Below are 230686 nucleotides of genomic sequence, written 5' to 3' on the forward strand. Positions count from 1 at the left end.
TGCGCAAGGCATTCGGTACCGCCGGCCTGGCGTCGCGGCCCTACCGTCTGGTCGGCGAGCTGTCCTCGGACGTCGGCGACATCCGGCGTGCCCTCGACCGCGGAGACGTCGAGGCTGCTCTTCGTATCTACTCGGGACCGGTGCTGCCCGGATCGTCCGCGCCCGGCATCGAGGAGATCCGCGAGGAACTGCGGTCTCGAATGCAGGCCGCGCTGCTCCGACTCGGAGATCCGGTGCTACTGGCGCAGTGGACGTCGTCGATTCACGGTCGATCGGACGTGATCGCGTGGGAGGCCTACCGGGCCACCCTGAGCCGAGACTCCGCGCTGTACGGGCAGGTCAGTGCGCGTATCGATCTCCTCGACCGCGAACTCGGAATCTGACGCGATCGCCACTGTCGGTACCTCCGGCAGCAGCGGCAACACAGATGCAGTCGCATCGGCAACGTAGTTGCAACGTTGCAAGCCCTAGTGTCCTGAATCACACACCGCATCAACTGTGAAGCACGTGTCGATCAGGAGGATTTTCAATGTCCGTCTACTCCCGTCCAGGTTCCGCCGATTCCGTCATGTCGTTCCAGTCGCGTTACGACAACTGGATCGGCGGCGAGTGGGTACCGCCGGTCAAGGGTCAGTACTTCGAGAACCCGACTCCCGTCACCGGAGAGAACTTCTGCGAGGTCGCCCGCTCCACGTCCGAGGACATCGAGCTCGCGCTCGATGCCGCACACGCCGCAGCGCCCGCATGGGGCAAGACCTCCGCCGCCGAGCGCGCCGTGATTCTCAACAAGATCGCCGACCGAATCGCCGAGAACCTCGAGTCCATCGCACTGGCGGAGTCCTGGGACAACGGCAAGCCGATTCGCGAGACTCTCAACGCCGACATTCCGCTCGCCGTCGATCACTTCCGCTACTTCGCCGGCTGCATCCGCGCGCAGGAGGGATCACTCTCCGAGATCGACAGCGACACAGTGGCATACCACTTCCACGAGCCGCTCGGAGTCGTCGGGCAGATCATCCCGTGGAACTTCCCGATCCTCATGGCCGTATGGAAGCTCGCGCCCGCTCTCGCGGCCGGAAATGCCGTGGTGCTCAAGCCCGCCGAGCAGACTCCCGCATCGATCCTGCACCTGATCTCGATCATCGGCGACCTCCTGCCTCCGGGCGTCGTCAACATCGTCAACGGATTCGGAGTCGAGGCAGGCAAGCCGCTGGCGTCCAGCCCGCGCATCGCCAAGATCGCCTTCACCGGGGAGACCACCACCGGCCGTCTCATCATGCAGTACGCGTCGCAGAACCTGATTCCGGTGACGCTCGAACTCGGCGGCAAGAGCCCCAACGTCTTCTTCTCCGACGTGCTGCAGGCCAACGACGATTACCAGGACAAGGCGCTCGAGGGCTTCACGATGTTCGCCCTCAATCAGGGTGAAGTGTGCACCTGCCCGTCGCGCTCGCTGATCCAGGCGGACATCTTCGACGAGTTCCTCGCCTTGGCCGCCATCCGCACCAAGGCTGTGCGACAGGGAGATCCGCTCGACACCGAGACCATGATCGGCGCACAGGCGTCCAACGATCAGCTCGAGAAGATTCTCTCGTACATCGAGATCGGCAAGGGCGAGGGCGCACAGGTCGTCACCGGCGGTGAGCGTGCGCAGCTCGGCGGAGATCTGAACGGTGGCTACTACGTCCAGCCGACGATCTTCACCGGCAAGAACAACATGCGTATCTTCCAGGAGGAGATCTTCGGCCCGGTCGTGTCGGTCACGTCCTTCAAGGACTACGACGATGCCATCGACATCGCCAACGACACCCTCTACGGACTCGGCGCAGGCGTCTGGTCTCGCGACGGCGGCGTCGCCTACCGAGCCGGACGCGACATCAAGGCCGGCCGCGTGTGGACCAACACGTACCACCAGTACCCCGCGCACGCCGCGTTCGGTGGCTACAAGCAGTCGGGTATCGGCCGCGAGAACCACAAGATGATGCTCGATCACTACCAGCAGACCAAGAACCTGCTCGTCAGCTACGCCCAGAAGGCCCAGGGCTTCTTCTGATGAACAGCGCTGCGCAGCCCGCGCGGCTGAAGACCACCGTCGAGGCGATGGACCTGCTCCGTCGCCTCGGCGGTATCCACGGGGAACTGATGATGCATCAGTCCGGGGGATGCTGTGACGGGTCGTCGCCGATGTGTTATCCCGCAGGCGAATTCATCGTCGGCGACCGGGACGTTCTCCTGGGGTACATCGACCTTCGGCTGGGGGTCGGTGAGGTCCCACAGGACCTGCCGACCGGGAGCGACGGTGTGCCGGTGTGGATCTCGGGATCCCAGTTCCAGGCGTGGAAGCACACCCAGCTCGTGCTCGACGTGGTTCCCGGCCGCGGCGGTGGATTCTCGCTCGAATCGCCCGAGGGAGTGCGGTTCCTCAGCCGCGGACGTGCGTACACCGCCGAGGAGAACGACATTCTCGCGCAGCATCCACCACTGGTGGGAGTCGACTGGGAAGAAGGTCGACGGCCGGAGGTTCCCGCAGACCCCTTGGTGGTCGCCGAGGCCGTCGATGCGTGTCCCGTCCCTGGGATGCTTCAGGGCTGAGTGCTTGTGGCAGTGGTGCGGTTGGATGCCGCAGGTGGCACACAACCGCACCACTGCGCGCAGCGCATACAGTGCGAGCGATGAAGAGTTCATCGAAATCCGACGCGGCCGAGGGCGGCGAAAGCCTGCGTACCGTGGTGATCGCATTCGTCGCCAATCTCGGCGTCGCGATCGCCAAGACGTTCGCCGCAGTGTTCACCGGGTCGGCGTCGATGGTTGCCGAAGCCGCGCACTCGTGGGCGGATACCGGTAACGAGATCTTCCTGCTCGTCGCCAATCGTCGAGGTTCGCGCGGGCCCGACGATCGGCGGCCGCTCGGCTACGGGCGCGAGACCTACTTCTGGTCGACGCTCGCAGCCATCGGTCTCTTCGTCGCCGGTGCTGCGGTATCGGTGTGGCACGGCATCACCTCGTTGCTCGCCGGCGAATCGAGCAGCGAGAACTACCTCGTCGCGTATGTGGTGCTCGCCGTCGCATTTCTGCTCGAGGGAGTGTCGTTCCTGCAATCGGTTCGGCAGATTCGCGGTGAAGCGGCCGAATACGACAAGGACTTCCTCGACTACGCACTCGAGACCTCGGATCCGACGCTGCGCGCGGTGTTCGCGGAGGACAGCGCCGCATTGATCGGCATCGTGATCGCCGGTGCGGGAATCGGGTTGCATCAACTGACGGGGTCCGCGGCCTTCGATGCCATCGGATCCATTCTGGTGGGTGTACTGCTCGGAATCGTCGCCTTCGTGTTGATCGATCGAAACCGCCGATTCCTGACCGGCGAACCAGGATCGAGAGCATTATGGAACGCGGTGGTGCAGCGGATCGAGCAACTTCCCGAGGTGGCGTCGGTCAGATTCGTGCGCATCGAGTTCGTCGGTCCCAAACAGATCTACGTGGTGGCGAGTGTCGATCTCGTCGGTGATTTCGCAGAATCACGCATCGCGCACACGCTCCGGCGGCTGGAGCGTGAGTTGGAAACCAACAGGGCTGTGGTGGACGCGGTACTGACAGTCGCCGAACCGGACGAGGGAGACATCGGCGACGTGAACGCCGTCGGAACCTGACGTAATTCGCCCGTCACTCATCGATGACGCGGCGCTTACATCACGGGCCTATCTTGAACCGATTCGCGCGCCACACGTGTTGTGAATCGTCCCCTCGGGCGTGACCCCGCTCCGAGCGAACTTGCTACGAGAGGCTTGCAATGTCCGTGGTAGACCCCCAGTCGTCTCAATCGAAGTCCGGCTCTCACGAGGGCACTCGGTCGCACGTCGAGGGCGGTGACTACCTGGCCAAACGTACCCTGAAGAAGGGGACAGCGGGCTGGGTACTGCTGGCAGGCCTCGGAGTCAGCTACGTCATCTCCGGCGATTACTCGGGGTGGAACCTCGGTCTCGCGGAGGGCGGTTTCGGTGGCCTCCTGATTGCGGCGATCATCATCGCGGGCATGTACCTGGCCATGGTCCTCGGCATGGCAGAGATGTCCTCGGCGCTGCCTGCAGCGGGCGGTGGCTACACCTTCGCCCGCCGAGCGCTCGGGCCGTGGGGCGGATTCGCCACCGGCACAGCCATTCTCATCGAGTACGCGATCGCCCCGGCGGCAATCGCCACGTTCATCGGTGCCTACGTCGAATCACTCGGACTGTTCGGTATCACCGACGGCTGGTGGGTCTACCTGGTGGTCTACGCCGTGTTCATCGGGATCCATCTGTCCGGCGCAGGCGAAGCCCTCAAGATCATGTTCGTCATCACCGGAATCGCACTGGTCGGACTCGTGGTGTTCGCCATCGCCGCCATCGGACAGTTCGACGCGAGCAACCTGACCGACATCGCCCCCACCGACGCCGCCGGAGCCTCCGGATTCCTGCCGTTCGGCTACCTCGGAATCTGGGCTGCCGTTCCGTTCGCCATCTGGTTCTTCCTCGCCATCGAAGGTGTTCCGCTGGCCGCGGAAGAGGCCAAGGATCCGACGAAGAACGTCCCGCGCGGCATCATCGCCGCCATGGGCGTACTGCTCGTCACCGGTGCCGTCGTGCTGTTCCTGGTGACCGGGGCCGGCGGTGCCGACGCCGTCAAGGAATCGGGAAACCCGTTGGTGGAAGCCCTCGGCGACGGAACCGCGAGCAAGATCGTCAACTACATCGGCCTGGCCGGACTCGTCGCGTCGTTCTTCTCGATCATGTATGCGTACTCACGCCAGCTGTTCGCGCTCTCACGCGCCGGATACCTGCCGAAGACGCTGTCCATCACCAACTCTCGCAAGGCGCCCACGCTGGCGTTGATCGTGCCCGGCGTCATCGGCTTCTTGCTCTCGTTGACCGGTCAGGGCGGAATGTTGCTCAACATGGCCGTGTTCGGTGCGGCTCTGAGTTACGTTCTGATGATGGTCAGCCACATCGTGCTGCGTCGTAACGAGCCGAACATGGAACGCCCGTACCGAACCCCCGGCGGCGTCGTGACCACCGGATTCGCGTTGGTCATCGCAGCCCTCGCCGTTGTCGCCACCTTCGTCGTCGACTCCACCGCGGCGCTGTGGTGCCTGGCCGTGTTCGTCGCGTTCATGGCCTACTTCGGCATCTACAGCAGGCATCATCTGGTTGCGAATTCGCCGGACGAGGAATTCGCCGCACTGGCCGAGGCCGAGGCCGAGCTGGAATGACGATCTACACCCAACAGGTCTCGGGTACCACCTACACCTTCGACGGTCTGGTGGACCTGATGGCCAAGGCGACCCCGCTGCGGTCGGGAGACGAATTGGCCGGTTGCGCAGCCGAATCCGATGCCGAACGAGCTGCAGCGCAGTGGGCATTGTCGGAGGTCTCGCTCGATGTCTTCCTGCACGATCTGCTCGTTCCGTACGAGAGCGACGAGGTCACCCGGCTCATCATCGATTCACACGACCGAATCGCGTTCGGGGCGGTCTCGCACCTGACCGTCGGAGGTCTGCGGGACTGGCTGCTGCAGGTCACCGCAGGGCCGAACGCGGCGGCGACGTTGCGCTCGGTGGCAGCCGGACTGACCCCGGAGATGGTGGCGGCGGTCAGCAAGATCATGCGGAACCAGGATCTGATCGCGGTGTCGCGGGCCGCGCAGGTGACGTCGGCGTTCCGTACGACGATAGGGCTGCCCGGAACACTGACCACGCGGCTTCAGCCCAATCACCCGACGGACGACCCCCGCGGAATCGCCGCGGCCACGCTCGACGGACTGTTGCTCGGATCGGGCGACGCGGTGATCGGTATCAACCCGGCCACCGACTCACCGCAGGCGACGGCCGACCTGCTGCATCTGCTCGACGAGATTCGGCAACGCTTCGAGATTCCGACGCAGTCGTGCGTTCTCTCGCACGTGACGACGACGATGGAACTGATCGACAAGGGCGTTCCGGTCGATCTGGTCTTCCAATCCATCGCGGGCACCGAAGGAGCCAATTCGAGCTTCGGAGTGAACGTTCCGCTGCTGCGGGAAGCCAACGAGGCCGGCCGATCGCTGCACCGCGGAACCGTCGGGAACAACGTCATGTATCTCGAAACCGGTCAGGGTTCGGCATTGTCGGCGGGTGCGCACATCGGCACCGGCGACCGCCCCGTCGATCAGCAGACCCTCGAAACGCGCGCGTACGCCGTGGCCCGCGATCTCGAGCCGTTACTGATCAACACCGTCGTCGGATTCATCGGGCCCGAGTACCTGTACGACGGCAAGCAGATCATCAGGGCGGGCCTGGAAGATCACTTCTGCGGCAAGCTGCTTGGACTGCCGATGGGAGTGGACGTCTGCTACACCAACCACGCCGAGGCCGACCAGGACGACATGGACACCCTGCTGACGCTCCTCGGCGCGGCCGGGGTCGCGTTCGTCATCGCGGTTCCCGGTGCCGACGACGTCATGCTCGGATACCAATCGCTGAGCTTTCACGACGTGCTCTACGTCCGACAGGTTCTGGGTCTGCGGCCGGCACCGGAATTCGAGTCGTGGCTCTCCCGTCTGGGCATGGTGGACGCCGACGGCCGGGTCCTCGACGTCGATGCCGCGGGTTCACCGTTGCGAGCCTTGATGAGTGCGCGATGACCGGTGAATCGGAGGTGGCAGGAGTGGAGCCCGCGGAACGACCAGGGAGTGCAGGAGTGGAGCCCGCGGAACGACCAGGGAGTGCAGGGGTGGAGCCCGCGGAACGACCGGAAACAGAGTTCTGGGGCGAGATGCGGGCGATGACGCAGGCCCGGATCGGACTGGGGCGCATCGGTGATTCGTTGCCGACCACGCGGGTGCTCGAGTTTCGCTCTGCTCATGCCGCCGCGCGCGATGCGGTGCACATGCCGCTCGAGGTCGAGGAGTTCGTGGGCCGGGTCGAGCAGGTCGGTCTCGGTGCACCGTCGGTGGTGACGTCGTTGGCGACCAGTCGTGCGGAGTATCTGCGACGGCCCGATCTGGGTCGGCAGCCGAAGGATCTGTCGGCGGTGCCGCATTCCGAGGACGAGATCGGCATAGTGTTGGGCGACGGCTTGTCCCCGCGTGCGCTCGCCGATCACGGTGTGGCGATGCTGGAAGCGTTGAAAGCAGAGCTCTCCGATCGTTATTCGATCGCGGCTCCGGTGATCGCGACCGAGGCGCGGGTGGCGCTCGGTGATCACATCGCCGCGGCGATGGGTGTTCGGACGGTGCTGGTTCTGATCGGGGAGCGTCCGGGGTTGTCGGTTGCGGACAGTCTCGGCATCTACCTGACGCATCTGCCGAAACCCGGGTGCACCGACGCCGATCGCAACTGCATCTCCAACATCCATCCGCCGGAGGGACAGGGGTACGCACAGTCGGCACGAATCGTGGCCGGCCTGTTGGCCGGTGCCAGGAGACTCGGGCGGTCGGGTGTGGCGTTGAAGGACACCTCGCGAGCCGATGTGCTCGAAGCGGCCGAGGCCCTCACACTCGAGTGATGTCCCCCTATTCGGGGGTGGCTGTACGTGACCGGGCTCACTACCGTGGGGTCCATGGACAGTTATTCTTCCGGCGCGTCGGATACCGCAGTTCTGGACGACACGATCGGTGCCGATTTGGATCGCACCGCGGCGCTGTACTCGGATCGTGACGCGTTGATCGATGTTGCGTCCGGGCGGCGGTGGACCTACTCGGAGTTCGTCGCCGACGTCGACCTGTTGGCGGCCGGCTTGCTCGTGGCCGGAGTCGAGGTAGGGGACCGTGTCGGAATCTGGGCTCCCAACTGCCCGGAATGGGTTCTGGCGCAATACGCGACGGCCAAGATCGGTGCCGTGTTGGTCAACATCAATCCCGCCTATCGCTCACACGAGTTGCAGTTCGTGCTGAAGCAGGCCGGGGTGTCGGTGTTGTTGTCGGCCACGGAGTTCAAGGGATCGAACTACGTGGCGATGATCGACGACGTGCGCCCCGAGGTGGAATCGCTGCGTGAGGTGCTGTTCATCGGGAGCATCCAGTGGGAGGCGATGACCGATCGCGGGCATCGAGCGTTGGCGAAGACTCCGCGGATGATCACCGATGTGTCCGAGCGACTTGGTCCCGACGATGCGATCAACATCCAGTACACCTCGGGGACAACGGGATTCCCCAAGGGTGCGACTCTCAGCCATCGCAACATCCTCAACAACGGCTTCTTCGTCGGCGAGCTCTGCCACTACACCGCAGAGGACCGCGTCTGCATTCCGGTGCCGTTCTACCACTGCTTCGGCATGGTGATGGGCAATCTCGCGTGCACCTCGCACGGCGCAGCGATGGTGATTCCCGGTCCCTCGTTCGATCCGGTGGCGACGTTGACGGCCGTCGCCGCCGAGAAGTGCACGTCGCTCTACGGAGTCCCGACGATGTTCATCGCCGAACTGGCACTGGAGAACTTCGACGAATTCGACCTCGGCAGTCTGCGTACCGGCATCATGGCCGGATCGCCCTGTCCCACCGAAGTGATGAAGCAGGTCATCGACCGAATGGGGATGGCCGAGGTGTCGATCTGTTACGGCATGACCGAGACGTCTCCGGTGTCGCTGCAGACTCGAAGCGAGGACTCCATCGAGCAGAGGGTGTCGACCGTCGGACGCGTCGGTCCGCACCTCGAGGTCAAGATCGTCGACCCCGTCCTCGGCGAGACGCTGCCCCGAGGCGAGGCCGGCGAGCTGTGCACTCGCGGCTATTCGGTGATGCTCGGTTACTGGCAGCAGCCCGACAAGACCGCGGAGGCGATCGACGGCGAGGGGTGGATGCATACCGGCGACATCGGGGTGATGGACGAAGACGGCTACGTGGCGATCACCGGGCGGATCAAGGACATGGTGATCCGCGGCGGCGAGAACATCTATCCCCGCGAAGTGGAGGAGTTCCTCTACACCCACCCCGACATCCTCGACGCCCAGGTGATCGGTGTGCCCGACCCGAAGTACGGCGAAGAGCTCATGGTGTGGATCAAGATGAAAGACGGTGCAGCGCCTCTCGATTCGACTGCGGTGCGCGCCTTCTGCGACGGACGGCTGGCGCACTACAAGATCCCGCGATACGTGCACGTGGTCGACGAGTTCCCGATGACGGTCACCGGCAAGGTGCGCAAGGTGGAAATGCGCGAACGGTCGCTCGGATTGATCTGAATATCGCCCTCGGGCTGCCATACTCGCTGCCATGACCAGTGCGCTGTGGACACCGACGGATTCCGACGTCGCCGAGGCTCGGGTGACCGAGTTCGCGCGATTCGTCGAGAAACGCCACGATGTGCTGCTACCGGACTACTCGTCTCTGTGGCGATGGTCGACGAACGAGTTGGAACTGTTCTGGCGAGCGGTGTGGGATTTCTTCGAGGTTCGCTCCTCCAGTGTGCCGACGACGGTGCTCGCAGAGCACGGTATGCCGGGAGCACACTGGTTTCCGGGTACGGAACTGAACTACGTGGACCAGGTCGTTCGGCACGCTCGATCGGGCCGCGCCGCGATCGTCCACGCCCGCGAAGACGGTTCGACGCGGACCGTGACGTGGGAGGAGATGATCGATCAGGCCGGGGCGCTGGCAGGCATGCTGGCCGACGCGGGAGTCCGACGCGGCGACCGCGTCGTCGGATACCTGCCCAACGTCCCCGAGGCGGTGATCGCCTTCCTGGCGACCGCGAGCCTGGGGGCGGTCTGGTCCGCGTGCGGGCAGGACTATTCGGCCTCGGCGGCACTCGACCGTCTGGGCCAGCTCGAACCAACGGCACTGATCACTGCCGACGGGTACGTGTACGGAGGGAAGTTCCGAGACAAGGCCGCCGACGTCGACGCGCTCACGTCGGGGCTGCCGACACTGCAGGTCGTGGTGACGGTCGGCGAAGCGTCGGGAAACGCAGTGAGCTGGTCTGCCGCAACGGAGCACAGTCGTGAACTGACCCCGGCGTCGGTGCCTTTCGACCACCCGCTGTGGGTCGTGTTCTCCTCGGGCACCACGGGTCTGCCGAAGGGAATCGTGCACGGTCACGGCGGTGTGGTGCTCGAGCACCTCAAATCCGTTGCCCTACAGTCCGATCTGGGCCCCGAAGACGTGTTCTTCTGGTACACCAGCCCCAGCTGGATGATGTGGAACTTCCAGATCGCCGGCCTGCTGACCGGTGCCACCATCGTGTGCGCCGACGGCAACCCGGCGTTTCCGGCACCGGATACACTGTGGGACATCGCCGCTCGGTTGGGTGTGACGTACCTCGGTACCAGCCCCGGGTACGTGCTCTCGTGCATCAAGGCCGACACGCATCCCGGCACCGACCACGATCTGTCGGCGCTGCGGGCCGTCGGCATCACTGGGTCCGCGATGCCTGCATCGTCGTCGATCTGGTTGTCGGAGAACATCGGAGCGCACCTGCCGGTCTTCTCCATCTCCGGCGGGACCGACGTGGTGTCGGCGTTCGCCGGGGGAGTGCGGACCGCCCCGGTCTGGGCAGGGGAGCTGTCGGTGCCCTTTCTCGGGGTCGCGCTCGACGCCTACGACGAGGACGGCGAACCCGTCCGCGGTACCGTCGGCGAACTGGTCGTCACCGAACCGATGCCGTCGATGCCGCTGTATTTCTGGAACGACGCCGACGGATCTCGATACCGGGACGCCTATTTCGACACCTATCCGGGAATCTGGCGGCACGGTGACTGGATCACGATGACCGACCGCGGCAGCGTCGTCGTGCACGGAAGATCGGATTCGACGCTCAACCGCAACGGAATTCGCATGGGCAGCGCCGACATCTACCAGGCCGTCGAATCTCTGGACGAGGTGACCGAGGCGCTCGTCCTCGGCATCGAGCTACCCGACGGTGGATACTGGATGCCCCTGTTCGTGGTGGTCCCGGACGGTGTGACCGACGAACTGCGGGAGCGCATCGCATCCGTCATCAGAACACAGGCATCGCCGCGACACGTTCCCGACGACATCATCGCCGCACCCGCGGTACCCCACACCCGGACCGGGAAGAAGCTCGAGGTGCCACTGAAACGCCTCTTCCAAGGTGCCACTGCTGCAGGCACTCTCGATGCGAGTGCCGTCGACGATCCGGCCGCGTTGGCGTGGTTCCTGGATCGGGCGACCGAGTTTCAGCGCGTCCAGCGGGCCAGGTAGGCCTTTTCCTCCGGCGCGATGCGGCGCAAGGTCTCGGCACCGACGTCGACCATCGCCATCCGGGTCGTCGCCACCACGGCGGGCGGTGAATCGGGTGTTGCGCCCGCGGCACGGACCTCGTACCCGATGGTGAAATCGACTGCGCGCACCTTCTCGAACCACAGCGTGACGTCCAGCGGACCGTCCGAGTGCCGAAGCGGCTTCTTGTACGCGATGGTGACATCGGCGATCAACGCACTCTTGATCAGAGACTCGTTGGCCTCGCCCTCGCTGAGCAGCCATTCGATGCGCGCTTCTTCGAGCAGGGTGACCATCCGGGCATGGTTGATGTGTGCGAAGGCGTCCATATCGGACCAGCGCACCGTCACGCTCGCGTGATATCCGACGGGCTCGGTCGACTCTGTCCGCATCGCAACAGGCTCTGGCTTCATCGCTAGAGGATGGCATGCGCGCCCGTGCGGAGGACGCTCTAGAGTCCCAGGAGTGATTATCGCCAACGTCGCACTGGATGGTTCCGGGCTGCTCGTCGACATCGAACTCGCGGGCTCGGTCATCGCGTCGATCACCCCCGCGGGCACCCGACGAGCATCGAGCGACGAGGTACTCGACGGTGGTGGCGGGGTGGCGCTGCCCGGGTTCGTGGACTCGCACGTGCACCTGACACAGTGGGCGGCGGCGCGGCGACGAATCGACGTCGGGCCCGCGGCGTCGGCGGCCGATGCCGTCGCACTGGTGTATCCCTATGCTCGGACAGCAGGCGAATCGGTGGTGCGCGCCAACGGCTTCCGTGACGCGCACTGGCCGGAGGAGCCGCACAAGGACCTGCTCGAGAATGCGCTGCCCGGTGCCCGCGTGGCGATGACGAGCATGGATCTGCACACATTGTGGCTGAGCCCGGCGCTGCTCGACGATCTGGGTATCGATCACCCCACCGGTGTGCTCCGCGATGTCGACGGCCTCGAAGCGGTCATGGCGCTCGAGGAGCAGGACGACCCGGCCGAACTCGATCGGGCCGTGCTCGACGCGACCGCAGCACTGGCGGTCCGCGGTGTCACCGGCGTCGTGGATTTCGAGTTCGCGGACAACAAGACGGTCTGGGATCGACGGTTGACGGCCGGCTCGCCTGCCGTCCGCATCGACACGACGGTGTGGCCCCAATGGCTCGACGAGGCACTCGATCGCGGTGAGCGGACCGGAGATGTCTCGGCCCACTCGGACCTGATCAGACGCGGCCCGCTCAAGGTGATGCTCGACGGTTCGCTCAACACCCGAACCGCGTGTTGCCACGATCGATACCCTGGGATCGACGGGGACGACGCGTACGGGCTGTTGCTCGAGACCCCGGGCAGTCTCTTCGATCTCGTCGCGCGGGCGTCACGCGGCGGCATCGCGGCGGCCGTCCACGCAATCGGTGATCGCGCCAACACCGTCGCGCTCGATGCGTTCGAGCGCGCCGGCTGCGGTGGTCGAATCGAACATGCGCAGCAGATCCTGCCGGAGGACATCACGCGGTTCGCCGCCTTGGGTGTCGCTGCATCGGTGCAGCCGCAGCACGCGATGTCCGATCGCGACATCGCCGAGGATCTGTGGGCAGGACGGCGTTCGGTGGCCTACGGCTACGGAACGCTGCACCGCAGCGGTGCGAGGCTGCTCTTCGGTTCCGACGCGCCGGTCAGTCCGCCGGAGCCGTTGGCGGGAGTCGCGGCTGCGGTGTTCCGTACCGACGACGAGCGACCTCCGTGGCACCTCGACGAAGCAGTACCCCTCGAGGTTGCTCTGCGCGCGGCGTGCGGTGGCCGTGGACGACTCGCAGTGGGGGATGCGGCGGACATCGCCGTGCTCGTCGAGCATCCCGTGCACCGCTCGGTGCACGATCTCGCCGAGACGGAGATCAGAGCCACGATCTGCGCCGGTGCGCTCACTCACGCAGCGGCGGTGTAAGTGAGCCCGGGCGAAGCCGCGGATCGATTCTGTCGGACCACCCGCGTAGCGTGACTGCGATGACGTCGATCACCGATCCGCGCGTACGCGAGTTTCTGTCCGCGGGTACCCGCACCGGAAAGCTCGGGTACCTCGCCTCCGACGGGAGGCCACTGGTGGCACCCATCTGGTTCGTCGTCGAGGGCGACGCGATCGTGTTCAACACCGGGGGAGACACGGCCAAGGGAAAATCGATCCGCCGTGATCCCCGCGTCGTCCTCACCGTCGATCTCGAGGAGCCGCCGTACGGATTCGTTCAGGTGCAGGGCATTGCGTCGGTCGACGAGGACCCGGCCGAGTTGGTCCGCACAGCGACCGAGATCGGGGCCAGGTACATGGGCCGCGAGCGAGCCGAGGAGTTCGGCATCCGCAACGGCGTACCGGGCGAATTGATCGTTCGGATCACGCCGACCAAGGTAATCGCCGCTTTCGACATGACGGGATGACGACCGACGGGATCCGCGCTGTCGGGCCTGTAGATTGACCGGGTGCCGAATGGAGTCGGAGTGTGTCGGGCGACTCCGAATCGGGTACCGACTTGTAACGACCCGGTGCATACACACGGATATGTACTGAAAGGTAACTTCGACTTGTTTCCGGTGAGAAAATAAAGAACGACGTAGGCAATTTGCTCGATGTGTTCGGTGCCCACCGATCGCTGCCGGTTCGGCAGCCGGTGGGGGCGCATGTGATTGTGGGAAAGAGAGGATTCGATTGGACCCGCTAGGTGTGGAAGGTGCTGGACGCGACGACGGAGTCGGCGGTCCTGAGCATTCGTCGTTCCCACTGTCACCGGCCCAATTGGGAATGTGGTTCGCGCAGCATGTGGACCCCTCGGTACCCGCGAACATCGCCCAGTACATCGAGCTGCACGGCGACCTCGATGTGGATCTGCTTCGTCGAGCGTCCTCGCAGGCAGCGCTCGAGCTGCAGTCCGGATTCGTGCGCATCGTCGAGATCGACGCCGAGCCCCGGCAGGTCGTCGATCCCACCCTCGACGACTCTCTGAACTACCTCGACCTGCGCGGCGAGGCCGATCCGCGGGCAGCGGCCCTGGCCTGGATGCACGGCGACTACAGCGCGCCCATCGACATTCTCCGCGACCGACTGATCGCCGCGACCGTCCTGCGCCTCGAGGACGACGTCTGGTTCTGGTACGAGCGCGTGCATCACGTTGTGCTCGACGGATTCGGTGCCGTCACGTTCATGAACCGCGCGGCCGAGCTCTACACCGCGGCGGTCGAGGGCACCGAACCGAGCAAGAATCTCGCATCGGACCTGACCAAGGTCTACGACATCGACGTGGCCTACCGTGACTCGAGCCGCTTCGAGGCCGACCGTGAGTACTGGGCTTCGCGGATCGACGGCATCGACGGAGTCACCACTCTGGCCGGTCACACCGCTGCCCCCGCGGCGACGAGCCAGATCGACAGCACAGCTCTGTCCGCCGAGACGATGGAAAGACTCGAAGCCCTGCGTGTCGAGACCGACACGACGATGGCGACCATCGTCATCGCCGGCTTCGCCGCCTACCTCGCGCAGATGACCGGACGTGAGGACGTCGTGCTCTCGCTCCCGGTCACCGCGCGCACCACTGCAGTGTTGCGCCGCTCCGGCGGCATGGTCTCCAACGTCGTTCCCCTACGTCTCGACGTCTCGGGTGACACCACCGTCGAGACGCTGCTCGCGCGCGTCAACGCCGAGGTCTCAGGGGCGCTGCGTCACCAGCGCTACCGGCACGAGGACATTCGGCGTGATGCCGGAGCGGTCAGCGGCCAGGCCTCGTTCTTCGGCCCGTGGGTCAACATCATGCTGTTCTTCGGCGAGGTGCGCCTCGGTTCGATGGTCGGCGGCATCAACATTCTCTCGACCGGCCTCATCGAGGATTTCGGGCTCAACCTCTACACCAGTGTTGCCGGGTCGACCACCCACATCGACTTCGAGTCCAATCCCAATCTGTACGGACCCGAGCAGTCCGGTCGGAACCACGAGAGGTTCGTCGATTTCTTCGCCCGGTTCGTGGCATCGGGGCCGAAGGACGCGGTGTGGGATCTGGCCCTGACCGAAGGTGTCGAACGCGAACTCGTCGTGGCGGAGTGGAATGCCACCGAGCACCCGACCGAACCACGCACGTTGCTGTCCGCCTTCGAGGCCGCCGCGGCCGCGCACCCCGACGCGACGGCCCTGGTGTACGAGGGGGAAGCGCTCACCTACGGCGCACTCTCGGCGCGGGTGAACGGTCTGGCTCGCCACCTGATCGACATGGGGGTAGGCCCCGAGACTCTCGTCGGACTCTCGATCCGCCGTTCGTTCGACCTCGTTGTCGGCATGTACGCGATCGTGGCGGCCGGCGGTGCCTGGGTGCCCATCGACCCCGACCACCCTGCCGATCGCACCGCGTACATTCTGGACTCCGCGCAGCCGCGCTGCGTGCTGATCTCCTCTCGCGACGACGTCGCGCTGCCCGAGGGAACCGAGACGGTTGCGGTCGACCTCGTCGACTGCACGTCCAGGTCCGCGGAGCCGGTTCGGGATGCCGAACGTACTGCGCCACTGCGACTTTCGAACACCGCATACGTGATCTACACCTCCGGTTCGACCGGACGTCCGAAGGGTGTCGCGGTCGAACACGCGGCGATCCACAACCAGATGGAATGGATGCTCTCGGAGTATCCGATGGACGCCTCCGACGTCTACCTGCAGAAGACCGCCACCACCTTCGACGTCTCGCTCTGGGGTTTCTTCCTGCCGCTGCGGGTCGGCGCGACGATGGTGCTCGCCACTCCCGACGGGCATCGAGACTCGGTCTACGTGGCCGACAAGATCGCCGAACATCGAGTCACCGTCACCGATTTCGTGCCGTCGATGCTGACGGTGTTCGTGGCCAACGCGCCCACGGGCACCTGCAGTTCGCTGCGCCACGTGTTCGTCATCGGCGAGGCACTGCCGGTCGAGACCGCGGCGGCGTTCCGCTCGATGTGTCGAGCCGGCCTGCACAATCTCTACGGCCCCACCGAAGCCGCCGTCTCGGTCACCTATCACCCCAGCGGCCCGCAGGACACCCGCACCGTTCCGATCGGTGTGCCCGAGTGGAACACGAAAGCCTTCGTTCTCGACGGTCGCCTGCGACCCACCCCGATCGGCGAATCGGGAGAGCTGTACCTCGCCGGGGTCCAGTTGGCTCGCGGCTACGTGGGCAGGCCCGATCTGAGCTCGGATCGCTTCGTCGCCAACCCTTTCGGCACCGGCGGCGAACGGATGTACCGCACCGGCGACCTCGTGCGCTGGCGCAGCGACGGCGTGCTGGACTACATCGGCCGGACGGATTTCCAGGTCAAGTTCCGTGGACAACGCATCGAGCTCGGTGAGATCGAAACGGTTCTGCTCGCCCACGAATCCATCTCGCAGGCAGTGGTGTTGGTGGTCCAGACGGTCACCGGTGATCAGTTGGTGGCGTACGTCGTCGCGACCCCGGGACGATCCATCGAATCCGCCGCGGCGATCGAGTTCGCCGGTCACTCCCTACCGTCGTACATGGTGCCTGCAGCGGTCGTCGTACTCGATGCCCTGCCGCTGAACACGAGCGGCAAGCTCGACCGAAAAGCGTTGCCGGAACCGATGTTCAGCAGTGCGAAGAAGTACCGGGCCCCGCAGAGTCGGGCGGAGTACGTCGTCGCCGGTATCTACGAGGATCTGCTCGGGGCCTCCAAGGTCGGTCTGGACGAGGACTTCTTCGAGCTCGGCGGCAACTCTCTGATCGCCACGCAGTTGGTGACCCGAGTGGGCAGCGCTCTCGGAGTTCGCCTCGGCGTTCGTGAGCTGTTCGAGGCTCCCACCGTCGGGGCACTCGCAGCCAGGGCCGAATCGGCGGCTCGGCTCGGGGCGGACACCCCGGTGCTGGAGTCGCGGGAACGGCCCGAGCGTATCCCGCTCTCACCTGCGCAACAGCGCATGTGGTTCCTCAACCGCTTCGACCCCACCACAGCGGTGTACAACCTGCCGTTCTCCGTGCGTCTGACCGGGCCGCTCGACGTGGTAGCACTGTCGGCCGCGTTCGCCGATGTCGTCGACCGGCACGAGACGCTGCGCACCGTCTACCCCGAGGTGGACGGCTCTCCCGAACAGGTCGTACTCACGGCGGCGCGGACCCCGGCGACGATTCTGCCGGTCCGTGTCGAACGCGACGAACTGGGCGGGCGCCTGCACGAACTGGTCGGCAAGGGATTCGACGTCACGGTCGATACACCGTTCCGCATCGCACTGTTCGAGATCTCACCGACCGAGCATGAACTCGCGATGGTGTTGCACCACATCGCCGCCGACGGGGCGTCGTTCGGTCCGCTGGCGCGGGATGTGCTGGTGGCGTACTCGAGCCGGATCAAGGGACGCGCCCCCGAGTGGACGCCTCTCGAGGTCCAGTACGCCGACTACGCATTGTGGCAACGAGCGGTACTCGGTCCCGAGACCGATCCGCTGTCGCTGGCGTCGCGCGAAATCGCTTACTGGAGAGCGACTCTCGAGGATCTACCCGATCAGCTGACTTTGCCGTCGAGCAGGCCGCGCCCCGCAGTGTCCTCGAACGCGGGCAGCAAGCTCCGGGTGGACGTTCCGGCTCGTCTGCACGCCTCGCTGGCGAGCCTGGCCCGTGCCAACAACGCCTCGCTGTTCATGGTCATGCAGTCCGCGTACGCGCTGCTGCTCGCCCGGCTCAGCGGCACCACCGACATCGCCATCGGTGCTCCCGTGGCCGGTCGAGGAGAACCCGCGCTCGACGACCTGGTCGGCATGTTCGTCAACACCCTCGTACTGCGCACCGAAGTCGATCCGGCGCTGACGTTCGAGGAACTCCTCTCGCGCGTTCGTGACACGGACCTGTCCGCCTTCGCGCACGCAGACGTGCCGTTCGAACGCCTCGTCGAGGTGCTGAACCCGGTGCGTTCGACGTCCCGGCACCCGCTGTTCCAGGTCGCGATCTCGCTGGAATCGGCAATGTCTCGCGAACTCACCGTCGGTGGCCTGCGCGCCGAGGCCGCCGAATTCGATGTACCCATCGCCAAATTCGACGTACAGCTGTGGCTGACCGAGCATCTCGACGACGGCGCACCCGCAGGTATCGACGCGGTCTTCGAGTACGCAACGGATCTGTTCGACGCAGATCTCGTCGAGAGTTTCGCGCGTCGCTTCCTGGCCATTCTGGATGCGGTCACCACGGACGCCACCGTGCCGGTCGGCGACGTCACGATCGTCGATGCCGCGGAGCACCGGTCCGTGCTCTCGCAGTGGAACGCCTCCGGAGACGACGTCTCTCGCGAACTCACCCTGGTGGATCTGCTCGACGCTGCTGCCGCGGCGCACCCCGACGCCGTCGCAGTTCGCTTCGACGGCTCGTCGATGACCTACGCCGAGTTCGACGCGCACACCAATCGCCTTGCCCGCGTTCTGATCTCCCACGGTGTCGGCCCGGAAAGCCTGGTCGCCGTCGCCCTCCCGCGCTCGGCGGAACTCGTCGTCGCGCTCGTCGCGGTGATCAAAGCCGGCGGTGGATACCTGCCCGTCGACCCCAGCTACCCACTCGACCGAGTCGAATACATGCTCGACGACGCGCGGCCGACAACCGTTCTGCTGTCCGGCTCGGACCGAGTGGAACTTCCGTCCGACGTCGAAATTCGCACCGGCGCAGCACTGCTCGACATCGACACCGTCGATCTGTCGTCGGTGTCCGGCGACCCCGTCACCGACGGTGACCGGACGAGTCCGCTGCGGCCCGAGAACGTCGCCTACGTCATCTACACCTCGGGTTCGACGGGCAAGCCCAAGGGCGTGATGATTCCGCATCGCAACGTCGTTCGGCTGCTCGACAACACCGAGTCGGTCTACGGCTTCGGCGCCGACGACGTGTGGACGATGTTCCACTCGTACGCCTTCGACTTCTCGGTGTGGGAGCTGTGGGGCCCGTTGCTCTACGGCGGCACGTTGGTCGTCGTCGACTACTTCACCTCGCGATCGCCGGAGGCATTCCACCGGCTGCTCGTCGACGAGCAGGTCACGGTGCTCAACCAGACACCCTCGGCGTTCTATCAACTCTCCGAGGCCGATCGCACCACGGCAACCGAGCACGGCGAACTGTCGCTGCGCTATGTGATCTTCGGTGGTGAAGCCCTCGAACAACGACGGCTGACCGGGTGGTTCGAGCGGCACGGTCACCGTGCGCCCCAGCTCGTCAACATGTACGGCATCACCGAGACGACCGTGCACGTGTCCTACCGAGCGCTCGACGCCGCGTCCGTCGAGAGCAGTGCGTCGGTGGTCGGCAAGCCGATCGCCGGACTGCGGGTGTTCGTGCTGGACACCCGCCTGCATCCGGTTCCGGTCGGGGTTCCCGGCGAAATGTACGTTGCCGGTGGACAATTGGCCCGTGGTTATCTCGGTCGCCGAGAACTGACATCGGTTCGCTTCGTGGCGAACCCGTTCGCGACGGGAGCCGACGAGGGGTCGCTGCTGTACCGGACCGGTGACCTCGCACAGTGGAACGCTGCAGGAGAGCTCGAGTACCTCGGTCGTTCGGACGATCAGGTCAAGGTCCGGGGATTCCGCATCGAGCTGGGCGAGGTGGAGGCAGCGGTGACCGCGCAGCCGACCGTCACCCAGGCCGCCGTGATCGTTCGTGAGGACTCTCCCGGTGCAGCTCGGCTCGTCGCCTACGTGGTGTCCGCTGCGGTCGACGGTCGGCCGATCGTCGACATCGAGGACATCAGAACCGGTATCGCAGAGATGCTTCCGGAGTACATGGTGCCGTCGGCCTTCGTGGTGCTCGACGCGATCCCGCTGACCGTCAACGGCAAGCTCGATCGCCGGGCACTGCCGGCTCCGGTGTTCGAGGTGCGCGAGTTCCGTGCTCCGACGACACCGATCGAGGAGATCGTCGCCGACGTCTTCGCGGACGTCCTCGGAGTCGAGCGTGTGGGTCTGGACGACGACTTCTTCGAGCTCGGCGGTAATTCGCTGATCGCCACGCAGGTGGTCTCGCGTCTGGGAGTTGCTCTCGATGCCACCGTGCCGGTGCGCATGCTGTTCGAGGCATCGACCGTGGCGTTGCTTGCAGTGCGGGTGGAGCAGGCCGCAGGAGAAGGTGGCCGCATCGCGCTCGTCGCGACCGTGCGGCCCGAGCGAATCCCGCTCTCGCTCGCGCAGCAGCGGATGTGGTTCCTCAATCGATTCGACGCCGACTCCACCGCGTACAACATTCCGTTCGCACTGAGACTGACCGGCGAACTCGATGTCGCGGCGCTGCAGGTGGCGATCATGGACGTGATCGACCGGCACGAGTCGCTGCGCACCGTCTACCCGGACACCGCAGCGGGCCCGCAGCAGTCCATCCTCGACGCCGCTCAGACGGTGCCGAACCTGATGCCCGTTCCTACGTCCGCGGCCGATATCCAGCGGCAGGTCTTCTCGCTGGCATCGACGACGTTCGACGTGACGGTCAACGTTCCCATTCAGGCACGCCTGTTCGAGATCGGTCCTCGCGAACACGTCATCGCCATGGTGGTGCACCACATCTCGGCCGACGGCTGGTCGATGGGTCCGCTGGCGCGCGACCTCATGATCGCGTACGCCTCGCGTACCGCGTGGGAGAACCCGGCGTGGATGCCGCTGGAGGTGCAGTACGCCGACTACAGCCTGTGGCAGCGTTCGGTTCTCGGCTCCGAGGACGATCCGCAATCACTGATCTCCGGTCAAGTCGATTACTGGGCCGACATGCTTGCCGGTCTGCCCGATCAGCTCGATCTCCCGACCGATCGGCCGCGCCCGAATCGTCAGTCCTACCAAGGATCGTCGATCCGATTCGATGTACCGGCCGAGGTCCATCGGGGACTGTCCTCGCTGGCCCACACGCACAACGCATCGCTGTTCATGGTCGTCCACGCGGCTCTGGCGGTGCTGCTCGCACGCCTGTCCGGCACCGAGGACATCGCGATCGGTACTCCGGTCGCAGGCCGTGGCGACGCAGCCCTCGACGACGTGGTCGGCATGTTCGTCAACACCCTCGTGTTGCGCACCGACATCGAGTCGGGTCGGACGTTCTCGGAGCAGATCGGGCGCGCCCGCGAAGTGGCGCTCGGCGCGTTCGGACATGCCGATCTGCCGTTCGAGCGTTTGGTCGAGGTGCTCAATCCGTCCCGATCGCAGGCGCGGCACCCCCTGTTCCAGGTGATGCTCTCGTTCGAGAACCTCACCCGCACGCACGTGGACCTACCGGGTCTGTCGGTGGACAGCGTCGCCCTCGATGCCGAGGTGGCGAAGTTCGACCTGCAGTTGACCGTCACCGAGTCCATCGGAGTGGACGGTCGCGGGCAGGGCATGGCCGCCGAGTTGACCTACGCGACCGACCTGTTCGACGCCGCGACGGTGAGAGGGTTCTCCGAACGTTTCGTGCGGATACTCGGTGCCGTGGTGGCAGATCCCTCGCTGTCGGTGGGAGACATCGACCTTCTCGACGACGGCGAGCGCGACCGAGTCGTGACAGCGTGGAACCGCACCGAACACGAGGTACGGGACCAGGTGACGCTGGTCGACCTGTTCGATCGTCAGGTGGCCGAGACTCCGGATGCCAGAGCATTGGTGTTCGAGGGTGAGCGGTTGACCTATGCGGAGTTCGCGGGGCGTGCGAACCGTCTTGCACGACTTCTGGTGTCGGCCGGGGTTGGGCCTGATTCGCTGGTGGGGCTCGCGATCGGGCGGAGTCTGGACCTGTTCGTGGGTATGTACGCGATCGTGAAGGCCGGTGCGGGATACGTGCCGATCGATCCGTCGCAACCGGCGGATCGGAACGAGTACATCGTTGCCACGGCGGCTCCGGTTCGGGTGTTGTCGACGACGCGTGATCACGTGGAGTTCGCGGGGGTCGAGACGATCGACATCGACACCGTCGATGTGTCGGGTCTGTCTGCGGCACCGTTGACCGATGCCGAGCGAACGGCACCGTTGCGGGCGTCGAATCTCGCGTACGTGATCTTCACATCGGGTTCGACGGGACGTCCCAAGGGCGTGGGTGTCTCGCACGAGGCGATCGTGAATCGGTTGTTGTGGATGCAGCACGAGTACGGGTTGACCGCCGAGGACGTGGTGTTGCAGAAGACTCCGTCGACGTTCGATGTGTCTGTGTGGGAGTTCTTCTGGGCGCTGCAGAACGGGGCGTCGGTGGCCATCGCTGTTCCGGACGGTCATCGGGATGCGTTGTATCTGCTCGATGTCATTGCTCGCGAGCATGTGTCGGTGGTGCACTTCGTGCCGTCGATGATGTCGGTGTTCGTACCCGAGGTGGAGCGACGTCGAGCGTCGGGTGCCTCGCTGCGGTTGGTGTTCGCATCCGGTGAGGCATTGGCTCCCACCACGGCCCGCGCGCTACGGCGGGCAATCGCGGGAGTGGAGTTGCACAACCTGTACGGCCCCACCGAGGCTGCCGTCGACGTGACCTATCACGCTGTCACGGACGAGGATTCGGAGGTGATGCCCATCGGAGCACCGGTGTGGAACACCTCTGTCTACGTGCTCGATTCGCGACTGAATCCCACTCCCGTCGGTGTCGCAGGTGAGCTCTATCTCGCGGGTACTCAGCTGGCACGTGGCTATGTGGGACGCTCGGACCTGACCGCGGACCGCTTCGTGGCACATCCGTTCGCCACCGGCGGGCGGCGCCTCTATCGCACCGGCGACGTCGTGCGGTGGAACCGCAACGGCGAGCTCGAATACGTGGGACGGTCGGACTTCCAGGTGAAGCTGCGCGGCCTGCGCATCGAACTCGGCGAGATCGAATCGGCATTGCTGGCACAACGCTCGATCTCCCAGGCGGTCGTCGTGGTCCGCCACGAGCAACTCGTCGGGTACGTCGTACCGGCCGGTGCCTCGGTGGAGACCGGTGCTGTTCTCGGCGCGCTGCGGTCTCGGCTCGCGGAGTACATGGTGCCGTCGACGCTGATCGTGCTCGAGGAGTTTCCGCTCGGCGCGAGTGGAAAGCTCGACCGTAAGGCGCTGCCCGATCCCGCTTTCGAGGTGACCGAGTACCGGGAACCGACCAACGACATCGAACGCACCGTTGCCGAGGTCTTCGCCCAGGTCCTCGGACTCGAGCGTGTCGGTCTGGACGACGACTTCTTCGATCTCGGTGGAAACTCCCTCATCGCAACGCAACTGGTGTCGCGACTGGGTGTCGCCATGGACACCCGAATCGCGGTGCGAGAGCTCTTCGACACCTCGACGGTGGCCGATCTGGCCGCGCGGTTGGGCACATTGGTCGCCACCGGAAGCCGTCCATCGCTGGTGCCTCAACAACGGCCGCAACATATTCCGTTGTCTCTGGCGCAGCAGCGTATGTGGTTCCTCAACAAGTTCGACGTCGAATCCGCGGCCAACAACATTCCGATCGCCGTGCGACTGTCCGGTCTGCTGGACCGTCGCGCCATGCAGATCGCGGTCGCGGACGTGGTGGCCCGGCAGCAGTCCCTGCGCACGGTGTTCCCGGAGACCGACGGAACCGCTCATCAGGTCATCGTCGACGCAGCATCTGCCACACCGGATCTGACGCCCATCGAGATCGCCGCCCACGATGTCGCGGGCGCGTTGCGAGATCTGGCGACCACCGGATTCGACCTGTCGAAGGACCTGCCCTTCCGGACCAGACTCTTCGAGGTCAGCCCAACCGAGCACCTGTTGGTTTTCGTCGTCCACCACATCGCGGCCGACGGATTCTCGCTGGGCCCGCTCACCCGAGACGTGATGAACGCGTACGCGGCTCGCTCGCTGAACCAGGAGCCCTTCTGGTCTCCGCTGCCGGTCGACTATGCCGATTACAGCCTCTGGCAGCGCGAAGTACTCGGTTCCGAGGACGATCCTCAGTCGGTCGTGTCGCAGCAGATCGACTACTGGACAACCGCTCTGGCCGGCCTGCCGGACCAGCTCGACGTGCCGTCCGATCGCCCGAGGCCCGTGGTGGCATCCAACAGTGGTGCGCTCGTGCGGTTCTCCATCGACGAGGATCTGCACCGCGCACTGATCGATGCCGCCAGAGCAGAGAACGCATCGCTGTTCATGGTGGTGCACACATCGTTGGCCGTACTGCTGTCGCGGTTGTCCGGCGAAGCCGACATCGCGATCGGCACCCCGGTCGCCGGTCGTGGCGAGGCCGCCCTGGACGACTTGATCGGCATGTTCGTCAACACCCTGGTGTTGCGCACCGAGATCGACACCTCGCGTCGATTCGACCAGGTGCTCGCCGACACCCGCGAAACCGACCTGTCGGCCCTGGCCCACGTGGACGTACCGTTCGAGCGTCTCGTCGAAATCCTGAACCCCGCCCGATCCACGGCTCGTCATCCCCTCGTGCAGGTGGTGCTCGCGTTCCAGAACCTGGGACAGAAGGATCTCGAACTGCCCGGACTGTCGGTCTCGGGTGTCGACTTCGAGACCCTGGTCGCGCTGTTCGATCTGCAGTTCACGTTCGTCGAGTCGATCGGACCCAGCGGCGCTCCGCAGGGCATGACCGTCGACGTCACCTACGCCACCGATCTCTTCGACGAGGCCACGGTCGTCGCGCTCGGCGATCGCCTGATCACAGTTCTCGAAGCCGTCGCGGGCAACCTCTCGACCGTGGTCGGCGACATCGAATTGCTCGAGCCCGTCGAACGCAGGCGGGTGCTGGTCGACTGGAACGACACCGAGCACGAGCTCGACCGGGCCCAGACATTGGCCTCGCTCGCCGGGCAGGTCGATTCGGCCTCTCCTGCACTGGTTTTCGGAGACGACTCTCTCACTCACGGCGAATTCCAGGAGCGGGTCGCCCGCCTGGCTCGGTACCTGATCGCCCACGGTGTCGGACCCGAGAGCGCGGTGGGCATCGCCGCCCGTCGCTCGGTGGAACTGCTCGTCGGAATTCATGCGATCATCGCCGCCGGTGGTGCGTACGTTCCGATCGATCCGGACCAGCCGGCCGAGCGGATCGCGCACATTCTCGGAACCGCGGCACCGGTCTGCGTGCTGACCACGTCGCGCGACGAGGTGGCGGCCGACGGCGTCGAGGTCATCGATATCGACACCCTCGATCTGTCCGGCTTCTCCGATACGCCGATCACCGACGCGGACCGAATCAGTGCGCTGGCACCGTCGAACACCGCCTACGTCATCTTCACATCGGGTTCGACCGGCCAGCCCAAGGGTGTGGCCGTCACGCACGAGGCGATCGTCAACCGCCTGCTGTGGATGCAGTCGGAGTACGAGCTCGCCGCCGACGACGTCGTGCTGCAGAAGACCCCTGTCACGTTCGACGTGTCGGTGTGGGAACTGTTCTGGCCGTTGCAGATCGGTGCCACACTGGTCATCGCGAAGCCCGAGGGCCATCGCGACCCGCAGTACCTGCTCGAGACGATCGAGGCGCAGTCGGTCACCACGGCACACTTCGTACCGTCGCTGCTCGAGGTCTTCGTCTCCGTCGTGGCCGCGGCACCGTCGCCTGCGGCCACCTCTCTGCGGACTCTGTTCGCGTCCGGGGAGGCGCTGCCCGCCGAGGTCGGCGACCGGCTCCGACGCGTCCTGCCGGGCGTGGCGCTGCACAACCTCTACGGTCCAACCGAGGCTGCGGTCGACGTCACCTATCACGCGGTGACTGAGGCGGACGTCGACCTCGTTCCGATCGGTGTGCCGGTGTGGAACACCAGAACGTATGTTCTCGACGCTCGACTGTCTCCGGTCGCTCCCGGGGTGGCGGGCGAGCTGTACCTCGCCGGGGTTCAGCTCGCACGCGGCTATCTCGGACGGACGGACCTGACGGCCGATCGGTTCCTTCCCGACCCGTTCGGAGAACCGGGTACTCGCATGTACCGCACCGGTGACCTGGTGCGCTGGCGTGCAGTGTCCTCGGGTTCGGGACGGCTGGAGTACCTGGGCCGCACCGACTTCCAGGTCAAGCTGCGTGGACTGCGCATCGAACTCGGCGAGATCGAGACCGTGTTGCGCAGACACCCGTCCGTGGAATCCGCCGTCGTTCTGGTTCGGCAGACCGCTGCCGCGGGCGACCAGCTGGTCGCCTACGTGGTACCCGCGGTCGGCGGGACCGTCGACGTCGCCGAGCTGGCCGACTTCGCGTCGCGCTCGCTCGCGAGCTACATGGTTCCGGCCGCGACCGTCGTGCTCGACGCACTGCCGCTCACGCCCAACGGCAAGCTCGATCGTCGCGCTCTGCCGGAGCCGAACATCGAGCAGCGCCCATTCCGCGCGCCGTCCACCACATCGGAAATCGTTGTGGCAGAGGTGTTCCGCGATGTTCTCGGTATCGATGTCGTCGGTGCCGACGACGAGTTCTTCGCTCTCGGCGGCAACTCCCTCGTCGCCACGAGAGTCGCGTCGAGAATCGGCGCGGCACTCGACACCACCGTGACCGTCCGGACGATCTTCGAGGCCTCGACCGTGTCCGCACTGGCGGCCAAGCTCGACGAGCTCTCGGGTTCGGGCCGTCGGATTCCTCTGGTGCGCACCGATCTACCGGACCTGGTACCGCTCTCGCTCGCGCAGCGCCGGATGTGGTTCCTCAATCGGTTCGACCCCGAATCCGCGACGGAGAACCTCCCTGTCGCCATCGAGCTCGGCGGCGATCTCGACATTGCCGCTCTGCGCGCGGCAGTGGCCGACGTGGTCGAGCGACACGAGTCCCTGCGAACGGTCTACCCGGAGGTCGACGGCGTCGCCTCTCAGGTGATCGTTCCTGCGGAACAGGTGACGCCGGATCTGTTGCCGACTGCGACCACCACCGCCGAACTGCCGTCGGCCCTGGCGGCGCTGGCCATGGGCGGGTTCGACGTCACCGCTGCGCCGCCGTTGCGTGCGGCGTTGTTCGAGCTCGACTCGGACCGCCACGTTCTCGCGTTCGTCACCCACCACATCGCTGCGGACGGCTTCTCGATCGGTCCCATGACTCGGGATCTGATGGTTGCGTACGCAGCCCGTAGCGCGGGCACCGAGCCCGGTTGGACTCCACTCGCCGTCCGCTACGTCGACTACACCCTCTGGCAGCAGGCCGTCCTCGGTTCCGAGGACGATCCGACGTCACCGGTCTCGAACCAGATTCGGCACTGGACTCGTGCGCTGTCCGCGCTGCCGGACGAGGTCACCTTCCCCGGCGATCGTGTCCGCCCGGACCGGTCGTCGTACCGCGGCGGCAACATCACGCTCGCCCTCGACGCCGAGACGCACGGCCGCCTCGGCGACGTGGCCCGCGCCAACCAGAGCTCGCTGTTCATGGTGTTGCACTCCTCGCTCGCCGTGCTGCTGGCCCGACTGTCCGGTGAGACCGACATCGCGATCGGAACCCCGGTCGCAGGACGCGGTGAGGCAGCCCTCGACGACGTCATCGGAATGTTCGTCAACACACTGGTGCTGCGGACCGACATCGATCACGGCGACGCGTTCACCGAGCTTCTGGCTCGGGCACGCGAGACGGACCTGTCGGCGTTCGCCCACGCCGAGGTGCCGTTCGAGCGGCTCGTCGAGGTACTCGACCCACCGCGGTCGGCTGCTCGTCACCCGCTCGTCCAGGTGATGCTCACCGTGCAGAACATGGAGCAGACCGAGCTCGAACTCCCCGGCCTGAGCGTGCGCGCAGTCGACCTCGACGTCGAGACGGCCAAGTTCGACGTTCAGTTCACCTTCACCGAGAACCACGTCGACGGCGGCATGACCATCGACGTCACCTTCGCCCGCGACCTGTACGACGACAGCACGGCACGTGCACTCGGTGAACGCCTGATCCGCGTCCTCGAGTCCGTTGCCGGCGATCCGGGTCAGCGAATCGGCGACCTCCCGGTGATGGACGAAGCCGAACGCGGCCGGGTGCTCGCGCTCGCCCAGGACGCGCCTGCCGTCGCCGATTCGCTCGACACGATCGTCGATCTGTTCGCCGCTCGGGTGGCCGAGGACCCCGACGCTCCGGCAGTGGTGTTCGAGGGTGCTCACAGAAGTTACCGAGAGATCGACGAGTCCTCGACTGCGTTGGCGAGAGTCCTCGCCGCTCAGGGAGTAGGGCCGGAGTCGTTGGTGGCCGTCGTGCTGCCGCGCACCGCCGATCTCGTCGTGGCACTGCTCGCGGTGCTCAAAGCCGGTGGTGCCTACGTCCCGATCGATCCGTCCTACCCGGCCGACCGGATCGAATTCGTGCTCACCGATTCTCGTCCGGTTGCCGTACTGACATGGACCGGTGTGGACGTCGCGCTTCCCGCAACGCTTCCCAGGATCGATATCGACACGGCCCCGGCCGAGGGCGACGGGGCGTGGGCCGATCCGGTTCCGGCGTCCGCGGCATCGACGGCGTACGTCATCTACACCTCGGGCTCGACGGGCAAGCCGAAGGGCGTTCTGATCCCGCATCGCAACGTCGTGCGGTTGTTGGCGAACACGGCTCGGCACTTCGATTTCGGTCGACGCGACGTGTGGACGCTGTTCCACTCGTTCGCGTTCGACTTCTCGGTGTGGGAACTGTGGGGCCCGCTGACCACCGGCGGTAGCGTCGTCGTGGTCGACTACTTCACCTCCCGGTCGCCGGAAGCACTGCGGGAGTTGCTCGTTCGTGAGCGTGTCACCGTTCTCAACCAGACTCCGTCCGCCTTCTACCAGCTCGATCAGGTCGATCGCACCGCAGGCTCGGCAGACGACTATTCGTTGCGGTACATCGTGTTCGGTGGTGAGGCGTTGGAACTGCGACGACTCACCGGTTGGTTCGAGCGTCACGGCGACGATTCCCCGCAACTGGTCAACATGTACGGCATCACCGAAACCACGGTGCACGTCTCGCACCGTGTCGTGGACGCGCGGTCCGCGGCACAGGCATCGGGATCCCTTGTGGGACGCGCCATCTCCGGACTGTCGGTGTACGTACTGGATTCACGGCTGTCGCTGGTACCCGCAGGTGTACCGGGGGAGATGTACGTCTCCGGTGGTCAGGTCGCGCGCGGGTATCTCGGTCGCGCCGGGTTGAGCGCGACGAGGTTCGTCGCCGATCCTTTCGCAGGCGACGGATCGGTGCTCTACCGCACCGGCGACGTGGCACGGTGGTCCACCGACGGCGAACTCGAGTTCGTCGGTCGCGCCGACGACCAGGTCAAGATCCGTGGTTTCCGCATCGAGCTGGGCGAGGTCGAATCCGCCGTCGCATCCGCTCCCGCCGTCGGGCAGGCAGCGGTGATCGTGCGCGAGGACACTCCCGGTGCCGCACGCCTGGTTGCGTACGTCGTGCCCGCGGCCGAGTCGACGATCGACATCGACGTCGTCAGGGCAGCGGTCGGGGAGAATCTTCCCGAGTACATGGTGCCCTCGGCGTTCGTGGTTCTCGACGCGATTCCCTTGACCGCCAACGGAAAACTGGACCGACGAGCCCTGCCCGAGCCGGCGGCGCGCACACGTGAGTTCCGGCCACCGACCACTCCGGTGGAGGGCATGGTCGCCGATGTCTTCGCCGACGTTCTCGGCATCGAACGGGTCGGTCTCGACGACGACTTCTTCGAGCTCGGCGGCAACTCGCTGGTCGCGACGCAGGTGGTGTCCAGGCTGGGTGCTGCAGCGCAGACGACCGTTCCCGTCCGCGCGCTGTTCGAGGCCCCGACGGTCGCTGCTCTGGCAGCGCGGGTCGAGCAGGGTTCGGGCGCAGCTGCGCGTCCGGCGCTGGTGGCATCGACGCGACCGAGCCGAGTGCCGCTCTCGCTCGCACAGCAGCGGATGTGGTTCCTCAACCGCTTCGACTCCGAGTCCACGGCGTACAACATCCCGTTCGCGCTTCGGCTCAGCGGACGCCTCGACGTCGACGCGTTGCAGCGTGCCGTCTCCGACGTGATCGAGCGTCACGAAACTCTGCGATCGGTGTACCCGGATTCACCTGAAGGCCCACACCAAGTGATCGTGCCGATGTCGGAGGTGCCGACCACACTCGAGGTGATCGACACCGACGCGGCGTCGGTGACCGCTCGGGTTCTGGAACTTCTGTCGGCGACCTTCGACGTCACGACCCGAGTTCCGCTGAAGACCGCGCTCTTCCGCGTCTCGGACACCGAGTTCGTACTCGGAATGGTCATCCACCACATCAGCGCCGACGGTCTGTCGGTGATGCCGTTGTCCACCGACGTCATGACCGCATATGCCGCTCGCACCCGCGGCTCCGATCCCGCGTGGGCGCCGCTGCCGGTGCAGTACGCCGATTACGCACTGTGGCAGCGCCAGGTCCTCGGATCCGAGGAGGACTCGGAATCGATTGCTGCGCAGCAGATTCGGTACTGGGAAGCTGCGCTGGCCGAGCTGCCCGAGCAGATCGAACTTCCGCTGGATCGTCCGCGTCCCGCCGAGCAGACCTTCCGGGGCGGCCGTATCGATTTCCGGATCGACGCAGCCGCGCACGCTCGACTGACCGAACTGGCACGTGCGCACAACGCGACGGTGTTCATGGCGGTGCACGCGGCGTTCGCCGTCCTGCTCTCGCGTATATCGGGATCGCCGGACATCGTCGTCGGAACCCCCATCGCGGGTCGCGGTGAAGCGGCCATCGAAAACCTCGTCGGCATGTTCGTCAACACGTTGGTGCTGCGGCTCGACGTCGCGGGGGGAGCGAGTTTCGAGGACCTTCTCGACGTGGCTCGAGAGACCGACCTGCAGGCGTTCGCCAACTCCGACATACCGTTCGAGCGGCTCGTCGAGGTGGTCAACCCCACCCGGTCGACGGCGCGTCACCCGCTGTTCCAGGTCGGCTTCTCGTTCCAGAACTTCGCTCGCCGAGAATTCGAGCTCGACGGACTGGACATCTCGGCACTGGACACCGAGACCGGGACGTCGCAGTTCGACCTGCACCTGATCGTCTCGGACGCCCCGCGCGAGGACGAGGTGTCGGGCGGCTTCGATGCCTTGTTGACGTATGCGACCGATCTGTTCGACGAGCGCACCGCTCGCTCGCTCGTCGCCCGGTTCGAGGCCGTTCTCGACGCCGTCGCGGCGTCCCCGTCGACGCCGGTCGGCGATCTCGATCTGTTCCTCGACGGTGAGCTGCCCGCCATCGTCGACGAGTGGAACGACACCGACCGCGACTTCGATTCCGCAGACGGCACCACGCTCGCCGATCTGTTCGTGGACTCGGCAGCGCGCAACGGTGACGCCGTTGCACTCGTGCACGACGACGGGACGCTGACGTACGGTGAGTTCTCCGAACGGGTCTCGCGTCTGGCCCGCCACCTGATCGGCCTGGGCGTCGGACCCGAAGTGCCGGTGGGGCTTGCCATTCGGCGATCGGTGGATCTGCTCGTGGGCATGTACGCCATCTCCGTGGCCGGTGGTGCCTACGTCCCGATCGATCCGGATCAGCCGGCCGAGCGCAACGCGCTCGTGTTGGAGACCGCAGGTCCGCTGTGCGTGCTGACATCCGGTGCCGTCGGTCCGGAGATCTCCTCTGCAGCCACGGTCGTCGATCTGACACAGCTCGATCTCGCGAGCTTCTCGCCCGCGCCGGTGGATGCCTCGGAGCGCTCGGGTGTGCTTTCCGCCGACAACACCGCTTACGTCATCTTCACGTCCGGCTCCACCGGACGCCCCAAGGGCGTTGCGGTCTCGCACGGTGCCGTCGTCAACCAGTTGAACTGGTTGCGTGCGGAGTACGGCCTCGACGAGACCGATGCGGCGCTGCTCAAGACCGCAGCGACGTTCGACCTGTCGGTGTGGGAGTTCTGGTCGCAGCTGACCTCGGGTGGACGACTCGTCGTCGCGAATCCGGAGGGGCATCGCGATCCCGATTACCTGCTCACGCTGGTCCGTCGACACTCGGTGACGACGTTGCATCTGGTCCCGTCGATGTTGTCGATGCTCGGCACCGTTGCCGCGGGCGAACTGTCACCCGATCTGCGACGCGTCCTGGCCATCGGCGAAGCACTACCCGCGGCGGTTGCGCAGGATTTCCGGCGGCACAACGGTTCTGCCGAGCTGCACAATCTCTACGGCCCGACCGAGGCAGCGGTGTCGGTGACCTCGCACCCGGTCACCGACGCCGACACCGTCGCCGTGCCGATCGGCGTGCCCGAGGCCAACTCCGCCGTGTTCGTGCTGGACTCTCGCCTGCATCCGGTTCCGGCCGGGGTCACCGGGGAGCTCTACCTCGCGGGCACGCAACTCGCGCGGGGATACTTTGGGCGAGCAGACCTCACCGCGGAACGGTTCGTGGCCAATCCGTTCGACACGAACGGAACGCGGATGTATCGCACGGGCGATCTCGTGCGCTGGCGGATTCCGCTCGTCGACGGCGAACCGGCAGCGGCCCGCCTCGACTACATCGAGCGCGCCGACTTCCAGGTCAAGATCCGCGGATTCCGCATCGAACTCGGTGAGATCGAGGCAGCCCTGCGCGCTCAGGCAACGGTGGCCGACACCGCCGTCGTGGTGCACAACGGCGAATCGATGGGGGACCAGCTGGTCGCCTACGTCGTCGGGCAGTCCGGGGCGGTACTCGACGTGGCGAGTGTCGAAGCCGAACTCGCTCGCGCCGTGCCGTCGTACATGGTTCCGGCAGCGTTCGTCGTCCTCGATGCCCTGCCGCTCAACGCAAACGGCAAACTGGATCGACGGGCCCTTCCGGCACCGCAGTTCGAGGTTGCCGAGTTCCGGGCCCCGGTCACTCCGATCGAGGAGATCGTCGCGTCCACCGTGGCGGAACTGCTCGGCCTCGACCGCGCCGGACTCGACGACGACTTCTTCGCGCTCGGTGGAAACTCATTGGTCGCAACACAATTGGTCTCGAGGTTGGGTCAGGCGCTCGACGCTCAGATTCCGGTGCGAGCAGTGTTCGCGGCGTCCACCGTCGCGGGCCTGGCCGCCCACATCGCCCCGCTCGTCGGTGGCGGTGCGCGCCGAGAACTGACCGTCCGAGAGCGACCCGATCTGCTTCCGCTCTCGATCGCTCAGGAAAGAATGTGGACGATCAACCGGATCGACCCCGGTTCCTCGGCCTACAACATCCCGGTCGCGGTCCGGTTGACCGGCGAGCTCGACATCGACTCCCTGCGCGGGGCATTCGACGACGTTCTCGGACGCCACGAGATTCTGCGCACGGCGTACCCCGACTCGGTGGACGGGCCGGTCCAGCAGATCGGTTCCGTCGCCGAGGTAGGAATCGAGCTGACGCCCGAGCAGGTGGAACCGGATGCGGTGATCTCCCGCCTGACCGAAACCCTCGGTGCCGGGTTCGACGTCACGAAGTCGGTTCCGGTGCGGGCTGCTCTGCTGCAGGTCGGCGAGAACGAACACGTACTGGCCGTGGTGGCTCACCACATCGCCGCCGACGGCTTCTCGATGGGTCCGCTGATCCGGGATGTCATGGTGGCCTACACCGCTCGGGTTGCGGGGGAGATGCCGGCATGGACGCCGCTACCGGTCCAGTACGCCGACTTCGCGCTGTGGCAGCGTGAGGTGCTCGGCAGCGAGAGCGATCCCGACAGTCCGCTCGCGAAGCAGCTCGCGTACTGGACGACCGAGTTGGCGGGAGCACCGGAACAGTTGGCGCTCCCGCTGGATCGACCGCGGCCGCCTCGCCCGACGATGCAGGGTGCCTCGTACGATTTCTCGTTCGGCACCGACATCGCATCGGCGATCGAGAAGATCGCTCGCGAACACTCCGCGACGACGTTCATGGTGGTGCACAGCGCCTTCGCCGTGCTGCTCTCGAGGCTGAGCAACTCCTCCGACATCAGCATCGGCACACCCACTGCAGGTCGCGGCGAACAGCAACTCGACGAGCTCGTCGGCATGTTCGTCAACACGCTCGTGTTGCGCACTCGACTGAACCAGAGCGGTACGTTCGTCGAGCTGTTGCAGCAGGCCAAGGACAAGGATCTGGCGGCGTTCGGTCACGCTGACGTCCCCTTCGAGCGACTCGTCGACGCACTGGGCCGGGCGCGATCGAGTGCCTACACTCCGCTGTTCCAGGCGATGTTGACGTTCCAGAACCACGTGACCGGAACGTTCGAGCTGCCGGGTCTGCAGGTGCAGGCCCTGCCCGCGGGCGAGGACCAGGCCAAGTTCGATCTGCAGCTGACCGCCGTCGAACGATTCGACGACACCGGGGCACTGCGCGACATCGAGGCGACGTTCACCTACGCAACGGCGATCCTCGACGAGTCGTCGATCGCGACCTTCGCCGATCGGTTGCTGCGGATTCTGAACGCCGTCGTGTCTGATCCGGACGTGGTGCTGCGGTCGATCGACATCCTCTCCGACGAGGAGAAGGCGGAGTTCGCACCGCGAACCAAACCCAAGACGGTGGACGATCTGCCCGAACTGGTTGCCCGGGCAGCGACCGTCGCACCCGATGCGGTGGCCATCGAACACGAATCGACAACGGTCGATTTCGCTGCTCTGCACGCCAAACTGGCGCAGATGTCGGCAACGATGGGCTCTGCGATGAAGCCGCAGGCTCTGGTGACGGTCACGCTGTCGGCACTGATTCCGGGTATCTTGCCCGCCCTCGGTGCGGAGGGGCTGACCGCCGCTCTGGCATCGTTGATCGAACGGGCGGAGTCGGTGATCGCGTCGTCGTGACGAATGCCGAGTTCGCCGGTTGTGCACGTGGATCGATCAGGAGGAAAAGTTAGATGGCGGTAGGACGTCGAAGCGATGCAGCTCTGACGGTCGAGGACCTTCCGCGCTTGGTTCGGAGCGTTGCAGCGGTCGAACCCGACCGCGTGGCTCTCACGCACCTCGGTACGGAACTGACCTACGCCCGCCTGGACGAGGAGATCACCACCCTCGACGCGGCCATGGGAGGCGTCCTCGGCCCCGACGCGCTGGTCCCGGTCGTGCTGTCCAACACCCTCGCGGGACTGATCGAGGCCACCGAAGGTGGTCTGGACTCGGTCGTGTCGACCGTCGTCACCGATGCTGTGTCCGTTCTCGGTGCCGACGATTCGACGTCGAGTTCGGCCGATCCCGAAGCCACCACGCTGTACGCGCTGTTCGCCGATCAGGCCGAGCGCACCCCGGACGCACCTGCGCTGGTCTTCGGCGACGAGACTCGCACCTACGCCGAGTTCGCCGCTTCCGTCGAGCGTCTCGCCAGGGTACTGATCGCACAGGGTGTCGGCCCCGATTCAGCGGTGGGATTGTCGATCCGTCGATCGTTCGATCTGCTGGTGGGCATGTACGCGATCTCCGCAGCAGGCGGGGCATACGTTCCGCTGGACCCGGACCATCCGGTCGATCGACTCGGGTACGTTCTCGACATCGCGAACCCGGTCCTCGTTCTGACGACCACGACGGACATGCCTCGGTTGCCCGAGGGCACCGTCACCGTTCTCGTCGACGACGTCGACCTGACCGAGGTGCCGGAAGGACGGATCACCGATGCCGACCGGCGCGGAGCCCTGACCGAGGACGACCTCGCCTACGTCATCTTCACCTCCGGTTCGACGGGACGTCCGAAGGGCGTGGCGGTGAGCCACCGGGCCATCGTCGCCAACATCTCCTGGCGTCAGCGCGAGTATGCGATGAGCACCGACGACGTCGTGCTTCAGAAGACACCGTTCACGTTCGACGTATCGGTGTGGGAGTTCTTCTGGCCGTTGCAGATCGGTGCCACGCTCGTGATTGCCGAGCCCGAGGGCCACCGCGACCCCGCCTACCTCGCCCGCGTCATCGGCGAGCGCAGCGTGAGCGTGACGCACTTCGTCCCGTCCATGCTCTCGGTGTACGTCGCCGAACCCACTGCTGCGCAGGCCGATTCGCTCCGAATGGTGTTCGCCTCCGGCGAGGCACTCCCGGCGCGCACCGTCAACGCGTTCCACTCCATCTCGAACGCGGAACTGCACAATCTGTACGGGCCGACGGAAGCGGCCGTCGATGTCACGTACTACCGAACCCAACAGGTGGAAGAACCCTCGGTTCCCATCGGCGCCGCCGTCGACGACACCGACCTGTACGTGCTCGACGAAGGACTGCGGCGATCGCCCCGCGGAGTCGAGGGTGAGCTCTATCTCGCGGGCGTGCAGCTCGCTCGCGGATACCTCGGACGCACCGACCTGACCGCCGACCGGTTCGTGGCCGACCCGTTCGGTGAGCCGGGTGACCGCATGTACCGCACCGGTGACCTGGTGCGCCGACGCGGCGACGGCCTCATCGAGTACATCGGGCGCACCGACTTCCAGATCAAGCTGCGCGGCCTGCGCATCGAGCTGGGCGAAATCGAATCGGCGCTGCTCGCCGAGCCCGAGGTGACTCAGGCGGCCGTGCTGCTCCATTCGTCCGAGCAGTCGGAACAGCAGCTCGTCGGATACGTCGTCAGCACCGATCCCGATCTCGATCACGACGGCCTCGCGGACGCGGTGCGACGGCGCATGCCGGAATACATGGTGCCGTCGGTGTTCGTCGTCCTGGACGAGTTTCCGCTGAACGCGAGCGGCAAACTCGACCGAAAAGCGCTGCCTGCGCCCGATTTCGCATCGCAGGTGCAGGAGTACCGCGCACCGAGCACCGAGACCGAGACCGCGTTGGTCTCGATCTTCGAGACCGTGCTCGGTATCGAACGTATCGGTGTCGACGACGACTTCTTCGCACTCGGCGGCAACTCCCTCAACGCCACCCGCGTGATCGCGCGGGTCAACGCCGAACGCGGTTCGGCCGTCGACGTCCGTGCCTTCTTCGACGCTCCGACCGTTGCCGAACTCGCCGCGGCCGTGGATGCGTCGGATTCGACCGGCCACCGCATTCCGTTGACCGCGCAGCCGGATCACGACCACGTCCCGCTGTCGCTGGCTCAGCAGCGCATGTGGTTCCTCAACAGATTCCAACCCGAATCTGCCGTCAACAACATCCCGGTGGCCCTGACCCTGTCCGGTGCACTCGACCTCACGGCGCTGCGTGCCGCGCTCGCCGACGTTCTCGATCGGCACGAGTCGCTGCGCACCGTGTTCCCGGACCGCGACGGTGTCGGCTACCAGCACGTACTCCCATCCGATTCGGCAACAGTCGAACTGGAGATCTCGGCGGCGGACGAGGCGGAGCTTCCCGCCACCCTGCTCGAGTTCGCTCTACGCCCGTTCGACCTGTCGGTGCAGCTACCCTTCCGGACATTGCTGCTCGCGTTGTCGGACACCGAGCACGTGCTCGCGTTCGTGGTCCACCACATCGCCGCCGACGGATTCTCCATGGGTCCGCTCACTCGCGACGTGGTGACGGCCTACGTTGCCCGCTCGAACGGCCACGACCCGCAGTGGACGCCGCTCGAGGTGCAGTACGCCGACTTCACGCTGTGGCAGAGAAAGGTTCTCGGCAACGAGGACGACCCCGAGTCGGTGCTCTCGGCTCAGCAGGAATATTGGCGCGGACGCCTCGGCGGAGCGCCCGACCAACTGGAACTGCCGACCGACCGGCCCCGTCCTGCCGTCGCCACCACCCGAGGTGGCACGTACAAGTTCGAGATCGATGCAGACCTGGTTTTCTCGCTCGAGAAGCTCGGCCGCGCACACGGTGCGACCACCTTCATGGTCGTGCACGCCGCACTGGCGATTCTGCTCGCCAAACTCTCTGCCAGCGAGGACATCTCGATCGGCACACCGGTGGCCGGACGTGGCGACGCAGTGCTCGACAACGTCATCGGTATGTTCGTCAACACCCTGGTTCTGCGCACCGCCGTCGAATCGGACGCGACGTTCGAGGACTTCCTGCGTGAGGTGAGAGGCGTCGACCTCGCGGCGTTCTCGCACGCCGACGTGCCGTTCGAGAAGCTGGTCGACGCGTTGGCTCCGGCGCGGTCGCAGGCCCGCCATCCGCTGTTCCAGGTGATGCTCACGTTCCAGAATCTCGACCAGACCTCGGTGGAGATCCCGGGTCTTCGCGTTGCCGCACTCGACTACGAGGCGGATCTGGCGAAGTTCGACCTGCAGGTGACGTTGTGGAATTCGATTGCCGCAGAAGGCGAGCCGTCGGGTCTGACCGTGGCGCTGACCTACTCCGCCGACCTCTTCGACGAATCCAGTATGGCCGAATTCGGTCGGCGGTTCGAGCGGATTCTCGCAGCGATCACCGACTCGCCCACGGCCACGATCGGTGACATCCACCTGATCGACCCGGCCGAGCGTACGTCTGTTCTCGCGCTCGGTGCCGGAGTGGTGTCCGAAATCGATTCGGGCACAACGCTGGTCGACCTGTTCGATCGTCAGGTGGCCGAGACTCCGGATGCCAGAGCATTGGTGTTCGAGGGTGAGCGGTTGACGTATGCGGAGTTCGCGGGGCGTGCGAATCGTCTTGCGCGACTTCTGGTGTCGGTGGGGGTTGGGCCTGATTCGCTGGTGGGGCTTGCGATCGGGCGGAGTCTGGACCTGTTCGTGGGTATGTATGCGATCGTGAAGGCCGGTGCGGGGTACGTGCCGATCGATCCGTCGCAGCCGGCGGATCGGAACGAGTACATCGTGGCGACGGCGGCTCCGGTTCGGGTGTTGTCGACGACGCGTGATCATGTGGAGTTCGCCGGGGTCGAGACGGTCGATATCGACACTGTCGATGTGTCGGGTCTGTCGCCGTTGCCGTTGTCCGATGCCGAGCGCAGTGCTCCGTTGCGGGCGTCGAATCTCGCGTACGTGATCTTCACGTCGGGTTCGACGGGTCGTCCGAAGGGTGTGGGGGTTTCGCACGAGGCGATCGTGAATCGGTTGTTGTGGATGCAGCACGAGTACGGGTTGAGCGCCGGGGATGTGGTGTTGCAGAAGACTCCGTCGACGTTCGATGTGTCGGTGTGGGAGTTCTTCTGGGCGTTGCAGAACGGTGCGTCGGTGGCCATCGCTGTTCCGGATGGTCATCGGGATGCGTTGTATCTGCTCGATGTGATTGCTCGTGAGCATGTGTCGGTGGTGCACTTCGTGCCGTCGATGATGTCGGTGTTCGTACCCGAAGCTCGGCGCGCACCGCACGCTGCCGAATCGCTCCGCCTGGTCTTCGCCTCCGGCGAAGCGCTTCCCCCCACGACAGCGCATGCGTTGCGCGCTGCCCTGCCACAACTGTCACTGCACAACCTGTACGGCCCCACCGAGGCTGCCGTCGACGTGACCTATCACGCGGTCACGGACGAGGACTCGGAAGTCATGCCCATCGGTGCGCCGGTGTGGAACACCTCGGTGTACGTGCTCGACTCGCACCTGGTTCCGGTACCGGCAGGGGTGACCGGAGAGCTCTATCTCGCAGGCACCCAGCTGGCCCGCGGCTACGTGGGACGCCCCGACCTGACCGCGGACCGCTTCGTCGCGGATCCGTTCGGACCCGGGGGTTCTCGGATGTACCGCACCGGTGACGTGGTGCGGTGGCTTCCCGATGGTGAACTGGAGTACATCGGTCGGTCGGACTTCCAGGTGAAGCTGCGCGGCCTGCGCATCGAACTCGGCGAGATCGAATCGGCATTGCTGAAACTGTCCGGCATCGAGCAAGCGGTGGTGCTGGTCCGTCGAGACCAGCTGGTGGGCTACGTCGTTCCCGCCGACGGACCGGTCGACCACAGCCAGGTCCTCGGGGCGCTGCGTGAACGATTGGCCGAGTACATGGTTCCGGCCGCACTGGTCGAACTGGCCGAGTTCCCACTCGGTGCCAGTGGCAAGCTCGACCGGAAAGCGCTGCCGGATCCGCACTTCCAGGCGACCGAGTACCGGGCTCCGACGAATCCCATGGAGGAGATCGTCGGAGAGGTGTTCGCTGCCGTTCTCGGCATCGACCGCATCGGCGTCGACGACGACTTCTTCGCCCTCGGCGGAAACTCGCTCGTCGCAACCCGGGTCGCCTCGCGGCTGGGTACCGAGTTGCGCACGACCGTGCCCGTCCGCGTGATGTTCGAGGCCAGTACCGTTGCGGCCCTGGCGGCAGCATTGGAAAGCCATGTCGGAAGCGGGACTTCGGCACCGTTGGTGCCGCAGGAGCGCCCCGAGCGGATCCCGCTCTCCCTGGCACAGCAGCGGATGTGGTTCCTGAACCGCTTCGAGCCCGAATCCGCCGTCAACAACATTCCGGTGGCCATCCGGCTCTCCGGGGCGCTGAACGTCTCCGCGCTGCAGTCCGCCGTCACCGATGTCCTCGACCGACACGAAGCGCTGCGCACCGTGTACCCGAGCGTGGACGGCACCGGGCACCAGGTGGTCCTGTCCGCCGCGTCCGTCGCACCGGACCTGACCCCGATCGCCTCCTCGGCGGAACAGGTGATCGGCGACCTCGTCGCCTTCGCGTCCGAGGGCTTCGACGTGACGGAGTCGGCTCCGTTGCGCGCCAAGCTCTTCCGAATCTCGGACGACGAGTACGTGCTCGTGTTCGTGGTGCACCACATCAGCGCCGACGGTTGGTCGATGGGTCCGCTGACCCGCGACGTCATGACTGCGTACGTGGCCCGAGTGGCCGGAGACTCTCCCGCGTGGACACCACTGGCGGTGCAGTACGCCGACTTCGCCGTATGGCAGCGTGACGTTCTCGGAGACGACACCGAACCGGGCAGCCTGATGGCAACGCAGGCCGACTACTGGCGTACTGCACTGGCGGATCTGCCGAGCGAGCTGACCTTGCCGTACGACCGGCCACGTCCGGCGGTGCAGTCGTACGAGGGCGGGCGATTCCAGTTCGACATCGATGCCGATGTGCACGAGTCGCTGACCGAGCTGGCCAAGTCGACCGGAACCACGTTGTTCATGGTCGTCCACGGTGCCCTCGCCCTGTTCCTGGCGCGGATGTCGACCTCCGACGACGTCGCCGTCGGTACGGCCGTGGCCGGACGAGGCGAGGCAGTACTCGACGACGTGATAGGCATGTTCGTCAACACGTTGGTGCTGCGCACGAAGGTCGACCGAAGCCGAGGATTCACCGAACTGCTGGCACAGATCCGTGACGTGGACCTCGAGGCGTTCGCGCACGCGGACATCCCGTTCGAGCGACTGGTCGATCTGCTCGAGCCCGAACGGTCGACGGCGCGTCATCCGCTGTTCCAGGTGGCGATCGCCTTCGAGAATCTCCCGCCGAGCCACTTCGAGCTTCCGGGACTCACGGTCTCCGCCGTGGACGTCGAGGTCGACACCGCCAAGTTCGACCTGTCGTTGACCCTGCACGAGAAGCCCGGTGGAGCCGGTCTCGCGGCCAGCTTCGTCTATGCGCGGGATCTGTTCGACGAGAAGACGATCGAAGTGTTCTCGCGCCGATTCCGGTGGTTGCTCGACGCGGTTGCCACCACACCGGACGTTCCGGTCGGCGACCTGTCGATTCTCTACGACGACGAGTACGACCGCCTCACACACGTGCACGGTGACGACGTGCTGGCCGGCGGCACCCTGGCCGAGATACTCACCGCCGGAGCCGCCCTCGATCCGTCGGCCGTGGCCATCAGGTACGAGGGACGATCGATCTCCTACGCCGAACTCGACGCGACCTCCTCCCAGCTCGCCCGCGTTCTCATCGAACGCGGTGCGGGCCCCGAATCCGTTGTGGCACTCGCATTTCAACGCTCCTACCTCATGGTGCTGGCGGTGTGGGCAGTGGCGAAGTCGGGTGCGGCCCACCTGCCCGTCGATCCCACGTATCCGGAGGACCGAATCGGGCACATGATCGCCGACTCCGGTGCCATGCTCGGTCTGACCACCAGCGCGCATTCGGATGCGCTGTCCGCCGGACACCCGAGTCTTCCGTGGTCGAGCCTCGACGACGACGAGTTCGTGGCCGAGGTCCGCACGCGGTCCGCCGAGCCGGTCACCGACGCCGACCGACTGCGGCCCGTCACGTTCCAGAACCCGGCCTACGTCATCTACACCTCCGGCTCGACGGGTAAGCCGAAGGGCGTCGTCGTCACGCACGCCGGACTCGGCGGGGTGCTCGACGCAGCAACCGACCTGTACCACCTGAAACCGGCCTCGAGGTTCCTGCACGTCTGCTCGCCCAACTTCGATCCTTCGGTCCTGGAGTGGATGGCTGCCTTCTCCGTCGGTGCGACGTTGGTCATCGTGCCTGCATCGATTCTCGGCGGCACCGAGCTGTCCGAACTGCTGAAGGCGGAGAAGGTCACCCACACCATCATCACCCCGGCAGTTCTGGGCACGATGGATCCGCACGGTATCGACTCGCTCGAAGTGCTCTCGGTCGGCGGCGATGTGACCACTCCCGAACTGCTCGCCCGATGGGCACCGGGCCGAAAGTACTTCAACGGATACGGGCCGACCGAGACGACGATCATCTCGAGCTTCGCCGAGTTGACGCCCGGCGCACCGATCACCATCGGTCGACCCATCCACGGCATGTCCGTGCTCATCCTCGATTCCCGACTCGAACCGGTTCCGACCGGTGTCGCGGGTGACCTCTATCTGTCGGGCGGTGCGCTCGCTCGCGGCTATCTCGGTAGGCCAGGTCTGTCTTCCGAGCGCTTCGTGGCCAACCCGTACGGCATCGACGGCGCACGGATGTACCGCACCGGCGACGTGGTGCGGTGGACGGACGATCTGCAGCTGCAGTTCGTGGGACGCACCGATTTCCAGGTGAAGGTGCGCGGATTCCGCATCGAGCTCGGCGAGATCGACTCGGCGCTCGCCGCCGATCCCAGCGTCGATTTCGCAGTGACGGTGGGTCATCTGCTTCCCTCCGGCGTCACGACTCTCGTGTCCTACGTTCTGCCCGTGCGCGGCAGCGTGATCGATGTCGAGGAACTCGCCGCCTTCGTCGGAAAGTCGCTGCCGGGGTACATGATTCCGGCGTCCATCGTGGTTCTCGATGCGATCCCGCTGACCCCGGTCGGCAAGCTCGACCGGACCGCACTACCTGCCCCGGTGTTCGAGGCCGGTCGGTTCAGGGCACCCACCACCGCGGTCGAGGAGACCGTCGCGGATGTGTTCGCCGGTGTGCTCGGTATCGACCGGGTGGGGCTCGACGACGACTTCTTCGCACTCGGCGGAAACTCGTTGATCGCAACGCAGGTCGTCTCGCGGCTCGGCGCGGCTCTGGACACCGTGGTGCCGGTACGGGCCCTGTTCGAGAGCCCGACCGTTGCGGCGCTGGCGGCGCACGTGGAGACAGCCGTCGGGTCCGGTTCCAGGGCGACACTGGCACCGAGACCGCGTCCGGAACGCCCGCCCCTGTCGTCGGCCCAGCAGCGCTACTGGTTCCTGAACCGGTTCGACACCACGTCGTCGGTGGACAACATCCCGTTCGCGGTGCGGCTGTCGGGTGACCTCGACGTCGCGGCGTTGCAGTCGGCCGTTCTCGACGTTCTCGAACGTCACGAATCGCTGCGGACGCAGTACCCCGATTCGCCCGAAGGCCCGTACCAGCAGGTACTTCCGGCCGCCGAGGTCTCCCTGGACCTGACCGTCCGCGACCTGTCCGCCGGTGAGCAGGACGATGTCGCGGCGGTCGTCGGGGAGTTCTTCCGACGCGGCTTCGACGTCACCGCCGAGGTGCCGGTCGATGCCCGACTGTTCCGCGTCGCCGATGCCGAGTACGTTCTGGCATTCGTCGTCCACCACGTCTCGGCGGACGGTGCCTCGATGGGCCCGTTGGCCGTGGACATCATGACTGCGTACACCGCGCGCTCGACCGGTAGCGCGCCGGACTGGGAACCGCTCCCCGTGCAGTACGTCGACTTCGCCTTGTGGCAGCGTGACGTACTCGGTTCCGAATCCGATCCCGATTCGCTTGCCGCCCGACAGGTTTCGTTCTGGAAGCAGGCTCTGGCCGAGCTGCCGGATCAGCTGGCGCTTCCCGCCGATCGCCCACGCCCGCCGAGCCAGAGCTTCCGTGGCGACACGGTGAGTTTCACCGTCGACGCGGGACTGCACGAGGGTCTCGCCGAACTTGCACGCGCACATCGGTCCACGTTGTTCATGGTCGTGCACTCGGCGTTCGCGGTGTTCCTGGCCAAGCTCTCCGGTTCCGAGGACATCGCCATCGGCAGCCCCATCGCCGGCCGCGGCGAGCGGGCCCTCGATCCCATGATCGGAATGTTCGTCAACACGTTGGTGTTCCGATCGACGGTCGAGCCGTCGATGACGTTCGAGGAGCTGCTCGCGCAGTCGCGCGAGCGTGACCTGTCCGCATTCGCGCATGCGGACGTGCCGTTCGAGCGCCTCGTCGAGGTGCTCAACCCGGTCCGTTCGACCGCCCGCAACCCGTTGTTTCAGATCGGCCTGAGTTTCCAGAACCTCGCCGATTCGACGTTCGAGCTCCCCGGGCTGACGGTCAGTGCGGTCGACGCCGACACGACGACGGCCAAGACCGATCTGCAGCTGTCGATATCGGACCAGTACGAATCGGACGGTTCACCGGCCGAGTTGGCGGCCGAATTCAGTTACGCCACAGACCTGTTCGACCGATCGACCATCGACGGTTTCGTCGAGCGATTCGTCGAGGTGCTGCGGGCCGTGGCGAACGACCCCTCGGTCGTCGTCGGGGATCTCGATGTCCTCACTGCGACCGAACGCAACACCATCGTGCACGAATGGAACGACACCGCGCATCCGGTCGACTCCGATCCGACCCTGGCGGCACTGTTCGACCGTCGGGTGCAGGCGGACCCGGACGCGATCGCGCTGATCGACGCACGGCAATCGCTGACCTACCGTGAGTTCGACGCACGGATCAACCGGCTTGCGCGGGTCCTGATCGCTTCGGGGGTCGGCCCCCAGGTGACCGTGGCCCTGGCGATCCGCAGGTCCGTCGAGTTGCTGGTGGCCATGTACGCAGTCACCAAGGCCGGCGGCGCGTACGTGCCGGTCGACCCCGATCAGCCCGCGGAGCGGAACACCTACATCCTCGAGGTCGCCGCTCCGGCGCTGGTGCTCAGCACCGCCGGTGTCGACATCGACACCGCAACGGTGCCGGTCGTATCGATCGACACCGACCCCAGGCTGCACGGTTCGGATGCGGCGTTGTCCGATGCGCCCGTCACCGACGCCGAGCGCATCGCTCCGCTGCGCGCCGCCAACACCGCGTACGTCATCTTCACGTCCGGATCGACCGGTCGACCCAAGGGCGTCGCGGTGAGCCACCGCGCGATCGTCAACCAGTTGCTCTGGCAGGCAGCGCATTACGGAATCGACAGCACCGACCGGGTGCTGCTCAAGACCGCAGCGACATTCGACCTGTCCGTCTGGGAATTCTGGGTGGCGACGATCTCCGGCGGTGCCGTCGTGATCGCCGAGGCCGGTGCACAGGGTGATGCGGCCTATCTGGTGGACCTGATCGCCGAACGATCGGTCACCACGCTGCACACCGTGCCCTCCGTGCTCGACGCCCTCGTCGCCGCGTCGGCGGGATCACTTTCCGAGAGTCTGAAGAGGATCCTGGCGATCGGTGAGGCGCTTCCGGTGGCGACCGCAGACCGCGCACTGCGTGCCTCCACCGCGCGACTGGACAACCTGTACGGCCCGACGGAAGCCGCTGTGTCGGTGACCGCACATCGCGTCGCCCGGACGACCGGCACCTCCGTACCCATCGGTGGACCCGAATGGAACACCCGGGTCTACGTCCTGGACTCGCGCCTGGCACCGGTACCGGTTGGCGTGGCAGGCGAGCTCTATCTCGCGGGCGTGCAGCTGGCCGAGGGCTACGTCGCTCGGCCGGACCTGACCGCGGAGCGCTTCGTGGCCGACCCGTTCACTCCGGGCGGACGGCTGTACCGCACCGGCGACCTCGTCACCTGGCGCAAGGACGGCCAACTCGAGTACGTCGGCCGAACCGACTTCCAGGTCAAGATCCGTGGATTCCGCATCGAACTCGGTGACATCGATGCTGCACTGGGGTCGCTGAGCGAGGTCGGCGACGTTGCGGTGCTTGCACTCGACGACACCGGACTCGGCGCCCGCCTCGTGGCCTACGTCGTGCCCGCTGCCGGTGCCACGGTGGACCCCGACGGGCTGCGCTCGGCTCTGTCCGGCCGGCTGCCGTCGTACATGGTTCCGTCGGCTTTCGTGATCCTCGATGCGTTGCCTCGCAACGCCAACGGGAAGCTGGACCGAAAAGCGTTGCCGGAGCCGCAGTTCGAGACCGTACAGTTCCGCGCACCGACCAACCCGGTCGAAGAGGCAGTGGCGACGGTGTTCGCCGAGGTGCTCTCGGTGGAACGCGTCGGTCTGGACGACGACTTCTTCGCGCTCGGCGGCAACTCGCTGATCGCGACCCAGGTGGTCTCCCGGCTGGGAGCCGCGCTCGACACTCAGGTGCCGGTGCGATCGATATTCGAGTCGCCGACCGTTCTCTCGCTCGCCCGTGCCGTCGAATCCAAGGTGGGCACCGGTGCACGACGGGCGCTCACGGCACGTCCGCGGCCCGACGTGGTTCCGCTGTCGATGGCGCAGCAGCGCATGTGGTTCCTGAGCCAGTTCGATCCGACCTCTGCAGTGAACAACATTCCGGTGGCAATTCGGTTGTCCGGCAATATCGATGCCGATGCTCTGTCGAGTGCCGTCCTCGATGTGATCGCACGCCACGAAATTCTGCGCACCGTCTACCCGGAGGTCGACGGACGAGGCAGTCAGGTGGTTCTCGGTACCGCCGAGGCGGGCGTGACGGTGGCCGTCGACGACGTCGATGCCGGCTCCGTGGAACAGGTCCTGCGAACCTTCGTCTCGGCCGGATTCGACGTGACCCGTGCCGTTCCGGTTCGGGTCCGGATTCTGCGGCTGAGCGAGTCCGAGTACGTGCTGGCGTTCGTGGCGCACCACATCGCCGCGGACGGATTCTCGATGGGGCCGCTGACCCGGGACGTGATGCTCGCCTACACCGCCCGCGTAGCGGGGGAGAGTCCGCAGTGGGCACCACTTGCCGTGCAGTACGCGGACTACACCTTGTGGCAGCGGGACGTCCTCGGTTCGGCGGACGACCCCGAGTCGCCACTGGCAGCTCAGTTGGCGTACTGGACGGCGGTCCTCGCGGGAGCGCCGGCGCAGCTCGATCTGGCCACCGACCGTCCACGGCCCGCCGTGGCGTCCTATCGTGGTGCGGCGTACAACTTCTCGATCGATGCGGCCCTGCAGTCGAACATCGCCCGCCTCGCCCGATCCGCCAATGCGACCGACTTCATGGTGGTGCACACCGCCCTGGCCGTGTTGCTGTCTGCGATGGCGGGAACCGACGACGTCACGATCGGAACCCCGGTGGCAGGCCGAGGCGACGCCGATCTGGACGGACTCGTCGGCATGTTCGTCAACACGCTCGCGCTGCGGACCGCGGTGAACCCGGCGGCGTCGTTGCGCGAGCAACTGGCGCTCGTCCGAGACGCCGATCTCGGTGCCTTCGGGCACGCCGACGTGCCGTTCGAGCGGCTCGTCGACGAGCTGGCACCGGACAGGTCTCAGGCCAGGCATCCGATCTTCCAGGTCATGCTGACCTTCCAGAACCTCGAACGGCAGACGTTGACGCTGCCCGAGCTCGTTGTCGAGGGAATCGACCTCGGCAGCGCGTTCGCTAAGTTCGATCTGCAGGTCACGCTGTGGGAGAACGTCGACGAATCCGGCGCTCCCGCCGGTATCGACGTCCAATTCGATTACGCCACAGATCTGTTCGACGAGTCGACCATGAGTTCGCTCGCGCGTCGCCTGGTGCGCGTCCTCGGCACTCTCGTCGACGACCCGGATCGCGTGGTCGGTGACGTCGACATTCTCGAGGACGGTGAGCGCTCCCGCGTCCTGGAGGAGTGGAACGCGACCGGGCACGAGGTGGATGCCGCGGCGACGCTGGTGTCCCTGTTCGAGTCCCGGGTTGCGGCGAGCCCGGAGAACATCGCGACGAGCTTCGGCGACGAACGGGTGAGCTATCGCGAGTTCTCGGACCGCGTGAACGCACTGGCGCGAGTTCTCGTCTCGGAAGGAGTGGGCCCGGAAACCGTCGTGGCGACCGCCATGCGGCGATCGGTCGACATGCTGGTGGGCATCTATGCGGTGCTCACCGCCGGTGGTGCCTACGTTCCGGTCGATCCGGATCTGCCCGCCGAACGAATCGGGTACATCCTCGACACCGCGGCACCGGTGGTCCTGCTCACGACCGAGCGAGACGGCACCGGACTCCGATCCGATGTCACCCGAATCCTGGTCGACGCCGTCGACACCACAGGTGTGTCCGCTGCACCGATGACCGACGCCGAGCGGATCGCACCGCTGCGGCCCGCCGACATCGCCTACGTCATCTTCACGTCCGGATCGACCGGTCGCCCCAAGGGTGTCGCGGTGAGCCACGAGTCGATCGTCAACCGATTGCTGTGGATGCAGGCGGAGTACTCACTCACCGAGAGCGACAAGGTGTTGCAGAAGACGCCGGTCACGTTCGACGTGTCGGTGTGGGAGCTGTTCTGGCCGTTGCAGATCGGTGCCGAGCTCGTGATCGCCGAACCCGACGGTCATCGGGATCCGATCTACCTGGTGAACACCGTCGCCGAACGCGGTATCACCGTTGCCCACTTCGTGCCCTCGCTGCTCGCGGTGTTCGCCGCCGCCGACGGCGTCTCGAAGTGCACCGGTTTGCGTGCGGTCTTCGCCTCCGGCGAGGCGCTGCCTGCCTCGGTCGCCTCGGCCCTGCGCGCTGCACTGCCGACCACCGAGCTGCACAACCTGTACGGCCCGACCGAGGCCGCAGTCGACGTGACCTACCACCGCGTGGTGCCCGCCGACATCGCGTCGGTCCCCATCGGCGCTCCGGTCTGGAACACCCGAGTCACCGTGCTCGATGCACGCCTGCACCCGGTTCCGGTCGGGGTACCCGGGGAGCTGTATCTCGCCGGGGTTCAACTCGCCCGTGGATATCTGGGGCGTGCGGACCTCACCGCGGACCGGTTCGTCGCCGACCCGCACGGCACTGCCGGGTCGAGGATGTACCGCACCGGAGACCTGGTTCGGTGGACCGCCGACGGTGAGCTCGAATACCTCGGTCGCACCGACTTCCAGGTCAAACTGCGCGGACTGCGGATAGAGCTGGGCGAGATCGAGGCCGCGCTGACGGCACACCCGTCCGTCGACCAGGCGGTGGTCCTCGTGCGTCGGACGCCGTCGGCCGGTGAGATCCTGGTGGGCTACCTCGTGCCCGCTGCCGGGGCGACGATCGACGCCGACGCGGTCACCGCTGCCGTCGCCGCATCGGTGCCCGAGTACATGGTTCCCGCCGGTCTCGTGACTCTCGACGCCTTGCCGCTCGGCCCGAACGGCAAGCTCGACCGACGAGCGCTACCGGAACCGGAGTTCGGAAGCGACGCCGAATACCGCACCGCCAGTACCGATACCGAACGCATCATCGCGGAGGTCTTCGCGGACGTGCTCGGACTCGACACCGTCGGCGTCGACGATTCGTTCTTCGCGCTCGGGGGCGACAGCATCGTCTCCATCCAGCTGGTCTCCCGCGCGAAGGCACGGGGAATCCAATTCGGGCCACGAGATGTGTTCGAGCGCAAGACCGTCGCGGGTCTAGCCGAGATCGCGGTGACCGTCGGCGAAGGCAGCGACGCGGTCGTGCTCGAGGAACTCGACGGCGGTGGAATCGGCTGGATGCCGTTGCCGCCGTTCGGTGCCGCACTGATGGAGCGCAATGGGGGCCGGTCGCGCTTCCATCAGGCCGTCACGCTCGAACTCCCGATCGGCATAGACCGAGCCGGAATTCTCGCGACGCTGAACGCCGTGATCGATCGACACGACGTGGTGCGCTCCACCCTGGTCCACGACGACCGTGGGTGGGGGCTCGACGCTGCGGCACCGGGGAGTGTCGACGCGGGCTCGTTGCTGACCGTGGCCGACACGGATTCCGCTGCAACGGCATTCGATTCCGCTGTCGGAACCCTCGACCCCGAGGCCGGGCGCATGCTGGCCTTCGTATGGGTCGATCACGGCCCCACCGAAGCAGGCACGCTCTCCGTCATCGCCCATCACCTCGTGATCGACGGAGTGTCCTGGCGAATCCTGATCCCCGACTTCGTCTCCGCGTGGGCACAGTTGTCCGCGGGAGCGAACCCGGCTCTTCCCGAGGTGGGAACGTCGATGCGGCGGTGGACGCATGCGTTGGTCGATGCGGCCTCGAGCCAGGCGCGCCTGGCGGAACTGCCGATGTGGCGTCGGATCGCCGACACCGAGGACCCCGTTCTCGGCGAGCGACCTTTCGATCCTGCACTCGACGTCGTTGCCACCCTCGACAGGGTCGATGTCGAACTGACACCCGAGGTGACCCGCAGTCTTTTGACGACCGTGCCGGAGATATTCCGCGGTGGCGTCGCCGACGGGTTGCTCGCCGGGTTGGCGCTCGCGGTCACGAAACTGCGTGCGGAGCACGGAATGTCGGCACCGGCCACGCTGGTGCAGCTCGAAGGGCACGGCCGCGAGGAAGCAGTGGTGCCTGGAGCCGATCTGGGACGCACCGTCGGCTGGCTGACCAGCCTGTTCCCGGTGCGCCTCGACCTGACCGGTATCGACGTCGATGCCGCATTCGCCGGTGGCCGGCAATTGAGCGAGGCGGTCAAGGCGGTCAAGGAGCAGATGCTGGAGCTGCCCGAGCGAGGAATGGGCTGGGGACTGTTGCGGTACCTCAACCCCGAGACCGCAGCGGAGCTCTCCGAACTCGGCACCGGCCAGATCAGCTTCAACTACCTCGGACGCGTCAACACCGGCGAGGTGCCGGACGAGATGAAGTCGCTCGGATGGCTACCCGCGGCGGACAACGAGCTGTCGGCGCCTGGTGACGCCGACATGGCTGCCAACAAGACCGTCGACATCAATGCCATCGTCCTCGACACCGACGACGGCGGCGTACTGAGTGCGTCGTTCGCATTCCCGACCGGAGCGGTGACCGAGGCGACCGTCGAGCGGCTCGCACAGCTGTGGTCGGACGCGTTGACCGCGCTCGCAGCGCATGCCGAGGCCCCCGGCTCGGGTGGCCTGACGCCGTCGGACGTGCCGCTGGTTCGGCTCTCACAGCCCGACATCTCGTCCTTCGAGGCGCGGTACCCGGAGCTGACGGACATCTGGTCGTTGTCGCCGCTGCAGCAGGGACTGCTCTTCCACGCACTGTTCGCGGACGCGTCGATCGACGTCTACACGATGCAGGTGGTGCTCGACCTCGCCGGTGACGTCGACGACGATCGCCTGCACCGCGCGGCGCAGACACTCCTGGACCGGTACGACAATCTACGGACGTCCTTCACCGCGACCGCGGACGGCGAGACGGTGCAGATCGTCCAGCGGAATGTTCGGCTGCCCTGGAACACGATCGATCTGTCCCATCTCGACGGACCCGAACGCGACGCTGCCGTCGCCGACGCTCTGGCCGCGGATCAGCGTCGACACTTCGATGTCTCCACCGCGCCGCTGTTGCGATTCCTGCTCGTCAGGATCACGCCGACCACGTACAAGCTCGCGATGACCAATCATCACGTGTTGCTCGACGGATGGTCGTTGCCGCTGGTGATGAAGGAACTGTTGTACCTGTACGCGGCGCAGAGCTCCACCGAGTCGCTGCCTCGGGTGCGGACGTATCGCTCGTACCTGGCGTGGCTCGATCAACAGGACCCGGCTGCGTCTCTGAGCGCGTGGACTCGGGCACTGGACGGTGTCGAGGAACCGACGTTCGTCGCTCCGCCGAGTGTCGGACGAGAGATCTCGTCGAGATCGGCCGAGGCGGAGTCGTCGACCGACGTCGAGACCACCGCGGCGCTCGTAGCGCTCGGTGGCAGGCTCGGCGTCACCGTCAACACTCTGGTGCAGGCGGCGTACGGTCTGCTGGTCGCTCACATCACCGGACGAACCGACGTCGTGTTCGGTGCGACGGTTTCCGGTCGCCCCGCAGGTCTGCCGGGCGTGGAGTCGATGATCGGGCTGTTCATCAACACCATTCCGGTCCGAGTGCGATTCGACCCGGCGGAGACGGTGGAGTCGTACCTCGGCCGGATCCAGGGTGAACAAGCAGATCTTCTCGACCATCACCACATGGGGCTGGTCGACATCCAGCGGGCGATCGGCGTCGGCAATCTGTTCGACACGCTGACCATCTTCGAGTCCTACCCGGTGGACGAAGCGCAACTGACGCAACAGGCCGCGGCCATCGACGGCATGACCGTCGAAGGCGTGAGCTCCAACGACAACACCCACTACCCGCTGACGCTGCTCGTCGTGGCCGAGGATCGAATCTCGTTCACGCTCAAGTACATCAGTGATCTGTTCGATCCCGCGTACATCGACTCCGTGCTGGCACGACTGGTCGGCATACTCGAGACCTTCGTATCCGACACCACGGTCGCGGTCGGCGACATCGATCTACTCGGGGCTCGAGAACGAACCCGCGTGATCGAGACCTGGAACGACACCGCGCACGAGGTCGACGCAGGCGTCATGCTGACCGAGCAGTTCCGGGCCCGAGTGGTCGCGAATCCGGATGCGCCGGCAGTGGTGTTCGAGGACACGACCGTCACGTATGCGGAGTTCTCGGATCGAGTCAATTGCCTCGCGCGACACCTGGTGTCTCTCGGTGTCGGGCCGCAATCGCTCGTCGCACTCGGAATGCGGCGCGGGATCGACCTCATGGTCGGCATCTATGCCGTCCTCGAAGCCGGTGGTGCCTACGTGCCCATCGATCCGGACCACCCCTCGGATCGAATCGAGTACATCCTCGACACCGCGGAGCCGGTCGTCGTCCTCTCCACCAGTGGTGATCGGGCGGGTCTACCCGAGCGTTTCCCGATTCTCGAACTCGACACTCTCGACCTCACCGTTCACGCGACCGGTGCGTTGACCGACGCCGATCGACTGGCACCGGTGCGCCCGGGAAACACCGCCTACGTCATTTTCACCTCGGGATCGACGGGACGACCCAAGGGCGTTGCGGTGTCGCACCGAGCCGTCGTCAACGAGATGGCCTGGATGGTGCAGCAGTATTCGCTCGACGCGAACGATGTCTACATGCAGAAGACCGCAACGACATTCGACGTGTCGCTGTGGGGATTCTTCCTACCGCTCTGGGTCGGTGCAACGGTTGTTCTGGCCACACCGGACGGCCATCGCGATCCCGCGTACGTCGCCGATCGGATCGCTCGGCACGGCGTGACCATCACCGATTTCGTACCGTCGATGCTCACGGTGTTCGCCGCGTACGCCACAGCAGAACAGTGCCGTTCGCTTCGGCACGTGTTCGTGGTCGGCGAAGCGCTACCGCCGGAAACGGTGACCGATTTCCGAGCGATCAGCTCGGCCGGCATTCACAACCTGTACGGGCCGACCGAAGCCGCGGTGACGGTGACGTTCTGGGAGACCGGGCCGGGGGATGTCTCGACGGTTCCGATCGGTGCGCCGGAGTGGAACACCCAGGCCTACGTTCTCGACGGGCGACTGCACCCGGTGGCAGCAGGAACCGCGGGTGAGCTGTATCTGGCGGGCACCCAGCTCGCCGACGGCTACCTCGGCCGCGTCGACCTGACGATGGACCGGTTCGTGGCCAACCCGTTCGCCACCAACGGTGACCGGATGTATCGCACCGGTGACCTGGTCAGATGGCGTCCGGGCCAGGACGCGGTCGGGGTGCTCGAGTACATCGGACGCACCGACTTCCAGGTCAAGTTCCGTGGCCAGCGCATAGAACTCGGTGAGATCGAGACCGCGCTGTTGACTCATCCCGACGTCAATCAGGCCACCGCGGTGGTCGCGACGACAGGTGCCGGAGATCAGCTCGTGGGCTACGTCGTTCCCGGGCCGGACCGAACGCTGGACCCGGCCGAGGTGCGCACGTTCGTCGGCGGTGCCCTGCCGGCGTACATGGTGCCGTCCACGGTGATGGTGCTCTCGGAGTTCCCGCTCAACACCAGTGGCAAGCTGGACCGAAAAGCATTGCCGGAACCGGTGTTCGAGGTCAAGACGTTCCGCGCTCCCGCAACTGCCGTCGAGGAGACGATCGCTCAGATCTACGCCGAACTGCTCGGCGTGGAGCGCGTCGGATCGGACGACGACTTCTTCGATCTCGGCGGCAACTCGCTCATCGCGACCCGGGTCGCCGCACGCGTCGCTGCAGCGCTCGGCAAGAAGGTCGGTGTCAGAGATCTGTTCGAGGCCTCGACCGTTGCCGCGCTCGCAGCTCGGGCCGAATCGCGTATCGACGACGCGAACGACGTGCCGTTGCGGCGACGGGCACCCGGCGGACGGGTTCCGCTCTCGCTCGCCCAGCAGCGCATGTGGGTACTCAACCGACTGGACCCCGATTCCGGGGCGTACAACATGCCGTTGGCCCTGCGTCTTCGAGGTGAACTGGACGTCGCTGCACTGCAGGCTGCGGTGACCTCGACGGTGGAACGCCACGAGTCGCTTCGCACCCGGTATCCGGAAGACACCGACGGTTCGCCCTACCAGGAGATCATGGACGTCGAGGGTGTCGTTCCCGACCTGACGCCCGTCGATGCGCCGAGCGATGCCGACACCGCCGATCGTGTTCGCGCGATGATCCACGGCGGCTTCGATGTCACCGCGGCACCACCGATCCGCGGAGCCCTGTTCCGCACCGGCCCGGACGAGCACGTGTTCGTCATCGTCATGCACCACATCAGTGGGGACGGCGCGTCCATGACGCCCCTGGCCCGAGACGTCATGACCGCCTACCTCGCGGCAGCCTCGGGAAATGCCTACACTCCCGAACCGCTGACGGTGCAGTACGCCGACTTCGCCGTATGGCAACGTCAGGTCCTGGGATCGGACAGCGATCCCAGCTCGATACTGTCCGAGCAGTTGGCATTCTGGGCGGACGAACTGGCCGGCATCACTCCGGTCGTGTCGCTGCCGTGGGACCGACCTCGGCCTGCCACCGCGACACTGCGCGGGGCCGGATTGAGTACCCAGCTCGACGAATCGACCCACTCCGGGCTCGTCGCCATCGCGCGCGAGAACAACGCCACCCTGTTCATGGTGCTGCACGCGGTACTCGGCGTGTTGTTGTCGAGAATGAGTGGCTCGCGCGACTTCGCGGTCGGCACACCCATCGCCGGCCGCGGGCACGAACAACTCGACGGGCTCGTCGGGATGTTCGTCAACACACTGGCGTTGCGGACGAACGTCGACCCGGACGCCACCTTCGCAGAACTGTTGAACACGCTGCGCGAGAACGACCTTCGGGCCTTCGCCAACTCCGACGTGCCGTTCGAGCGAGTGGTCGACGCCATCGCCCCGGACCGACATGCCGGGTACACCCCGCTGTTCCAGACCGTCCTGTCGGTCGAACCGCACGGCGATGCGCGCTTCGAGCTGCCGAACCTGGTGGTCGAACCCGTGAGCGGCTTCGAGCCGACGGCGAAGTTCGATCTGCAGGTGACGGTGGAGACACAGCACGCCGAAGGGGAGTCGGGGACCGGAACCCTGATCGTGGAGTGGGTGTACGCCGCCGACATCTTCGACGAGTCCACCGTGGCATCGCTGGCAGCCCGATTCACTCGTATCGCCGAGGCCGTGGCGGCAACACCGTCTGCGATCGTCGGAGACATCGACGTACTCGATGCCGCCGAACGAGCGGTGCTGTCCGACACGCGAGAGACCACGGATACCGGTCCGGCACCGGTTCGATCGGATCTGACTCTGCCCCAGGTGCTCACCGCCGCGGTCGACACCGATCCCGATGCGCCCGCACTGTCCACGGGCGGTGCCGAGACGACCTACCGTGAGCTCGACGAGCAGTCGTCGCGTCTGGCCCGCCTCCTGATCGACCACGGCGTCGGGCCGGGCGTCGTCGTCGCCGTCGCCATCGTGGACGGGGTTCAGGCCGTCGCGACGCGTTGGGCGGTCGCGAAAGCGGGAGCGGCCCTCGTTCCCGTCGATCCGGCAGATTCGGACGGTACGACCGCGTCGGTCGAGCCGACGGGCGCAACGGTTGCGGTCGTCGACGAAGACGACGTACCGGCATGGGCCGGGTCGATGACGGTCGTCCCACTCGGCCGCACCGACATCGTCGATGCGATCGCCGCCCATTCCCCGCGACCGGTGACCTACACCGACCGGACCGCGGTGCTCGGGCCCGACAGTCCGGCCCTGGTCGGGAACGACGGAACCGTCGTCGATCACGGAACCCTCGCGGCACTGGCGGCGAGAGCCGTCACCGAGTGGTCGGTCGAATACGATTCGCGGCTCGCGGTTCCCGCTCGTTTCGACACCGCTGCGGCGGTGCTGGCCGGAGTGGTCGCGGTGACGGCAGGTGCGGCCCTGATCCTCGATCAGGCGGAGTCGGCCGAGGACGCCGCCGAGATCGTGTCCGCGGAATGGGCGACGCACGCGTTCCTCACCGCAGCAGCGATCGCTGCCCTCGAAGAGTCGGCATCCGACGATCGGGAGGATCTCGTCGCCGTCGTTTCGGTCGACGGTGACCGCCACGAGGCGATGCAGGACGGGACCCCGGTGCACCGTCTGCCTGAACCGATCGGGACGGGCCGACCGATAGGCTGAGGCCAACTGCAACGCCGACCACCGCGTGAACGATCAACCGTGGGGGTGACCGTCGGTCGCCTCCACGGTCGACGGTGCGGCGAAGAACTGGTGAGGAGTCATTGCTTAACATGAGTGCGGATGGATCGACCGGCACACCGTCCGAGCCCGGCGGCCGAGTGGGGGGCCGGCCGGCCCGTCCCAGGCCCACCCGGTCTCGGCCGACGCGTACTCGGCCCGCCCGTACCGTTGCGCTGCCGACTCTGCTGGCGGCCGCGGTGGAGAAGAACCCGGACGGCATCGCTGCCGAATTCGGGGACCGGTCGCTGACCTACCGGGAGATCGATTCCCGATCCTCCCGGCTGGCTCGCCTGCTGCTCGCACGTGGGGTCGGGCCAGGGGATTTCGTGGCGCTGGCCCTGACCCGATCGATCGAATCGGTCATGGCGGTGTGGGCAGTGGCCAAGACCGGGGCAGCGTTCGTGCCGATCGACCCCAATTACCCGGCTGCTCGTATCGAGCACATGGCCACCGATTCGGGTGTCCGAATGGGCGTCACGGCAACGCAGTTCGAGGCTGCGATGCCGAACGCGGTGTCGTGGATCGTCCTCGACGCATCCGATGTCGAGGAAGAACTGAGTGGGCTGTCGGACGGGCCGGTGGTCGCGGACGATCGCCGCGCACCGATTCGCGCGTCCGATCTCGCGTACGTCATCTACACCTCGGGCTCGACGGGCCTACCGAAGGGTGTCGCCGTCTCCCAGGCGGGCCTGGCACCACTGGCCGCGACCCAGGTCGAGACGTACGGCCTGGACTCCGGTTCGCGCACACTGCATTTCGCGTCCCCCAGTTTCGACGCGTCCGTACTCGAACTGCTCATGGCCGTCGGTGCCGGTTCGACGATGATCATCGTCGAACCGGGCGTCTACGGTGGTACCGATCTGAGCGAGGTGTTGCGCCGCCACCGAGTCACGCATGCCTTCATCACGCCGGCGGCGCTGGCCTCGCTGGACCCGGCAGATGTGCCCGACCTGCGTGTGCTCGCCGTCGGTGGTGAGGCCTTCTCGTCGGAACTGATGTCGAAATGGGCCACCGACCGCCGGTTCCACAACGTCTACGGGCCGACCGAAGCGTCCATGGTGTGCAACATCTCGCAACCGCTGACCGCAGGCGAGGCGGTGTTGCTCGGGCAGTCGACCAGGGAGATGGGTCATCATGTTCTCGACGACCGGCTGCGTCGGGTCCCGGCCGGCGTGCCGGGCGAGTTGTACCTCACCGGGGCCGGCCTTGCTCGCGGCTACCATCGTCGGTTCGGCCTGACGGCAACCCGTTTCGTCGCCAATCCCTACGCGGTCGAGGGGGACTCGAATCAGGCGAGGCTGTACCGAACCGGAGACATCGTGCGCTGGCGCGACGGGCCGACCGGACCCGTCATCGAATACATGGGCCGCAACGACTTCCAGGTCCAGATTCGAGGATTCCGGATCGAGCTCGGTGAGATCGACGCCGTTCTGACCGCACTCGACGGTGTCGAGTTCGCAGCGACCCTCGGCTACCGGGGGCCGACGGGAGCAACGGTTCTCGCGGCCTACGTACTGCCGACGACAGGTGTCGAGCTCGACGTCGACAACCTGCTCGAGGCCGCCGGACGCAGTCTGCCTGCGCACATGGTGCCGTCCGTGGTCACCCTGATCGAGTCGATTCCGCTGACCCCCACCGGCAAGCTCGACCGAGATGCGTTGCCGGAGCCGGTGTTCGAGGTCGCCGAGTTCCGCGCTCCGACGACCCCCACCCAGCAGACGGTAGCCGACATCTTCGTCGAGTTGCTGGGGGTCGAACGCGTCGGTCTCGACGACGACTTCTTCGCGCTCGGCGGCAATTCGTTGATCGCCACCAAACTCGCTGCGAGGTTGGGATCGGCACTCGGCGTGCACGTGCCTGCGCGTTCGGTGTTCGAGTCGTCCACCGTCGAAGCGCTCGCGAACGCAGCCGACTCCGTCGACGCTCCGGTCCGGGCCCGGCTCGATGCCTCGAGGGCCCGGCCGCAACACATTCCGCTCTCGTCCGCTCAGCAACGCATGTGGTTCCTGAATCGACTCGACACCACGTCCGCGATCAACAACGTGCCGGTTGCCCTACTGCTGCGCGGTTCGCTCGACGTCGATGCGCTGCAGGCCGCCGTCCTCGATGTGGTGGGTCGCCACGAATCGCTGCGCACCGTCTACCCCGACATCGACGGCAGCGGATATCAGCGAGTGCTCGACGAGGCCGACACGCAGGTCGACACGGCGGTGGTGCCTGTCACCCGCGAGAGCGCCCTGGCCGAGGTGACTCAGTTCTTCACGCGTGGGTTCGACGTCACGACCGAAATTCCGTTCCGCGTTCGACTGTTCGAGGTCACCGATCCCGCCGGTTCGGTACCGGAGTACGTACTGGCCTTCGTGGCGCATCACATCTCGGCCGACGGTCTGTCGATGGCTCCGCTGTCTCGGGACGTCATGACGGCATACCTCGCGCGACGGAGCGGATCGGCACCGCAGTGGACGCCGCTGCCGGTTCAGTATGTCGACTACACGCTGTGGCAACTGGACATGCTCGGTTCCGAATCGGACCCGAACTCTGTTGCCGACAAGCAGATTCGGTACTGGCAGCATGCGCTCGACGGCCTACCTGAACAGTTGGAGCTGCCCGCCGACCGGCCGCGCCCTCGGGTCGCGTCGGGACGAGGGGCGGTGGTGTCGTTCGACATCGAACCCGAGCTGCACGCCCGAGTGCTCGAGTGCGCCAGGACGAGCGAGTCGACCCCGTTCATGGTGGTGCACGCCGCGCTGGCCGTGCTGCTGGCGAGACTGTCGGGCACGGCCGACATCGCCGTGGGTGCGCCGGTGGGTGGCCGCGGCGACGCCCGGCTGGACGATCTGGTCGGCATGTTCGTCAACACGGTGGTGCTGCGAACCCCCGTTGCCCCGGATGCCTCGTTCGCCGAGGTTCTCGACACGGTACGTACGGCCGACCTCGAGGCGTTCGACAACGTCGACGTGCCCTTCGAGCGCCTGGTCGAGGTACTCGATCCGGTGCGTTCGCAAGGACGACATCCACTGGTGCAGGTTGCACTGTTCTTCCAGAACTTCTCACAGGGTTCCTTCGAACTGCCCGATCTCGGGGTCGAGGCATTCGGTTCCGGCGTGGCATCGGCGAAATTCGACCTCCAGGTGACCTTCACCGAGCGGGGCGACGGCGCAGGACCGGCCGTCGAGTTGATGTACGCGACGGATCTCTTCGACGAGTCGACCATGACGTCCTTCGGGCAGCGGTTGGTGACCGTTCTCGAGGCGGTCACCGCTCGTCCGAGTGTCGTGGTCGGTGACATCGAGATTCTCGATTCGGCTGAGCGCGAACAACTCTCGCTGCGGGGCAACGGCAGCACGGTGGCTGCCGATTCGGGCGAGGTGCTGCTGGACGGCTTCGATCGCACGGTGGTCGAATCGCCGGATGCGGTGGCGTTGGTGTTCGGTGAGCGGTCGCTGACGTATCGGGAGTTCTCGGACCGGGTGGATGCCACTGCGTCGTTGTTGCAGGAGCGTGGGGCCGGCCCCGGCGTGCTGGTGGGGTTGGCCATGCGTCGATCGGTCGAGCTGGTGGTCGGGATGTACGCCGTGCTGCGATCCGGTGCGGCGTACGTTCCGGTGGATCCGGATCAGCCCGCCGAGCGTAACGACTACATTCTCGACACGGCGTCGCCGATTGTCGTTCTGTCGACGGCGCGGGACGAATTCGTCACGGGGACAGCGATTCCGGTCGTCGACATCACGGACCCACCGGTGCCGAGCGGGCCGTTGGTCTTCCCTCGCGCGGTGGGTGGCGATCTGGCGTACGTGCTCTTCACGTCGGGGTCGACCGGCCGGCCCAAGGGGGTCGCCGTGGAGCATCGTGCGATCGTCAACCAGATGGAGTGGATGGCGCAGGAGTACGGTCTCGACGCGTCGGATGTCTACTTGCAGAAGACTGCCACGACGTTCGACGTGTCGTTGTGGGGGTTCTTCCTGCCGCTGCGTACCGGGGGCCGGTTGATCGTGGCGGCCCCGGGCGCGCAACGTGATGTGGAGGCCGTTGCGGCCGATATCGCCCGTCACGGCGTGACGGTGACGGACTTCGTGCCGTCGATGCTCACGGTGTTCGCCGAATCGGTTGCTGCGCAGTCCATCTCTTCGCTTCGGCACATCTTCGTGATCGGGGAGGCGTTGCCCGCGCGGACCGTGAGTGCGTGCCGGGCAGTGTCGAACGCGCGGGTGCACAATCTGTACGGGCCGACCGAGGCCGCGGTGAGTGTCACGTATCGCGACGTCTCCGAGGACGTCGCGGTGGACGGTTCGGTGAGCATCGGGGTGCCGGAGTGGAACACCTCTGTCCACGTTCTGGATTCGCGGCTGCATCCGGTACCAGCGGGTGTGCCGGGTGAGCTCTACCTCGCCGGCGTGCAGTTGGCTCGGGGCTATGTTGCGCGGCCCGATCTGTCGTCGGAGCGTTTCGTTGCCGATCCGTTCGGTCCTGCGGGGGCGCGGATGTACCGCACCGGTGATCTGGTCCGGTGGTCGATGGATGCCGGACGGCTCGAGTACATCGGTCGCACCGATTTTCAGGTCAAGTTCCGCGGGCAGCGCATCGAGTTGGGGGAGATCGAGACGGCGTTGACGGCGTTGTCGTCGGTGAGTCAGGCCGTCGTGGTGGTCGCGCAGTTGTCGGTGGGGGAGTCGTTGGCTGCCTACGTGGTGCCTGCTGTCGGTGCCGCGGTCGATGCCGAGGCGGTGCGGTCGGAATTGGGGTCGGCGGTGCCGTCGTACATGGTGCCGTCGGCGTTCGTGGTTCTCGATGCGCTGCCGCTCAATGCAGCCGGGAAGCTGGACCGTCGGGCGTTGCCGGCCCCGGAATTCGAAACCCGTGAGTTCAGGGCTCCGCAGACTCCGGTCGAGGAATCGGTCGCCGCGGTGTTCGCGGAAGTGTTGGGCGTCGAGCGCGTCGGGCTGGACGACGACTTCTTCGCGCTGGGTGGCAACTCGTTGCTGGCGGTCAAGTTGGTCTCCAAGCTCAGAGCAGCCCTCGGCGGCGCGCCGGTACCGCTGAACTGGTTGTTCGTCGACGCGTCCGTGGGCTCGCTCTCCGCGCGGATGACGGCTGCGACGGAGTCGAGCGAGGGGGCGGACTCCACCGGGCTGGAGACGTTGATTCCTCTTCGGCTCGGTGGCTCCTCGTCACCTCTGTTCTGCATCCATCCCATCGTGGGGCTGTCCTGGGCCTTCGGCGGACTGTCGGTATACCTCGGAGACGACCGTCCGATCTACGGATTGCAGTCGCCTGCCCTCTCCGGTGCCGAGCCGCTGCCGGAATCGATCGAGCAGTGGGCCGCCCTGTTCGTGGACAGGATTCGTACCGTGCAGCCGTCGGGCCCGTACCACCTGCTCGGTTGGTCGATGGGTGGATCGATCGCTCACGCGATGGCCGTGCAACTGCAGCGTGAAGGCGAGTCGGTGTCGACACTGGCCATGATGGATTCGTTCGTCGCGGGCAGGACCGACCACGTCGTGGACCGTCCTGTGTCGGCCGGAGAGATGCTCGGTGGCCTCGGCTTGGGAGCGGACTCCGATCTCGAGATCGGCGAGCTCACGGTCGATACCGTGGCGGATCTGTTGGCATCGATGCCGGCTCCGTTCGACGAGATTTCCCGCGACCGGGTCGCCGGGATACTGGACGGGATCGCCCGTTCGGCAGAGCTGATCGACTCGTACGTGCCCCGGACATTCGTCGGGCGGTCGATACTCTTCGCGTCGGTCGTCGACGACCCGACCGGAACCGTCGCGGCGTCGACCTGGGAGGACGCGGTAGACGGGGGCGTCACCGTGGTTCCTGTGCATTCGACGCACTGGCAGATGGCGTCGCAGTCCGCACTGGCCGAAATCGGACCCGTGTTGCAGACCGAGCTGGACCGGTAGGTCTTCGAACGCGACCGGGGCCTCGCGATGTGATGTCGTCGAGGCCCCGGTGGCTACGGATCGTGCTGTGTCAGCAGGGTGGCGGGGTGGTCGCTGCGTAGTCGGGGTCGAGCGCCGACTTGACCATGTACAGCGGCGCGGGATCGGTGACGAGGCCGATGTGCGACGTCGTGGCGGCCGGGCACACGTCCTGAACCCATACGTTGTGCACCGTGGACGGATCACCCGACCGGAGAAAGGTGTTCCCCGGAGGTGTCGACACCGTGTCGTTGCGGGTGGCGATGACGGTGTACTCGACTCCCGGTTGGACGTCTCCGCCGTCGTTCAGGCTCGTCAACGTCGTGGAGCCGACCAACTGCTGTGCACCGGCCATGTTGTACGTGAGCGGGGTGAGCGCGTCGCCGGGGAGTCCGAGCGAGGTGAGCAGTTCGGAGAGCTGCTGCAGACCGCCGAACGTCGTTCCGTGGTTGGTGGCACCGAGGGTGACCAAGGTGTGCACCTTGTTGCGGGCAGGATCCTGCGGATCGGTGCCACCGTCGAACTTCATGTACTGGCGCGAGGACGTGCCGCCCTGTGAATGACCGACGAGATCGACCTGTTCTGCACCGGTGGCGGCAAGCACCTCGTCGACGAACCGACCGATCTGCCGTCCCGACTCGGCGATATCACCCGAACCCCAGATGGTCGTGCTCGGATCGAACAGGAGCGAGACGCCGCCGTAGTTGGGCGCGAAGACGCAGTAGCCCTCGCTCTTCAACTGCGGTGCGAGCGTCTTCCACGTCGACGCATCCATCTTCGTTCCGTGCACGAGTACCACCGGACGTGGATGAGCCGCACTGGGCACGCAGCCGAAGTCGTTCGCGCCCTCCAGGACAGGAGTGGCAGAAACGGAAGTGCCCGTGGGGGAGGCGGGTGCCGCGGTAGCTGTTCCCGCCCCGGTCAGGCACAGGGCACCGGCAACGGCGGCAGCGACCGCCGTGGGCAGTACTCGGGAAAGCGTGTTCGACATGGCCTCGATCTCGTGTGAAGGCGTGCGATGTGCCGCCGGTTTCGGCAGCTCCGTGTTTTCGACCGTAACATCGGTCATCCATCCGTTACAGGCGCGCGGCTCAAGACTGCAGGCCGGGCAGCCCGGCGATCCAGTGGGTGTGTCGGACGTCACCAACAGAAGGCGCGATAGGCGATGCCGCCGCGAACTTCGCCGACCCGGATGAACAGTGCCCTCGCCCAATGACCACGGGCCAATCCGGTCCACGAGGTCGGCAGAAGCGGATTGCGAACCAGTAGGGCGGTCCACCACGAGGCGACGGTACGGACCCTCATGGCCGGGCACCCCTGCGTCCGATAGATTCCGCGCAGTTTGGCGAAGCCGAAGCCGAGCCGGAACGATTGTCGCAGCATGGGCCGGAGCTCGGCTCGGAGCCGATAGGCGACGACAGCCTCGGTGCTGAAGCCGAGGGTGTAGCCGGCCAATTGTGCGCGCCAGCAGAATTCTACGTCCTGGCTGGCCCGGAACCGGTTGTCCATGCCACCGACATCGCGATAGACCGACGCCCAGCAGGCCATGCTGGCCCCGATGGCGAAGGGCAGGAAGTCGGTGCGGCCCTGATCCTCCGGCGGTGTGGTCGGAGTCCAGGACAACGCCTGCGCACTGTTCAACGTGTACGTCTCCACCGCGGTACCGGCTACGTCGAACGACCTGGCCAGCTCAGCGAGGGTTCGTAGCCACGACGGATGCACCACGTCGTCCGCATCGCAGAACATCAACAGCTCACCGGAGGCGTTCTCGGCACCGCGATTGCGGGCGTGCGCCGCGCCGACCTGCTGGGATGCGTCGACACAGCTCAACTGCAGTCGATCCCGTAGGGGGTGCGAGGACACGTGATCGCCGACTCGTCCGTCACCGGCATTGTCCGAAATCAGCACATCGAACCGATAATCGGAATCCTGCTCCGCCAATGCCTGCAACTGCGCGTCGAGCAGGGGATCGAGCGAGCTCACCGGAATGATCACCGAGATCGACGGGTGCTCGGGGTGCCCATGGGCCACGACGTCACCTCCCATCGTGGCCATCGACGGCCGGAGCCCATTCGATCAGCCGGTCGCGGATGCCTTCTTGTACCCCCGAATTGCAGGATAGAGGAACACCACGACCAGACCCAGAGACCACGCTAACGTCTGGAGCACCGGTGTCATGACCGGACCTCCGAGAGCGAGGTTCCTCATGGCATCGACCGCGACCGACATCGGTTGAGCTGCGACGACCGGCTGCAGCCAGAGCGGATACGCCAGAACCGGAACGAAGCCGGCATTGAAGAACATCAACAGGGTGCAGAAGATCGAGACCAGTTCCACCAGGGGAGCATTACCGGCGACGGTCGCGAGGAACGTGACCATCACCGCGAACCCGATACCGAACACGACCGGAATCAGAAGCAACAGGACTCCGGCCTGGAACCCCTGGGTGAATCTGAACCCCATCGCCACCCCGGCAGCGATGATGACGGTGGTGGTGACGAGCACTCGGACGGCTTCGGCGATCATTCTGCCGAGCAGGCCGGCGGCACGGTGAGTCGGTGTCGTCCAGAACCTGGACAGCAAGCCCGATTTCCGCTCGCCCTTGAGACCGACAGCGCTGACGATGGACCCGAACATGGCCCCGACGAGAGCGATCATCGGAACCTGGCCGTAGATGGCCGGGGCTCCGGTGGCCGCGGAGATCGAGTTGCCGAGTACGACCCGGAACATGACCAGCATCAACGCGGGGTACAGCAAGGCTTGGATCATCGTCGACGGATCGCGCATCCACCGCATCAGAAGTCGCTTGGCCTGGATCAGACTGTGCGTCCCGAGCGCGCGGATCGACCCTTCTCGCAGCGCCATGTTGGGTTCGGGAAAGGTCAAGTTGGATACGCGAGCAGCGTTCACCGACGCTTCGGACATGGTCATCTCGGACTCGTCATTCCGGTCTCGAGCTCGCCCAGATGGCAAGCGGGACGAAGAACACGATCAGGCCTGCGATCCAGGCGAGGGATGGCCACAGCACCTGAAAGGTGACTCCGCCCTCGGCCATGTCCCGCATCGCGAACGAGAACTGAGAGATCGGTTGATTGCGAACGAAGGGGCGGATGAGTTCGGGAAAACCGCTCTCCGGAACGAATCCGCACGAGGCCATGCCGAGGATGAGCTGGGGCAGGGTCAACACCTGGCTGGTCGCTTCGGGGCTCTTCGACAGCGTTCCGATCGCATCGGCACCGATCGACAACGTTGTGCTGATCAGCATGGCCAGTGCACAGAACAACAGGGCCTGACCGAATCCCGCAGTGAATCGAAAGCCGATGACGTAACCGAAGCCGAGAGCGGACACCAGAGACACCAGTGAGCGGACGACACCACTCGAGATGCGCGACACCAGCGGCACACCCCGCACGACGGGCATGGTCTTCAACCGGGAATTCAGGCCACTCATCGCCTCGGCCGAGGCGCGCTGCGCCGCGGAGATCGCGGTGAACGCCATGGCCTGCAGCACGATGATCGGCATCAGGAACTGGGCGTAGTCGATGCCCTGCAGACCCATGACGAACTTGAGCGGTAGGTAGAAGCCGACGGTGAAGATGAGCGGGGCGATGACCGCGACCAACAACTCACCCTTGGTGAGCATCGTCCACAGCGCACGCCCGGTGAGGGCCTGCCACTGCACGAATCCCGACGGCTTCGTCCTCGACCGTCGCTTGGGCTGCTGAGCCGTCGAACCGACATCGGTCCGCTGCACGGTCCTCGCCTGCGAACCGGCTACGCCTCGCGTCGTGGCCGTCATGGTGTGGTGCTCGTCTTCGAGTGACCGGTGAGGGTGAGGAATACGTCGTCGAGCGACGGGCGGCGCAGGGCGATGTCGGCGAGCACGATGCCCACCGCATCGATGCGGCGCAGGATTTCCGACAGCGTGGCTGCGCCGTCGGGGGCAGGAACGGAGAGCCGGTCCGAGGCAGCGGTGATCTCGGCGTGAACTGCAGCGGGCACCATGTCGCCGAGGGCTTCGGCGGCCGCGCGGAGTTGGCCGGGATCGAGGGGAACGACCTCGCAGTAGCTGCCGCCGGTCATGGCCTTGAGATGGTCCGAGGTGCCTTCTGCGATGACCGTGCCCTTGTCGATGACGATGATGTTGTCGCTCAGGACATCTGCTTCTTCGAGATACTGCGTCGTCAACAGCACAGTGATGCCCTGCGACTTGAGTGCCTCGACCAACGACCAGACGCCCTGCCGACTGCGGGGATCGAGTCCGGTGGTCGGCTCGTCCAGGAACACGACCTCCGGCCGCACGACGAGGCCGCAGGCGATGTCGATGCGCCGACGCATACCGCCCGAGTAGCCACGGACGGGGCGCTTGCCGGTGTCGGACAGGTCGAACTCGTCGAGCAGGGCCTTGGCTCGGGCCTTCGCGGCCTTCTTGTCCAGACCCATCAGACGGCCGAAGAGCTCGATGTTCTCGCGGCCGGACAGAGTGTCGTCGAGGGCCGCGTACTGCCCGGTCATCATGATCGAGCGGCGCACTGCCGGAGCGTCGGTCGCGACATCGTGACCTGCGACGAATGCCCTGCCCCGGTCGGGTGCGATCAGAGTGGAGAGCACCTTCACCGTCGTCGTCTTGCCTGCACCGTTCGGGCCCAGAATCCCCAGCACCGTTCCCCGTTCGGCGGAGAAGCTGATGCCGCGCAACGCCTGCACATCGCCGAAGGACTTGTGTACGTCCTCCACGTGTACGGCTGCGTGTTGAGCTGACGACATCGAATCTCCGAGCTGTCGGGGGGGAGTGGTGGGACCGGACCCCGTGGAGTCGAGGGCCACTACTTGATAGCGAAATTCGCCGTGGATGTTACTTGTGGGTCGTCGCTGCGTGGCCTCCGCAGTCAGTCCCAGTCGATATCGATACTGTTCTCGACGTCGAGTTTGCGGCACAGAGACCGCAACCCGCTGTAGTCCTGAACCAACGCGCGGCGGCTCTTGTCCTGCTCGACGTCGACGAGCATCTGCGCGCCACCGCGCACGCCCTCGAGTTCGAGAATGCGTCCCCAGGTGGAGAAGTCGATGTTCGAGAACGCGTCCATGCCGTCGACCAGCCCGTCCAGGAACTTCCGGCGGTCGTCGGGGCGGAGCCTGTCGAAGACGATCGCAGCCATGTCGTCGGCGATCGACGCATGGCAGTACTCGTCGCGGTTGTGCAGTTTGACGGTGGCCCGGTTGATGGGCTGAATGATGTCGTCGTCCTCGATCAGGTCCAGATACGAGGTGATGGAGATCTCTGCAACCGTCATGAACGCGAGCGAGCTGATCGCCGCCGACCAGGGGTCGTCACTGGTCGCCTGCGCCGCACGCTGCCTGCGCACGGTGGAGCTGAACGGCAACGATCGTTCCGACAGGGCCCACCCGCGTCCGCGTCTGGTCGCAGCGCTCGCGTTGAGGTGCATGAGGGTGTGGTACTGCTCGTCCACCATGGCCTGGGTGACCGCCACAGCGAGGGTGTCACCCATCCCGGTCTCGAACACGTCCTGCGCCAACAGAGCGAAACCGGGATGAACGACGTGCTGCTCGACGTCCATCACGTTCTTGTTGAACGCGATCCAACCCCAGGCACGCAGTCGATCCTGCTGCTCGGCAGTGGCACCGGTGAAGGTGTCGTGCTCGCCGAAGGGGATCAGAGCGTCGGGGAAATCCCGCTTGGTGGTGTCGAACAGATCGTCCAGCTCGGGCTCGGGCTTCTTGACCGTCGCGCGCTGCGACCAGTTCTTCGCCAATCGAGCGACGACCGCACTCTCGACGACATCGTCGGAATCGAACTCCGGCAACGACGGCTGTTCCAACATCGTGTGCCTCGCCTCCGCGCTCGTACTCGTGGTCATCGGTTGCCACTGCTACCTCGAACGATACCGAACATCTCCGCGCACACCGCCCGATACCGATCCCCGTTCCCACCCAGAGCGGCCTCGGCCTGCACCAACAGAGCGGCGAAGTCGGCCTCGGAACCGGAATCGACGGTCTCGCTCACCGTCTGCGTCGCGCGATGCAACGCCGCCCTGGCCTCGGCCGCGTGGGGATTGCCGGCCTGAACATCCCAGTAGACCTCGGGTTCCCCGCCGGTGATCCGCGCCAGTATCGCGAGCATCGACGCGTGCGGGGGAGGCGCAACGGCGTCGATGTCGACGAACGGAAGGTCCAGTTCGGCCAGAGCCAGTCCGAACGCCAGGACGCTGGCGTGCGTCAGCGCCTGCGTCGCCGCGGCGAGGCGATCATGACGTGCGGCGTCGAGAAGGACCACCCGAGCGCCCCACCGCGAGATGCCGTCCAGGAAGGCATCCACCGGCGGGCCGGGTCGATGCACGACGGCCGCAACCGGGCGTCCGGCCATTCCGAGCGACGGGGCGAACATGGGATTGATTCCCAGCGTGGCACCGATCGGACGCGCGCCTTGTACATGGTGGGAGAAGCCGGACTTCACCGACAGGGTCTCCACCAGCAGGGCGTCGGCGCGCACCGCGGACAGGTCGGCCCGCAGCGCCACGGATTCTGGGACGGCCAGAATCACCGTCGCGGCTTCTCTCAGCACCGATTCGACCGGCTCGCCTGGGGCGGTGATGTCGCCGGCGATCACCGTCGAACCGTCGAGCTCCGGGCCACCGTGCACGTCCACGACGGTCACCGGTACGCCGTCCGCGAGCAGCAGATCGACCATCAAGCGGCCCACCGCTCCCGAACCTCCGACCACCACTACCGAGTCATGGGACCGCGACCGTGTCACCGAGTTCATCGGTCGAGTATGTCAACGGGACGCGGCGGAGACCCAGATGGTGATGTCCGCGTGCACCACCTCGATGCCCGATGTGTCTCGGATCGCGACGGACACGATGATGTCGATGCCGTCGGTGATCGTTCCGAAATCGGGGACCTCGTCGAGTTCGGCGACCGCGCGCAGCGACGTCGTGGCCTTCGTCAGGTACTGGACAGTCATGGACTTGGGAATCCATCGGTGCGTGGTGGGGACGGTCGCCTCGGCGAGCATGCCCATGGCGACCTCGGCGAGGTTGCACGCGGCGATGGCGTGGAAGGTGCCCAGGTGGTTCCGAATGCCGAACCACTTGGGCGCGGTGACCTCGCAGCGTCCCGGCTCGAGCGCGACGACACGGGGAAGCACGGATGCGAAGTACGGAACGCGCAGACACATGCCGACGGAGAAGAGAGTGGACCCGACAGTGTTGTTCGGTAGCTTCGACCAGGCGCGATAGGTCGCCCCGGTAGTGTTCTCGAGGGTGGTCATGGCGCTACCTTACTGCTCGGTAAGGTTGCTCGGTAGCGATCGATCGGCCCCGAGTTGATCTGCTGCCCGGTCTGCGGCATACTGGTCGGGTTGCCTGGACACGGGACGCGCTTGCGTGCGGCCTGAAACAGGTGAGTCGGCCGAGAGGTCGACTGAGCAAGAACATGAGACCAGCGCTCCGCGTGAGCGCGTCCGGAACACCAGCTCGATCGGTGCGGATTTCGTTCGATTCGGATGGTTGAAGCGAAAGTTTCAGCGCAGAAGAATGAGCGGAATCGCGACACGCCCGACCGCGTGGACCGGAGAACCATGACAGATGAAGAGCGGCAACGGAATCAGGCCACGCCTGGTCGTCAACGTTTTTCACTGTCGTGTGTGCACGAAGGCAGTTCGAGTCGGTGGGTTTTCCACGGCTCGGGGACTGTGCAGACGAGGTGGAGCAGGCCGAACGGCCCGTTCTACGACCAAGCGGCAAGAAAAGGACACTAAGCGTGGCGGGACAAAAGATCCGCATCAGGCTCAAGGCCTACGACCATGAGGCGATCGACGCGTCAGCGCGCAAGATCGTCGAAACGGTCACCCGTACGGGTGCCCGCGTCGTCGGACCGGTGCCGTTGCCGACAGAGAAGAACGTGTACTGCGTCATCCGTTCGCCGCACAAGTACAAGGACTCGCGCGAACACTTCGAGATGCGTACTCACAAGCGGCTCATTGACATCCTCGACCCGACACCGAAGACGGTGGACGCGCTCATGCGCATCGACCTCCCGGCCAGTGTCGACGTCAACATCCAGTGAGCGCGGAGACAACGATGACTGATAACAAGAACCGGCCTGCGACAGGAATTCTGGGCACCAAGCTCGGAATGACCCAGGTCTTCGACGAGAACAACCGCGTCGTTCCGGTGACCGTGATCAAGGCAGGCCCCAACGTGGTCACCCAGATCCGCACCCAGGAACGTGACGGCTACAGCGCCGTCCAGGTCGCATTCGGTGCGATCGACCCGCGCAAGGTGAACAAGCCCACCACCGGCCAGTTCGAGAAGGCAGGTGTCACGCCGCGTCGCCACATCGTGGAGATTCGCGTAGCCGACGCCTCGCAGTTCGAGATCGGCCAGGAGCTCACCGCTGCAGTGTTCGAGGACGGCGCATACGTCGACGTCACCGGCACCAGCAAGGGCAAGGGCTTCGCCGGAACCATGAAGCGTCACGGCTTCAAGGGTCAGGGCGCGAGCCACGGTGCACAGGCCGTGCACCGTCGCCCCGGATCCATCGGTGGCTGCGCAACACCCGGTCGCGTCTTCAAGGGAATGCGCATGTCCGGACGTATGGGTGGCGACCGCGTCACGACGCAGAACCTCTCGGTCCACAAGGTGGACAGCGAGAACGGTCTGCTGCTGATCAAGGGAGCGATCCCGGGCCGTCGCGGCAACGTCGTGATCGTCAAGTCTGCATTGAAGGGTGGTGCACGGGCATGACCAGCCTCGAGAAGAACACCGAGACCAAGCTGACGCTCGATGTCAAGGAAGCCGGCGGCAAGACCAACGGCACCGTCGATCTCCCCGCGGAGATCTTCGACGCGCCGGCGAACATCGCGCTGCTGCACCAGGTCGTCATCGCACAGCTGGCAGCTGCTCGTCAGGGAACCCACTCCACGAAGACTCGTGGCGAGGTTCGCGGCGGCGGCAAGAAGCCGTACCGGCAGAAGGGCACCGGCCGCGCCCGTCAGGGCTCGACCCGCGCTCCTCAGTTCGTCGGCGGTGGCACGGTCCACGGACCGCAGCCGCGCGACTACAGCCAGCGGACCCCCAAGAAGATGAAGGCCGCCGCCCTGCGCGGAGCCCTCTCCGATCGGGCCCGCAGCGAGCGCCTGCACGTCATCACCGAACTGGTTGCCGGACAGGTTCCGTCCACCAAGGGTGCGAAGACGTTCCTCGCCGAGATCTCGGACCGCAAGAAGGTCCTGCTCGTCGTCGGCCGCGAGGACATCGCAGCCTGGAAGAGCGTGCAGAACCTGGACGGCGTGCACCCCATCGCACCCGACCAGCTCAACACCTACGACGTGCTCAACGCCGATGATGTCGTTTTCAGCGTGGAAGCGCTGAACACCTTCATCGCTGGGCCTGCAAAGAACGAGGAGGCAAGCAAGTGACCACGATCGCCGATCCCCGCGACATCTTGCTGGCACCGGTCATCTCCGAGAAGTCCTACGGACTGATCGAAGAAGGCACGTACACGTTCCTGGTGCACCCGGACTCGAACAAGACGCAGATCAAGATTGCCGTCGAGAAGATCTTCGACGTCACCGTGACCAGCGTCAACACGATGAACCGTCAGGGCAAGCGTAAGCGGACCCGGTTCGGTTACGGCAAGCGCAAGGACACCAAGCGCGCGCTCGTAACGCTCTCCGCCGACAGCAAGCCCATCGAGATCTTCGGAGGTCCGGTCGCGTAAGCGGCTGGGACTCTTCGGATATAGAGGACGAGAAGACTCATGGCAATCCGTAAATACAAGCCGACAACCCCGGGCCGTCGTGGCTCCAGCGTTTCCGATTTCGCTGAGATCACGCGTTCGACCCCCGAGAAGTCGCTGATCCGCCCGCTGCACGGCCGCGGTGGACGTAACGCACACGGTCGCATCACCACCCGGCACAAGGGTGGCGGTCACAAGCGTGCATACCGTCTCATCGATTTCCGTCGCAACGACAAGGACGGCGTGCCGGCCAAGGTCGCTCACATCGAGTACGACCCCAACCGCACCGCGAACATCGCACTGCTGCACTTCGCAGACGGCGAGAAGCGCTACATCGTCGCACCCAAGGGCATCGCCCAGGGATCGCCGATCGAGCAGGGTGCCAATGCCGACATCAAGCCCGGCAACAACCTGCCCCTGCGCAACATCCCGACGGGTACGACCATCCACGCGGTCGAGCTTCGTCCGGGTGGAGGCGCGAAGATGGCCCGCTCCGCTGGAGCGAGCATCCAGCTCCTCGGTAAGGAAGGCCCCTACGCCACGCTGCGTATGCCGTCCGGTGAGATCCGTCGCGTCGACGTGCGCTGCCGCGCAACCGTCGGCGAGGTCGGCAACGCCGAGCAGTCGAACATCAACTGGGGCAAGGCCGGCCGCATGCGCTGGAAGGGCAAGCGCCCGACCGTTCGTGGTGTCGTGATGAACCCGGTCGACCACCCGCACGGTGGCGGCGAGGGCAAGACCTCCGGTGGACGCCACCCGGTCAGCCCCTGGGGACAGCCGGAAGGCCGTACCCGCAAGAACAAGGCGAGCGACAAGCTGATCGTCCGTCGTCGTCGTACCGGCAAGAACAAGCGCTAGGAGGGAGTTCAGAATGCCACGCAGCCTGAAGAAAGGCCCGTTCGTAGACGATCACCTCCTCGCGAAGGTTGACGTCCAGAACGACAAGGGAACCAAGCAGGTCATCAAGACCTGGTCCCGTCGATCGACAATCCTGCCCGACTTCATCGGTCACACTTTCGCCGTCCACGACGGTCGCAAGCACGTACCGGTGTTCGTGTCCGACTCCATGGTCGGCCACAAGCTCGGGGAGTTCGCACCGACCCGCACGTTCAAGGGTCACATCAAGGACGACCGGAAGGCGAAGAGGCGATGACCAACTTCACCCCCACCGCCAATCCGACTGCCAAGGCCGTAGCGAAGCACGTTCGCGTCACGCCGATGAAGGCACGTCGCGTCGTGGATCTGGTTCGCGGGCGCACCGTCGAGGACGCGCTCAACATCCTCAAGTTCGCGCCGCAGGCAGCGAGCGAGCCGGTCGCCAAGGTGATCGCGTCCGCAGCGGCCAACGCCGAGAACAACCTGGATCTCGATCCCAGCACACTGATCGTCGCCACTGCATTCGTCGACGAGGGTGCAACCCTCAAGCGATTCCAGCCGCGCGCTCAGGGCCGGGCATTCCGGATCCGCAAGCGCACCAGCCACATCACGGTGATCGTCGAAAGCCTGCCCAAGACCGGCGGAACGTCTCGTAACCGTCGTAAGGGCCAGGCGTCCAAGGAAGGGGCTCAGTAGTGGGTCAGAAAATCAACCCGCACGGCTTCCGCTTGGGTATCACCACTGACTGGAAGTCGCGTTGGTACGCAGACAAGCAGTACTCGGAGTACGTCAAGGAAGACGTCGAGATCCGCAAGCTTCTTGCCACCGGCATGGAGCGCGCAGGCATCGCGAAGGTCGAGATCGAGCGCACCCGTGACCGTGTTCGCGTGGACATCCACACGGCACGCCCGGGCATCGTCATCGGTCGCCGTGGCGCCGAGGCCGACCGCATCCGCGGAGCTCTCGAGAAGCTGACCGGCAAGCAGGTTCAGCTCAACATCCTCGAGGTCAAGAACGCCGAGTCCGAAGCTCAGCTCGTGGCTCAGGGTGTTGCCGAGCAGCTCAGCAACCGCGTCGCATTCCGTCGGGCAATGCGCAAGGCCATCCAGTCGGCCATGCGTCAGCCCAACGTCAAGGGCATTCGTGTTCAGTGCTCCGGCCGTCTCGGTGGCGCTGAAATGTCTCGCTCGGAGTTCTACCGCGAGGGACGCGTTCCCCTGCACACGCTCCGTGCCGACATCGACTACGGGCTGTACGAGGCCAAGACCACCTTCGGCCGTATCGGCGTGAAGGTCTGGATCTACAAGGGCGACATCGTCGGCGGACGGCGTGAACTCGCCGCCGCTGCGGCTCCGGCCGCCGGTGCAGACCGTCCCCGTCGTGAGCGTCCCACTCGTCCGCGTCGCAGCGGTGCCTCGGGCACCACGGCGACCAGCACCGAGGCAGGCCGCGCGGCATCCGCAACCGAGGCTCCGGCCTCGACCGAGCCCACTCAGGAGGGCTGACGCATGTTGATCCCCCGCCGGGTCAAGCACCGCAAGCAGCACCACCCGAAGCGTTCGGGTGCCGCCAAGGGCGGAACTCAGGTGACATTCGGTGATTACGGCATCCAGGCTCTCGAGCCCGCCTACATCACCAACCGTCAGATCGAGTCCGCTCGTATCGCGATCACTCGCCACATCAAGCGTGGCGGCAAGGTCTGGATCAACATCTTCCCGGACCGGCCGCTCACCAAGAAGCCTGCCGAGACCCGCATGGGTTCCGGTAAGGGTTCGCCCGAGTGGTGGATCGCGAACGTCAAGCCGGGTCGTGTGCTCTTCGAGCTGTCGTACCCCGACGAGACCATCGCGCGTGAGGCACTGACTCGCGCCATCCACAAGCTGCCCATCAAGGCACGCATCATCACCAGGGAGGAGCAGTTCTGATGGCTACCGGAACCCCAGCCGCAGAGCTCCGCGAGCTCACCGGTGAAGAGCTGGTCACCAAGCTGCGTGAGTCGAAGGAAGAGCTGTTCAACCTTCGTTTCCAGATGGCTACCGGCCAGTTGGACAACAACCGTCGACTGCGCACCGTCCGTCACGAGATCGCGCGCATCTACACCGTCCTGCGCGAGCGTGAGCTCGGCTTGGCATCTGGTCCTTCCGAGGACACTGCAGGTGACGCGGCATGAGCGAGGAAAAGACTGTGACTGAAGAGCGCAACAACCGTAAGGTCCGGATCGGCTACGTCGTATCCGACAAGATGGAGAAGACGATCGTGGTCGAGCTCGAGGACAGGGTCAAGCACCCCCTCTACAGCAAGATCATCCGTCGTACCACCAAGGTCAAGGCACATGACGAGAAGGGCGACGCCGGCGTAGGCGATCGCGTTCAGCTCATGGAGACCCGCCCGCTGTCCGCCACGAAGCACTGGCGACTGGTCGAGGTTCTCGAAAAGGCCAAGTAGTACCTGCACACAAATGCCCGCTCCCTTCCTGGGAGCGGGCATTTTGCGTTCCGGTGTGCGGCCCTACCTGCCCAACAATCCTCCGAGCGCGCCGCCGACCCCGGCCTGCTCCCCGCTGCCGCTGCCACCGACCAGGCCACCGGGCGGCTGCTCCGATGGCTGAACCACGACGAATCCCTGACCCGAGAACTCGAGTGTGAAGCGCTCACCCGTCGTTCGACCGATCAGCGTGCCGAGTCCGAACGAATCGTTCTTCTTGACTCTCGTCTGCAAGGACGACGACCACGCGACCGCAGCCTGTGGATCCGCGAAGGTCGGCTGGTCGACGTTCAGCACCACCGGAACCCCGTCCGTGGTGATGGCAATCCGGCCGCGTCCGGAGAACACGCAGTTGAAGAAACCGGCATTGCCGCCTGCCGCGGCACCCTGCACCCGCTTGATGTCGTAGCTCAGCGAACTCTCGAAAGCCAGCACATTGGCCCCGTTGATGGTCAACCCGTCCGTGCCGTCCAGGTCGATGAGATGAACGTCCTGAGCGGCGTTGGCGAGAAAGAGGTCGCCCTGACCGGTGACCTTCATCAGAGGAACACCCTCACCCGAGAGCGCCTGTTTCAGAGCCCGGCCGATCCCACCGGACCCCTTCGCCTCGAACTGCAGATTGCCCTGATACGCCACCATCGAACCGGCCCGGGCCATCACCTCGCCGTTCATCCCGATGCGGCACATCTTGCTGCCCTGCTTCTGGATACCCGAACCGGGAACCTCGGCGTGAGCGGGCGCGAACAGTTCACTTCTCATGGCCAGAACTCCTCGAGGGGCTGATGAATCGGTGGACGACGCAGGTGACTGCGTGGGACGGAGAGGTTGCTCGACGGAGGCCGTCGGGTCGGGCGTCGGGTCGTCCTCGTCGATGCTGATGCCGAACGCCGTGGCCAAACCGGCCAGGCCATCGGCGTATCCCTGGCCGACGGCGCGGATCTTCCACTGCTCGCCGCGCCGATAGAACTCCAGACACACCAGTGCGCTCTCGTCGCCGAGTGCATCGGCAGTGAAGCCGACCAGTGCCGTGTCCGACGCATCGGACACCGTCACCGCAGTCGGGCCCGCGGCCGCGAACGTCGCGGGTCCCGTTCCGTCGAGGGACGCAGCCACGGCCACGGTGTCGACGCCGGCGGGGACGGAAGCGGCGTCGAACATCAGCAGGTGACCGGTGGGGGTGCGGCGATACTCGACGCCCGAGGCGGAGGGCTGGTTGTAGAACACCAGGTCCGCGTCCGAACGCACCCGACCGTTCGGACCCAGCAGCAGCGCGGAGACGTCCACCGAGGTCGATGCCGTGAGCGTGACCGTCAGAGGACCGGCCGGAGCGGGGCAGTTCTCCCCGCGAGCGAGGGTTTTCACCGAATCCAGTGTGCCACTGTCATGGCGTCAGGGCTGTCGCGCCAGCTCGATGACCTCTTCCTCGGTCGGCGGACTCTTCGGATGGTAGGACAGGCACAGGGGAGTGGCGGTGCGTCGGAATTCGGCGCCTTCCACAGCCGCGTAGAACTGACCGGCGGGCAGGCGTCCGACGTCGGGAACCGAGCCCCCCTTCACCCGCGCCATCTCCTTGGCTGCATCGACCTGCGATGGACTGTTGAGCAGACCGTAGAACTGCGTGGACGCATTGCCCGCGATGCGATTGTGCAGGCCCTTCGGGGACTGCGTGGCGAACACCAGTCCCAGTCCGTACTTTCTGGCCTGCGACGCCAGGGCCAGGGTGCTGTGCGTTGCCGCTGTGCTCCGGTCGGAGGGTGCGAAATTCTGCGCCTCGTCCATCACGAACAATCCCCCGAGTGGCCGGTCGCCTGCCGGATTCTTCTTGATCCAGGCGAACAACCCCATCTGGAGTTGATTGACGAAACTCTGCTTCTGCTCGTCGGTGGTCAGCCCCGCGAGGTTGATCACCGACACCCGAGCCTTCTTGTCCTCGGCCGGCGTCAGCAGCACAGCTGGGTCGACCGGCGTGCCCGCGCCTGCGAACATCGGATCGTTCGCGGCGGCGGCCTTGAGATTCTCGGCCAGTCCGGCAGCGATGCGTACCGCATCGCGCATTTCGCTCGCGTCCTCGGGGAATTCTTCCAACAGGTCGATGAAGTCGGACAGATCCCCGCCCCGCGAACGACGACCGAACTGGTCGAGGGCCGATTTCAGCACAGCCCGACCATGTTTGGCCTTCTGTGACGTCCCGAGTACACCCGCGGCCGGTTCGAGCGAGGCCAAAGCGGACTCGATGGAGGCCTCGAACTCGTCCGCGTCGCCGACGACACTGGCGAAGTCGGGTAGCGGCTGGAAGCTGAGCGGCCGGCCGGCCGACTTGCGCGGGGTCCACACCACGACGTCGGTGTCGCGCAGGTACGCCGTTGCCTTGGCCTCGTCACCCGGTGGCCACGTCCTCTCGTCCTCGGGCCACGCGGTGCCCAGCCGAGCCAGGTCGTTGTTGACGTCCAGCACGATCGCCGAAACACCTTGTAGGGCACATTCTTCCACCAGCCGGCGAATCAGAACGGTCTTTCCCGAGCCGGATCCCGCGAAGATCGCCGTGTGCTTGCGCAATGCCTCGAGTGGAATGGCGACATCGGCACCGGTGCTGACCTCGGCACCGACGACGATGGACGGCTTTCGGCTCGTCGACGACTCCGGTACGGAGGGTGTCGCTTCCGGTTCGATGAGGGCGGTGTCGTCGTCCACGACACTGACTGCAGGCAGCACCGCAGAGAACAATTCGACATCGTGCGCCGGCTTGCGTGCGAGCAACCAGGACGTGAGCGCGGGGGAGTTCTCGGCCAACAGGATCGACAACGCCGCCAGCGCCCTGCGGTCCTCGTCCCCGAGGGGCACCACGACGCCACCGGCGCGGTGCAGGGCCGCGATCGTCTGCTCGGTTTTCGCGCCGTTCGGCCACGGGTCGTTCCTGATCAGGATCAGCCGTCGCCTCGGCATGTCGACGCGCAGGCCCGCCGTCGTCACGGCCCGCTCGACCCGGGCCAAGGCGGCCCGCGCGTTGCCGGACGTCACGGCGCGGAAGCACCAGTGCTCTTCGTCGTCGGTGTCGGTGTCGACGGTGTGACGCAGGCGGGCGTGCAGCGCCGGCTTGCCGCTCGGCGGCGGATCCTGGGCCAGGCTGTCGTCGGACGACTGATGCTCGTGAATCCACGCCGTCAGACCCGCGGACAACAGTGCGGGAACGATCGAGTCCTCGCTGTCGGGTCGCAACGGAACGGAGACGTCGACCTGTCCACGAAGTTGCTCGTAGCGATCGTCGAGCGCATCGAGTTCGTTGACCCGCGCCGTGGGCAGGTCGGGCGCATCGGTAGGACCGGATCTGTCGGTGAAGCTCTCCAACTCCGACGCGACGCCGGTGTCGAGGCAGTGCCTGATGTGCCGATCGACGGCGATGAGAAGCTGGCGCGGAGTGAAATCCGGGGCCTGCTCGAACGCGTCGGGCGCGACCGGCCACGTCGGGTGCGGTGGCGTGAACCCGGCCTCGAGGAAGCACGCGGCCAGCCGTCGTCCGAGTAGCAGGCGACCGATGTCCGAGGAGGGAATCGGCTTGAGCGACTGGGTGACTCGGAAGCGGTCACGCATCGGCGCGACTCCGCGTGCGGCAATCAGTTCCCAGGCGCTCGACAGCGCGGAGAGCACCGAGGCAGTCCGGGGGAGGGTCTCGCGCAGCGACATCAAGCCGTGTGCGAGCTGTTCGACGACCTTGTCTTCCTGCGCGTCGGCGAACTCCTGATCCGATCCGGTACGAGACTGCGCCACGAGCGTGTCGATCTGATCGATCGCGAGGATGGTCGGACCGGTGATGGCGAGCAGACGCGAGATGTTCTCGGCGATGCCCTGATGGCCGAGCTCGGCCCGGCGGATGCCCCAGGCCGAGAACTCGTCGGGATCGACGTCGTCGATGGACTGCAGGTACGCGTCGCCCAGATCCTGAACGGCCGAATCGGGGGCGATGGACAGCACGAGGGCGCGCAGCGTGCGCTGCGACGTCCGTCGATGGCGCGGGTGAACCTTGTACACCGCGGTGACGAAATCGTTGAGCGTGTCCGCGTCGATCATGCTCTCGCCCATGATCTTCGCGCGCTGATCCTCGGCGATGTCGCCGATCTCGCAGAGCCGTCGAAGCAACAGCCCGAGCTGGCTGTCCGATCCGCGGCCGGACGGACGCATCAGGTCGTCGAGCATCCCCATCAGCGTCGAACGCCAGAATCCGGCGGCGTCGAGCAACCTGATCAGGAAGAAGTACCCGCCCTTGAGCTGTACTTCTTCTCGCACCTGGCCGAGCAGGTGCGTCTTGCCCGAACCGGCCGGGCCGCGCACGACGACTCCGAGCGGACTCGCGTCGTCGGAGGCGTCCGCGTCGTCGTACGCGTTCATCACCTCGAGGAACACGCGTTCGTGCATCCCCGGTACGTGCACGTTCGACTGAGAACGCCACACGTCGTCGGGTGTCGGTGCCCAACTCAGCCGCACCGATTCGAGAGCTCGGATCTGCTCGCTGTCCGTCATCGTCGACTCAACGCCCATCATGGTTCGATCGAGAGAAGGTGGTTCTGCTGATTTCCGACGACGACGGCCGCGGCGCGTTCCTCGTCGGTCAGCGTCTTCTGATTTTCCTCCGGTATCAACGAGACGTCCGGGGCGCGACGCAGGCGCGCGAGAGCGTCGTCCAGATCGGTTCTGGGTATGTCGCGCAATTCGTTTCGCAATCTGGACAGTCGGACGGTGCTGCCGGGTTCGCGGGCGAGCCCGGCGTAGGCCGCGCGAATCGAGGCTTCGATGTCGACCGCGGTCTCGGTCTTCTCGACGGGTTCGGGCTCCTCTGTTCGCGGCGAGAACACATCCGCCGGGCGGGCGTCGGTGCGATCGAGCCACCGTCGCAACCCCGCCAACACGGTGAACATGGCCTTGCCCGCGCCGGTCGATCGAGCCGGTGGTTCTCCGCCGATGAGTTCGCCGCAGACCCGCCATCCCTTGTCGGTGAGTTCGAGAGTCATCGGTCGCACGGACGAATTCACTTCGACGAGACCGGCGTTCTTCAGCTTGTCGCGGGACGGCTTCGCGAGCTCGGGGCCCATCGCTTTGAGTTCGGAGTTCTTGACCGGACTTGCCTCGGCCATCAGGACCAGCAGCACTGCCGCCTCGGTCCCGTTCAGGTCTTCGGTACTCATCGAGGATCCCCCTTCGATCGTATTCTCGATACTGCTTCGCGGATGGTAGCTACCGCACGTTGCGGATCGTCGATCACCTGAGCGTTGGTGAAGCGCAACACCATGTAGCCGTGTGTCTGCAGTTGGTTGTCGCGCACGCGGTCCTCGGCGAAACGGTCGACGGCGCGATGCTCGTTGCCGTCGATTTCCACGACGATCTTCTCGGTGCGCCACAGTACGTCGACCGTGAACGGTCGGCCGAGCTCGCCGAGCCGGATCGAACGATTGTGCTCCCGCCCCGCAGCCCAGTCGTGCACGTCCAGCGCTCGATACAGGCGCTTCTCCGGATCGCTGGCCGGGTGCGGATGTCCGGCGATCGGCGGATAGCTCAGGGGTCGGAACCGATCGACCACGGTCTCGACCCCAGCGGGCACGGCGGGCGCGTGTACCGCAACGGACGGGAACCGGTCCATGTTCGACGCCCCGTCGCCCGTCACCCACACCGCTGCACCGGCGTGCGTGCACAGCCATTCCGCAGCTGTCCCGACGACTCCGGCATCCGTTCCGGCCGGCACGACCAACACGAGCGCAGCAAGGCTTCTTCGACGAGCCGAGGCAAGTATTCGGGTCGAGCCTGCTGCGCGAGTTTCGACGGTGAATGCGGCTCGACGCGGCGCACTCCCCGCGACGGCTGCGTTTGCCAGAGCCCCGACGTAGGGGCCGAAGTGTGCGGTGTCGGCACCGAGCCGAGCGGCGGCGACGCGAGCAGCGCGTCGATCCAACGACGACGAGCCGGAGTGATGGTCGAAGTCGGTGAGCCACAGCGGAACCGAATCGACGGCGGCGTTCTCGAGTTCCGTGACCACTGCATCGACGAGATCGACGGCACGATCGGCCGTCGTGGGATCGATCGCGAAGAACACGATCGCAGGTGCGTCCAGCGGTAGAGGGTTCACGGATTCGGCGAGATCACGCTCGGTGACCCCGTGGATGCGCACGACCCGGTCCAGGGGCAGACTCGACCACCACGCGGTGTCGTCGCGCTCCGACGTCATCGCCGCGCCCCGTCGATCCGAAGATGTCCCATCCCCAGAACCGTACCGATTGCCCCGAAGGGCGCAGGTGACGGCGGGTGGCCCGGTGACGACGATTTGGATGCCGGGGACCCGTTCCCCTACACTTGACCGGTTGCCTGTGGCAGCGGTGTGCCTTCGTGTGCCCGTACCCAGCAGCCGACCGCGCGTGTCGGGACGGAAATCCGGCACGTACGTACATCCAGGTCAAGGAGAAGTTAGTGATTCAGCAGGAGTCGCGAGTACGCGTCGCTGATAACACGGGCGCGAAGGAAATCCTTTGCATCCGCGTTCTCGGTGGTTCGTCACGTCGCTACGCCGGAATCGGCGACATCATCGTAGCTACGGTGAAGGACGCCATTCCCGGTGGAAACATCAAGAAGGGTGAGGTCGTCAAGGCCGTCATCGTCCGCACCATCAAGGAGCGTCGCCGTCCGGATGGCTCGTACATCCGTTTCGACGAGAACGCTGCGGTGCTGATCAAGCCGGACAACGATCCCCGTGGAACTCGTATCTTCGGCCCGGTCGGCCGTGAGCTGCGTGAGAAGAAGTTCATGAAGATCGTCTCGCTCGCCCCGGAGGTGCTGTAAATGAAGGTGCACAAGGGCGACACCGTTCTCGTGATCGCAGGCAAGGACAAGGGTGCCAAGGGCAAGGTCATTCAGGCCTACCCCGCTGACTCCAAGGTTCTGGTCGAGGGCGTGAACCGCATCAAGAAGCACACTGCGGTCTCCGCCAACCAGCGCGGCGCATCCTCGGGTGGAATCGTCACCCAGGAAGCCCCGATCCACGTATCGAACGTCGCAGTGGTCGACTCGGACGGCAATCCCACTCGCGTGGGCTACCGGACCGACGAAGAAACCGGCAAGCGCGTTCGTGTTTCCCGGAAGAACGGGAAGGACATCTGAGATGACTACCACCGAAAACATCGCGGGCGAACAGCCCCGCCTCAAGGCGCGCTACCGCGCCGAGATCAAAGACGCCCTGAACACCGAATTTGCATACGAGAACGTCATGCAGATCCCCGGCATCGTCAAGGTCGTCGTCAACATGGGTGTCGGCGACGCCGCCCGTGACGCCAAGCTGATCAACGGTGCAGTTGCCGACCTCGCTGCCATCACCGGCCAGAAGCCGGAGATCCGCAAGGCACGCAAGTCCATCGCACAGTTCAAGCTGCGCGAAGGAATGCCCATCGGCGCACGCGTCACCCTCCGTGGCGACCGCATGTGGGAGTTCCTCGACCGTCTGGTCTCCATTGCCCTTCCCCGAATCAGGGACTTCCGCGGCCTCTCGGGCACGCAGTTCGACGGCAACGGAAACTACACGTTCGGCCTCAACGAGCAGTCGATGTTCCACGAGATCGACGTGGACAAGATCGATCGTCCGCGCGGCATGGACATCACCGTAGTAACCACCGCAACCAACAACGAAGAAGGCCGCGCGCTGCTCAAGCACCTCGGCTTCCCGTTCAAGGAGAACTGAGTCCATGGCGAAGAAGGCATTGGTCAACAAGGCCAACAAGAAGCCGAAGTTCGCGGTGCGTGCATACACTCGCTGCAACCGCTGCGGCCGTCCCCATTCCGTGTTCCGCAAGTTCGGCCTCTGCCGTATCTGCGTGCGCGAGATGGCACACGCCGGAGAGCTTCCCGGAGTTCGCAAGAGCTCCTGGTGATCTGAGGCCTCCGGGCTTCACCACACCACGCTGATGGGCGTGGGTTCCGAAAGGAACCCACGCCCATTTCGCGTTTGCTCAGGCCTCCCGTCTCAGACCGACCACACGTCGTTTCGTAGATCGAGTGACCGAGTCAGATCCAGTGCGGCAGAACGGTCGTCGTTGTCGACGAGAAGGAGCAGGCCACGTTCGGACATCGCAGACGCGAGAGTGTCGGTGGGAACGGTTCGACATCCGGCCGGCATGCCCGCGACTCCGAGCTCTCGATAGGTATCGGCAATCGCAACCACGTCCTCGACGGTGTCCATTCCCAGGACGGTCACGAAATGTCCTACGCTCCAATCGAATTCGGTCAGGTCTTCGGTGTGCACATTCGCAACCAGGCCGAACCGGAACTGCACGTCGGCCAGGCGGGTCAGGAGCAGGCGGAGCCCGTCGGAACCGGGCCCCACGATCGGAACCACCACGACGCGTCCTCCGGTCGCCGTCTCGATGCCCGTCGCAAGACCTGTCGCTGTGGTCCCGGCCGCATCGATCGATGCGGCCCTCGGTAGGCAATCCCACCCGTCGGTGATCCGGGGCGTTCCGGGCGGACGGGCCGCGACGGTCTCGCCCGGCCAGATCGCGGATCCCGATGCGATCGCGAGTGCAGTCACGTCCGGTGCGTCGTCGCCCACGACGGCCGTCGACGCTATCGATGCCGAGAACGGTCCGCAGAGCTGATCCGGTTGTGGCAGAGCGCTGTCGAGGGCAGAGACGATTGCGCCGACGCCGGGGAACCGTCGCAGCATGTCAGTAGATCCAGCGCAGTGATTCGAGCAGTTCGTCCTCGGTGTGGCTCTCCGCCCACGCTGCATCGGCGTCCCGGCAGGCAACGAACGCGCCCAGAAGCTCTTCGCCCAACACGTCTGCGACCAGCGCCGACGACAGTAGGTTCTCCCGTTGTTGGGCATGGGTCGTCGCGAGTGGGGAGATACCGGCGGCGTCGCGACGGGCATCGTCCCAGCCGCCCACATCCTCCTGAACCGGTGGCGACAACGTCGCCGAATCGGCCACTCCCGACATGCCGGCCGCGATGGTGACGGCAAGCGCCAGATACGGATTGGCGGAAGCGTCGCACGCCTTCAACTCGACGTTGGTGTGATCGGGACCGAGGAGGGCAGAACCGGGTATGAGCCGTACTGCCGCTTCGCGGTTCTCGACGCCCCAGAACCCGAAGGCACCGGCCCAGTATCCGGGTCGACGTCGGAGCAAGGATCCCGAACTCGGTGCGGTGACGGCAGTGAGTCCCGGCAGCTCTCGAACCAGGCCCGCGATGTACGACTGCCCGGTCTCCGACAATCCATGCTCTCCGTCTCCGGTGAGAGCGTTGTGCCCGTCGCGAACCAGTGACGTGTGCAGGTGCCATCCGTTGCCTGCACTGCTGGACGAGGGCAGGGGAGCGAAGCTCGCCCGCAGGCCGTGAGCTTTGGCGGCAGAGTGGATCGTCTGCCGCGCGAGAACTTGCGCATCGGCTGCAGCAAGGGGATCGAGTGGCGCGAGCGCGATCTCGATCTGGGACATGCCGTACTCGGCGTGAATCTGACCGATGCTCACACCGTTCGCAGACAGGGCGTGCAGCAGCGATGCGACGAATTCGTCGACATCGCGGAGCGCGTTGGCGGAGTAGGCAGGTCCTCGATGGGCGGACAGTCCGTCCGATTCCCGGGTCAGGGCGAACTCGATCTCGAATCCGGCCCGCACCTCGAATCCGGCATCGGACGCCTTCTGCACCTGCCGCTCGAGAACAGCGCGTTGGTCGTAGGGCCAGGGAGAGCCGTCCGCGGAGAGCTGCCTGCCGTGTACCCAGGCAAGCCCCGGTTGGCCGGCAAGTGGAACCACGCTCGACGCGTTGTCGATCACCGGAATCAACCGAACATCGCCGGACGGCGTCGACAGTCCCTCGTGAGCGAAGGTGATCCCGTCGTGCGAATCGAACACCGCGAACACCGCGGTGACTCCTACGCCGCGACGTGCGACGGCGGTCAGTTCTGCGGTGGGCACGGTGCGTGATCGGACGATGCCGTTGTTGTCGACCCACCCGATCGTCACCCCGGCGATGGTGCGGTCACGCAGAGTGTGGGTGAGGTGATCGATGTCGACTGCCTTCGAGTCCGTCATGGTCCGACGTTAGCGAAGAAGTGGACGCCGGGGTGTCCGACTGGACCCGAGCCGTCGCGCAATGGTAAGGCGATTTGGTCTTCGGGTGCGCGATGCCTACACTAGAGCGGTTGCCCGGGCTTCGTCGTGCCTGCACGCGAGTCCTTGCAATGAAAACGCAACCTCGAGTTCTCCGCACGTCAGCATCGAAATGCGGAAGCTCGAAACACCTGGCAGTGCAGCGATGCATTGCTTGGAGCGCAACCCCTGACCGGCAACAGTCGGTCAGGACATGTTCACTTCGTTGTAGGCCCACGATGTGACGAGCCAGGCCCGCCGGGTTTTCGAGAATCCAGGGGCACCAGCTCGCGCGTGCTGCATGGGAACCGCTGCGAGAAAGGTGCACAGGTCACACCATGACGATGACCGATCCAATTGCAGACTTCTTGACCCGTCTGCGCAACGCCAATTCGGCGTACCACGACGAGGTGAAGCTTCCCCACTCGAAGCTCAAGGCGAACATCGCCGAGATCCTCAAGCGCGAGGGCTACATCTCCGACTACCGCACGGAAGACGCCGAGGTGGGCAAGACCCTCATCGTCGATCTGAAGTACGGCCCGAGCCGTGAGCGCAGCCTCGCCGGCGTGCGACGCGTCTCCAAGCCCGGTCTCCGGGTATACGCAAAATCCACCAATCTGCCCAAGGTTCTCGGCGGCCTGGGCGTGGCGATCATCTCCACGTCCACAGGTCTGCTCACGGAGCGTCAGGCGGCCAAGCAGGGTGTGGGCGGAGAAGTCCTCGCCTACGTCTGGTAGGGGAGGCCACCACCATGTCACGTATTGGAAAATTGCCGGTACCGGTCCCCGCTGGAGTCGATATCACCATCGACGGCCAGAACGTTGCGGTCAAGGGCCCCAAGGGTGCCCTGAGCCTGACGGTCGCCGAGCCCATCCAGATCGCTCGCGCCGACGACGGCACCATCGCCGTCACCCGGCCCGATGACGAGCGCAAGAGCCGTGCACTGCACGGACTGTCGCGCACTCTCGTCGCGAACCTCATCACCGGTGTCACCAACGGTTACACCAACAAGATGGAGATTCACGGCGTCGGTTACCGCGTCGTACTCAAGGGCAAGGACCTCGAGTTCGCACTCGGTTACAGCCATCCCGTGCTGATCGAAGCACCCGAGGGCATCACGTTCACGGTCGAGTCGCCCACGCGATTCACCGTTGTCGGCATCGACAAGCAGAAGGTCGGTCAGATCTCTGCCAACATTCGTCGTCTGCGGCGTCCGGACCCGTACAAGGGCAAGGGCATCCGCTACGAGGGTGAAGTGATCCGCCGCAAGGTCGGAAAGACGGGTAAGTGATATGAGCCAGCAAACAGCAGACAAGGCGAACGTCGTCAAGCGCACTCCGCGTGGCACCGACGTCTCGACGAAGCGTCGCCTGTCGAAGGCACGTCGTCACTTCCGCCTTCGCAAGAAGATCTCCGGCACGCCCGAGCGTCCCCGCTTGGTCGTCAACCGGTCCTCGCGTCACATCCACGTGCAGTTGATCGACGACCTCGCCGGCCACACGCTGGCCAGCGCGTCGAGCATCGAAGCCGATGTGCGCGCCCTCGAGGGCGACAAGAAGGCCGTCAGTGCGAAGGTCGGCGAGCTCATCGCCAGCCGCGCGAAGGCAGCAGGCGTCGAGGCAGTCGTGTTCGACCGCGGCGGCAACAACTACAGCGGCCGCATCGCGGCACTCGCAGACGCAGCCCGTGAAGGCGGGTTGACGTTCTGATGATGACAATGACTGACAACGGAAGGACAGCCTGATGCCGGGACGTCAACGGCGTGACGGCGGAAGCGGCCCCGCCGGACAGAACAGTGGCCCCAACGCAGGTGGCGACAACAACCAGCGCGGCGACAACCGCGGTGGCGGTCGTGACCGTCGTGACAACGGCCGTGGCGGCAACGCTGCGGACAAGTCGAACTTCATCGAGAAGGTCGTCACGATCAACCGCGTCTCCAAGGTGGTCAAGGGTGGTCGACGCTTCAGCTTCACCGCCCTCGTCATCGTCGGTGACGGCAACGGACTGGTCGGCGTCGGCTACGGCAAGGCCAAGGAAGTTCCCGCGGCCATCCAGAAGGGTGTCGAGGAGGCTCGCAAGAGCTTCTTCCGCGTCCCGATGATCGCCGGCACCATCACGCACCCCATCCAGGGCGAAGCCGCAGCAGGCGTCGTCATGTTGCGTCCGGCCAGTGCCGGTACCGGCGTCATCGCCGGTGGCGCGGTGCGTGCCGTGCTCGAGTGCGCCGGTGTCCACGACGTGCTGTCGAAGTCGCTCGGTAGCGACAACGCCATCAACGTCGTGCACGCGACCGTCGCAGCCCTCAAGGGTCTGCAGCGTCCCGAGGAAGTTGCGGCTCGCCGCGGCCTGACCCTCGAAGAGGTTGCACCCGCCGGAATGCTGCGCGCACGCGCACAGGCAGGAGCGGTGAAGTAATGGCTCAGCTGAAGGTCACCCAGATCAAGAGCACCATCGGCCAGAAGGCGAACCAGCGTGACAGCCTGCGTACTCTCGGGCTCAAGGGCATCCGCCAGACGGTCGTCCGCGAGGACAACCCGCAGAACCGCGGACTGGTCAACACGGTGCGCCACCTCGTAATCGTTGAGGAGGTCTAACCATGACCATCAAACTGCACCACCTGCGCCCCGCAGCCGGATCCAAGTCGACGAAGATTCGTGTCGGCCGTGGTGAAGGTGGCAAGCGTGGCAAGACCGCAGGTCGCGGTACCAAGGGAACCGGCGCACGCAAGAACGTGCCGGCACGCTTCGAGGGTGGCCAGATGCCCCTCCACATGCGGCTCCCGAAGCTCAAGGGCTTCACCAACCGCAACCGTGTCGTGTTCCAGGTCGTGAACCTGCGCGACATCGAGCGTCTGTTCCCCGAGGGCGGTCAGATCGGTATCCCCGAGCTCATCGCCAAGGGTGCCGTTCGCAAGAACGAGCCCGTCAAGGTTCTCGGCGACGGAAACCTGACCGTGAAGGTCGAGATCTCGGCCAACAAGTTCACGGGCTCCGCCAAGGAAAAGATCGCCGCTGCCGGCGGTTCTGCAACCGAGGTATGAGCATTGCTCCGATGCGTTGAGTAGCAGCGCATCGGGCAGCAGTTCGTGACGATGGCCGCAGCCACAGCTCTCGCAGCTGAGCTGCGGCCATCGTTGCCTCGGCACCACGTGCCGTACTCGACCGAACGGACAGGGTCCAACACTGACCGTCGGGCGGTTCGATACGCACTGTTAGAGTTCTAGAGTTCACAGAAGTTCGTTTCGATGCGGGCGATGCATGTCGCCTGCAGTCCATGCTCGTGAGGCTCACAGGAGCGCCGGTTGCGCTCCTGACGAAGCACTCGCAGCGTCAACGCAGTCGTGCCAGGAGGATCTTTGCTTTCCGCCTTCGTGTCGGCCCTCAGGACTCCTGACCTGAGACGGAAGATCCTCTTCACGCTCGGTCTGGTGGCCCTGTATCGCTTCGGTGCCACGCTGCCGTCGCCGGGTGTCGACTACGCCAATGTCCGAGCATGCATCGACCAGGTCTCCGGTGGAGACTCTGCGGGCATCTACTCGCTGATCAACCTGTTCTCCGGTGGAGCGCTCCTCCAGCTCTCGGTGTTCGCGATCGGCATCATGCCGTACATCACCGCCAGCATCATCGTGCAGCTGCTCACCGTCGTCATCCCGAAGTTCGAGGAACTCCGCAAGGAGGGACAGTCGGGGCAGGCCAAGATGACGCAGTACACGCGTTACCTGTCGATCGCGCTGGCCATCCTGCAGGCGACCGGCCTGGTGGCCCTCGCCTCCCGCGGCCAACTTCTGCAGGGATGCCAGCAGGACATCATCGCCGACCAGAGCATCTTCGGCCTCGTCATCATCGTGCTCGTCATGACCGCAGGTGCAGCCGTCGTGATGTGGTTCGGTGAGGTCATCACCGAGCGCGGCGTCGGCAACGGAATGTCGCTGCTCATCTTCGCCGGAATCGCCTCGCGTATCCCCTCCGAGGGCAACTCGATCCTCGAGAGCCGTGGTGGGCTGGTGTTCGGATTCGTCTGCTTCGCAGCGTTCCTGATCATCACCGGCGTGGTGTTCGTCGAGCAGGGTCAGCGCCGAATTCCCGTCCAGTACGCCAAGCGCATGGTCGGTCGAAAGATGTACGGCGGCTCCTCCACCTACCTTCCGCTCAAGGTCAACCAGGCCGGCGTCATCCCGGTGATCTTCGCGTCCTCGCTGCTGTATCTGCCCAACCTGATCGCCCAGCTCACCTCGGCCAGCACCGCGGTCGATCCGAGCTGGTGGCAGCGCATCATCAACGAGTACCTGGTGAACCCGGCCAACCCGGTGTACATCGCGATCTTCTTCGGTCTGATCGTGTTCTTCACGTACTTCTACGTGGCGATCACGTTCAACCCCGAAGAGCGCGCCGACGAGATGAAGAAGTTCGGCGGGTTCATCCCGGGCATTCGTCCGGGCAAGCCGACCGCCGACTATCTGAACTACGTCCTCAGTCGCATCACGTTGCCGGGCGCGGTCTACCTGGGCACCATCGCCGTGCTCCCGAACCTGTTCCTCGACATCGGCAGTTCGGGTGGAGGACAGAACCTCCCCTTCGGTGGCACCGCCGTGCTGATCATGGTCAGCGTCGGCCTGGATACCGTGAAGCAAATCGAAAGCCAGCTGATGCAGCGTAACTACGAAGGGTTCCTCAAGTGAGACTTGTTCTGCTCGGTCCCCCCGGTGCCGGCAAAGGCACCCAGGCCGTCCTCCTGTCCGAGAAGCTGGGCGTTCCACACATCTCGACCGGCGACCTGTTTCGCGCGAACATCGGTGAGAAGACGCCGCTCGGACTCGAGGCGAAGAAGTACCTCGATGCAGGCGACCTCGTTCCCAGTGAGCTGACCGTGGACATGGTCCGCAGCCGCCTCTCCGAGCCCGACGCCGTGAACGGCTTCCTGCTCGACGGCTTCCCACGTTCGGTGGGTCAGGCCGAGGCACTGGTCGGCATCCTGGCGGACCTGAACGCGAAGCTCGACGCCGTACTCTCGTTCGTCGTCGACGAGGACGTCGTCGTCGAACGCATGCTCGCGCGTGGACGCGAGGACGACAAGGAAGACGTCATTCGGAACCGACTCAAGGTGTACCGGGACGAGACCGCGCCCCTGCTCGATTACTACGAGGGACAACTCGTGACGGTCGACGCGATCGGTGAGGTGGACGAGGTCAACGCTCGCGCGCTGAAGTCCATCGAGGACCACGGCAAGTAATGGCATTCGGCCGTAAACGGAAGGTCGTGCCGTTCCGCAGTGCCGGCGAACTCGACGCGATGGCTGCGGCCGGCGCGGTCGTCGGCGCTGCTCTGGTGGCAGTGCGGGCAGCGGCGGTTCCCGGTGTCTCGACGCTCGAGCTCGACAGAGTTGCCGAGGCCGTCATCCGTGACGCCGGTGCGGTGCCGTCGTTCCTCGGTTACCACGGCTTCACCGGCAGCATCTGTTCGTCGGTCAACGACCGTGTGGTGCACGGCATTCCGTCGGCGGACGAGCTCCTGGTCGCAGGCGATCTGGTGTCCATCGACTGTGGGGCGGTTCTCGACGGTTGGCACGGAGACTCGGCGTGGACATTCGGTGTCGGCGACATCATCGAAGCCGATGCGATGCTGAGCGAGGCGACGAGGCTGTCGATGGAGGCAGGTATCGCCGCGATGCTTCCAGGCAATCGGCTCACCGACGTCTCGCACGCCATCGAATCCGGAACCCACGCGGCCGAGCAGGCGCACGGCCGCAAGTACGGGATCGTCGACGGATACGGCGGTCATGGCATCGGTCGTGAGATGCACATGGACCCGTTCCTCGCGAACGAGGGTGCGCCGGGTAAGGGACCGGAGCTGGTCGTCGGATCCACTCTGGCAATCGAGCCCATGCTGACCCTCGGCACGTACGACACCGACATTCTCGACGACGGCTGGACGGTCGTGACCACCGACGGATCCCGATCGGCGCACTGGGAACACACCGTTGCCGTCACCGAGGACGGGCCGCGGATCCTGACACTACGACCCAGCTAGGGTCACCAGGCCAGTGATCCGTAGCGTCGGCCGCCGCGGACCAGTCCGAGATGCGCAGCCACCAGACGAAGCCAGAGTCGAGTCGGCATCCTGGTCACTGCAGTGGGAAGCAGTGGGTTTCGTACGCCGAGCATCAGCAGGGCGACGGAGATCGTGCGAGCCCGGAAGGGCGGGCAGCCGTGTGCTCGGTGGAGTCCGCGTACGTGAGCCGATCCGTACCCGAGCGCGCCTGCCTGCTTCCAGTTCTCCCGACGTCCGGTGCGAAGTCGGTACGACACCAGTGGTTCGGCGATGAAAAGCAGTCGATACCCCGCGTGCTGTGCGCGCCACGAGAACTCCATGTCCTCGCTGGCGTGAACGTACTCGAGCATGCCGTCGAGCTCGACGTAGGTCGATCTGCGGCACGCCATGCTGGCACCGATGGCGAACGGTAGGAATGTCGACTTGCCCTGATCCGAGGGCGGTGCGAACGGTGTCGATGCGCGCACGGCAGCGGAGTTCAGCGTCTCCGTCTCCAGGCCGGTACCCACGATGTCGTACTCGTCGAGGCCGGCGACGATGCGCCGGAGCCAGTTCGGGTGGACCGCGTCGTCCGCGTCGCAGAAGGCGAGCAGGTCGCTGCGGGCGGCGTCTGCACCTCTGTTACGTGCGAACGATGCGCCCGGGGTTCCCGCAGCGTCGACGTACTGCAGGTCGAGCGCTCTACGGAGGCAATGGTTCTCGATGTGTTCGCGAAGGCCGTCGGTCGAGCCGTTGTCGCTGACGATCACCGTGAAGGGATGCTCGTAATCCTGTCGAGCGAGAGCTCGCAGTTGATCGTCGAGAACGTCCTTGGAGTTGTGTACCGGAATGATGACGGATACGCCCGGGTTGCCGGCGCGCGTGTCTGAGCTCAAGAGGGGTGCCTCGTGGTCGTCGTCGCGGACACGGCCGCCGCTGCGAGGGCAGGCGGGACGGCCCGTGTTGTGCGGCTGGGATACAGCCGGGCAGAACGCTAGCTCAGGAAATCGAACTGGGGCAACCGTTGACCCGGAGCATGGATGCGGAACGCATTTGGCCAGACGTGCATTACCCGGTAACATGGATCGACGGTGCGCCCTGCGTACCGGATGTTCGCGTGCCCTGGTGGCCTGCGAACCGTTCCGGCGGCACGTCGGCCCGTCGATTCGGGTCGGTCAGTGGGCATCACGGTAACGGAAACAGATGCAATCAACCAGGTGTGAGAGCCAGGATCGCGGAGGATATGGCCAAGAAAGACGGTGCTATCGAGGTAGAGGGCCGAGTTGTCGAACCGCTGCCCAATGCGATGTTTCGCATTGAGCTCGAAAACGGCCACAAGGTACTCGCTCACATCAGCGGAAAGATGCGTCAGCACTACATTCGCATCCTTCCCGAGGATCGCGTCGTGGTAGAGCTCTCGCCCTACGACCTCACGCGTGGACGCATCGTTTACCGCTACAAGTAAGAGCTTCCCCGGCCACGTCCGGTCGGGGGGAACCATGCTCGGAGCCGCTGCCTGCAGTGGGGCCGAGCTACACACAGGAGATCAACGACGTGAAGGTTCAGCCGAGCGTCAAGAAGATCTGCGAAAAGTGCAAGGTGATTCGTCGTAACGGGCGCGTCATGGTGATCTGCGACAACCTGCGTCACAAGCAGCGTCAGGGATAACCACCGAGCATTTCGCACGTCGGCTTGGCAACAGCTAGAAGATGACCTCCCAGCACCAACCGCGACACACGCGTTGCGGCATACCCCCGGCACGGAGGCCGGGGCCCCACTGAGTTGGTTGAAAGACGCTTCACACCCCAGCGGTGAGAAGGACACAGGGGACGGACTGGGAGCAGACCTCCGGACAAGAAAAGGAAATGCCACATGGCACGTCTCGCAGGTGTGGATCTGCCGCGCGAAAAGCGCATGGAGATCGCACTGACTTACATCTACGGCGTCGGCCGTACCCGCTCCAAGGAAATCCTCACAGCGACGGGCGTCAGCCCCGACCTGCGAAGCAAGGATCTCGGCGACGACGATCTGCGCAAGCTCAGCGATTACATCAACGAGTCCCTCAAGGTCGAGGGCGACCTGCGCCGCGAGGTTCAGGCCGACATCCGCCGCAAGATCGAAATCGGCTGCTACCAGGGTCTTCGCCACCGTCGTGGTCTGCCCGTCCGTGGACAGCGCACCAAGACCAATGCGCGTACCCGTAAGGGACCCAAGCGCACCATTGCCGGCAAGAAGAAGGCGAAGTAATGCCCCCCAAAGCACGCGGTACCGGTCCGAAGAAGGCGCAGAAGACGCGTCGCAGGGACAAGAAGAACGTCCCGCACGGATCTGCGCACATCAAGAGCACGTTCAACAACACGATCGTGTCGATCACCGACCCCGCCGGAAACGTCATCTCGTGGGCGTCCTCGGGACACGTGGGCTTCAAGGGCTCGCGCAAGTCGACTCCGTTCGCCGCACAGCTCGCAGCCGAGAACGCTGCGCGCAAGGCACAGGAGCACGGCGTCAAGAAGGTCGACGTGTTCGTCAAGGGTCCCGGCTCCGGCCGTGAGACCGCGATCCGCTCGCTTCAGGCCGCTGGCCTCGAGGTCGGCACCATCTCCGATGTCACCCCTCAGCCGCACAACGGCTGCCGTCCGCCCAAGCGGCGTCGGGTCTAGCGGGAAGGAAAGGTTTAGAAAATGGCACGTTATACCGGTCCTATCACCCGCAAGTCGCGTCGTCTGCGCGTCGACCTCGTCGGAGGCGACCAGGCGTTCGAGCGTCGTCCCTACCCGCCCGGCCAGCACGGCCGCGCGCGGATCAAGGAGAGCGAGTACCTGCTTCAGCTGCAGGAGAAGCAGAAGGCTCGCTTCACCTACGGCGTCATGGAGAAGCAGTTCCGTCTGTACTACAAGGAAGCCAACAGGACCGTCGGCAAGACCGGCGAGAACCTGCTGACCATCCTCGAGAGTCGTCTCGACAACGTCGTCTACCGCGCCGGACTGGCACGTACGCGTCGTCAGGCCCGTCAGCTGGTCACGCACGGTCACTTCCTGGTGAACAACAAGCGCGTCGACATCCCCAGCTACCGCGTCTCGCAGTACGACATCATCGACGTCCGTGAGAAGTCGGCTCAGACACTGCCGATCCAGATCGCCCGCGAAAGCTACGGCGACCGTCCCGTCGCCCCGTGGCTGCAGGTCGTTCCCAACCGTCTTCGCATCCTGGTTCACAGGTTGCCGGAGCGCGCACAGATCGACGTGCCGCTCCAGGAGCAGCTCATCGTCGAGTACTACTCGAAGTAAGGCGCGGCACGCATGTGAGTCTCCCCGCGAGGCTCACATGCGTCTTCGCCTCCACACGTGGGCGTCAAATAGCGGACGCCCGTACAGGAGGAACACACAATGCTCATTTCACAGCGCCCGACGCTGACCGAAGAGGTCATCGCCGACAACCGCTCGAAATTCGTCATCGAACCGCTCGAGCCCGGCTTCGGTTACACACTCGGCAACTCGCTCCGCCGCACCCTGCTGTCGTCGATCCCCGGCGCTGCTGTCACCAGCATCCGTATCGACGGCGTCCTCCACGAATTCACCACCGTCCCCGGAGTCAAGGAAGATGTCACCGACATCATCCTGAACCTCAAGGGCCTCGTGGTGAGCTCCGAAGAAGACGAACCGGTCACCATGTACGTCCGCAAGCAGGGCCCAGGCGCTGTGACCGCAGGCGACATCGTGCCTCCGGCCGGCGTCACGGTGAACAACCCCGATCTGCACATCGCGACCCTGAACGACAAGGGCAAGTTGGAGATCGAGCTCGTCGTCGAGCGCGGTCGCGGCTACGTCCCCGCCGTTCAGAACAAGGCATCGGGTGCCGAGATCGGCCGTATTCCGGTCGACTCGATCTACTCGCCCGTGCTCAAGGTCACCTACAAGGTGGAGGCCACCCGCGTCGAACAGCGCACCGACTTCGATCGGCTCGTTCTCGATGTGGAGACCAAGAATTCCATCACCGCGCGGGACGCGCTCGCTTCGGCGGGCAAGACCCTGGTTGAGCTCTTCGGCCTCGCCCGTGAGCTGAACGTCGAAGCAGAAGGCATCGAGATCGGACCCTCGCCCGCCGAGGCCGATCACATCGCTTCCTTCGGACTCCCCATCGAGGATCTGGACCTCACCGTCCGGTCCTACAACTGCCTCAAGCGCGAGGGTGTTCACACCGTCGGCGAGCTGGTTGGTCGTACCGAGTCCGATCTGCTCGACATCCGTAACTTCGGGCAGAAGTCCATCGACGAGGTGAAGGTCAAGCTGCATTCGCTCGGCCTCTCCCTCAAGGACAGCCCCGCGTCGTTCGATCCGAGCACCGTGCCTGGCTACGACGCCACCACGGGCACGTGGAGTGACACCGACGCCGGCTCCTTCAGCGACACCGAAGGTGCCGAGCAGGACTACGCCGAGACAGAACAGCTGTAATCAGCTCGCTGGAGCTCTTACTAGGAGATTCATCATGCCCAAGCCCACCAAGGGCCGCCGTCTCGGCGGGTCGGCGTCGCACCAGAAGGCCATCCTGGCCAACCTGGCGACGTCACTCTTCGAGCACGGCCGCATCACCACCACCGAGTCGAAGGCCAAGCGCCTTCGTCCGCACGCCGAGAAGCTCGTCACCCACGCCAAAAAGGGTGACCTGGCGCATCGTCGTGAGGTTCTCAAGACGATCAACAACAAAGATGTCGTGCACAAGCTGTTCGCCGAGATCGGGCCTTTCTTCGCCGATCGCGACGGTGGCTACACACGCATCATCAAGACCGTCCCCCGCAAGGGTGACAACTCGCCGATGGCCATCATCGAGCTCGTCAACGAGCAGACGGTGTCCAACGAGGCAGATCGCGCACGCCGCGTGAAGGCTTCGCAGGCTGCTCCCGCCGCAACCGAGGCTCCGGCCGAGGACGCGACCGACGAGAACGTCGTCGAGGCTGTCGAAGCCGACGCGACCGACGCCGAGGTGGCCAACGCCGACGCAGTCATCGACGGCATCGAGGACAACGACGCACACGCGTCGGACGCCCCCGAGGCCGAGGAAGCAAAGAAGGACTAGTCCTTTTGAGCTCCGAGCACGATCGAAGCGGGCCCGCCATTCCCTCAGGGGAAGGCGGGCCCGCTTTTTCGGTACCCACCAGATTTCGGCTCGACATCTCCTACGACGGCACGCACTTCTCCGGGTGGGCGCGTCAACCGGGCATCCGCACCGTCTGCGGAGTGCTCGAGGAAGCCTTCACCACGGTGCTGCGGCAGCCGATCGAGCTGACCGTGGCGGGCCGAACCGACGCGGGAGTCCACGCAACGGGTCAGGTGGCGCACTTCGATGCCGTCGACGTTTCGGACGATCACGACAGGCTGGTCCGGCGAATGGCCCGGTTTCTGCCCACCGATGTTCGAGTGCGAGCCATCAGCACCGTCTCCCGTGATTTCGACGCGCGGTTCTCGGCGTACCGCAGGCACTACGAGTACCGGTTCGGCACGGCGCTCTACGGCGTCGACCCCCTCGACGTGGCCGGTGTCGTCTCGTGGCCGAGGCCCATCGATCTCGGTGCGGTGCAGGAGGCATCCGCGAGATTGATCGGTCTGCACGATTTCGCCGCGTTCTGCAAGCGACGTGACGGGGCGACCACCGTTCGAGAACTGCAGCGGTTCGACTGGGAGCGCGACGGCGATCGACTCACCGCGTACGCCAGTGCCGACGCATTCTGCTGGTCGATGGTCCGCAGTCTCGTCGGTGCCATGCAGGCCGTGGGGGAAGGTCGGCGAACTCCCGACTGGGCGCAGTCGCTGTTGACGCGCCGCGAGAGAGCGAGCGAGGTGGCCGTGGCTCCGGCGCACGGCTTGTCCTTGGTTCGAGTCGACTATCCACCCGCCGACGAACTGGCCGCCCGGAACGCGGCCACCCGCGAGGTGAGATCGGCGATCACCGGCGACGGTTGCTGTGGGGGAGAGGGCTGACCGAACGCCCCCGGGTCTACTGTCGGAGCGATGAAGCCGATACAGCTCGCCGTCGTCGTCGGCAGTGTGCGCGCCGGTCGAGTGGGCCCGACCGTCGCTTCGTGGGTTCGAGGTGTTGCCGCCGAACGCGCCACCGTCGAGGTGGTCGAGGTCGACTTGGCCGATTTCGATCTGCCGAACTCGCTCGTTCCGTGCGAGGACTCCGAGCGCTTCACCCGGACCGTCGGCGGCGCCGACGCCTTCGTGTTCGTCACCCCCGAGTACAACCACGGCGTGCCCGGCGCGTTGAAGACCGCCCTGGACACGGTGAAGTACGAGTGGCGTGGCAAGCCGGTCGGATTCGTCTCGTACGGTGGGCTCGGCGGGGGAATTCGAGCCACCGAACAGCTACGGCAGATCACCGCCGAACTGCACATGGTCTCCGTCCGAGACGTCGTGTCGCTGCATCGGGTGCGCAAGCGGTTCGACGAGTCGGGACGCATCGACGACGCAGCCGCCGTCGACGGCCTCGGGCGTCTTCTCGACCAGCTCGAGTGGTGGGCGGACGCGGTGGCAGGCGCTCGTGGGCGGGCCGACTACCCCGGTTGAGAATCGGTCAAGCACGTACGGCGGGGCGCAGGCTCCGGGGCCGGCCGATGAACGCCGTCTCCTGAGGAATCGTGACAAGCGTCAACTCGACGTCGAGTGGACCGGACCGGACTCGAATTCGATCACCCGACGCATGGGGCTGGACGATCGTCAGATCCGGTTCCGGTCGCGGGGCGCTTCGCTCCTGCTCGGTGTGGCCGATCCGCGGCACGTGCTCGGACAACGAGATCACGGTGACGCCCGAAAGCTCCTGTTGCGCAGGGGGTGCCGAACCGTCGGCGAAGTCGGTGAGGATCACGTCGTACGACGTGCGTGAACGGAACGTGGTGCCGTCGACCAGTAGTCGATCGGGAGCACCGATGGCGTCGAGGAGCGCTCGCCAGGCATGGGGGCGGTCGGTGCGGACGAGGATTCTGGCGCCGGTGGCGATGGCGCGGAAGAGCAGTTGCTGAGCGAGGTAGAGCTCTCCGACGACCCGAACCCGACTCAGACCCGGTCCGAACAGCCGGACGGCGACGCCGTGTCCGCCGGCGTCGGATCCCAGCAGCTGGCCGCAGCCACTCACCGGTAGCAACAACTCGTCGACCGACGAGATATCGAGAACTCGGCTGGGAGACAACGACTTCGGTACGGGTATGGCCAACGGAAGCTGTGCGAGGATGCCGTCGCGTTGACTTGCGCTCATCGAGGTCAACGCGTGTACACGAGGCTTCGTGATCGGTGTCCGGGCGGAGAAACTGCACGACCCACGCACGCGCACCTTCCCGGTGTCGCGGGTCGGCTGCAGGTGGAACGACATCGTCGTTCCGAGTGACGGTGTTGCCCACAGGGTGGCGATGTCCTCGGCAGTGATTGCGCTGCAATCGATTCCGAACACCGTGCTCGACGCACCCGGCAGGGGTGCTGTCGACCATGTCTGGGTCAGATCGTCGATACCGACCCCTCGGCACAGGTGCAACACGGCCGACCGAAGCTCGGAACCCGTCAACAGTCGCGAGGACAGACCGTGGGCGTGCAGAGCGCGAAGGACCCGCGTGGTCGCAACGACAGCGGTACGGGCGGCTCCGGCTCTCCCTCCGCCTCTGACCTCGATCGCCCGAGCATTCGCGCGCAAGTCGAGAGTCACTGCTACCCAGACGGTTCGCACCGCTACCGCAGGCAGCGGACCGATGAGTCCCTCGTAGACCTCGGTGGCGACCGAACCTGCCGAGCTGCGGCAGCCGAGTGCGACGACGTCGATCGCGCGGACCTCGATGTCGTGCTGCCGCAGACACGACGCCAACGCATCGACGGGAAGTGCGTGCTGTGTAGCGGCGCTCGCCCTGCCGAGGACCGTGGTGGCGTGCCGGGGCGGGACGATCTCGAGGGTGCAGGTGACGGTGTCGCGCTGCCAATGGACCCCGACCGGGCCGTCTGCGGTGCCGGTGTGTTCCGTGGTGACGCCGACAGCGGGGGAACGATCGGCGAGGAGCCGCCAGATGGACCGAACCCAGTCGACGACCGATCTGCGCCGGATCGCCACGAACGGAACAAGCGCCACCGCCGCAGCGACGAGCAGCACCGCCCAGGGCCGCATCTGCGCCGCGAACAGCGGCAGACCGATCGCCACGGCCGCGGTCTCGGCCACGATCACCCGCCGAACCGTGGGTGCGACGAAAGGAACGGCGGCTCGCCTACGCCCTGCCGAATCGGTACGCCTCATCGAAACCCTCCCCCCGAAGGTCACAGAGCCATCGACGACCGCAACACGGTCGCCGAGGTGTGCGGACGAACTGTACTGTGTCGCGTGACCCGAATGGGGATCGGGTCGTCTGCACAGTCCTGGGGAGGAATCGTGGCGTCGACGCCGACAACGAAGTGGCAGGTCGGCGGTTACCGCTTCCTCGTCCGCAGGATGGAACACGCGTTGATCAGGCGCGACGCTCGAATGCTGCACGATCCGATGAGGTCGCAGACGCGAGCGCTGCTGGTCGGTGTCGTCATCGCCTGCATCGGTTTGGCGGGATGCGCTGCCCTGGCACTGTTTCGGCCACAGGACAAGATCGGCGACGCATCGATCGTGGTCGGCAAGGACTCGGGCGCGATGTTCGTGAAAGTGGACGACGTGTTCCATCCGGTGCTCAATCTCGCATCGGCTCGATTGATCGTCGGCAAGCCGGACGATCCGTCGACGGTCCAGGAATCCGAGTTGTCGTCACGACCTCGCGGCGCACTGGTGGGTATTCCCGGTGCACCGTCTGCGCTGCCGCACGACGGCGACGGCAACGCGCAGTCGTGGACCGTCTGCGACACCGTCGACCCGATCGCAGGAGTCACCTCGACGACGGTGCTGGTGGGCGATCCTCGCTACGGTGACAGCACGGCTGCGCTCGCCGAGTCCGAGGCGTTCCTCTGGACATCCAACGGCACTGCGTATCTCGTGCACGACGGCACCAGATCGCCGGTCGACCTGAACAACAGGGCGGTGGTCCGCGCACTCGGACTCGAGGACGCGACACCGTCCCCTGTCAGTACGGGTCTGCTCAACTCCGTGCCCGAATCACCACCCATCGCAGCGCCGTTCGTTCCCCGAGCAGGTGAGGCTCCCGCGTTCCCGTTCGACGGGCGGACGATCGGTTCGGTCGTCAAGGTCGCCGGGCGCGACGTCCAGTACTACGTGGTACTCGAGGACGGAATCCAGGCGATCGACGAAACAGCGGCCCTGCTCATCAAATTCACCGATTCGCAGGGCAGTCCGGATATCGCAGCCGTCAATCCCGACCTGCTCGCTGACGCACCCACAACCTCGTCCGGACTGGAGGTGTCGACGTTCCCGGCGACCACTCCCGAGATAGTCGATACCGGTGAGCGTCCTGTGGGCTGCCTGACGTGGGAGCCGCTCGCAGTGGCGGACGGCGGACCGTCTGCTCGACTGGTCGAGTCCGCCGGCCGTGGGTTGCCGCTCGAGACCGGTGCACTACCGGTTGCGTTGGCTCAGGCCGATGGGGGCGGTGACGCCGTCGACCAGGTCTATCTGGCACCCGGTAGCGGCGGGTTCGTGCGCAGTACCGGCATCTCGACGTCGAGTACACGCCAGGGCAGCGTCTTCTTCGTGGCCGACACCGGAGTGCGCTACGGCGTCGATGGTCCCGAGGCCGCGTCGGCGCTGGGGTTCGGACCGCCGGCACCCGCACCATGGCAGATCCTCCAATTGCTCGGCAGCGGGCCCACTCTGGGGCGCGGACAGGCATTGACGATGCACGACGGAGTCGGCCCCGACCCGCGGGCCGCCGCACTTCCGACGAAGTAGCGCCGGTTCAATCGGATCTACCGCGTCGGCGCAGTGGCACCGACAGGGCGAGCCCGAGCGCCAGGATCACCGCCACCAGCACCGAACCGGTGACCGCTGCGGTCCGCGGGCGATGATCCGGCGCAGGCGGTGGCAACGGAGCAGTCATCGCGACACTGTCCGCAGGCACCGACAGGGGAGCAGGCGTCACCGAATCGGTCACCGCGGCAAGCGGATCGACGATGCCGTGGCCGACGAGGGGGTTCCACCCCTCGGCCGGCGCATGCGCCGTTCGTTGGATCCGGTCCACCACCTCCAGCGCCGACAACTCGGGGCGGTGGGCGCGCACCAGCGCCGCCACCGCAGCAACGAGCGGTGCGGCAAAGCTCGTTCCGGTCATGGGAACGACGCCATCGGTGCCCCGGGTGCCGTTCGCCAGTCCGCTGCCCGTCGGCGACAGTGAGGTCATATTCGAACCAGGAGCCGCGACGTCGACCCATGGACCGCCCAGACTGAACGAAGACGGTGTGCCATCCGATTCGACCGAACCGACGGTCAACACGTCGTCGAACCACGCCGGAGTCGCGATGGTCGCGAAGGAGGCCCACGGGTCCGCGTCGGGCCGAAGCGGGTCCGTCATCGGGTTCTGGGCCCGGCAGGCCGCGCTGCCGAGATTACCGGCTGCTGCAACGACGACGACGTTCTTCTCTCGGACGGCGTACTGCACGGCCGCGCCGAGCGGACCGTCGGGCACACCGCCTCCGGCGGGCACGCAGGCGACCTCGGAGATGTTGATGACCGAGGCCCCCGCGTCCACCGCAGTTCGGATGGCCATGGCCATGGTGCGTACGTTGCCGTAGCCGGCGGCGTTCTCCGGCTCGCCCGCCTGCTCCTCCTCCGGCCTGTTGTCGACGATCTGAAAGACATTGCTGGACTGACGAATCGACAGAATTTGTGCATCGGGTGCGCCTCCGGCGAATCCGCTGCCCGGTGCGGTCTGTGCGGCGATCAGGCCGGCGACCATCGTCCCGTGCGCATCGCAGTCGAACAACCCGTCACCTGCGCCGACGTAGTCACCGCCGGCGATCAGACCCGGTAGGCGTGGATGAGCGGTGACTCCGGTGTCGATGACGGCGACCACTTGACCTGCCCCACGCGTGATGGGCCAGACCGATGCGAAGTCGAGCGTCTTCAGTGCGGTCGGCACGTCCTGAACATCGGTGGCCGCGGACGGAAGGGCGCAGGCGTTCTTCTGTTCCGTGGGTTCGAGAGGGCCGGGAGGACTCGGCGGAGGAAGCTGGAACGGGTCGATCACCGGACGTTCGGCGCCTGCCGGATACACCCCGATGACCGCGTTCGAAAACAGGGCGAGAGCAGTGAACGCCGCGATGACGATCGTTCGCTGCCGGCGCGTTGTCACAGCCCGCGGACGACGCTGTACAGACCGCACACCCACACTGCGATCGGAATGACCAGGGCGATGGCCGCGTATTCCAGCAGTTCGGCCGACCGCCGCATCACCGGCGAGTACGTGCGTGTGGGCACGAAAGCTCCGAAGATCGATGCCGTCACCGCGCCGGCCAGTGCCGCACCGAACAGGGCGAGCGCGTGTTCGGGCAACGCAACGAGCGCACCGATCGACAGCGCCAGCAGAATCGTCGTTCCCCCTGCAACCAACGGAACTGCGTGCGTCACCACCGCATAGGTGCGTCCGCGCAGAAGCAGGACGAGCGCACACAATCCCGCGAGCGCGACCCCCGGCCACCGGACGCCACCGTCGGAATCGGCTGCTGCCGCAACCAGCACGCCCGCCACGACGGCAACAGTGAACGCCGACAGCAGGCCGGACAGACAGCTACGCGCCACAGCTGCGGAGGCCTGCAGATCCGCGAACGAGATCGCGTCGAGCTCGGCCTCCTCGACCGTGTCCAGCGGTGCTCCTGCGGTGGGAACCGGTGGAAGCGGCAACTTGGCCTGCATCATCGACACCCGGGCAGAGAGCGCAATTCCCGCCAGGCCGGTGAGAGCGACCGCGGTGCCGATCGACGGTTGGGGCACGGTGGTGAAAAGCGCGCACACCGACGCAGCGAACGTCAGAACTGCGAGCACGATCGCAGCGGTGAACAGTGCGAACCCGGTCCCGCCGATGCGAAGGGACAGCAGAGCCACAGCGCCCGCCATGGCCGAACCCAGCATCAGCTGAGCCGCACCGAACTGCCCGGGTACCAGCACAGTTCCGCCGGTGAACATCAGCGCTACGGCACATCCGCCGAAGACGACAGCGACGGCGTACTGGTCGTACACCCGCCCCAGAATCACCCCCGCGATCGCGAAGAGAATCGACGCAGTGACGGCAGCGAATCCCTCGACGACACTGCCGACATGCTCGGCTCCCGCACGGATCGGCTCCCGCGCCAGGACCGCGCATGCCACCAACACCGACAGACCGGTGACGACCGAACCCACCGTGCGCGCCGTACGCGCAGTCCACTGCCGAACATCGTCACCACCCGACCGTGCAACCGAATACATGAGGTCGTCGAAGAGGGGAACCGGAGCGGGCCGCTCGGCCACACCCAGCACGAGCAATTCCCCGTCGCGCACCGACAGCTCGGCCAACGTCGCAGTCGGCGACAACGGTGGAAACCCGATCCGCGCAAGCGTCCACGCCACCGGCAACCCGTCCGACACGGGATCCCCGTCGCTCGGCTCACCGCGTCCCGAACCAGGCCGCACTCCCGCTCTCCCGGGTCGTTCCGTGGGCTCCACTCCCGCTCTCCCGGGTCGTTCCGTGGGCTCCACTCCCGCTCTCCCGGGTCGTTCCGCGGGCTCCACTCCCGCTCTCCCGGGTCGTTCCGCGGGCTCCACTCCCGCTCTCCCGGGTCGTTCCGCAGGCTCCACTCCCGCTCTCCCGGGTCGTTCCGCAGGCTCCACTCCCGCCGCCGCAATCATGTCGACGATTCCCGGAACGAGAAGGGAGACAGGAACGTCGATCGGCAGCGCCATGTCCACCTGCGTGGACCTGGCCAACACCGTCACCCGACAGACGTCCTGCGCGAAGACGGACTGTGCGCCCGATGCCCGCAGACTCGCGTCCGGCGCGGTGGGCGACTGTGTCGGATCGGCAGGTCCCGTGCGCGGTGGCACAATGCCGGCCGATGGACGGCTGTCGGCGCGTGTCATGAAGATCCCCCCGGATACGTACGATTCGCGTGCCGATGCCCGCCCCAGTGGGCATCGGTGTCCAAACCTTACGACATCGCTGCGACAAGCAACCGGTCGTCGGAATCCACCTGCGACGTGCGCAGCTCTCAGGCAGGAACCAGATCGCTGACCTGTGCGAGCAACTCGAACGAGCGAAGCCACGACGCGCGGTCGGACACACCGGACGCGACGATCAGCTCGTCCGCCCCTGTGCGTTCGGCGAATCGATCGAGATAGTCCTTCACCATGTCAGGAGTGCCCACCGCCGAGTACTTGGTCATGTTCGCGATCTGTTGACCCGCAGGCGCTTCGAGGACCATGTCGGCTTCCTCGTCGGTGAAGGTTCGGCCGCGGCCGAGCAGCAGGCTGACGCGACTGCGCTTGGTGCGCAGGAACTGAGCCTGTGCCTCGGCCATCGAATCGGCCGCGATCACGTTCACACCCACGATCAGGTGCGGCTCCGACAGTTGCGCGGACGGTCGGAAGTCTCGCCGATAGATCTCGACGGCCTGCTCGAGGGCGTCGGGTGCGAAGTGCGACGCGAAAGCATAGGGCAGGCCGAGTGCGGCCGCGAGCTGCGCGCCGAACAGCGAGGACCCGAGGATGTACAGCGGTACCTCGGTACCCGCGCCGGGAGTTGCGCTCACTCCGGGAATCAGGGACTCCGCCGACAGGTAGCCCTGCAGTTCCTGGACATCCTGGGGAAAGCGATCTGCCGACGCGGGATCTCGCCGCATCGCCCGCATCGTCACCTGGTCGCTGCCGGGGGCGCGGCCGAGACCCAGATCGATCCGTCCCGGGTGCAGCGTCGCCAGAGTGCCGAACTGCTCGGCGATGGTCAGCGGCGCGTGATTGGGAAGCATGATCCCGCCGGATCCGAGCCGGATTCGCTCGGTGTTGGCAGCGACATGCGCGATGAGCACCGACGTGGCCGACGACGCGATCGTCTTCATGTTGTGGTGCTCGGCGTACCAGATGCGTCGGTATCCCCAGTTCTCGGCATGCTGAGCGAGAGTGACGCTTGCATCGAAGCTGTCGCGGACTGTTTCGCCCTCGCCCACATGAGCGAGGTCGAGGATGGACAAGGGTACGGACACGGTTGGGGCCAGCCTTTCGTTCGTCGAGCACGCGGCAGAAGAGCCACATCGATGTGCAACGGCGTCGGGCAGCGTTCTATTTCTCGACCGTCCGACGGGCGCGACGGCAGCTGTGGACCGGCCGGTCTTCGATGCGTTAGCCTGTCGTCCTGCGGCCTCGGGGGGAGGCCGCCGCGATGGGGTTCTGGGGGCGTGGCCGTGGGGGCGGATCGATGAGTACCGTGCGCTTCGTTCGCGGTGCCAGACGGGAAGTGCCTCGATCTCCCGGCGGTGAAGTCACCCTGCAGTCGCCACCCGAGATCCCGCGCGCGGTGCCGGGCAATCTGCTGATGAAGCTGATGCCGCTGGTGATGGTGGCCGCGATGGTGGGGATGGTCGCGCTGATGTTCACCTCCGGGGCAGCGGCGAACCCGATGATGTTGATGTTCCCGGCCATGATGTTGATGTCCATGGTGGGGATGTTGGCAGGCGGCGGGAAGTCGGGCGGAGCGCGTACGGCCGAGGCGAACGAGGACCGCAAGGACTACCTCCGCTATCTGGATCAGCTCCGCCGCGACGTCGCCGAGACCGAGCGCGCACAACGCCGAGCCCTCGAATGGAGTCACCCGGCACCCGAGACGTTGTGGTCGATCGCCGGAACCGAGCGCATGTGGGAACGGCGACTGTCGGATCCGGATTTCGCGCACGTACGAGTCGGCTGTGGGGATCAGCGGCTCGCCACTCGACTGGTTCCGCCGGAGACCGGGCCGGTGGAAGAACTCGAACCCGTCTCGGCAGTGTCTCTGCGCCGCTTCGTGCGAGCTCATTCAGTGGTGGCCGCGCTGCCGACCGCGGTGTCACTGAGAGGATTCGCGGCGCTGTCCGTATCGGGAGATCGCGACGAGGCCCGGGCGATGGTGCGCGCGATGTTGGCCTCGCTGTGCAGCTTTCACGGACCCGACCACGTCGCTGTCGCGATCGTCTGCGGGCCGGACACCGTGCAGCAATGGGAGTGGGCCAAGTGGCTCCCGCACACTCAGCACGACGCTCTGCGCGACGGCGCCGGGTCCGCTCGGATGATCTTCGGCAGCTTCCTCGAACTCGAGGGAGCACTCGGCGACGTGCTGTCCATGCGAAATCGGTTTGCGCGCGGAGCTGTTCCCGTCGCAGGCGTCGTGCAGTTGGTGATCGTGGTGGACGGCGGGCTTCTGGACAACCGATCGACCGATCTCACCGACACAGGCCTCGATTCCGTCACGATCATCGATCTGTCCGGCCTGTGTCCCGGACTCGCCGCATCGCGTGGCCTTCGGCTGTTCGCCGAGAACGGATCCATCGGAGCGGTCACCGGAACCACGGTCGAGGTGTTCGCCGTCGCGGATTCGATGAGCACCACCCAGGCGCACACCGTGGCTCGACGCCTGTCGCCGTATCGTGCGCCGTCGTCCTCGTCCGTCGTCGATGTCGTCGACGACGGCGGAGTCCCGATCTCGGGATGGAACAGCCTGGTCGGTATCGCCGATGTCGGTGCACTCGACACGGACCGAGCGTGGACGACGCGGCGCGGACGCGAGAGGCTGCGGGTACCGATCGGTGTCGCCCCCGACGGCAGCGCCGTCGAGATCGATCTGAAGGAATCCGCCGAGAACGGTATGGGACCTCACGGATTGTGCATCGGGGCAACGGGTTCGGGAAAATCGGAGTTCCTCCGCACGCTCGTGCTGGGCTTGGTGTCGACTCACTCGCCGGACCAGCTGAACCTCGTGCTCGTCGATTTCAAGGGCGGTGCGACGTTCGCAGGCCTGGAGTCGGCACCGCACGTGGCCGCGGTCATCACCAACCTGTCCGAGGACCTGGCGTTGGTGGATCGAATGCGCGATGCGCTGGCCGGTGAGATGAACCGTCGGCAGGAATCGCTGCGTTCGGCCGGCAACTTCGCGAACGTCTCCGACTACGAGAGGGCACGAGCCGCGGGAGCGGATCTGGCACCGATGCCCGCCTTGTTCGTGGTGGTCGACGAATTCTCGGAATTGCTCAGCCAGCAACCGGAATTCGCCGAGTTGTTCGTCGCGATCGGTCGGCTCGGACGTTCTCTGCACATGCATCTGCTGCTCGCCAGTCAGCGCCTCGAAGAAGGAAAGTTACGCGGTCTCGACAGTCACCTGTCCTACCGAATAGGCCTGAAGACGTTCTCCGCGAACGAGTCTCGATCGGTGCTCGGAGTTCCCGACGCCTATCATCTGCCTGCACAACCGGGTGCGGGCTACCTCAAGTGCGATTCGGCCGAGATCGTCAGGTTTGCCGCGGCGTACGTCTCCGGCCCGTACTCGCCGCCGCGTTCCGGTCCTGGCGTTCGGCCCTCGCTCGGAGGCGACATCGGGCCGAAGCCCTTCACCGCCTACGCGGTACCGCTCGACTCGGTCGATCTCGGCCGCATCGAGGCTGCCACTGCGCCCGAGGCAGAACCGGATCCGGTCGACTCCCGGAGCACCGGCCCGACTGTGCTGGATGTGGTCGTCGGACGAATTCGGGGTCGCGGAACGCCGGCCCACGAGGTGTGGTTGCCGCCGCTGGACACCGCACCGACGTTGAACCGGTTGCTGCCCGACTCGGTTCTGACCGAGCACATCGGTCCGCTCGCCGCCCTGCGTGCCCCGATCGGCATCATCGACCGGCCTTTCGATCAGCGCCGTGATCTGCTGACCGTCGATCTGTCCGGTGCTGCGGGCCATGTCGCCATCGTCGGTGCCCCGCAATCGGGTAAGTCGACGGCGCTTCGGTCGTTGATCCTGGCGCTCGCGATGACGCATTCGCCGGCGCAGGTGCAGTTCTACTGCCTGGATTTCGGCGGCGGAACGCTGGCTGGGCTGGCCGATCTGCCGCACGTCGGATCGGTGGCCAACCGGCTCGATGTCGACCGGGTTCGGCGGACCGTGGCCGAGGTCGCCGGCGTCGTTCGGCAGCGAGAGAAGACCTTCCGTGATCGCGGGATCGACTCGATGGCGGAGTTCCGACGGCGTCGTGCAGCGCACCCCGTCGACCCCGAGGATCGGTTCGGTGACGTCTTTCTCGTCATCGACGGCTGGCCGTCCATCAGGTCCGATTTCGAGAGTCTCGAACAGCAGATCGCCACCTTGACGACGCAGGGCCTCGCCTTCGGTCTGCATCTGATCCTCACCGCCTCTCGGTGGGCCGAAGTTCGGCCCGCGACCAAGGACCTGATCGGTACTCGACTGGAACTGCGGCTGGGAGATCCGTCGGATTCGGACATGGGCCGAGCCAAGGCCGCGAGCGTTCCCGAGGGGCGTCCGGGCCGGGGTATGACCAGGGACGGACTGCATCTGCTGATCGCACTTCCACGAGTGGACGACGTCTGTTCCGTCGACGACCTCTCTCGCGCGGTCGGTGAGTCGGTCGCCGCGATCACGGCTGCATCTGCGGGAACCCCGGCACCGCCGGTGCGCATGCTGCCCGAGCTGCTCGAACGATCCGCGATCGTCGATCGGCTCGGTGATACGTGGCCACGAATCCGCGGCGGTATCCCCGAGCTCGGAGTTCCCATCGGCATCGACGAAGCCGAGTTGGCACCGGTCGTGGTCGATTTCGCGGAGAATCCACACTTCGTCGTGTTCGGTGACAGCGAGTGCGGCAAGACTTCTCTGCTGCGCGGAATCTGTCGATCGCTCGTCGAGGCCAACTCGTCCGACACCGTCAAACTCGTCGTCGCGGACTACCGCCGAACTCTCCTCGGCGCAGTCGATTCCGAGCATCTGGCCGGGTACGCGGCCTCCCAGGCGACGCTGACGGCCATGCTCGTCGACCTCGCGGGCCGCATGGCCGGCCGCATGCCGGGGGCGGACGTGACCCAGCAGCAGCTTCGCGAGCGGTCGTGGTGGAACGGCCCCGAGGTGTTCGTCGTCGTCGACGATTACGATCTGGTCGCCACGTCGTCGGGAAATCCGTTGGCCCCGTTGGTGGAACACCTTCCCCATGCACGAGACATCGGGCTGCATCTCATCGTGGCGCGTCGTTCCGGCGGGGCAGGCCGGGCGCTGTTCGACCCGGTGATCGGACGGTTGCGCGATCTGGTCACGCCAGGACTGGTCATGAGCGGAAGCCGCGACGAAGGGAATCTGCTCGGGACGGTACGTCCCAGTGCCATGCCGCCCGGACGTGGGGTGTTCGTCGACCGCTCGGGCCAGGCACTCGTTCAGCTCGGACATTCGAGTTGACGAGCCCCTCGTGGCTTTATGCCGCAGTGCATCTGGGCTACACGCAGATCTCCGTCGTCGCCACGGCCGGAGCCTTCGAGGGTCCGAGAGAGAGCGTCGGATCGGCGTTCGCCACGGCCGAGGGTGGTCGTCTGGTGTTCGGCCGGGGCACGGAGGGAGACGAGATTTCGCCCCTGCTCTGTATCGACGATGCGTCGGTCCCGGTGGGGAGCTCGGTGTGGGACCGGGAGGCGGTACTGCACGGAATCGTGTGGTCGGCCCTGAACGGTGCCGGGGTGCACGACCGACTCGACGTGCTCGAGATCGCGTATCCATCGACCTGGGGCGAGCAACGGACGAGCATCCTTCGTGCACTGTTTGCGACCTCGGCGAACGAGGTGGTGCTCGTGGAGACGGCCGAGGCGGCCCTGTCGTGGTCGGGTGAACGCGCTCCGTCCGCCGCGGTCGTCGTCGAAGTCGGGCCTCTCGACACGTCCGTCGTCGTTCTCGACGAATCGGGGGCGCACGGCGGAGACACCGGCGCGATCCTGCCCTTCGGTACGGGTGACGACGACGGTTGGCGACGAGCGGTCGGGGAGTACGTCCGGTCGTCGGTCACGAACTGCCCCGACGAGGTGTACGTGGTGGCGGCGCCCCGCGTCGGAGAGGATCCCGTCGCCGATCACCCCACTCGATGGTTGACCGGACTCGATGTCGCCCGGTCGCTGTATCGGCGAGCCGGGGCGGATCTCGTCCCCGCGCCATCGGTCCGTGCTGCGACGACGCGATCGGCGGCATGGCTCGACGACGTGGCCGCCCCGCCGCGGCCGCGGGAGAAGCGGCGTCCCCAGCTGCTCGCGGCCGTGAGTGCGGCAGCAGCGGTCATCGTATTCGTCTGCGCAGCTGTGTATTTCACCGGACGTCCTCCCGTTGCTTCCGATAGCGTTGCAGCGCAACCGTTGTCGCCTACCGAGGCCCCGAGGGCTGTGTCGTCCCTCGTCGAACCGTTACCGACCACGACGACCGACCCGCCGACGCCGGTCGAGACGGTGACGTTCGTGTCCGGGCGGGTGTCGATGCGGTTGCCGGACACCTGGACGAAGGTGGACGAAGCGGACCGCATGGTGCTGATTCCGCCGACCCCACCCGAGCGTCGGATCGTCGTCACCGTGGCAGAGCTGTCACCGGGTTCGACGCAGCAGCAGGTTGCCGACGAGCTTCGGTCGGCCATCGATGCCCGTGGGCCGGATTCCACCATCGGATCGCTCGAATCCACCCGCGATTTCGGCGGTCGCGTCGGGATCGCCTACACAGAGAGACCGATCGACGACTCGACGGTGCTCTGGCGCGTGTTCGTCCAGTCCGACCTTCAGGTCAGCATCGGCTGCCAGTTCGAGGGAGACGACGCGACGGTGATCGACGCCGAATGCGGTCAGGCAACGCAGACTTTGGACATCGTTGCGCCGTCGTGAGAGCGGCCCACAGTTTTTCGTGCACGGCCGGAACCGAATCGAGGGGTCGTTGCGTCCAAGGAGATGTAGGGGAGTGAGCGGGCCGACAGTGGCCTCTCGGTCGATCGGCACGTGCGCCGCGGGTGCATGTGAATCGAGTATCGGAGACAAGGAGTCGAAGTGGGATATCCAGGGGGACCGGAAGTTACGGGTTCGTCGAACGGCGTCACGGTCACACCGCAGGAGCTCGTGGCCGCCGGTGCCACGATCGAAGGCCTGAGTGTGTCGATCAACGCGTCCAATTCGGCCGTTCGGTCGATCGTCGAGCAGACCGCCGAGGCGTGGGTCGGCAAGGCAGGCAAGTCTTTTCAGGACGTCATGGCTCAGTGGGACACCAGTGCGCAGAAGATGCGGAGCGCGCTGGAGCAGATCTCCGCGGACATCAAGACGAACGGCCACGGCTACTCGGACGCCGACGACGACAACGTGTCGGCCGTGAACCAGGTGGCCGGATCGCTGAATTCGGGACTGTCCTCGTTCACGTGAACGTGCATCCGGTGACCACACGACAATCCACACGACCACGCTCGACCAAGGAGACCGATCCGACATGAAATACGACTTCGCGCAGATCGCGGCGCTGACCGAGGCGATGAACAAGCAGGCGAACGTGACCAAGGACCTTCTCGGGGACGTGGACAGCACCGCGAAGCGGCTCTACCAGTCGTGGGAGGGCGACGCGATGACGTCCTACTACGAGCTGCAGCGTCAGTGGAGCTCTGCATCCGACGAGCTCAACCTCATTCTGTCGAGCCTCGTCGCGGCCGCCCGCACCGGTGGCGAGACGATGCACGGCGTCGAGATGGCCAACAAGGCGCGGATGGCTCGCTGACCCGTCGTCACGAAGAGCGGAAGCCCCGACCGACACCTCGGTCGGGGCTTTCGTCTTCCTCGAGCTCGGTTCTCGTGAGCCGGACAAACTGGTCACGACGGCGGTCCGGGTGTCTACTGGTTCGGTGACGGACGTCGGAGCAGTACTGGGGGCCGAGCGGTCTCGTGCCGACCGTCGACTGGCGTCGCTTCGGGCCGAACTGGCGTCGGTGATCGAAGGATCGCGGCTGACCACCGACGACGACGAGCACGATCCCGAGGGGTCGACGATCGCGTTCGAGCGAGCGAAGATCGCCGCGCTGATCACCGACACCGAGTCGGAGATCCGCGAGATCGACGCGGCGGTCTCGCGGCTCACGGCCGGGACCTACGGTTCCTGCGAACGGTGCGGAAGCGAGATCCCGGCGATCAGGCTCGAGGCTCTTCCCGCTGCCCGTCGATGCATGCAGTGTGTGCGCCTGCGCTGACGAGGTCGACGAGTCGAGGCGTCGACGAGCGGAGGTGTTTTGACCTGGGCGTCCGCTCCCGGTATCGTTCCCCGTTGGCGTGTATGGGCTCGCCGCGTACTTGTGTGCGTATCGAGCTCTTGTCCTCGGGTCTCAACTGGCCGCCGAGGGCATCCACTCGTCTTGGCCAGCAGCGACATCATGAAGACAGGAATTTTCTGTGTCTACTTACGCCCCGAAGGCCGGGGACACCACCCGGACGTGGCATGTGATCGACGCCACGGACGTCGTGCTCGGACGCCTCGCCGTCCAGGCCGCGACTCTGCTCCGCGGTAAGCACAAGCCCACCTACGCACCCAACGTCGACGGTGGCGACTTCGTCGTCATCATCAACGCCGAGAAGGTTGCCATCAGCGGCAACAAGCTCGACGGCAAGTTCCACCACCACCACTCCGGCCATCCGGGCGGTCTGAAGTCGCGCTCGACCCGTCAGGTCCTCGAGAGCAACCCCGATCGTCTCGTGGAGAAGGCCGTCGTCGGCATGATCCCCAAGAACAAGCTCGGTAATGCCATCGCGAGCAAGCTGAAGGTCTACGCGGGACCGAACCACCCGCATGCCGCTCAGCAGCCCGTTCCGTTCGAGATCAAGCAGGTGTCCCAGTGACGGCGCCGGAGGGAAATGACGTGACGTCGCAGGAGAACATCGAAGAGATCGCCGCCGACGAGTTCGTGGCAGTCGAAGATCCCGAGGTCGTCTCGGACATCGAAGCCGCAGCCGCTCCGGCCCCGATCGTGTTCGATCGCCCGATCCAGACCGTCGGTCGCCGTAAGGAAGCCGTCGCTCGCGTTCGGCTGTCCTCGGGCACCGGCGGATTCAAGCTCAACGGCCGCACCCTCGAGGATTACTTCCCCAACAAGGTGCACCAGCAGCTGATCAAGGCTCCGCTCGTTCTGGTGGACCGCGCAGAGTCCTTCGACATCGTCGCGCTGCTGCACGGCGGCGGACCGTCGGGACAGGCAGGCGCCCTGCGTCTGGCCATCTCGCGCGCACTGATCGAGCTCGCACCCGACGATCGCCCGCCGCTCAAGGCCGCGGGCTACCTCACGCGTGACGCGCGTGCAGTCGAGCGCAAGAAGTACGGCCTGAAGAAGGCCCGTAAGGCGTCGCAGTACTCCAAGCGCTGACGCGTCTTACCCGTTTCATCCTCGAGGGCAGGCATCCAGCAGTATCGGACGCCTGCCCTCGAGGCATTTTCCACCACATTCTCTCCGCTCGAAGGGGTCTTGGTTCATGGCGCGATTGTTCGGCACCGACGGAGTTCGGGGACTTGCGGGCGGGGTTCTGACCGCTGAGCTGGCGTTGAGGATCGCGCGAGCCGCAGCCGCCGTGTTGGCACCGAACGTCGACGGCGTCAGGGCCGTCGCAGTGGTCGGTCGTGATCCGCGGGTGAGTGGGGCGATGCTGAGCGCAGCCGTGTCCGCCGGACTCACCGCATCGGGTGTCGACGTGATCGACGTCGGCGTACTGCCCACACCCGCAGTCGCCTACCTCACCGCCGAATACGACGCGGCGCTCGGCGTGATGATCTCGGCGTCCCACAATGCGATGCCCGACAACGGAATCAAGATCTTCGCTGCCGGTGGACACAAGCTGGACGACGACGTCGAAGACCGGATAGAAGCTGCCCTCGATCCCGAGGGGCGCTCCCGGAACGACGAACAGCCCTACGACGCCACCGGTGCCGCGATCGGCCGTATCGAACTCGCGCACGACGCCGCGGCGCGCTACACCGACCATCTGGCCGGATCGGTATCGCATCGACTCGACGGTGTGACCGTCGTGGTCGATTGCTCGCACGGTGCCGCCTCGGTCGTCGGGCCCGAGATCTACCGGCGGGCCGGTGCGACGGTCGTGGCGATCAATGCAGAACCCGACGGTCTGAACATCAACGACGGGTGCGGATCGACGCACCTGGAGGGCTTGCAGAAGGCCGTCGTCGAGCACGGAGCCGACCTCGGGATCGCGCACGACGGCGACGCGGACCGATGCCTCGCCGTCGATGCGTCGGGTTCCGTGGTGGACGGCGACGCGATCATGACGGTACTGGCCATCGCGATGCACGACGCGGGCTACTTGACCGACGACACGTTGGTCGCGACGGTGATGAGCAACCTCGGTCTGCACATTGCGATGCGCGAGGCCGGAATCACGTTGCGCACCACCGCGGTCGGAGATCGGTACGTGCTCGAGGAGTTGCGCCGCGGCGGCTTCGCGCTCGGTGGCGAGCAGAGTGGACACGTGGTGCTGCCCGCGGTCGGAACGACCGGAGACGGGATCGCCACGGCGCTGCGACTGATGGAGCGGATGGCGGAGACCGGGCGTTCGCTCGCGGATCTGGCGTCGGCCATGCGGACCCTGCCGCAGGTGCTGATCAACGTGCGCGTGTCCGACAAAGCAGCGGTGGCGTCGGCACCGTCGGTGTCGGACGCGGTGGCGTCGGCCGAACGGGAACTCGGGGAATCGGGTCGAGTTCTGTTGCGTCCCAGCGGTACCGAGCAGTTGGTGCGTGTGATGGTCGAAGCGTCCGAACTCGACGTCGCGACCCGGCTCGCCGAAGAGCTGGCGGGCCGGGTCGCGTCGGTCTGACGTCTCAGGCGGTGAGTTCGCGCAGTGCGGTCAGCTGCGCGACGCGTCCTGCAGTGTTCTCGGCGAGCGGCGCGACGTTGAGAGTGGTCACACCGGCCTCGGCGAAAGCTGCCACTCGCTCCTTGACGAAGCTTTCCGGGCCGATGAGGTTGACCGCGCGAGCGAGCTCGTCGGGCACGGCCGCGGCGGCCTCCTCCTTCTTGCCTGCCAGGTACAGGTCCTGGATCTTCTCGGCCTCGGCCTCGTACCCGTATCGCTGGGCCAAGGAGTTGTAGAAGTTCTTGCCCTTGGCTCCCATGCCGCCGATGTACAGCGCCAGGTGTGGCTTGACCCAGGGGAGGTACTTCTCCGCATCCTCGCCGATGGCGAGGGTGGGACTTGCGAAGACCTGCAGTTCGCCGAGTGACGGGTCACGCTTGGCCTTGCCTGCGGCGAGCGACTCGCCCCACACGTCGGCGGCCTTCTCCGGGAAGTAGAAGATGGGCTGCCAACCTTCGGCGATCTCGGCGGTGAGCTCGACATTCTTGGGTCCGAGTGCGGCGATGACGACCGGAATGCGATCGCGCACAGGGTGATTGATCAGCTTCAGGGGCTTGCCCAAGCCGGTTCCCCGGTCGGCGGGCAATGGAATCTGGTAGTACTTGCCCTGGTGCTGCACCTTCTCGCGGCGCCAGACCTGGCGGCAGATCTCGATGACCTCGCGGGTTCTGGCGATGGGTGCGTCGTACTTGACGCCGTGGAAGCCCTCGACGACCTGCGGTCCCGACGCGCCCAGTCCGAGTACGAACCGGCCGTCGGAGACATAGTCGAGACCGGCGGCGGTCATGGCGGTCAGTGACGGAGTCCTGGTGTAGATCTGGAAGATGCCGGAGGCGATCTTGATCGTGCTCGTCTTGGCCGCGAGGAACCCGAGTTGGCTGACGGCGTCGAACGAGTAGGCCTCGGGCACGAAAATGATGTCGAGACCCGCCTTCTCGAGCTCGGCCACCTCGGCGACGGTCTCGTTGAAACCACCGCTGTAGTTCAGCATCGTTCCGATGTGCATGGGACTCCTCGTTCGGTGAGCGGCTGGTGCAGCCACTTCAGGTACCTGTTACTGACATTTCACATCGGGACGTTACCGCTCTCTGCGGAACCGATGTGAGTCGGCGCACGTCATAGTGAGATAGGGGCACTGCGAGGGGGGACGGGAACGTATGAGCGATGGGGTTCGGGTGGACGTGGACCGAGTTCGCGGCGTGGCGGATGCATTGGCGTTGTCGGCGGAGGCGCTCGGCGACGCCGCCGATACCGTGGCGGACGCAGGCTTCGGTACCGCGGGGGCAGGACGGAACTACGGTGACCTGGGTGCTGCCTATTCCCAGGCGCACCTCGGGCTCGGGCGTGCCGTCAGGGCTTGGAGGTCCTCGGTCGAGGACATTTCCGAAGCCCTCACCACCGCGATGAACGAGTACGAGCAACAGGACGACACCGCCTCGTACGCGATCGAGTCACACCGGTGACACTTCCGTCGGCTTCGTCCGGTGACGGGGCGTCGATCGACGACATTCTCGATGCCAACGCACAAGGACTGCTGTACTTCGAGCGCTTCCTGCCGCTGGCGAGCCGCGTTCCGGGCGTCGACATCCCGCGATATCAGGACGTGTGCGCCAGGTACGACGAGCAGCGCGGACTGAACTTGGGCGCGCTCGGAGCCGATGCCGACGCCGTCGGGACGGTGTCCGCCGTACTCACCGATCAACTCGAGGAGCAGGTGCAACTTCGCCGGGTCCTTCAGTTGCGCTGGCACGGTGATGCGGGGGAGGCGGTTCGGACCTACCTCTCGGCCGAACAGGAGAAGGCTTCCCAGTTCCTGGCGTCGATCGAGGACTCTCATCAAACGATGTGTGCGGCCGTCGACGTTCTCCGTGACGCCGTGACCGACAAGGCCGAGCTCGTCGGCGGCATCGACATCGAGCTGGTGGACGGCAAAGATGTCGACCAGGTCGACGCGATCGTCGTTGCGTCGGGAATCGAGTGCCTCCCGGTAGATCGAGAGGCGGTGTTCCCGCGATTGGCGTCTGCGTTCGAGGATCTGAAGGACAGGGCGCTCGGCGGTGATGTCTCCGACGAGTTCGCCGCCGAGGTGACCGAACGCTGCAGGCGATGGATCGACACCGAGTTCGTACCGCGGGTGCAGGGTACGTGCGAGGCAGTCCTCGCAGCATGTACTGCCACGGACATCGCCGTCGAAAGATGTCTGGCATTGGTGGTGGACGTTCTGGGAAGTGTTCACGAGCCATCGTTCGGCGAACTCGACGAGAGCAGTTGGGCGATGGAACCCGGGGCGTCGGCGCTGTGGCCGGGGCCCGACGGCTCGTCCGCCGACCTGGGTCCGGCCGAGATCGGTTCTGCACCGGCCGTTTCCGGAGCCGAACCTGCAGCCGTCGGTTCGGCCGCGGTCGGACCTGCGTCGGTCGGACCTGCGTCGGTCGGACCGGCGGCGTCACAGCCGGGCGGCCACGGACCGGCCGGCGCAGACACCGTGTTTTCGGCCGGATATCCGACCGCTGACAACCCCGCCGGTGACGAGGTGGGGGATTCTCTGGACGGGCTCGTGGATCGAGTCGTCGCCGGCATCGTCGACCGGATCGACGATGCACTGACCGAGACGATCGACGGTCGAGATCTCGACGGTTCCGGCGACACCGCAGTCGACAGCCGGGCCGGTGAGAACGACACGAAGGACGCTGCTCCGGACGGGACTGGCGACCGGCGACCCGAGCCGGCTCCGCTGCCGCCGCCCGGGCAGGCGTCGCCCACGCCCGGCGACGAGCGTGGTCATCTCGAGGCCGAGCTCGATGGGCATCGGGCCCGCATCGCGCTCGAACACGACGGTGTGGTGTCCCTCGAACTCGAGACTCCCGGACTCGGAACACGCTCGTTCGAGATCAGAATAGGACCGTTCGGCCTACCCGAGATCGTCGAGATTCCCGGAGTCGCCGACGCGGTGGACGTACCGGCTCCGGCTTCGGCGTTGCCGTCCGAACCCGTGCTCTCGTCCGAACCCGTGCTCCCGTCCGAACCGGTGCCTGCGACCGAGCCGGTCCCTGCGGCGGAATCGGTGCTCCCATCCGAGCCGGTGCCTGCGACCGAGCCGGTGCCCACCCCCGAGCCGGTCCCTGCGACCGAGCCGGTGCTTCCGTCCGAAGCCGATTCGGATGTGCAGGCGCAGTGCTCGCCCGAGTCGCCCGACCCCGAGCAGCCTGCCGAACAACACCCGGTGGCTGCCGACAGACCGGTGGCCGATGCACAGCCCGCCGCCCCGAGCACGGGTGCGGGCCTGAGCGAAGCAGGGGCGCTGTGAGCACCGACACTGGGTGGCGACGGAAGTTGCATCGAATACGCGACGAGCACCGGGCCGCGATGTCGCGGGCGGCCGAGGCGTTGAGCCGGGCGCAGGCTCCTTCAGTCGACCGAGACGGCCGACGTTCGGCCGAGGTGAGCCGAGCCGACTCCGACATCGAGCCGAGGTCGGGCTCGGTGCTGCAACCGGCTCACCTGGATCGGCGAGAACCCCCACCGCGTGTCGAGACCGACCCCGACGACGGGCCGCGATCGTGGCTGGTGTGACACCGTTCGGTGACGATGGGGACTAACCCCGTCCGAGCAACGCCTTGATCGAAGCCGTGGCCTTGGGCTTGGGCTGCTCGTCCAGTGGGGCATGCGGATCGACCGCTCGGGTGCCGTCGATGTCTCCTGCGGTTCCGGCCAGTTCTTCGTAGTCGGAGTCACCGGTCAGATGGAACAGCAGGAAGGCGGTCAGGACGGCGCGGGTGCGTTGCTGAGTCTTGCGGTCGGGCTTGTTGATGCCGAGTGCGCCGAGGATCCGGCGGCCTTCGACGAATCCGTCCGCCGTCGAGCCGTCGACTCGCCGCAGAATGGACGGTCCGTTCCAGGCCTGGGCGAGCGCGAGTGAGTTGTCGGTGAGCGAGTCGGCGTTCGAATTGTCTCCGACGACGAGTCCCGGCACGGTGAGGCCCGCGGCGGCGTCCTCGGACGAGGGTGCCGTCGGAGCGGGGAACAGCGCGGCGACGGCCTTGATGTCGGATCGCCGGGAGGCGGCGAGAACTGCGGTGCCTGCCCCCATCGCGTGACCGGCCGTGGCGAGTTTGTCCGGATGCACGCTGATGTTGCCCGGGCCCAATCGGACGCCCGTCATGATGTCGAGCACAGTGCCCAGATCGGTGGCGAGACCGCGATGGGACGGTACGAGGCCGCGCTCGGTATCCGGTGCCGCAACCACGATGCCCCAGGACGCGAGATGCTTCAGGGTGTCGGTGTAGTGCTGGGGGCGCAGCATCCAGCCGTGTGCGAAGGCCACGCCGGGCAGGCCGAAGCCCTCGGCGGGGGTATAGACGACACCGGGTTGCCCGGCGAGGGCCAGGTCGCCTCGGAGCACCTTGTGCGGGCCGCGCTTGGAGAGAGCAGATGCCAGCTTCTTCGGTTTCGCCACGAGAGATGACGCTACCGAACCGCGGCGCGTCAGGTGACGGGGACACGTCCACCCGAGCGAATGGGTCGTGCGCGCCCCGCCGAGTACCCTGATTGTCCATGTGCGGAATCGTGGGTTACGTCGGCCACCGCCCAGCTCTGGGTGTGGTGGTCGAGGCGCTTCGGCGTATGGAATATCGGGGTTACGACTCTGCGGGCATAGCAATTCTCGACGGCGCGGGAGCGACGGCAGTCGAGCGCAAGGCCGGTCGCCTGGCCAATCTCGAAGCGGAACTGGACGACATCGGCACCGACACGTTCGTCGGTACCACCGGAATGGGACACACCCGTTGGGCGACGCACGGCCGTCCCACCGACCGCAACGCGCACCCGCATCGGGACGCGTCCGGCACCGTCGCGGTGGTGCACAACGGCATCATCGAGAACTTCGGTCCGCTGCGTGCGGAACTGGAAGCAGTCGGAATCGAGTTCCTGTCCGACACCGACACCGAGGTGGCCGTCCATCTCGTCTCGCGGGCATACGCCGACGGCCCGACGGCCGGCGATTTCGTGGCCAGCGCGAAAGCAGTTCTGCGTCGCCTCGAGGGTGCGTTCACCCTGGTGTTCACCCATTCCGATCACGCGGACACGATCGTCGCGGCTCGTCGCTCGACGCCCCTGGTACTCGGTGTCGGCGAGGGTGAGATGTTCCTCGGGTCCGACGTCGCTGCGTTCATCGAGCACACCCGCGACGCCGTCGAACTCGGTCAGGATCAGGTCGTCGTCATCACCGCCGACGGCTACGACATCAGCGATTTCGAGGGCAACGAGGCGCAGGGACGTCCGTTCCGAATCGACTGGGACCTGGCAGCCGCCGAGAAGGGCGGCCACGACTACTTCATGCTCAAGGAGATCCAGGAGCAGCCCGCTGCTGTGGCGGATACGTTGCTCGGTCACTTCGACAACGGTCGAATCGTGCTCGACGAGCAGCGACTGTCCGACCAGGAGCTGCGCGACGTCGACAAGGTGTTCGTCGTGGCCTGCGGTAGCGCGTACCACTCCGGCCTGCTGGCCAAGTACGCGATCGAGCACTGGACCCGGCTGCCGGTCGAGGTGGAACTGGCCAGCGAATTCCGGTACCGCGACCCGGTTCTCGACCGTTCGACCCTCGTCGTGGCCATCTCGCAGTCCGGTGAGACTGCGGACACACTCGAAGCCGTTCGGCACGCCAAGGACCAGAAGGCGCGGGTTCTCGCGGTGTGCAACACCAACGGCTCGCAGATTCCACGTGAGGCCGACGCCGTGCTCTACACGCGGGCCGGTCCGGAGATCGGCGTCGCGTCGACCAAGGCCTTCCTGGCCCAGGTGACCGCGAACTATCTCGTCGGACTGGCGTTGGCGCAGGCTCGCGGCACCAAGTACCCCGACGAGGTCGCGCGCGAATTCGCCGAACTCGAAGCGATGCCCGAGTTGGTGCAGCGGGTGCTCGAAACGGTCGAACCGGTTCGGGCGCTCGCGCGCGAGCTCTCGACGGCCACGACCATTCTGTTCCTCGGCCGACACGTCGGATACCCCGTTGCTCTCGAGGGCGCGCTCAAGCTCAAGGAACTCGCGTACATGCACGCCGAGGGTTTCGCGGCGGGCGAGCTCAAGCACGGTCCCATCGCGCTCATCGAGGACGGTGTCCCGGTGATCGTCGTGATGCCTTCGCCCAAGGGTCGGGCGGTGTTGCACTCGAAGATGCTGAGCAACATTCGCGAGATCCAGGCGCGTGGTGCGAGAACGGTCGTCATCGCCGAAGAGGGCGACGAGGCAGTGCGGCCCTTCGCGGACAACTTGATCGAGATCCCGGCGGCCTCGACGCTGTTGCAGCCGCTGTTGTCGACGATCCCGCTTCAGGTCTTCGCCGCCGAGGTCGCCCAGGCACGCGGCTACGACGTGGACAAGCCGCGCAACCTGGCCAAGTCCGTCACCGTCGAGTAGCGATCGGCATGCGCGGCTACTACATACCCGAGCAGATTCGGAACGCGGAAGCGCCGCTGCTGGATTCCCTGCCGAACGGCGTGCTGATGCGCCGCGCCGCGTACGGATTGGCCGCGGTCGTGGCAGGCGAGCTGACCGTGCGTACGGGCGGCGTCGTGGGGCGGCGGGTGACGATTCTGGTCGGTACCGGCGACAACGGCGGCGACGGTCTGTGGGCAGGGGCGTTCCTGCGTCGGCGCGGCGTCTCGGTGTCGGCACTCCTTCTCGATCCGACGCGGGTGCACCCCGAGGGTCTCGCGGCCCTGCGATCGTCGGGCGGACGCGTGGTGAGCAGGTGCGGACCTGCCGATCTCGTGGTCGACGCCATCGTGGGCATTTCCGGCAAGGGCCCGTTGCGGCCCGATGCTGCTGCGGTGGTCGAGCAGATCACTGCTCCGATCGTGGCCGTGGACGTGCCCAGTGGAGTCGACGCGGAGACCGGTGTGGCACCGGGGCCTGCCGTGACGGCCGCTGTGACGGTGACGTTCGGTGCGCGCAAGCCTGTTCACGCGTTGGCCGTACCTCGTTGCGGCCGAATCGAACTCGTGGACATCGGCCTGAAGCTGCCGGCTCCGGCGATGACGTCCTTCGAGCCGGTCGACGTGGGACGGATATGGCCGATCCCGACAGCTACCGACGACAAGTACTCGCAGGGGGTGGTGGGTGTTCTGGCCGGCAGCGACACGTTCCCCGGTGCCGCGCTGCTCTGTGTGGGAGCGGCGGTCGCGGCGACCTCCGGAATGGTCCGCTACGTGGGTAGCGCAGGCGCAGAGGTCGTCTCGCACTACCCGGAGGTCGTGTCCGCACCGAATCTCGACGCGGCAGGGAAGGTGCAGGCGTGGGTGGTCGGTCCCGGATTCGGCACCGACGAGGAGTCGGCGGGGATCGTGCGTCGAGTTCTGGACACGGATCTGCCCGTCGTCGTCGACGCGGACGCGCTCACGGTCCTCGCCCGCAACGAGCGCTGGGTCGCCGGACGTGCGGCACCGACTCTGCTGACCCCGCATGCCGGGGAGTTCGCCCGCCTGACCGGATCCGACCCGGCACCCGACCGAGTGGGATCGGTCCGAGATCTCGCCGCGCGCTGGGGCGTCACCGTGCTCCTCAAGGGACGAGCGACGATCGTCGCCGATGCGGACGGCACCACGTTCGTCAGCGACGCCGGAGGGTCGGCGGCGTCGACCGCGGGCTCGGGCGACGTACTGTCGGGCATCCTCGGGGCCCTGCTCGCGTCGGGGATGGCACCGTCCACTGCGGCTGCCTGCGGCGCGAAGGTCCACGCACTGGCCGCGGCCCGTGCGGCTCACGGGTCGGACGGAGAGTTCGCGGCACCCATTTCTGCGAGCCCACTGTGCGAGTCCATCCGCGACGCCATCCGAACCGTGCGCTCGCTCACGGTGTGACCCCGGTCGTGCGTGGCCCACGTTCGATGTCGGATGTGTCACGGGTTGTGGCACCCTGATCCGTCGTATCCGCGGCTCGGATGGCACTATCGAATGTTGTGAGTATCGGTTGTGGCGACGAGGAGACCGATCCTCGGACGGGTTCGGGTGCCGTCGCGACCGTCGACCTCGACGCAGTTGCGCACAACGTCCGCGTGTTGCAGCAGTTCGCCGGGGACGCCGCCGTGATGGCGGTCGTCAAGGCCGACGGATACAACCACGGTGCCGTCGAGGTAGCACGCGCCGCGGTCGCCGCGGGGGCGCAGGAGCTCGGCGTCACCACCATCGGTGAGGCCCTCGAGCTCCGTGCTGCTGGTGTGACCGTCCCGGTGTTGGCGTGGCTGCACCGAACGGACTCCGATTTCGCAGCGGCGATAGCCGGGCAGGTCGGGATCGGGGTATCCACGGCTGCCCAGCTCGACGCTGTGGTCGACGCTGCACGCAGGGTCGGTTCCACCGCTGATCTCTCGCTCAAGATCGATACCGGGCTCAATCGCAACGGGGTCGCGGAACCGGATCTCGACGCCGTTCTCGACGCTACTGCGCTCGCGGTCGCGGAGGGCGCTGTGCGATTGACCGGAATGTTCTCGCATCTGGCCTGCTCCGACGAACCGACTCACCCCGCCAACGACGCCCAGGCCGAGCGGCTTCGCGACGCGGTGCGGCGCGCCACCCGGCGCGGAACCCCTCCCGCCGTCGTGCACCTGTCCAACTCGGCAGCGGCGCTGACCAGACCCGATCTCGGTTTCGACATGGTCCGCCCGGGTATTGCTCTGTACGGCCTGTCCCCGGTGCCCGAACTGGGAACGTTCGAATTGCACCCGGTCATGACTCTCACGGCGCAGGTGGCGAACATCAAGAAGGTGAGCGAAGGTGAATCTGTGTCCTACGGCTACACCTGGACCGCTCCCGCCGACACCGTGGTCGCCCTCGTCGCTCTCGGATACGCCGACGGGGTCGTCCGTCGCCTCAGCGGGCGGTTCGAGGTGACCATCGCAGGTCGTCGCTATCCCTCCGTCGGGCGCGTGTGCATGGATCAGTTCGTCGTCGACCTCGGCGGCAGTGACTCGGGTGTCGCAGTCGGCGACGAGGCGTTACTGTTCGGACCGGGGGACAGGGGAGAGGCGCACGCCCAGGATTGGGCAGACGCGCTCGAGACCATCAGCTACGAAGTCGTGACCGGCGTTCGTGGACGTGTTCGGCGACGGTTCGTCGGCGCTCGCTCAGGGGAGGCGACGATCTAGATCATGCTCGGATTGCTGGAGAGTATTGCAATTGTGGTGCGCGAGACGGCGTTCCGGTCCAACAAGGACCCGCTGGCCACCGAGAACCTCGACCTGATGGACGCAGACCGGGGCAGCATCGTCACGGCGGACGACGGTGTACCCCTCGCGGTGCGCGAGGTGGGTCCGGCGGACGCCGAGACCACCGTGATCTTCGTCCACGGTTACTGCCTGCGCATGTCGTCCTGGCATTTCCAACGGCGGGCGCTCGAACAGCAGTGGGGTTCGACAGTGCGCATGGTCTTCTACGACCAGCGCGGTCACGGGCGTTCCGGGGTACCGAGCCCGGAGAGCTGCACCATCGGCCAGCTCGGCCTCGATCTCGATGCGGTGATCCGCTCGGTGGTACCACGCGGACGCATCGTTCTGGTCGGGCACTCGATGGGCGGCATGTCGATCCTGTCCATGGCGCGGCAACGGTCGGAGGTTCTGCGGCAGCGAGTCATCGGAGCGGTCCTGATCTCGACGACTGCTGCCGGTCTCGCGCAGTCCGGGGTGGGTCGTAGTCTGCAGAACCCGGCGGTCGATGCGTTCCGCGCGGCAGTGCGGACGTCACCGGGCCTGGTGCAGTTCGGCCGCGGCGCGGTACGTGCGCTCATCTCGCCGGTCCTGCGCGCGGCGTCGTACGGTACCCGGGTCTCGCCGCGGTTGGTGGCGTTCTCGCAGTCGATGATCGACGACACCTCCGTCGTCACGATCGTCAACTTCCTCGAGACGCTCGAGTTGCACGACGAGTCCGAAGCGCTGCTGGAGTTCGAGAACATTCCGGTGTCGGTGGTGTGCGGGGACGAGGATTGGATCATTCCGTTCGCCAGCTCGGAGGCTCTCGCTCAGGCCCTGCCGCGTTCGGAGATGGTGCGGGTGCGCCAGGGTGGGCACCTGGTTCAACTCGAATTCCCCGAACAGGTCAACGGTGCGATACAGCGGCTCGTGGCACGGGCGACGGAGGCCGCGGGCAAGAAGCGACGGTGGGGCGTTGTCTGACGAGCCGCTGACCTTGCCGGTGGACGTCGAATTGGTCACTGCCGCAGACACCGCCGAGTTCGGTGCGCGGCTGGCGGACGTTCTGGTCGCAGGCGATCTGGTGATCCTCGACGGCCCGCTCGGGGCCGGAAAGACCGCCATGACCAAGGGGATCGCGGCCGGACTCGGTGTGCAGGGCCGCGTCACCTCGCCGACGTTCGTCATCGCGCGAGAGCATCGGCCCGGCCCACGGCCCCATGGGCTACCGCCGGTTGCGCTGGTCCACGTCGATGCTTATCGGCTCGGGATGACGGGGCAGTCGGCCGTCGACGAACTCGATGCACTCGACCTCGATACCGACCTCACCGACGCCGTCGTCGTGGTCGAGTGGGGCGAGGGATTGGTCGAGAAGCTGACGGACGGCCATGTGTCGGTTCGTCTGACGCGTGATCCGGACTCCGATGTTCGCCGCGCGACGGTGAGTCGGGTGCCCGGCGGGGCGGACCCGCGAGATCGATCCTGACCGGGTACCGGGTGTGCGGCCGAATCCCCGGCGACGGGTAATCTGAAATATCGTGCTTGTACTTGCCGTCGACACCTCGACCCCCGCCGTCACCGCAGGTGTGGTGAGCCTGACCGAGTCCACGGCCGGTGCAGCGACCACGACGCTCGCCACCCGGGTTCGAGTGGACGCACGATCGCACGCTGAAATCCTGACGCCCAACATCGTCGAGTGCCTGGCCGAGGCCGACATCACCGCAGCCGAACTGGGTGCCGTCGTCGTGGGCGTCGGCCCCGGGCCCTATACCGGCCTTCGGGTGGGAATGGCGACGGCTGCGGCGTTCGGGGACGCGCTCGGTCTTCCGGTGTACGGCGTGTGCAGTCTCGACGCCATCGCTGCAGATGTCTCCGAGCCCGGGTCGCTTCTGGTGGTGACCGATGCGCGCCGACGCGAAATCTACTGGGCGCGTTACGAAGCCGGCGTGCGGGTGGCGGGACCCGACGTTGTCGCCCCGGCCGAGCTCGATAGTGTCGGAGTCGACGCGGTCGCTGGATCGGCCCCGCATGCTGCGGCATTCGAGCTTCCGATTCGTGATGTGCAGGCACCGTCCGCAGCCGGATTGGTTGCGGTTGCTGCCGCCGACATCGGCAGCGGTATCGTCCCGGGCCCGCTCGTCCCGTTGTACCTGCGCCGCCCCGACGCCAAGACGCTCGACGAGCGCGCCGCAGCGAAGGCTGCGAAGTGACGGTGTCGATCGAGTCGATGACGGCGGCGGACGCTGCTCGGTGCGCGTACCTCGAGACCGTGCTGTTCCCGGGTGACGACCCGTGGGCCGAGGATGCATTCATCGCGGAACTGGCGGCACCACACAATCATTACGTCACGGCGCGGGAGAACGGTGAGGTCGTCGGCTACGCAGGCATCTCTCTGTTGGGGCAGCCGAGCCGCGGAGCGTTCGTCGTCGGAGAGTCCGAGGTGCACACCATCGGTGTCGATCCGGCGCATCACCGCAGAGGAATCGGCGGGCGACTGCTCGACGAACTGCTGCGCGTGGCCGACGAGCACGGTGGGCCGGTCTTTCTCGAGGTCCGCACCGACAACGAGCCCGCCATCGAGTTGTACCGACGCGAAGGGTTCGAGATCGTGGGCACCAGGGCGAAGTACTACCAACCGAGCGGGGCCGATGCCTTCACCATGCGTCGGTTCGAGAAGACGGAAGGACCGGCCCGATGATCGTCATGGGTATCGAAAGTTCCTGCGACGAAACAGGAGTCGGGATCGTCCGGTGGGGCGGGGCAGGCACTTGCGAGCTGATGGCCGACGAGGTGGCCTCGAGTGTCGACGAACACGCGCGGTACGGCGGAGTGGTGCCCGAGGTGGCGTCGCGCGCGCACCTCGAGGCCATCGTGCCGACCATGCGGCGGGCTCTGGCAGCCGCGGACATCGAGCGTCCCGACGCCGTCGCGGTGACGATCGGACCGGGGTTGGCAGGGGCCTTGCTGGTCGGGGTTGCCGCCGCCAAGGCCTACGCCGCGGCCTGGGGTGTGCCCTTCTACGCGGTGAACCACCTCGGTGGGCACGTCGCGGTCGACACACTCGAGCACGGGCCGATGCCGTCGTGCGTGGCACTGTTGGTCTCGGGTGGTCACACTCATCTGCTGCACGTGGACGATCTGTCTCGGCCGATCGCCGAGCTCGGGACCACCGTCGACGACGCAGCCGGGGAGGCCTTCGACAAGGTTGCGCGGCTGCTGGGATTGGGCTATCCGGGTGGTCCGGCCCTCGATGATGCTGCGCGCGAAGGTGATCCGGCCGCGATCGCGTTTCCCCGAGGAATGACCGGCCCACGCGACGCCCGCTACGACTTCTCGTTCTCCGGGGTCAAGACGGCTGTCGCCCGGTTCGTCGAGGCCCGGCAGCGCGCGGGAGATCCGATTCCGGTCGCGGACATCGCCGCGTCCTTCCAGGAATCCGTAGCCGATGTCCTGACGATGAAGGCCGTCCGTGCGGCAACCGACGTCGACGTCGACACGATAGTTCTGGGTGGGGGTGCCACCGCCAACTCTCGCATCCGTTCGCTGATCGAAAGCCGTTGTGCCGAGCAGGGTTTGACGCTCAGAATTCCGAAGCCGCGACTGTGTACCGACAACGGGGTGATGATCGCGGCACTGGGCGCGCACCTCGTCGCGGGCGGAGCACAGCCTTCGGCCTTGACCGCAGTGACCGATCCCGGCCTGTCGGTCGCGATCAGTCAGGTGCCCGGCTGAGGGGCCTGCGTGGCGGGGGTGGTCTCGGACGAACGGGTTGTCGACGGCACGGCCGCGGACAGAGGCTCACTCGAGGGGGCCGGTGCAGGCGGTGACCACACCGTTGGTGGTGCCGTCAGTTCCGGCGTGGGCTCCGAACCGCTGACATCGGTGGTCGGCGCGCCGATCGACTCGGTCGGCACCGGCGTGACCTCGGTCGTCGGTACCGGCACGATCTCGGTCGTATCGCTCGGGTCCGAAGACTCGATCGGTTCGGAGGGCCCACCCGGAATCGTGGTGACCGAGGTCGGCGGTTCGATCGGAACTGCGGTGGTGACATCGGGGGACGCAGGATTCGACGTGGGATCGATCGGCCATTCGATCTGCGGGAGATCGGGGGCCGGCCGCAGCGTCGGGGTGCTGGTCGGCGCAGCGGTGGTCGTGAACCGAGCCGACGATCCGTCGCCGTCGACGGAGGTTGCCGTCGGGTCGGACCGATCGCCCGGGGTGAGCCCGGCGGTGGGGCGGTTCTCGTCGGGGGCCCAGCCCTCGGTGATCGGCGTACCGGCGTCGCTCGATTCGGTCGCGTCGCGGGCGGTACTTCCGGCCGGTGAGACGTTGGGATCTTCGGCCGGTGCCATCGTCTGCACACCGTAGGCGAGTACCAGTCCGCCCGCGACGACGGCAGCCGCGATCGCACCGGAGTATCGGCTCATCCGGCTCGCGGTGTTGCGCGTGGCCGAGACGAGTTGATACCCGCCGCCGACGGCCGATGCGGCGACGGCAGCAGCGCCGACGGCAAGAACGGCGTCGGGTTCCGGCAGTCGAACGACCGGGGCGTGGAACATGTCGGTGAGCGTGGACGCGAGCAGGGGAATGTGCGCCCCTCCGCCGATCAGCACGATGACCTCGGGTTCGTGCGTGCTCTCGTCGAACACCCGCCGGACGAACCGAGCGGCGGTGTCGAAGGTCGGGGTCACGGCGGCTTCGAACGCGTCACGGGTGACCGTCAGCGGGACTCCGCTGTAACGCTCGATGCGGACCTCGTCCTCCTGGGAGAGGCGTTCCTTGATCGATCGGTACCGCGCGGAGCCGATTCCTCGGTTGTCGCGGATGTCGTCCCGAAGATTGTCACGGGTCATGTCCTGCACGAGGTTCTTGACGAGCACGTCGAGTGCGTCGCCGGCGACGGCGTCCGACCGGCCGTGTGCCAGTACCGTCTCGGCGGTCCGATCGGTGACGGTGACCGACATGCCCGAGGCTCCGAGATCGACTAGCGCGATCGTGTCGTACCGGTCGATAAGGCCGGTGGTCGCCAGGTGCGCGGACGCGGCTGCGGACTCCGGCACCAGTCGAACGTCGCGAGTGGTGTGGGCCAGCGCCGCGCGAATGCCCGCAGCGTGCTCCTCCGTGCGGTAGGTGACTGCGATCGCGTCGGGGGACCGGTGGCCGGGGATCAGGGAGGCCATGAGTTCTATGGCCGAGGTGACCAGATCGCCGATGTCGGTGTTGGCTTGACGGTCGGCCGAGACCGTTCGGTACTCGACCGTGCGAGAACCGTCGGTGTCGACGGTGACGAGGGCTGCGCACACGACCTCGGATCCGGTGGATATGCCCACTCCTACCCGCATGCTTCACCTCCCGCCCCTGTGTATCTGTCGGAAATCGACTGCCCTGAGTGCCTTGTCGCGGCACAGCTGCCGACCGTTATCGTTCGCACAGCTCCGTTATCGTAACGTTACTTCGAGCTCCGGCGCGAGTGTAATAGGCCGCTCGGTCCGTTACCCGATGACTGTTGATGGCCTCCTACCTGGCCTTTCGGAGACTTCACGGAGTCCGGAAACAGCGAGAAACGACGTGGGTGTTCGGCGTTTCGGGCCCCGATTCGGCAGTCGTCGGATGTGCGTGGTTACGCGAAGCGGTGGGCGATCGCCCTCGTGCGCACCCGTGCGACCACCGCGCCGCGAACCTGGCGAACCCAGCCCTTGAGTGCTGGCACTCTCGTGTATAGAGTGCTAGTTGGCACCGAGCGAAGTCCCGGCACCCGCGACGACGGGAACGAGTTCAGGCCGTGATTGTCAGAACCGCACGAGAAGTACATACACACAGCTGTCCGGGGATCCGACCCCGGGCGCGTACCCCATAACTTTGGAGGGCTCAACGTGGCGAGCGTGAAAATCAAGCCGCTCGAGGACAAGATCCTCGTCCAGGCCAACGAGGCCGAGACGACGACCGCCTCCGGTCTGGTCATCCCCGACACAGCCAAGGAGAAGCCCCAGGAGGGCACCGTCGTCGCCGTGGGCGAGGGCCGTGTCACCGAGAAGGGCAACCGCATCCCGGTGGACGTCAAAGAAGGTGACACCGTCATCTACAGCAAGTACGGCGGCACCGAGATCAAGTACGCCGGCGAGGAGTACCTGATTCTGTCGGCACGCGACGTGCTGGCTGTCATCGCCAAGTAGGCCACAACGCATCCGCCCCGGTATCCGATTTTCGTGTCGGTCCCGGGGCGGTGTGCGTTCGATCGAGTTTCTTTGCTCGAAGGAGTAACACCGAAACATGGCAAAGCAAATCCAATTCAACGAGGAAGCGCGCCGCGCACTCGAACGCGGCGTCGACAAGTTGGCCGACGCAGTCAAGGTGACGCTCGGGCCACGGGGACGCCACGTCGTCCTGTCCAAGGCATTCGGCGGTCCGACCGTCACGAACGACGGTGTCTCGATCGCTCGTGAGATCGACCTGGAGGATCCGTTCGAGAACCTCGGCGCGCAGCTGGTCAAGAGCGTCGCCACCAAGACCAACGACGTCGCAGGCGACGGAACCACCACCGCGACGGTCCTCGCGCAGGCACTCGTGCGCGGCGGTCTGAAGAACATCGCCGCGGGCGCGAACCCGATCGCGCTCGGTACCGGCATCTCCAAGGCGGCCGACAAGGTCGCCGAGGCCCTGCTCGCCGCCGCAACCCCGGTCGAGGGCAAGCAGGCGATCGCTCAGGTCGCCACCGTGTCCTCGCGTGACCCCGAGATCGGTGAGCTCGTCGGCGAGGCGCTCACTCGCGTCGGCGCAGACGGCGTCGTCACCGTCGAGGAGTCCTCGACGCTGCTGACCGAGCTGTCGGTCACCGAAGGCGTGCAGTTCGACAAGGGCTACCTCTCGCCGTACTTCGTCACCGACGTCGACGCGCAGGAAGCAGTTCTCGAGGACGCGTACGTCCTGCTGTACCGCGAGAAGATCACATCGCTTCCGGACTTTCTGCCTCTGCTGGAGAAGGTTGCCGAGAGCGGCAAGCCGTTGCTCATCATCGCCGAGGACACCGAGGGTGAAGTTCTCTCGACGCTGGTCGTCAACTCCATCCGCAAGACGATCAAGGCCGTGGCGGTCAAGGCGCCGTTCTTCGGTGATCGCCGCAAGGCGTTCCTCGACGATCTCGCGGTCGTGACGGCCGGTCAGGTCATCACCGCCGATGTGGGTCTGAGTCTCAAGGAAGCCGGCCTCGAGCTGCTCGGTCGCGCTCGTCGCGTCGTCGTCACCAAGGACGACACGACCATCGTCGACGGTGCGGGCACGCAGGACGACATCGATGCGCGCGTCGGTCAGCTCCGTCGTGAGATCGAGAGCACCGATTCGGAGTGGGATCGCGAGAAGCTCGAAGAGCGTCTGGCGAAGCTCTCGGGCGGCATCGCGGTCATCAAGGTCGGCGCAGCCACCGAGACCGAGCTCAAGGAACGCAAGTTCCGCGTCGACGACGCCGTGGCTGCGGCCAAGGCTGCGGTCGAAGAGGGAATCGTCCCCGGCGGCGGCTCGGCTCTGACTCAGGCAGCGTTGGCTCTGGCCGACGACCTGGGCCTGACCGGTGACGAAGCTACCGGTGTGGCCGTGGTGCGCACCGCGCTCAACGCACCGCTGTTCTGGATCGCCTCCAACGCGGGCATCGACGGTTCCGTCGTCGTCAGCAAGGTGGCAGAACTGCCGAAGGGTCACGGATTCAACGCCGCGACGCTGACGTACGGCGACCTGCTGGCCGACGGCGTCGTCGATCCGGTCAAGGTGACTCGCTCCGCAGTGGTCAACGCCGCGTCGGTTGCACGCATGATCCTGACGACCGAGAGTGCGATCGTGGAGAAGCCGGAAGAGGCTTCCGAGCCTGCTGCCGGACACGGACACGCTCACTGACGTTCGGTGACACGAGAAAGCCCCCCAACCCGAACGGGTTGGGGGGCTTTCTCGGTGTTGGGGTGACTACACCGCGATGCGGCGGCGATTGTGACGAGCGTGCAGTTCCCGCTCGGTCTCGGACATCCCGCCCCAGATCCCGTAGGGCTCGCTGACGTTGAGAGCGTGTGTACGGCATTGAGCGAGTACGGGGCAGCTGCGGCACATTTCCTTGGCTCGCATCTCGCGCTGTGCTCGTGCCCGGCCCCGCTCGCCGTCCGGGTGGAAGAACATGGACGAATCGACGCCACGGCACAGGCCGTGCATCTGCCAATCCCAAATATCGGCGTTCGGCCCAGGGAGGTGATTCGGCTGCGGCATGGAAACTCCTAGGGTGGTGTGGCTTCTCGGATTCGTGATCCGAATGTCGACAACGTTATGTGGATCGACGAAATCGAGTCAATAGTTCTCTGTCGTGGGCAAATGCATAGTTATGGGGCAAAGAATTAACACGGGCGATATTTACTTCGACTCACCCGCATGCGTGTCCTTCCTGTTGAAGAATCCGCCGACACGCGAGACGATGAGAGTGCACAGGCTGTGCGGCTGCCGATGCGGTGCGCTCCGACGCAGACGTCCCGCGGCGGTTCGACGAGACTCCAGCTGGATCCGACCGGAACCTTGTTGTCGGTATTTCTGCTGATCACAGCAGTGTCGGTGGTGCCGAGCGTAGTCCGGATCAACACCTCGGGCTCGACGTCGGTTCCCTCGACCGAGCCCGCACGGAGTGTCCGAGACGATCGCGTGGATCGCGGGGCGACGTTCGAGTGGGCGCGGATTCGGCAGGCTGTGCGTCGTGAGCCGAATGTGCGATCGAGTGCGCCGATTAACCTATTCGCCACACAGCGTTCAGATTCTCGTCTTCGAATCGGCCCGTGTTCACATTGTTAATTCCTTGAAAACTGCTTTCTGCGCACAGGAAACGATGCACCGATGCCCCTTTCGGTCCGATAGCGAATTCGCCCCACGTAATAACGTCGCCACGAATCGTTAGGACTCGGGCGCGGTTCGACGCAGGCTCAGGCCCTACCCTTGCGTCCGTGCCATCAGAGCAGAGCTCGCTGTTCACCGCGACGCAGTCCGAACTCTTCGACGCTGCCTTCGGCAGCAACCCCGGCCGATTTCCGCTCCCGGCCGCCACCGATTCGCGAGAGAGCTGGTTTCGCAGTGTCGCGTTGGCGGGCCAGGGTCGATACAGCGCCGCCGAAATCGAGCTTCGGAGGCATCGGCCCCGTGGCCCGGAACTTCGGTCGCTGCACGCCTCGACCAGAGCGTCGTGGCTGCGTCAGGTGGGCGAACACGAGCGAGCCCGCCGATTCGACGGCATGGCTGTCATTCTCGTCGGTCTCGTAGGGCCGTCGGAATCCGAGGACTCCGTTCAGGCCCGTAGCGATGCGCTGACCGGCCTGGCCGCAGATGCATTGGGAAGCGGACGGTTTCACCTCGCGGACACCCTCCTGGCCCGCAGTGCGGGCCAGCGGCACGGCCACGTCGGTCGGGGATCGTGGCGCCCGGCACTGCGGGCGGCGTGGGTGGCGGCCGAGTTGGCGATGATGCGCGGCGACGGACCCGAGGCAGTCCGACACGCCGAGGCCGCTCGAGCTCTCGCCAACGATGCCGATTCGTTACGGCACATCGTCAAGACCGACCTGGTGGTTGCGGCCGCACTGAGCTGTGCCGGTGAGACCTCCCGTGCCCGTGAGTCGGCCGTCCAGGTGGCCTGTGCTGCGGAGATGGCAGGTCTGCTACCCCTGCGCTGGGCCGCCACGATGCTCTGCGAGGGAACAGGCGGGGTCGATGCCGGGATGATCGCCTCCGGCGACTTGGCTGCCGCCATCGATCGCCTGGGTGGTTCGACGGTCGGTTGACCAGGACCTGGGTCGGAGTCGGACCGATTGGTTCGGTTGTGACCGGGTGGTGTCGCTATCCTTGGTCTCGTTCCACCACCACGTGGAAGCGCTCCCAGGCGGGTGCGTACCTGTAACGCGGGGAAATTTGTCGACGATGAACAGTGCGGGTGAGGAGCTTGACTCTTTCGTCGTTGCCGCAGCGCAAGGCGATCGACTGGCTCTGTCCCGGGTCTTGGAGTTCATCCGACCACTCGTCGTTCGGTACTGCCGGGCACGGGTCGGTTCGGCCGAACGCGGTCAGCTTTCGGCCGACGACGTGGCGCAGGAGGTCTGTTTGGCAGTCATGACCGCCTTGCCGCGATACCAGGACCAAGGTCGTCCGTTCATGGCATTCGTGTACGGCATCGCGGCTCACAAGGTCGCCGACGCCCATCGCAGCGCCTCGCGTAACAAATCGGACCCGGCCGCCGAAGTACCAGATGTCGTGTCGATGGAGCACGGACCGGAGCAACGCGCTCTCGAATCCGAGTCGAGTCGACAGATGACTGCACTGCTGGACACCTTGCCCGCCAAGCACCGCGAGATTCTGGTGCTCCGACTGATAGTCGGATTGTCGGCCGAGGAAACAGCAGCCGCCGTCGGAAGCACTGCAGGCGCTATCCGCGTGGCTCAGCACCGAGCTATCGCAAAACTGAAGAACGAAGTTGTGAGAGCAGGTGAAATGTATGGCTAGGGACAATGGTCACGGTGGCCCCGGTGAGACCCCGCGTCGCGGAATCTCGCGTATCGGTGAGCACGTGAACTCCACTGGACCGAAGCAGAACGATCCCTATGCCGACATCGGCGCAGACGGTGGTCCAGTGGACCTCGTCGCCGTACGTCGTGACGATGCGTTCATCGACGCGATCAGTGGTGACGGACCGATTGCCACCGATGACGCAGACGAGTACCAACTCGCCCTACTGTTGGCCAATTGGCGAGCAGACGTGGTCACGCCGGCGATGCCGGCCGGACCCTCCCTCGACGTGGTCGTCGCGTCGGTCGAACGCGAGAAGCTCGCCGCCGACATGGCTCGCTCGAGCTCGGCCAACCGCGGTGGACGGATGCGTTTGTTGCGTCCCATCGCCGGTGCCGCAGCCGCGATCGCCGTCGTGATGGGTGGCCTGGTGGTCATCTCGTACAACTCGACACCGGACGATCCGCTGTGGAGCGTCAAGTCGGTCGTCTTCTCCGAGCAGGCCGATTCGACCGTGGCGCAGATCGATACGACGTCCAAACTGCAGGAGGCGGAAAATCTTCTGTCCTCCGGGGACACCACTGCCGCTCGCGCACTGCTCGACGGTGCGTCGAACAGCAGTTCCGCTGTGCTCGACGACGCGCAGCGAGCCGAGCTCGATCAGTGGCTGGCGCGTCTGCTGCAGGAACTGCAGGCTCTGACGCTGCCCGCGCCCGTCCCGCCGCCTGCCGATGTGATCCCGGCTCCGGTGCCCAGCTCGGAGGTCGTGTTGCCACAGGCTCCGGTGGATCAGGTCGCACCCGACACCACGGGTGTGCCGATCACTCCGGCTCCGACGACGACACCCGTGGTTCCGCCCACCACGACGACCCCGAGTCCGACGACGACCACCGATGTCACGCCGACGGTGGTCCAGGAGCCCGATCAGCCGACAGCGACCGCTGGAGGCAGTTCGTCGGAGAACCGCGACCGCATGTCGGTTCCGTCCGGCGGCAGCTGACCGGGTTTCGATTCCCCACCGAACGACGAAGAAGCCCGACACGATGATCGTGTCGGGCTTCTTCGTGTGAAGATGCGGAAAGGGTCAGCTGTCGAATCCGTCGCCGTGCAACGCGTCGTTCATCGAAGCGTCGGCGAACCCGCGGCAGTAATCCCAGGTCACGTAGGCGTCGGGGACGGGGTCGTAGGCGGGCTCGTGCGGACGGACGGTTCCGTCGACCAGAAGCTGCAGAAGGTTCGCCCGCAACATGTCCCAGTCGTGGTAGTGGTCCTGCTGGCAGTCCTCGCAGCACACGACCAGTCCGCGGATGCCGCGGTGGCCGAGCAGTGCCTCGTAGACAGCCAGGTCCGCCAGGTCTTCCTCGACGGCCAGGCGCTCCTGAGGATCGAGAGGCTGGCCTGGCTCGATGGCGTCGAGGGCGGCCGACGGGTCGGCTGGGTCTCCGGCGAACGGATCCGGGGGTAGACCGGGAGGCAGTTGATCGCGCACGCCTCCACGGTACGCAGGACTTGTGGGTCTGCGCCAGCCGTTCGAATACGACATGCCGGACGCGGTGGCCGCCGACACTGGTGCAGACCGCGATTTCGGTGCTCGAAGCCACTCACAGCGGGAGGCATTCGCACTGGTTGTGCCCTAGCCGATACCATGGTTCACGGCGCTGAACAGATGAGTGCAAGTGCCGAAACTCCATCCGTTCTCCAACACCGCATTGCGGTGCGCCTGCGAGCTCTCACCGGCCGCACGCCGCGCCGAAGTGCAACCAGGCTCTAGGGAGGGCCAGATTCGTATGAGTAGTCCCGGAGCCCACGTCCGCACAGGCGGCGACGATCCCAACAAGGTCGCGATGCTCGGCCTCACGTTCGACGACGTCCTGCTGCTGCCGGCCGCTTCGGATCTGATTCCCAGCTCGGTCGACACCTCCAGCCAGATCACCCGCGAGATCCGCCTGCGGGTACCGCTGGTCAGCTCCGCCATGGACACCGTCACCGAGGCGCGGATGGCCATCGCCATGGCCCGCGCCGGCGGTATGGGCGTACTGCACCGCAACCTGTCGCTGCAGGATCAGGCGTCCCAGGTCGAGACGGTCAAGCGCTCGGAGGCCGGGATGGTCACCGACCCCGTCACCTGCAAGCCCACCGACTCGTTGGCCGAGGTCGACGCCATGTGTGCGCGCTTCCGGATCTCCGGTCTTCCGGTCACCGACGAGACCGGCGCGCTGGTCGGCATCATCACCAACCGCGACATGCGGTTCGAGGTCGATCAGAACCGCCGCGTCGCCGACGTCATGACCAAGGCACCGTTGATCACCGCGCAGGAGGGCGTCACCGCGGAAGCGGCGCTCGGTCTGCTGCGTCGCCACAAGATCGAGAAGCTGCCGATCGTGGACGGCAAGGGCGCGCTCACCGGTTTGATCACCGTGAAGGACTTCGTCAAGACCGAGCAGCACCCCGATGCCACCAAGGACCGTGACGGTCGCCTGCTGGTCGGTGCCGCGGTGGGCGTCGGGCAGGACGCCTGGGCTCGATCGATGGCTCTGACCGACGCCGGGGTGGACGTCATCATCGTCGACACCGCGCACGGCCACAATTCGCAGGTACTCGAGATGGTCAGCAAACTCAAGGCCGAGGTGGGCGACCGCGTACAGGTCGTCGGCGGCAACGTGGCCACCCGAGCGGGCGCACTCGCCCTCGTCGAGGCGGGTGCGGACGCGGTCAAGGTAGGCGTCGGGCCTGGATCGATCTGCACCACCCGCGTTGTCGCAGGCGTCGGCGCTCCGCAGATCACCGCCATCCTCGAAGCCGTCGCGGCGTGCAAGCCGCACGGTGTGCCGGTCATCGCCGACGGCGGTCTGCAGTTCTCCGGCGACATCGCCAAGGCGCTCGCTGCCGGTGCGTCGACCGCCATGCTCGGATCGTTGCTGGCCGGAACCGCAGAGTCGCCGGGCGAGCTGATTCTGGTGGGCGGCAAGCAGTTCAAGAGCTACCGCGGCATGGGTTCGCTCGGCGCGATGCAGGGTCGAGGGGGAGCGAAGTCGTTCTCCAAGGACCGCTACTTCCAGGACGACGTGCTGGCCGAGGACAAATTGGTGCCCGAGGGCATCGAGGGTCGCGTCCCGTACCGCGGACCGTTGACCCAGGTCATCCACCAGCTCACCGGTGGTCTGCGCGCCGCGATGGGGTACACCGGTTCCACCTCGATCGAGGACCTGCAGAAGGCTCAGTTCGTGCAGATCACTGCGGCCGGGCTCAAGGAGAGCCACCCGCACGACATCACGATGACCGCAGAGGCCCCGAACTACACCACCCGATAGTCGCCTCGGCCCTTCCTCGGCCGATTCGATTCGCTCTCGAAGTAGAAAGGTGCGCGCGTGCGCGACCTCGTTGAAATCGGCATGGGCAGAGAAGCCCGCCGCACCTACCAGCTGGACGACATCGATATCGTGCCGTCCCGTCGTACCCGGTCGTCGAAGGAGGTGTCGACGGCATGGCAGCTCGACGCGTACCGCTTCGACATTCCCGTTCTGGCGCATCCGACCGATGCTCTGGTCTCGCCCGAGTTCGCGATCGAGCTGGGTCGCCAGGGTGGGCTGGGTGTCATCAACGGTGAAGGACTGTGGGCGCGCCACGCGGACGTGCAGGCGAAGCTCGATCAGCTGATCCACATCGCCGAGACCGATCTCGATCCGGACGCACCTATCGCCTTCCTGCAGGAACTGCACGCGGCACCGCTTCGGCCGGATCTGCTGGCCGCGGCCGTCGGTCAGGTCCGTGACTCCGGGGTGACCGTCGCCGTTCGGGTGAGCCCGCAGAACGCTCGCTCGCTCACCCCCGCCCTGGTGGCATCGGGTCTCGATCTGCTGGTCATCCAGGGCACGATCATCTCCGCCGAGCACGTGGCTCACGGTGAGGACGAGCCGCTGAACCTCAAGACCTTCATCGCGGAGCTGGATGTTCCCGTCATCGCAGGCGGCGTGAGCGATCACCGCACCGCGCTGCACCTGATGCGCACCGGCGCTGCAGGCGTCATCGTCGGATACGGCTCGGTCGAAGGTGGCACGACCACCGGTGAGGTGCTCGGCATCGGCGTTCCGATGGCCACCGCCATCGCCGATGCGGCCGCGGCCCGTCGGGACTACCTGGACGAAACCGGCGGGCGCTACGTGCACGTCATCGCCGACGGCGACATCACCACCTCCGGTGCCCTCGCCAAGGCCATCGCCTGTGGGGCCGATGCTGCGGTTCTCGGTGCTCCGCTTGCCGTCGCCGCGGAGGCTCCCGGCGGAGGTTGGTACTGGCCGTCGGCCGCGGCGCATCCGTCCATGCCGCGCGGGGCGCTGCTGCCGATGTCGGCGGGGGAGCGGCCGAGCCTGGATCAGGTGCTCAACGGACCGTCGCGTGAGTCGTACGGCTCGATCAACCTCGTCGGCGGGCTGCGTCGGTCGATGGCGAAGTCCGGGTACTCCGATCTCAAGGAATTCCAGAAGGTGGGCCTGAACGTCAGGGCTTGATCGACACTGCTCCGACAGGGCGCGTACTCCTTTCACTCAGGGGTGCGCGCCCTTTCTGCTGCATGTCGTCCACGTAAGCCGACCCTGTGTTGGTGATACCTCTCGTAACAGCTAGAATCGGTTGTGGCGGTAGTCACATGGGGGTGTGCATACTGTTCGACAGCATCGGATGTAGCGGAGGTCACCATGGGTTCAGCTGTTCGCGCAACGGATTACGACGTCTTGATCGTCGGTTCGGGCTTCGGCGGAAGCGTCACCGCGCTTCGGTTGGTGGAGAAGGGATACCGCGTCGGCATCCTGGAAGCCGGACAACGCTTCGAGGACAAGGACTTCGCGAAGAACAGCTGGGATCTCAAGCGCTTCCTGTGGGCACCGAAGCTCGGCCTCTACGGCATCCAGCGGGTGCACCTGCTGCGCGACTGCCTCATCCTCGCCGGTGCCGGAGTCGGCGGCGGTTCGCTGAACTACGCGAACACCCTCTACAAGCCCCAGGCACCGTTCTTCGAGGACAAGCAGTGGGCGCACATCACCGACTGGAGCAGTGAGCTCTCCCCGTTCTACGACCAGGCCACCCGCATGCTCGGTGTCGTCCGCAACCCGCACATGACCCCCGCCGACGAGGTGATGAAGTCGGTCGCCGAGGACATGGGTGTCGCCGATACCTTCATCCAGACACCGGTGGGAGTGTTCTTCGGCGAAGAACCGGGCAAGACGGTCCCGGACCCGTACTTCGGCGGAGCAGGCCCCGAGCGCACCGGATGCATCGAATGCGGCGAGTGCATGACCGGGTGCCGCCACGGAGCCAAGAACACCCTGCTCAAGAACTACCTGGGCCTGGCCGAGCGCGCAGGAGCCGAGATCGTTCCGATGACGACCGTCACCGGTCTCGTTCCCCGATCCGACGGGACCTGGGACGTCGACACCGAACGAACCGGTGCCCGGCTGCGCAAGGGCCGCAAGACCTACAGTGCGGCCAATGTGGTTCTCGCTGCAGGCACCTGGGGTACGCAGAACCTGCTGCACAAGATGAAGGACACGGGTGCGCTGCCCCGTCTGTCGGACACGCTCGGGGAACTGACCCGCACCAATTCCGAGTCGATCGTCGGGGCCGCGAAGCTGGCGGTCGATCCGAACATGGATCTCACGCACGGTGTGGCCATCACGTCCTCGTTCCACCCCAGTCCCAGCACACACATCGAACCGGTCCGGTACGGCAAGGGCTCGAACGCGATGGGCATGCTGCAGACACTGATGACCGACGGCGGCGGAAGGATCCCGCGGTGGCTCAAGTTCGTGTTCGCCATGATCGCTCATCCGATCCAGTTCGTCCGCGTCGTCAACGTCCGGCACTGGAGCGAGCGCACCATCATCGCGCTCGTCATGCAGAACCTGGACAACTCGATCACCACGTTCACCAAGCGCGGAGCCTTCGGCCGCAAGATCTCGAGCAAGCAGGGGCACGGTGAGCCCAACCCGACGTGGATCCCGGAGGGCAACGACGCCACCCGACGCATCGCCAAGAAGATCGGTGGTGTGGCAGGCGGCACGTGGGGAGAGTTGTTCAACATTCCGCTCACGGCCCACTTCCTCGGTGGCTGTGCGATCGCCTCGGATCCCGAGCACGGCGTCATCGATCCGTACCATCGCGTCCACGGCTACCCGACGCTCAGTGTGGTCGACGGCGCTGCCGTATCGGCCAACCTCGGAGTCAACCCGTCGCTGACGATCAGCGCGCAGGCCGAGCGATCGGCCGCGCTGTGGCCGAACAAGGGCGAGCTGGATCTCCGTCCGGCGCAGGGGTTGCCGTACCAGCGCCTCGATCCGATCGCCCCGAACTCCCCGGTCGTGCCGGTGGATGCTCCGGGTGGTCTGCGACTGCCGATCGTCGAGATCCGGTCGGGTTCGTCGGCGATGCCCGTCGAGCATTCGGGTGTTGCATGACCACTGCGGCAGTCCCACTAGACTGACCCGGTGACCGACTCCTCTGCACACGATCCCGCACACGCACGCCCGGTTCTCGTCGTCGATTTCGGCGCCCAGTACGCGCAGTTGATCGCCCGCCGTGTGCGCGAGGCCAATGTGTACTCCGAGGTGATCTCGCATACCGCCACTGCCGAGGAGATCGCGGCGAAGGACCCTGTCGCGCTCGTTCTGTCCGGCGGACCCTCCAGCGTTTACGCAGAGGGTGCGCCCGAGCTCGATTCCGCGCTCCTCGACCTCGGCATCCCCGTGTTCGGCATCTGCTACGGATTCCAGGCCATGGCTCAGGCCCTCGGCGGAACCGTCGAACACACCGGAACGCGGGAATACGGCCGTACCCAACTCAGCGTGGACGGCGGTCGTCTGCACGACGGTCTGCCCGCCACGCAGCCGGTCTGGATGAGTCACGGTGATGCCGTCACCGCGGCCCCGGAGGGCTTCACCGTCACCGCCACCAGCGCAGGCGCGCCGGTCGCTGCCTTCGAGAACGAGGGCAAGCGTATGGCGGGCGTGCAGTATCACCCCGAGGTTCTGCACTCCCCGCATGGGCAGCAGGTGCTCAGCCGATTCCTGCACGAGACGGCGGGTATCGCGCCGGACTGGACTGCAGCCAACATCGCCGACGCTCTGGTCGACGCCGTGCAGGAGCAGGTCGGCCCGACGGGCAAGGCCATCTGCGGCCTCTCGGGCGGCGTCGACTCCGCAGTGGCGGCGGCGCTGGTGCAGCGGGCGATCGGTGACCGTCTGACCTGTGTCTTCGTCGACCACGGACTACTGCGCGCCGGCGAGCGTGAGCAGGTGCAGCAGGATTTCGTCGCCGCGACGGGTGCCAAGTTGGTCACCGTCGATGCGGTCGACACCTTCCTCGGCGCACTCGAGGGTGTCTCGGACCCCGAGGAGAAGCGCAAGATCATTGGCCGCGAGTTCATCCGAAGCTTCGAAGGCGCGGTGGCCGAGGTGCTGGGCGAGAACGCCGAGCACGGCGACGCGGTCGAGTTTCTGGTGCAGGGCACGTTGTACCCGGATGTCGTCGAGTCCGGCGGCGGGTCCGGTACTGCCAACATCAAGAGCCACCACAACGTCGGCGGGCTGCCGGACGATCTGCAGTTCGCCCTGGTCGAGCCGCTTCGCGCACTGTTCAAGGACGAGGTGCGTGCCGTCGGACGAGAACTGGGATTGCCCGAGGACATCGTCGGCAGGCAGCCGTTCCCAGGACCGGGTCTGGCGATTCGCATCGTCGGTGAGATCACCCGCGACCGTCTGAACACGCTCCGTCATGCCGATTCGATTGTCCGAGAAGAACTTACGGTCGCAGGCTTGGATCAGCAGATCTGGCAGTGCCCGGTCGTGCTGTTGGCCGACGTACGCAGTGTCGGGGTGCAGGGCGACGGCCGAACCTACGGCCACCCGATCGTGCTGCGTCCGGTCTCGAGCGAGGACGCCATGACGGCGGACTGGACTCGTTTGCCCTACGACGTGCTCGAAACGATCTCGACTCGGGTGACCAACGAGGTTCCTGAGGTCAACCGAGTCGTTCTCGACGTCACGAGCAAGCCGCCGGGCACCATCGAGTGGGAGTAGCGGACTCAGCTCTTCTTGCTGGGGCCCAGCAGTAGCGCGAAGCCGACCACCACCGCGACGACGACGAACACCCAGCGGAACTGGACGTCGCCCAGTGCCGCTATCGCTCCCTGGCCGATGAGTGCTGCGACCGAGACGACCATGGTGGCCAGCCCGGCGAGCAGCAGCAGTGCCGAGGGGCCGCGTCGGCTCGAAGTGCGATTCTCGCCGGCGGGATCGTCGTAGTCGTGGCCGACACGGTCGGTCTCGTTCTTCTTCACCGGTTCCCCACTTTCAGTTCGCCGAGTGCCAGATCGCCGACGATCGTCAGTACCGGATCATCGCTGCTCGTTCCCGGTCCGAACCGTGTGTCGGTGGGGCACGAACCCAACGCCGCCTCGCACTGCACGATCACGTTCATCGAATCGGGCACGGTCACCGACGCACTGCCCAGCGCCACGTCGATCTCGACGGTGCGGTTCTCGGTGAGGGCGAGGCCCGTGAGGTCGAGGTCCAGTTCACCCATACCGACGTCGTAGGTGTCCGCGAGATCGGCAACGGCGGTCGGTGCGATGCGCTGGGTTCCCGACGCACTCTCGCCCATGTCCATCGGATCGACCGCTGAGGCCAGGACGACGAAGCCGGCCAGAGGTGCCGCGATCACCAGCAATCCGTAGCCCTTGCGCAGGAATGCGCCGACCACGAGTCCGACGGAGACGACGGCGAGAGCGACGGCTCCGACGCGGCCCGGCGAGGCCCAATCGCCACCGGTTGCGGCACCGACCGCCGCGGTGATGCCGGCAGCGAGCAGGGCCAGACCGAGAAAGCTTGCCGTCCACCGTGATCGACGCTTCCGTTCGATCGCCGCGGGCGGGAATGTCCCGGTCGGTTCGGGAAGATCCCAGGCGAACGGTGCCACCCCGAGCGGGTCCCACGACGGTGGAGTCACGGTGTGCATGTCGGTCGGCGTCTCGGTCGGCTTCTCGACGGGTGCGGTTGCCTTGCTCAGGTTCACGGTGTGCGCGTCGGTGCCGGTGTCGGAGCCGGCGGAGGAGTACTCGACAGTCTTCGGAGTCGGAACGTAGCTCTTCGGCAGAGTCGTGTACGGCGTGTATCGCTCGTACTGGAACTGCGGCGGACGATACTGCGCGGCCGTCCACTGCTCTGCCGACGTGTTGGAACCGAAAGGCATGGGGGCGTAGCGGTTACGGGAGAACTCCGCCGTCCGCATGTACGGCGGCGGCTCCGGGCACCGTTGGTGCAGCAACCACAGTCCACCGAGCATCGCCACCAGAGAGATCAGCCCCGAACCCCCGAGTCCGACACCCACAGGGCCGATCGTCGACACCGCGATGACCAACGCCACCGCCACGACCACCATCTTGGTCGTCGAATCGGAGCTGTTGCCACGCCCGACGAGCGACTCCGCACCCGACGCCGTGTCACCGGCGCGGCTGAGCACCAGCCACGCCGCCAGATACAGCACGATGCCGGTACCGCCGAACAAGGTGGAGACGACGAACGCGATCCGAATCAGAACGGGGTCGACGTCGTAGCGATAGCCGATACCGGCCGCAACACCCGCCACATGCCCGCGTTGCGGCAAGCGGTGCGGACGGGTGCGCCACATCTGCTGAAGTTGATCCGAGACGGTCACGTTGCTCATGCCAACCATCGTCTCCGCCACGACCACCGAACACATCAGGGATACCCCTGATCTTCGTCCCCGACATCGGGCCCACCTCGACAAAGCCACGAAAAACATCAGGGCGAACCCTGATGCGACCACCACCGCATCCGTGCCAGGATCGAAGGCGTGCACCCTGTCGACAATCCACCCGTCGACGCCGCCCGGAACACACCGTCTCCGGCAGGCGACGCGACGGCAACCCACACCACGTCAGCCGTGCCCGTCACCCCCGTTCCCCCCATCGCTCCTGCAGGCCTTGCTCCCGCTTTTCCTGTCACTCCAGCAGGCTCCGCTTCTGCTTTTCCTGTCACTCCTGCAGGCTCCGCGCCTGCTTTTCCTGTCGCTTCTGCAGGCTCCGCTCCTGCTTTTCCTGTCGCTCCTGCAGGCTCCGCTCCTGCCCCCTACCAACGCCGCGGCGGCGGACGCATCGTCGGCGGCGTGGCAGGCGGGCTCGCCGACCATCTCGGCGTCGACGTGTTCAAGGTTCGGGTGGCGTTCGCGCTGCTCGCCGCATCCGCCGGTGCCGGAATCGCCGCATACGGATTGATCTGGATGTTCACGCCCGCGGGCGAGGACACCGCGCATCCGAGTGCTGCCGAACGCCAGCGTGCCCTCGGGTTGGCTGCCATCGGTCTCGGCCTCGCCGTCGGGCTCGCCTGGCTGCTCAGCGGTACCGCTGCATCGGTCATCGTGCCGGTCATCGTCGTGGTGATCGGTGCAGCCCTGGTCTGGCGTGAGTTCGACTCCGAGGGACCACGAACTGCTCTCGGCCTGCCCAAGCATCCGAGCGTGTTGAGTTGGGCGAGGGTCGTCGGCGGAGCGACGTTGATCGTGCTCGGCCTCGCCGTGGTGGTGCTCGCCCGCGTCGATCTGGCCGCGCTGCGCTCGTCACTGCTGGCGGTGGTGGTCACTCTCGTCGGCGTCGGCCTGTTGACGGTTCCCATCTGGCTACGCACCTGGCGCGCGCTCGGTGCCGAGCGGTCCGCACGCATCCGCAACGACGAGCGCGAGGAAATCGCCTCGCACCTACACGATTCGGTGCTCCAGACACTGGCCCTGATCCAGAAACAGTCCGATCAGCCGCACGAGGTGATGCGGTTGGCGCGCGGGCAGGAGCGCGAACTCCGCAAATGGCTGTTCGACGGCGGAGACACCGACAACTCCAGCTTGGCCGACGCACTCAAGACCATCTCCGGTGAGGTCGAGGATCAGCACGGCGTGACGGTTCGACCCATCACTGTCGGCGACGTGCACCTACTGCCCGACGACATCGAGTCGGGCCTGTCCCGTGAGAGCTTCACCGCGCTGCTGGGTGCCACGCGAGAGGCTCTCGTCAATGCGGCCAAGCATTCCGGTGAGACCAATATCGATCTGTTCGCCGAAACCGAACCGGAACAGGTCAGCGTTTTCGTCCGCGATCGCGGTACCGGGTTCGACGAATCGGAGGTACCCGAGGATCGACAGGGACTGGCGAAGTCCATTCGGGGACGCATCGAGCGTCGCGGTGGCACGGTGCAGGTACGGTCGACCGTCGGCAAGGGAACCGAAGTGCGAATCTTCATGCCTCGCAACGGAGCCTCCGTCACCACCGAATCTTCCGAATCCACCCAGCAGGAGCAGTCGACGTGACCGAACCTTTCCGCGTTTTCCTCGTCGACGACCACGCGGTGTTCCGTTCCGGTGTGCGAGCCGAACTCGCTCGCGAGGCGGACATCGACGTCGTCGGGGAAGCCGGAGGCGTCTCCGAGGCGGTCTCGGGCATCGAATCGACGAAGCCGGACGTGGTGTTGCTCGACGTGCACATGCCCGACGGCGGCGGCGTCGCGGTGTTGAACCGCATCTCCGAGGGGCCGGTCTGTCTCGCCCTGAGTGTGTCCGACGCCGCCGAGGACGTCATCGCCGTCATCCGTGCCGGGGCGAGGGGGTACGTCACCAAGACGATCTCCGGCTCGGAGCTCGCCGACGGTGTTCGACGCGTCGCCGGGGGAGATGCCGTCTTCAGCCCCCGTCTGGCCGGGTTCGTCCTCGACTCGTTCACCGGTCGCAGCGCTGCCCCGGAGCCCCCGCTGGATCCGGAACTGGATTCGCTGACGCCCCGTGAACTGGAGGTGTTGCGGTTGTTGGCACGCGGGTACACCTATCGTGAGATCGCCGAGGATCTGTTCATCTCCGTCAAGACCGTCGAGACCCATGCCTCGAACGTTCTCCGAAAGACTCAGCAGTCCAACAGGAATGCGCTCACGCGATGGGCGCACAAGCGTCGAATCGACTAGGCACCCGACATCCGGGCACGGGATCACGCTTGACCTTCGACCAACCCGAAGCCTCAGGATTTCACCATGACTGATTCGGCGGAAGAATTCCTGACCATCGGTGCCTTCGCTCGCGCGAGCGGACTCACCCCCAGTGCTCTACGGTTCTACGACGACTGTGCGTTGCTCGTCCCGGCTTTCATCGACGCCAAGTCCGGCTATCGCTACTATTCCCGTGCACAGTTCGAGAGAGCGAACATCATTCGACAGTTGCGCGACATCGGCATGCCACTGGACAAGGTGGCTTCCGCACTCGCCGGCGACGGGGCTGCAGCGGTCGACATCGTGGATCGGCACGTCGACGAGCTCGTCGCACGCGCGCGGGCAGCCGCCGAGGCCGCGATCTCGATCCGCCGATTGTTCGACGAAAGATATTGCACAGCAACACTTTCTGCCGTCGAGTTCGCGTCGGCGGTCGAGCAGGTCGCGTCCGCAGCCGGAACGAGCGAGGAGTTTCCGGTGCTGCGGGGTGTGCTGGTCGAGGTGGACGGTGGCACTGTCACCCTCACCGCGACGGATCGGTATCGACTCACCACCCGAAGCCTCGTGGCACAGAGCTCACCCGGCGCAGCCTGGTCCCGTATCGCATCGGTCGGCTCTCTCGGGACGCTACCCGCGTCGGGAAACTGTGTGCTGACGGCAACCGACGACGCGATGGTGTTCGAGTCCGAAGGCGTCCAGCACACTGTGGATCTGGTCGACGGCGACTTTCCCGACTGGCGCACGATCATCGACGGTCTGGCTCCGACCGCGACGAGGGTTGTGGTGCAACGAGATTTCGTTCCTCTCGGCAGCGGTACGCTGCGGATCGACGCCGGCCAGGACGGCCTGACGGTCGAGGGTGTCGCGGTCCCCGCTCGGGTGACCGGTTCCGAGATGACGGTGTTCTTCGACGCGGCCGTCCTGCAGGCTGCGGTCGCATCGGCCGTCGGACCGGACCTGATGCTCGATATCGCCGCTCCTGACCGTCCGATGCTGGTGCGGTCGGCGGTCGACGGCGCTCTGACGACACTGGTGATGCCCGTTCTCGGCTGATCGACGGTCGGCGGTCGTTCGGAAGTCGGTGCAGAAGTATCGACTTTCGATGACTGGGTACTTGCTCCCACTCTCGATACCGTGAGGGTATGGACGACAAGATGCTCGGGGAGACGCCACCGGCGGTGCTGTGGTTCTCCCGCGGCGATCGGCTCTTCCTGATCGCCGGTGCCGTGATCATCGGGGGACTACTGGGGTTCGGGCTGCCCTATGTGGCTTCCTGGGGAGCGTCGCTCACCTGGATACCGTTTCAGGGTCCGCTGGAGTTGATCGCTTCGTGGTCGCAGTGGTGGGTGCGGTACGTCTGTATCGGGCTGGGAGTACTGCTCGGGCTGGCTCTGGTGGCGGCCGCGTTCTACGACACTGCACGGGTGGCGGTGTCGGAGGTGCAGGTACGTATCACCGAGAGAGGCGAGACCGCCACGATCTCGAAGTCCGAGGTCGGCACAGTCTTCGTGGACGGCAAGGAACTGGTTCTGCTCGACGGTGCCTCGCGTCAGCTGGTGCGGGTGCCGAGCGAGGAGAAGCGTGATGCCATCGAGGCGGCGTTCGAGAAGCGAGGTTGGTCGGTCGCGACCGGCGACCCCTATGCCGATCTCTATCGCCTGTGGGTACCCGAAACTCCCGGTCTGGCACCGGAAGTGAACGCGGTGCTCAAAGCCCGCGCGATGGCCCTGAAGAAGAAGGCCGCGTCCGATGCGCGCGAATTACGTACGGAACTGGACCGACTCGGCGTCGTGGTGCGAGACAAGAAGACGAGCCAGTACTGGCGTCCCCTGGTTCGATCGTGACGGTTCGATGACAACTCTGCTTCGACGGCATCGGGAACGCGCATGGGATGTCGCCGCCATCGCGTTCGCGCTGCTGTTGGTGCTGTCGGTGGCCGCAGGCACCGAGGGGATGACCACCACGCGAACGGTCGTCTCGATCGTCGTCGGCGTTGTCGGTGCCGTGTCGTTGTGGTGGCGTCGCCGGTGGCCGATCGAGATCGCGGTAGCGCTGGCGGTGTGCACGATCCTGACCGACGCTGTCGGTGGTGCCGAGTTGGTGGCCGTCTTCACCGTTGCCACTCGAAAGTCGTGGCGGGTCACCACCGCGGTGGTGGTACTGCATCTCGCGGCGTCGATGATCTGGACGATTCTGTGGGTCGAACAGTCGATTGCGTACACCGCGATGGCCAGTCTCGCCTTTCTGAGTATCCCGGCCGCGTGGGGCATCGTCGTCAAGTCGCGCCGCGAGGTGATCGATTCTCTACGAGAGCGGGCAGAGCGAGCGGAACACGAATCCAATCTGCGCGCCGAGACCGTTCGGGGACTCGAACGCGAGCGGATCGCGCGCGAGATGCACGACGCTCTCGCACATCGGATCTCGTTGGTCAGCCTTCATGCCGGAGCGCTGGAGGTGCGGCCGGACGTCGGTGCGAAAGAAGTCGAGGCGATCGCATCGACCATCAGACTCGGTGCACACGGTGCCCTGGAGGATCTGCGGGAGATATTGGGAGTGCTCCGATCGGGTGTCGCGGCCTCGGCGCGTCCACAGCCGGGGGTGGCGGACATCGGCGAACTGATCGAGGATTCGGAGAAGGCCGGTACTCGGGTGTCGTTCGTCGACGAGTTGCCCTCCGGCGCAACGCTGACGCCCTCTGTTTCCCGCACCGTTCATCGGGTGATCCAGGAAGGTCTGACCAACGCCAGAAAGCATGCGCCCGGCCTGCCGGTGCGCTGCGGGCTTGCGACGGCCGGTGATGAGCTTCGGGTATGGCTCGAAAACGGTCTCGGTACAGAGGGTTTCGCGGCAGTACCCGGTTCGCGGTCGGGAATGATCGGTCTGAGCGAACGTGTCGAATTGGCCGGCGGCCGAATCGAGTACGGAATCGCGCGTCGCGGCGACGGAGTGGTCTACCGTCTGGAAGCGTGGTTGCCGTGCCCGAAGTAGCCGACGGTCCCGATGTACTCACGGTGTTGCTGGTCGACGACGACGCGTTGGTCCGCGCTGGCCTGTCGCTGATCCTGAGCTCGGATCCTGGAATCAGGGTGGTCGGTGAGGCGGCCGACGGTCGCAGTGGCATCGAGGCAGTGCACGCGTTGTCTCCCGACGTGGTTCTGATGGACGTGCGGATGCCGGTCCTCGATGGGCTCGCGGCCACCGAAATGCTTCGCGCGGAGGGGTTCACGGCTGCCATCGTGGTGTTGACCACGTTCGATACCGACGAGTACCTGCTACGGGCACTGCGGGTCGGCGCGAACGGATTCCTGCTCAAGGACACGCCGCCGCGGGACATCGTCGACGCGGTGCATCGCGTCGGAACCGGGGAATCGATGCTGTCGCCGACCGCCGTCGGACGCTTGGTTGCCCACTGGCGCGAGCAGGACGCTCGATCGCACGACTCCGCCACCGCGCGGGCGCGGGCCCTGCTCGAATCCCTGACCGATCGCGAACGCGAGGTGGCGGGTGCTGTCGGGTCGGGGAAGTCCAATGCGGAGATCGGTGCCGAGTTGTACATGAGTGTCGCGACCGTGAAGACCTACGTCTCGCGGATTCTGACGAAATTGGCGTGCAGCAACAGGGTTCAGATCGCGATCGTCGTGCACGAGTCGCGTTGAGGGTTCGTCTACAGCAGGAGTGCGATCACCAGAACGAAAACGACCACGATGGCGAGCACGAGTGCTGCGAGGATCGCGGTCGATGGAATCGACGGTCGGTCGCCGACGACGTCCTCGATGCGCATCAGGACGTCCTCGATCGGGTTCTTCTTCTTTCGCGGTAGATCGAACGGCGGTGGCGAATACGTCGACGGGACCGGATTGGCTTGGCTCTCACCGGGTTGCACGGCCGGCAGGCCCGCGATGGTTCTTCCGAACTCCCTCGACGGACGACGAGATTCGGAGACCGGTGTCGAGCGCCTCGCCCATGCCGGGACCACGCCGTCCGCGGACGTCAGAGGCACCCCGCGCAGCTGAGCTATGCTGCCGCGCTTGCTGATCGCGGCGACGATCATCTCGTCGCGAGCCTGCGCCATGGTGGGGCGTCGGGCAGGATCGGGTTCGAGCATGTGCAGCAACGGGCCCGTGAGATCGCCGCTGCGGGTGGGAGCGATGATCTGCCCCTTGGCAACTCGGTGCAGCAGTGCGATCGAATCGTGATCGATGTCGAACGGCGGTTTGCCTTCGATGGCCGTGTACAGCGTTGCGCCGAGGGAGAACACGTCGCTGGCCGCGGTGGGATCCTGTCCGCGTGCGACCTCGGGTGCGAAATATGCCGGGGTGCCGGTGATCACGCTGTCGTCGGCTGCTTCGACGTCTCCCTTGGCGCGGGAGATGCCGAAGTCGCTGATCTTGACGATGCCCAGATCCTTACCGCGATCGGCGATCAGAATGTTGCCCGGCTTGATGTCTCGGTGCACGATCCCGGCCTCGTGCGCTTCGGTCAGGGCGTCGGCGATCTGCGCGCCGATCTGAGCGACCTCGAACGGTGGTAGCGAGTCGGTGGTGCCGAGTGCCTGCGCGAGACTGCGCGAGGACAGGTATTCCATGACCAACCACGGCTCGCCGTCGACGAGAGCGACGTCGTGCATCGCGATGGCGTGGGGACTGGAGAGTCGGGCTGCGATGCGACCCTCGCGCATGGCCCGGTTACGTACTTCCACGGCCTGCTCCGGGGTCAACCGAGTGGTGGACGTGACCTGCTTGACGGCCACCTGGCGGTGCAGAAGTGTGTCGGTGGCGAGCCATACCGCGCCCATGCCTCCACCGCCGAGTTTGCCGGCCAGGCGGTATCTGCCTGCCAGGAGGTAGTCGGGCCCGACGCCCCGTCGAACACGCTGCTGATCCGTCACGCCCACAGGTTAGTTGACGATGGCTGGACGTGCCCGCAGCCGAGCGACGGAGGCATCTACCAGGGGCTTCGGCATCACCTTGACGAGTTGCCGTCCGAGCGGCTTTACTGAGTGCAGATCGAAATTGTGTTCGAATACGCCACTTCCCGCGTTCGTCGAACACCGAAGTTTCGGCTCGATTTTCTACGCCGCGAAGGGGAGTGACATGACTGTATCGGGAGCTTCCGTCACGCCGGATGTGCTCGACGGGTTGTCGCTGCCGGAGCGTGTGGCGTTGCTGCGTAGCCGGATGGCCGCCGTGCCTTCCCGGGGCGAAACGGCATCGGTGCGTATCGAGAATTCGGACCCCGTCGAGCCGGTGCACCCGGAACCGTCGACACCGCGTCCGACCCGTCAGCGGCCCGTTCTTCCGGTGCCGTCCGCGCTGATCGAGGTGCTGCCGCACGGTGGACTGGTACGTGGAACGGTGGCCTCGGTTTCCGGTGCCGGCTCGCTCCTGATCGGGTTGGTGGCCGCGGTGACCGGTGCCGGCGGGCATGTCGCCGTCATCGGGCAGCCTCGTTTCGGAGTTCTGGCCGCGGTGGAAATGGGTGCACAACTGAGCAAGCTGGCTCTGATTCCCGATCCCGGTCCCGACCCGGTGGAAGTGGCGGCCATTCTGCTCGACGGTGTCGATCTCGTGGTACTCGGTCTCGGCGGTCTGTCGGTCTCGCCCACTCGGGCCAGGGCCGTGGTGGCCAGAGCGCGGAGCAAGGGGTCGACGCTGCTGGTGACCGATGGGCACTGGGACGGGGCAGAGCTACGACTGGACGCATCGGTGCACGGATACGACGGCCTCGGCACGGGCCTGGAGCTGGGCCGCGGCCGACTACGCGGCGTCCGATTGTCGGTGTGCGCTCGCGGCAAGGCGATGCGGCCCCGCACCGTTCGACTCGACCTGCGTTCGGAGAACGGCCGCATCGAGTGGCATGCCGAGGAGCGCGAACAGAATCCGTTGTCGATCGCGGTCTCGACATGAGCATCGATCGTTCCAGCCGTGTTCTTGCACTGTGGTGTCCCGATTGGCCCGCTGTTGCAGCAGCTGCTCAGGCCGATCTCCCTGCGACGCATCCGGTGGTCGTCACCTCGGCCAATCGGGTCGTCGCGTGCTCGGCGACGGCACGGGCGTCGGGTATCAAGCGCGGCCTGCGTCGTCGGGAAGCGCAGGCGCGGTGCCCGGATGTGCACGTCGCTCTCGCCGATACCGATCGTGATGCGCGATTGTTCGAGCCCGTGGTCTCGGCCGTCGCCGCCATCGCGCCGGGAGTCGAAGTGCTGCGACCGGGCTTGCTGGTTCTCTCTGCCCGCGGCGTCGGACGGTATTTCGGTACCGAACATCGGGCCGCGGAACGGTTGATCGACGAAGCGTCGGCTGCCGGTGTGGAATGTCAGATCGGTATCGCCGACGAGCTGTCCACCGCGGTCGTCGCCGCGCGGTATGCGCAGGTGGTGCCGCGCGGCGGGGGTGCAGGCTTTCTCGCACCGTTGCCGGTGGCAGAACTCTCGGCCGAACCGAGCATGTCCGCGGCCGATCGCGGTGAGCTGGTGGATCTGTTGCGACGCTTGGGTCTACGAACGATCGGCGACTTCGCGGCCCTGTCTCCCGGGGATGTCGCGTCGCGCTTCGGTACCGATGCCGTGTTGGCGCATCGCAGTGCCAGGGGCGAGCCCGAACGTCCGCCGTCGGCCAGGGCTCTGCCGCCGGACCTGGATGTGGAGTACCTGTGCGATCCGCCGATCGATCGGGTCGACGCAGCTGCGTTCGCCGGGCGCGGGTTGGCCGAGCAGTTGCACACCAAGCTCGCTGCCGCTGCCGTTGCGTGCACTCGTCTGCTGGTGCACGCCAGTACCGGTAACGGCGAGAATCTGTCGCGGATCTGGCGCTGCGCCGAGCCGTTGACGCCGGAGGGAACAGCCGACCGCGTGCGCTGGCAGCTCGACGGCTGGATCACCGGGCGCAGCGAGAACAAGCCGACGTCCGCGATCACCGTGCTACGGCTCGAACCCATCGAAGTGGTGGCCGCCGGTGAGCTGCAGCTGGGTCTGTGGGGCAGTGTCGGGGACGAGGACGAGAGGGCGCGTCGGGCCTTGGTGCGTGTGCAGGGTCTGCTCGGCGGCGAATCGGTGCTCGGTGGTGTGCTCAGCGGTGGCCGCGGGCCAACCGAGCGGATCACCCTGCGTCCACTCGGCGACGAACTGGTGCCGATGTCCGATCCGTCGGATCCCTGGCCGGGACGGCTCCCGGAGCCTGCTCCGGCGGCAGTGATCGAGACACGTCCGACGGTGACGCTGATGAATCGGTCGGGGACCGGAATCGGCGTCACCGATCGTGGTGTGTTCGATGCACCGCCGTCGCGATTGCGCTGGGGCACCAAGGAATGGGAACTGACGGGTCTGGCCGGGCCGTGGCCGGTGGACGAGCGATGGTGGGACAGTGGCCACGCGGCGACGGGTCCGACGGCGCGAGCCCAGGTGGTGCTCGACGACGAAAGGGCCTTGCTGCTGGTGTTCGACGAGGGTCGGTGGCGGGTGGAAGGAATCTACGAATAGCGGCACCGCTACCGTCGAGAGAATGCAGATGATGTCGGAGACGGTCGACCTCGATGGTGTCGACATCGCGTATCGCTCGTTCACCCCGCTGGGGCACGCCAACTCGGATTCGGTACCGGTGATGCTGGTGCACGGAATGGGCGGTGACAGCACAACCTGGGATCGGTTCACCCGTGCACTCACCGCACAGGGCAGCCGAGTGATCACCGTCGATCTGCGCGGACACGGCAAGAGTGCGCACACGTCCACGTACGAATTCGATTCCTTCGGGGCAGACCTGCTGGCGTTGATCGACCACCTCGGGCTCGACGAAGTCGATCTCGTCGGGCATTCCCTCGGTGGATACGCGGTCTCGCTCGTCGCGCAGCGTCGCCCGCAGCTCGTCCGCCGTCTGGTCCTCGAGGAGCTTCCGATACCGATTCGGCCGGGGGACGCTCCGCCGACGCTGACCGGCAGGATGCCGTCGGTGACCGAACTCTGGCACGCAGCGACCAGCGTCGTTCTGCACCCCCGCGCGGTACTCGCCTTCGATCGCTCGATGACCACCACTGCTCTCGAGCAGTTCCGTCGACCGAATCCGCAGTGGTGGGAGTCGTTGGCCGACATCACGGCTCCGACGCTTGTGCTTCGCGGAGGTCCGGGCGGAATGGTCGATCCGGACCGGCTGGCCGCGATGGTCGCCGAGATTCCGACCTGCCGCGTCGAGGCGTTCCGCACCGGGCACAGCATCCATCGCGACGGATACTCGGCGTTCGAGGCAGCAGTTCTGCCGTTTCTGACGAACTAGGATCCGTGCATGTCTCTGAGCGTGCTCGATCGAAGAATGCTGGGCTGGTCGGCGCTGTTCGTCGTATCCCAGGCCAACATCGCCCGACTGCTCGGCCCCGCAGCTTCGAAAGTGCTTGCCGTACAGACGGCGTGGTCCGCCCAGCGTTACCGGCAGATCCTGGCGAGCATGGACGAGACCGAGATCGCTCGGTTCCGCAGCCACTATCTGCCCGACTTCGTACATCCCGCGATCTACGCCGTCGCGCTGCGTGCAGGCGCGAGGAGCCTGGCGGAGAAGACTCCGCTGAGCCCCGCAGTGACGACGGCACTGGCCGTCGCTCCCGTTGCCTCCGCCGCCGGCGACTACATCGAGAACGTCGTCGGACTGGTGTTGGTCGACAACCGAGAACGGATCGCCGACACCGTCGTCCGCGCCACCACCGTGGTCAGTACCGCCAAATGGATACTGGCAATCGGCTCACTGACGTACCTCGGTCAGGGATTTCTGCGCGTGTGGGGAAGGGCGCTACTGCGCTGAACCTCGCGACAGCCCTACCCCTGTCGTTCGACCAAATCCTCCCCGAGGGGAGTGCGTACGTACAGCACCGATCGTCCCTGTCTGACGCGTCGCACCACCGCGGCTTCGCGCAGAACGCGAAGATGCTGGCTCGCTGCGCTGGGTGAAACGCTCAGTGCGGCAGCGAGTTCCCCGGTAGTGGTGGGCGCGTCGAGCAGAGTGAGAATCGTTGCGCGTTGGGTGCCGAGAAGATTGGTCAGCGCTCGGTTCGGAGCTGTCGGTGCCATGTTCCACACTGCGCCACGCCCGCGGGCCGGATACACCAGAGATGGAGCCCGTGTCGGGCTGATCTGAGTGATCGCTCCGTGCACGAACACAGACGGAATCAGTGGAAGTCCACGTCCGTCGACGTCGACCCACACCTGGTCCTCCAGCCGATCGACCCACAGCACACCGTCGTCCCATCGAACTCGGGAATCGAGGTGCTCGAACATCTTCCGTGCCCCGAAGTGCGAGAGCTGTTGTGCTCGGTAGTCCACATCACCGTCCAGGACCGCGCGGATCCGGGCCCAGCCGGGTTGGAGGCACGTGGCCCAATACTGCGAGAGAGCCTGGACCGTACGGGTGCGCACCGCTCGAGCCGGGCCGGTGAGGATCGAGGGAACGTCGGCGGAGAAAGCGGCGGAGACATCGCGTCGCATCTCCACTGCCGGTGTCGCCCCGACAACTGCGATCTCGTCGTCGAAAGCCGGGGATTCGGTGGGCGGACGGGAGCGAGAAAGTCCGGGATTCTGCCGTCGGGAGAGACCAACGCGGTCAGCATCTCGGTGTCACACTGCTGCCATGCCGTCAGGACACGTCGACGCCACGGCTCGTGCAGACGGTGCCGATTCGGCGAGGTCCAAGCACGCAGGCTCAGGACCGTCTCGAACAGCGGCGAGACGGTCAACGAGGTTTCCGCCAGGTCGGCGGCTCGGAGGTGAAGTGCGAGCATGTAGTCCCACACTAAATGGTAGCGACCGGCAACCACGTTCGGTGTACTTGTCCGTATGCCCATCGACTTCGCAGATCCAGCCAACGGCGACACCTATTCCGGCCGCGAGGCCGACCCTTCCTGGGTTGCCGCGATCACCGAGATCGTCGATCCGGTCGGCGCGCACGTCGTCGATCTCGGGTGCGGCGGGGGTACCTATGCGCGTGCATGGCGCACGCTGGGAGCGCATGTCGCAGCTGTCGATTCGAGTGCACCGATCCTGGAGTCCGCCCGCCGATCGTCGCCCGCGGACATCGTGTTCGAGTGTGCACCCGCTGAGCGCACCGGCCTGCCCGACCGCCTGGCAGATATCGTGTTCGCTCGCGCGCTCGTTCACCATCTGTCCGACGCATCCGCCCTGGCAACAGAGATGTTCCGGCTACTGCGCCCGGGTGGTATCGCGATCGTCCAGGATCGGACGAGCGAGGATGCAACACTGGCAGGATCGCCGACGAATCCGCGCGGATACCTCTTCGACGCGTTTCCCCGATTGGCGGACATCGAGTCTCGGCGACGACACGGCGTCGACGACGTACAGGGCGCACTCGCTCGGGCAGGATTCACCGATGTTGCTACGCAACCACTCTGGGAAACTCGTCGACGCTACGGAAATCGCGAGCAATACCTGACAGAGATCGCCGGCAGAACCGGGCGCTCCATCCTGCACGAACTTTCCGACGTCGAACTCGCCTCACTGGTCGAGTATCTGCGTGGTCGCCTGGCCCCCGGTGAGTTGATCGAACGCGATCGCTGGACTTTCTGGACCGCAGCGGCCCCCCGATAACCACCACCGTGAGTGTCCACTCTGTGCGACCGCACACGGGATCGCGATCGCGAATGGAAATTGTGCACACTGGCGGTACCTGGGACCGGCACGTCACCAGCTCGTACCGGGGACCAGTCTTCCGACTCGTCGGATCACCTTGCCGATGCGTGCGCTCGGAGCCTTCGGATCGTAGGGACGCACCCGGTAGGGCACCTTCCCGTCCTCGATCGTGACCGGCGTTTCACCCTTGGCTGCCGCGGATTCGGGAAATTTTCGGTAGTGCTGGTGCATCGTGCGGTCTTTGCCCTTGGGGGCGAACATGGCACCGAATTGCCCGAGTGTTCCCAGCGGAGTGTCGATTCGCTTCGGCTTGTCGCTCAGTGCGCGAACGACGATCGCGGCAGCCTTCTCCGGTGAGAACACCGGACCGACGTTCTTGTCTCCCGTCGGGGTGATCATCGGTGTGTCCACCAGGGGCATGTGAATGGTGGTGTAGGTGATTCCATCCGAGAGTGTCTCTGCGGCAGCCACATCGGTGAAACCGTCCAGTGCGGCCTTGCTGGCCACGTAGGCCGAGAACCGAGGCGGGTGTCCGAGGACCGCAGCGCTGGAGATGTTGACCACGTGCCCGAACTGACGTTCACGCATGTGTGGCAACAGTGTCAGCACCAAACGGATCGCCCCGAAGTAGTTGACGGCCATGGTGCGCTCGTAGTCGTGCAATCGATCGGTGGATCGATAGAGCGCGCGGCGGATGGATCGTCCGGCGCTGTTCACCAGCATGTCGACGTGATCATGTTCGCTCAGAACGGTTTTCACGGTCTGATCCACCGATTCGCTGTCGGTGACGTCGCACGAGTAACCGTAGGCGGTGCCGCCCGATTCGCGGATGTGCTCGACCACCTCGTCGAGTTGATCCTGACCGCGCGCGAGCAGAATGACCACCGCACCCTTGCGGGCAGCTGCTTCGGCGCTGGCACGGCCGATTCCGGACGAGCCACCGGTGATGACGATGTGACGGCCGAACAGCGGCCCGCGTGGGTCGTTTCTGCGGTTGCGCTTGGGATCGAAGTTCTCCCGCCAGTGAGTCCACACTCGATCGGCGTACGTCCGCAGCGGTGGCGGCGTGATCGAGCTGCCCTGCAACGCTTTCTGTGTCGATGCCGACTCGAACACGGTGGGCAGAGTCAGGTGTTCGAGCATCACCGGAGGTACTCCGAGATCACGAAGGGCGGCGTCGCGTTGCTTGCGCACGGCCCTGGACCTGGGGGAGACCACGGGAGCGACCAGCGCTCCTGGCACGTCGACGATTCGCGCGCGAGATCCCGCTGCCGACGAGAACGCGGCGTAGACCTCTGCCATCGACTGAGGCGTCGGATTGACCAGATGGAACACGCTGCCGGGAGCGGTGTTTCGATGCACGAGCTCGACGATGGCGTCGGCGACGTAGTCGACCGGAACCAGGTTGGTAGCGCCCATCTTCGGCACCGTGATCGGTACGACGGAGGGCAGCTTGGCCAGCTCCGCGAAGAACGGGAAGAAGAAGTACGGTCCGTCGACCTTGTCGATGGCACCGGTCTCCGAGTGTCCGATGATCGCGGCAGGCCGATACACCCGCCAGTCCGCAGCGCTGTCGCGGACCAACTTCTCGGACTCGAACTTGGTGCGGTGATAGGCAGTCGGAAAATTCTGGCCGAGGTCGAAGTCGTTCTCGGAGAACGTTCCTCGATAGTCGCCCGCAACGGCGATCGACGAGATGTGGTGCAGGCGGGCCCCGGTCTTCTCGGCGAGGCCGATCACCGAGGCAGTTCCGGCGACGTTGGTCGGGGCTTGCTCGTCGCCTGCGGTCAGGTCGTATACGGCTCCGAGATGGAGGATGTGGTCGATGTCGGCAGGCACGTCTCGGAGTCCGAGCTCCGGCTCGGTGAGATCGCCGACCAGCGGGTGAATTCGGTCGCCGCCGTCGAGGTGCTGTGCCAGTCGCTCGAGACGGGCCACCGATCCCGGACGCACCAGCACGTGGATCGCGGCGAGCGCATCACGTTCGAGCAATCGGGGCAGGACGTTCTTCCCGAGAAACCCGGTACCGCCGGTTACCATGTAGTTCGCCATGCGAGCCGACCTTACTCCAAGGTAAGTTCCGGTGCTAGTGCCCGATACCTGCTTTTTCGTGCACTTTCTTCATCCAGGCCGGTGCCCACCAGTTCGCCTCGCCCATGAGTTTGACCAGTGACGGAACCAGCAACATCCGGATGATGGTGGCGTCGATGATCAGCGCCAGAATGACTCCGACGCCGAGGAACCTCATGATCGACAGACCCGAGACGGTGAAGGCCCCGGTGACGACGATCAGTATCAGCGCCGCCGCGGTGACGATGCGTCCGGTGCGTTGAGCGCCGAAGATCACCGCTTCCTCGGTGCTCGCTCCAGCCGCGCGAGCCTCCACCATGCGCGACATCAGGAACACCTCGTAGTCGGTCGACAAGCCGAAGATGACCGCGAGAATGAGAACCACGAACGTCGATTCGAGCGGACCGGGGGTGACGCCGAGCAGGCCGGCTCCGTGGCCTTCCTGGAACACCCACGTGAGTGCGCCGAAGGTGGCGGCCAGGCTCAGTCCGGCCATCAGGACCGCCTTGATCGGCAACACGATCGATCCGAATGCGAGGAACAACAACACCAGCGTCGAGACGACCATGATCGTGATCATCACCGGTAGCCACTTCGCGATCGCCGCATTGCCGTCGTCGACGTTGGCTCGTCCGCCGCCGACGAGGATCTCGGTACCGTCCGGAGGAGTGATCGCGCGCAGCGCCGCCACTGCGTCGGATTGGGATTCGGCCTCGCTCAGCCCGCCGGTCGGTTCGCTGTAGGACGCCTGCAGCGTCACGAAATCGTCTTTCGAGCCCAGGAATTCGGCTCGGGCGATACCGGGCGTGGATTCCACGGCTGAGGTGAGCGCCGCAATCGGTGCGCCCTGAGGCTTGACGCCGTCCAGGCCGCGCAGAACAACGGTTGCGCCCTCGCCGGTGGATTCGAAGTCGGAGCCGAGAGTCTCGAACGCCATGCGCGCAGGGTTGTCCTTCGGCAGCGCCGTGTAGTCGACCTCTCCGAGCGATACCTTCAGGATCGGGGTGGCGATGATCAGCAAACCGGCGACGATGACGGCAGCGACGATGCCCGGATGCTTCATGACGCGGGTGACGACGCCGCCCCAGAACTTGTGTGCGCGTGCATCGCCTCGGTCGGACGCTGTGCGCGACCACGTCCAGGAGTTGATGCGGGTACCGAGAATGGCGAGCAGGGCGGGAACCGCGGTCAGTGACAGGACGGCTGCACTCGCCACTGCGGCCATGGCCCCGAACCCGAGAGATCGGATCACTGCCTGCGGGAAGACGAGCATCCCGGCGAATGCGCAGATCAGCAGCAGTCCGGAGAAGACGACGGTCTTGCCTGCGGTGGCGACGGTGCGGATTGTCGCGTCGATCGGCGTCGATCCACCGCGCAGTTCCTCGCGGAACCTGCTGACGATGAACAGTCCGTAGTCGATGGCCAGGCCCAATCCCAGCAACGACGCGACGTTGATCGAGAACGAGCTGACTTCGGTGAACTCGGTGAGCACCCGCAGGATGGCCAGGGAGCTGAGCACGCTCAGAATGCCGACGAAGACCGGAACCGCTGCGGCGATCACGCCGCCGAAGATGAAGATCAGCAGCAGCAGTGTGATGGGAACAGCGATGATCTCGGAGCGGATCAGGTCGCGTTCGAGGGTTTCGCTGAGCGAGACTCCCACCACCGTTGCGCCGGCGAACTGCGATTCGATGCCGGGCACTTCGAGCTGTGGTGGAAGCTCGCCGAAGGTGTTGAACGTGACGCCCGAGTTCGCACCGAGATACACCGTGGCCAACGCCTTGGTTCGGTCCTTGGAGACCAAGAATCCCTTGCTGATCGGGTCTGCGCTCCAGTACGAGGCGACGTTGCCGAGGGTGTATCGACTGCTGAACTCGTCGAGCGTCGCTTGCACCTGTGGTCCGATGTCGTCGATCGACCGGCCCTCGGGGGCGGTGTAGATCGCGACGATGTCGGGGGTCGGTTGGCCTATGCCCTGCACCAGCCGTGCGACCTCGGACGATTCGCTGCCTGCGTCGGCGTAGCCGCCCTCGCTCAGTTTCGAGAAGACGCCGAGTCCGAAGATTCCGCCGACGGCGACGACGGCGACGACAACTGCGAGTGCCCATCGTTTGTGCGATACGACGAACGAGGCCCAACGCGTCACGTCTGTGCTCCGGCTCTGTGAAAGGGATTCGGCGAAAAAGGGTCAGTGGCGATTCGACTCTAGTTGATCCGTGTCGGACCCCCGTGTTCTCATTAGAACAAGTGTTCGATGAGGTGGCGACGTGAGGGAAGGTGGTCTCGATGGGATGGAACGACGGACCACCCACGTGGTCGGAGATGGAACGAGTCCTGTCCGGACGCCCGAAGCCCGTGGCCGAGGGTGACGGAGGTGACAGCCCGGCGTGGTCACGAAAGAGGGACGTCTACGACCGCACCATCGACAAGCCCACTGTGTCGGTGACTCCCTACGCGGAATTGCACGCGCACTCGGCGTTCAGTTTTCTCGACGGTGCCTCGCAGCCCGAGGAGATGGTCGAGGAAGCGGTACGCCTCGGCCTCGAGTCCATCGCCATCACCGACCACGACGGTTTCTACGGGGTCGTGCGGTTCGCCGAGGCAGCCAGAGCTCTCGGTATCGGAACCGTGTTCGGTGCCGAACTCTCGTTGGACACCCATCGATCCCGAGCCGGAGAGACCGATCCCGACGGCACCCACCTACTGGTGCTCGCTCGCGGACAGGAGGGGTATCGCCGGCTCTCGCGTCGGATCGCCGCTGCACACCTGGCGGGCGGGGTCAAAGGTAAGCCGCAGTACGACATCGACGAACTCACCGAATCGGCGGGCGGTCACTGGCAGATTCTCACCGGTTGCCGGAAGGGACATGTTCGCCAGGCGCTCTCGCGTGGTGGTCCGGAGGCAGCAGAGGCCGCGCTGCGCACACTCGTCGACCGGTTCGGATCCGATCGTGTCACCGTCGAACTCACCCGGCACGGCGTCGCAGACGATGACGAGCGCAACGACGCACTCGCGACTCTGGCGCAGCGGTACGGCCTTCCGACGATCGCCACCACGGCCGCGCACTACGCCGGTCCGCGTAGCAGGAGATTGGCCATGGCGATGGCGGCTGTGCGCGCACGGAGCAGCTTGGACGAGGCTGCCGGTTGGTTGGCACCGACCGGCGGTGGACATCTACGGTCCGGGGCGGAAATGGCCGAACTGTTCCGTCACTATCCGGGCGCGGTGCGCGGTGCCGTCGAGCTCGGTCGTGAGTGTTCGTTCGATCTGAAGCTGATCGCGCCGCGCCTGCCACCGTTCGATGTGCCCGACGGATACACCGAGATCAGCTATCTGCGTCGACTCACGTTCGAGGGAGCCGCCCGTCGGTACGGCTCGCAGTCGGCGAACCCGGCCGCCTATTCGCAGCTCGAGTACGAGCTCGACATCATCGAGAGGCTCGAATTCCCCGGCTACTTCCTGGTGGTCCACGACATCGTCCACTTCTGCAAGACTCACGACATCCTCTGTCAGGGAAGGGGTTCGGCGGCCAACTCGGCTGTCTGCTTCGCGATCGGCATCACCAACGTCGATCCGGTGGCGAACAAGCTGCTGTTCGAGCGGTTCCTGGCACCCGAGCGCGACGGGCCGCCCGACATCGACATCGACATCGAATCCGATCGTCGAGAAGAGGCGATCCAGCACGTCTACGCCAAGTACGGCCGCACTCATGCCGCCCAGGTGGCCAACGTCATCACCTACCGCGGCAAGTCGTCGGTACGAGACATGGCGCGTGCGCTCGGCTTTTCGCAGGGACAACAGGACGCGTGGAGCAAGCAGATCACCCGCTGGTCCGGAATCGGTGATCAGGACGGCGACGGAATTCCCGACTCCGTTCTCGACCTGGCCCGTCAGATCGAGGGCTTCCCACGTCACCTCGGCATTCACTCCGGCGGCATGGTGATCTGTGATCGTCCGATCGCCGACGTCTGCCCGGTGGAATGGGCGACGATGGAGAACCGTAGTGTACTCCAGTGGGACAAGGATGACTGTGCCGCAGTGGGTTTGGTGAAGTTCGACATGCTCGGACTCGGTATGCTCTCGGCGCTGCACTACATGATGGACCTGATCGCCGAGCACAAGGGGATCGACATCGAACTCGCCTCGATCGATCTGTCCGAGCCCGAGGTGTACGAGATGCTCCAGCGAGCCGATTCGGTGGGGGTGTTCCAGGTCGAGTCCCGCGCGCAGATGGCCACTCTGCCGCGTCTGAAGCCGCGCAACTTCTACGATCTGGTGGTCGAGGTCGCTCTGATCCGTCCCGGTCCGATCCAGGGTGGTTCGGTGCACCCGTACATCAAGCGCCGCAACGGACTCGAGCCGGTGATCTTCGAGCATCCGTCGCTGAAGAAGGCGCTCGATCGAACACTCGGTGTGCCGCTGTTCCAGGAACAGCTGATGCAGATGGCCATCGATGTTGCGGGTTTCAGTGCCGCCGACGCCGATCAACTACGCCGCGCCATGGGATCGAAACGGTCACCGGAGAAGATGGAACTGCTGAGGGGGCGGTTCTACGACGGGATGCGCGACCTGCACGGCATCACCGGTACAGCTGCCGACCGAATCTACGAGAAGCTGTCGGCCTTCGCCAATTTCGGCTTTCCCGAGAGCCATTCGCAGAGCTTCGCCTCACTGGTGTTCTACTCCTCCTGGTTCAAGCTGCATCACCCGGCGGCGTTCTGTGCCGGACTGCTGCGCGCCCAGCCGATGGGTTTCTATTCACCGCAATCTCTGGTCGCCGACGCCAGGCGACACGGCGTGCTGGTCCACGGTGCCGACGTCAATGCCAGTCTCGGTCATGCGAACCTGGAGGGAAACGGCCTCGAGATTCGGATGGGGTTGGCGGACGTGAAGTTCATCGGTACTGCTCTGGCTCAGAAGATCGTCGACGCGCGAGACGCACATGGGCCGTACACCTCGTTCCTGGACCTGACGGGACGCGTCGAACTGTCGGTGGCGCAGGCGGAAGCGCTGGCAACGGCAGGCGCACTCGGGTGTTTCGGCATCACCCGTCGAGAGGCACTGTGGGCTGCGGGTGCTGCGGCGGGGGAGCGGCCCGGTCTGCTCCCCGGCATCGGAGCGTCGACGAAAGCGCCTGCGTTACCCGGCATGACGGACCTCGATCTGGCGTCGGCCGACGTCTGGGCAACCGGTGTGTCACCGGATTCCTATCCCACCCAGTTCTTTCGAGATCGGCTCGATTCGCTCGGCGTGGTTCCCGCGAATCGACTGCTGCAGATCCCCGACGGAGACAGAGTGCTCGTCGGCGGAGCGGTGACGCATCGCCAGCGGCCGGCCACGGCCGGAGGCGTCACGTTCATCAACCTCGAGGACGAGACCGGCATGGTCAACGTGGTGTGCTCGGTCGGGTTGTGGGCCAAGTACCGCAAGTTGGCAATCACGGCTCCGGCGTTGCTGATTCGCGGCAAGGTACAGAACGCCGAGGGTGCGGTGACCGTGGTTGCCGATCATCTGCAACTGATGGATTTACGAGTTGCGTCCAGATCGAGGGACTTCCGATGAAGGGCGGCGTGCACAATCGAGGGGTGAAGTTGCTGCTGATCGCCGACACTCATCTCCCGAAGCGTGCACGCGACCTGCCCGACGAGGTGTGGGCGGCCGTCGACGACGCGGATGTCGTGATCCATGCCGGTGATTGGGTGGACCTCGCATCGTTCGAGGAGCTGTCACGGCGTTCGCGTCGTCTGGTCGCGTGCTGGGGGAACAACGACGGTGACGAGTTGCGCGCGCTGATGCCCGAACGCGCCGACGTCGTGCTCGGCGGGGTTCGGTTCACCGTGATCCACGAGACCGGAGCTGCGACGGGACGTGAACGACGCATGGCCGCGGCGTACCCGGAGACGGACGTGCTCGTGTTCGGCCACAGTCACATCCCGTGGGACACGTTCGCGGACAACGGTCTTCGGCTGCTCAACCCCGGGTCACCGACGGATCGGCGCCGCCAACCGTACTGTACGTACATGACCGCCACAGCCGAGGACGGTGCGCTGACGAACGTGGAGCTGCATCGCATCGCCCCTCGGTAGTCACGTTCGAAGTACTCACATTCCGCCGGCCACCCTGACGACGGTTCCGGTCGCGTATTGCGCATCATCGGAGAGCAACCAGGACACCGCTCCGGCGATCTCGTCCGGCGCACCGGGGCGGCCGAGGGGAATGCTCGACGCCATCTTCTGTGGTCGCTGTCGATCGCGATGGAAGTCGGTCTCGATGATGCCCGGTGCCACCGCGTTGACGCGAATGTTCTGCGCAGCAACTTCTTTCGCCAGACCGACTGTCAGCGTGTCGACGGCGGCCTTCGCCGCCGCGTAGTGGACGTACATGCCGGGGCTGCCCAAAGTCGCGGCAGCTGAGGAGATGTTGACGATCGAGCCACCCGATTCGACCATCGCCGCGATCGCGTACTTGCAGCAGGTGAGCACACCGACCAGGTTGACGTCGAGGTCTGCTCTGATGGTCTCGATGTCGTTGTCGACCAGCAGCCCGACTGCGCGTGCCGAACCGGCGTTGTTGACCAGACCGGTGACAGCCCCGATCTCGCCGGCGGCACCGAACAGATCGATCACCGCCTGCTCGTCGGTGGTGTCGGCGCGTACGGCGATCACGGTTCGGCCGGATGCCGACAGCTCGGCGGCCAACCCTTCCGCGGCGGCGGCGTCGGAGCGATAGCCGATCACCACATCGTGCCCGTCGGCCACCAGCCGTCGGGATACGGCGGCACCGATTCCGCGACTTCCACCGGTGACGATGGTCAGGGGAGCGCTCATCGTTGAACAATAGCCATCGCGGAGAGGGCACAATTGCGGCAGAGGCAACCGCGTTCGACCGGAAGGGGATCCGCGGTGATCGATCGATCGGAATTGGCAGTGTTTCTCCGGCAGCGGCGCGAATCTCTGCAACCCGAGGACGTCGGGCTGCCGCGAGGGCAGCGCAGACGGACTCAGGGCCTACGCCGCGAAGAGGTGGCCGAGCTGTGCCACATGTCGACCGACTACTACGCACGACTCGAACGTGCTACCGGACCCGCTCCGTCGGCGCAGATGATCGCCTCGATCGCGCAGGGACTGCATCTGTCGCTCGGTGAGCGTGATCACGTGTTTCGATTGGCCGGGCACAATCCTCCCGCCCGCGGTTCGTCGAGCGAGCACGTCAGCCCGGGAATGCTCCGAATTCTGGACCGCCTGAACGACACGCCCGCCGAGATCGTGTCCGAAATCGGAGAGACGCTGCGTCAGACGCCGCTGGGTGCGGCACTGACAGGTGATGCGTCGCTGCGCACCGGGCCGAACCGGAGCCTGGGATACCGATGGTTCACCGACCCCGAGGCCCGGCAGTCGTACCCGCCCGAAGAGCGTGCGGTGCTGTCTCGGGTGTACGCGTCGGGGCTGCGCGAGATCGTCACTCTTCGCGGACCCGACTCGAGAGCTGCGCACCTGTCCGCAGAATTGCTCGAGGTCAGCGAGGAGTTTCGAACCCTGTGGGCGAAGCGCGAAGTGGGAGTGCACCCACCCGAGTCGAAGCGGTTTCTGCACCCGACGGTCGGCCTGCTGCAACTGAACTGCCAGACACTGCTGGACCCCGAGCAGGCGCATCGACTGCTGGTGTACACGGCAGTGCCCGGCAGCGAGAGCTACGCCAAGTTGGAACTGCTCGCGGTGGTGGGAACTCAGGTGCTGTCCTGACGCGATTCGACGGTGGCGGTCGTATCAGTGGATCGGCAAGTCCTGGATGAGCCCGCGGCGATCGTCGAACATGGGTTTTGCAGGTCGAATCCACACGATCAACACCGACACAGGAGCTTGTCATGAGCCGAACAGCACACACATCCCTTCGCGATCTGACGGGCAAGGTGGCCGTCGTCACGGGAGCGAGCGACGGGATCGGAACGGTCATCGCCACGCAGCTCGCCCGCTCCGGTGCCGAGGTCGTGATGCCGGTGCGCTCGGCCACCAAGGGGGAGCGGGCCGCCGAATCGATCCGAGCCGCCGTACCGGGGGCGAAGGTCACCATTCGGGCGCTGGATCTGTCGTCGTTGGAATCCGTTTCCGCTCTGGTGAACGATTTCTCGTCCGATGGACGGGCGATCGACATACTCGTCAACAACGCCGGTGTCATGCAGCCACCTGCACGCCAGGTCACCCAGGATGGTTTCGAGCTGCAGTTCGGCACCAATCACCTCGGCCACTTCGCGCTCACCCTCGGTCTGTTGCCGCTGCTGCGCAAAGGTGATGCGAGAGTCACCCATCAGACGAGCATTGCGGCACGGTCGGCGACCATCAATTGGGACGATCTCAACTGGGAGCGTTCGTACGATGTCATGAAGGCCTACGGTCAATCGAAGCTCGCGGTGGCTCTGTTTGCACGCGAACTCGAGGCGCGCAGCAGGGCCGGCGGCTGGGGAATCACCAGCAACATCGCTCACCCCGGAGTTTCGCCGACCAATCTGCTTGCGGCACAACCGGAATTGGGGCGCCCGAAAGATTCGGCAGGACGCCGATTGATCGGCGTTCTTGCCCGCGTCGGCATCGCGGGCACGGTGGACAGTGCAGCACGGCCGGGATTGGTCGCAGCCGCGGGTGGAGACGCGGGTGGGGATCAGTTCTTCGGCCCGAAACGAGTCATCGGCGGGCCACCGACCGAGGTCGGCATGTGGAAGCCGATGCGCAGCATGGACGATGCACGCCGACTCTGGGAGGTGTCCGAACAGCTCACCGGGGTGCGGCTCTCGTCCTGATCGACTCGAAGGTCCTCACTGGGGTGTCGGCGCGGGCTCCCTGGCGTGATCGACGAGATCGTGCACCAATCCGATGATGACGTCCATCTGAGCGATGACCTCGACGCGCAGTCGGTCCTGCTGGTCTTCGGAGATCGACGGTGCGTCGGGCCCGTCGAGCGACATCAGTAGGTCGATGTTCGTACGCAGTGCCGTCAGGGGCTCCATCAGTTCGGCTCCTGCGTCGACGATCAGTTGCCCCTGTCGTGCTCGCGAACGAGACAGGGACGCCAACATCTCGTTGAAGCTGTTGGCCAGTGAAGCCAGTTCGTCGTCACCGTTGACATCGATGGGCTCGAAGTCCCCGGTCCTGGCCACACGTTCGGTGCCCGCGCGAAGTCGGCGTACCGGCCTGAGGCCGGTACGGGCCACGGCTGCACCGGCGACGCCGGCCAGCGCGACGAGAAATGCTCCGACGATGACGAGTGCGAGTGTGAGCTTGGCCAGCAAGGGTGACGCTTCATTGAGCGACTCGGCCACCATGATCGTTCCGCCGGAGCCGGTGCGTGCTGCCGACAGGTAATAGCCTCGTACCTCGCGCAGCGACTGCTCGACGGTGCCGTCCACGACAGATTTCTCCGCGTCGTCCAGAACTCCGTCGGAATTGGTGAAGGGCTCGGTGCCAGTCGTCGACGTCACCAACGTGCCGTCGGGCGTCACCAGCGCTGCTTTCACCGCGGTGCCTTCGGTGTCTTCTATACCGAAGCCGAAGAGACCCGCCGGAACGCCGGATGCGGCGCTGGCAATGAGAGCGTCGCTGTTGCGTTCGACGCGGTCCACGATCTGTGAGCGGAGGGCCTGTTCTGCGACGAGATAGATCGCGAGAGCACTCACTGCGACTGCCAGGGCTGCCACGCTCATCGTCAACACTCTGATGCGGCCGTGCAACGACAGCGCCTTGGGGCGAGTGGCTGCACGTGTATCGCTCATCATTCGAGTATGCCGGTCGGCGAGCGACGACGATTCTGCAGGCCGCGCAGATCCACTCGATGTTCGGCGCACGCGACCTTCGATCGTGTTCTGCTCCCGGCGTCGGCCCCGACGCTGCCGAGGATCGGAGACGTCGATCGAGCTGATTCTGCTGTTCAGGGGCGGTGATCGTCGGTGTGTCTGCCCTCGTTCCAGCGCTGCGCCCACAGCCAGAGAGGTTCGAGTGCCGGCCCCAACTCGTCGCCGAGTTCGGTCAGGCGATAGGACCCGTCCGAGTCCTTGAGCAGCACTCGCGCATCGACGAGCGTGCGCAGTCGGGTGGCGAGAACGCTGGACGAGATGTCGTCGGTGCGTCGTCGTAGTTCGAGGAACCCGAGTGGGCCGCCACGTAGTTCCCACAGAATGCGCATGTTCCAGCGCTGCCCCAGGAGGTCGAGGACGGCCGTCATCGATCGGCGGGATTCGCTTGCCATTTCCATCGCGTTTGATCATAGTGGTTCGAAAATCGAAGCAATTCGAAAATCGAAGCAAAGGGAGAGTGGCGATGACGCAGCGTGTGGCAGGGAAATCGGTGCTGATCACCGGTGCGTCTCGTGGCATCGGAGCGGAGACCGCGGTTCAGTTGGGTGCGGCGGGGGCGATGGTTGCCGTGAACTATCGAGAGAAGAAGCGCCGAGCCGACGGTGTGGTGCGAGCGATCGAGAAGAGCGGGGGCCGAGCGCTGGCTATCAAAGCCGACGTGACCGACTCGGCGGCAATCGATGCGATGCTCGCGTCGGTTGCTGCCGAATTCGGCGCTCTCGACGTACTGGTGCTCAACGCGTCCGGTGGGCTCGAGCTCGGTGCCGATCCCGGTTACGCGATGAGTATCAACCGCGATGCTCAGCTGGCGATGGCTCGCGCCGCAGCCGAACGCATGGAACCCGGCTCACGCATCGTCTTTCTCACCAGTCATCAGGCGCATTTTCACGGCAGGAAGCCGGTCCCCGTGGAGTACGAGCCCATTGCCGAGAGCAAGCGAGCAGGCGAGGACGCTCTACGTGGGATGATTCCCGAATTGGATTCTCGTGGCATCGAATTGGTTGTGGTGTCCGGCGACATGATCGAAGGCACCATCGTGGTGACTCTCCTGGGGCGCCGAAACCCTGATGCAGTGGCCGCTCGCACCGCACAGGGTGCGCTTCCCACGGTTGCCGAATTCGCGGCGGCTGTGGTGGACGCTTCCGTCATGCCGATCGAGAAGTCCGGTCACACCGTGTATGTCGGCGGAGCCGATTACCTCGAGCAGTGACTGCTGGGTAATCGGCTCCGTTCGACCGGTTCGAAATCGTGCCTCTGCGGTGTCAGCTACCGAGAACGCAGAACTGACCGCTCGTGAGGTTCAGTGCCAGCGACAGAGGGCCGACGCAATCGACGCCCTGAGCCTCGGACGTGGCACCGGATCCCCACCCGGCGACTGCGAGAGTCGTCTGGCCGGCGTCGGCCCACGAGTGAGCGATGCCGCCGCCGAGCGCCAGTGCATACGCCGTTCCCGCATTCTTGCTTGCTCCCAGTGCGACGCCGTATCCGTTGGCATAGGTGGTCGTCGCGCCGGGGCCGTCGTTGACGCTGACCGCGGTGCCGCTGTCGGCAGCGCCGGCAGTAGCCCGGCCGGTGCCGTTCGAGGTGGCTCCGCAGCTCGCGGTGTCGGCGACCTGGATGTCGTTGGCCGAGGGCGGAGACACGCAGTTGACGGGTGCGGCCGACGCGGTGCCGGCGCCCACCAGGGCTGCGGTCGCCATTCCTGAGCCGAGGGCGAATATTGCTGCGGTGCGGGCAATTCGGCTACCGAACCGACTCGACGTGCGCGTGGAGGAGGAGGTAGGGGAAGCGAGACGGGGCAGGGAAACAGAGAACAACAGAAAGCTCCTTCACGAGCGAAACGGGTCGGTGCGGCACACGGTACCCCGCTCGAGTCGTTCACGGCAGCAAGCTGCTGCGGTTTGTGTAACGGTGCCGCTAGCATCCGGGAATGAATCGTCGTAGAAGTCCGGTTCTGCGTACTCTGGCCTGAGCCCTCGTGGCCGCTGGGTGTGCGTTCACAACGCTCTCCTGCGCTACGTCTGATCCATCGAATTCGGCTCCACCGCTTGATAGTTCGGTATCCGCACCTGGGCTGGCGCTCGCGCCCGAGTCGGCAGGGGGCGCAGCGCGGCGGCAAGCGCCGGTGCCCGCCGATCGCAAGGAAATCGTTACCGGGCAACTGTCGATCGTTGCCGAAGATCCGATCGCCGCTGGACGCAGCGCGGCCGAGACGGTGACAACTGCGGGCGGGCGAATCGACAACCGCACCGAGTCCCCCGAGACCGACGACACCACCGCGAGTAGCTCTCTGACGGAACGCATTCCGGCCGACGAACTCGACGCCACAGTCGACGCGATCCGAAACCTGGGCGAGGTGACGAGCCTGTCCGTCACGCGGGACGACGTCACCATGCAGTACCAGGATCTCGATGCGCGGATTTCCGCACTCTAGGCCTAGGTGGATCGCTTGCGTGCGCTGATCGCGGCCGCGTCGAACACTGCCGATCTCATCGAGGCGGAATCGGCACTCTCGAGCCGTCAGGGCGAGCTCGACAGTTTGGTATCACAGAAGAACTACCTGGCGGACCAGATCGATTTGTCGACGCTCACAATTGATTTCGCGTCCGAGAAGGGTGTCGATCCGGCCGCGCCGAGCAATTTCTGGGACGCGGTCGTGTCGGGGTGGCACTCGTTGACCGCGGCCGTCGGCGGGGGAGTGTTGCTGATCGGTGCTGCGCTGCCATGGCTGGCCGTCCTGGTCGCCATCGCAGCTGCCGTGTACGGACTGGTCCGGTTTCGGCGACGGTCGAGAAGCTGACCTCGCGAAACTCATGGACCGGTGGCGCCGCCGTACGTCGCGATCTTGTATTCGGTGGCCACGAGCGAGAGTTGCAGTTCTCGAATACGCCGTCGGACGGTGTCTCGATGCTCGACCAGCATGTCGAGTCGTTCCGGAACGGTGTGTTCCCCGCCGTCGACGAGTTCGACGTAGTGCTGGAGGTCGCGCATCGGCATCCCGGACAACCGCATACGGGTGAGGAACACGAGCCTGCGCACGGCGGCGGCGTCGTATCGTCGATGATCGAGGCCGTCGCGGGCAACCTCGATCAGGCCGCAGCGTTCGTAGTACCGCAGTGTGTGCGCGGAGATGTCGAGGAGCTCGGCTACCTCGGCGATGCCGAGTGGTTCGGAGAGCTCGCCAGGTTCGATCAGTTCGTGCAGCAGTTCGACGGTCAACGGTGCGTCCGAGTCCGCCACGGCTGCCAGCGCCCTGTTCATCAAATCCGTCGTCGCCATGAGTACAGAAGATAGTCCTGCCGGTGCCGTCAGACCGGGCGGACGGATTCGGGCACACCCGGGAAGTCCGCGCTCGAGGACAGTTCGGCGTTGGTCTCGAGCGATGCGAGCTCTCGGCGGTAGGACTCGCGCAACCGTCGGACCGCCTCGCGTCCCAGCGGAATGCGCAGGGGAGCGGAGTCGGCCTCGATTAGGTCACGGATGATTCGAGCCGCGCGGTGCGGATCTCCTTCCTGCTGTCCGCTCGCAGCGAGCATGTCGGTTCTCATCGCGCCGAGAGCGTCGGCGTACACGTCCGTGGAAATAGCGCGTTCGAGCACATCGGCATTGTTGAAACCGGTCCTGAAGCGGCTCGGCTCGACGATCAGAACTCGAATCCCGAACGGTGCGACCTCGCCGGCCAGCGCCTCCGACCAACCCTCCAGCGCGAACTTTCCAGCCGAATAGGAACCGGCTCCGGGGAAGGAGATGCGGCCACCCTGGCTACTCATCTGCACGATCGTTCCGCTTCCCTGTGCACGCATTCCCGGCAGCACTGCGCGCGTGAGAGCGGCGGGACCGACCACATGTTGTTCGAGCATGTCGCGCAGCCGAGCGTCGTCGATCTCCTCGGCAGCACCGATCTGTCCGACGCCACCGTTGTTGACCAGAACGTCGATACGTCCGAACCGGTCGATCGAGGCCTCGACGACGGCTGCCGCGGACGCGGTGTCTCGGACGTCGAAGGCGATGGGCAGTATCGATTCCGGGTGTTCGGCGAGTAGTTCGTCGACGCGTTCGGGTCGACGCATCGCCGCGACCACGGTGTCGCCAGCCGCCAGTGCGGCTTCGGCCAGTGCTCGACCCAAACCGGAGGATGCCCCGGTGATGAGCCAGGTGCGAGTAGGTCGTGGTGTTGGGGGTGCCTGTGTCATGAAACGCACGCTATGACTTCGAGCGCGCTCGAACGCAAACCCGTCAGACGCTGCCTTCGTACCCGTGCTGGCGCCATGCCTCGTACATCGTCACTGCTGCCGCGTTCGCCAGATTCAACGATCGGCGGCCCGGAATCATCGGAATACGGAGTCGATCGGTCACGTGTGGGTCGTCCAGGACGTCGTCGGGCAATCCTGTGGGTTCCGGTCCGAACAGGAGGACGTCGCCTGGTTCGTACGCGACGTCGGCGTAGGACCGGGAAGCGTGGGCGGTGTAGGCGAACACGCGAGTCGGTGCGAGCGCCGACCAGGCCGAGGGCAGGTCCGCGTGCACCGTCACCGAGGCCAGATCGTGGTAATCCAAGCCTGCCCGCTTGAGTTTCGGCTCGGACATGTCGAAGCCGAGCGGGCCCACCAGATGCAGTTCGCAGCCGGTCCCGGCGACCAGGCGTATTGCGTTGCCGGTGTTCTGTGGAATGCGGGGCTCGAAGAACATGAGTCGAAACACCCGGTTCACTCTGCCATCACGAGCCCGGGAAGTATGGGGCAGGTGGACGACGAACAGACGATCGGTGAGGATTTTTCCGACACGCGGCTCGACGGGCAGGAGTGGACCGGTAGGCAGTTCGTTCGATGTATCTTTCGCGACGCGGACATGAGCGGCGTCCGAACCGAGTCGGTGGTGTTCACCGAATGCGACTTCACCGGTACCGACCTGACCGAATCGGTTCATACGAACTCTGCATTTCGATCGTGCACTTTCACTCGGACCAATCTGCAGCACAGCACTTTTCGCCATTCGACCATGATGGGCTCCGTGTTCGTCGACAGTCGCATGCGTCCAGCGACCTACGACGAAGTCGACTTCACCCTCGCATCGCTGGGCAACGCGGACCTTCGCGGCCTCGATCTGACGGGGTGCCGGATGCGGGAAGCGAACCTCGTGTCCGCAGACTTCCGGAAGGCAACCGTGCGCTCGGTCGATTTCTCGGGTGCCCGGGCAATCGATGCGAAGTTCGACGAGGCGGATCTTCGTGGAGCCGTTGCCGACGCATCGCTGTGGGTGAGCGCGAGCGTGCGCAACGCGAAGATCGAACTGATGCAGGCGGTGGCCTATGCGGCAGCTCATGGGCTCGTCGTCGAGGGTTGACGGTGGTGATCGGACCGGTGCGCCGCTGCTGACGCCGAACCTGGAACAATGACCGGGTGACTGCAACGATTCTCGATGGCAAAGCGACCCGTGACGAGATATTCGTCGATCTCACCGCCCGCGTGGCAACGCTGCGTGAGAAGGGCATCACCCCAGGTCTGGCGACCGTGCTGGTGGGCGATGATCCGGGTTCGGCCGCGTACGTCCGGGGCAAGCACAACGACTGCGCCAAGGTCGGCATCACCTCGATTCGTCGCGATCTGCCCGCGGACATCACCCAGGCAGATCTCGAAGCCGTCATCGACGAACTCAATGCCAACCCCGAATGCACCGGCTACATCGTCCAGCTGCCCTTGCCGAAGCATCTCGACGAGAACGCTGCGCTCGAGCGAATCGATCCGGACAAGGACGCCGACGGTCTGCACCCGATCAATCTCGGACGGCTGGTACTGGGCAAGGATGCCGCACTGCCGTGTACACCTCGCGGGATCGTGCACCTGCTGCGCCGATACGACGTTGCTCTCGACGGTGCGCACGCGGTGGTCATCGGCCGCGGAGTGACGGTGGGGCGACCCATCGGCCTGTTGCTCACGAGGCGTTCCGAGAACGCAACAGTGACGTTGTGCCACACAGGAACTCGTGATCTGGCCGCCGAGGTCTCACGCGCGGACATCGTCATCGCTGCTGCCGGAGTGCCCGGGTTGATCACTGCGGACATGGTCAAGGCGGGTGCTGCGGTGCTCGACGTCGGGGTCACCCGCACCGAGGACGGACTGCGCGGCGACGTTGCAGGCGATGTCGCGGAGGTGGCCGGATTCCTGTCGCCCAACCCCGGCGGCGTCGGCCCGCTGACCCGGGCCTTCCTGCTCACCAACGTCGTCGAGCGCGCCGAGCGCGTCGCTGCCGAGAGCTGAGCGAACCGGACGTGAACCATCCAGAGGATGCGCGGCGGGAGCTCGACACAGGATTTCGCGCTGCAGTCACGCGCAATCTACCGATCGTCGCAGTCTCGGTCGTCGTCCTCGCCGCGCTGATTCTGGTGCTGGCCGATCGCTGGCGGCGCGGCGCATTCATCTTCGGATGCGCCGCACTGCTGGCGGCCGTCCTGCGGCTGTGCCTGCCCGAAACACGAGTCGGCACATTGCAAGTGCGCAGTCGTGTGTTCGATGTGCTGGCGCTGGGCTGCGTCGGCGGAGCGATCGTCTTTCTGTCGCTGTCGATCGATCCGCTGGGGACCGACTGACCTTGTCCGGCGGTGTCAGCGCCGTCCGAGGCGGGCCAGCTCCATCGTCTCGGCGAGCAGCTTCGCCACCGAATCGGCCTCGGTGAGGAAGCCGTCGTGTCCGTCGCGAGACTGGATCACTTCGAGTCCGCGGCACTGCGGGAGTTCGCGAGCGATCTCCTTCTGCAGGCGAAGCGGATACAGGCGATCGGAGTCGACTCCGCCGACGATCGTCGGAACCGGCGTGGACGCAAGAGCTTCGGCCACTCCGCCGCGGCCACGGCCCACATCGTGACGGTTCATTGCCTCACTGAGCAGTACGTACGTCGCCGCGTCGAACCGGTTGACGAGTTTGGCAGCCTGATGCTCCAGGTAGCTCTGTGCGGAGTATCTGCCGCCGGCCCACGGGTCTTCGTCGTTCTGCGGTGTGTTCCCGAACCTGTTGTCAAGTTCGCTCTCGGTCCGGTACGTCAGGTGCGCGATGCGTCGCGCGATGCCGAGTCCGGCGGTCGGCGAGGTGCCGGTGTCGTGGTAGTTGCCGCCGAGCCACCCTGGATCGGCCTTGATCGCGGCGATCTGTGTCGTCTGGGTACCGATCTGGTCGGCAGTTGCCCTGGCGCCGACTGCCAGGACCAAGGCGGCCGCCACTCGGTCGGGATGGCCCACGATCCATTCGAGGGTGCGCATCCCGCCCATCGAGCCGCCGACGACGGCTGCGAACCGCTCGATTCCCAGTACGTCGGCCACGGCCGCCTCGGCAGCGACCTGATCACGGATGGAGATGTCCGGGAAGCGAGATCCGTACGGCATGCCGTCGGGAGAAATGCTGCTCGGGCCCGTGGTCCCGCCGCAGCCGCCGAGCACGTTCGTCGCCACGACGCACCACTCGTCGGTGTCGATAGGGCAGCCGGGACCGACCATTCCGTTCCACCAACCGGGCAGAGCGTGATCGGCATCCGGCGGACCGGATACATGCGAGTCCCCGGTCAGGGCGTGCTCGACGAGCACGACGTTGCTGCGGTCGGTGGCGAGTTCGCCCCAGCGCTGCACCGCGACGGTGACCTGAGGGATTCGAGAGCCGTTCTCGAGATCCAGACCACCGATGTCGATGGTTCCCAACCGCCCGTCCGGAGACGGAAGTACCGCCTCCGGACGAACGCCTGTGTCGCAGCTGTGGCTCAAGATGCCGCCGCGCTGAATCCGACCTCGAGGTCGGCGATGATGTCGTCGATTCCCTCGATGCCCACGGCGAGACGCACCAGGCCGGGAGTGACACCCGACGCCAGCTGCTCTTCCGGAGTCAGCTGGGAATGGGTGGTGGAAGCGGGATGGATGACGAGTGAACGCACGTCTCCGATGTTAGCGACGTGGCTGTGGAGAGTGAGTGCGTTGACGAACTTCTTGCCCGCGTCAACGCCTCCCTTCAGCTCGAACGCGATGATCGCGCCCTGCCCCTTCGGCAACAACTCCTGCCCGCGCTGGTACCACGGCGAGGACTCGAGTCCGGCGTAGTTGATCGAGACGACGTCGTCGCGACCGGCGAGGAAGGCGGCAACCTTCTGTGCGTTCGCCACGTGCCGCTCGATCCGAAGGCTCAACGTTTCCAGGCCCTGGCTGATGAGGAAGGCGTTGAACGGAGAGACCGCAGCACCGATGTCGCGCAACAGTTGAACGCGTGCCTTCAGCGCGAATGCGGGCGCACCGAGATCGGCGAACACGACGCCGTGGTAGCTCGGATCCGCGGTGGTGAAGTTGGGATGACGGCCCTGCGTCCAATCGAACGTCCCGCCGTCCACGATGACGCCCGCGATCGCCGTTCCGTGGCCGCCGAGATACTTCGTCGCGGAGTGCACCACGATGTCGGCCCCGTGCTTCAACGGCTGCAGCAGGTACGGCGTCGCCACCGTGTTGTCCACGATCAGCGGGATGCCGTTCTCGTGGGCCACGGCCGAGATCCCCGGGATGTCGAGAATGTCGTTCTTCGGGTTCGAGATCGACTCGCCGTAGAACGCCTTGGTCGACGGAGTGATCGCGGCACGCCACTGCTCGAGATCGTCGGGATCGTCGACGAACGAGACGGTGATGCCCAGCTTGGGGAGCGTGTAGTGGAACAGGTTGTACGTGCCGCCGTAGAGCCGCGGGCTCGACACGATGTGGTCGCCTGCCTCCGCGAGATTGAGGATCGCGAACGTCTCGGCGGCTTGACCCGATGCGAGCAACAACGCCGCGACTCCACCTTCGAGGGCGGCGATGCGCTGCTCGACGACATCCTGCGTCGGGTTGATGATGCGGGTGTAGATGTTGCCGGGTTCTGCCAGGCCGAACAGGGCAGCTGCGTGATCGGTGTTGTCGAACGTGTACGAGGTGGTCTGGTAGATCGGCAACGCACGAGCCTTGGTGGTGCCGTCCGGGGTCTGGCCCGAGTGGATCTGCTTGGTCTCGAAGCTCCAGTCGGCGGCAGGATCGGTGAACGGATCCTCGGTGGGGGCTCCGGTGGCGTCGACGACGTCGGGGGTGGAATCGGTCATGGCTGGTGATACTCCGTTTTCTTTGGACGAGTCCGTCTAAGACGATTCGAATGTCGAATGAAGCTCGAGAAGTCGAGCGCTACGGGGCGTATCGGTACAGCAACACATGAGAGAACCTCCTGACAGGCTTCGGACCCTGGGGGCCGAAGGTTCAGTGGGTCCGCTTCCTGCGGACCCGCGCTTGTCGATACGGCACTCGCATACCGGATCGGCCTGGTCGTTCACCCGGGGCACCCCACCGCGGTTGGAGGGTTGCCGGCCAGCAAGCCGGGGCTCGATGCTGGCACTCATGACCTGGCGAATATCCTAGCGGGTGACGGCACATCACCGGAACAAGGGCTCGGCCGGAACTCGAGCAGATGCTCGCGTGAGGACGATCACCGCTCGTAGACGCGAAAACGGGACACCTTCGGGAAGACAATTGACCGGAGCTACGTTCCTGCTTCGGTCGGCCTTCTTTCACAGGCTCGACTCCAGGACGCTTCCTCTGCCCCCGATCTCCACACGAAGGTTGTATTGCTGTGACTGTCACCGATTCCGCTCTTGCCCGAGTCAGCGCTGCGCGCGGCAAGGTGTCGAGTGGCCTGAGTGTCAGTCACCGACCGCACTCCACCCGCCGCAAGCTCGCGATGCTGGCTCTGTCCATCGGCGGCTTCGGAATCGGCACCACGGAGTTCGCGTCGATGGGTCTGTTGCCGGACATCGCGACGACGATGGGGATCTCCGAGCCCTCGGCCGGCCACATGATCTCCGCGTACGCCCTCGGTGTGGTCGTCGGTGCCCCGACCATCGCAGCCCTGGCTGCCCGCGTTCCGCGCCGGATGTTGCTGTTGGCGCTGATGGTGGCCTTCACCCTCGGAAACCTCGGCACCGTGTTCGCGCCCAGCTTCGACGAGCTGGTGGCCTCGCGATTCGTTGCGGGTCTGCCGCACGGTGCGTACTTCGGTGTTGCGGCTCTGGTGGCTGCCCACCTCGCCGAACCCGGCAAACGAGCCAAGGCCGTGGCGATGGTGATGATGGGACTCTCGGTCGCCAACGTCGTCGGCGTACCGGTGGCGACCTGGATCGGGCAGGCGCTGGGATGGCGCAGTGCGTTCACTCTCGTGGCCGTCATCGGTGCCCTCACCGTCGCCGCGCTCGTTCTCTGGATGCCGCGACTCGACGCGATGCCGACCACCAGCCCCATCACCGAGCTCGGCGCACTGCGCCGCAGCCAGGTGTGGATGACCCTGTTCGTGGGCATCGTCGGATTCGGCGGCATGTTCGCGGTGTACACCTACATCGCGTCGACGCTGACCGACGTCGCCGGTCTGGCCCGCGCACTCGTCCCGGTCGCCCTGATGATCTACGGCCTGGGAATGGTCGCCGGAAACTACGCGGGCGGATGGCTCGCCGACCGTTACCAGCTCAAGGGCACCTTCGTCGGCCTGGCCGCAACTGCCGTGTTCCTTGCGGTGTTCGTCGTGGCCGCACACAACCCGATCACCGCGCTACTGCTGGTGTTCCTCATCGGTGCGTCCGGCTCCTCGGTGGTACCCGGTCTGCAGACGAGGTTGATGGACGTGGCCGAGGACGCCCAGACGCTCGCCGCATCGCTCAACCATGCCGCGTTCAACCTGGCCAACGCCATCGGAGCGGCAGTCGGCGGTGCCGTGATCGCCGCCGGATTCGGCTATACGGCACCCGCCGCCGTCGGCTCGGGCCTGGCGGTGGCCGGTCTCGGTGTTCTGGCCACCGCCATGTGGATGGACAAGCGTTCGGCTGCGTAGAGTCGCGCCGGATCAGCCGGTGATGGTCGCGGCAGTTCCCCCGAGAGCTTCGGTCAGTGCCGGGGTGAGCTTGTCGATCACGTACGGCAGGCTGAGCACGCTGGTGAAGTAGATCGCTCCTGCCGTCACACCGTCGGTGAACACGAGGTTGCCGTCCTTCACCGGCTCGAGTGCGTTGTACACCGCTTCCTTCTCCAACTGTGCGCGGTCGCCGGGCTCCTCGGTTCCCCAGATCAACACGTCGGCCGCGTTCAGAACCGACAGGTTCTCCAGCGGGATGCTCGCCTGCGCACTGCCGTCGGCAGGCACGTACGCGTCGATGTCATCCGGGATGACGAAGCCCAGTTTCGTCAGGAAGTCCGTGCTCAACCCGTCCTGGTACGCGATCGCCTTGCCCTCGTAGAACGCGTTCTGGAGGAAGATCGCCTTCTTGCCGGCGAATTCGGGGTGCGCGCCCGCAGCGTCGACGAACTTCTGGTTCACGCCCTCGATCAATGCGTCGATCTCGGACTTCTTTCCGAGTGCACGGCCGATCTTCTCGGCCTGGATGTCCCAGGGTTCGAAGTAGGCAGTCGATGCGTCGGACTGTGCGAGCGTCGGCGCGATGTCGCTGAGCATGCTGTAGCTCTCCGCCGTGAGACCCGCGTTGGTGGCGATGATCAGATCGGGCTCGAGTGCGGCGATCTTCTCCGTCTCGAATCCGTCGTCGTTCGAGAGCACCTCGGGCTGTGCGTCGCCCAACGCTGCCTGGGCCCACGGCCAGGTGGCGTACGGCTGGTTGCCGTACCACTCGGTGACCCCGACGGGTATCACGCCGAGTGCCAGGACCGTGTCCTGCTCGGTGTACCCGGCCACCACGACGCGAGTGGGCTCGTCCGGGACTACGGTCTCACCGAACGCGTGCTCGATCGTCACCGGGAACGCCGCCGAAACGGACGCGCCACCGGCCGTCGGCGGTGCCTCGTCGGCGGAACTCGAGCACGCAGTCAGCATTCCCGCGGTGGTCAGCGCGATCGCGCACACCGCCCAGGTGCGGTGAAGAGGTCGGATGAGCATCGAGACGCCTTTCGTAAGGGTTGGCTAACACCGGGAAGGGTAGCCGACCCTAACTTCAGCGCGCCACCGAGTCCGCCTGGCCCCGCGACGGGAAACGAGCTGCTCGAACCTTCACCGAACCTCCACATTTCCCGACGGGCTCCTCCACGTGCGCCCTCTAGGGTCGATTCTCATGAGCCGCACAGTTCTCGTCGTCGACGACGAGCCCACGATCTCCGAGGCCGTTGCGGCCCGGCTGCGCGGCGAAGGGTACGAGGTCGTCACGGCCGCCGACGGCCCGTCCGCCGTCGACGCGTGCGCCCGGATCGATCCCGACGTGGTGGTGCTCGATCTGATGCTGCCCGGGTTCGACGGGCTCGAAGTGTGCCGCCGGATTCAGGCGGCCCGCCCGGTGCCGGTGTTGATGTTGACGGCCAAGTCCGACGAGACGGACATGCTCGTCGGCCTGGGCGTCGGCGCGGACGACTATCTGGGCAAGCCGTTCAGTATGCGCGAGCTGGTCGCTCGCGTACACGCCCTGGTTCGGCGTGCCGAGCGTGCGGTGGCCGTCGAACCACAGGCAGTTCGAATCGGTGACGTGCAGATCGACCACCGGGAACGACGCGTGACCAGTCCCTCCGGCGACATCCATTTGACCAGAACGGAATTCGACATCCTCGCCTATCTGGCCGCGCGGCCGCGCACCGCGGTCTCGCGTGAAACCCTGCTGTCGGAACTGTGGGGCTGGGACGATTCGGCCAGTAGCAGGACGGTCGATTCTCACGTCAAAGCGTTGCGGCGCAAACTCGGTGGAGATCTCATTCGCACCGTGCACGGCGTGGGCTACGCCGTGGAGTCTCCGCGATGACGCGAATGCTGCCGCGACCGTTGGATCCGTTGCGGTCGTTCAAGCTCAAGGTCTCGCTCGTCGTGGGCACAGTGCTGGTCCTGGCGAGCGTCGTGTTCTGGATCGGGGCGGGTTGGCAGTTTCGCTACACCCTCCTCGCCGCGCTCGTCGTGTCCTTGGCCGCAACCCAATTCGTCGCCCACGGGATGACGTCACCACTGCGCGAGATGACTTCGGCCGCCAAAGCGATGGCGCGAGGCGACTATTCGACGCGAGTGCGGGCGACATCCAGGGACGAGGTGGGGGAGTTGGCCACTGCGTTCAACACCATGTCGAGTGATCTGGAAGCAGCCGAGAAGTACCGCCGCGAACTCATCGGCAATGTCTCGCACGAGTTGAAGACGCCCATCGCCGCGCTGCGTGCCGTGCTCGAGAACATGGTCGACGGGGTGACCGAGCCGAATCCCGCGACGCTGGCGGTGGCGCTGCGCCAAACCGAGAGACTCGGAGATCTGGTCAGCGAACTGCTCGACCTGTCGCGGGTGGAGGGCGGTGTGCTCACCATTGCCCCGGAGGAGTTCGCAGTGCGGCAATTCCTCGAGGATGCGACAGCCGTGCACCGCGAACGTGTGTCGATCGTCGTCTCGCCCGGTGATTCGACTGTGGTGGCCGACCGATCTCGCATGACACAGGTGATCACCAACCTCGTCGACAACGCCGTGCGGCATTCCCCCCATTCGAGCACCGTGACGATACGGGCCCATCGGATCGGCGGAGCGTATGCATTCGACGTCGTCGACCAGGGTCCAGGCATCGCGCTCGCCGATCGCCATGCGGTGTTCGACCGATTCACCCGCGGCGGATCCACCGACGGTGGAACAGGTCTTGGCCTCGGCATCGCGCGCTGGGCCACCGAACTGCACGGCGGAACCATCGAAGTTCTCGACAGCGAATTCGGCTGCCACATCAGAGTGGCCATCCCCGAACACTGACTTGCTCGATACATCCGAACCGCGACTGCACGTCCCCGGACCGCAGCCGCCGACCTTCCATGCCCGAAACACAGAAGAAGGAAGCGCCATGACCACGATCGACACTCCTACTCATCCGACTGCGAAGCACGTTCACTCTCTTTGGGGGCCTCGCACCTGGCCGGTGCTGAGGTATGCGCAGGCTCCCCGTGCGGCGCTGATCGGGGCCGCTGTCGCCGGGCTGATCGGTTCGGTGACGCTGGTGAACAACACATTCGGTGTGCTGATCACTGCCCTCGCCTTCGTGGCCGTCGTGCTCGCAGCGCGCAGCGGCAGGCTCACGCCGTGGGAATGGGCAGGGGCGGCAGGAGTGCTGGCATTGGCGAGCGTGTCGGTACTGCGCGAGGCCGAGTGGATCGTCACGATGTCGACGACGCTCGCCATCGTGGTCGCGGTGGTGGTCCTCTCTCGTGCCTGGACATGGACGGGAATCGCACTCGGCGCTCTGGTGCCGGCCTTTCTGCCGGTGCGCGTGGCTCGGTGGACCCGACGCGGAGCTAATTCGATCGATCTGGAAGGGCCACGGCCGGTGCGGATAGGCATGGTCTCGGTTGTCACGATCGCGCTGCTCGTCGTGTTCGCGGCGTTGTTCGGTGCGGCCGACAAGCGTTTTGCGGATGCACTGAGTGCGGTGACACCCGAGTTCGATGCCGCGTCCGTCGTCGGGCGCATTGTCGTCTTCGTTCTCACCGCAGCAGGTGCGCTCGCCGTCACCTACGTCGCGCTGCATCCGCCTCGGTTCGATCGGCTCGCACCGTCGCCGCGTCGAACAGTGCAGTTGTGGGAGTGGATGGTTCCGCTCGGGGCGGTGGTGGCCCTGTTCGCCGTGTTCGTGGGGTTTCAGGTGCCGACGTTGTTCGGCGGGCAGGGACACGTCCTCACCACCGAGGGTCTGACCAATGCCGAATACGCCCGACAGGGCTTCTGGCAATTGCTCGCGGTCACGGTACTGACACTGCTCGTCATCGCTGTGACGGTCGCGAAGGCTCGACGAGAAGACCGGGGAGATCGCATCGCACTGCGGGCGTTGCTCGGAGCGCTGTGCCTGCTGTCGTCGGTGATCGTTGCGTCGGCCCTGCATCGAATGTCGTTGTACGAGCAGCAGTACGGCTACACGACGCTCAGGTTGTTCGTCACGGCTGTCGAGTGGTGGCTGGGATCGGTGTTCGTACTGGTTCTGGTGTCGGGCGTGCGGATGTCGGGGCGCTGGCTACCGAGAGCCGTGGGCGTCGGTGCAGTTCTGACCGTGCTCGCGCTGGCCGCCCTGAACCCGGATGCGTACATCGCTCGGCACAACGTCGATCGCTTCGAGCAGACCGGACGCATCGATACGTCCTACGTGGGTGGGTTGTCGGCCGACGCCGACGCGGAGCTCGACCGACTGCCGAAGTACGTGCGTCCGTGTGTACGGGCCCGCGGTCCGGTCATCGTCGGCGACACCTGGCACCTGTGCACGGACCCCTCGGTATCTGTACCCTGAGCAACGACTCGGGTTCAGTGACACATCAGGGAGGTGCGCGATGCGATACCAGAGCATGGTCGTCACCTCGCTGCTTCTCGTGGCGCTGCACCTGACGATGCCGGCCGCAACCGCAGATTTCGCCCTGCTTCTCGTTGCGGCACTGACGACGCTGATGCTGCTCGCGCACCGCGTCGATGTTCCGGCACTGCTGCGCCTGCTGCCGATTATCGGCCCCGCCGCAGAGGAACGCCACCGTCGAGGTGCGTTCCGGCGTCAACATCGACCGGATGCCCCTGGACGCCCGCAGCCGCGCGCACCCGGTATGCCGGTGGGGGCACTGTAGCTCGAAAGTTCCCCCACGCCTTCGCAACCCGTTGTCCGCGAGGCTGTCACGAGGAACCGAAGATGCTCGATTCTCGACCTGTCCACATGGCGATTCGACGCTACGCCGGGACGCTGGTCGGCGTCCTGGCCGTCCTGCTCGTCGTCTTTGCCGTCGTCGACGCCCAACCCGCCGCACAGATAGCGATGTTCGGTGCGCTGGTCGCGGCGTCCCTGGTCGTGCTCGGTGCGCCGTCCGACCTTGCACTGATCGCACCGCTGTCGTCGTGCGCTGCAGGCGCCGACGGGCGGCGACTTCGGGGATCGTTCCGCAGGCAACAGCAACCCGATTCGCCAGGTCGCCCCATGCCCAGAGCACCCGGTCCGGTCCGTGGACCGGACCGGTGGCTCCACTTCGTCTGAGCCACTGCGAGATCCGGTCGAGACGCCAACCGACCGACTTCTCTCACAGTGAGGTGCTCCACCATGCTCGATTTCGTCTACTATCCCGTCTCCGCCGTGCTGTGGTTCTGGCACCGAGTCTTCGGGTCCGTGCTCGGCCCCGACAACGGTGTCGCCTGGGCCCTGGCGGTGATATTCCTGGTGTTCACACTGCGGGCGCTGCTGATCAAGCCGTTCGTCGGCCAGATTCGTTCGCAGCTCGCCATGAAGAGGCTCCGACCACAGATCGAGGCCGTACAGAAGAAATACTCCGGGGACCGTGCTCGGCAGGCCACCGAGATTCGGAAGTTGCAGCAGGAGCACGGTTTCAACCCGTTGATGGGGTGCCTGCCCCTGCTGGCGCAGGGCCCGGTTTTCATCGGTCTGCTGCACGTGCTGCGCTCGTTCAATCGAACCGGAACCGGATTCGGTCATCTGGGTATGACGGCGCAGGAGAATGCGAACACTGCGAATTATGTCTTCAGCGCCGCCGATGTGCAGTCCTTTCTCGACGCACGCCTGTTCGGCGCGCCGATCTCTGCGGCCGTCAACAGTTCTCGGGAGGTGCTCGAGGCCTTCGGTCCGTTCGGTGGAGTGCCGTCGGTGTGGAGCATCGCGTTCGTGGCGGTCCCGTTGATGATCGTCGCTGCGGTGGCCACGCACATGAACTCGCGGGCGTCCGTCGCCCGGCAGGACGCAGCGGCGCTCGCCAACCCACAGACCGCGATCATGAACAAGCTCGTGCTCTGGGTGTTCCCGGCGGGCGTGCTCGTCGGCGGGCCGGTGCTTCCGGTCGCGGTGTTGTTGTACTGGGTGAGCAACAACATCTGGACCTATGCCCAACAGCACCTCGTCTACCGACGCATCGACCGAGAAACGAGTATCTCGCCGGAGGTCACATCGGTGGTCACCGCCCCGAAACCAGGGACAAAGCCGAGGCGACGGTAGGAGCCTGCGGGAACGACCTCGATGTGCAGCCCACGTCCCGTGTGTCGGTGGGCTCCGCTACCGTCGTCGGCGTGCCGATCACTGTCTCCACTGTCAATGTCAACGGAATTCGCGCTGCTGTTCGCAAGGGCATGCTGCCGTGGCTCGCGGCCACCGATGCCGACGTCATCTGCTTGCAGGAAACCCGCGCCAACGACGGGGAACTGACCAAGGCGCTGGCCCCGGCCCTCGATGCGGGCTGGCATCTGGCCTCGGCGGAGCCGTCCGCGAAAGGCCGCAACGGGGTGGCCTTGCTGTCGAAGGCGGCTCCCGATGCCATTCGTACCGGTATCGGGGCCGTCGAGTTCGCCGATGCCGGTCGCTACATCGAAGCCGACTTCGGCGACGTCACCGTGGCCAGCCTGTATCTGCCGTCGGGTGAGGTGGGTACCGAGCGTCAGGACGAGAAGGAACGTTTCATGGCGGCGTTCGCGAAGTACCTGGCGAAGACGGCCAAGTCCGCGAAGTCCGAGAATCGCGATGTGGTGGTCTGCGGCGATTGGAACATCGCCCACACCGAGGCCGATCTGAAGGCATGGAAGACCAACCGGAAGAACTCCGGTTTTCTGCCCGAGGAACGGGAGTGGGTGTCGCGGTTGCTCGCCGAGAAGGCCCCGTGGACCGATGTCGTCCGGGTGTTGCACCCGGGTGTCGAGGGTCCGTACAGCTGGTGGTCCTACCGCGGCAAGGCCTTCGACAACGACGCCGGCTGGCGGATCGACTATCAGTTGGCCACCAGTGATCTGGCCGAGCGTGCCAAGGAAGCGATCACCGAGCGGGCCGAGGCGTACGACCAGCGATGGTCCGATCATGCTCCGGTGACCGTGCGCTATCGCTAGAGCGGAGCCTGTGGGTGACGATCTCGGCAGGCAGGAAGTGGGCGTCGATGAGGTCGTGAAAAGATTGCATCATGTCTTCTTCCGACTCCATCGACACTCCGCAGGGTCCGCGTCGGCGGGTGCTCTCCGGCATCCAACCGACTGCCGATTCGTTCCATCTCGGTAACTACCTGGGTGCGGTGCGGAACTGGGTGGAGTTGCAGGACGAGTTCGATGCGTTCTACTTCATCCCGGACCTGCATGCGATCACCGTGCCGCAGGATCCCAAGGAGCTTCGTCGCCGTACCCGTGTGGCCGCAGCGCAGTTGCTCGCCGTGGGCATCGATCCGGAGAAGTCGACGCTGTTCGTGCAGAGTCAGGTGCCCGAGCATGCACAGTTGGCGTGGGTTCTGAACTGCATCACCGGATTCGGTGAAGCTGCGCGGATGACTCAGTTCAAGGACAAGTCCGCCAAGCAGGGTCGCGATCACACCAGCGTCGGACTGTTCACCTATCCGATTCTGCAGGCCGCCGACATCCTGCTCTATCGGCCGAATCTGGTGCCCGTGGGTGAGGATCAGCGGCAGCACCTCGAGTTGACTCGCGATCTGGCACAGCGTTTCAACACGCGGTTCAAGAAGACGTTCGTCGTGCCCGATGCGCACATCATCAAGGGCACCGCGAAGATCTTCGATCTGCAGGATCCCACCGCGAAGATGAGCAAGTCCTCGTCGAATCCGGCGGGCATCGTCAACATCCTCGACGATCCGAAGGTGTCGGCGAAGAAGATTCGTTCGGCCGTGACGGACAACGAACGCGACATCGTGTTCGATCCGGAGAACAAGGCGGGCGTCAGCAACCTGCTGGTGATTCAGTCTGCCCTGTCGGGCGCGAGCATCGACGATCTGGTTGCCGGGTACGCGGGTAAGGGGTACGGCGACCTCAAGTCCGACACCGCCGACGTTCTGACCGAGTTCGTCGTTCCCCTGCGGGAGCGGATGGACGGGTTCATGGCCGATGTGGCCGAACTCGATCGCATCCTCGCGGCCGGTGCGGATCGAGCCAGGGAAGTGGCGAGTCGAACGCTCGCTCAGGTCTACGACAGGGTGGGTTTCCTGCCGCCGGGTGCATAGCATCTACGGCACACCGCGGCGACACGATCCGACAGCAGGCGACGACAGCGAGAAGGTGAGTGCCATGCCAGATTTCAAGGCGATCCTCGAAGACCGGCGCAAACGGTGGCCCTGGCTCGATCACACTGTTGTTGCGGCACAGCGGTATCAGGGTCAGAAGGGCGATTACTACGCGGCAGGCATGACGTACTTCAGTGTGTTGGCCTTGTTCCCACTGCTGATGGTCGCGTTCGCGATCGCTGGATTCGTGCTGGTGAATCAGCCCGAGTGGCTTGCCGAGATCCAGTCGCAGATTGCCGAGAACGTTCCCGGCAGTTTCGGCGAGACGATCAATTCGCTGATCCAGACGGCCATCGAGTCACGGACCAGTGTCGGCATCATCGGTCTGCTCGGTGCCTTGTATGCGGGTCTCGGTTGGATCGCGAACCTGCGCGAGGCACTGACCGCCATGTGGGAGAGCCAGCACGAGCAGGGTGGATTTCTGGCTACCAAGGCCAAGGATTTCGCTGCGCTGCTGGGGCTGGGGACCGCGCTGGTGCTGTCGTTGGCGTTGTCGGCACTGGCCGGAGGTGGGCTGATGCGCAGCATTCTCGAGTGGGCCAATCTCGATTCCGTCCCGGGAGTGGGCGTGGCCCTGCGCGTCTTCTCGATTCTTCTCGCGCTTTCGGGTACTTGGGCGTTGTTCACCTGGGTGATCTCGCGTTTGCCGCGCGAGCCGGTCTCGTGGCACAGCGCAGCCAAAGGCGCTCTGCTCGCTGCCGTCGGGTTCGAGATCTTCAAGCAGCTCGGTGCCATCTACCTGGCCTCGGTGACGAGTGGCCCAGCAGGGGTGGTCTTCGGACCCATCATCGGTCTGCTGGTGTTCGTGTTCACCACGTCACGGCTGGTGCTGTTCTCCACGGCGTTCGCTGCGACCACTCGCGAAAGCCTCGCCGAGGCGCATGTTCCGGCACCGGAGCCGGCGGTGATCAACAACAGGGTCGAGGTCAGCGAAGGGCCGGGTGTGACGGGCGGTCTGGCGCTGGTGGGTGCCGGTGCCCTCGCTGCTCTCGGCGTCGCAGGATTGCGCAACAGACGCCGCTGATCGCTCTGTCGGTCGAGCCGGCTCAGCGGTTGCGTGACAGCCGTCGAGCTCCCCACAGCAGCCCGATCACCACGATCGAACCGATGACACCGATCGCGATGCGAACGACGGTGTCGCCTTGGGCCTGCATCTCCGACTGGCGGGAGCTCGACCCGGACGCCGATGCGGGCGGCTGGGCGAGCGTCGGACCGGCCGCGGGCGTGCGCGTACTCGTCACCGCGGATGTCGATCGCGGCTCCACGAGTTCGCCGACGCCGCGGCCGGAATCGAGCGCGAACCCGTAGTCCAACAGGCGGGCCGCCTGCTCCCACGGCCGGATCGGCAACACGTCACCCTTCATGATCGTCACGACCAGACGCCTGCCGCCCCGCTCTGCTCCTGCGACGAATGTCTGGCGCGCATCGTCGGTGTACCCGGTCTTGCCGCCGAGAGCTCCCTCGTAGTTGTAGAGCAGCTGATTGTCGTTGGAGAGGGCGAACCCGGGTCGGTCTTGGTCGTCCGGGATCGTTGGGTCCCTCGGGTAGCCGGGAAACTGAACGGTTTCGGTCGAAATCAATTGCGCGAAGGTCGGGTTGCGCATGGCCGCGCGGTAGATCAACGCCAGGTCGTAGGCCGAGCTCGCCATGCCGGGACCGTCGAGACCGGACGGCGTGGCGGTGCGCGTGTCGAGCGCACCCAGTTCTGCGGCCTTGGCATTCATTTTCTCCACGGTGGCCGCGTCCCCGCCCAACTGCCTGGACAACGCGTGTGCTGCATCGTTTCCCGATGCCATCACCAGACCCTGCATCAATTCGAGATTGGTGTAGACACCGTTCTTCCCGATGCCGACGGCACTGCCCTCGGCGTCGGCGTCCTCTGCGGTCGCGGTGATACGAGAGTTCAAATCCAGCTTGTCGAGGGCGACGATCGCAAGCAACACCTTGATAGTGCTCGCCGGCCGGTACCGACCGTGCGGATCCTTGGCGGCCAGTACTGAGCCGGAGTCCATGTCGGCCACCACGAACCCGGTGGCCGAGATATCGGCAGGCAACGGGGGAGCCCCGTCCGGCAGCACCGCCCCACATTCGGCGAGCCGGTCGCCGCCGACGGCCTCGGCGGGAATCGGGAGTGGTTGCGGGGCAGTGCTTCCAGGTGCCGGTACCTCGGACAGATCGATCGCCGGGGGCGGTGACGCGGCGAACGGGCAGCTGTCGGTGTCCGGCGTCGTGAACGGCGGTGTCGTCGTCGGAACCGGAGGCTCGGCGGCCGGCTGTGCCAGGGCAGGTCCAGCACCGATTCCGACGAGCGCAATCGATACCGCACATACAGCCGCGAAACTTCTGATCCTTTTCATCGCGAATCACCATAGGCGCTCGGGTGTCGGTCGACGTGGCGACCCACCGGCGAGCGTCGCCCGAACCACCCTGGTTCTCGTCCCGACATCGTCACCGGCAACGGACGAACGTCGACCCACTAGCCCGTCGCGAGTATGAGAACTCGCTCATGTTGTGCTCCTTCGCTTCTCACGTTCGACCGCGATCGTTGAGTCATCACCGAAACGGTGGCCCACAGAACTCGGATCGAAGGAGCAGACATGAGAATGCCAGGAAAGTTCATGATCGTCGGTGCAGCAGCCGTTGTCGTCACCCTCGGAAGCGTCGGCGCGCTCGCGATGGCCGACGACGACCCCACCCAGCAGCGCCCGTCGTCGATCTCGGTGGAACAGCCTCTGCCGGAGGCAGATTCGGCTCCGAACCCGCCGGCAGCTCCCCAGCAGCCCGAGCCGACCCAGATCCCGGACGACCGCTACGACGACGACTGGGACGACCGCAACGACGACTGGGACGATCGCAACGACGATCTGAACGGTCGTGACGACGACTGGGACGACCGCAACGACGATCTGGACGGTCGTGACGACGACTGGGACGACCGCATTGACGACCTCGACGACGATCTGGACGACGACGATCTGAACGACGACGATCTGGACGATGACAACGACGACAACGATCGGGACGACTGATACTCGATCGGTGGCGTCGGCACCGGCCGACGCCACTCATGTCTCGGACAGTCGGTATCCCATGCCGCGGACGGTCTCGATTCGTGCGGCACCGAATTTCGCTCGGAGGTAGCGGACGTAGACGTCGACGACATTCGATCCAGGGTCGAAGTCGTAGCCCCACACCTGCGACAGGAGTTGCTCTCGTGAGAGGACCTGTCCGGGGTGGCGCATGAAGGTCTCGGCCAGGGCGAACTCGCGGGCGGACAGGTCGACGGTGCGGTCTCCCACCACGGCCCGCCGGGTACGCAGGTCGAGGGTGAGGTCGGCGACCGCGAGCTGAGTGGTGTCGACGGTTCGTTTGGTGCCCAGGCGAACTCGGATGCGCGCCAGCAGTTCCTCGAATCGGAACGGCTTCGCCATGTAGTCGTCGGCACCGGTCTCGAGACCGGACACCACGTCCTGGACGCTGTCGCGTGCGGTCAACACGATCACCGGTATCTCGCACTGCTCTCCGCGCAGTCGCTGCAGTACCTCGAAACCGTCCATGATCGGCAGGCCGATGTCGAGTACCACCAGATCGAAGTCACCGCTGCGGGCGTGTTCGTACGCGGATCTGCCGTCGGAGACCGTCGTCGTGCTGAAACCGCTCGCCCTGAGCCCCTTGTGGACGAACGAAGCGATCCGGGGTTCGTCTTCGGCGATCAGGATGCGGGCCATGGTCGATCCTTCTGTGGGGGAGGGGAATCGGGCAGGGGAATCGTGATGGTGAATGTGGCCCCGTGCCCCGGAGCGCTGCCGACACTGACTCGCCCACGGTGGGCCTGTGCGATGGCGGTGACGATGGACAATCCGAGCCCCGCGCCCTCGGTGCGTCTGGTTCCGTTGCGGCCGCGGGCGAAGCGCTCGAAGATTCGTTCCTGCTCGTCACGCTCGATTCCCGGGCCGGAGTCGGTGACCCAGAAGCGGATGTCACCGTCGGACAGTTGCGATCCGATGCCGACACGACCGCCGGGGATCGTGTGGTGAGTTGCGTTGTCCGCCAACGCCAGCAGTGCCTGGGTCAGTCGTTGCGGATCCAGCGGCGCGTGGACCGTTGCGCTCGCCTCCAGCACCCATTCCCGGTCGGCGAGGGTGGTCACCTTCTCGAACACGCTTCGAGTGAGGGCGTCGACATCGGTGTCCACCGGCGTGACGAAGCTCGTCTGGTCGGCCCGGGTGAGCAACAACAGGTCGGCGACGAGCCGATTCATCCGATCGAGTTCGTCGTCGACGAGCGCGACGGTATCTCGAACGTCGGCGGGGTCCCCGTGGTCGAGCACGTCGAGATGACCTCGAACGATGGTGATGGGAGTGCGGAGCTCGTGGCCGGCGTCGTCGAGGAATCGGCGCTGACTCGCCGCGCCGGACTCGATGCGGTCGAGCATCGAGTTCAGTGTGTCGATCAGGTCTGCGATGTCGTCGCCTGGACCCGTCGTTCTGGCGTCGGTGATTCGGCCGGACAGGTCGGTCTCGGTGATCGTTCTGGCGGTGGCGGCGATGTGTCTGATCGGCGACATGATGCGGCCCGCGACGAACCATGCCCCTACTGCGGCCAGCACCGAGGTGACGCCACCGACGACGAGCATCAGGGTCGCGGTCTCGTCGGCCGAGGCACGTTCCTGATCGGCGAAGTAGGCGGCGACCACGACGCTCGGCACCGGGTCGCCCGCCAGCGAGACCGGCACCGCGAGGTACACCACTTCGCCTGCCGCGCTCGAATACGAACCCTCGACCGGTGCGGTGACGGAGCCGACCTCGGCGGTGAAGCCGGTGTCGTCGGACAGTCGCACCGGTGCCTGCTGCCTGCTCTGTACGGCGAACGCACCGTCCACGTAACCCAGGAACTTCTCGTTGGGGCGGGCGAGGTTGTAGGTGATCACCACGCGGAGAACGTCGTTGATGTCGTCGAACGGTGCGCCGGTTCCCGGATCGACGCCTGCGTCGGTGAGGGTGGTGAACTCGGCGATCTCGGTGCGCAGAGATTCGCGCATGCGATTGTCGGTCGCGCGGATCATCAGCAGCCAGGTGGTGACGGTGACGGCCGCGAGAGATGCCAGCACCAACAGCAGTACCCACGAGAAAATCCTGCTCCGAGCGCTCGTCGGGCGCAGGGCGAGCAGTCGCGTCCGCATCACGTGGTCGGTCTCGCAGCAGGGTCAGTCGTCGTCATCGTCATCCCAGTCGTCGTCGAAGTCATCGTCCCAGTCGGCAGGCGGCAGCGGCGGTGGGGGCACGAATCCGTCCGGTGCCACCGGCTGTGGCGCGGGGGTGGGGGCGCTACTGGGCGCGGCGCCGCCCGGTCCCGGTGCAGGGGGAACGGACCCCGGAGTACCCGGGGCGGATTGCACGGGTGCAGCGGGTGCAACGATGGGTGCGGGCAACGGGCTCTGCTCGCCCGTCGATCGAGTCGTCAGCACTGCTGCGACGAGCACGGCGAGGGTGAGCAGTCCCAGGGCCGAGACGATGATGGTTCGCACACGGACGAGTCTGATGACGGCGGATTGTGGCCACGTGAATCGGAGATGAGAGTTCTCTCATGTCCGAGGTCCGGTGCTGCGCACACCGGTTTCGTCGCCTGACGAATAATCGTCGAAGATGCGTGGCGGGTACCGATAGTTTCTTACAGTGATCAGGTCGGCGGGGTGGATTCGTCGGTCGTTCGAGAGCCGGTTGTTGGAAAGGGAAGTGCAATGAGGTTTCGGCAAAGGCGCGGGCCGATCGCGATCGGAGCGGTCTGTGCGGTCGCGGCTCTGACCGTCGCTGCCTGTTCGAGCACCGGCGGTGCTCCTCGCTCCTCCGACGACGGAAACAACGCGGGCGTGGCCGACACGCCGTCGGCAACGATCGCGATGATCACGCACGAGGTTCCCGGCGACACGTTCTGGGATCTGGTGCGCAAAGGTGCCGAGGCCGCCGCGGCCAAGGACAACATCGAACTGCGCTACTCGGCAGATCCGGAGGCACCCAACCAGGCCAACCTCGTCCAGAGCGCGATCGATTCCCGGGTCGACGGCATCGCGGTCACCCTGGCCAAGCCCGACGCGATGGCACCCTCGGTCGAGACGGCAACCGCCGCAGGCATTCCGGTGGTCGCATTCAATTCCGGTTACGACTCCTGGAAGAACATGGGAGTGCAGCAGTACTTCGGTCAGGACGAGACCATCGCCGGACAGGCTGCAGGGGCTCGCCTCACCGAGGACGGTGCACGAAAGACCCTGTGCATCATTCAAGAGCAGGGTGCCGTGGCACTCGAGGCTCGCTGCGCCGGGGTCAGGCAGGGCTTCACCGGTGGCACCACCGAGATCCTGAACGTCAACAGCAAGGACATGCCGTCCGTCGAGTCGACCATCACGGCCAAGTTGCAGCAGGACCCGAGCATCGACCACGTCATCGCGCTGGCCGCTCCGATCGCTCTGACGGCCGTGCAGTCCAAGAACAATGCGGGCAGCGACGCCACGATCGTCACGTTCGACACCAATGCCGCACTCGTCGATGCGATCGAGTCGGGCGACGTGGCGTGGGCCATCGATCAGCAGCCGTACCTGCAGGGTTACCTGGCGATCGACTCGCTGTGGCTCTACCTCAACAACGGCAACACCATCGGTGGCGGTACCCCGGTGCTGACCGGTCCCGCGTTCATCGATACGACCAATATCGGCGCGGTCGCCGAGTACGCCCGAAACGGCACACGCTGAGTGCGTCGCCTCGGCGCGGAAGGAATCTCATGTCCACACAGGCCGATCCGGCTCTGTCCGAACACACCGTGACAACGGACGAGCGGGTCAAGAAGCAGAAGCCGTTGCAGCGGTTACTGATTCGCCCGGAGGTCGGGGCGCTGTTCGGCGTGGTCGCCATCTTCGTCTTCTTCTGTATCGTGGCACCGCCGTTTCGGTCGCCCGAGGCTCTGGCCACCGTGCTGTACGCGTCCTCGACCATCGGCATCATGGCGATCGGTGTCTCACTGTTGATGATCGGCGGTGAATTCGACCTCTCCACCGGGGTTGCGGTGACGTTCTCCTCGATCATGGCCTCCATGCTGGCCTACAACCTGCATCTGAACGTCTGGACCGGCTCGGCGCTGGCGCTGGTGCTGGCACTGGCGGTCGGGTTCTTCAACGGATACCTGGTGATGACGACCAGAATTCCGTCGTTCCTGATCACGTTGGCGTCGTTCCTGATGCTCACCGGCATCAATCTCGCCGTCACCAAGCTCGTCACCGGCCAGGTCGCCACTCCGTCCATCTCGGACATGGAGGGATTCGACTCGGCCAGGGCGGTCTTCTCGTCCTCGTTCTCGCTGCTGGGGGTCTCGGTCCGCATCACCGTCGTCTGGTGGATCGTGTTCACCCTCGCCGCGACCTGGGTGCTGATGAAGACCCGTACCGGTAACTGGATCTTCGCTGTCGGCGGCAACCAGGAATCGGCCCGTGCGGTCGGTGTCCCGGTCACTCGGGTCAAGATCGGCTTGTTCATGTTCGTCGGCTTCTGCGCCTGGTTCGTCGGCATGCACCTGTTGTTCGCCTTCGACACCGTTCAGTCCGGTCAGGGCGTGGGCAACGAGTTCCTCTACATCATCGCCGCCGTGATCGGCGGATGCCTGCTCACCGGTGGATACGGCACGGCCGTCGGTGCGTTCATCGGAGCGTTCATCTTCGGCATGACCAACCAGGGCATCGTCTATGCAGGCTGGAACCCTGACTGGTTCAAGTTCTTCCTCGGCGCGATGCTGCTGTTCGCAGTGATCGCGAACAGCTCCTTCCGCAACTACGCGGCGAAAAGGTGACCATGACGTCCTCGGACAACACGCCCCTCATCGAACTGAAAGGCGTGGGCAAGAGCTACGGCAACATCATCGCGCTGCACGGGATAGACCTCCGCGTCGGTGCCGGTGAGGTCACCTGCGTCCTCGGTGACAACGGCGCAGGCAAGTCCACTCTGATCAAGATCATGTCCGGGCTGCACAAGCAGTCGGAGGGGGAACTGCTCGTCGACGGCACCGCAACCACGTTCGGCTCGCCCAAGCAGGCAGTCGACCAGGGCATCGCCACGGTCTACCAGGACCTCGCCGTCGTCTCCCTGATGCCGGTGTGGCGCAACTTCTTTCTCGGTCAGGAGCTGCGCAGGGGCAAGGTCGTCAAGACCCTCGACACCAACGCGATGCGCGCGAGGACCATCGACGAACTCCGCAAGATGGGTATCGATCTGCCCGATGTCGATGCCCCCATCGGCTCACTGTCCGGTGGCCAACGTCAGTGCGTGGCCATCGCTCGGGCCATCTTCTTCGGTGCCCGAGTACTCATTCTCGACGAGCCGACCGCCGCTCTCGGCGTCAAACAGTCCGGCATGGTTCTCCGGTACATCTCGGCGGCCAGGGAGAAAGGCTTCGGCGTCGTGTTCATCACTCACAATCCGCATCACGCGTACATGGTCGGAGATCACTTCGTCCTCCTCGATCGTGGACGTCAGACATTGGACTGTGCGCACGAGGACATCTCGCTCGACGACCTCACCACAGAGATGGCGGGCGGCGACGAACTGGCCACCCTCTCCGACGAACTACGTCGCTGACATCTCGGGTCGGCGGTTGCATGCGTGAGAATCGGGCGCGGCGGGTAGAAGTTCGGTAGCGGTGCCCGACGGAGGCACCAGACGAAGGAGCCGAACATGAGCGAGCACGAGCCCCTCGGACCACTGTCGCCGGACTTTCTCGAATCCGATTTCTACGGGTACCAGAGCATGCTCGACGACACCGAGACCGAGGTGGTCCTGCGTACCCGCCGGTTCCTGCAGGACGAGGTCGCGCCGCGGGCGAACGAATTCTGGGAGAAGGCCACCTCTCCGGTGCACCTGATGCCGAAGATCGCCGAACTCGAGATCGCCGGTCTCGGCTACGCGTTCGATGATCGCAAGGCCTCACGCAAGCTGCTCACCGGCTGGCTCGAAATGGAGTTCGCCCGGGTCGATCCGTCCACGGGAACGATGTTCAGCGTGCACAGTTCGCTGGCGATGAGCAGTATCTCGATTCTCGGGTCCGAGGAGCAGCGCGAACGATGGTTGCCCGCCATGCGCCGAATGGAGAAGATCGGCGCGTTCGGACTGTCCGAACCACACGGTGGCTCCGACGTCGCAGGCGGACTCGAGACCACAGCTCGCCTCGACGGTGATCACTGGATCCTCAACGGCAGCAAGCGCTGGATCGGAAACGCCACCTTCGCAGACCTGACCATCGTGTTCGCCAAGGACGAGGCCGACGGCGAGGTCAAGGGTTTTGTCGTCGAGCGAGACTTCGAGGGGTTCCGGGCGGAGAAGATCGAGGGCAAGTATTCGCTCCGCGCCGTCGAGAACGCCGACATCCATCTGGAGAACTGCCGAGTCCCGGTCGCCAACAAGCTGGCCGACGCCAACTCGTTCGCCGACACCGCGAAGGTGCTCCGTCTGACCCGCGGAGGAGTGGCGTTCCAGGCGGTGGGCGTGATGATGGGCGCGTACGAGCGGGCCGTGGCCTATGCGCGCGAACGCGAACAGTTCGGATCCCCGATCGCGTCGTTCCAGCTGATCTCCGACCTGATCGCCCGCATGACGGCCAACATCACCGCCTCGCTCGGGATGGCGATCCGTGTCTCTCAGTTGCAGGGCAACGGCGTCCACCACGACGAGCATGCGGCGCTCGCGAAGACGTTCTGTACGACGCGGCTGCGCGAGGTCGTCGCCTGGGCCCGAGAGATTCTGGGCGGCAACGGAATTCTCATCGAGCACGACGTCATCAGGTTCTTCGCCGACGCCGAGGCCCTGTACTCCTACGAGGGAACCGCGCAGATCAACAACCTGATCGTCGGCCGCGGAGTGACGGGCTTCGGCGCGTTCGTCTGACCGACGAACGCCGAACGCCCCTTCGCGTGTGCGAAGGGGCGCTCGGCGTCGGTGCGAGACGGTCAGCGTGCGAAGAGCAACGCGCGCTTGACTTCCTGGATGGCCTTGGTCACCTGAATGCCGCGAGGGCACGCGTCGGTGCAGTTGAAGGTGGTGCGGCAGCGCCACACACCCTCGACGTCGTTGAGGATGTCCAGACGCTCGGTTGCACCCTCGTCACGGCTGTCGAAGATGAACCGGTGCGCGTTGACGATGGCGGCCGGGCCGAAGTAGCTGCCATCGCTCCAGAACACGGGGCACGAGGTGGTGCAGCACGCGCACAGGATGCACTTGGTGGTGTCGTCGAACCGGGCGCGGTCCGCTGCGGACTGGATCCGCTCACGGGTCGGCTCGTTACCCGTCGTCATCAGGAACGGCTTCACGGCGCGGAAGGCGTCGAAGAAGGGTTCCATGTCGACGATGAGGTCCTTCTCCACCGGCAGACCCTTGATGGGCTCGATGGTGATGTTCAGCGTCTTCGACGAATCCTTGGGGAGCATGTCGCGCATGAGCACCTTGCAGGCGAGACGGTTGACACCGTTGATACGCATCGCGTCGCTGCCGCAGACTCCGTGTGCGCACGAGCGACGGAACGTGAGCGTGCCGTCCAGGTAGCCCTTCACGTACAGCAGCAGGTTGAGCAGACGGTCGGTGGCCAGGGTGGGGACCTGGAAGGTGTCCCAGCGCTGACCGTCACCGCTCTCGGGATTGAAGCGCGCGATCTTGAGGTTGACCATCACCGCGCCCTCGGGGACGGGCGGCAGATCGGACTCGTTGGACTTCTTGTCCAGGGTGGGTGCGCTCATATCAGTACTTCCGCTCCATCGGCTCGTAGCGGGTTTGGATTACCGGCTTGTAATCCAAGCGGATCTCGGTGAGCAGACCTTCGCCCTCTTTGTAGGCCATGGTGTGCTTCATGTACTCGGCGTCGTTGCGCTCGGGGTAGTCCTCGCGAGCGTGTCCGCCGCGCGATTCCTTGCGGTTGAGTGCGCCGACGACCGTGACCTCCGCCATTTCGAGCAGGAAGCCGAGTTCGATGGCCTCGAGCAGGTCGCTGTTGTAGCGCTTGCCCTTGTCCTCGACGGTGATCTTGTTGTACCGCTCCTTGAGGGCGCGGACATCCTTGAGCGCCGTCTCGAGACGCTCTTCCGTACGGAACACCGATGCGTTGTTGTCCATCGACTGCTGCATCTCGGTACGGATGTCGGCTGCGCGCTCGTGGCCGTGATCGGAGAGGATCAACTCCAGCCAGTCCTGCACCATCTTCGCCGGCTCCTCGGGGAGCGGGGTGAAGTCGACCGAGTTCGCGTACTCGGCGGCGGCGATGCCGGCACGACGCCCGAACACGTTGATGTCGAGCAACGAGTTGGTGCCGAGACGGTTGGCTCCGTGCACGGAGACGCAGGCGCACTCGCCGGCCGCATAGAGACCGGGAACGATGTCCTCGTTGTTGCGCAGAACCTCGCCGCGGATCTTGGTGGGGATGCCACCCATGACGTAGTGGCACGTCGGGTAGACGGGCACCGGCTCCTTGACGGGGTCGACACCGAGGTACGTGCGGGAGAACTCCATGATGTCCGGGAGCTTCTCGTCGAGAACTTCCTCGGGGATGTGCGTGACGTCGATGTAGACGTAGTCCTTGTTCGGGCCGCCGCCGCGTCCTTCGAGCACCTCGAGCACCATCGAGCGCGCGACGATGTCGCGGGGCGCGAGGTCCTTGATGGTCGGTGCGTAGCGCTCCATGAAGCGTTCGCCCGACTCGTTTCGCAGAATGCCGCCCTCGCCTCGTACGGCCTCGGAGATGAGGATGCCCAGGCCTGCGAGACCTGTCGGGTGGAACTGGTGGAATTCCATGTCCTCCAAGGGAAGACCCTTGCGGAACACGATGCTCATGCCGTCACCGGTGAGGGTGTGGGCATTGGAGGTGGTCTTGTAGATCCGGCCCGAGCCGCCGGTGGCGAAGATGATCGACTTCGCGTGGAAGATGTGCAGCTCACCGGTGGAGAGCTCGTAGGCGATGATGCCGGTTGCGACGGGACCGTCGTCGGTCTCGGTCAGACACAGATCCAGTGCATAGAACTCGTTGTAGAACTCGACGTCGTGCTTGACGCAGTTCTGGTAGAGCGTCTGCAGAATCATGTGGCCGGTGCGGTCGGCTGCGTAGCACGCACGACGGACCGGAGCCTTGCCGTGGTCACGGGTGTGACCGCCGAAGCGTCGCTGATCGATCTTGCCCTCGGGCGTCCGGTTGAACGGAAGACCCATCTTCTCGAGGTCGAGAACTGCGTCGATGGCTTCCTTGGCCATGATCTCCACCGCGTCCTGGTCGGCGAGGTAGTCGCCGCCCTTGACGGTGTCGAACGTGTGCCACTCCCAGTTGTCTTCCTCGACATTGGCCAGTGCGGCACACATGCCACCCTGAGCCGCGCCGGTGTGCGAGCGCGTGGGGTAGAGCTTGGTCAGTACGGCTGTCCGAGCACGGGGTCCGGCCTCGATCGCAGCACGCATACCGGCACCGCCTGCGCCGACGATCAGTACGTCGTAACGATGTTCCTGCATGTAAGCGTCAGTGTCCTTAGCTCGCCGTGATGTTGGGATCGAACGTGAAGATGACGTAGGTGCCGACGCCCATGATGAGGATCATCGACAGCACCAGCAGCGTGGTCAGCCAGAAACGCGTCGAGTCCTTGCGGGAGTAGTCCGCGATGATCGTGCGCAGGCCGTTGCCGCCGTGCAGCTGCGCCAGCCACAGCATCGTCAGGTCCCAGAACTGCCAGAACGGGCTGGCCCAGCGACCGGCGACGAATGCGAAGTTGATGCGGTGCACACCGTCGTCGAGCATGAGCATGATGAACATGTGGCCCAGGACGAGCACGACGAGTGCCAGGCCGGAGAAGCGCATGAACAGCCATGCGTAGAGCTCGAAGTTGCCCTTGCTCTGGCGCCGCGGCGAACGCGGGTTGGCCAAGCTGGCCGGACGGTCGTAGTTCGTGCCGAGGACCTTCGCCTCGGGACCCTGCGTCGACATCAGTGACCACCCGCCGTGAACATGTTGTAGAAGATTCGTCCCGCGCCGGGGATCATGACGACGAGCCAGACCACTGCGATCGCCCACAGCATCGGCTTCTGGTACTGCGGTCCCTTGGACCAGAAGTCGATCAACATCACGCGGATGCCGTTCAACGCGTGGTACAGCACAGCCGCGACGAGGCCGATCTCCATCAGGCCGACGAGCGGGGTCTTGTAGGTCTCGATGATGGCGTCGTACGTCTCGGGGTTGACCCGAACCATCGCCGTGTCGAGGACGTGGACGAACAAGAAGAAGAACGTCAACACGCCAGTGATGCGGTGCAGAACCCAGGACCACATGCCCGGATCCCCGCGGTACAGAGACCGCTTGCGCTCCTTGACCGGAGCGACTTCCGTCGTGCTACTCATCGAGTGCAATGCCTCCAACGTCGTTGGTGGACGCATCGAGCCCCGGTGGCCGGTCTTGCCTGGCTCGATTTGTCGCGATTCGGCCCTAGTGCTGGTTGTACTAGCCGCTTACTCGAAACTGTAAACCCATTCGAAACACGGAACTAATTCGACTCGAGGTTCGTACGCTGCCGAAATCCGGTGTTAGGTTTGCCTTCCCAATTGCCGCAGGCACTTTCGGCCGGATCTCTGCATCAATTCAGACACCGTGATTGGATGGTTCACCATGAACGAAATCGACTGGAAGACGTTGCGCGACAATGCTCATGAGGCAATGAGCCGTGCCTACGCCCCGTACTCGAACTTTCCGGTCGGAGCCGCAGCTCTGGTGGACGACAATCGGATAGTCACCGGGTGCAATGTGGAAAATGTCTCATACGGTTTGGGGCTGTGTGCGGAGTGCGGGTTGGTCTCGAACCTGCACACGACCGGCGGCGGCAGACTCGTGGCCTTTTCGTGCTGCGATTCCCGACGTGAAATTCTGATGCCGTGCGGGCGATGCCGACAGCTGCTGTACGAGTTCGGCGGCCCGGATCTGCTCGTCGACACCGTCTCGGGACCGGCTCGACTGGCAGAGTTGCTCCCGAATGCTTTCGGCCCCGACAACCTCGACGAAGGACGCGTGAACAACCATGCATGACGCCGTATCGATCATCAGCGCCAAACGCGACGGGCGGGTTCTCGACGACGAACAGATCGAATGGGTGATCGCGGAGTTCACCCGCGGATCCGTCGCGCCGGAACAGATGTCGGCTCTCGCGATGGCCGTTCTGTGGCGCGGACTGTCGCGTCGCGAGCTCGGTACGTGGACGAACGCGATGATCGCGTCGGGCACACGAATGGACTTCTCGACGCTGCCGCTGCCCACCGTCGACAAACATTCGACCGGTGGTGTCGGAGACAAGATCACGCTGCCGCTGGCTCCGCTCGTCGCCGCCTGCGGGGCCGCTGTGCCGCAGCTGTCCGGTCGAGGACTGGGCCATACCGGCGGAACGCTCGACAAGCTCGAGTCGATCCCCGGGTGGCGGGCGGATCTGAGCGGTGACGAGATGCATCGCATCCTCGCCGATCCGGCGATCGGTGCTGTCGTGTGCGCTGCCGGTGCCGATCTGGCCCCCGCCGACAAGAAGCTCTACGCCCTACGAGACGTGACAGGAACGGTCGAATCCATCCCGTTGATCGCCAGTTCGATCATGAGCAAGAAGATCGCCGAGGGCACCGGGGCGCTCGTGTTGGACGTCAAGGTGGGTGCAGGCGCGTTCATGAAGAACGTCGACGACGCACGCGAACTCGCGACCGCGATGGTCGAGCTCGGAACCGACGCGGGCGTACGAACTCTGGCGGTGCTGACCGCGATGGACACCCCGCTCGGGCTCACCGCGGGCAACGCGCTGGAGGTTGAGGAATCGGTGGAGGTACTCGCCGGAGGTGGGCCGGCCGACATCGTCGAGCTGACGATCACGCTGGCCCGCACGATGCTCGCCGCGGCCGGGATCGAGGGCATCGACCCCGCCGACAAACTCGCCGACGGTTCGGCCATGGATCGGTGGCGGACGATGATCGCCGCGCAGGGCGGCGATCCCGATGCCGCACTACCCGTCGCCCGCGAGAGCCAGGACTTCACCGCCGCCACCGACGGTGTCGTCACCGGATTGGACGCGATGGGCGTCGGACTGGCGGCGTGGCGGCTGGGCGCGGGCCGCGAGCGACAGGGTGAGCCGGTGCAGGCCGCCGCCGGTGTCCGATTGCACGCCAAGCCCGGCGATCGGGTGCGTGCAGGAGATCGGCTGGCGACGCTGTACACCGATACTCCCGAGCGCTTCGAGTATGCGCAGCAGGCACTCGAATCCAGCTGGGAGATAGGGGCCACGGCCCCGCAGCCGAGGCCCCTCGTGATCGACCGCATCGGCCGGTAGCAGCCTCCGTCAGATCAGGTTCCCTGCCTCGGTCAGAACGCTGCGCAGGATCTGCTCCATCTCGTCGAACTCCTTCTGACCGCAGATCAGTGGCGGAGCCAGCTGCACCACCGGGTCGCCGCGGTCGTCGGCGCGGCAGTACAGGCCTGCGTCGAACAAGGCCGTCGACAGGAAGCCGCGAAGGATGCGTTCGGCTTCGGCGTCGCTGAACGTCTCCTTCGTGGTCTTGTCCTTGACCAACTCGATGCCGTAGAAGAATCCCTCGCCGCGCACGTCTCCGACGATCGGCAGGTCGTGCAGTTTCTCGAGCGTCGCACGGAACGCCGGTGCACTGTCCGCGACGTGCGCGTTGATGCCCTCGCGCTCGAAGATGTCGAGATTGGCCATGGCCACGGCGGCGGAGACGGGGTGGCCGCCGAAGGTGTACCCGTGCGCGAAGCTCGATTTGCCGTCGTCGAACGGCTCGAAGAGCTTGTCGGAGGCGATCATTGCGCCGATGGGTGAGTAGCCCGAGGTCATACCCTTCGCGCAGGTGATGATGTCCGGCACGTAGCCGAAGTCGCTGCAGGCGAACATCGACCCGATCCGGCCGAAAGCGCAGATGACTTCGTCGGAGACGAGCAGAACGTCGTACCGGTCGCAGATCTCACGGACCCGCTCGAAGTATCCGGGCGGGGGAGGGAAGCAGCCGCCGGCGTTCTGAACCGGCTCGAGGAACACCGCGGCAACCGTGTCCGGGCCCTCGAATTCGATGGCCTCGGCGATCCGGTCCGCTGCCCAGATTCCGAACGCCTTGGGATCGGTGTCCAGGGGAGCGGGGGCGCGGTAGATGTTGGTGTTGGGCACTCGGAACGCGCCCGGTGTCAGCGGCTCGAACGGTTCCTTGAGCGCAGGGATCCCGGTGATGGCCAGCGCGCCCTGCGGGGTGCCGTGGTACGCGATGGACCGCGAGATCACCTTGTGCTTACCGGGCTTGCCGACCTTCTTGAAGTACTGCTTGGCGAGCTTCCATGCGCTCTCGACGGCCTCGCCGCCGCCGGTGGTGAAGAAGACGCGATTGAGATCGCCGGGGGCGTACCCGGCGAGCCGCTCGGCGAGCTCGATCGCAGGTTCGGTCACGTACGACCACAGGGGGAAGAAGGCCAACTCCTTGGCCTGCTTCGCGGCAGCCTCGGCCAGTTCCTCTCGGCCGTGCCCCACCTGCACCACGAACAGCCCCGAAAGACCGTCGATGTAGCTCTTGCCGTTCGAGTCCCAGATGGTCGACCCTTCGCCGCGGGTGATGATCGGGGGAGTGACCCCTGCGCCGTGGCGGGTGAAGTGGCCCCACAGATGCTTGGCTGCGGAGGCGTCGAGCTCGGATGTCGTTCGCGTCATCGTGTTCCCCAATTGTATTGCTGCTTGACGAGTTTGAGATAGACCAGCGTTTCGGTGCTGGTGACACCGTCCAGACTGCGGATCTGTTTGTTCAGGATCTGCAGGAGTTGTTCGTCGTCCTCGCACACCACTTCCACGACGACGTCGAACGACCCTGCGGTGAGGACGACGTAGTCGATCGCGTCGATCGCCGACAGTTCCTCGGACAGTGCGTAACTGTCGCCGGTGCACCTGATGCCGATCATGGCCTGGCGCTTGAATCCGACCTGTACCGGATCGGTCACCGCGACGATCTGCATGACACCGGAGTCCGTCAGGCGCTGAACTCGTTGGCGGACAGCCGCTTCCGAGAGTCCGACGGCTTTGCCGATGGCAGCGTACGAGCGACGCCCGTCCTCCTGGAGTTGCTCGATGATCGCCTTGGAGACGTCGTCGAGTGCGATGGGTGGTTGCTCGGGCATGGATCGATCTTGTCACTGTGGTGGCCGTGAACACAACCCGTCGACGATGAAAAGCGTGTCATTTCTCGATCGATACGACAGAATCCGTTGTCGAAAGGCCGGAAACGGAGAGAATCCGTGGATCTGACGGTACTGTCGCAGGCATGGCGAACATTCCTGGTTGTTGGATCGGTGGACGCTCGGCGGACGGTAGCGGTGATCGGTACGAGATCGACGATCCCGCGACCGGAGCGGTCGTCGCCGAGGTGGGTCTGGCCACCGCCGCCGACGTCGATTCGGCTCTCGCGCATGCCCGATCGGCCTTTCCCGCATGGTCCACCGCCACCCCCGCGCACCGCAGTGCCGTGTTGACGGAACTGGCGCGGCTCGTGGCCGCCGACGCGGAGAACTTCGTGTCCGAGGAAGTGGCACAGACCGGCAAATCCTCAAGACTGGCAAGGGAATTCGACGTTCCTGGCAGCGTCGACAACATCGAGTTCTTCGCCGGAGCGGCGCGGCACTTGGACGGCAAGGCCGCTGCGGAGTACTCGGGTGAGCACACCTCCGCGATCCGTCGCGATGCCGTCGGAGTGGTCGGTTCGATCACGCCGTGGAACTATCCGCTGCAGATGGCGGTGTGGAAAGCGATTCCTGCGTTGGCGGCCGGATGCTCCATCGTGCTCAAACCCAGTGAGCTCACCCCGCTGACCACGTTGCGGCTGGCGCGCCTGGCCACCGAAGCAGGCGTTCCCGACGGGGTGTTCAACGTGGTCACCGGAACCGGTCTCGACGCAGGCGTCGCGCTGTCATCCCACGCGGGTCTGGACCTGATGACGTTCACCGGCTCCACTCCCGTCGGCAGGCGCGTGATGGCGCAGGCCGCCGCGCACGGCACCCGCGTGCAGCTCGAGCTCGGCGGCAAGGCACCGCTGGTGGTGTTCGAAGACGCAGATCTCGACGCAGCCATCCACGGAGCCGTCGCAGGATCGTTGATTAACGGCGGCCAGGACTGCACGGCAGCCACCCGCGCCATCGTCGCCGAATCCCTGTACGACGACTTCGTCGCCGGAGTCGCCGAGTTGATGGGACGCGTCGTGATGGGAGACCCGACCGATCCGGCGACCGACATGGGATCGTTGATCTCCCTCACGCACCGCGATCGTGTTGCCGCCATGGTGGATCGGGCTCGCGCCACCGGAGCCAGGATCGTCACCGGAGGCCGTGTCCCGGAGGGTCCGGGTGCGTTCTACCCGCCGACCCTGATCGCCGATGTCGGCGAGCAGGACGAGATCTATCGCGACGAGGTGTTCGGCCCGGTGCTCACGGTGACGAAGCATCACGGAGACGACGATGCGATCCGACGCGCCAACGACACCGAGTTCGGACTGGCCGCCTCCGCCTGGACCAGGGACGTGTACCGCGCGGGCCGAGCGACGCGGGAGATCGCCGCCGGCTGTGTGTGGATCAACGACCACATCCCGATCATCAGCGAGATGCCACACGGCGGGTTCGGGGCCTCGGGGTTCGGGAAGGACATGTCGAGCTACTCTCTCGACGAGTATCTGACCGTCAAGCACGTCATGACCGATATCACCGGTGTGGCTCGAAAGTCCTGGCACCGAACGGTGTTCGCTTCGGCCCATCCCGAGGCACAGGGGGATGCCCGATGAGCGCGTCATGGGCAACCGCCCCCACCGACCGCGGCGTGGCGATGGTGGCGGGCGCGGCACCGGAGTCCTACTGGCTCGACCGTCCCGAACGCCCGGCACCACGGCCACGGCAGATGGGTTCGGCAGCCGCGGATCTGGTGATCGTCGGCGGCGGGTTCACCGGATTGTGGGCGGCTCTGCAGGCGGCGGAGGAGAATCCGAAGCGGTCGATCGTCCTGCTCGAAGGCGATCGAATCGCCGAGGGCGCAACCGGGCGCAACGGCGGCTTCTGCGCGGCCAGCCTGACGCACGGACTGAGCAACGGACTCGACCGCTACGCCGACGAACTACCCGAGCTGCTGCGCATGGGCACCGAGACGCTCGATGCGATCTGCGCGACTGCCGAGAAGTACGGAATCGACGCCGACATCGAACGCACCGGCGAGCTCGACATCGCCAATTTCGACTGGCAGGTGGACGACCTGCGGGAGCTCGGCGACGAGGGGAGACGACTGTCGCAGGCGATGGAATACCTCGATGCCGCGGCAGTGCGGTCCAGAATCGCCTCACCCATGGCGCGCGGCGCACTGTTCGACCCCGACGTCGCGATGATAGATCCCGCCAAACTCGCGTGGGGCCTGGCCGACGCGGCCGAGTCGCTCGGCGTTCGGATTCACGAGAACACCAGGGCTCTGTCGATCGGCAAGTCCGGCAACGGTATTCGAGTGAAGACGGGATACGGCACCATCGAGGCCGCCAAGGTTTTGCTCGCCACCTCGGCATCGAAGTCGTTGCGTCGCAGGCTCCGTCACTGGATCGTCCCGGTGTGGGATTACGTGATCATGACCGAACCGCTGACGTCTGCGCAGCTCGCCGACATCGGCTGGTCCGGTCGCGAAGGCTTGGCCGACTGCGGCAACAGATTTCATTACTTCCGGTTGACGGCGGACGATCGTATCCTGTTCGGCGGGTGGGACGCGCACTACTTCTACGGTAGCGACACCGACCCACGCCGAACCCAACATCCCGAAGAGTTTGCATTGCTCGCCGAACACCTGCTGCAGATGTTCCCTGGCCTCGAAGGAATCCGTGCCACCCATGCCTGGGGCGGGTCGATCGACACGTGCTCGCGGTTCAGCGCCTTCTGGGACCTCGGACTGAACGGACGGGTGGCCTCGGTGGCCGGATTCACCGGCCTCGGCGTCGGCGCGTCGCACTTCGGGGCCCGCACCGCCCTCGATCTGCTGGACGGCAAGGAAACCGAACGAACACGACTGAAGATGGTGCGCAGCAAGCCGCTGCCGTTCCCACCCGAGCCCATCAGATCCATCGGCATCAACGTCACCCGCGCCGAGTTCGCCCGAGCCGACCGCAACGGCGGCAAGCGCGGCCTGTGGCTCAAGGGAATGGACGCGCTGGGTCTGGGCTTCGACAGCTGACAGAGCGGCTTCGCCGCACGTGCACGGAAACTCGACCTCTGCTACGAATTTCCGCTCACATGCGGCGCAGCCGCTCTACTCGTGCGGGACGACGACCACCGGCACCGGGGCGGCCCGCAGAATCTTCGCTGCGCTCGAACCGAGGAACACCCGCTTGGGAGTCGCCAGTCGACTCGAGCCGAGGACCAGCACATCGCCCGGCTTCCAGTCGAGGTTGCCCATCGCCTCGTCCAGCGTCGACCCGTCGGCGACGACGGACTGCAGGCCGTCGATATCGGGGAGAGCGCGAACCGCCCGATCGAGATTGTCCTGCGCGGCGGAAACCTGTCGCCGACGGGTGTCCAGTGACGTCTCGTCGCTCGGAGCCCCGGTCGGTTCGAGCGAGACCAGCGACACCAAGCGCACCGGCACGTGCGCCGCGCTGGCAAGGGTGATGGCGAAGGGCAGCGGATTCGGGGCAGAGGCCCGAGTGGGGACGGCGACGGTCAGGTCGGTGATCGGAGCGCTGGAGAGCCGGTAACCCCGAGGGGCAAGGGCCAGCGGTACCTCCGACGCATGCAGCAGTTGACTGGCGACCGACCCGATCGAGTGCCGGTTCAACAGACCGTCACCGGCACCACCGACGACGATCATGTCGGCATCGGTGTTCACCGCGAAGTCGATCAGGGCACGGGCGAACGACTCGTGGGTGAGCACGTGCGTGGTCACCTCGATGCCCGACGGCACCTGGGCGGCCGCGTCGTCCACCCAGCCTCGCGCCTTGGCCTCGAGAACCTTCCGGTACGGTCCGCTGCCCTCCATGACGGGTTCGTCCACGGCCATGACCAGCACGATGTCGATGGAGGCGTCGAGGGCACGGGCGAGGGCGGTGGCCAGGGCTACGCCGTCGTCTCCGCTGGGGGTGGCGAGGTAGCCGACGGTGATCTTCATGAGCTCGGTGTCCTTCTCTGCTAGTAAGTGTCCGGAACCTTGACTTCGGTGGACGCGGTGAGTGTCTTGCCCTGGAAGAAGTCCTTGTTGCCCACGAAGCACAAGAGCATGAGCGGAATTCCGAGTACCAGCATGCCGACGCCGAGAACGAACACTCCGCCGATCGGACCGTAGACGGTGTAACCGTAGTCGGGCTTGATCATGTCGACCGCGCTCTGGACGAACGCCCATGTCATCGACAATCCGCCGAGAAGTGGAAAGATGCCGCGCATGAACAGGTTTCGGACGGACGAGAACAGGGTCCGACGGAAATACCAGGTGCACGCGTACGCGGTGATGCCGTAGTAGAACGCGACGGCCAGTCCCAGCGACGCCACCGAATCCTGCAGTGCGTTGGCGCTGACGAAGGTCAGCACCAGGTAGAACATCAGGGCCGCGGCCCCCATCACGAGCGTGCCGAATCCGGGCGTCATGTACTTGGGGTGCACGCTGGCGAACCGCTTGGGAATCGCCTCGTACACGGCCATCGACAGTGTTCCGCGGGCCGTGGGCAGGATGGTCGTCTGCGTCGAGGACAGTGCCGAGATGGAGACCGTCAACAGCAGCAGCGACGCCACGATCGAGCCGGCGACCGGATCGCCGAGAATGGTGAGCACATCGTCGACGTTGTCCGGATTGTTCAGGCCGATTCCGGTGTCGCCGAACCCGGCGAACGACTGCACGGCGTATCCGACCAGCACGTACGTCGCGACGAGAATCAGTGTGGTGATCACTGCGGCCCGGCCCGGGGTCTTCTCCGAATCCTTGGTCTCCTCGCCGACGGCCAGGCACGCATCCCATCCCCAGTAGATGAAGATGCACAGAATGATGGCCTGGGCCGCGTCGGACATCGTCACCCCGGTGGGGACCAACCAACTCCACTCGGGGGTGATGGCCTGTGGTCCCGCGGTGCCCGTGCCCACCTTGACCAATGCCGTCACCGACACTCCGATGAGCACACCGAACTGCACGACGAGCAGCACGTTCTGCATCCGTTCGCTGATGAGGATGCCGCGAAAACTGACGTAGGTCATCGAGACGATGAAGAACGAACCGAGGGCGACCTTGGCCGCGGTCGACTCCGCCAGGTCCGACAGGCCGAGGAACTCGAACAGGTAGATGGCGGCGATCTCGGCAACGTTGGCGAGCACGATGATCGCCGAGACCGCCAGCCCCCATCCCGCCATCCAGCCCACCCACGGGCCGAACGCCTTGGTACCCCAGGTGAACGACGTTCCGCAGTCCGGGGTGTCGCGTCCCAGCTCTCGGTAGGCGAAGGCCGTGAGCAACATCGGGACGAACGCGATGAGGAACATGGACGGCGCTTTGTCGCCGACGGCCAGAACGACGTAGCCGAGGGTGGCGGCCAGACTGTATGCCGGAGCCACCGCCGACAGCCCGATGACGATGTTGCCGACCAACCCGAGAGCGCCGGTGTTGAGTCCTTTACCCGGAAGGGTGTTCGGCGGTTCCACAGTGGACATAGGTCTCTCCGAAGTTCGAGTCGACCGAGCACGTCGGAGGGGGGACCCGACAGAATCGGCCGCGTGTGTGGGATGAACACTACGATTTCCGTCGCCGATTCGCTGTGTATCGACGGAATTGTTTTCATTGGAGTAACAATGCAACGGAATGGGTCGCGCAAGCGGCGGGGTTCGCCGAAATCCGTGGACTCGCCGATGGGCTTCGGCGGACGCGCGTGCGCGAGGGCCGCACGCTACCGTCGTCACATGAGCACCGCGGAGAACACTCAGTCCTCGATCGGTGGCAGTGCGCCACTCGATCTCGCGTCGATCAGGACCGCTCCCAAGGCGTTGCTGCACGATCACCTCGACGGCGGACTCCGCCCGCAGACCGTGTTGGAGCTGGCCGAGGAATGTGGTTACGACGATCTTCCCGCCACCGACGGTGCAGCATTGGGCGAGTGGTTCCGCGACGCCGCGGACAGCGGCTCCCTCGTGCGGTATCTGGAGACGTTCGCGCACACCGTCGCCGTGATGCAGACCCCGGAAGGGCTGTTCCGAGTGGCGCGCGAATGTGCCGAGGATCTTGCCGACGACGGGGTCGTGTACGCCGAGGTGCGCTTCGCTCCGGAGCAGCACCTCGAGCGTGGCCTGACTCTCGACGAGGTCGTCACCCACACTCTCGCCGGTTTCGAGGCGGGTATTTCCGCCGCCAAGGTGCGCGGCAAGAACATCACGATCGGCACCTTGCTCACTGCCATGCGGCATGCGGCGCGGTCGCGGGAGATCGCCGAACTGACGGTTCGCTTCCGCGACCGCGGCGTCGTCGGCTTCGACATCGCCGGTGCCGAAGCGGGCTTTCCTCCCAGCCGCCACCTCGACGCCTTCGAGTACATGCGAGCGAGCAACGCGCACTTCACCATTCACGCGGGGGAGGCGTTCGGTCTGCCGTCGATCCAGGAAGCAGTGGCGTTCTGCGGCACCGACAGGCTCGGTCACGGAGTACGAATCACCGACGACATCACCACCGGTGACGACGGCACACCGCAACTCGGTCTGCTGGCCGCCTACGTCCGCGACACCAGGATGCCCCTCGAGCTGTGCCCCAGCTCCAACGTCCAGACCGGTGCCGTCGAATCGTTGGCGACGCACCCGTTCGATCTGTTGGCCCGAGCGCGATTCCGGGTCACCGTCAACACCGACAACCGGTTGATGAGCGATACCTCGATGAGTCGCGAGATGGCCAAGCTGGTCGAGACCTTCGGCTACGGCTGGAGCGATCTCGAGAGATTCACCATCAACGCGATGAAGTCGGCGTTCCTGCCGTTCGACGAGCGGCTGGCCCTCATCGACGACGTCATCAAGCCCGGTTACGCAGTGCTCATCGGCTGATGCCGCGGACCGAGCCGGCTGCTACTTCTTGCGCAGCCGGCTCTCGAACTCACGCTCGAGTACCCGCCACGCCTCGGCCTCGACGTCGAACGGTGCGCTCGGGGCGAGCCGATCGGGGCTGGGTTCGAGGGTGTACGAGACGTACCAGCCCAGCGGGGTGGATGTGGCGAGAGCCTCGTCCACGGAGTCGTCGCCGGCGAAATCGGCTGCGTCGGTGAACAACTCGACAGCGAGGTCGAGTTGGTCGACGTCGACTGCAGTGGGGCCTTCGGCGAGGTCGTCGGCCAGACCTGGCAGCACGTACACGTTGTCGTCGGTGACGGTGATGTCGAGGGATCCGTCGATGGCCGCGGTCTGAACGTCGGAGTAGGTACTGACCTGCGCCAGGTCGTGATCGTGGTCGTCGGCGAGATACCGGGCCAGCGACCGCTCGGAACCGAAGACGCTGATGGCTCCGCCGCGACCGAGGAACACCGGCTTGTCACCGAGGTAGCACCGCAGGGTGTACAGGGTGTCGTCCGAGGTGATGATGCGAATCGGGTCGATGCCCACGGTGGTCCAGAAGGTCTCCTCGGCGGCCGCCGCGGCGATCGGATCACGGTCCACCTCGGCAGAGTCGTCTTCGTCTTCGTCGTCGTCGTCCGAATCGGAGTCGATGTCGTCCGTGACGTCGTCGGCGTCGACGGCGTTCTCGGCCGCGGCGGTGATCTCGGCTTCCGCTACGGCGACGGCAGCGGAGTCGACAGCGGGGGAGGTGACGATGGAGTCGACGGCGTCGAGCACGTCGTCCCAGTGCTTGGCGACAGCCGCTCCGATGCGGTCCCAGAGTTCTCCGCCCTCGCGACCGAGGAAGTTCTCGACGCCTCCGCCGACGGCCCCGACGAATGGGTTGGAGCCGAAAAAGCTTGTGACGGGGCGCAATTCGCAGACATCGCCGATGGAGGAGACGATGTCGAAGGTGGCCTGCAGTTCGGCGAGAACGTCGGCCTCGGGGTCGGAGGCCACCAGCTCCGGTACCGCCACCAGATCGAAGCGGTGCAGATCGTCGGGCTCGAGTTCGTGTGCGGCGAGTGCGGAGACCACCTTCCACGACGGATGGTCGACCAGATCGTTGTCGTCGTCGGATCTGACGAATGCCGCGAGCTCTGCGACGCTCGAGAAGCCGTACAGGTCTTCCTCGTGTCCGAGAAATGCCTCCCACTCGTCGTCGCCTTCTCGCCACTCCGGTGCCCACAGCGTCGAGAAGTCACCTGCGGTGAGACCGAGTTCGATCGGGATGATGTCTCCAGCCATGGCGCGAAGCCTATCTCAGGAGTCTGTGAACGAACCCCGCAGACTTTGCAGGATCGTCTCGCGCTGCTCGAGCGCCGCAGCGGCGGCCTCTGCGGCCGCTGCGGTGATCGTCGACGCGAGTGCGTGGGCGGCAACCGATCCGAGGTTCTCGGCGAGCTCGAGCTCGACCAGGGCTCCGGATCCGTCGGCGACGACAGTGACCAGGTTGTCCGGCGAGGTGAGTCGAATCCTGATGCGGTCCAGGCGCTCGTGCGTTTCGCGGAGCGCATCGAGCCGGTCCTGGGCGCTGCCGACCAAAGTGTCGAGGTCGGTGGTGCGGGCGTGGGTCATACCTGCTTCAACCAACTCGTGGGTGCGGAGTCCTCTGCGAGATTCTCGTTCGCCTCGGCAGCGACTCGGGCAAGGGTGGGCAGACCGAGGCGATCGAGAACCTCGGTGGGAACGCCGTCCTCGGCGAGAAGCGTTCGGCGCCGAGCGCGGGCAGCCGCGCTGGCCCGTTCGCAGTGCTGGAGAATCGTCGACGCCAATGCGCCTCCGCCGTAGCGCAGTTCGCGCTCGTCGATGACGATTCCGATCGGCAGTCCGTGTTCGGTGGCACGCACCGTCACCGATCCCGATCGAGTACCCGACACCGCGCTGACGACGGTGGTGTCCGAGTCCGTCATCGTCTGACCCCTCATTCGGTCGGACGGTAGAAGCCCTTGAAGCCCATACCGCTGTTGGTCGTTCTGATCGGTCCCACCTGCACGGGGTCGCCTGCCTCGACGAGCTGACCGTTTCCGATGACCATGGCCACGTGCCCGTCCCAGACTGCGAGGTCACCGGGCATCACCTCACCGGGTGCCACGGCGGATCCGATGTCCTGTTCCTGTGCCAGACGCGGGATCTCGATGCCCTGCTGCGCGTACGCCCACTGGGTCAATCCGCTGCAGTCGAGCCCGCGGCCCGGCGTGGTACCTCCCCACGCGTAGGGCACACCCTGTTGGGTCAGTGCGCTGCGGACGGCACCTGCGGCTTCGGCGTTGGGTGCGGTGACGGTACTGCCGTCGGGCAACCGCACCTCGACGCCGCGACCGGCGCTGTCGGTCGACCGGGAAGAATCGGCGGCCGGATCACCCAGATAGTTCAGTGCGCCACCGCCACCCGGCACGTCGGCTCCGGTAGCAGGGGAGGACAACGACTGCGCGAACGTCTTCGCCAGCTTCTCGCCTGCCTCGATCACCTGTGATGTCGCGGGTGAGGTCATGAGATTCGAGGGTGCGCCGGAGGCCGGTGTCGGTTCGCCGCCCACGGGGGCGGGAACCGTGGGCGGAACGGCCAGTTCACCGACTTTCGTGGTGTGGACGGCCAATTCGCCGCGAACCCTGGACACCACCACGAGAGCTCGCTCGAGGTGCTCGATGGCCGCCGTGATCAGCATGGTCTGCCCCGGCGGGGTGGCGATGATCGGCCCGGCCGACAGTGCGATTCCCACGAACGACTGCACGATCGCCTGCAGCTCGAGGAAGCCTTGGTTGGTGTCGCGACAGGCCCGATCGACGACGGCAGCGATGTCGTCGGCGTGGTCGGCGAGAGCGACGGCGCTCGTATGAGCGTTCTCGGCGTAGCGAACTGCCGCATCGGCGGCCTCACCGTTCCAATTCGCAGCGAGCTCGGTGACCGCGACCCTGCCGATTCCCCGAGCCGCCTCGATCGCTGCCGAGGACACCCGCAGCACGTCGGCCGGCCCCCCGGTGGGGAGCGCCCCGTTGCCGAAGGCCCCGAGCAGATCGACGATGGGACGGGCCAGCAGATCGATCATCGGCGCTTACCGCGCGTCCGTCGCGACACCGGCGGCCGAGGCCGCAACGGTTGCGCCGGTGCCGGCGTCGGTGAGGGCGTACGAGACCGCGGATGCAGTGGCCGCGGAGCCGATGCTCGCCACCGCGCCGGCCAGGCGCACCACGGCGTCGGTGTGCGCCAGATGGGTGCCGGTGACGGCGCCGAGAAATTCCTGTCCGATCAGGCCGAAGACCGGAGCCAGCACAGCGGGGCCGCACGCGGCGGCGGCAGCACCTGCCGCCGCGATCTGCTCGGCCATGGTCGACGCCACCGCACCGTATGCGAGGACCCCCTCGGTTTCGACGACGAGCTCGGCCATCTCTGCCCCCTGAGAATGCAATCGATTCACGGTCGCCGAGTGCGACGCCCAACTGGTTCGACGCGGGTACGCGCTATTCGGTTCCCCCGAGTTGCCGTTCGCGCCCCGCCGCGCAGGTCCTATCCTGGTCGGCATGGAAACACACGTGGTCGATCACCCACTGGCCGCAGCCCTGCTCACCACGATGCGGGACGAGCGCAGCGACAACGCCACGTTCCGGTCGGCTCTGCGCCAGCTCACCCACATGCTGGTCTACGAGGCCACCCGCGATGCCGCGATCGACACCTTCGAGGTTCGGACACCCGTCGCGGTCACCGAGGGAACCAGGCTGGCTCGACCGCCGTTGCTGGTTCCGGTTCTGCGTGCGGGCCTCGGCATGGTCGAGAAGGCCAGCAGCCTCATCCCGCAGTCCGGCGTCGGTTTCGTCGGGATGGCCCGAGACGAGGAAACGCACCAGCCCGTGCCGTACATGGAGTCCCTGCCCGACGATCTGTCGAGGACGCCCGTCTACGTATTGGACCCGATGCTCGCCACCGGCGGATCCATGGTCCACACGATCGAACTGCTCGTCGGCCGCGGCGCGGCCGACGTGACCGCCATCTGCGTCGTTGCTGCTCCCGAAGGGGTTGCCGCCCTCGAAGCGTCGGGTCTGCCGGTGCGGCTGGTGGCCGCGAGCATCGACGACGGCCTCAACGACAACGCCTTCATCGTTCCCGGCCTCGGCGACGCGGGCGATCGTCAGTTCGGCCCGCGCTGACGAACGCTGCCGCGCCGAGTCTGGTCCTCGGCGTCTCGTGGCCGTCGGCGGCGTCACCTGCACCGCAGCCCGGCTTGCGGCTGCTCGACGTCGCCACCGAGCAGATCGAGTTCCGCGAACTGGTCGGTCGCACGCTCGGATTCCGTGCGCCGGGTGCGTCGACCGATCGGTACTGCACCGGGCGCATGGCATTTCGGGCCGACGGCCCGCCGCGCTACGTTCCGTGCCCCGGCCGGGAGCGAGCCGTCGCGTCGGGGCAGTGCGCGTCGTGCGCGGACAAGGACAGCTTCCGATTCGTGCACACCGTGCATCGCAGCGGGTTCGTCTCCCGGGATCTGGAAAAGCATGTCATGCAACCGCATTGGTTGTATCTGGCAGCGTTCGCCAACGGCACCTTCAAGATCGGGACGGCAGCGGACACCCGTAAATGGGGCCGATTGGCCGAGCAAGGTGCCATCTGCGCTCGGTACGTCGCTCACGCGGACGACGGAAAGGTCGTCCGAGTGGCCGAGGATCTCGTGACCGAATCGATGGGACTACGGCAGGCGGTGCGGTCGGCCGCGAAGGCCGCCTCGCTGTGTCTGCCGATCGACGTCGACAGGCTCGACGCCGCCGCCGCTGCCAGGGCCGAGCAGGTCCGCGAGATGCTGACCGAGGCAGGCATCGCCGGATGCACGCCGGTCGACGAGCGGTGGGCCCCGCCCGCAGGCCGGGAAGCGTTGAGCGAGAACGTCAGCCGCGTCGCCTACCCCGCCGACATCGCAACCGGATCCCACGGTCTCGAGATCAGGACCTGCGTCGGGCAGGCGGTGATCGCGACCGTCGACGACGAGACCTACGTCGTGGATCTGGCGGCGCTGAAGGGTCGGCGAATCGAACTGGGGGCCTTCACGTCCGAACTGCCTGCGGTGCAGTCGGCGCTGTTCTGAGGGTTCCTCGACGCCTAGAGGTGTTGAGCGTAGTCGGTCAGTTCGGCCAGGATCTCGGCTGCTGCCGCCCGCGCTCTCGGCAGGTCCTCTCGGCCGTCGACCTGCTCGATCACTTCGAGGTAGGCCTTGAGCTTCGGTTCGGTACCGGACGGTCGCACGATCACCCGCAGCCCCGATCCGCTGATGTCGACTGCGTCGGTACGTAATTCGTCCTCGCGCTGGGCGTAGTCCACAACGGTGACGGCCCGACCGGCCAATTCGGTCGGCGGTTCGGTGCGGAGCCGGTCCATCATGTTCGCGATCTCGGCGAGGTCCTGCACCCTCCGCGAGACCTGTGCACCCAGGTGTACGCCGAACTCGACCGCGAGGTCGTCGAGCACATCGAGCAGGGTGCGGCGCTCCTGCTTCAGGCCGGCGGCCAGGTCAGCGAGTACCACGGCGGCCGAGATGCCGTCCTTGTCGCGCACCACCGTCGGATCGACACAGTGTCCGATGGCCTCCTCGTAGGCGTACACGAGGCCCTCACCCGCACGGACGAGCCACTTGAAGCCCGTCAGGGTGCGGGCATAGCGAGCGCCGCGCGCCGGGGCGAGCGCCGAGAGCAGTTGTGACGACACGATCGTGTTCGCCACCAACGGGTCTGCGGGACAATGGCTCAGCAGGTGATTCGCGAGGAGGGCACCGGTCTCGTCGCCGGTCAGCATGCGCCAGCCGTCGGGCCCGGGAACTCCGACCGCACAGCGGTCGGCATCGGGGTCGAGTGCGATCGCGATATCGGCGTCGATGTCGGCCGCCAGTGCGAGCACCGCGTCGGCCGCGCCCGGTTCCTCGGGGTTGGGGAACGTCACGGTCGGGAACGCGGGGTCCGGTTCGAATTGGTCCTCGACCACCCGGATGTCACGGAACCCCGCACCACGCAGTGCGGCCGTCGCGAGCTCGCCACCGACACCGTGCAGGGGAGTCAGCGCGATGCGGATGTCTCGACGCGTCGAACGTGGCAGTGCGACAACGGAGTCGAGGTATCGCGCTGCGATGTCGGAGCCGCCGGGCTGCACGATCGCGCGCGGGATCTCGACCGCGTCGGCCGTGGCGGCGATGAGTGCTTCGATCTGGGCGTCACTCGGCGGGATCAATTGCGAGCCGCCGCGTAGGTACACCTTGTAACCGTTGTCGGCCGCAGGGTTGTGCGACGCCGTGATCTGTACGCCGAGTTCGGCGTCGAGTGCCCGCACAGCGAAGGCGACGACGGGGGTCGGCAGTGGCCGCGGCAGCATCACCACGGAAAAGCCCTGCGCGGAGAAGACTTCGGCGGCCGCGACAGCGAACTGCTCGGATCCGTTTCTGGCGTCGCGACCGACCACAACGGTTGACCCGCCGAGACCGTTCTCGATCAACCACGCCGCGATGCCGGCCGAGGTTTTCGTCACCACCGCCACGTTCATCCCGTTCGGTCCCGCGCGCACCGGGCCGCGGAGCCCCGCGGTGCCGAACGTCAGGGGACCGCTGAACCTGTCGGCGAGTTCGGCGTCGGACAGACCGTCGAGTTCCTCGCGGGCGACGGGGTCGGGATCGCCTGCGATCCATCGTTGCACCCGCTCGGTGAGCTCCTCGGTCACAGGCGTGAAACCAACTCGTGCAACAGCGCTCCCATGCGAGCGGCGGAATCCTTACCGGCAGCGAGCACTTCGGTGTGATCGAGGTGTTCGCCGGTCATTCCGGCAGCGAGGTTCGTCACCAGAGAGATGCCGAGGACGCGAGCGCCCTTCGCGCGAGCGGCGATCGTCTCGTGCACCGTCGACATCCCCACGAGGTCGGCACCGAGCGTGCGCAGCATCTTGATCTCGGCGGGCGTCTCGTAGTGGGGGCCGGGCAGGCCGGCGTAGACGCCGTCCTCGAGCGACGGGTCGATCCGTGCCGCGAGCGCGCGAAGTTCGGGAGAGTACGCGTCGACCAGATCGACGAATTCGGCACCGACGAGGGGCGAGCGAGCCGTGAGATTGAGGTGGTCGGAGATCAGCACGGGCTGCCCGACGCTCATACCGTCCCTGATACCGCCTGCAGCGTTGGTCAGCACGACGGTCGTGGCACCGGCGGCGATCGCGGTCCGCACGGGATGCACGACGCGTCGTAGATCGTGGCCCTCGTAGGCATGAGTGCGTCCCTGCAACAGCAGTGTGTGGGTACCGCCGACGTCCACCGAGGTGATGGTGCCGGAATGTCCCGACGCCGACGGCGGCGCGAAACCGGGCAGGTCGGCCATGCGCACGGTCGCGGTGGGGGAGCCGAAGACGTCGGCTGCCGCCTGCCATCCGGAACCGAGAACGATGGCCACGGTGTGGGTATCGACCCCGGTTGCTGCGGCGAGTGCGTCGGCGGCGGTGCGTGCGGCACCGTCGGGATCGGTCACGGGGTCGGTCGTATGTGCGTCGGTGGTTGCCACGATGAACAACAGTAGGAGATCGACGACACGGATGTGCGACCGGCGGAAGTTACCGTTGGGTAGTATTCGCTGCATGCCTTATCTCGAACGCGACGGCGACGTCCACATCCTGTTCCTCGGTGCCCAGGACGGAGCGGACAATCCAGAGAACCGTTTCCACCCGGACTGGATCGACACCACCCACGCGTTGCTCGACGAGGTCGAGGCCTCGGAGGGCCCGGCGGCTCTGGTCACCACGTCGGCAGGCAAGTTCTACAGCAACGGTCTCGATACCGACTGGCTGTTCGCCAACCTGGACAAGATCACCTGGTATCTCGACCGCGTCCACACCCTCTACACCCGGTTGCTCGCTTTCCCGATGGCCACCGTCGCAGCTGTGCAGGGGCATGCATTCGGTGCGGGCGCGATGTTCGCCACCTCGCACGACTTCCGTGTCCAGCGCGCCGACCGAGGCTTCTACTGCCTGCCCGAGGTGAACCTGAACATGCCGTTCACCGTGGGAATGTCTGCTCTGATCAACTCCCGGCTGCCCAAGCAGACCGCCGTCGAAGCCATGACGACCGGTCGCCGCTACGGCGGTGCCGACGCAGTGGCCGCCGGAATCGTCGAGGCGACGGCATCGGAGGAGACGCTGCTGTCCGACGCGGTCGCGAAGGCGGCGGCGCTGACGAGCACCCGGGGTGCGAACCTTGCCGGGATCAAGAGTCGTATGCACGTGGATCTGCTCGCCGCGCTGAACACCACGACAGACGACAGCAACTTCAGCTTCGGGAAGTAGCAGGACCGTCGTCACCCGCGACTCGGCACAGCTCTGTTCCGACACTCGGTCGCGCTAGTGACACACTGTCTCTCGTGATCGACGAATCGAACAGTGCTGCCGTGGGCGAGGCGATGGACCGCGCCCTGGCCGACGCCACCGACGAAGTGGTCGCGCTCTCGCACTCGATCCACGCGGAACCGGAGCTGGCGTTCGCCGAACATCGCAGCGTCGCCAAGATTCTCGATACCCTCCGGGCGCACGATTTCGAGGTCGAGACGGCCGTTGCAGACATGGACACCGCCTTCACCGCGTCGTTCGGCAGCGGCGATCTGGTGATCGGTATCTGTGCCGAATACGACGCTCTACCCGAGATCGGTCATGCGTGCGGGCACAACATCATCGCGGCCTCGGCTGTGGGTGCTGCGCTTGCGCTCGCTCCGGTCGCCGACGCTCTCGGCATCACCGTGCGAGTGCTCGGTACCCCGGCCGAGGAGACCGGCGGCGGCAAGGTGTTGATGCTCGAGCGAGGAGTGTTCGACGGCGTCGGCGCGGCGTTGATGGTCCATCCCGGTCCCTTCGACATCGTCGGTGCGACGTCGCTGGCGCTGGCGGACATCGCCGTCGAGTTCACGGGCCGGGCCGCACACGCGTCCGCCGCTCCCGAGTGGGGGATCAACGCAGGCGATGCGGTGACCATCAGTCAGGTGGCACTCGGGCTACTGCGGCAGCACCTCGCGCCGGGTCAGCAGCTGCACGGCATCGTCAGTGACGGGGGTGCGGCCCCGAACATCGTGCCCGGCCACGCGGAGTTGCTGTACTACCTGCGCGCGAACACCACCGAATCGCTGCACGCTCTGACCGCGAAGACGTACGCGTGTTTCGAGGCAGGAGCGATCGCCACCGGGTGCACTCACGAGATCCGTACGGTGTCGCCGACCTACGCGGCGTTGACGCCGGATCCGTGGCTGGTCGCGGCATTTCGGCAGGAGATCGAAGCGCTGGGCCGATCGCCCCTCGCTCCGGATTTGGAAGGATTTCGCCCGTTGGGCAGCACAGACATGGGAAACGTGACGAATGTTCTACCCGGTATCCATCCCGTCGTCGGACTCGATGCAGGAGGGGCGGTGACGCATCAGCCGGAGTTCGCCGCCGCGTGCATCACGCAGTCGGCCGATCGGGCATTGTTCGACGGAGCCCTCGGTCTCGCCAGGACCGCTGCGCGTGCCGCCGCCGATCCCGGTACCCGCGCTCGTCTGCTCGACGGCGTGATCGCCCGCTCGGCGGCGCAGTCGTGAGTACCCGAGAAGACGCAATCGATCGGTGGATTCACGCGCACACGGCCGACCTGTCTCTGTGGCGTCGGCACATTCACGCCAATCCGGAACTGGCTCGCCGCGAATTCGGCACCACCGCATTCGTGATGGAGCATCTCGAAGCAGCGGGCCTGTCACCCAAGCCGCTCCCCGGCGGAACAGGGTTGATCTGCGACATCGGACCCGACGGTCCCCGGGTGGCGTTGCGGGCGGACATGGACGCCCTGCCGCTGCAGGAGAACACCGGCGCGGTGTACTCGTCGACCGTGCCTGGGGTGTCCCACGCCTGCGGGCACGACGCACACACCACGGTGTTGCTCGCAACCGGGTTGGCGCTGGCGTCGCTGCCGGACCTGCAGTACGGGGTGCGTCTGATCTTCCAGCCCGCCGAGGAGGTCATGCCGGGCGGTGCGCTCGACGCGGTGGCCGCGGGAGCGCTCGACGGCGTCACCAAGATCTTTGCGCTGCACTGTGATCCGCGGCTCGAAGTGGGGCAGGTCGGCCTACGTCTCGGTGCGATCACCTCGGCGGCGGATACCGTCGAGCTGCGGCTGGATTCGCCCGGCGGGCACACCTCGCGGCCACATCTGACCACCGATCTCGTGTACGCGCTCGGCACCGTCATCACCGGCCTTCCCGGAATGTTGAGCAGGCGAATCGACCCGCGGACCAGCACGGTCATGGTCTGGGGAGCGGTGGTCGCCGGCCAGGCTCCCAACGCCATACCGCAGACCGGCATGCTGACCGGCACCGTCCGCACCGGCGACCACGAGACCTGGGCATTGCTCGAACCGTTGGTCCGCGAGATCGTCACCGGATTGCTCGCACCGACCGGGGTCCGATTCGAGCTGCACTACCGTCGCGGCGTGCCTCCCGTGGTCAACGATCCGGAGTCGACGCACACGTTCGAGAAGGCCATCGGCCGGGTCGGACCCGACGCGCTGGCCGATACCGCGCAATCCGGTGGCGGTGAGGATTTCTCGTGGTACCTCGAACGCGTGCCGGGCGCAATGGCTCGACTCGGTGTGTGGCCGGGTACCGGACCACAACTCGACATCCACCAACCCACCTTCGATCTCGACGAACGAGCACTGGCCGTCGGCGTGAAGGTGATGACCGCAATCGCGCTGGATCCGAACTAGAGGTGGGGGACGAGACGGTGTTCGACGTGTCGCCGATCGGGATCGTCGGATCCGATCGCGCCGAAGTGGTCGACGACAACTGGGGGTCGGTCGAGTCCGTGATCGACCTGCACGAGAGTGTCCTCGACGCCGACGCGACCCTCGGTCTCGCCGAGTTCTCCCACCTCGAGGTGATCTACGGCTTCCACCTGTGCGATCCCGCCGCGACGACCACCGGCTCACGGCACCCCCGCGGTGACACGACGCTTCCTCGGGTGGGTGTCCTCGCTCAACGAGTCAAGGACCGACCGAATCATCTCGGGGTGTCGCGATGCGAGCTCGTCGACGTGGACGGACTGCGCATCCGAGTCCGAGGTCTCGATGCGATCGACGGCTCACCGGTGTTCGATGTCAAGCCGTTCCTGCAGTCCATGGTTCCGAAGCGTGAAGACGTGAGGGAACCGGCGTGGGTGGCGTCGGTCATGAAGAACTACTTCTGAGCTGGATCTTTCGCTACGAGGTGGTACCCGGGCCGACGTTGCGGCTGTTGCGGGTGCGTAGGTCTCGCACGTATTCGGCTGGGGCACCGGCGATTTCGGCTGCCTCCGCCATCACGCCGAGGTAGCGTGCCGACGGCAGACCGCCCTCGTAGGCGTCGAGTACGTACATCCAGGCGAGCACCGGCTCCCGGCCGGTCTCGATGCGCAGCCGGATCTTCCGATGAATGCCGAGTTCGGAGCCCTCCCAGCGATCCAGACTCTCCTCGTCCTCCTCGGACACGTCGTAGAGCACCACGAAGACCTGCGAGTCGGGATCCTCGACGACCGTCGCCAGCGCGCCTTCCCAGCCGATGTCGCCGCCGCCGAAGGTCAACCGCCATCCGTGCAGCCATCCGGTTCCCGACAGGGGCGAGTGAGGGCATCGCTGCAACATCTGCTCCGGATGCATGTTCGATCCGTAGGCGGCATAAATTGGCACGTCGGCCAGCCTAAACCGTATCGGCGCACACTGACGCCCCGTGGTCGTGTTTCGGTGCGTCGCCCCAGGTCCGGCCTCCCATCGGGCCGACGAAGCCAGCCCTACCGACGCGCGAGGACAGCCTCTCGAATACCGTTGACGCGAGACAACGAGAGATTTCGAGCACGCGAGAAGAGGATCAATGACCCGGATTGTGATCATCGGTGGTGGTCCGGCAGGGTACGAAGCAGCGTTGGTTGCCGCACAGCACGGCGGAGAGGTGACGCTCGTCGATTCCGACGGTATCGGCGGTGCCTGCGTCCTCTGGGACTGCGTGCCGTCGAAGACGTTCATCGCGTCGACCGGCATTCGCACCGAGATGCGTCGAGCCAGCGACCTCGGCATCTCCCTCGATCCGTCGCAGGCCGCCGTCGCATTGCCGAAGATTCACGACCGCGTGAAGAGCCTCGCGCAGGCGCAGTCGTCCGACATCGCCCACCGCGTCACCTCCGTCGGGGTGCAGCTGCTGGCCGGACGCGCCGAGATGATCGACTCCCATGTCGGGATGGCCTCGCACCAGATCAAGGCCGTCCTCGCCGACGGCGAAGAACGCATCCTCGACGCCGATGTCGTGCTCATCGCGACCGGAGCCCGCCCCCGCGTGGTCAAGGGAGCCGAGCCCGACGGCGAACGCATCCTCAACTGGCGTCAGCTCTACGACCTCGAGGCTCTCCCCGAACACCTGGTGGTCGTCGGATCCGGTGTGACCGGTGCCGAGTTCGTCTCGGCCTACACCGAGATGGGCGTCAAGGTCACCGCGGTCTCGAGCCGTGACCGCGTCCTCCCGCACGAGGACGAGGACGCCGCGCTGGTGCTCGAGGACGCGTTCAACGAGCGCGGTGTCACCCTCGTCAAGCATGCCCGCGCCGATTCGGTGGTCCGCACCGACGACGGTGTTCTCGTCACGCTCTCGGACGGGCGCACCGTCGAGGGCAGCCATGCGCTGATGACGGTCGGATCGGTGCCCAACACCTCCGGTCTCGGTCTCGAGAGGGTCGGCATCGAACTCGACAAGGGCGGATATCTGCGCGTGGATCGCGTCTCGCGTACCGCGGTCGCGGGCATCTACGCGGCCGGCGACTGCACCGGTCTGCTGCCGCTGGCCTCGGTCGCGGCGATGCAGGGACGCATCGCGATGTACCACGCACTGGGGCAGGCGGTCAGCCCGATCAAGCTCAAGACCGTGGCCTCGGCGGTGTTCACTCGGCCCGAGATCGCGTCGGTCGGTGTCGCGCAGTCCACGATCGACGCAGGCGACGTGCCCGCGCGCGTGGTGATGCTGCCGCTCACCACCAATCCGCGAGCGAAGATGAGCGGCCTCAAGCGTGGTTTCGTGAAGATCTTCTGCCGTCCGGCCACCGGCGTCGTCATCGGCGGTGTCGTGGTCGCCCCGAGTGCGTCGGAGCTGATTCTGCCCATCGCGATGGCGGTGCAGAACAATCTGTCGGTCAACGACCTGGCCAACACGTTCTCGGTGTACCCGTCGCTGTCCGGTTCGGTCATCGAGGCCGCGCGCCAGCTGATGGCGCACGACGATCTGGACTGATCTCACGATGTGAGAACTGCGTTTCATATTTCGGTAGCACGTGGGACAGTCGAAGGAGCGGACACACCCGTCCGCTCCTTCTTCGACTCAGCGGATCCGCGGGCCGTTCTTCCCCCATTCCTGCTGCCCCGGAGTCTCTCTCATGTCCTCTACGTACCTTCCCGCCGGCCTGGCCAGGCGCACCGACTCGCTCACCAGCTCGGCCATCCGCGACCTCCTGTCCCTCACCGCACGTGACGACGTGATCAGCCTGGCCGGAGGTCTACCGGCCACCGATCTGATACCGGTCGACCGCATCGCCGCAGCTGCCGAGGCTGCGCTTCGCCGCCCCGACGCGGTGCAGTACTGCGAGACATCCGGTCACCGCACTCTGCGCAGCGTCATTGCGGCCAGGGAATCGGCCGTGCGCGGGGGAGTGCCCGTTCCGGTCGAGTCCGTCATCGTCACGCACGGTTCGCAACAGGCCCTGACGTTGCTCGCGCAGGCCCTGATCGACCCGGGCGCTGTCGTCGTGGTCGACGAACCCGCGTACACCGGTGCGCTGCAGGTCTTCTCTATCGCCGAAGCGAGCATCGAGTCCATTCCCCTGACCGATACCGGAATGGACACCGACGAACTCGAACGTCGACTGACAGCGGGACTGCGGCCCGCTGTGGTCCACACCGTCGCCAACTTCCACAATCCGCGTGGAGTCACGATGAGCGAGCAGCGACGCCGTCACCTCGCGGCGCTGGCGGATCACTACGGATTCTGGGTGATCGAGGACGACCCGTACGGTGAGATCTGGTTCGGAACAACGGAATCCGGCGTCGACGCCCCGCCGGCACCGATCGCGCGTCACAGCGATCGCGTCATCCGACTGTCGAGTGCGTCGAAGATCCTGGCTCCGACGCTCCGAGTCGGCTGGTTCGTCGCCCCACCCAGCGTCTGTGCGGCGGTGGAACTGCTCAAGCAGGGCGCGGATCTGTGCGGATCCTCGCTGACGCAGTCGATGACGGCGGAGATGCTCGCCGACTCCGCGTGGCTGGACGCACACCTGACCGTTCTGCGGCGCGAGTATGCCTGCCGTGCAACGGCATTGATCGTCGCTCTCGCCGCACAGTTCGGTGATCGGCTGGTCGTCTCACGCCCCGCGGGTGGGATGTTCGCCTGGGCCACCTTCCTGGACGGAACCGACACCGGCCAGTTGCTCGATGCGGCACTCGAGCACGGAGTTGCCTTCGTGCCGGGAACGGCGTTCGCGTCGGGTGCGCAGTACCGTCACTCGCTCCGGTTGAGCTACGCCGGATCCACCCCGCCCGTGCTGGCAGACGCAGTGCAGCGATTGGCCGCCGCGCACTCGGCAGGTTCTGCGGCCTGACGACCAGGGGCGGTAGCCTGACGTGCAAGCAATGCGGGGATTTTCGAAGGAGAGGGAGCGTTCGAGATGAGCAACCGATCGAATACGAAGTTCCTCGGACCCGACCAGCGGGTGGAGGCGTGGGACCAGCTCGGAACCGAGCAGTTCGACGTAGTGGTCGTCGGCGGTGGCGTCGTCGGCTCAGGAGCGGCCCTCGACGCGGCGACGCGCGGACTGAAGGTCGCCCTGGTCGAGGCGCGTGATTACGCGTCGGGAACGTCCTCTCGCTCGTCCAAGATGTTCCACGGCGGGCTTCGATACCTCGAGCAGCTCGAGTTCGGGCTCGTGCGCGAGGCCCTGCACGAACGCGAACTCTCTCTGTCCACCCTCGCACCGCACCTGGTCAAGCCACTGAAATTTCTCTTCCCGCTCACGCATCGGTTGTGGGAGCGGCCCTACATCGCCGCGGGCATCTTCCTCTACGACCGCATGGGTGGGGCCAAATCGGTGCCGCAGCAGAAGCACCTGACTCGATCCGGTGCACTGCGGATGTCGCCCGGGATCAAACGCAAGTCGCTGATCGGCGGGATTCGGTACTACGACACCGTCGTCGACGACGCCCGGCACACCATGATGGTCGCCAGAACGGCCGCCCACTACGGCGCAGTGGTGCGCACATCGACCCAGGTGGTCGGATTCCTACGTGAGGCCGACCGGGTTTCCGGTGTCCGCGTGCGTGATTCGGAGACCGGTGCCACCACCGAGGTGCGGGCACACGTGGTGATCAATGCCACCGGCGTGTGGACCGACGAGATCCAGTCACTGTCCAACATGCGCGGACGGTTCCGGGTACGCGCCTCGAAGGGCGTGCACATCGTGGTACCGCGCGATCGGATCGTCAGCGAGGCCGCGATCATTCTGCGCACCGAGAAGTCGGTGCTGTTCATCATTCCGTGGGGCGCGCACTGGATCATCGGTACCACCGACACCGACTGGAACCTCGATCTCGCACACCCGGCCGCCACCAAGGCCGACATCGACTACATCCTGGGCGAGGTCAACTCGGTGCTCGTCACACCGCTCACTCACGAGGACATCGACGGGGTCTACGCGGGCTTGCGGCCACTGCTTGCCGGCGAGAGCGACGAAACCTCCAAGCTGTCCCGGGAACACGCGGTCGCTCGGGTTGCACCCGGACTCGTCGCCATCGCGGGCGGCAAGTACACGACCTACCGCGTGATGGCCGAGGACGCAGTCGATCTGGCCGCCGAGGACATCCCGGTGCGGGTGGCGTCCTCGATCACCGAGAAGGTGCCCCTCGTCGGTGCCGACGGCTACTTCGCGCTGGTCAATCAGGCACCGCACCTGGGCGAGATGCACAAGCTGCATCCGCATCGGGTGACGCATCTGCTCGACCGATACGGTTCGTTGATCGACGAGGTGTTGGCCATGGCCGACGGCAAACCCGAACTGCTGCAACCACTCACCGATGCGCCGGCATACCTCCAGGTGGAGGTGGTGTACGCCGCGGCAGCGGAGGGCGCACTGCATCTCGAGGACGTGCTCTCGCGTCGGACCCGAATCTCGATCGAGTACTCGCATCGTGGGATGAACTGCGCGGGTCAGGTCGCTGCATTGATCGCACCGGTTCTGGGCTGGGACGAGGCCACGGTCGATCGTGAGGTCGAGACCTACCGAGCCCGAGTGGAGGCCGAGATCGAGTCGCAGCGTCAGCCCGACGACGAGTCGGCAGACGCACTGCGCGTCGTCGCGCCCGAGGCCCGCCAGGAAATCCTCGAACCCGTTCGCACGATCTAGCGCAGTCGAACCAGCGTCCGGGGCGCGCGAGCGGCCGTCGCGCCGGAGACGGCCATGACGAGCAGGGTGAGTATCGCAAGTGTCAGCATGCGATCCATGGTGGTCGGCGAAGCTGTGAAGGGGCTTGGTCGCACCTGACAGGGAGCTTTCAGGTTTCTTCCCGTCGTCGCTCGACAGGGTGGGAGGGCGGCGCGAGCTGCGCCTCGAGATAACCCCTCTCGGCAGGCGACGGGCCGAGAGCCAGCGCGGTCGTTCGTGCGTTCCTGGCCTCCTCCGCGCGGTCCAGGCGATCGAGCATCACAGCTCTACAGGCATGCCACAGGTAGTGGCCGCCCAGAGAATCGATGGCGTCGAGTGCGTCGAGCCCGGCGGCAGGCCCCTGGCTCTCTCCGATGGCCACGCCGCGGTTGAGTGCCACGATCGGTGTGTTCTCCACAACCGCCAACGCGTCGTACAGCGCGACGATCCGAGACCAGTCGGTGTCGGCGTAGGTCGCTGCTGTGGAGTGACACGCGGCGATGGCTGCCTGGACGGTGTAGCGACTGGGCCGAGAGTCGTTGCGCCGCAGAGCACCGTCCATCAACCGGACGCCCTCCTCGATCGCCTCTCGATTCCATCGAGATCTGTTCTGATCCTCGAGCCTGACGAGGCCGCCCGATTCATCGGTCCTGGTCGCCCGGCGCGAATCCGTGAACAGCATGAGGGCCAGTAGCCCCCGAAGTGACGGCTCGTCGGGCATCAGGTCGATCAGCACGCGGGCCAACCTGAGTGCCTCGTCGCACAGTCGAGGCCGCACCAGCGTCTCGCCGCCGAGATGGCCGGCCGTGAACATCAAATACACCGTGGTGGCCACCGCGTCGAGTCGTTGCGGCAACTCCGCCGAATCCGGTATTCGATACGGAATGTTGGCAGCTGCGATCTTCTTCTTCGCACGCGTGAGACGTTTGGACATGGTGGCCTCGGGCACGAGCATCAGTCGGGCGACGTCGGCAGTGGCGAGACCACAGAGAGTGCGCAGGCTCAGTGCCACCTGCGCCTCGACGGAGAGCGTCGGATGACAGCAGGTGAAGACCAACCGCAGAAGATCGTCGTCGATCTCGGAGTTGTCGCTCTCGCTCCAGTTCTGGTTCGACACGGCGAGATCCGCCGCCTCTCGTTCCTTCGCGGTGCGCCCGGCCTCGCGCCGGAGGATGTCGAGCGCCTTGTTGCGGGCCACGGTCGTGAGCCAGGCACGCGGATTGTCGGGGACACCCGATCCG

186 protein-coding genes, 1 pseudogene and 1 riboswitch (2 of these 188 running past the window's edge) are annotated in these 230686 nt (G+C 65.8%); of the genes and pseudogenes, 125 read left to right on the forward strand and 62 right to left on the reverse strand.

Going from position 1 to position 230686, the window contains the following annotated elements:
* The 9 genes from CH273_RS23345 to CH273_RS23385 all read left to right on the forward strand — a co-directional run.
* Nucleotides 1-383, forward strand: partial view of a sigma-54-dependent transcriptional regulator family protein gene (locus CH273_RS23345; RefSeq protein ID WP_032397560.1) — the end only. 913 nt of this gene lie to the left of the window's left edge; only the last 383 of its 1296 coding nucleotides appear in the window; its start codon lies beyond the left edge, outside the window; the stop codon is at nt 381-383.
* Between the two features lie 146 nt (nt 384-529).
* Nucleotides 530-2053 carry an acetaldehyde dehydrogenase ExaC gene (gene exaC / locus CH273_RS23350; protein WP_032397559.1) on the forward strand — a complete coding sequence of 508 codons (1524 nt, stop codon included), beginning with the start codon at nt 530-532 and terminating at the stop codon, nt 2051-2053.
* Nucleotides 2053-2592, forward strand: a complete 540-nt coding sequence (locus CH273_RS23355) for a DUF779 domain-containing protein (protein WP_045195996.1) — start codon at nt 2053-2055, stop codon at nt 2590-2592. Before exaC ends, CH273_RS23355 begins: the two co-directional genes overlap by 1 nt.
* An 80-nt stretch (nt 2593-2672) precedes the next feature.
* Nucleotides 2673-3650 carry a cation diffusion facilitator family transporter gene (locus CH273_RS23360; RefSeq protein WP_032397558.1) on the forward strand — a complete coding sequence of 326 codons (978 nt, stop codon included), beginning with the start codon at nt 2673-2675 and terminating at the stop codon, nt 3648-3650.
* A gap of 140 nt (nt 3651-3790) precedes the next feature.
* On the forward strand, nt 3791-5245 hold the full coding sequence (gene eat / locus CH273_RS23365) for an ethanolamine permease (protein WP_032397557.1): 1455 nt from the start codon (nt 3791-3793) through the stop codon (nt 5243-5245).
* A complete protein-coding gene (locus tag CH273_RS23370) occupies nt 5242-6654 on the forward strand; it encodes an ethanolamine ammonia-lyase subunit EutB (RefSeq protein ID WP_032397556.1) in 1413 nt (470 codons plus the stop codon). The genes eat and CH273_RS23370 overlap by 4 nt, the downstream gene beginning before the upstream one ends.
* An 89-nt stretch (nt 6655-6743) precedes the next feature.
* Complete coding sequence (eutC, locus tag CH273_RS23375) at nt 6744-7517, forward strand: ethanolamine ammonia-lyase subunit EutC (RefSeq protein ID WP_032397555.1); 774 nt, start codon at nt 6744-6746, stop codon at nt 7515-7517.
* 54 nt (nt 7518-7571) lie between these two features.
* Entirely contained in the window at nt 7572-9188 is a 1617-nt protein-coding gene (locus CH273_RS23380) for an AMP-binding protein (protein ID WP_179273178.1), read from the forward strand.
* 31 nt (nt 9189-9219) lie between these two features.
* Nucleotides 9220-11166, forward strand: a complete 1947-nt coding sequence (locus CH273_RS23385) for an acetoacetate--CoA ligase (RefSeq protein ID WP_032397553.1) — start codon at nt 9220-9222, stop codon at nt 11164-11166.
* Here CH273_RS23385 and CH273_RS23390 read toward each other — a convergent pair.
* Entirely contained in the window at nt 11142-11576 is a 435-nt protein-coding gene (locus CH273_RS23390) for an acyl-CoA thioesterase (RefSeq protein WP_032397552.1), read from the reverse strand. The two genes, CH273_RS23385 and CH273_RS23390, sit on opposite strands and share 25 nt — an antisense overlap.
* Before the next feature lie 73 nt (nt 11577-11649).
* Here CH273_RS23390 and CH273_RS23395 point away from each other — a divergent pair, with 73 nt between their 5' ends.
* From CH273_RS23395 to CH273_RS23415, 5 genes are all read left to right on the forward strand, one after another.
* A complete protein-coding gene (locus tag CH273_RS23395; protein WP_032397551.1) occupies nt 11650-13107 on the forward strand; it encodes an amidohydrolase in 1458 nt (485 codons plus the stop codon).
* A 59-nt stretch (nt 13108-13166) separates the two neighbouring features.
* Nucleotides 13167-13592 (forward strand): PPOX class F420-dependent oxidoreductase, encoded by a 426-nt coding sequence (locus CH273_RS23400; protein ID WP_032397550.1) that lies wholly within the window; start codon nt 13167-13169, stop codon nt 13590-13592.
* Nucleotides 13593-13860: 268 nt separating this feature from the next.
* Nucleotides 13861-34746, forward strand: a complete 20886-nt coding sequence (locus CH273_RS23405) for a non-ribosomal peptide synthase/polyketide synthase (RefSeq protein WP_230596989.1) — start codon at nt 13861-13863, stop codon at nt 34744-34746.
* Between the two features lie 53 nt (nt 34747-34799).
* Nucleotides 34800-56573 carry a non-ribosomal peptide synthase/polyketide synthase gene (locus CH273_RS23410; protein WP_052050191.1) on the forward strand — a complete coding sequence of 7258 codons (21774 nt, stop codon included), beginning with the start codon at nt 34800-34802 and terminating at the stop codon, nt 56571-56573.
* A gap of 110 nt (nt 56574-56683) precedes the next feature.
* Nucleotides 56684-62539 (forward strand): amino acid adenylation domain-containing protein, encoded by a 5856-nt coding sequence (locus CH273_RS23415; protein WP_082322632.1) that lies wholly within the window; start codon nt 56684-56686, stop codon nt 62537-62539.
* Between the two features lie 70 nt (nt 62540-62609).
* Here CH273_RS23415 and CH273_RS23420 read toward each other — a convergent pair whose 3' ends face one another.
* The 8 genes from CH273_RS23420 to CH273_RS23455 form a co-directional block, all read right to left on the reverse strand.
* Nucleotides 62610-63548, reverse strand: a complete 939-nt coding sequence (locus CH273_RS23420; RefSeq protein ID WP_032398248.1) for an esterase/lipase family protein — start codon at nt 63546-63548, stop codon at nt 62610-62612.
* Between the two features lie 149 nt (nt 63549-63697).
* Nucleotides 63698-64612, reverse strand: coding sequence for a glycosyltransferase family 2 protein (locus CH273_RS23425; RefSeq protein ID WP_052050188.1), 915 nt, complete (start codon nt 64610-64612; stop codon nt 63698-63700).
* A 21-nt stretch (nt 64613-64633) separates the two neighbouring features.
* On the reverse strand, nt 64634-65488 hold the full coding sequence (locus CH273_RS23430; RefSeq protein WP_032397548.1) for an ABC transporter permease: 855 nt from the start codon (nt 65486-65488) through the stop codon (nt 64634-64636).
* Nucleotides 65489-65498: 10 nt separating this feature from the next.
* The gene (locus CH273_RS23435; protein ID WP_032397547.1) at nt 65499-66356 is read right to left on the reverse strand and encodes an ABC transporter permease; all 858 of its coding nucleotides are present in this window, start codon (nt 66354-66356) and stop codon (nt 65499-65501) included.
* Complete coding sequence (locus tag CH273_RS23440) at nt 66353-67324, reverse strand: daunorubicin resistance protein DrrA family ABC transporter ATP-binding protein (RefSeq protein WP_032397546.1); 972 nt, start codon at nt 67322-67324, stop codon at nt 66353-66355. Before CH273_RS23440 ends, CH273_RS23435 begins: the two co-directional genes overlap by 4 nt.
* A gap of 122 nt (nt 67325-67446) precedes the next feature.
* Nucleotides 67447-68400, reverse strand: coding sequence for a diiron oxygenase (locus CH273_RS23445; RefSeq protein WP_032398246.1), 954 nt, complete (start codon nt 68398-68400; stop codon nt 67447-67449).
* A gap of 32 nt (nt 68401-68432) precedes the next feature.
* Nucleotides 68433-69341, reverse strand: a complete 909-nt coding sequence (locus CH273_RS23450; RefSeq protein ID WP_032397545.1) for a prephenate dehydrogenase dimerization domain-containing protein — start codon at nt 69339-69341, stop codon at nt 68433-68435.
* A 12-nt stretch (nt 69342-69353) separates the two neighbouring features.
* Nucleotides 69354-69848, reverse strand: a complete 495-nt coding sequence (locus tag CH273_RS23455; protein WP_032397544.1) for a hotdog fold domain-containing protein — start codon at nt 69846-69848, stop codon at nt 69354-69356.
* Nucleotides 69849-70339: 491 nt separating this feature from the next.
* Between CH273_RS23455 and rpsJ the strand changes: the two genes are divergently transcribed.
* The 11 genes from rpsJ to rpsQ are packed head-to-tail and all read left to right on the forward strand — an operon-like array spanning nt 70340 to nt 75640.
* Complete coding sequence (gene rpsJ, locus CH273_RS23460) at nt 70340-70645, forward strand: 30S ribosomal protein S10 (RefSeq protein ID WP_003938093.1); 306 nt, start codon at nt 70340-70342, stop codon at nt 70643-70645.
* 14 nt (nt 70646-70659) lie between these two features.
* Entirely contained in the window at nt 70660-71325 is a 666-nt protein-coding gene (gene rplC, locus CH273_RS23465; RefSeq protein WP_032398245.1) for a 50S ribosomal protein L3, read from the forward strand.
* Nucleotides 71322-71999, forward strand: coding sequence for a 50S ribosomal protein L4 (gene rplD / locus CH273_RS23470; protein WP_008718317.1), 678 nt, complete (start codon nt 71322-71324; stop codon nt 71997-71999). The genes rplC and rplD overlap by 4 nt, the downstream gene beginning before the upstream one ends.
* Nucleotides 71996-72301: a 50S ribosomal protein L23 gene (rplW, locus tag CH273_RS23475; protein WP_027496310.1), complete on the forward strand. Its 306-nt coding sequence runs from the start codon at nt 71996-71998 to the stop codon at nt 72299-72301. Before rplD ends, rplW begins: the two co-directional genes overlap by 4 nt.
* A gap of 39 nt (nt 72302-72340) precedes the next feature.
* Complete coding sequence (gene rplB / locus CH273_RS23480; RefSeq protein WP_008718311.1) at nt 72341-73177, forward strand: 50S ribosomal protein L2; 837 nt, start codon at nt 72341-72343, stop codon at nt 73175-73177.
* Between the two features lie 13 nt (nt 73178-73190).
* Nucleotides 73191-73472, forward strand: coding sequence for a 30S ribosomal protein S19 (gene rpsS / locus CH273_RS23485; protein ID WP_008718309.1), 282 nt, complete (start codon nt 73191-73193; stop codon nt 73470-73472).
* Nucleotides 73469-73891 (forward strand): 50S ribosomal protein L22, encoded by a 423-nt coding sequence (gene rplV, locus CH273_RS23490; RefSeq protein ID WP_032397543.1) that lies wholly within the window; start codon nt 73469-73471, stop codon nt 73889-73891. Before rpsS ends, rplV begins: the two co-directional genes overlap by 4 nt.
* Nucleotides 73891-74700, forward strand: coding sequence for a 30S ribosomal protein S3 (gene rpsC, locus CH273_RS23495; protein WP_027496312.1), 810 nt, complete (start codon nt 73891-73893; stop codon nt 74698-74700). Before rplV ends, rpsC begins: the two co-directional genes overlap by 1 nt.
* A gap of 3 nt (nt 74701-74703) precedes the next feature.
* The gene (rplP, locus tag CH273_RS23500; RefSeq protein ID WP_027496313.1) at nt 74704-75120 is read left to right on the forward strand and encodes a 50S ribosomal protein L16; all 417 of its coding nucleotides are present in this window, start codon (nt 74704-74706) and stop codon (nt 75118-75120) included.
* Nucleotides 75120-75365, forward strand: coding sequence for a 50S ribosomal protein L29 (gene rpmC, locus CH273_RS23505; protein WP_027496314.1), 246 nt, complete (start codon nt 75120-75122; stop codon nt 75363-75365). The genes rplP and rpmC overlap by 1 nt, the downstream gene beginning before the upstream one ends.
* Entirely contained in the window at nt 75362-75640 is a 279-nt protein-coding gene (gene rpsQ, locus CH273_RS23510) for a 30S ribosomal protein S17 (RefSeq protein ID WP_032397542.1), read from the forward strand. The genes rpmC and rpsQ overlap by 4 nt, the downstream gene beginning before the upstream one ends.
* A 63-nt stretch (nt 75641-75703) precedes the next feature.
* On the opposite strand, the gene CH273_RS23515 is transcribed toward rpsQ, so the two are convergent.
* The 4 genes from CH273_RS23515 to CH273_RS23530 are packed head-to-tail and all read right to left on the reverse strand — an operon-like array spanning nt 75704 to nt 81890.
* Complete coding sequence (locus CH273_RS23515; RefSeq protein WP_032397541.1) at nt 75704-77041, reverse strand: AIM24 family protein; 1338 nt, start codon at nt 77039-77041, stop codon at nt 75704-75706.
* A 27-nt stretch (nt 77042-77068) separates the two neighbouring features.
* Entirely contained in the window at nt 77069-80194 is a 3126-nt protein-coding gene (locus CH273_RS23520) for an ATP-binding protein (RefSeq protein ID WP_032398244.1), read from the reverse strand.
* A 17-nt stretch (nt 80195-80211) separates the two neighbouring features.
* Nucleotides 80212-80856: a hypothetical protein gene (locus tag CH273_RS23525; RefSeq protein ID WP_032397540.1), complete on the reverse strand. Its 645-nt coding sequence runs from the start codon at nt 80854-80856 to the stop codon at nt 80212-80214.
* Nucleotides 80853-81890: an endonuclease domain-containing protein gene (locus CH273_RS23530; RefSeq protein ID WP_032397539.1), complete on the reverse strand. Its 1038-nt coding sequence runs from the start codon at nt 81888-81890 to the stop codon at nt 80853-80855. Before CH273_RS23530 ends, CH273_RS23525 begins: the two co-directional genes overlap by 4 nt.
* A 239-nt stretch (nt 81891-82129) precedes the next feature.
* On the opposite strand from CH273_RS23530, the gene rplN reads away from it, so the two are divergent.
* Genes rplN through CH273_RS23550 form a run of 4 tightly spaced genes read left to right on the forward strand, consistent with a single transcriptional unit; the run spans nt 82130 to nt 83580 of the window.
* Nucleotides 82130-82498, forward strand: coding sequence for a 50S ribosomal protein L14 (gene rplN / locus CH273_RS23535; RefSeq protein WP_032397538.1), 369 nt, complete (start codon nt 82130-82132; stop codon nt 82496-82498).
* A complete protein-coding gene (rplX, locus tag CH273_RS23540; RefSeq protein WP_032397537.1) occupies nt 82499-82816 on the forward strand; it encodes a 50S ribosomal protein L24 in 318 nt (105 codons plus the stop codon). It abuts the gene before it with no gap.
* A gap of 1 nt (nt 82817) precedes the next feature.
* A complete protein-coding gene (gene rplE, locus CH273_RS23545; RefSeq protein WP_008718275.1) occupies nt 82818-83390 on the forward strand; it encodes a 50S ribosomal protein L5 in 573 nt (190 codons plus the stop codon).
* Between the two features lie 4 nt (nt 83391-83394).
* Entirely contained in the window at nt 83395-83580 is a 186-nt protein-coding gene (locus CH273_RS23550; RefSeq protein WP_008718273.1) for a type Z 30S ribosomal protein S14, read from the forward strand.
* Nucleotides 83581-83672: 92 nt separating this feature from the next.
* Here CH273_RS23550 and CH273_RS23555 read toward each other — a convergent pair whose 3' ends face one another.
* Together CH273_RS23555 and CH273_RS23560 are read right to left on the reverse strand one after the other, a co-directional pair.
* Complete coding sequence (locus CH273_RS23555; protein WP_032397536.1) at nt 83673-84371, reverse strand: DUF6885 family protein; 699 nt, start codon at nt 84369-84371, stop codon at nt 83673-83675.
* A gap of 1 nt (nt 84372) precedes the next feature.
* Nucleotides 84373-85740 (reverse strand): type I glutamate--ammonia ligase, encoded by a 1368-nt coding sequence (locus CH273_RS23560; RefSeq protein ID WP_052050183.1) that lies wholly within the window; start codon nt 85738-85740, stop codon nt 84373-84375.
* A 395-nt stretch (nt 85741-86135) separates the two neighbouring features.
* Here CH273_RS23560 and rpsH point away from each other — a divergent pair, with 395 nt between their 5' ends.
* The 9 genes from rpsH to map all read left to right on the forward strand — a co-directional run bounded on the left by rpsH (nt 86136) and on the right by map (nt 91823).
* A complete protein-coding gene (gene rpsH / locus CH273_RS23565) occupies nt 86136-86534 on the forward strand; it encodes a 30S ribosomal protein S8 (protein ID WP_008718266.1) in 399 nt (132 codons plus the stop codon).
* Between the two features lie 14 nt (nt 86535-86548).
* Complete coding sequence (gene rplF, locus CH273_RS23570) at nt 86549-87088, forward strand: 50S ribosomal protein L6 (RefSeq protein ID WP_032397535.1); 540 nt, start codon at nt 86549-86551, stop codon at nt 87086-87088.
* A gap of 1 nt (nt 87089) precedes the next feature.
* The gene (rplR, locus tag CH273_RS23575) at nt 87090-87506 is read left to right on the forward strand and encodes a 50S ribosomal protein L18 (protein ID WP_032365631.1); all 417 of its coding nucleotides are present in this window, start codon (nt 87090-87092) and stop codon (nt 87504-87506) included.
* 34 nt (nt 87507-87540) lie between these two features.
* Nucleotides 87541-88212: a 30S ribosomal protein S5 gene (rpsE, locus tag CH273_RS23580; RefSeq protein ID WP_032397534.1), complete on the forward strand. Its 672-nt coding sequence runs from the start codon at nt 87541-87543 to the stop codon at nt 88210-88212.
* On the forward strand, nt 88212-88391 hold the full coding sequence (rpmD, locus tag CH273_RS23585) for a 50S ribosomal protein L30 (protein ID WP_032397533.1): 180 nt from the start codon (nt 88212-88214) through the stop codon (nt 88389-88391). Before rpsE ends, rpmD begins: the two co-directional genes overlap by 1 nt.
* A gap of 2 nt (nt 88392-88393) precedes the next feature.
* The gene (rplO, locus tag CH273_RS23590; protein WP_032397532.1) at nt 88394-88837 is read left to right on the forward strand and encodes a 50S ribosomal protein L15; all 444 of its coding nucleotides are present in this window, start codon (nt 88394-88396) and stop codon (nt 88835-88837) included.
* Between the two features lie 315 nt (nt 88838-89152).
* A complete protein-coding gene (gene secY, locus CH273_RS23595) occupies nt 89153-90475 on the forward strand; it encodes a preprotein translocase subunit SecY (RefSeq protein WP_032397531.1) in 1323 nt (440 codons plus the stop codon).
* Nucleotides 90472-91026: an adenylate kinase gene (locus CH273_RS23600; RefSeq protein WP_032397530.1), complete on the forward strand. Its 555-nt coding sequence runs from the start codon at nt 90472-90474 to the stop codon at nt 91024-91026. Before secY ends, CH273_RS23600 begins: the two co-directional genes overlap by 4 nt.
* The gene (gene map, locus CH273_RS23605; protein WP_032397529.1) at nt 91026-91823 is read left to right on the forward strand and encodes a type I methionyl aminopeptidase; all 798 of its coding nucleotides are present in this window, start codon (nt 91026-91028) and stop codon (nt 91821-91823) included. The genes CH273_RS23600 and map overlap by 1 nt, the downstream gene beginning before the upstream one ends.
* 2 nt (nt 91824-91825) lie before the next feature.
* On the opposite strand, the gene CH273_RS23610 is transcribed toward map, so the two are convergent.
* The gene (locus tag CH273_RS23610) at nt 91826-92719 is read right to left on the reverse strand and encodes a glycosyltransferase family 2 protein (protein WP_052050180.1); all 894 of its coding nucleotides are present in this window, start codon (nt 92717-92719) and stop codon (nt 91826-91828) included.
* A gap of 347 nt (nt 92720-93066) precedes the next feature.
* Here CH273_RS23610 and infA point away from each other — a divergent pair, with 347 nt between their 5' ends.
* From infA to CH273_RS23655, 9 genes are all read left to right on the forward strand, one after another.
* Nucleotides 93067-93288: a translation initiation factor IF-1 gene (infA, locus tag CH273_RS23615; RefSeq protein WP_005140011.1), complete on the forward strand. Its 222-nt coding sequence runs from the start codon at nt 93067-93069 to the stop codon at nt 93286-93288.
* An 89-nt stretch (nt 93289-93377) separates the two neighbouring features.
* Nucleotides 93378-93491 (forward strand): 50S ribosomal protein L36, encoded by a 114-nt coding sequence (rpmJ, locus tag CH273_RS23620; RefSeq protein WP_025347279.1) that lies wholly within the window; start codon nt 93378-93380, stop codon nt 93489-93491.
* Nucleotides 93492-93695: 204 nt separating this feature from the next.
* On the forward strand, nt 93696-94070 hold the full coding sequence (gene rpsM / locus CH273_RS23625; protein ID WP_008718227.1) for a 30S ribosomal protein S13: 375 nt from the start codon (nt 93696-93698) through the stop codon (nt 94068-94070).
* Nucleotides 94070-94483, forward strand: coding sequence for a 30S ribosomal protein S11 (gene rpsK / locus CH273_RS23630; RefSeq protein ID WP_027496331.1), 414 nt, complete (start codon nt 94070-94072; stop codon nt 94481-94483). The genes rpsM and rpsK overlap by 1 nt, the downstream gene beginning before the upstream one ends.
* 21 nt (nt 94484-94504) lie before the next feature.
* Complete coding sequence (gene rpsD, locus CH273_RS23635; protein WP_032397528.1) at nt 94505-95110, forward strand: 30S ribosomal protein S4; 606 nt, start codon at nt 94505-94507, stop codon at nt 95108-95110.
* A gap of 99 nt (nt 95111-95209) precedes the next feature.
* The gene (locus tag CH273_RS23640; RefSeq protein WP_008718222.1) at nt 95210-96274 is read left to right on the forward strand and encodes a DNA-directed RNA polymerase subunit alpha; all 1065 of its coding nucleotides are present in this window, start codon (nt 95210-95212) and stop codon (nt 96272-96274) included.
* A 34-nt stretch (nt 96275-96308) separates the two neighbouring features.
* Complete coding sequence (gene rplQ / locus CH273_RS23645; protein WP_032397527.1) at nt 96309-96896, forward strand: 50S ribosomal protein L17; 588 nt, start codon at nt 96309-96311, stop codon at nt 96894-96896.
* A 5-nt stretch (nt 96897-96901) separates the two neighbouring features.
* A complete protein-coding gene (truA, locus tag CH273_RS23650) occupies nt 96902-97798 on the forward strand; it encodes a tRNA pseudouridine(38-40) synthase TruA (RefSeq protein WP_032397526.1) in 897 nt (298 codons plus the stop codon).
* Between the two features lie 30 nt (nt 97799-97828).
* Complete coding sequence (locus tag CH273_RS23655; RefSeq protein WP_032397525.1) at nt 97829-98386, forward strand: NADPH-dependent FMN reductase; 558 nt, start codon at nt 97829-97831, stop codon at nt 98384-98386.
* 7 nt (nt 98387-98393) lie between these two features.
* On the opposite strand, the gene eccE is transcribed toward CH273_RS23655, so the two are convergent.
* Nucleotides 98394-100088: a type VII secretion protein EccE gene (gene eccE, locus CH273_RS23660; RefSeq protein WP_032397524.1), complete on the reverse strand. Its 1695-nt coding sequence runs from the start codon at nt 100086-100088 to the stop codon at nt 98394-98396.
* A gap of 93 nt (nt 100089-100181) precedes the next feature.
* Between eccE and eccB the strand changes: the two genes are divergently transcribed.
* The gene (eccB, locus tag CH273_RS23665; RefSeq protein WP_230597029.1) at nt 100182-101675 is read left to right on the forward strand and encodes a type VII secretion protein EccB; all 1494 of its coding nucleotides are present in this window, start codon (nt 100182-100184) and stop codon (nt 101673-101675) included.
* A 7-nt stretch (nt 101676-101682) separates the two neighbouring features.
* Here eccB and mycP read toward each other — a convergent pair whose 3' ends face one another.
* The 3 genes from mycP to CH273_RS23680 form a co-directional block, all read right to left on the reverse strand.
* Complete coding sequence (gene mycP, locus CH273_RS23670) at nt 101683-103074, reverse strand: type VII secretion-associated serine protease mycosin (RefSeq protein ID WP_032397523.1); 1392 nt, start codon at nt 103072-103074, stop codon at nt 101683-101685.
* Nucleotides 103071-104837, reverse strand: coding sequence for a type VII secretion integral membrane protein EccD (eccD, locus tag CH273_RS23675; protein WP_094638072.1), 1767 nt, complete (start codon nt 104835-104837; stop codon nt 103071-103073). The genes mycP and eccD overlap by 4 nt, the downstream gene beginning before the upstream one ends.
* A gap of 128 nt (nt 104838-104965) precedes the next feature.
* Nucleotides 104966-105955: an LLM class flavin-dependent oxidoreductase gene (locus tag CH273_RS23680; RefSeq protein WP_032397521.1), complete on the reverse strand. Its 990-nt coding sequence runs from the start codon at nt 105953-105955 to the stop codon at nt 104966-104968.
* Between the two features lie 212 nt (nt 105956-106167).
* On the opposite strand from CH273_RS23680, the gene eccCa reads away from it, so the two are divergent.
* The 8 genes from eccCa to glmM all read left to right on the forward strand — a co-directional run bounded on the left by eccCa (nt 106168) and on the right by glmM (nt 115580).
* A complete protein-coding gene (gene eccCa, locus CH273_RS23685; RefSeq protein WP_052050163.1) occupies nt 106168-110166 on the forward strand; it encodes a type VII secretion protein EccCa in 3999 nt (1332 codons plus the stop codon).
* On the forward strand, nt 110163-111617 hold the full coding sequence (locus CH273_RS23690) for a type VII secretion-associated protein (protein WP_082322629.1): 1455 nt from the start codon (nt 110163-110165) through the stop codon (nt 111615-111617). Before eccCa ends, CH273_RS23690 begins: the two co-directional genes overlap by 4 nt.
* Nucleotides 111618-111776: 159 nt before the next feature.
* The gene (locus CH273_RS23695) at nt 111777-112142 is read left to right on the forward strand and encodes a WXG100 family type VII secretion target (RefSeq protein ID WP_032397519.1); all 366 of its coding nucleotides are present in this window, start codon (nt 111777-111779) and stop codon (nt 112140-112142) included.
* A 64-nt stretch (nt 112143-112206) separates the two neighbouring features.
* On the forward strand, nt 112207-112488 hold the full coding sequence (locus CH273_RS23700; protein WP_032397518.1) for a WXG100 family type VII secretion target: 282 nt from the start codon (nt 112207-112209) through the stop codon (nt 112486-112488).
* Between the two features lie 124 nt (nt 112489-112612).
* Nucleotides 112613-112954, forward strand: coding sequence for a TraR/DksA C4-type zinc finger protein (locus CH273_RS23705; RefSeq protein WP_052050160.1), 342 nt, complete (start codon nt 112613-112615; stop codon nt 112952-112954).
* Between the two features lie 199 nt (nt 112955-113153).
* Nucleotides 113154-113597, forward strand: a complete 444-nt coding sequence (gene rplM / locus CH273_RS23710; RefSeq protein ID WP_032397517.1) for a 50S ribosomal protein L13 — start codon at nt 113154-113156, stop codon at nt 113595-113597.
* A complete protein-coding gene (gene rpsI / locus CH273_RS23715) occupies nt 113594-114118 on the forward strand; it encodes a 30S ribosomal protein S9 (protein ID WP_032397516.1) in 525 nt (174 codons plus the stop codon). Before rplM ends, rpsI begins: the two co-directional genes overlap by 4 nt.
* 106 nt (nt 114119-114224) lie before the next feature.
* A complete protein-coding gene (glmM, locus tag CH273_RS23720) occupies nt 114225-115580 on the forward strand; it encodes a phosphoglucosamine mutase (RefSeq protein ID WP_032397515.1) in 1356 nt (451 codons plus the stop codon).
* Nucleotides 115581-115584: 4 nt separating this feature from the next.
* Here glmM and CH273_RS23725 read toward each other — a convergent pair whose 3' ends face one another.
* Nucleotides 115585-116625, reverse strand: coding sequence for an LLM class F420-dependent oxidoreductase (locus CH273_RS23725; RefSeq protein WP_032397514.1), 1041 nt, complete (start codon nt 116623-116625; stop codon nt 115585-115587).
* 151 nt (nt 116626-116776) lie between these two features.
* Here CH273_RS23725 and CH273_RS23730 point away from each other — a divergent pair, with 151 nt between their 5' ends.
* The 3 genes from CH273_RS23730 to CH273_RS23740 are packed head-to-tail and all read left to right on the forward strand — an operon-like array spanning nt 116777 to nt 119192.
* On the forward strand, nt 116777-117082 hold the full coding sequence (locus CH273_RS23730; RefSeq protein WP_082322628.1) for a type VII secretion target: 306 nt from the start codon (nt 116777-116779) through the stop codon (nt 117080-117082).
* Nucleotides 117079-118926: a hypothetical protein gene (locus tag CH273_RS23735; protein ID WP_032397512.1), complete on the forward strand. Its 1848-nt coding sequence runs from the start codon at nt 117079-117081 to the stop codon at nt 118924-118926. The genes CH273_RS23730 and CH273_RS23735 overlap by 4 nt, the downstream gene beginning before the upstream one ends.
* Entirely contained in the window at nt 118923-119192 is a 270-nt protein-coding gene (locus CH273_RS23740) for a hypothetical protein (RefSeq protein ID WP_143546261.1), read from the forward strand. Before CH273_RS23735 ends, CH273_RS23740 begins: the two co-directional genes overlap by 4 nt.
* Before the next feature lie 22 nt (nt 119193-119214).
* Here CH273_RS23740 and CH273_RS23745 read toward each other — a convergent pair whose 3' ends face one another.
* Nucleotides 119215-120075, reverse strand: a complete 861-nt coding sequence (locus tag CH273_RS23745; RefSeq protein WP_032397510.1) for a dienelactone hydrolase family protein — start codon at nt 120073-120075, stop codon at nt 119215-119217.
* Nucleotides 120076-120173: 98 nt separating this feature from the next.
* On the opposite strand from CH273_RS23745, the gene glmS reads away from it, so the two are divergent.
* The 8 genes from glmS (at nt 120174) to tsaD (ending at nt 128532) form a co-directional block, all read left to right on the forward strand.
* The gene (gene glmS / locus CH273_RS23750; RefSeq protein WP_032397509.1) at nt 120174-122036 is read left to right on the forward strand and encodes a glutamine--fructose-6-phosphate transaminase (isomerizing); all 1863 of its coding nucleotides are present in this window, start codon (nt 120174-120176) and stop codon (nt 122034-122036) included.
* An 8-nt stretch (nt 122037-122044) separates the two neighbouring features.
* A complete protein-coding gene (locus tag CH273_RS23755) occupies nt 122045-123478 on the forward strand; it encodes a bifunctional ADP-dependent NAD(P)H-hydrate dehydratase/NAD(P)H-hydrate epimerase (protein WP_032397508.1) in 1434 nt (477 codons plus the stop codon).
* 80 nt (nt 123479-123558) lie between these two features.
* Complete coding sequence (gene alr / locus CH273_RS23760) at nt 123559-124761, forward strand: alanine racemase (RefSeq protein WP_094638073.1); 1203 nt, start codon at nt 123559-123561, stop codon at nt 124759-124761.
* 3 nt (nt 124762-124764) lie between these two features.
* Nucleotides 124765-125784 carry an alpha/beta fold hydrolase gene (locus tag CH273_RS23765; protein ID WP_032397507.1) on the forward strand — a complete coding sequence of 340 codons (1020 nt, stop codon included), beginning with the start codon at nt 124765-124767 and terminating at the stop codon, nt 125782-125784.
* Complete coding sequence (tsaE, locus tag CH273_RS23770) at nt 125777-126286, forward strand: tRNA (adenosine(37)-N6)-threonylcarbamoyltransferase complex ATPase subunit type 1 TsaE (RefSeq protein ID WP_032397506.1); 510 nt, start codon at nt 125777-125779, stop codon at nt 126284-126286. Before CH273_RS23765 ends, tsaE begins: the two co-directional genes overlap by 8 nt.
* 52 nt (nt 126287-126338) lie before the next feature.
* Nucleotides 126339-127010, forward strand: coding sequence for a tRNA (adenosine(37)-N6)-threonylcarbamoyltransferase complex dimerization subunit type 1 TsaB (tsaB, locus tag CH273_RS23775; RefSeq protein WP_032397505.1), 672 nt, complete (start codon nt 126339-126341; stop codon nt 127008-127010).
* A complete protein-coding gene (gene rimI / locus CH273_RS23780; protein ID WP_032397504.1) occupies nt 127007-127498 on the forward strand; it encodes a ribosomal protein S18-alanine N-acetyltransferase in 492 nt (163 codons plus the stop codon). The genes tsaB and rimI overlap by 4 nt, the downstream gene beginning before the upstream one ends.
* A complete protein-coding gene (tsaD, locus tag CH273_RS23785) occupies nt 127495-128532 on the forward strand; it encodes a tRNA (adenosine(37)-N6)-threonylcarbamoyltransferase complex transferase subunit TsaD (RefSeq protein ID WP_032397503.1) in 1038 nt (345 codons plus the stop codon). The genes rimI and tsaD overlap by 4 nt, the downstream gene beginning before the upstream one ends.
* Here tsaD and CH273_RS23790 read toward each other — a convergent pair.
* Nucleotides 128517-130142 (reverse strand): Hsp70 family protein, encoded by a 1626-nt coding sequence (locus CH273_RS23790; protein WP_052050151.1) that lies wholly within the window; start codon nt 130140-130142, stop codon nt 128517-128519. The genes tsaD and CH273_RS23790 overlap by 16 nt on opposite strands.
* Before the next feature lie 531 nt (nt 130143-130673).
* Here CH273_RS23790 and groES point away from each other — a divergent pair.
* Both groES and groL read left to right on the forward strand, forming a co-directional pair.
* Nucleotides 130674-130973, forward strand: coding sequence for a co-chaperone GroES (groES, locus tag CH273_RS23795; protein WP_008718149.1), 300 nt, complete (start codon nt 130674-130676; stop codon nt 130971-130973).
* Between the two features lie 97 nt (nt 130974-131070).
* Entirely contained in the window at nt 131071-132684 is a 1614-nt protein-coding gene (groL, locus tag CH273_RS23800) for a chaperonin GroEL (protein WP_032397502.1), read from the forward strand.
* Between the two features lie 66 nt (nt 132685-132750).
* Here the strand turns inward: groL and CH273_RS23805 are convergent, their stop codons facing one another.
* Nucleotides 132751-133044, reverse strand: a complete 294-nt coding sequence (locus CH273_RS23805) for a WhiB family transcriptional regulator (protein ID WP_027496361.1) — start codon at nt 133042-133044, stop codon at nt 132751-132753.
* A 719-nt stretch (nt 133045-133763) separates the two neighbouring features.
* Here CH273_RS23805 and CH273_RS23815 point away from each other — a divergent pair.
* From CH273_RS23815 to CH273_RS23825, 3 genes are all read left to right on the forward strand, one after another.
* A complete protein-coding gene (locus CH273_RS23815; RefSeq protein WP_052050147.1) occupies nt 133764-134591 on the forward strand; it encodes a hypothetical protein in 828 nt (275 codons plus the stop codon).
* A gap of 136 nt (nt 134592-134727) precedes the next feature.
* Nucleotides 134728-135306: a sigma-70 family RNA polymerase sigma factor gene (locus CH273_RS23820; protein ID WP_032397500.1), complete on the forward strand. Its 579-nt coding sequence runs from the start codon at nt 134728-134730 to the stop codon at nt 135304-135306.
* Entirely contained in the window at nt 135299-136309 is a 1011-nt protein-coding gene (locus tag CH273_RS23825; protein ID WP_052050144.1) for an anti-sigma-D factor RsdA, read from the forward strand. The genes CH273_RS23820 and CH273_RS23825 overlap by 8 nt, the downstream gene beginning before the upstream one ends.
* Before the next feature lie 84 nt (nt 136310-136393).
* On the opposite strand, the gene CH273_RS23830 is transcribed toward CH273_RS23825, so the two are convergent.
* Nucleotides 136394-136798 carry a DUF5319 domain-containing protein gene (locus CH273_RS23830; protein ID WP_032378069.1) on the reverse strand — a complete coding sequence of 135 codons (405 nt, stop codon included), beginning with the start codon at nt 136796-136798 and terminating at the stop codon, nt 136394-136396.
* Between the two features lie 298 nt (nt 136799-137096).
* On the opposite strand from CH273_RS23830, the gene guaB reads away from it, so the two are divergent.
* From guaB to guaA, 4 genes are all read left to right on the forward strand, one after another.
* Nucleotides 137097-138620 carry an IMP dehydrogenase gene (gene guaB, locus CH273_RS23835; RefSeq protein WP_176459332.1) on the forward strand — a complete coding sequence of 508 codons (1524 nt, stop codon included), beginning with the start codon at nt 137097-137099 and terminating at the stop codon, nt 138618-138620.
* A gap of 57 nt (nt 138621-138677) precedes the next feature.
* Nucleotides 138678-139817 carry a GuaB3 family IMP dehydrogenase-related protein gene (locus CH273_RS23840; protein ID WP_032397499.1) on the forward strand — a complete coding sequence of 380 codons (1140 nt, stop codon included), beginning with the start codon at nt 138678-138680 and terminating at the stop codon, nt 139815-139817.
* Nucleotides 139818-140003: 186 nt separating this feature from the next.
* Nucleotides 140004-141758: an FAD-dependent oxidoreductase gene (locus CH273_RS23845; protein WP_032397498.1), complete on the forward strand. Its 1755-nt coding sequence runs from the start codon at nt 140004-140006 to the stop codon at nt 141756-141758.
* A 30-nt stretch (nt 141759-141788) separates the two neighbouring features.
* Nucleotides 141789-143378: a glutamine-hydrolyzing GMP synthase gene (gene guaA, locus CH273_RS23850; protein WP_032397497.1), complete on the forward strand. Its 1590-nt coding sequence runs from the start codon at nt 141789-141791 to the stop codon at nt 143376-143378.
* A 5-nt stretch (nt 143379-143383) separates the two neighbouring features.
* On the opposite strand, the gene CH273_RS23855 is transcribed toward guaA, so the two are convergent.
* A complete protein-coding gene (locus CH273_RS23855) occupies nt 143384-143638 on the reverse strand; it encodes a hypothetical protein (RefSeq protein WP_032397496.1) in 255 nt (84 codons plus the stop codon).
* Nucleotides 143635-145023 carry a PspC domain-containing protein gene (locus tag CH273_RS23860; RefSeq protein ID WP_032398232.1) on the reverse strand — a complete coding sequence of 463 codons (1389 nt, stop codon included), beginning with the start codon at nt 145021-145023 and terminating at the stop codon, nt 143635-143637. Before CH273_RS23860 ends, CH273_RS23855 begins: the two co-directional genes overlap by 4 nt.
* A gap of 150 nt (nt 145024-145173) precedes the next feature.
* On the opposite strand from CH273_RS23860, the gene CH273_RS23865 reads away from it, so the two are divergent.
* From CH273_RS23865 to CH273_RS23890, 6 genes are all read left to right on the forward strand, one after another.
* Nucleotides 145174-146676, forward strand: coding sequence for a sensor histidine kinase (locus CH273_RS23865; RefSeq protein WP_037170933.1), 1503 nt, complete (start codon nt 145174-145176; stop codon nt 146674-146676).
* A complete protein-coding gene (locus CH273_RS23870) occupies nt 146673-147320 on the forward strand; it encodes a response regulator (RefSeq protein WP_032397495.1) in 648 nt (215 codons plus the stop codon). Before CH273_RS23865 ends, CH273_RS23870 begins: the two co-directional genes overlap by 4 nt.
* A gap of 66 nt (nt 147321-147386) precedes the next feature.
* On the forward strand, nt 147387-148394 hold the full coding sequence (locus CH273_RS23875) for a DNA polymerase III subunit beta family protein (protein WP_032397494.1): 1008 nt from the start codon (nt 147387-147389) through the stop codon (nt 148392-148394).
* 89 nt (nt 148395-148483) lie between these two features.
* Nucleotides 148484-149185, forward strand: a complete 702-nt coding sequence (locus CH273_RS23880) for a YqeB family protein (protein ID WP_230596988.1) — start codon at nt 148484-148486, stop codon at nt 149183-149185.
* A gap of 7 nt (nt 149186-149192) precedes the next feature.
* A complete protein-coding gene (locus tag CH273_RS28315) occupies nt 149193-150329 on the forward strand; it encodes a sensor histidine kinase (protein ID WP_032397493.1) in 1137 nt (378 codons plus the stop codon).
* Nucleotides 150308-150997 (forward strand): response regulator, encoded by a 690-nt coding sequence (locus tag CH273_RS23890; protein WP_032397492.1) that lies wholly within the window; start codon nt 150308-150310, stop codon nt 150995-150997. Before CH273_RS28315 ends, CH273_RS23890 begins: the two co-directional genes overlap by 22 nt.
* Nucleotides 150998-151005: 8 nt before the next feature.
* Here CH273_RS23890 and CH273_RS23895 read toward each other — a convergent pair whose 3' ends face one another.
* Nucleotides 151006-152229 carry a serine/threonine-protein kinase gene (locus CH273_RS23895; RefSeq protein WP_179275542.1) on the reverse strand — a complete coding sequence of 408 codons (1224 nt, stop codon included), beginning with the start codon at nt 152227-152229 and terminating at the stop codon, nt 151006-151008.
* A 205-nt stretch (nt 152230-152434) separates the two neighbouring features.
* Between CH273_RS23895 and CH273_RS23900 the strand changes: the two genes are divergently transcribed.
* From CH273_RS23900 to CH273_RS23915, 4 genes are read left to right on the forward strand one after another with little or no spacing between them, the layout of a single operon-like run.
* On the forward strand, nt 152435-153247 hold the full coding sequence (locus tag CH273_RS23900; RefSeq protein WP_179275543.1) for a hypothetical protein: 813 nt from the start codon (nt 152435-152437) through the stop codon (nt 153245-153247).
* Nucleotides 153244-154818 (forward strand): Y-family DNA polymerase, encoded by a 1575-nt coding sequence (locus CH273_RS23905; protein ID WP_032397490.1) that lies wholly within the window; start codon nt 153244-153246, stop codon nt 154816-154818. Before CH273_RS23900 ends, CH273_RS23905 begins: the two co-directional genes overlap by 4 nt.
* Nucleotides 154819-154840: 22 nt before the next feature.
* Nucleotides 154841-155605, forward strand: a complete 765-nt coding sequence (locus CH273_RS23910; RefSeq protein ID WP_032397489.1) for an alpha/beta fold hydrolase — start codon at nt 154841-154843, stop codon at nt 155603-155605.
* 9 nt (nt 155606-155614) lie between these two features.
* On the forward strand, nt 155615-156124 hold the full coding sequence (locus CH273_RS23915; protein ID WP_032397488.1) for a hypothetical protein: 510 nt from the start codon (nt 155615-155617) through the stop codon (nt 156122-156124).
* Between the two features lie 14 nt (nt 156125-156138).
* Here CH273_RS23915 and CH273_RS23920 read toward each other — a convergent pair whose 3' ends face one another.
* On the reverse strand, nt 156139-156804 hold the full coding sequence (locus tag CH273_RS23920; RefSeq protein WP_143546262.1) for an ArsR/SmtB family transcription factor: 666 nt from the start codon (nt 156802-156804) through the stop codon (nt 156139-156141).
* 348 nt (nt 156805-157152) lie between these two features.
* Between CH273_RS23920 and CH273_RS23925 the strand changes: the two genes are divergently transcribed.
* Nucleotides 157153-157920, forward strand: a complete 768-nt coding sequence (locus tag CH273_RS23925; RefSeq protein WP_032397487.1) for a class I SAM-dependent methyltransferase — start codon at nt 157153-157155, stop codon at nt 157918-157920.
* A gap of 93 nt (nt 157921-158013) precedes the next feature.
* Here the strand turns inward: CH273_RS23925 and CH273_RS23930 are convergent, their stop codons facing one another.
* Both CH273_RS23930 and CH273_RS23935 read right to left on the reverse strand, forming a co-directional pair.
* Nucleotides 158014-160014 carry an SDR family oxidoreductase gene (locus CH273_RS23930; RefSeq protein ID WP_032397486.1) on the reverse strand — a complete coding sequence of 667 codons (2001 nt, stop codon included), beginning with the start codon at nt 160012-160014 and terminating at the stop codon, nt 158014-158016.
* Between the two features lie 34 nt (nt 160015-160048).
* Nucleotides 160049-162178, reverse strand: a complete 2130-nt coding sequence (locus CH273_RS23935; RefSeq protein ID WP_032397485.1) for an MMPL family transporter — start codon at nt 162176-162178, stop codon at nt 160049-160051.
* A gap of 140 nt (nt 162179-162318) precedes the next feature.
* Here CH273_RS23935 and CH273_RS23940 point away from each other — a divergent pair, with 140 nt between their 5' ends.
* Both CH273_RS23940 and CH273_RS23945 read left to right on the forward strand, forming a co-directional pair.
* Entirely contained in the window at nt 162319-165594 is a 3276-nt protein-coding gene (locus tag CH273_RS23940; RefSeq protein WP_032398228.1) for an error-prone DNA polymerase, read from the forward strand.
* A gap of 23 nt (nt 165595-165617) precedes the next feature.
* Nucleotides 165618-166118, forward strand: a complete 501-nt coding sequence (locus CH273_RS23945) for a metallophosphoesterase family protein (protein ID WP_032398227.1) — start codon at nt 165618-165620, stop codon at nt 166116-166118.
* Nucleotides 166119-166133: 15 nt separating this feature from the next.
* Here the strand turns inward: CH273_RS23945 and CH273_RS23950 are convergent, their stop codons facing one another.
* Complete coding sequence (locus CH273_RS23950) at nt 166134-166859, reverse strand: SDR family NAD(P)-dependent oxidoreductase (protein WP_032397484.1); 726 nt, start codon at nt 166857-166859, stop codon at nt 166134-166136.
* A 75-nt stretch (nt 166860-166934) separates the two neighbouring features.
* Here CH273_RS23950 and CH273_RS23955 point away from each other — a divergent pair, with 75 nt between their 5' ends.
* Together CH273_RS23955 and CH273_RS23960 are read left to right on the forward strand one after the other, a co-directional pair.
* Nucleotides 166935-167774 carry a helix-turn-helix transcriptional regulator gene (locus CH273_RS23955; protein WP_032397483.1) on the forward strand — a complete coding sequence of 280 codons (840 nt, stop codon included), beginning with the start codon at nt 166935-166937 and terminating at the stop codon, nt 167772-167774.
* A 122-nt stretch (nt 167775-167896) separates the two neighbouring features.
* A complete protein-coding gene (locus CH273_RS23960) occupies nt 167897-168826 on the forward strand; it encodes an SDR family oxidoreductase (protein ID WP_032397482.1) in 930 nt (309 codons plus the stop codon).
* A gap of 15 nt (nt 168827-168841) precedes the next feature.
* On the opposite strand, the gene CH273_RS23965 is transcribed toward CH273_RS23960, so the two are convergent.
* Nucleotides 168842-169795 carry a methyl-accepting chemotaxis protein gene (locus CH273_RS23965; RefSeq protein ID WP_032397481.1) on the reverse strand — a complete coding sequence of 318 codons (954 nt, stop codon included), beginning with the start codon at nt 169793-169795 and terminating at the stop codon, nt 168842-168844.
* Between the two features lie 155 nt (nt 169796-169950).
* The gene (locus CH273_RS23970) at nt 169951-170274 is read right to left on the reverse strand and encodes a winged helix-turn-helix transcriptional regulator (protein ID WP_230596986.1); all 324 of its coding nucleotides are present in this window, start codon (nt 170272-170274) and stop codon (nt 169951-169953) included.
* 65 nt (nt 170275-170339) lie between these two features.
* On the opposite strand from CH273_RS23970, the gene CH273_RS23975 reads away from it, so the two are divergent.
* Complete coding sequence (locus CH273_RS23975) at nt 170340-171086, forward strand: SDR family oxidoreductase (protein ID WP_032397480.1); 747 nt, start codon at nt 170340-170342, stop codon at nt 171084-171086.
* A gap of 52 nt (nt 171087-171138) precedes the next feature.
* On the opposite strand, the gene CH273_RS23980 is transcribed toward CH273_RS23975, so the two are convergent.
* The gene (locus CH273_RS23980) at nt 171139-171693 is read right to left on the reverse strand and encodes a DUF6764 family protein (protein WP_179275544.1); all 555 of its coding nucleotides are present in this window, start codon (nt 171691-171693) and stop codon (nt 171139-171141) included.
* Nucleotides 171694-172001: 308 nt separating this feature from the next.
* On the opposite strand from CH273_RS23980, the pseudogene CH273_RS23985 reads away from it, so the two are divergent.
* Nucleotides 172002-172676, forward strand: a pseudogene (locus CH273_RS23985) (DUF4349 domain-containing protein).
* Nucleotides 172677-172687: 11 nt separating this feature from the next.
* Here the strand turns inward: CH273_RS23985 and CH273_RS23990 are convergent.
* From CH273_RS23990 to CH273_RS24000, 3 genes are read right to left on the reverse strand one after another with little or no spacing between them, the layout of a single operon-like run.
* Nucleotides 172688-173155 carry a MerR family transcriptional regulator gene (locus tag CH273_RS23990; RefSeq protein ID WP_032397479.1) on the reverse strand — a complete coding sequence of 156 codons (468 nt, stop codon included), beginning with the start codon at nt 173153-173155 and terminating at the stop codon, nt 172688-172690.
* 29 nt (nt 173156-173184) lie between these two features.
* A complete protein-coding gene (locus tag CH273_RS23995) occupies nt 173185-174069 on the reverse strand; it encodes an SDR family NAD(P)-dependent oxidoreductase (RefSeq protein ID WP_032397478.1) in 885 nt (294 codons plus the stop codon).
* A 43-nt stretch (nt 174070-174112) separates the two neighbouring features.
* Nucleotides 174113-174577 (reverse strand): tRNA (cytidine(34)-2'-O)-methyltransferase, encoded by a 465-nt coding sequence (locus tag CH273_RS24000; protein ID WP_176459254.1) that lies wholly within the window; start codon nt 174575-174577, stop codon nt 174113-174115.
* A 33-nt stretch (nt 174578-174610) separates the two neighbouring features.
* Here CH273_RS24000 and CH273_RS24005 point away from each other — a divergent pair, with 33 nt between their 5' ends.
* From CH273_RS24005 to CH273_RS24015, 3 genes are read left to right on the forward strand one after another with little or no spacing between them, the layout of a single operon-like run.
* Complete coding sequence (locus tag CH273_RS24005; RefSeq protein ID WP_032397476.1) at nt 174611-175219, forward strand: pentapeptide repeat-containing protein; 609 nt, start codon at nt 174611-174613, stop codon at nt 175217-175219.
* A 56-nt stretch (nt 175220-175275) separates the two neighbouring features.
* Nucleotides 175276-176133: a bifunctional methylenetetrahydrofolate dehydrogenase/methenyltetrahydrofolate cyclohydrolase gene (locus CH273_RS24010; RefSeq protein ID WP_032397475.1), complete on the forward strand. Its 858-nt coding sequence runs from the start codon at nt 175276-175278 to the stop codon at nt 176131-176133.
* An 11-nt stretch (nt 176134-176144) separates the two neighbouring features.
* Nucleotides 176145-176462 carry a DUF3017 domain-containing protein gene (locus CH273_RS24015; RefSeq protein WP_045195859.1) on the forward strand — a complete coding sequence of 106 codons (318 nt, stop codon included), beginning with the start codon at nt 176145-176147 and terminating at the stop codon, nt 176460-176462.
* A gap of 15 nt (nt 176463-176477) precedes the next feature.
* Here CH273_RS24015 and metX read toward each other — a convergent pair whose 3' ends face one another.
* Nucleotides 176478-177626 (reverse strand): homoserine O-acetyltransferase MetX, encoded by a 1149-nt coding sequence (gene metX / locus CH273_RS24020; RefSeq protein WP_371828400.1) that lies wholly within the window; start codon nt 177624-177626, stop codon nt 176478-176480.
* Nucleotides 177620-178969 (reverse strand): bifunctional o-acetylhomoserine/o-acetylserine sulfhydrylase, encoded by a 1350-nt coding sequence (locus tag CH273_RS24025; RefSeq protein WP_082073732.1) that lies wholly within the window; start codon nt 178967-178969, stop codon nt 177620-177622. The genes metX and CH273_RS24025 overlap by 7 nt, the downstream gene beginning before the upstream one ends.
* Nucleotides 178970-179141: 172 nt before the next feature.
* A riboswitch (SAM riboswitch) is annotated at nt 179142-179264 on the reverse strand.
* A 334-nt stretch (nt 179265-179598) separates the two neighbouring features.
* Between CH273_RS24025 and CH273_RS24030 the strand changes: the two genes are divergently transcribed.
* Nucleotides 179599-180738, forward strand: coding sequence for an MFS transporter (locus tag CH273_RS24030; protein WP_032398222.1), 1140 nt, complete (start codon nt 179599-179601; stop codon nt 180736-180738).
* Between the two features lie 12 nt (nt 180739-180750).
* On the opposite strand, the gene CH273_RS24035 is transcribed toward CH273_RS24030, so the two are convergent.
* The gene (locus tag CH273_RS24035; RefSeq protein ID WP_032397473.1) at nt 180751-181794 is read right to left on the reverse strand and encodes an ABC transporter substrate-binding protein; all 1044 of its coding nucleotides are present in this window, start codon (nt 181792-181794) and stop codon (nt 180751-180753) included.
* Nucleotides 181795-181966: 172 nt separating this feature from the next.
* Here CH273_RS24035 and CH273_RS24040 point away from each other — a divergent pair, with 172 nt between their 5' ends.
* The 9 genes from CH273_RS24040 (at nt 181967) to yhjD (ending at nt 189897) form a co-directional block, all read left to right on the forward strand.
* A complete protein-coding gene (locus CH273_RS24040; RefSeq protein ID WP_032397472.1) occupies nt 181967-182641 on the forward strand; it encodes a response regulator transcription factor in 675 nt (224 codons plus the stop codon).
* The gene (locus CH273_RS24045; protein WP_032397471.1) at nt 182638-183612 is read left to right on the forward strand and encodes a HAMP domain-containing sensor histidine kinase; all 975 of its coding nucleotides are present in this window, start codon (nt 182638-182640) and stop codon (nt 183610-183612) included. The genes CH273_RS24040 and CH273_RS24045 overlap by 4 nt, the downstream gene beginning before the upstream one ends.
* An 88-nt stretch (nt 183613-183700) precedes the next feature.
* Entirely contained in the window at nt 183701-185131 is a 1431-nt protein-coding gene (locus CH273_RS24050; protein WP_082322627.1) for a DUF4153 domain-containing protein, read from the forward strand.
* Nucleotides 185132-185171: 40 nt separating this feature from the next.
* Nucleotides 185172-185456, forward strand: coding sequence for a DUF6412 domain-containing protein (locus CH273_RS24055; protein ID WP_032397470.1), 285 nt, complete (start codon nt 185172-185174; stop codon nt 185454-185456).
* A 62-nt stretch (nt 185457-185518) separates the two neighbouring features.
* Nucleotides 185519-185857, forward strand: coding sequence for a DUF6412 domain-containing protein (locus CH273_RS24060; RefSeq protein WP_143546263.1), 339 nt, complete (start codon nt 185519-185521; stop codon nt 185855-185857).
* A gap of 63 nt (nt 185858-185920) precedes the next feature.
* On the forward strand, nt 185921-186823 hold the full coding sequence (yidC, locus tag CH273_RS24065; protein WP_032397469.1) for a membrane protein insertase YidC: 903 nt from the start codon (nt 185921-185923) through the stop codon (nt 186821-186823).
* Nucleotides 186824-186894: 71 nt separating this feature from the next.
* The gene (locus tag CH273_RS24070) at nt 186895-187701 is read left to right on the forward strand and encodes an exodeoxyribonuclease III (protein ID WP_082322674.1); all 807 of its coding nucleotides are present in this window, start codon (nt 186895-186897) and stop codon (nt 187699-187701) included.
* A gap of 71 nt (nt 187702-187772) precedes the next feature.
* The gene (trpS, locus tag CH273_RS24075) at nt 187773-188813 is read left to right on the forward strand and encodes a tryptophan--tRNA ligase (protein ID WP_032397468.1); all 1041 of its coding nucleotides are present in this window, start codon (nt 187773-187775) and stop codon (nt 188811-188813) included.
* 64 nt (nt 188814-188877) lie between these two features.
* On the forward strand, nt 188878-189897 hold the full coding sequence (gene yhjD, locus CH273_RS24080; protein ID WP_032398218.1) for an inner membrane protein YhjD: 1020 nt from the start codon (nt 188878-188880) through the stop codon (nt 189895-189897).
* A 22-nt stretch (nt 189898-189919) separates the two neighbouring features.
* Here the strand turns inward: yhjD and CH273_RS24085 are convergent, their stop codons facing one another.
* Nucleotides 189920-191230, reverse strand: coding sequence for a D-alanyl-D-alanine carboxypeptidase family protein (locus CH273_RS24085; protein WP_032397467.1), 1311 nt, complete (start codon nt 191228-191230; stop codon nt 189920-189922).
* Between the two features lie 240 nt (nt 191231-191470).
* On the opposite strand from CH273_RS24085, the gene CH273_RS24090 reads away from it, so the two are divergent.
* Nucleotides 191471-191902: a hypothetical protein gene (locus tag CH273_RS24090; protein ID WP_179275545.1), complete on the forward strand. Its 432-nt coding sequence runs from the start codon at nt 191471-191473 to the stop codon at nt 191900-191902.
* 36 nt (nt 191903-191938) lie between these two features.
* On the opposite strand, the gene CH273_RS24100 is transcribed toward CH273_RS24090, so the two are convergent.
* The 3 genes from CH273_RS24100 to CH273_RS24110 are packed head-to-tail and all read right to left on the reverse strand — an operon-like array spanning nt 191939 to nt 194400.
* Nucleotides 191939-192601: a response regulator transcription factor gene (locus tag CH273_RS24100; protein WP_032397466.1), complete on the reverse strand. Its 663-nt coding sequence runs from the start codon at nt 192599-192601 to the stop codon at nt 191939-191941.
* Entirely contained in the window at nt 192586-194055 is a 1470-nt protein-coding gene (locus tag CH273_RS24105; RefSeq protein ID WP_082322626.1) for a sensor histidine kinase, read from the reverse strand. The genes CH273_RS24100 and CH273_RS24105 overlap by 16 nt, the downstream gene beginning before the upstream one ends.
* 24 nt (nt 194056-194079) lie before the next feature.
* Nucleotides 194080-194400 carry a hypothetical protein gene (locus CH273_RS24110; RefSeq protein ID WP_052050084.1) on the reverse strand — a complete coding sequence of 107 codons (321 nt, stop codon included), beginning with the start codon at nt 194398-194400 and terminating at the stop codon, nt 194080-194082.
* 213 nt (nt 194401-194613) lie between these two features.
* Here CH273_RS24110 and CH273_RS24115 point away from each other — a divergent pair, with 213 nt between their 5' ends.
* From CH273_RS24115 to CH273_RS24130, 4 genes are all read left to right on the forward strand, one after another.
* Nucleotides 194614-195618, forward strand: a complete 1005-nt coding sequence (locus tag CH273_RS24115; RefSeq protein ID WP_032397465.1) for a substrate-binding domain-containing protein — start codon at nt 194614-194616, stop codon at nt 195616-195618.
* A gap of 29 nt (nt 195619-195647) precedes the next feature.
* Nucleotides 195648-196706 carry an ABC transporter permease gene (locus CH273_RS24120; protein ID WP_032397464.1) on the forward strand — a complete coding sequence of 353 codons (1059 nt, stop codon included), beginning with the start codon at nt 195648-195650 and terminating at the stop codon, nt 196704-196706.
* A 2-nt stretch (nt 196707-196708) separates the two neighbouring features.
* Complete coding sequence (locus CH273_RS24125) at nt 196709-197491, forward strand: ATP-binding cassette domain-containing protein (protein ID WP_032398215.1); 783 nt, start codon at nt 196709-196711, stop codon at nt 197489-197491.
* A gap of 96 nt (nt 197492-197587) precedes the next feature.
* On the forward strand, nt 197588-198793 hold the full coding sequence (locus CH273_RS24130) for an acyl-CoA dehydrogenase family protein (protein ID WP_052050082.1): 1206 nt from the start codon (nt 197588-197590) through the stop codon (nt 198791-198793).
* A gap of 62 nt (nt 198794-198855) precedes the next feature.
* On the opposite strand, the gene CH273_RS24135 is transcribed toward CH273_RS24130, so the two are convergent.
* Genes CH273_RS24135 through sdhC form a run of 4 tightly spaced genes read right to left on the reverse strand, consistent with a single transcriptional unit; the run spans nt 198856 to nt 202270 of the window.
* On the reverse strand, nt 198856-199638 hold the full coding sequence (locus CH273_RS24135; protein WP_008718029.1) for a succinate dehydrogenase iron-sulfur subunit: 783 nt from the start codon (nt 199636-199638) through the stop codon (nt 198856-198858).
* A gap of 1 nt (nt 199639) precedes the next feature.
* Entirely contained in the window at nt 199640-201391 is a 1752-nt protein-coding gene (gene sdhA / locus CH273_RS24140; RefSeq protein ID WP_032397463.1) for a succinate dehydrogenase flavoprotein subunit, read from the reverse strand.
* 16 nt (nt 201392-201407) lie between these two features.
* Nucleotides 201408-201860: a succinate dehydrogenase hydrophobic membrane anchor subunit gene (locus CH273_RS24145; protein WP_032397462.1), complete on the reverse strand. Its 453-nt coding sequence runs from the start codon at nt 201858-201860 to the stop codon at nt 201408-201410.
* Nucleotides 201860-202270, reverse strand: coding sequence for a succinate dehydrogenase, cytochrome b556 subunit (sdhC, locus tag CH273_RS24150; RefSeq protein ID WP_082073728.1), 411 nt, complete (start codon nt 202268-202270; stop codon nt 201860-201862). The genes CH273_RS24145 and sdhC overlap by 1 nt, the downstream gene beginning before the upstream one ends.
* Nucleotides 202271-202535: 265 nt before the next feature.
* Between sdhC and CH273_RS24155 the strand changes: the two genes are divergently transcribed.
* Both CH273_RS24155 and CH273_RS24160 read left to right on the forward strand, forming a co-directional pair.
* On the forward strand, nt 202536-202949 hold the full coding sequence (locus tag CH273_RS24155; protein ID WP_032398212.1) for a cytidine deaminase: 414 nt from the start codon (nt 202536-202538) through the stop codon (nt 202947-202949).
* Nucleotides 202942-204225, forward strand: coding sequence for a thymidine phosphorylase (locus tag CH273_RS24160; RefSeq protein ID WP_032397461.1), 1284 nt, complete (start codon nt 202942-202944; stop codon nt 204223-204225). The genes CH273_RS24155 and CH273_RS24160 overlap by 8 nt, the downstream gene beginning before the upstream one ends.
* A gap of 9 nt (nt 204226-204234) precedes the next feature.
* On the opposite strand, the gene CH273_RS24165 is transcribed toward CH273_RS24160, so the two are convergent.
* Nucleotides 204235-205602 (reverse strand): aspartate aminotransferase family protein, encoded by a 1368-nt coding sequence (locus tag CH273_RS24165; RefSeq protein WP_032397460.1) that lies wholly within the window; start codon nt 205600-205602, stop codon nt 204235-204237.
* Entirely contained in the window at nt 205599-206063 is a 465-nt protein-coding gene (locus CH273_RS24170) for an Lrp/AsnC family transcriptional regulator (RefSeq protein WP_032397459.1), read from the reverse strand. The genes CH273_RS24165 and CH273_RS24170 overlap by 4 nt, the downstream gene beginning before the upstream one ends.
* 143 nt (nt 206064-206206) lie before the next feature.
* Between CH273_RS24170 and CH273_RS24175 the strand changes: the two genes are divergently transcribed.
* Together CH273_RS24175 and CH273_RS24180 are read left to right on the forward strand one after the other, a co-directional pair.
* Nucleotides 206207-207712, forward strand: coding sequence for a gamma-aminobutyraldehyde dehydrogenase (locus CH273_RS24175; protein WP_032397458.1), 1506 nt, complete (start codon nt 206207-206209; stop codon nt 207710-207712).
* Nucleotides 207709-209130, forward strand: coding sequence for an NAD(P)/FAD-dependent oxidoreductase (locus CH273_RS24180; RefSeq protein ID WP_032397457.1), 1422 nt, complete (start codon nt 207709-207711; stop codon nt 209128-209130). Before CH273_RS24175 ends, CH273_RS24180 begins: the two co-directional genes overlap by 4 nt.
* A 75-nt stretch (nt 209131-209205) precedes the next feature.
* On the opposite strand, the gene CH273_RS24185 is transcribed toward CH273_RS24180, so the two are convergent.
* Nucleotides 209206-210060, reverse strand: a complete 855-nt coding sequence (locus CH273_RS24185) for a universal stress protein (protein WP_032397456.1) — start codon at nt 210058-210060, stop codon at nt 209206-209208.
* Nucleotides 210061-210080: 20 nt separating this feature from the next.
* Nucleotides 210081-211583 (reverse strand): APC family permease, encoded by a 1503-nt coding sequence (locus tag CH273_RS24190; protein ID WP_032397455.1) that lies wholly within the window; start codon nt 211581-211583, stop codon nt 210081-210083.
* 246 nt (nt 211584-211829) lie between these two features.
* Between CH273_RS24190 and CH273_RS24195 the strand changes: the two genes are divergently transcribed.
* Complete coding sequence (locus CH273_RS24195) at nt 211830-212954, forward strand: adenosine deaminase (RefSeq protein ID WP_045200020.1); 1125 nt, start codon at nt 211830-211832, stop codon at nt 212952-212954.
* A gap of 21 nt (nt 212955-212975) precedes the next feature.
* Here the strand turns inward: CH273_RS24195 and CH273_RS24200 are convergent, their stop codons facing one another.
* From CH273_RS24200 to CH273_RS24215, 5 genes are read right to left on the reverse strand one after another with little or no spacing between them, the layout of a single operon-like run.
* Nucleotides 212976-214247 carry a hypothetical protein gene (locus CH273_RS24200; RefSeq protein WP_032397454.1) on the reverse strand — a complete coding sequence of 424 codons (1272 nt, stop codon included), beginning with the start codon at nt 214245-214247 and terminating at the stop codon, nt 212976-212978.
* Nucleotides 214248-214262: 15 nt separating this feature from the next.
* The gene (locus CH273_RS27840) at nt 214263-214577 is read right to left on the reverse strand and encodes a YbaB/EbfC family nucleoid-associated protein (RefSeq protein WP_045195821.1); all 315 of its coding nucleotides are present in this window, start codon (nt 214575-214577) and stop codon (nt 214263-214265) included.
* Entirely contained in the window at nt 214574-214912 is a 339-nt protein-coding gene (locus CH273_RS24205; RefSeq protein ID WP_032397453.1) for a hypothetical protein, read from the reverse strand. Before CH273_RS24205 ends, CH273_RS27840 begins: the two co-directional genes overlap by 4 nt.
* A gap of 11 nt (nt 214913-214923) precedes the next feature.
* Nucleotides 214924-216048 carry a C40 family peptidase gene (locus CH273_RS24210; protein WP_032397452.1) on the reverse strand — a complete coding sequence of 375 codons (1125 nt, stop codon included), beginning with the start codon at nt 216046-216048 and terminating at the stop codon, nt 214924-214926.
* 6 nt (nt 216049-216054) lie between these two features.
* A complete protein-coding gene (locus CH273_RS24215) occupies nt 216055-216387 on the reverse strand; it encodes a type VII secretion target (RefSeq protein WP_032397451.1) in 333 nt (110 codons plus the stop codon).
* A gap of 133 nt (nt 216388-216520) precedes the next feature.
* Between CH273_RS24215 and upp the strand changes: the two genes are divergently transcribed.
* Together upp and CH273_RS24225 are read left to right on the forward strand one after the other, a co-directional pair.
* On the forward strand, nt 216521-217144 hold the full coding sequence (gene upp / locus CH273_RS24220) for a uracil phosphoribosyltransferase (protein ID WP_032398209.1): 624 nt from the start codon (nt 216521-216523) through the stop codon (nt 217142-217144).
* A 74-nt stretch (nt 217145-217218) separates the two neighbouring features.
* Nucleotides 217219-218073, forward strand: a complete 855-nt coding sequence (locus CH273_RS24225; RefSeq protein ID WP_230596985.1) for a DUF2797 domain-containing protein — start codon at nt 217219-217221, stop codon at nt 218071-218073.
* 14 nt (nt 218074-218087) lie between these two features.
* Here the strand turns inward: CH273_RS24225 and CH273_RS24230 are convergent, their stop codons facing one another.
* On the reverse strand, nt 218088-219689 hold the full coding sequence (locus tag CH273_RS24230; RefSeq protein WP_032397450.1) for a phospho-sugar mutase: 1602 nt from the start codon (nt 219687-219689) through the stop codon (nt 218088-218090).
* Nucleotides 219686-220588, reverse strand: coding sequence for a purine-nucleoside phosphorylase (locus CH273_RS24235; protein ID WP_371828388.1), 903 nt, complete (start codon nt 220586-220588; stop codon nt 219686-219688). The genes CH273_RS24230 and CH273_RS24235 overlap by 4 nt, the downstream gene beginning before the upstream one ends.
* On the opposite strand from CH273_RS24235, the gene CH273_RS24240 reads away from it, so the two are divergent.
* From CH273_RS24240 to CH273_RS24255, 4 genes are all read left to right on the forward strand, one after another.
* Nucleotides 220587-221291, forward strand: a complete 705-nt coding sequence (locus CH273_RS24240) for an enoyl-CoA hydratase/isomerase family protein (protein WP_032397449.1) — start codon at nt 220587-220589, stop codon at nt 221289-221291. The genes CH273_RS24235 and CH273_RS24240 overlap by 2 nt on opposite strands.
* Before the next feature lie 113 nt (nt 221292-221404).
* Nucleotides 221405-222568 carry a M20 family metallopeptidase gene (locus tag CH273_RS24245; RefSeq protein ID WP_032398206.1) on the forward strand — a complete coding sequence of 388 codons (1164 nt, stop codon included), beginning with the start codon at nt 221405-221407 and terminating at the stop codon, nt 222566-222568.
* On the forward strand, nt 222565-223728 hold the full coding sequence (locus tag CH273_RS24250; protein WP_032397448.1) for a M20 family metallopeptidase: 1164 nt from the start codon (nt 222565-222567) through the stop codon (nt 223726-223728). Before CH273_RS24245 ends, CH273_RS24250 begins: the two co-directional genes overlap by 4 nt.
* Before the next feature lie 17 nt (nt 223729-223745).
* On the forward strand, nt 223746-224207 hold the full coding sequence (locus CH273_RS24255) for a TrmO family methyltransferase domain-containing protein (RefSeq protein WP_218829588.1): 462 nt from the start codon (nt 223746-223748) through the stop codon (nt 224205-224207).
* Nucleotides 224208-224220: 13 nt separating this feature from the next.
* On the opposite strand, the gene CH273_RS24260 is transcribed toward CH273_RS24255, so the two are convergent.
* A complete protein-coding gene (locus tag CH273_RS24260) occupies nt 224221-224685 on the reverse strand; it encodes a gamma-glutamylcyclotransferase (RefSeq protein ID WP_032397447.1) in 465 nt (154 codons plus the stop codon).
* A gap of 181 nt (nt 224686-224866) precedes the next feature.
* Between CH273_RS24260 and CH273_RS24265 the strand changes: the two genes are divergently transcribed.
* From CH273_RS24265 to glpD, 3 genes are all read left to right on the forward strand, one after another.
* Nucleotides 224867-226270 carry an NAD(P)H-quinone dehydrogenase gene (locus CH273_RS24265; protein ID WP_032397446.1) on the forward strand — a complete coding sequence of 468 codons (1404 nt, stop codon included), beginning with the start codon at nt 224867-224869 and terminating at the stop codon, nt 226268-226270.
* 142 nt (nt 226271-226412) lie between these two features.
* Nucleotides 226413-227630: an aminotransferase-like domain-containing protein gene (locus CH273_RS24270; RefSeq protein ID WP_032397445.1), complete on the forward strand. Its 1218-nt coding sequence runs from the start codon at nt 226413-226415 to the stop codon at nt 227628-227630.
* Nucleotides 227631-227696: 66 nt separating this feature from the next.
* Complete coding sequence (gene glpD / locus CH273_RS24275; RefSeq protein ID WP_032397444.1) at nt 227697-229427, forward strand: glycerol-3-phosphate dehydrogenase; 1731 nt, start codon at nt 227697-227699, stop codon at nt 229425-229427.
* 148 nt (nt 229428-229575) lie between these two features.
* On the opposite strand, the gene CH273_RS24280 is transcribed toward glpD, so the two are convergent.
* Nucleotides 229576-230686 carry the 3' portion of an RNA polymerase sigma factor gene (locus tag CH273_RS24280; protein WP_052050078.1) on the reverse strand. 146 nt of this gene lie beyond the right edge of the window, so the window shows 1111 of its 1257 coding nt (coding positions 147-1257); its start codon lies beyond the right edge, outside the window; it ends in the stop codon at nt 229576-229578.

Origin of the sequence: Rhodococcus sp. 05-339-2 (genome assembly GCF_002258965.1) — a bacterium.
Classification (GTDB): domain Bacteria; phylum Actinomycetota; class Actinomycetes; order Mycobacteriales; family Mycobacteriaceae; genus Rhodococcoides.

Coding starts and splice junctions, on each gene's coding strand:
- exaC (WP_032397559.1), top strand. CDS start 530: ATGTCCGTCTACTCCCGTCCAGGTTCCGCCGATTCCGTCATGTCGTTC.
- CH273_RS23355 (WP_045195996.1), top strand. CDS start 2,053: ATGAACAGCGCTGCGCAGCCCGCGCGGCTGAAGACCACCGTCGAGGCG.
- CH273_RS23360 (WP_032397558.1), top strand. CDS start 2,673: ATGAAGAGTTCATCGAAATCCGACGCGGCCGAGGGCGGCGAAAGCCTG.
- eat (WP_032397557.1), top strand. CDS start 3,791: ATGTCCGTGGTAGACCCCCAGTCGTCTCAATCGAAGTCCGGCTCTCAC.
- CH273_RS23370 (WP_032397556.1), top strand. CDS start 5,242: ATGACGATCTACACCCAACAGGTCTCGGGTACCACCTACACCTTCGAC.
- CH273_RS23380 (WP_179273178.1), top strand. CDS start 7,572: ATGGACAGTTATTCTTCCGGCGCGTCGGATACCGCAGTTCTGGACGAC.
- CH273_RS23385 (WP_032397553.1), top strand. CDS start 9,220: ATGACCAGTGCGCTGTGGACACCGACGGATTCCGACGTCGCCGAGGCT.
- CH273_RS23390 (WP_032397552.1), bottom strand. CDS start 11,576: ATGCGGACAGAGTCGACCGAGCCCGTCGGATATCACGCGAGCGTGACG.
- CH273_RS23400 (WP_032397550.1), top strand. CDS start 13,167: ATGACGTCGATCACCGATCCGCGCGTACGCGAGTTTCTGTCCGCGGGT.
- CH273_RS23410 (WP_052050191.1), top strand. CDS start 34,800: ATGGCGGTAGGACGTCGAAGCGATGCAGCTCTGACGGTCGAGGACCTT.
- CH273_RS23415 (WP_082322632.1), top strand. CDS start 56,684: ATGAGTGCGGATGGATCGACCGGCACACCGTCCGAGCCCGGCGGCCGA.
- CH273_RS23420 (WP_032398248.1), bottom strand. CDS start 63,548: ATGTCGAACACGCTTTCCCGAGTACTGCCCACGGCGGTCGCTGCCGCC.
- CH273_RS23425 (WP_052050188.1), bottom strand. CDS start 64,612: ATGGCCACGATGGGAGGTGACGTCGTGGCCCATGGGCACCCCGAGCAC.
- CH273_RS23430 (WP_032397548.1), bottom strand. CDS start 65,488: ATGACCATGTCCGAAGCGTCGGTGAACGCTGCTCGCGTATCCAACTTG.
- CH273_RS23435 (WP_032397547.1), bottom strand. CDS start 66,356: ATGACGGCCACGACGCGAGGCGTAGCCGGTTCGCAGGCGAGGACCGTG.
- CH273_RS23440 (WP_032397546.1), bottom strand. CDS start 67,324: ATGTCGTCAGCTCAACACGCAGCCGTACACGTGGAGGACGTACACAAG.
- CH273_RS23445 (WP_032398246.1), bottom strand. CDS start 68,400: ATGTTGGAACAGCCGTCGTTGCCGGAGTTCGATTCCGACGATGTCGTC.
- CH273_RS23450 (WP_032397545.1), bottom strand. CDS start 69,341: ATGAACTCGGTGACACGGTCGCGGTCCCATGACTCGGTAGTGGTGGTC.
- CH273_RS23455 (WP_032397544.1), bottom strand. CDS start 69,848: ATGACCACCCTCGAGAACACTACCGGGGCGACCTATCGCGCCTGGTCG.
- rplC (WP_032398245.1), top strand. CDS start 70,660: ATGACTGATAACAAGAACCGGCCTGCGACAGGAATTCTGGGCACCAAG.
- rplD (WP_008718317.1), top strand. CDS start 71,322: ATGACCAGCCTCGAGAAGAACACCGAGACCAAGCTGACGCTCGATGTC.
- rplB (WP_008718311.1), top strand. CDS start 72,341: ATGGCAATCCGTAAATACAAGCCGACAACCCCGGGCCGTCGTGGCTCC.
- rpsS (WP_008718309.1), top strand. CDS start 73,191: ATGCCACGCAGCCTGAAGAAAGGCCCGTTCGTAGACGATCACCTCCTC.
- rplV (WP_032397543.1), top strand. CDS start 73,469: ATGACCAACTTCACCCCCACCGCCAATCCGACTGCCAAGGCCGTAGCG.
- rplP (WP_027496313.1), top strand. CDS start 74,704: ATGTTGATCCCCCGCCGGGTCAAGCACCGCAAGCAGCACCACCCGAAG.
- rpmC (WP_027496314.1), top strand. CDS start 75,120: ATGGCTACCGGAACCCCAGCCGCAGAGCTCCGCGAGCTCACCGGTGAA.
- rpsQ (WP_032397542.1), top strand. CDS start 75,362: ATGAGCGAGGAAAAGACTGTGACTGAAGAGCGCAACAACCGTAAGGTC.
- CH273_RS23520 (WP_032398244.1), bottom strand. CDS start 80,194: ATGACGGACAGCGAGCAGATCCGAGCTCTCGAATCGGTGCGGCTGAGT.
- CH273_RS23525 (WP_032397540.1), bottom strand. CDS start 80,856: ATGAGTACCGAAGACCTGAACGGGACCGAGGCGGCAGTGCTGCTGGTC.
- CH273_RS23530 (WP_032397539.1), bottom strand. CDS start 81,890: ATGACGTCGGAGCGCGACGACACCGCGTGGTGGTCGAGTCTGCCCCTG.
- rplX (WP_032397537.1), top strand. CDS start 82,499: ATGAAGGTGCACAAGGGCGACACCGTTCTCGTGATCGCAGGCAAGGAC.
- rplE (WP_008718275.1), top strand. CDS start 82,818: ATGACTACCACCGAAAACATCGCGGGCGAACAGCCCCGCCTCAAGGCG.
- CH273_RS23550 (WP_008718273.1), top strand. CDS start 83,395: ATGGCGAAGAAGGCATTGGTCAACAAGGCCAACAAGAAGCCGAAGTTC.
- CH273_RS23555 (WP_032397536.1), bottom strand. CDS start 84,371: ATGCTGCGACGGTTCCCCGGCGTCGGCGCAATCGTCTCTGCCCTCGAC.
- CH273_RS23560 (WP_052050183.1), bottom strand. CDS start 85,740: ATGACGGACTCGAAGGCAGTCGACATCGATCACCTCACCCACACTCTG.
- rpsH (WP_008718266.1), top strand. CDS start 86,136: ATGACGATGACCGATCCAATTGCAGACTTCTTGACCCGTCTGCGCAAC.
- rplF (WP_032397535.1), top strand. CDS start 86,549: ATGTCACGTATTGGAAAATTGCCGGTACCGGTCCCCGCTGGAGTCGAT.
- rplR (WP_032365631.1), top strand. CDS start 87,090: ATGAGCCAGCAAACAGCAGACAAGGCGAACGTCGTCAAGCGCACTCCG.
- rpsE (WP_032397534.1), top strand. CDS start 87,541: ATGCCGGGACGTCAACGGCGTGACGGCGGAAGCGGCCCCGCCGGACAG.
- rpmD (WP_032397533.1), top strand. CDS start 88,212: ATGGCTCAGCTGAAGGTCACCCAGATCAAGAGCACCATCGGCCAGAAG.
- rplO (WP_032397532.1), top strand. CDS start 88,394: ATGACCATCAAACTGCACCACCTGCGCCCCGCAGCCGGATCCAAGTCG.
- map (WP_032397529.1), top strand. CDS start 91,026: ATGGCATTCGGCCGTAAACGGAAGGTCGTGCCGTTCCGCAGTGCCGGC.
- infA (WP_005140011.1), top strand. CDS start 93,067: ATGGCCAAGAAAGACGGTGCTATCGAGGTAGAGGGCCGAGTTGTCGAA.
- rpsM (WP_008718227.1), top strand. CDS start 93,696: ATGGCACGTCTCGCAGGTGTGGATCTGCCGCGCGAAAAGCGCATGGAG.
- rpsK (WP_027496331.1), top strand. CDS start 94,070: ATGCCCCCCAAAGCACGCGGTACCGGTCCGAAGAAGGCGCAGAAGACG.
- rpsD (WP_032397528.1), top strand. CDS start 94,505: ATGGCACGTTATACCGGTCCTATCACCCGCAAGTCGCGTCGTCTGCGC.
- CH273_RS23640 (WP_008718222.1), top strand. CDS start 95,210: ATGCTCATTTCACAGCGCCCGACGCTGACCGAAGAGGTCATCGCCGAC.
- rplQ (WP_032397527.1), top strand. CDS start 96,309: ATGCCCAAGCCCACCAAGGGCCGCCGTCTCGGCGGGTCGGCGTCGCAC.
- CH273_RS23655 (WP_032397525.1), top strand. CDS start 97,829: ATGAAGCCGATACAGCTCGCCGTCGTCGTCGGCAGTGTGCGCGCCGGT.
- eccE (WP_032397524.1), bottom strand. CDS start 100,088: ATGAGGCGTACCGATTCGGCAGGGCGTAGGCGAGCCGCCGTTCCTTTC.
- eccB (WP_230597029.1), top strand. CDS start 100,182: ATGGGGATCGGGTCGTCTGCACAGTCCTGGGGAGGAATCGTGGCGTCG.
- eccD (WP_094638072.1), bottom strand. CDS start 104,837: ATGACACGCGCCGACAGCCGTCCATCGGCCGGCATTGTGCCACCGCGC.
- eccCa (WP_052050163.1), top strand. CDS start 106,168: ATGAGTACCGTGCGCTTCGTTCGCGGTGCCAGACGGGAAGTGCCTCGA.
- CH273_RS23700 (WP_032397518.1), top strand. CDS start 112,207: ATGAAATACGACTTCGCGCAGATCGCGGCGCTGACCGAGGCGATGAAC.
- glmM (WP_032397515.1), top strand. CDS start 114,225: ATGGCGCGATTGTTCGGCACCGACGGAGTTCGGGGACTTGCGGGCGGG.
- CH273_RS23725 (WP_032397514.1), bottom strand. CDS start 116,625: ATGCACATCGGAACGATGCTGAACTACAGCGGTGGTTTCAACGAGACC.
- CH273_RS23730 (WP_082322628.1), top strand. CDS start 116,777: ATGAGCGATGGGGTTCGGGTGGACGTGGACCGAGTTCGCGGCGTGGCG.
- glmS (WP_032397509.1), top strand. CDS start 120,174: ATGTGCGGAATCGTGGGTTACGTCGGCCACCGCCCAGCTCTGGGTGTG.
- CH273_RS23755 (WP_032397508.1), top strand. CDS start 122,045: ATGCGCGGCTACTACATACCCGAGCAGATTCGGAACGCGGAAGCGCCG.
- alr (WP_094638073.1), top strand. CDS start 123,559: ATGGCACTATCGAATGTTGTGAGTATCGGTTGTGGCGACGAGGAGACC.
- CH273_RS23765 (WP_032397507.1), top strand. CDS start 124,765: ATGCTCGGATTGCTGGAGAGTATTGCAATTGTGGTGCGCGAGACGGCG.
- tsaD (WP_032397503.1), top strand. CDS start 127,495: ATGATCGTCATGGGTATCGAAAGTTCCTGCGACGAAACAGGAGTCGGG.
- CH273_RS23790 (WP_052050151.1), bottom strand. CDS start 130,142: ATGCGGGTAGGAGTGGGCATATCCACCGGATCCGAGGTCGTGTGCGCA.
- groL (WP_032397502.1), top strand. CDS start 131,071: ATGGCAAAGCAAATCCAATTCAACGAGGAAGCGCGCCGCGCACTCGAA.
- CH273_RS23805 (WP_027496361.1), bottom strand. CDS start 133,044: ATGCCGCAGCCGAATCACCTCCCTGGGCCGAACGCCGATATTTGGGAT.
- CH273_RS23820 (WP_032397500.1), top strand. CDS start 134,728: ATGAACAGTGCGGGTGAGGAGCTTGACTCTTTCGTCGTTGCCGCAGCG.
- CH273_RS23825 (WP_052050144.1), top strand. CDS start 135,299: ATGGCTAGGGACAATGGTCACGGTGGCCCCGGTGAGACCCCGCGTCGC.
- guaB (WP_176459332.1), top strand. CDS start 137,097: ATGAGTAGTCCCGGAGCCCACGTCCGCACAGGCGGCGACGATCCCAAC.
- CH273_RS23845 (WP_032397498.1), top strand. CDS start 140,004: ATGGGTTCAGCTGTTCGCGCAACGGATTACGACGTCTTGATCGTCGGT.
- CH273_RS23860 (WP_032398232.1), bottom strand. CDS start 145,023: ATGAGCAACGTGACCGTCTCGGATCAACTTCAGCAGATGTGGCGCACC.
- CH273_RS23875 (WP_032397494.1), top strand. CDS start 147,387: ATGACTGATTCGGCGGAAGAATTCCTGACCATCGGTGCCTTCGCTCGC.
- CH273_RS23880 (WP_230596988.1), top strand. CDS start 148,484: ATGGACGACAAGATGCTCGGGGAGACGCCACCGGCGGTGCTGTGGTTC.
- CH273_RS28315 (WP_032397493.1), top strand. CDS start 149,193: ATGACAACTCTGCTTCGACGGCATCGGGAACGCGCATGGGATGTCGCC.
- CH273_RS23900 (WP_179275543.1), top strand. CDS start 152,435: ATGACTGTATCGGGAGCTTCCGTCACGCCGGATGTGCTCGACGGGTTG.
- CH273_RS23905 (WP_032397490.1), top strand. CDS start 153,244: ATGAGCATCGATCGTTCCAGCCGTGTTCTTGCACTGTGGTGTCCCGAT.
- CH273_RS23910 (WP_032397489.1), top strand. CDS start 154,841: ATGCAGATGATGTCGGAGACGGTCGACCTCGATGGTGTCGACATCGCG.
- CH273_RS23915 (WP_032397488.1), top strand. CDS start 155,615: ATGTCTCTGAGCGTGCTCGATCGAAGAATGCTGGGCTGGTCGGCGCTG.
- CH273_RS23920 (WP_143546262.1), bottom strand. CDS start 156,804: ATGCGACGCGATGTCTCCGCCGCTTTCTCCGCCGACGTTCCCTCGATC.
- CH273_RS23925 (WP_032397487.1), top strand. CDS start 157,153: ATGCCCATCGACTTCGCAGATCCAGCCAACGGCGACACCTATTCCGGC.
- CH273_RS23930 (WP_032397486.1), bottom strand. CDS start 160,014: ATGGCGAACTACATGGTAACCGGCGGTACCGGGTTTCTCGGGAAGAAC.
- CH273_RS23940 (WP_032398228.1), top strand. CDS start 162,319: ATGGGATGGAACGACGGACCACCCACGTGGTCGGAGATGGAACGAGTC.
- CH273_RS23950 (WP_032397484.1), bottom strand. CDS start 166,859: ATGAGCGCTCCCCTGACCATCGTCACCGGTGGAAGTCGCGGAATCGGT.
- CH273_RS23960 (WP_032397482.1), top strand. CDS start 167,897: ATGAGCCGAACAGCACACACATCCCTTCGCGATCTGACGGGCAAGGTG.
- CH273_RS23965 (WP_032397481.1), bottom strand. CDS start 169,795: ATGAGCGATACACGTGCAGCCACTCGCCCCAAGGCGCTGTCGTTGCAC.
- CH273_RS23970 (WP_230596986.1), bottom strand. CDS start 170,274: ATGGAAATGGCAAGCGAATCCCGCCGATCGATGACGGCCGTCCTCGAC.
- CH273_RS23975 (WP_032397480.1), top strand. CDS start 170,340: ATGACGCAGCGTGTGGCAGGGAAATCGGTGCTGATCACCGGTGCGTCT.
- CH273_RS23990 (WP_032397479.1), bottom strand. CDS start 173,155: ATGGCGACGACGGATTTGATGAACAGGGCGCTGGCAGCCGTGGCGGAC.
- CH273_RS23995 (WP_032397478.1), bottom strand. CDS start 174,069: ATGACACAGGCACCCCCAACACCACGACCTACTCGCACCTGGCTCATC.
- CH273_RS24005 (WP_032397476.1), top strand. CDS start 174,611: ATGGGGCAGGTGGACGACGAACAGACGATCGGTGAGGATTTTTCCGAC.
- CH273_RS24025 (WP_082073732.1), bottom strand. CDS start 178,969: ATGACCGATTCCACCCCCGACGTCGTCGACGCCACCGGAGCCCCCACC.
- CH273_RS24030 (WP_032398222.1), top strand. CDS start 179,599: ATGCTGGCTCTGTCCATCGGCGGCTTCGGAATCGGCACCACGGAGTTC.
- CH273_RS24035 (WP_032397473.1), bottom strand. CDS start 181,794: ATGCTCATCCGACCTCTTCACCGCACCTGGGCGGTGTGCGCGATCGCG.
- CH273_RS24040 (WP_032397472.1), top strand. CDS start 181,967: ATGAGCCGCACAGTTCTCGTCGTCGACGACGAGCCCACGATCTCCGAG.
- CH273_RS24045 (WP_032397471.1), top strand. CDS start 182,638: ATGACGCGAATGCTGCCGCGACCGTTGGATCCGTTGCGGTCGTTCAAG.
- CH273_RS24050 (WP_082322627.1), top strand. CDS start 183,701: ATGACCACGATCGACACTCCTACTCATCCGACTGCGAAGCACGTTCAC.
- CH273_RS24055 (WP_032397470.1), top strand. CDS start 185,172: ATGCGATACCAGAGCATGGTCGTCACCTCGCTGCTTCTCGTGGCGCTG.
- CH273_RS24060 (WP_143546263.1), top strand. CDS start 185,519: ATGCTCGATTCTCGACCTGTCCACATGGCGATTCGACGCTACGCCGGG.
- yidC (WP_032397469.1), top strand. CDS start 185,921: ATGCTCGATTTCGTCTACTATCCCGTCTCCGCCGTGCTGTGGTTCTGG.
- trpS (WP_032397468.1), top strand. CDS start 187,773: ATGTCTTCTTCCGACTCCATCGACACTCCGCAGGGTCCGCGTCGGCGG.
- yhjD (WP_032398218.1), top strand. CDS start 188,878: ATGCCAGATTTCAAGGCGATCCTCGAAGACCGGCGCAAACGGTGGCCC.
- CH273_RS24085 (WP_032397467.1), bottom strand. CDS start 191,230: ATGAAAAGGATCAGAAGTTTCGCGGCTGTATGTGCGGTATCGATTGCG.
- CH273_RS24090 (WP_179275545.1), top strand. CDS start 191,471: ATGAGAATGCCAGGAAAGTTCATGATCGTCGGTGCAGCAGCCGTTGTC.
- CH273_RS24100 (WP_032397466.1), bottom strand. CDS start 192,601: ATGGCCCGCATCCTGATCGCCGAAGACGAACCCCGGATCGCTTCGTTC.
- CH273_RS24105 (WP_082322626.1), bottom strand. CDS start 194,055: ATGCGGACGCGACTGCTCGCCCTGCGCCCGACGAGCGCTCGGAGCAGG.
- CH273_RS24115 (WP_032397465.1), top strand. CDS start 194,614: ATGAGGTTTCGGCAAAGGCGCGGGCCGATCGCGATCGGAGCGGTCTGT.
- CH273_RS24120 (WP_032397464.1), top strand. CDS start 195,648: ATGTCCACACAGGCCGATCCGGCTCTGTCCGAACACACCGTGACAACG.
- CH273_RS24125 (WP_032398215.1), top strand. CDS start 196,709: ATGACGTCCTCGGACAACACGCCCCTCATCGAACTGAAAGGCGTGGGC.
- CH273_RS24130 (WP_052050082.1), top strand. CDS start 197,588: ATGAGCGAGCACGAGCCCCTCGGACCACTGTCGCCGGACTTTCTCGAA.
- CH273_RS24135 (WP_008718029.1), bottom strand. CDS start 199,638: ATGAGCGCACCCACCCTGGACAAGAAGTCCAACGAGTCCGATCTGCCG.
- sdhA (WP_032397463.1), bottom strand. CDS start 201,391: ATGCAGGAACATCGTTACGACGTACTGATCGTCGGCGCAGGCGGTGCC.
- CH273_RS24145 (WP_032397462.1), bottom strand. CDS start 201,860: ATGTCGACGCAGGGTCCCGAGGCGAAGGTCCTCGGCACGAACTACGAC.
- sdhC (WP_082073728.1), bottom strand. CDS start 202,270: ATGAGTAGCACGACGGAAGTCGCTCCGGTCAAGGAGCGCAAGCGGTCT.
- CH273_RS24155 (WP_032398212.1), top strand. CDS start 202,536: ATGAACGAAATCGACTGGAAGACGTTGCGCGACAATGCTCATGAGGCA.
- CH273_RS24160 (WP_032397461.1), top strand. CDS start 202,942: ATGCATGACGCCGTATCGATCATCAGCGCCAAACGCGACGGGCGGGTT.
- CH273_RS24165 (WP_032397460.1), bottom strand. CDS start 205,602: ATGACGCGAACGACATCCGAGCTCGACGCCTCCGCAGCCAAGCATCTG.
- CH273_RS24170 (WP_032397459.1), bottom strand. CDS start 206,063: ATGCCCGAGCAACCACCCATCGCACTCGACGACGTCTCCAAGGCGATC.
- CH273_RS24175 (WP_032397458.1), top strand. CDS start 206,207: ATGGCGAACATTCCTGGTTGTTGGATCGGTGGACGCTCGGCGGACGGT.
- CH273_RS24180 (WP_032397457.1), top strand. CDS start 207,709: ATGAGCGCGTCATGGGCAACCGCCCCCACCGACCGCGGCGTGGCGATG.
- CH273_RS24185 (WP_032397456.1), bottom strand. CDS start 210,060: ATGAAGATCACCGTCGGCTACCTCGCCACCCCCAGCGGAGACGACGGC.
- CH273_RS24190 (WP_032397455.1), bottom strand. CDS start 211,583: ATGTCCACTGTGGAACCGCCGAACACCCTTCCGGGTAAAGGACTCAAC.
- CH273_RS24195 (WP_045200020.1), top strand. CDS start 211,830: ATGAGCACCGCGGAGAACACTCAGTCCTCGATCGGTGGCAGTGCGCCA.
- CH273_RS24200 (WP_032397454.1), bottom strand. CDS start 214,247: ATGGCTGGAGACATCATCCCGATCGAACTCGGTCTCACCGCAGGTGAC.
- CH273_RS27840 (WP_045195821.1), bottom strand. CDS start 214,577: ATGACCCACGCCCGCACCACCGACCTCGACACTTTGGTCGGCAGCGCC.
- CH273_RS24205 (WP_032397453.1), bottom strand. CDS start 214,912: ATGACGGACTCGGACACCACCGTCGTCAGCGCGGTGTCGGGTACTCGA.
- CH273_RS24210 (WP_032397452.1), bottom strand. CDS start 216,048: ATGATCGATCTGCTGGCCCGTCCCATCGTCGATCTGCTCGGGGCCTTC.
- CH273_RS24215 (WP_032397451.1), bottom strand. CDS start 216,387: ATGGCCGAGCTCGTCGTCGAAACCGAGGGGGTCCTCGCATACGGTGCG.
- upp (WP_032398209.1), top strand. CDS start 216,521: ATGGAAACACACGTGGTCGATCACCCACTGGCCGCAGCCCTGCTCACC.
- CH273_RS24240 (WP_032397449.1), top strand. CDS start 220,587: ATGCCTTATCTCGAACGCGACGGCGACGTCCACATCCTGTTCCTCGGT.
- CH273_RS24235 (WP_371828388.1), bottom strand. CDS start 220,588: ATGCAGCGAATACTACCCAACGGTAACTTCCGCCGGTCGCACATCCGT.
- CH273_RS24245 (WP_032398206.1), top strand. CDS start 221,405: ATGGACCGCGCCCTGGCCGACGCCACCGACGAAGTGGTCGCGCTCTCG.
- CH273_RS24265 (WP_032397446.1), top strand. CDS start 224,867: ATGACCCGGATTGTGATCATCGGTGGTGGTCCGGCAGGGTACGAAGCA.
- CH273_RS24270 (WP_032397445.1), top strand. CDS start 226,413: ATGTCCTCTACGTACCTTCCCGCCGGCCTGGCCAGGCGCACCGACTCG.
- glpD (WP_032397444.1), top strand. CDS start 227,697: ATGAGCAACCGATCGAATACGAAGTTCCTCGGACCCGACCAGCGGGTG.